A 230,686-nucleotide genomic window follows, 5' to 3' on the forward strand; every position below is an offset into this window, starting at 1 on the left:
CTGGTGATGGGTTCGGTCGGCTGGCTGCGCAGTGTGCTGGAGCCGTGGCTGACGTTCCTGCGCGCGCTGCCGCCGCTGGCCTACTTCTTCCTGCTGGTCATCTGGCTGGGTATCGACGAGGCGCCGAAGATCACGCTGCTGGCCTTGGCCGCGCTGCCGCCGGCGGCGGTGGCCACCACGGCGGCCATGGTGGCCGCACCCGTCGGCCTGCAAGAGGCGGCCCGGGCGCTGGGCGCCACTCGCGCCCAGGTGATCCGCGATGTCGTGGTGCCGTCGGCCCTGCCCGAGACCTTCACCGGTATCCGGCTGGCGGTCGGGATGGCGTACTCGTCGGTGGTGGCCGCCGAACTGTTCAACGGCATCCCCGGTATCGGCGGATTGGTCAAGGACGCAAGCAATTACAACAACACGCCGGTCGTGTTGGTCGGGATTTTCGCGATCGGGATCTCCGGTCTGGTGATCGATGGTGTACTGCGGGCTGCCGAGCGGCGGGCCGTTCCGTGGAGAGGGAAGATATGAGAATCAAGGCCTTACTCGTCGCTGCCGCGGCCTCGATGCTGGCGCTGGCCGGCTGCGCGGTCGACCATTCCGGGCAGGACGCGCAGAAGCCCACCATTCGCATTGGCTACCAGTCCTTCCCGAGCGGTGACCTGATCGTCAAGAACAACAAGTGGCTGGAACAGGCGCTGCCGGACTACAACATCAAGTGGACCAAGTTCGACTCCGGGGCCGACGTGAACACCGCGTTCATCGCCAAGGAACTCGATTTCGGCGCACTGGGTTCCAGCCCGGTGGCCCGCGGATTGTCGGCACCGCTGAACATTCCGTACCAGGTGGCGTTCGTGCTGGACGTCGCCGGTGACAACGAGGCCCTGGTTGCCCGCAACGGCACCGGTATCAACAGCATCGCCGACCTCAGGGGCAAGCGGGTGGCCACGCCGTTCGCGTCCACCGCGCACTACAGCCTGCTGGCCGCGCTGGCGCAGAACGGGCTGAGTCCCGCCGATGTTCAGCTCATCGACCTGCAGCCGCAGGCGATCCTGGCTGCTTGGGACCGCGGCGACATCGCGGCGGCCTACACCTGGCTGCCCACCCTGGATCAGCTGCGCAAGACCGGCAAGGACCTGATCACCAGTCGTCAGTTGGCCACGGACGGCAAGCCCACCCTCGATCTCGGGGTCGTCTCGAGCGAATTCGCCACTGCGCACCCGGATGTGGTGGATGTCTGGCGGCAGCAGGAGGCCCGGGCGCTGCGGCTGATCCACGACGATCCGACCGCGGCCGCCAAGGCGATCGCCGGGGAGATCGGACTCACACCGGAAGACGTTGCCGGACAATTGAAGCAGGGCGTCTACCTGACCCCCGAAGAGGTGTCGTCCGCGCAGTGGCTGGGCGCCGACGGTAAGCCCGGCAATATCGCGACCAACCTGGAGAGCGCCTCGCAGTTCCTGGCGGATCAAAAGCAGATCCCCGCCGCGGCGCCGCTGAAGACGTTCCAGGATGCCGTCTACACCAAGGGATTACCCGATGTCCTCACCAAACAGTGAGACGGCCGGCCGGCTGCTGATCACCAACGTCGAGCATCGGTACGGCAAGGGTTCCGGCGCGGTGACCGCGCTGGGCCCGGTCGATCTGGACGTCGAGCCGGGCGCCTTCCTGGTGCTGGTGGGCGCGTCCGGGTGCGGCAAGAGCACTCTGTTGCGGTTGATCGCCGGATTCGAGTCCCCCAGCGCGGGTGCGGTGCAGGTGTCCGGGACGTCGCCCACGCCCGGGGTCACCTCGGGTGTGGTGTTCCAGCAGCCGCGGTTGTTCCCGTGGCGCACCGTCGCCGGGAACATCGACCTGGCGCTCATGTACGCCAAGGTGCCGCGGGAGCGACGGGCCGAGCGGCGCGAGCAACTGCTCGAGCGGGTCGGGCTGGAGGGCACCGGCGACCGCAAGATCTGGGAGATCAGCGGCGGCCAGCAGCAGCGGGTGGCGATCGCCCGCGCGCTGGCCGCCGAGACCCCGCTGTTCCTGCTCGACGAACCGTTCGCGGCGCTGGACGCGCTGACCCGCGAGCGGCTGCAGGAGGACGTCCGGCAGGTCAGTGCGGAGTCCGGGCGGACCACCGTGTTCGTCACGCACAGTGCCGACGAGGCGGCGTTCCTGGGTTCGCGGATCGTGGTGCTGACCCGCCGCCCCGGCAAGGTGGCGCTGGACCTGCCGTCGGAGCTGCCCCGCACCGGCGTCGACGCACGGGAGCTGCGGCGGTCCCCGGAGTTCCTGCGGCTCAAGGACGAGGTCGGCGAGGCGGTCAAGGCCGCCGCGGCGTAGCGATTTGTGCACGTTCGGTAACGCTCACCGTGACAAAACGTGCACAAATCACCCACCCGAGACACGAAAAAGGCACCCGCCGCGGCGGGTGCCTTCGTGGTGGGGCTAGACCGGTGGGTACGCCGGCGGCGGGTAGACGCCGCGCAGACCCCAGGCCAGCCAGCTGAAGAAGAACTCACCCTCGTCGCTGATGTCGTAATCCGGATTCGGATCCATAGGTGCCTCCCCAGCCTGGCCTTTGTTTGGTTGAGTCTAACGCGATCGGGCCCGGGTCTGACATCCGAACCGCCCGATTGCCTAGACTGGCCAACCAGTTGATTGGTCACCGGTCGCCCGGTCTGCAGATAGCGAGTTGTCATGTCCACCGAACCCACCAACGGGTCGTCCCGGCGAGAAGAATTGTTGGCCGTTGCCGCCAAGCTCTTCGCCGCCCGCGGATACCACGGCACCCGGATGGATGACGTCGCCGACGCCGTCGGGTTGAACAAGGCCACCGTCTACCACTACTACGCCAGCAAGTCACTGATCCTCTGGGACATCTACAAGCGCACCGCCGACTTCACCGTCGACGCGCTGCACGACGACCCGACCGCGACCGCCCGCGAGACCATCTACCACTTCACCCGGCGACTGCTGACCGGCATCGCCAACGACCTGGAGGCGGCCGCCGTCTACTTCCAGGAGGGCCCGTACATCACCGAGTGGTTCACCGAAGAACAGGTCGAATACATCCGGAAGGCCGAAGCCACCGTCTACGAGCACGTGCGCGACGTGATCGACCGGGGCATCGCCAGCGGCGAGTTCTACGACTGCGATTCCCATGTGTTGGCCCTCGGCTATATCGGGATGACGCTCGGCGCCTACCGCTGGCTGCGTCCGCACGGCCGCCGCACCGCCCAGGAGATCGCGGTGGAATTCAGCACCGCCCTGCTGCGCGGATTGATCGTCGACGAGGCGGTGCGCACCGAGGAGCCGCTCGGCGGTGCCAGCCATGAGTGACCTGTTCCGGCTGGACGGCAAGGTCGCCGTCGTCACCGGCGGCGGCCGCGGGATCGGCGTGATGATCGCGCGCGGGCTGTTGCAGGCCGGCGCGGCGAAGGTGTACCTGGCGGCCCGCAAAGCGGCCGAACTGGACGCCGTGGTGGCCGAATTGGCACCGCTGGGCGCCGTCGAGGGCATCCCCGCCGACCTGGGCACCGCCGAGGGGGTGCAGGCCCTGACCGCCGCGGTCACCGCCAAAGAGGACGCCGTGCACCTGCTGTTCAACAACGCGGGCGCGGCCTGGGGCGCGCCGTTCGACGAGCTCCCGGAATCCGGGTTCGACAAGGTCTTCGACGTCAACGTCAAGGGTGTGTTCCTGCTGACCCGCGCACTGGTGCCGCTGCTCACCGCCGCCGCCACCGAGGACGATCCGGCCCGGGTGATCAACACCGGCAGCATCGACGGGTTCCTGGTTCCGGAGAAGGGCAGGGGCAACTTCTCCTACAGCGCCAGCAAGGCGGCGGTGCACATGCTGACCAAGCATCTGGCCGGTGAGCTGGCACCCAAGATCCTGGTGAATGCCATTGCCCCCGGGCTGTTTCCGTCGCGGATGACGAAGGTGATGCTGGCGGCCGGGGAGGACGCGGTGGGATCGCTGCTGCCGCTGGGCCGGGTCGGGCGGCCCGACGACATGGCCGGTATCGCGGTCTTCCTGGGCAGCCGGGCCAGCAGTTACATCACCGGCGCGGTGATCCCGGTCGACGGCGGCGTGAGCACGATCCGATGAAATCGACCATCCTGTCCCGGCGTGACCTGGATTTCCTGCTCTACGAATGGCTTAGGGCCGACGAGCTCACCGCGCGCCCCCGGTTCGCCGAGCACTCCCGGGACACCTTCGACGGCGTGCTCGACCTGTGCGAACAGCTGGCCGAACGCTACTTCGCCCCGCACAACAAGCGCAGCGACGCCAACGAACCCACCTTCGACGGCACCACGGTGACGGTCATCCCGGAGGTGAAAGAAGCACTGCAGGCCTTCGCCAAGGCGGATCTGATCGGGATGGGCTTCGACGCCGAACTCGGCGGCGCACAATTGCCCGCGACGGTGGCCCAGGCCGGGTTCGCCTGGATCTCGGCGGCCAACGTGAGCACCGCCGGGTATCTGATGCTCACCATCGCCAATGCCAACCTGATCGCCAAATTCGGTACGCCCGAACAGATTTCGACTTGGGTGCAGCCGATGCTGGCCGGCCGCTTCACCGGCACCATGGCGTTGTCGGAGACCCAGGCCGGATCGTCGTTAGCTGATATCGTCACCCGCGCCGAACCCCAGCCCGACGGCACGTACCGGTTGCACGGCACGAAGATGTGGATCTCGGGCGCCGAGCATGAGCTCAGCGACAACATCGTCAATCTCGTACTGGCCAAGATCCCCGGCGGCCCCGCGGGCACCAAGGGCATCTCGCTGTTCATCGTGCCCAAGTTCCTGGTCAACTCGGACGGGTCGATCGGAGCCCGCAACAACGTCGCCATCTCCGGGCTGAACCACAAGATGGGCCAGCGCGGTATCACCAACACCGTGCTGAACTTCGACGGCGCCGAGGGCTACCTGGTCGGCGAGCCGCATCGCGGCATCGTCTACATGTTCCACATGATGAACGAGGCGCGGTTGGGCGTCGGCATGGGTGCGGTGTCGCTGGGCTACACCGGCTACCTGAAATCGCTGGAGTACGCCAGGGAACGCCCGCAGGGCCGGCTGGTCAAGGATCCGTCCACCCCGCAGGTGCCGATCATCGAGCACGCCGATGTGAAGCGGATGTTGTTGGCACAGAAGGCGTATGTGGAAGGTGCGTTGGGTCTGGCGCTGTACTGCGCGCGGCTGGTCGACACCGAAGAGACCGACCTGCTGGACATCTTGACCCCGGTGGCCAAGAGCTGGCCGTCGCAGTGGTGCCTGGAGGCCAACGACCTGGCGATCCAGGTGCTCGGCGGCTACGGCTACACCCGCGAGTACGACGTCGAACAGCACTATCGGGACAACCGGCTGAACCCCATCCATGAGGGCACCAACGGCATTCAGAGCCTGGATCTGTTGGGCCGCAAGGTGACTCAGCGTGGTGGGGCCAGCATGGCTGCCCTGTCCGAGCGTATTGCGGCGACGGCGGCGGCCGCGGGCGATCACCAGTTCGCCGGCCAGCTCGACGCGGCGTGGCAGCGGCTGGTCGGGGTGACCGGGGCCATGTTCGCCTCCGGTGACATCGAGGCGGCGATGGCCAACAGTGCCGTCTATCTGGAGGCCTTCGGTCATATCGTCATCGCCTGGATCTGGTTGGAACAGGTGCTGGCTGCCGCAGGAAAGGACGGCGACTTCTACGACGGGAAACGGCAAGCAGCCCAATACTTCTACCGCTACGAACTGCCCAAGACCGGGCCGCAACTCGATCTGCTGGCCAGCCTGGACCACACCACCCTGGACATGCGCGACAGCTGGTTCTGACACCTCTCCTGCGCCCAAACTCACCTTCGGGCCAAGAAGTGCGAGGCGGATTCATACGGTCAAGGCAACATTTCCTGGTTTTGGAGGTTGCTGTGCCGAGAGGGATTCCTGCGTCGCGGGCATTGAAGCGGGAGCTTCTTGATCGGGTGTGTCGGGGGCAGTCGGTGACAGCGGCTGAAATAGCGATGGGCGTGTCGCACGGGCTGGGCCATCAGTGGTGGCATAAGGCTGGTGGGATGACGCTTACAACGGGTCGGCGCGGCGGTGTCGCCGATGTGATCGAGCAGGATCGGCCGGGCGGGCCTGGGCATCGGATCAGCCTGGCTGAGCGTGTAGAGATCATGCGAGGGCTCGACGATGAGTTGAGCTATGCCGAGATCGGGCGCCGGATCGGGCGCGACCGGTCGGTCGTGTGGAAAGAGATCCGCCGTAACCGAGGTGATGACGGGGACTATCACGCGTTGATGGCTCATGCTCGATCTAAGAATAAAGCCAAGCGACCCAAGGCATTCAGGCTCAATGATCCGAAGCTGTGCGCGGCGGTGGAAACGTGGATGGACGACGGGTGGAGCCCGCGGTTGATTGCGCAGGTGTTGGCCCAAGATCATCCCGCTGACAAGCTGATGCAGGTGAGCCACGAAACGATCTACCAGAGTCTGTACGTCCAGGCCCGTGGCAGTCTTCGTGCCGATCTGCATAAGAGTCTCTCGACCAAACGGGCGGCCCGAAAAACGCGTGGCCAGGTCCGTGGTCCCCGCGGGGCCTACGCCAGCGGCGAGGAATTCCGCATCAGCGATCGCCCCGCCGAGGCTGCTGACCGGGCAGTACCCGGACACTGGGAAGGCGACCTGATCATGGGGGCCGGCAATACCAGCGCGATCGGCACCTTGGTCGAGCGCAGCACCCGGTTCACGATCTTGCTGCATCTGCCGGTCGACCATACTGCCGAGGCCGTAGCCACCGCGATGATCGCGGCGATGGGCGAGCTACCCGAGCATCTACGCCGTTCGATCACGTGGGACCGTGGCTCTGAGATGGCTCAATGGCGTCACATCCACCTGCAGCTCAAGGCGCCGGTCTACTTCTGCAATCCGCATTCACCCTGGCAGCGCGGCACCAATGAGAACACCAACCGACTCTTGCGGCATTGGTTCGAAAAGGGCACCGACCTAGCCGGTTACACCAGAGCCGACCTCAAACGTGTTCAAGACAAACTCAATACACGGCCCAGGCCCACCCTGGACCTCGATACCCCAGCCCAACGTCTCGCCGCCCTCATTAGCCAAACAGCCTGAATGTTTCCCCAACCACTTGACATTGCCCGAGTGGCCGCCGGCATTTCGTCGATCTCGGTGCGCTCGATTCGGTGGGCTTGTCGATCCGGGTGGGCTCGGTCGCGTCCGTGTAACAGACTGGGGGCATGCCCGCAGAGATCGCGATCCACTTCTTCCTGACCCTGGCCGTCATCCTCGGCGCATGCCGGCTGGTCGGCGCTGCCGCCGAGCGGATCGGCCAGCCTCGCGTCGTGGGGGAGATGATCGCCGGGGTGGTGCTGGGCCCCTCACTGCTGGGCCGGTTCGCACCGGGCCTGCAGCACGAGCTGTTCCCTGCCGGCACCTCGAACGTCGTGCTGTATACGGTGGCCCAGGTCGGGTTGGTGCTGTACATGTTCGTGATCGGGCTGAACTTCGATGTCAACCACGTCAAGGAGCGGTCCGGTACGGCGACGGCGGTATCGGTCGCCGGTATCGTCGCGCCGCTGGCGCTCGGCGCACTCACCGCCCTGCCCCTGCTCGGCCTCGGCGGTTTCTTCGGGTCAGGCGTCACCCCGGCCATGGCGATGATGTTCCTCGGGGCGTCGATCGCCATCACGGCTTTCCCGATGCTGGCCCGCATCATCTTCGAGAAAGGGCTGTCCGGTACACCTTTGGGCACGCTGGCGCTGGCCTGCGGTGCGGCGGCCGATGCCATCTCCTGGTGCGTGCTGGCGGTGGTGCTCGCGGTGCACCGCGGCAATGCTGCCACGGCCGTCGTCGCGATCGGCGGTGGAGTGCTCTACACCATCATCGTGCTGACGGTTGGCCGGCGCGGCTTCGGTGTGCTCGGCCGGGCGGCCGAGCAGCGCCGCAGTGTCTCGCCCGCCATGCTCAGCACGGTACTGATCACCCTGATGGGCTGCGCGTGGCTGACCGACGTCGTCGGCATCTACGCGATCTTCGGGGCCTTCATCCTGGGCGCCGCCATACCGTCGGGGTTCTTGGCCCAACGCCTCACCGACATCATCGAACCGCTCACCACGACGCTGTTGTTGCCGTTGTTCTTCGTCTACTCCGGCCTCAACACGCAGATCGGTCTGGTGAACAGTGCGCAGCTGTGGGCCATCACGCTGGCCCTGCTCGTGGTGGCGATCGCAGGTAAAGGGCTGGCGTGCACCGCCGCCGCCCGGCTGTGCCGGGTACCCGCACGTGAAGCGCTGGCTCTGGGATCGTTGATGAACGCGCGCGGGCTCATCGAACTCATCCTGCTCAACATCGGGCTGCAAGCCGGCATCATCACGCCGACCCTGTTCACCATGCTGGTGCTGGTCGCCATCGTCACGACGCTGATGTGCTCGCCGATCTTCGAATTCGTCTACGGCCGGAACCGGACTGCCGATCTTTCGGCGTTGGAGCCGGGCCCGCGCGTGTAGCGTGGCGGAAAATGCGACACAACCTTGTGCCCGGTGCAGGGAGGAGAAACGCGTGGACGTTCGATCGGAGATCTCGCAACTGGATCCGGCGGCACGTGCCGCGCTGGCCGAGAAGATACGTAACCGTTTGTCCCGCAACGACAATCGTTCGACCGACTATGACGTAGCCATCGCGGGCGGCGGGGTGGCGGCCCTGACCCTCGGGCTGGAATTGCGCAAGTCCCGCCCGGACACCCGCATCGTGGTGGTCGAACCGCGCCCGCACCCGGTCCCCGAGATCACCCACACCGTCGGGGAGTCCACCGTCGAGATCTCGGCGCACTACCTCCGGGACCGGCTCGGTCTGGGCGACCACCTGAGCACCGCCCAACTGCGCAAGATGGGCTTGCGGATGTTCTTCACCCGCGGCGACAACTCCGATATCGCCGCCCGGATGGAGCTGGGCAGTTCGTGCTTCGTCCCGCAGGTGACCTATCAGGTCGACCGCGGCAGGTTGGAGAACGAACTGCACCGGCGCTGCCTTGACGCCGGCATCGACATCGTCGGCGGCCGGGTGCGGTCCGTGCAGTTGAGCGCCGCGGGACCGCACACCGTCACCTGCCAGGACGCCGACACCAGCACCGAGATCACCGCGCGCTGGGTGGTCGACGCCTCCGGCAGGAACCGGGCATTGGCCCGGCAGCTGGATCTCAAGCGTGCCAACGAGCATCGGTGCAACGCCGTGTGGTTCCGTGTCGCCACGGAAATCGACGTCGGTCGATGGAGTGACGATCCCAAGTGGCAGGCCCGCCTCGTCGAGGGTGACCGCGCGATGTCGACCAATCATCTGATGGGAGACGGTTACTGGGTATGGCTGATCCGGCTGGCGTCCGGTGCGACCAGCGTGGGGATCGTCGCCGACCCGGACTTCCACCGGTTCGACGAGTTCAACACCCTACCCAAGGCCCTGGCCTGGTTGCGGGCCCACGAACCTCAGTGCGCCGCGGTGCTCGCCGCCAACGACGCCCTCATCAGGGACTTCCGGGTGATGAAGAAGTACAGCCACGGCGTCGCGAAGGCCTTCGACGGCACGCAGCACTGGGCGATCACCGGCGACGCGGGCATCTTCCTGGATCCGCTGTACTCGTCGGGTCTCGATCTGGTGGCCGTGGGCAACGGACTCATCACCGATATGGTCACCCGCGACCTCGACGGAGAGGACGTGACCGCCCGAGCGCAGATCAGTGACACCCTGTTCCGCTCACTCACCGACATGTGGCTGGCGGTATATCAGGGGCAGTACACCCTGATGGGCACCCCCGCGGTGATGTCGGCGAAGATCATCTGGGATGTGGCCTTCTACTGGGGATTCATCGGGCTGCTGTACGCGAACGACCGGTTCACCCGGGTAGCCGACGAGCCGGACTTCGTGCCGCAGTTGGAAGGCCTGATCGCGCTGAGCAACCGGATGCAGCGATTCTTCCGGGAATGGGCGCGCATCGAGCACCGCGACGCCCCGGCAGACTTCGTCGATCTCTACGCCCCACTGAACTTCATGGTGACCCTGCACGCCGCGATGATGGACGAGCCGGCGAGCTTCCTGGACCGGTTCGAGGCCAACGCGCTGCTGCTCCGGCAGGTGGCCGGTCAGCTGGTCGACACCGTGATCGCGGACAAATCGGGGTGCTTCGACGATGACGAAACGGTGCGCCAGCTGCAGGTTTGGCAGCGCGATACCCTGCTGCGCGAGCTGCGCGAGATCTATCGCCGCGAGCAACACCAGCACCCGGTGAGCCCCGATTGGATAGTCATGGCCGCACCCGCGATGCAGGCGAGCTGATCCGCCGACGGGACCCATCCGTCGGCGACCCGGTGACGAATGACTGCTGGACCGGCAAGTCGACGGGGGTCAGGTGGCGATGATGGGTGCAACCGGCGGTGTTCACGGTGGACGCTGGACGGTGACGGGTTGACGGCGACCGACAACCCACCGCAGCCGCTGGCGATCGTCGGTATCGGTTGCCGCTTCCCGGGCGACGGCGATACGCCGGCGAAATTCTGGGATCTGCTCTGCCGCGGTGTCGACGCCACCGGCGTGGTTCCGGAGAGCCGATGGAACGCCATGCGCTTCTGGGATCCGCATCCGGCCAAGGTCGGCAAGATCGTGACCCGCCGCGGCGGATTCCTGCGCGAGATCGATCGGTTCGACCCACAGTTCTTCGGGATCTCGCCACGCGAGGCACATTCGATGGACCCGCAGCAGAGATTGCTCCTCGAGGTGACCTGGGAGGCCTTGGAGGACGGCGGCGTGCCCGCCGATCGGCTGGCCGGCACCGACGTGGGCGTGTTCGTCGGCGGCTTCACCCTCGACTATCAGCTGCTGCAGAACCAGGGGCGGGCCAGCCGATACCGGTTCAAGGCGCACTCGGCCACCGGGATGATGATGACGATGCTGGCCAACCGCATCTCGTTCGCCTTCGATTTCCGTGGTCCGAGCATGGCGGTGGATACGGCATGTTCGAGTTCACTGGTGGCGGTTCACCTTGCCGCCCAAAGCATCTGGAACGGCGAGTGTGACGTGGCGTTGGCGGGCGGGGTCAACGTCATGGTCGGGCCCAACACCGCGATCGCCGAATCCCGCAGCGGTTTCCTCAGCCCGGAAGGACGATCCAAGGCGTTCGACGACGCGGCCGACGGGTACGCCCGCGGCGAGGGCGCGGCCGTGGTGCTCATCAAACCGCTCGCCGCGGCGCTCGCAGACGGCGACGACATCTACGCCCAGATCCTCGGGACGGCCGTATCCCAGGACGGGCGCACCGACGGCATCACCGTCCCACGCGAGGAAGCCCAGCAGGCTGCCATCACCTCAGCCCTGCGGCGAGCCGGTGTGCGCCCCGGCGACGTCGGATACGTCGAGGCACACGGAACGGGCACGCCGGTGGGCGATCCCATCGAGATGCGGGCGTTGTCGCGGGCGCTCACCCACGATCGTCCGGTGCAGTGCCCCCTGCTGATCGGCTCGGTCAAGACCAACATCGGCCACCTGGAAGCCGGCGCCGGTGTCGCCGGGCTGATCAAGGCGGCCATGGTGCTCAAACACGGGTACATTCCCGCCACACTGCACTTCCGCAACCCCAACCGGGCGGTCTCGCTACCCGAACTCGGCCTCGACGTGCCGGCATCCGGCCGGCCGTTCCCGGCCGGACAGCCGCGCATTGCCGGAGTCAACTCGTTCGGTTTCGGGGGCACCAACGCGCATGTGGTGCTGGCCGGTCCGCCCGAACTCACGGCACGGCCCGATGCGCCGCCCCTGCGGTCGGCGGCGTTGCTACCGCTGTCAGCCCGCAGCGAGGGTGCGCTGGTCGCCATGGCGGGCCGGCTGGCCGATCATCTGGCCGCCGATCCGACGCTCAGCCTGCCCGATCTCGCCTACACCCTCGGGCAGCGGCGCAGCCACCTCAACCACCGCCACACCTTCCTCGTCACGAGCACCGACGACGCGCACCGGCAACTGCGCGAACTCGCCGACGGCGGGCAGATTGCCGCCGAACGGCTTTCGGTCGAGCGGCCGAAGCTGGCCTTCGTCTGCTCGGGGATGGGACCGCAGTGGTGGGGGATGTGCCGCGGCCTTCTCGACACCCTGCCGGTCTTCGCCGACAGCATCGCCCGCACCGACCGTGAACTGTCCCGATACGTGGAATGGTCGCTGTCGGAGGAATTGCGGCGCGACGAGCAGACCTCGCGGATGTCCGAAACACAGTTCGCCCAGCCGGCGAACTTCGCCGTGCAGGTCGCCCTCGCCGAACAACTGGCGCACTGGGGGATCACGCCGGACGCCGTCATCGGTCACAGCGCCGGCGAGGTCGCCGCCCATTACCTCGCCGGGTTGCTCGACTTCGAGCAGGCCGTTCGGGTGGTCCACCACCGCAGCCGTCTGCAACAACGCACCAGTGGGCGGGGCCGAATGCTGGCCGTGGGCGTCGACGCCGAGACCCTGATGCAGACACTCGACGATGCCACTCGTGCCGAGTTCGGAGCGCGGGTTTCGGTGGCCGCCATCAACAGTCCGTCCGCGGTCACGGTTGCCGGAGACGACGCGGTGCTCGACGATATCGTTCGTCAACTCGACCACGCCCACATCTTCAACCGTCGCCTGACGGGCGCCGTGCCCTATCACACGCACTACATGGACGCGATCAAAGACGATCTCTTCGCCGCGTTGGAGGATCTGGAATCCGGGCCGGCAACGGTGCCGCTGTATTCGACCGTCACCGGTGAGCGGTTGGACGGCTACCGGGCGGGTGCGGCGTACTGGTGGCAGAACGCCCGCGCCACCGTCGTGTTCGAACCGGCCGTTCGCCGCATGCTCGACGACGGTTTCACCCATTTCGTCGAACTGGGGCCGCACCCGGTGCTCGCCTCGGCCATCGCCGAAACAGCCGGGCGGCAGCGGGTTTCGGTGCTGGCCACCCAGCGTCGCCGCGAAGACGACCTGCCCACCCTGATGAACTGTGCCGGTTCGTTGTATTGCCTGGGCCACGATCTGGACTGGTCCGCGCTGAATCCGGCACAAGGGGCGCGGCTGCTCAAACTGCCGACCTATCCATGGCAGTCCAAGCGATTCTGGACCGATACCGCCGATGTCTCGGAGGCCCTGTTCTACGACCCGGTGCACCCGCTGTTGGGTCAGCCGATCAGTGCGGTGCACCCCACGTGGGAGGCCGAGTTCTCGGTGCTGACCACCCCGTTCCTCGCCGATCATCGGGTCCAGGGCGCCGTGGTGGTGCCGGGCGCGGTCTATGTCGAGATGGCGCTGGCGGCGGCACGGCACACGTACGGCTCGAACCTCAGCGTGGACAATCTCGTACTGCGCCGCGCCGTGATCCTGGATGACACCTGCGATCCCGTCGTGCGCACCACGGTCAACCAGGACGACGGCACGGTGGAGTTCTCGGCGTTCACCGCCTCCGCGGACGGGGAGGGCAAGTGGGTGATCACCGCCACCGCCGAACTGAACACCTTGCCCACGGCGCCCCGTGCGACAGAACATCCCACGCTCGACCACGTGAGCACACTGACCGCCGACGAGTTCTACACGCACACCACGGCCCTGGGTTTCGACTACGGGGAGCGGTTCCGCTCGGTCACCGCGGTGACTGCCGGTCACGACTGGGCGCGGGCGGGCCTGTCGGTCCCGTCGTGTATCGGTGACGAACTTGGCTGGTACAGCTTTCATCCGGCGTTGATCGACGGCGCCTTCCAAACGCTGTTCGGCGCCCCCTTCGGCGGCCAGGCCGATGGTGACGAACCCTTCCTGCCCACCCGAATCCGGCGCTGCGCGGTCTACGGTGCACCCGAGCCGTCGATGACGGTGCACGTCGACGTGCTGTCGGCGACCAGGGACGCCATCGAGAGCAATATCACGATCAGCGGGGCGGGCGGTGCCACCCTGGCCGTCTTCACCGGATTCACCGTGCAGTCGCTGAGTGCCTCCTCGCGCATGTCGGTCGACCGGATCGACAAGGGGCTCTACGAACTGCGCTGGTGCCAGACCGACCTGTCACCGAACGACGCCAGAGCCGATGTCGCAGAGGAGTCGTCATGGCTGGTGCTCTGTGACACTGCCGGTTTCGGCGCTGCGGTGGCCGACTGCTTGCGGTCACGAGGCCACCGCGTTCGTACGGCGTGCCACGCCGACGTCGGCGCCGTCACAGACACCGACGAGGGTTGGCTGCTCGATCCCCGAAACCGCGATCACCCGCGGGAGCTGGTACAAGCGCACCTGAACCGCGACGGTGACCTGGCGGGGATCCTGGACTTCTGGCCGCTCGATATCCCCGACCATGCGGAATCCGGTGAGCTGCAAGATGATCCGGATATCGGCGTGCTCACCGTCGTGCGGCTGGTGAAGTCGCTTGCCGACCATGACACCGTCAAGCCGCGGCTGCATCTCATCACCGCGAACGCCCAGCCGGTACCTGGCACGGAAACTCTTGCCGTGCAGCAATCTCCGCTCTGGGGTCTGGGCAGGGTCATCGGGCATCAGGAGTTCGCCGAGCACTGGGGTGGGCTGGTGGATATCGACATCCGCGACGACCCGGCCGTGGTGGCCGCCCGCATCTGCGATCACGTCCTCACCGCCCAGACCGATGACCAGATCGCCCTGCGCGGTGAGCACGCCTACGTGCCCCGCCTGCAGCCGTGTAGCGGACTGACCAAACCGTTTCCCACCAAGCTCAATCCCGATGCCACCTACGTCATCACGGGGGGAGCCGGAGCCCTGGGCCGGGTGGTGGCGACGTACCTGGCCGACCGCGGGGCCCGGCACATCACCCTGTTGGGGCGAAGCGCCGTCCCGCCCAGGGCCAGCTGGGCAAGCCTGGGAGACGGCAACCCGTACCGCGCGACCGTCGATGCGATCAGGGCCGTCGAACGTCTCGGGGCGCAGGTCGACACCGCCTGTGTGGACGTCACCGACGCGCACCAGGTCCGGGACTGGCTGCACCGGCACCTCCGGTCGGGCGGCCGACCGGTGCGGGGCATCATCCACGCCGCGGGTGTCGTCGACGATCAGCTGCTGATCAACATGAGTGAAGACGACTTCCTGAAAGTGCTGTCTCCCAAGATCTCCGGCACCTGGGCATTGCACGACGCGTTCATCGAAGAGAATCTCGACTTTTTCGTCCTGTTCGGCTCGGCCGGCTCGGCGATCGCGGCGCCCGGTCAGGCCAACTACGCGGCCGCGAACGCCTTCTTGGATGCGTTCGCCCACTATCGGCGGTCGCTGGGGTTGCCGGCACTGACCATCGGCTGGGGGCCTTGGTCGGTCGGCATGGTCGAGGAACTCAAGCTTGAGAAGATCTACGCGCAACGCGGTATCGAGCTGATCACCCCTGCCGTGGGAGTGCGGATCCTGGACAGGCTGATCAACCAGGCTGTGCCCCACGCCATCGCCATCAGTGCGGACTGGGGTCGGGCTCGGGAGGTGGGGTTGGGTGGCCGGCTACCCGCCATGTTCTCGGCGTTGGAGACCGTCGACGCGGATGCCTCCCAAGGCGACGCGCACGGGATCCTCGACGTTCTGGCTTCGACACCCGAAGGCGAGCGCCACGCGGTGGTCGCCGAGCACGTCCAACGCATCGTGGCGACGGTCTTCGATTGCGGTGTCGACGATTTCGGGCTCGATGACATGCTCGACGACATCGGACTGGATTCCATGATGGCGATGGAGTTCCGGATCAGGGTGAACACCTTGTTCTCCATCGACCTTTCGGTGCTGGAGATCCTGCGGGGCGTCAGTGTGAACTCGCTGGCCGCAAGGGTGCTGGCCGAATTGCACCACCGGCACGGCCCGGCCGAGACGCCGACGGCAGTCGGCGGGGAATCCGACGGCGAGGTCGACGCGCTGCTCGGCGGGCTGTCCGATGACGAACTGCGTGAGTTGCTCTCCGAACTCGAGGATCCGACTGCCGGAGTGGGTGAGTCGTGAGCGCGGTTCACGCGCGAGGATTGTGCAAAGCCTACGGACGCCGCCAAGCCGTGCACGACCTCGACCTCGACGTGCTGGCGGGGGAGATCTTCGCCATCCTGGGTCCCAACGGCGCGGGGAAATCCACCACCATCGAGATCCTGGAAGGTAATCGCCGGCGCGATGCCGGCGAGGTACGGGTGCTCGGTGAAGACCCGGGCACGGCGGGGCGGCGGTGGCGGGCCCGGATCGGCATCGTGCTGCAGGAAGTCAGTGATGCCGGGATGCTCACGGTCGACGAAACCCTGCGGATGTTCGGCAGTTGCTACGGCCATTCCCGCGCCCCCGCCGAGGTGCTGAACCTCGTCGGGCTCAGCGCGGTATCGGGAGCCCGGGTTCGAACGCTGTCCGGCGGCCAGCGCCGGCGACTGGACGTCGCGCTGGGTATCGTCGGCAACCCGGAGTTGTTGTTCCTTGATGAGCCGACCACCGGATTCGATCCCGAGGCCAGGCGCCAGTTCTGGGAGCTCATCAGGGCGCTGGCCGCCGACGGCACGACCATCCTGCTGACCACCCACTACTTGGAAGAGGCTGCCGCACTGGCGGATCGGGTGGCAGTGATCGCCGCCGGCCGGGTAGTGGCGGTCGATCCGCCGGCCAAGCTCATCGAACACGTCGGTCTGTCCGCCACGGTCCGGTGGGTGCAGGATGGCAGCGTGCATGTCGAGACCACCGACCGCCCCACCGAGTTGATCAGGCAGCTCAGCGCTGACGGCCGGGAGCTGGCAGATCTGACGGTCACCCGTCCGACCCTCGAGGAGGCCTACCTTCATCTGGTCGGGTTGGCGTGACGACCAGAGCGCTCCCGTCACCGGTGCGTATCGGGTTCTCCCGTGTGATACCGGAATTGAAGATGTTCTATCGCAGGCCCGAGCAGGTGGCACTGACGTTCTCGATGCCTGCGGTGATCTGCGTCCTGCTCGGCTCCATCTTCTCGGATCGGTTGCCCAACAGTGCGGTCACCACCGGGTCGGTGATCGCGGCCAGCATGCTCGCCTACGGCATCTTGTCGACGTCGTTCATCAATCTCGGGATCAGCATCGCCGCAGACCGCGACACCGGCGCATTGCGCCGGCTGCGCGGCACCCCCACCACGGCGATGTCGTACTTCATCGGCAAGGTGATGCTGGTGGGGATCGTCAGCCTGGCCGAGGCGGTGATCCTGCTGCTGGTGGGCGTTCTCGTCTTCGGGCTGCGGCTGCCGACGACGGTGTCCGGCTGGTTCACGCTGGGCTGGGTGTTCGTGCTCGGCATCGTCAGCTGCTCCCTGGTGGGCATCTTCATCAGCAACTTCGCCAGTAATGCGGTATCAGCTGCGGTGATCACCAACGGCCCCGCCGTCGGATTGCAGTTTCTGTCCGGGACATACGTGCCGCTGATGGCGTTACCGACCTGGATGCTGATCGTCGGCTCGGTGTTTCCGGTCAAATGGATGGCGCAGGGCTTCCGCTCGGTACTGCTTCCGCCGGAGATGGTGATCTTCGAGCCGGCGGGCAGTTGGGAGCACGGACGCATCTTCCTGGTGTTGACGGCTTGGAGCGTCGGTGCGCTGATCGGCTGCCTCGCCGTGTTCCGCTGGTCGGACACCACGTGAGGCCGGAACCGTTGTGGCCGACTAGAACTCGATGATCTGTCGCACCGCCGTTCCGTCCGCCAGCGCGTCCATCGCTGCGTTGATCTGATCGAGGGTGATCGTCGAGGACACCAACGTCTCCACCGGGAGCCGGCCGGCCCGCCACAATTCGACGAACCGCGGGATGTCACGGGCCGGCACCGCCGACCCCAGATAACTGCCGATCAGCGACCGGCCCTCGGCCACCAGAGCCAACGGCGACACACTGATGCGCGCATCCGGGCGGGGCAGCCCGACGGTGATGGTCTTGCCACCCGGCGCGGTCAGCCCGACGGCGGTCTCCAGCGCCGCGGGATGCCCGACGGCCTCGATCACCACCTCGGCCTTCACGCCGGCGGCCTCCTCGGGGGTGTACGTCTCGTGCGCGCCGAGCTCGCGCGCCCGAGAAAGCTTCTCGGGCAACCGGTCCACCGCGATCACCCGCACGTCGTCGTGCGCCAGCGCGGTGAGCATCGCCGCCATCCCGACACCACCCATCCCGACGACGGCCACCGTCTGGCCCGGCTTGGGCGCTCCGGCGTTGAGCACCGCACCGCCACCGGTGAGCACCGCGCAACCCAGCAGCGAGGCCACCACCGGCGGAACATCGTCGTCCACCGGCACCACCGAGCGCCGGTCCACCACGGCATGCGTCGCGAAGCCGGACACCCCGAGGTGGTGCAGCACACCGTCACTCAGCCGAACGGCTCCGGACAGCAGCGTGCCCGCCCCGTTGGCGGCGCTGCCGGGGATGCACGGGGCCAGACCGTCCGTCGCGCAGGCGCTGCACTGCCCGCAGCGCGGCAGGAACGTCATCACCACTCGCTGCCCCACACCGAGATCCGATGTGCCGCCCACCTTCTCGATGACACCCGCGGCCTCATGGCCCAGCAGCATCGGCACCGGCCGGACCCGATTACCGTCCACCACCGAAAGGTCGGAATGGCACAGCCCGGCCGCCTCGATCCGCACCAGCAGCTCACCGTCACCAGGATCGGCCAGGTCCAGTTCGGTGACCCGCAGCGGCTGCGACTCGGCGTAGGGGGCGGGCGCCCCGATGGTCTCCAGCACGGCACCACGAATCCTCATCCCTCCAGCCTGACAGACTGGCCGCCATGGACCTGACGAGTGCCGACTTTCCGGTGCATTGGCCGGTGCAGACCCGCTGGACCGACAACGACATGTTCGGGCACCTCAACAACGCGGTGTACTACGAACTGTTCGACACTGCGATCAACGCCTGGATCGGCGCGGGCACGGGCATCGACGCGATGACGGCACCGTGGCTGGGTGTGGTCGCCGAATCGGGGTGCCGGTACTTCGCCGAGCTGAAGTTCCCGGCGAACCTGGTGGTCGGGCTGGCCGTCACCCGGTTGGGCACCAGCAGCGTCACCTACCGCACCGCGCTGTTCGTCGATGGCCGGCCGCTCGCCGCGGGATCCGATTCGCGGCTCGCCGCGGTCGGAACCTGGGTGCACGTCTACATCGACCGCGACACCCGCAGACCGGTGCCCATCCCGGACGCCATCCGGGAACTACTCACCGGCGCGGTGGTCTGACAGCCACCGCTCGATCGCCGCGACACCGTCGCGGAAGAAGATCCGGTACGGCCGGTCCGCGACATAGCCGAGATGCGGGGTGGTGACCACACCGGGCATGTCCCGCAACGGGTGCCCGGGCGGCAGTGGTTCGACATCGAACACGTCCAGACCCGCCCCGGCGATCGAACCGGAGCGCAGCGCATCGATCAACGCCGCCTCGTCGACGATCGGGCCCCGCGAGGTGTTGACCAGCAACGCGGTCGGTTTCATGGCCGCGAATTCAGCGGCACCGATCAGGCCCCGGGACCGGTCGCCGAGTTTCAGGTGCACCGTCAGCACGTCGACGGTGCCGAAGAATTCGTCGCGTGGCAGGTACCGGGCTCCGGCCGCGGCCGCGGTCTCGGGTGTCATGTTGGTGCTCCATGCCACGACCTCCATGCCGAAGGCCGCGCCGATCCGCGCCACCCGCGGCCCGATCCGGCCCAGGCCCAGTACGCCGAGGACCCGTCCTTCGAGTTCGCGCCCCACCCCGAGCTGCCAACGGCCCTCGGCGACCGCGCGGCTTTCGGCGACGAGGTTTCGAGCCGTCGCCAGGATCAGCGCCCAGGTCAGTTCCACCGTCGACGCCACGGATCCGCCGGTATGGCTGACCTCGATGCCGAGCTCGCCGGCTGCGGCCATGTCGATCGACGCATTCGCGTTGCCGGTCGAGGCGATCATCCGCAACCGCGGCAGCCGGCTGAGTACGCTGCGCGGCAACGGGGTTCGCTCGCGCATCACGAACACGATGTCGAACGGCGCCAGCCGGGCGATCAGCGCTGTCTCGTCGGCCAGATGATCGTCGAAGACGGTCACCTCGGCGCGCGCGATGACGGGCGACCAGTCGGCCATCCCCAGGGCGACGTTCTGGTAGTCGTCGAGGACGGCGACCCGGATCGGTGTGCTCACGACCCTTATAGAATCGCCCGATGCCCATCGTGAGCAAGACCGAAGAGGTCACCGCCTCCGCCGCGGCGATCATGGCGATCGTGGCCGACTTCGAGGCGTACCCGCAGTGGAACGAGGAGATCACCGGTCTCTGGATCCTCGCGCGGTACGACGACGGGCGGCCCAGCCAGCTCCGGCTGGACACCAAGATCCAGGGCATGGACAGCACCTTCATCCAGGCCGTGTATTACCCCGCCGAGAACCAGATCCAGACCGTCTTGCAGCAGGGGGACATCTTCTCCAAGCAGGAGCAGCTGTTCTCGGTCGTCGAGATGGGTGCGACGTCGCTGCTCACCGTCGACATGGACGTCGAGGTCTCGATGCCCGGTGTCCCGTCGATGATGGTCAAGAAGATCGCCAACGACGCACTGGAGCACCTGGCCGGCAACCTCAAGAAGCGGGCCGAGGAACTGGGCGCCTGACGCGCCGAGATCGACGTTTGGCCGGTTCCTTCTCGGGCGGATTCATACGGTCAAGGCAACATTTCCTGGTTTTGGAGGTTGCTGTGCCGAGAGGGATTCCTGCGTCGCGGGCATTGAAGCGGGAGCTTCTTGATCGGGTGTGTCGGGGGCAGTCGGTGACAGCGGCTGAAATAGCGATGGGCGTGTCGCACGGGCTGGGCCATCAGTGGTGGCATAAGGCTGGTGGGATGACGCTTACAACGGGTCGGCGCGGCGGTGTCGCCGATGTGATCGAGCAGGATCGGCCGGGCGGGCCTGGGCATCGGATCAGCCTGGCTGAGCGTGTAGAGATCATGCGAGGGCTCGACGATGAGTTGAGCTATGCCGAGATCGGGCGCCGGATCGGGCGCGACCGGTCGGTCGTGTGGAAAGAGATCCGCCGTAACCGAGGTGATGACGGGGACTATCACGCGTTGATGGCTCATGCTCGATCTAAGAATAAAGCCAAGCGACCCAAGGCATTCAGGCTCAATGATCCGAAGCTGTGCGCGGCGGTGGAAACGTGGATGGACGACGGGTGGAGCCCGCGGTTGATTGCGCAGGTGTTGGCCCAAGATCATCCCGCTGACAAGCTGATGCAGGTGAGCCACGAAACGATCTACCAGAGTCTGTACGTCCAGGCCCGTGGCAGTCTTCGTGCCGATCTGCATAAGAGTCTCTCGACCAAACGGGCGGCCCGAAAAACGCGTGGCCAGGTCCGTGGTCCCCGCGGGGCCTACGCCAGCGGCGAGGAATTCCGCATCAGCGATCGCCCCGCCGAGGCTGCTGACCGGGCAGTACCCGGACACTGGGAAGGCGACCTGATCATGGGGGCCGGCAATACCAGCGCGATCGGCACCTTGGTCGAGCGCAGCACCCGGTTCACGATCTTGCTGCATCTGCCGGTCGACCATACTGCCGAGGCCGTAGCCACCGCGATGATCGCGGCGATGGGCGAGCTACCCGAGCATCTACGCCGTTCGATCACGTGGGACCGTGGCTCTGAGATGGCTCAATGGCGTCACATCCACCTGCAGCTCAAGGCGCCGGTCTACTTCTGCAATCCGCATTCACCCTGGCAGCGCGGCACCAATGAGAACACCAACCGACTCTTGCGGCATTGGTTCGAAAAGGGCACCGACCTAGCCGGTTACACCAGAGCCGACCTCAAACGTGTTCAAGACAAACTCAATACACGGCCCAGGCCCACCCTGGACCTCGATACCCCAGCCCAACGTCTCGCCGCCCTCATTAGCCAAACAGCCTGAATGTTTCCCCAACCACTTGACATTGCCTCGCACAAAGTGGCCCGAAGGTGAGTTCGGGCGCACGGGGCGGCTAGGTCCAGAGGCCGAGTTCGTCCAGGCGGCGGGTCAGGCGACGGGCGCCATCGGCGAACTGGCTGCGGGTCAGCCGCACCACCTCGTCCACGTCGCGGCGGCGCAGCGCGGCCACCAGCTGGCGATGGTTGGCCACCGCGTCCGCACCCCAGGACGGGTCGGCGGCATACAGGTTGGGCGGCAGGTACCGCGCGGCGTGCAGCAGGAACCAGGCCAGCTTGATGCGTCCGGCGGACCTGTTGAACGCCCGGTGAAAGCTGAACTCCGCCATGGCGATCGATTCGACGTCCCCGGCGCCGACGGCCTCGGCCAGCGCGTCGGTCAGCCGGGAGAGTTCGTCGATCCCGTCTTCGGTGATCCGGGTGGCGGCCGACGCCGAGATCTCGGTTGCGATGGTCGTCTGCAGCCAGAAGATGTCGGCGATGTCGTCGCGGGTGAACGGCGCCACCACGTGCCCGCGGTGCGGTTCCAGCTGCACCATGCCCTCGCCGCGCAGGGTGCGTAACGCCTCGCGCACCGGGGTGATGCTGACTCCCAGCCGGGCCGCCGTCTCGTCCAGACGCACGAAGGTGCCCGGCGGCAAGGTGCCCGACATGATGGCAGCCCGCAGATGGGCGGCCACTTCGTCGGACAGCTGTTCGCGCCGGCTGATCGGCGCGGGCGTGGCGGGTGCGTTCACGGTGGGGGCGCGCTGCCTTTCACAAAGTCGGAAGTTTGTCCGCACGCCATTCTCGTCATAGTGTGACCGCGGCAACACAAGATTTGATCAAATATCAACGACGCGCAACCCCACGACCGGAAAAGGCTCCCGTTGACCACTCAGCCGCTGCCCACCGATCAGCCGTATCTCGCCCGTCGGCAGAACTGGACCAACCAGCTTGCCCGGCACGCTCTCATGCAGCCCGATCAGGCGGCGTTGCGCTACCTGGGCCACACCACCACCTGGGGTGAGTTGGATCGACGGGTGACGGAGCTGGCCGGGGCACTGCAGCGGCGAGGTGTGCAGTTCGGCGATCGGGTCCTGGTGCTGATGCTCAACCGCACCGAGTTCATCGAATCCGTCCTGGCTGCCAACCGGCTGGGCGCCATCGCGGTGCCGGTGAACTTCCGGATGACCCCGCCGGAGATCGCCTTCCTGGTGGGTGATTGCGACGCTCGGGTGGTCATCACGGAGTCGGTGCTCGCGCCCGTCGCGGTGGCGGTACGGGCGCTCGACCCGACGCTGTCGACCGTGATCGTCGCCGGGGGTACCACCGACGACCTGCCCGCTGCGTCGCACGGCTCGGGAGACGCACCCGACGGCCGGCTGGAAGGTTTTGAGGATGTGGTCGCCGAGCCGGGTCCGGCGCCGGCGCCGGTGGACATCCCCGACGATTCCGCGGCGCTGATCATGTACACCTCGGGGACCACCGGACGGCCCAAGGGCGCGGTGCTCACCCACGCCAATCTGTCCGGGCAGGCTTTGACCCATCTGTTCACCAGCGGCGCCGACCTCAACAACGACATCGGCTTCATCGGTGTCCCGCTGTTCCACATCGCCGGGATCGGCAACATGATCACCGGCCTGCTGCTCGGCTTGCCCACGGTGCTCTACCCGCTCGGCGCGTTCGATCCCGGGGCGCTGCTCGATGTCCTCGAAGCCGAGAAGGTCACCGGTATCTTCTTGGTTCCCGCGCAGTGGCAGGCCGTCTGTGCCGCGCAGCGGGCCACCCCCCGCAACCTCCGATTGCGGGTGCTGTCCTGGGGAGCGGCGCCGGCATCCGATACGTTGCTGCGTGACATGGCCGAGACGTTCCCTGGCGCGAACATCCTGGCCGCGTTCGGGCAGACCGAGATGTCACCCGTCACCTGTATGTTGTTGGGACAAGACGCAATTCGTAAACTCGGCTCAGTCGGTCGGGTGATCCCGACGGTCTCCGCGCGAGTGGTCGACGAGGATATGAACGACGTGCCGCGCGGGCAGGTCGGCGAGATCGTCTACCGCGCACCCACCCTCATGGCGGGCTATTGGAACAACCCGGCGGCCACCGCCGAGGCGTTCGCCGGCGGCTGGTTCCACTCCGGTGACCTGGTACGCCAGGACGACGAGGGTTACGTATGGGTGGTCGATCGTAAGAAGGACATGATCATCTCCGGTGGTGAGAACATCTACTGCGCCGAGGTGGAGAACGTTTTGGCCGGTCATCCGGCCATCGCCGAGGTCGCGGTGATCGGCCGACCGCATCCCAAATGGGGCGAGGTGCCCGTCGCCGTGGTGGCCCTCGGCGCGGCCGGCGCGGCCCGGTTGACGCTGGCCGAACTCGACGAATACCTCGGCGGGCGGTTAGCCCGCTACAAGCATCCGAAGGCCCTGGAGATCGTCGACGCACTGCCGCGCAACCCTTCGGGCAAAGTGCTCAAAACCGAACTGCGAAACCGGTTTGCCGAAGAAATTGCCGCGAGCGTCGATCAATTATCCACTGCGCCAACGAATTCTGCCCCGGTGCCCAATTGATCGCTGTTCAGGATATGTTTGCTATCAACTCGGGTGTCAATACCGCGGATGCGATGTACCGCCGGTGGCGGATCGGGTACAGTCCTGTGGTCCGTCTTACTACCCGTCAGTAGGGAGATGGATATCACAGCTATGGGGATGAGCCGCAATCGGCAGGGAGGGGATGTGCGCCACGTGATTCCACTCCGCGACCGTGACAGGAGCAAGCGACGGTGACGGCGAGCAACGGGCTGGTCGACTACGTCCGTGATCAGCTGGAGAAGCCCCTGACCATGGTCGGTGGCTTCTTCAAGATGTGCGTCCTCACCGGCAAGGCGCTGCTGACGCGGCCGTTCCAGTGGAAGGAGTTCGTCCTTCAGAGCTGGTTCCTGATCCGGGTGGCCTTCCTGCCCACCCTCGCGGTCTCGATCCCGTTGACCGTCCTCATCATCTTCACCCTCAACATCCTGCTGGCCGAGTTCGGCGCCGCCGATGTGTCCGGCGCGGGTGCGGCCCTCGGCGCCGTCACTCAGCTCGGACCTCTTGTGACGGTGCTCGTGGTCGCCGGCGCCGGCTCGACGGCCATCTGCGCCGATTTGGGCGCCCGTACCGTCCGCGAGGAAATCGATGCCATGGAGGTGCTCGGGATCGATCCGATCGAGCGCCTGGTGGCCCCGCGGGTGGTCGCCTCGACCTTTGTGGCGTTCCTGCTCAACGGTGCGGTGATCACCATCGGTCTGGTCGGCGGGTACTTCTTCGGCGTCTACATCCAAAACGTCAATGCCGGCGCCTACGTCTCGACACTGACGCTGCTCACCGGTTTCCCCGAGGTGATGATCTCGGTCATCAAGGCCACCCTGTTCGGTTTGATCGCCGGTTTGGTCGGCTGCTACCGCGGGCTCACGGTTGCTGGTGGTTCCAAAGGTGTGGGTACCGCGGTGAACGAAACCCTGGTGCTGTGCGTGGTCGCGCTGTTCGCGGTCAACGTCGTGCTGACCACCATCGGTGTGCGGTTCGGGACCACGACATGAGGACAGGCGTGATGGTGACCAGCAAGAAGCCGAAGGCGGATTGCGTAATGAGGGCCGGCAAGAATCCGAAGGCGGATTGCGCATGAGCACAGCAGCGGTTCTTCGCACCCGGTTCCCCCGCGCCTTCGGCCGCGCGAGCGGTTACGCGGGCGCGCCGGGCCGATTCCTGGACAGCATCGGGCATGTCGCCTGGTTCGTGGTCACCGCCGTGGGTCACCTCCCGCACGCGTTCAAGAACTATCGGCGAGAGGCGCTGCGCCTGGTCGCCGAGATCGGCATGGGCACCGGTGCCATGGCGGTCATCGGCGGCACCGTGGCGATCATCGGCTTCGTCACCCTGTCGGCCGGCTCGCTGATCGCCATCCAGGGTTTCGCGTCACTGGGCAATATCGGCGTCGAGGCCTTCACCGGATTCTTCGCCGCGCTGGCCAACATCCGCGTCGTCGCACCGGTGGTCACCGGCCAGGCCATGGCCGCCACCGTCGGCGCCGGCGCCACCGCCGAGCTCGGCGCCATGCGCATCAGCGAGGAGATCGACGCGCTGGAGGTCATGGGCATCAAGTCCATCTCGTACCTGGTGTCGACCCGCCTGATCGCCGGCTCGATCGTGATCATCCCCCTCTACGCGATGGCGATCCTGCTCTCGTTCCTGTCGGCGCAGTTGGTGACCACGTTTTTCTACGGGCAGTCGGTGGGCACCTACGAGCACTACTTCCACACATTCCTGCGGGTCGACGACGTCATGTGGTCGTTCCTCGAGGTCATCATCATGTCCGTCATCGTCATGCTCAACCACTGCTACTTCGGCTATTACGCCAGTGGCGGTGCGGTGGGCGTCGGTGAAGCCGTGGGGAGGTCGATGCGTACATCACTGATCGCCATCGTGCTGGTGGTGCTGCTGGCCTCGTTGGCCCTGTACGGCACCGACCCGAACTTCAACCTGACGGTGTAGCCAGATGACCGCGCCGGCAACTTCAGTGAACAAATCCAAGACGCCGCCCTACAAGCTGGCGGGCCTCGTGCTGCTGCTCGTGGTGGCCGTGGTGCTCGGGCTGACCTGGGCGCAGTTCCGCGGGTACTTCGAGAAGAAGGCCACGTTGGTGGTGATGGCCGAGCGGGCGGGGTTGTCGATGGATCCCGGGTCGAAGGTGACTTTCAACGGGGTGCCGATCGGGCGGTTGAAATCCGCGGGCGTGGTGACCGATGGTGAGGAGTCGCGGGCCAAGCTGACGTTGGATGTGCAGCCGCAGTATCTGAAGATGATTCCGGCGAATGTGGATGCGCAGTTGCGGGCGACGACGGTGTTCGGCAACAAGTACATCTCGTTCCTGTCGCCGGCCGATCCGTCCGCGGACAAGCTCAAGCCGGGTGCGGTGATCAATGCGATCAGTACCACCACCGAGTTCAACACGTTGTTCGAGACGATCATGGGGATCGCCCAGCAGGTGGATCCGGTGAAGTTGAACCAGACGTTGACCGCGGCGGCGCAGGCGCTGGACGGGTTGGGCGAGCGGTTCGGTCAGTCGTTGGTGAACGGCAACGACATCCTGGGTGAGCTCAATGCGCGGATGCCGCAGATTCGCCGGGACACCAAGGATTTGGCGGATCTGTCGACGGTGTATGCGGATGCGGCGCCGAATCTGTTCGATGGTTTGGGGCATGCGGTGGTGACGGCGCGCACGCTCAACGCCGAGCGGGGGACCATCGATGCGGTATTGATGTCGGCGGTGGGGTTCGGTAACAACGCCGGGGATGTGTTCGAGCGGGGTGGGCCGTATCTGGTGCGTGGTGCCCAGGATTTGTTGCCGACCACCAAGTTGCTGGATTACTACAGCCCTGAATTGCTGTGCACCGTCCGTAACTTCCACGACGTCGCACCCAAACTTGCCGGCGCGCTCGGTGGTAACGGTTACTCGTTGTTGTCGAACAGCGAGTTGATCGGCGCGGGAAATCCGTACGTGTACCCGGACAACCTGCCGCGCATCAACGCTCGCGGTGGTCCGGAAGGACGGCCGGGCTGCTGGCAGCCGATCACCCGGGACCTGTGGCCGGCACCGTATCTGGTGATGGACACCGGTGCCAGCATCGCCCCGTACAACCACTTCGAGCTCGGTCAGCCGCTGGCCGCCGAGTACGTCTGGGGCCGCCAAGTGGGGGAGAACACGATCAACCCATGAGTATCAGAGGCACGCTCTTCAAACTCGGTGCGATCTCGGCGGTGCTGCTCGTCTTCACCGCCATCATCTTCGTGGTGTTCGCCCAGGTGCGATTCGACAAGACCACCGGGTACTCGGCGATCTTCGACAACGCCAGCGGCCTGCGCAGCGGACAGTTCGTCCGCGCCTACGGTGTCGAGGTCGGCAAGGTCAAGGATGTGACGCTGATCGACGGCGGCCACCATGTCCGCGTCGATTTCGAGGTGCAGAACGATCTGCAGCTGTTCCAGGAAACCACCGCGGCCGTCCGCTATCTCGACCTGATCGGCAACCGCTACCTGGAACTGCGTCGTGGCGACAGCGACAAGATCCTGCCGGCCGGCAGCACCATCCCGCGTGAGCGCACCCAGCCCGCCTTGGATCTCGACGCACTCGTCGGCGGTTTCCGCCCGCTGTTCAAATCGCTTGACCCGGACAAGGTCAACAACATCGCCAACTCGCTGATCACGATCTTCCAGGGGCAGGGAGGCACCATCAGCGACATCCTGGACCAGACCGCCGAGCTCACCTCGGCGCTGGCCTCTCGTGACCAGGCCATCGGCGAGGTGATCACCAACCTCAACACCGTGCTGAACACCACCGTCAAGCACCGGCAGCAGTTCGACGACACGTTGAAGAACTTCGAGGCGCTGATCACCGGCCTGAAGAACCGTGCCGACCCGATCGCCTCGTCCGTCGCCGACATCAGCAACGCCGCAGGTTCATTGGGCGACCTGCTGGCCGACAACCGTCCGCTGCTGCGAGACACCCTCGGCTATCTGGAGACCACCCAACAACCGCTGATCGATCAGAAGGATGAGGTGAACAACATCCTGCAGCAGATCCCGGCGTCGCTGAAGATCATCGGCCGCGCGGGCGGCATCTACGGTGACTTCTTCAACTTCTACGTGTGCGACCTGTCACTGAAGCTCAACGGGCTGCAGCCGGGTGGACCGGTCCGCACCGTCAAGGTGGTCACCCAGCCTTCGGGTAGGTGCACGCCGAAATGAGGACGATCCAGGGTTCGGACCGCGTCCGTAAGGGCGTGATGGGTGTGGTCACCGTGGCACTGGTCATCGGTGTCGGCTCCAGCCTGACCAGCGTGCCGATGCTGTTTGCGGTGCCCACCTACTACGCGCAGTTCAACGACACCGGCGGGTTGAACGTCGGCGACAAGGTGCGCATTGCCGGTGTCGATGTCGGCGATGTGACGAGCATGGACATCAAGGGCGACAAGGTCGAAATCGGCTACACCCTGGGCGGCCGGGAGATCGGTACCGAGAGCCGGGCGGCGATCCGTACCGATACCATCCTGGGCCGCAAGAACATTCAGGTGGAGCCGCGTGGCAGCACGATCCTCAAGCCGCGCGGGTCGCTGCCGGTCGAACAGACCCAGACGCCGTACCAGATCTATGACGCCTTCCTCGACGTCACCCGGGCTTCGCAGGGCTGGGACACCCAGGCCGTCAAGCAGTCGCTGAACGTGCTGTCCGAGACCGTGGATCAGACCTCACCGCACCTGAGCGCAGCGCTCAAGGGTGTTCAGGAGTTCTCCGATTCCCTCGGCAAGCGCGACGAACAGCTCAAGCAGTTGCTGGCCAACGCGGGCAAGATCGCCACCGTGCTCGCTGACCGCAGCGGGCAGGTGAACGCCCTGCTGGTCAACTCGCAGACGCTGCTGGCCGCGATCAACGACCGCCGCCAGGCTGTCAGCCTGCTGTTGGAGCGGATTTCGTCCGTGTCACAGCAGATCTCGGGATTCATCAACGAGAATCCGAACCTCAACCGCGTGCTCACCCAGCTTCAGACGATCAGCGGCATTCTCAACGAGCGCAAGAACGACCTGGCCGACACTCTGAGTTTAGCTTCCAAATTCATCGCGGGGTTGGCCGAGGCGCTGGCCTCTGGCCCGTACTTCAAGGCGCTGCTGGCCAACCTGCTGCCGCCGACGCTGCTGCAACCGTTCGTGGACGCGGCGTTCAAGAAGCGCGGTATCGACCCCGAACAGTTCTGGCGTAATTCCGGCCTGCCGGCCTTCCGGTTCCCGGATCCGAACGGAACCCGATTCGAAAACGGTGCACCGCCGCCTGCCCCGACCCCCATCGAGGGCACCCCGGAGAACCCCGGCCCCGCGGTCCCGCCCGGCTCCCCATGCTCGTACACACCGCCGGCGGACGGTCTGCCCCGTCCCGGTGACCCGCTGCCGTGCGCGCACCTGGACCAGGGCCCCTACGGTCCGGTCCCCGGCGGCTACCCGCCACCCAATGTGGCCACGTCGCAGCCGAATCCGGATGGCATCGGCCCGAACCCGGGTGTTCCTTCGGCCGCCATCCCCGGCCAGGTGGCCCCCGACGTGCCGGGTACCCCGGTGCCGATCGCTCCCGGTCCGCCCGGGGCGCGCACGGTCCCGGTCGGCCCGCCCGGGGTGCCCACGCCCCCCGGTGACATCCCCGGCCGCGCGGTGCCCGCACCGCTGCTGCCGCCGGGACCGCAGGCCCCGCCCGGACCCGGCCCGCAGCTCTCCCCGGTGGGCACCGAGCCGCTGCCCGGTAACCCGCCGTTCCTTCCGCCCGGTTCTCAGGGAGGGGCCCCGTAAATGTCGAGCGTGTTCAACATCCGAAACATCAAGCTGCCGCATTTCTCCCGGGCCGCGGTGATTCTCACGGCCGTCGTGGTGGCGGTGGCCGTCGGTGCCGGTGTGGTGGGTTGGAACGTGTACAAGAAGCTGACCACCACCACGGTGACCGCGTACTTCCCCGAGGTGCTGGCGCTGTACCCGGGGGACAAGGTCCTCATCATGGGGGTGCAGGTCGGCAAGATCGACTCGATCTCCACCGACGGCGACAAGATGAAGGTCGTCTTCCACTGGAACAGCAAGTACAAGGTGCCCGAGAACGCGTCGGCGTCGGTGCTCAACCCCAGCCTGGTGGCGTCGCGGGTGATCCAGCTCTCGCCGCCCTATACGGGCGGGCCGGCGATGGCCGATGGCGCGGTGATCCCGTTGGAGCGCACCCAGATTCCGGTCGAGTACGACGAACTGCGTGATCAGGTGACCCGGATCCTGGCCGACCTCGGTCCGACCAAGGAACAGCCCAAGGGTCCGTTCGGTGATGTCATCGAATCCTTCGCCGACGGGTTCGCCGGTAAGGGTGAGCAGTTCAACAAGACAATCCAGGGCCTGTCCGAAGCGCTGGACGCGTTGCACCAGGGCCGCGGGGACATCGTCGCGGTGATCAAGAGCTTGGCGACGTTCGTCAATGCGCTGTACAAGAACGATCAGCAGTTCGTGGCGCTGAACAACAACCTGGCCCAGTTCACCAACTCGTTCACCAACACCGACCGCGAGGTGGCCACCGCGCTGCAGCAACTCAACCAGCTGCTCGGCACCACGCGAAAGTTCCTCGACGAGAACAGCAAACCGCTGACCACCGACATCAAGAACCTGTCGGATGTCACCACCGCGATCCTGCAGCCCGAGCCACGCAACGGCTTGGAGACCGGTCTACACGTGTATCCAAACCTGGTGTCCAACGTGGTGAACATCGTGGGTCCGAATCAGGGCGGCATCAATACTCTGCCGGTGTTGCCCGGCGTCACGAACTTCTCCAACCCACTTGAGTTCATTTGCAGTACCATTCAGGCCGGGAGCCGGTTGGGTTACCAGGAGTCCGCGGAATTGTGCGCCCAGTATCTCGCGCCGATCCTGGACGCGATCAAGTTCAACTACCTGCCGTTCGGTGTGAACATGGCCAGCACCGCGATGACGCTGCCCAAGCAGATCGCCTACTCCGAGCCGCGGCTGCAGCCGCCACCGGGGTACAAGGACACCACCGTGCCGGGTATCTGGTCGCGGGACACGCTGTTCTCGCATGGCAACCATGAGCCGGGCTGGATCGTGGCTCCCGGTATGCAAGGCGTCGAGGTGCAGCCGTTCACGCAGAACATGCTGACCCCGGAATCGTTGGCGGAGTTGATGGGTGGGCCCGATATCGTCCCGCCGGCCGCCCCGCCGGCGTTCGGTGTGCCGCCCGGCGGTAGCCTGCCCGGCCCGCCGAACTCCTATGACGAGTCCAACCCGCTGCCACCGCCGTGGTATCCGCAGCCCGGCCCGCCGCCGGCGGCTGCTCCCGGCGTGCTGCCCGGGGACCCGCTGGGCGCCATCGCCCCGGCACCGCCGGCCGCTCCCGCCGCCGGTCCGGCACCCGCGGGACCGCCGCTGCCCGCCGAAGCCGGAGGGGGTAACTAGTGCTGACAAGTAACTGGAGGCGCGCCGGCCGGCGCACCGCCGCGCTCGCGGTGGCCGCGCTGGCCCTGAGTTCCTGCTCGCAGTGGCGGGGTGTGGCCAATGTGCCGCTGCCCGGTGGTCCCGGCACCCAGGACGGACACTCCACCATCTACATCCAGATGCCGGAGACGTTGGCGCTCAACGCCAACAGCCGGGTCCGGGTCGCCGACGTGTTCGTCGGCCGGGTCCGGGCGATCCAGTTGAAGAACTGGGTGCCGACGCTGACCGTCGACCTGGAACCGGGCGTCAAGTTGCCGTCGAACGTGCTGGCCAAGATCGGCCAGACCAGCCTGCTGGGTTCCCAGCACGTCGAGCTGGACAGCCCGCCCGACCCGTCGTCTGTACCGCTGCGCAACGGTGACACCATCCCGCTGAAGAACTCGTCGGCGTATCCGACCATCGAGCGCACGCTGGCCAGCATCTCGGGCATCCTCACCGGGGGCGGCATCCCCAATATCGAGGTGATCCAGAACGAGGTCAACAACATCCTGACCGGCCGGGCCGATCAGATCAGGGAGTTCCTCAACCGGCTGGACGCCTTCACCGCGGAGATGAACAAGCAGCGCGACGACATCACCCGGGCCATCGACTCGACCAACCGGCTGCTGGCCGTGGTGGCGCAGCGCAACGACACCCTGGACCAGGTGCTCACCGAATTCCCGCCGCTCATCCAGCATTTCGCGGACACCCGCGATCTGTTCGCCGATGCGGTGACGGCGCTGGGTCGGGTGTCGGCGGCCGCCGACGACACGCTGAGCAACACCAACGCCAACCTGCACACCAACCTGCAGAACCTGCAGCGTCCGCTCAAGCAGCTGTCCAAGGCCTCGCCGTACCTGGTGGGTGCGCTCAAGCTGCTGCTGACGGTGCCGTTCAACATCGAGAACGTGCCGAAAGCCATTCGCGGCGACTACATCAACCTGTCAGCTGTGATCGACTTGACGCTGTCGGCGGTGGACAACGGGTTGTTGTCGGGCACCGGTGTGTCGGGCATGCTGCGGGCGCTGGAACAGGCCTGGGGACGTGACCCGGCGACGATGATCCCGGACGTGCGGTTCACGCCGAACCCGCATGACGCGCCGGGTGGCCCGCTCGTCGAACGGGGGGAGTGAGACGTGTTGCTGACCAGATTCATCAAGGCCCAGCTGTTGATCTTCACCATCGTGACCGTCATCGCCCTGGTGGTGCTGTCGCTGTTCTACTTGCGGCTGCCCACCGCCGCCGGTATCGGGATGTACCGCCTGTACGCGGATCTGCCGAACTCGGCGGGTCTGTACGAGACGGCCAACGTCACCTACCGGGGCACCACCATCGGCAAGGTGCGCGACGTGCAGCCGACTGCGACCGGCGCCAGGGTGACCATGGACATCGACGACGATGCCAAGGTTCCGGTCGACGCGTCGGCCAACGTGCATTCGGTCTCGGCGGTGGGCGAGCAGTTCCTGGACCTGGTGTCGGAGAAGGACGAAGGCAAGTACTTCAGCTCCGGGCAGACCATCACGAAGGGATCGGTGCCGTCCGAGGTGGGCCCTGCGCTCGATGCCGCCGAGCGCGGTCTCGCTGCGCTGCCCAAGGAGAAGATCGGTCAGTTGCTCGACGAGACGGCGAAAGCCGTCGGGGGACTCGGGCCCGCCCTGCAGCGGGTGGTGGATTCCACCCAGGCGCTGGCGGGTGACTTCAAGGACAACCTGCCCTCGGTGAACGATATCGTCGACCACTCCGGACCGATCATCGACAGCCAGGTGACTTCCGAGGATGCGATAGCGCAGTGGGCGGCCAACCTCAACACCATCGCCGCGCAGACCGCGGAACAGGACGGCCCGCTTCGGGGCGGCCTGCAGCAGGCCGCGCCGACGGCCGATCAGCTCAACGCCGTCTTCGGCGATGTGCGCGATGCGCTGCCGCAGACCCTGGCCAACCTTGAGGTCGTCATCGACATGCTCAAGCGGTACAACAAGAACGTCGAGCAGGTGCTGGTCGCACTGCCTCAGGGTGCGTCCATAGCCCAGACCTCGACCATTTTTTCGCCGAATGCTCTCCTGCACCTTGCGTTGGGTATCAACTCGCCGCCGCCGTGCCTGACCGGGTTCCTGCCGGCCTCGCAGTGGCGGTCACCGGCCGACACCACCACCCAGCCGATCCCGTCGGGCATGTACTGCAAGATCCCCAAGGACTCGCCCAACGCGGTCCGCGGGGCGCGCAACTACCCGTGCGCCGACGTCCCGGGTAAGCGGGCGGCCACCCCGGCCGAGTGCCGCAGCAACGAGCCCTATGTGCCGCTGGGCACCAACCCCTGGTATGGCGATCCGAACCAGATCGTGGACTGCCCGGCCCCGGCCGCACGCTGCACCCATCCGGTCGAGCCCGGCCGGGTGATCCCGGCGCCGTCGATCAACAACGGGCTCAACCCGCTGGGCGCCAGCCAGCTGCCGCCGCCGGAGTCCTCCGCGCCGACCAGTGACCCGCTCACCCCGCCCGGCCAGGGCACCGTCACCTGCAGTGGACAGCAACCCAACCCGTGCATCTACACTCCGGCAGCAGGCCCCTCCGCGGTGTACAGCCCCCAGAGCGGCGAGGTGGTCGGCCCCGACGGCGTCAAGTACACCGTCAACAACTCGATGAAGCCAGGAGATAGCGGATGGAAGGAGATGCTGGCACCAGCCGGCTGAACCCCACCCCGGACGCCGAGCAATCGGACGACTCAGAAGAACCCATAACGCACACTCCCGAGGAACAGCCCGAGCCGGCGGTCCCGGCCGGCGCCGCTCGGCCCGAACGGCTCGGCGTGGGCTGGGTGGCCGCCATCTGCGCCGGCCTGCTGGTCCTGACCGCCGGGCTGGCCGTGCTCGGCTACCTGGCGGTGCAGGCCAATGCCCGCAGCGCCCAGATCGGGCGCGACGACGCCGTCGCCCTGCAGGCGGCCAAGGATTGCGTGACCGCGACCCAAGCCCCGGACACCGCGTCGATGGGCGCCAGCCAGGCCAAGATCATCGCGTGCTCGACCGGTGACTTCGGTGCCCAGGCCGGCTTCTTCAGCGGCATGATGGTCGAGGCGTACCAGGCGGCCAACGTGACGGTGCAGGTGTCGGATCTGCGTGCCGCCGTGGAACGGCACAACGACGACGGGTCGGTCGACATCCTGGTGGCCGTGCGCACCAAGGTGACCAACTCGCAAGCCGCCGACCAGGAACAGGGTTACCGCCTGCGGGTGACGATGCAACGCGACGAGGGCACCTACAAGATCGCCAATCTCGTCCAGGTGACGACGTGACGGCGGTGCTGGACGTGAACTCAGACATGAACCCGGACGCGGACGCGGCGGCGCCGGACGGCGCGGTCGTCGAGGTGCCGGTGGCGGCCTGGGCCGCGCGGGCCGGGGCGCTGACCGTCGACGTGCTGTTCGGGGTGGCCGCCGCCGCGGTGATGGCGCTGCTGGCCTGGATTTCGCCGTGGCAGGGCTGGCAGTGGTGGCTGTACGTGGTCGTGCTGGTGCTGTTCGGCGGGGCGGTCCTGGTGAACCGCTGGCTACTACCGGCCTGGACGGGCTGGACACTGGGCCGGGCGGTCGCCGGCATCCGGGTGGTCGGGCGCACCGGCGCGCGGGTGGGCGTCCTCCGATTGATGGCGCGCGATATCGCCCATCTGCTCGACACGGCCGCGCTGTTCGTCGGGTGGCTGTGGCCGCTGTGGGACCGGCGCGGCCGAACCTTCGCGGACCTGCTGCTGCGCACCGAGGTTCACCGAGTCGACGCGCCGCCACGCGATCTGCGCAAGCCGGTGGCGGTGGGCATGGTGGCCACCGTCGTGATGTGCGGTGCCGGTGCCGCACTGGGATACGGCGCGGTGTACCGACACGACCGCGCGGTGGACCGGGCCAGAGCCGAGATCTCGCAGCAGGGCCCACGCATCGTCGAACAGATGCTCAGCTACAGCCCGCAGACCGTCAAGGACGATTTCGCCAAGGCGCAGTCGCTGGCGACCGACAGTTATCGGCCTCAGCTTGTCGCCCAACAGAATTCGGTGCAGAAGGCACCGATCGTGGACAACGAGTACTGGACCGTCAACAGCGCGGTCACCGAGGTGGCGCCCACGACGGCCACCATGTTGATGGCCATGCAGGGACAGCGCGGAGCCGACCCGGCCTCGATGAAATTCATCACCGCGACGGTGCAGGTCGATTTCGTCGAGTCCGGTGGGCAGTGGCGTGTGCAGAACCTCACGGTGATCACCCGCCCGCAACCGGGCGGAGGGCCGCGATGAGCCCGCGCCGCCACGTCGATCCCGGGACGCCCGAACTCTTTGTGACCGTGCACAACCCGCCGAGGCGATGGGGCCTGCCGCTGGTCGGCGGTGTCTGCGCGGTGGTGCTGGCCGCCATCATTGGGGCCTGCACGATCATGGCGATGGCGCACGAATCGGACCGTCGCACCGAGCGCCGGGATGCCTCCGCGTTGGCCTACGTCCGCGACTTCATGACCGTCTACACCACCATGGACCCGTTCCACGCCAACGACTACGCCGACCGGATCAAGGCGCAGGGCACCGGCGAATTCGTCAAACAGTTCACCGAGAAGCAGAACGAGATCGTCATCCAGGTGGCCCGCGCCGAGCCGACGACCGGTACCGTGCTGGCTGCGGGCGTGCAGCGCTGGAACGACAACGGCAGCGCCGACGTCCTGGTCGCGACGAAGATGACCTCCAAGACACCCGACGGGAAGCAGACCATCGAGACCGGGAGCCGTTGGCTGGCAACGACTATTCAGGAAGGGCGCCAGTGGAAGATCAGCCGGCTGATCCAGGTGATCTGACCACCGGGTCCAGCGACGAGCAGACCGAAGCCCAGCCGACCGGGAAGGCAGCGCGGGCCGCGGCCGCCCCGGCCGAGCCGGAAACCGAGCCAGGAGCCGAGGCCGAGCCGGAGGTGGATGCTGCCGCGGCCGAACCCGTGCTGGTGCCGCACCGCACGGCAAGCCGGGCCCTGAAGACCGCGGCCGTGGTCGCGGCCCTGCTGTTCGTCGCGGCCGGTGCCTTCGCCGGCGCCACGGCACAGCGGTACCTGTCCGACCGGGCGCTGGTGCACACCAAGCTGGAGATCGCCCGCACCGCGACCAACGCCATCACGACGCTGTGGACGTACACGCCCGAAGACATGGAGTCTCTGCCCGACCGGGCCGAGAAGTACCTGGGCGGCGACTTCGCCGCCCAGTACCGCCAGTACATCGACGCGATCGTCGCGCCGAACAAGCAGGCCCAGGTCTCCAACAGCACCCAGGTGCTCGGCGCGGCCATCGAGACGATCAGCCCCGGCCAGGCGACCGCGCTGGTGTACACCAACTCGGTGGCGACCAGTCCGGTCACCAAGAACATCCCGTCACTGCGGTACCTGTCCTACCGGCTGACGCTGGAGCGCCGAAACTCCACCTGGCTGATCACCGAGATGACGCCGGTCACCTCGCTGGATCTCACCCCGCGGCTGTAGGCGCGCGATGCGCTCTCCGGTGTCCCGGCGGTCGACCGTGACGGCCCTGCTGCTGTTGACGTTCGCCACCGGCGTGGTGGACGCGGTGAGCGTGCTGGTGCTCGGCCACGTCTTCGTGGCCAACATGACGGGCAACGTGATCTTCCTGGGGTTCTGGTTTGTCCCCGGATCGGGGGTGGACCTCACCGCAGCGGCCGTCGCGTTCGCCGGTTTCGTCGCCGGAACGGTGCTCGGCGGACGGCTGGCGCGGCATCTCGATGCGCGGGTGCGCCGATGGCTGGTGGTGACCCTGGTTGTCGAAGCGGCGATCATCGCGACCATGGCCGTGCTCGCCGGGGCCGGCGTGCTCGACTACCGCGACGACAGCAAGCTGATTTTGATCGCCGGGCTCGCGGTGAGCTTCGGCTGTCAGAACGCCACCGCACGGCAGTTCGGCATCCAGGAGTTGAGCACCACGGTGCTGACCTCCACCATCGTGGGAATCGGGTTCGACAGCCGGTTGGCCGGCGGCACCGGGCAGGGCGAGAAGCTGCGCTACACCGTCGTGCTCACCATGTGCGGCGGCGCGGTGCTCGGGGCGACGTTGAGCCGCTACACCGTCGCTCCGGTGATCGGTCTGGCCGCCGCGATCGTCACGGCTTCGGCGGCCATCTTCGCGTTCGGACCCGGGAACGCCGATTAGCCCGACCATCGTGGTGGCCGGGCCGGTGCCGGACGTGAGCACCGAGCAATGGCGAAAGTGGTTGGAGATCAACACAATCGGCCAGCTGGCCGCGACCAGGGCGGTGCTGCCGCGGCCGCGCGGATCGCACGGGCGGGTGGTGTTCACCTCCAGCATCGACGGCCGGCTCTCAGCCCGCTGACCGGTGCGGACGCCCCTCCCGGTGCTGCTGGTCGAGCTCGCCCAGACCGACACCGATGTGTGGCGCACCGCCGGCGCCGTGGTCGACGACATGGCGGCCGAGCTGACTCCGCCGCGGCGGGAACTGTGCGCCGGCCACGTTGCTGGAATGCGCAAGTCGGTGCCAATTACGCAGCGGCTCGCGGTTCCGCCCGCGGCGCTGGCCGAGGTCGGGTACACGGCGCTGACCTCGCCGCGGTCCCGTCCGTGCCACCTCGTCGGCATCGGTTCCGAAGTCCGGATGCGGTTGATGGCGAATATCCTGCCTTCTTTGCGGGACCGGATCGTGCGGATGGTGATGCGTCACCCTGACCAAAACCCAACGCGCACAAGCCTTCGACGCGGCCGAAAGTTTCCCCGCAAAACCATGGAGGGGGTGTGATCCGGGTGTTACCGTCCTGTGCATCGGCTGGCAGGCTACGGGGAGGCGTGTGCGTCATGGGGAATCATCGTGCGGTGACAGAGCGGACGAGACGGCTCGCGGTGGTGGGGGCGGCGACCGTCACCGCCACGGCGCTGACGGTCGGGGCGGCCGCACCGCAGCCGCTGCCGCCGCGTCCCGAGCTGCGGCTGGTCCACGACCAGCCGCTGCACCTCGCCGCGTCCACGAGTTTGTTCCCGCCGCCCGGGGTGTTGTCGGATATCACTGGCGGACTGGGCAATTCGGCGTACAACGCGGCCCAGGACCTGTACGCCGCTATCGCGAACGCGCTGGTGGATCGGGTGAGCGTCCCCGCGCTGACCGGCGGACTGAACATCAACATCAGTGACATCCTCGACAAGATCCCGCTGGACCTGCTCGACCAGGTACTGGGCGCGGTCAAGATCAATCTCGGCTCGCTGCTGGACGGCGCGCTCGGGTCGGTGGTTTCCGGGGCGCTGATCCCGGTGCTTGATGCGATCGGCCTCACCGACTCCGCGGGCAACGTGACCTTGAGCGCCCTGCTCGGGCTGCTCGGCCTGGACCTGTCCAACATCGTCGACCTGGCCAACCTGGACATCCCCGGCGTCAACATCATCACCCCCGGGCCGACCTTCGGCCTGCTGAAGATGCTCGGCGTGGATATCGGCTGGACCCCGGGGACCCCGAATGCCGTTGCCCAGGCCATCAATTCGACGCCCTATCTGGATATCAGCGGCGACGGTCTGCTGGATATCGTGTTCGAGCGGGCCAGTGACGTCATCGACGGTCTCGGGCCCATCCTGGGCGCGCCGCTGCAACTGCTGGTGAACACCTTGCACGCGGTCACCGATGCGCTGCCGCTGGAACTGCTCAACATCACCGACGTGCGGATCCCCATCGTGGCCGGAATCGGGTTGGGCGCCTTCGCCACCGGGGCGGCCTACCCCAAGATCTTGGCCGAGTTGGCCAAGCAGCCCGGCGGCACGCAGTCCGGTGACCATCCGCTGGTCGGCAATTTCACCGTGCTGCCGATGGTGCTGCTGAACAATCTGGGTCGCGCGAACGGCGGCATGTTCTCGCGCTTCTACCCGCTCGGTGACCTGCTCGGCATCGACCTGTTGACCCCGGACACCGCGGCCACCCACAGCGGCGGACTGCCCCTGCTCAACACCGGTCTGGCCGTGGGCGGCGCCAACGTGCTGCCGGTGAAGATCGACGCGACCGTCCAGTACCAGCCGTTCTCCGACTTCGCCGCCTGGCCGAATCCTTTCACGCTGGCCAACAACCTGATGGCCGGCACCGTGGGTGCCAGCTACATTCTGCGCGGCCTGACGCTGGACACCGTCCTGGAACAGGTCGGCGATGCGGTGGGCGATGTGGTGGGCAACATCACCGCCGGAAACCCTTTGGCGCTCAACATCTATCTCACCCTACCGGCCGCGACGCTGCCGCTGCTGGAACCGCTGTACCTGACCGGGGACGTGCTCAACGCGGTGAGCTTCGGCACGCTGGGTACCTTCCCGATCCGGCTCGCGAACGCGCTGGCGCCCGCGCTGACCAGCTTGGTGAACCTGGGCTACACCGATGTGGTGCGCAATCCCGACGGGACGTACACCAGGACGCTGACCGACGCCGCCACCCCGACCCCGTTCTTCTCGTTCCCGCACGTGAACCCGGGGCAGGTGGTCAACGACGTGATCAAGTCTCTGGTGAACGGTTTCCAGAAGGAGTTCTTCAGCGGTCACCCGACGGCCGCGCCGCCCAACGTGATCGACGAACTGGTGAAGCTGGTCAAGGGCATCACCAGCGGCAGCCTGGCCAAGGAGCTGACCAAGGCCGCCACCGACGCCGCCGATGCCGGCTTGGCCGCTGCCGGACTGGATAAGGCCGACGCCCTGCCGACCGCGGGTGCCCACACCGTGACGGTGGCGGCGACCACCGCCGACGAGGCCACCTCGACCGGTAAGCACGCGGCACCGGTTGGGACTCCCGTTCCCGAGGATTCGGGTAATGAGCCTCGGCATGCGGCATCGGAGGATGCCACGGCGACCTCCGGCACCGAGACGTCCGGCACCGAGACGTCCGGCACCGAGACGTCCGGCACCGGGAAGTCCGACACCGAGACGGATACGTCCAAGACCGACACCACCAAGACCGAAACGGATAAGAGCGGCACCGAGAAGTCCGATACCGCCAAGACCGACACCACCAAGGCCGGCACGCCCGCGGCCCAGACGACGCCGAAACCCAAGACCAAGAAGCAGGATCCGCTGAGCAACGCCGTTCGCGACATCACCCGGGCGCTGCACCCGAAGAAGAAGCCGGCCGCGGCCGATTCGGAGACCAAGGCCGGTGCCGGGTCGACCACGACGAAGAAGGCGGATTCCGGTTCGACGGGTGAGGCCGCCTGAACCCCAATGTCTTTCAGTTGAAGGCGAGCCAGGCCGGCAGCGCGCGTTCGCGGGAGTCGCACAGCACCTGATAGGTGTCACACGACCCCTTGGGCACGCCGGCGCCGGCCCACATGCCGCCGCTGTCGCGCCGCAGCACGATGGCCGACGACCCGCCACCGTCGAGCAGGATGGCGGTGTCACTGCCCAACCCGCGGAACAGGTCTTGGATCTGATCGGGGGTGTAACTGCCGCCCTGGAAGACGTACATCTCGTCGCGCTGGCGTGCGTAGGCCAGCGCGGTGCGGGCGGCCGACGGGCCGGGGTCGTTCAGCTGTCCGGTGTCACCGGGCGCCAGCAGGCCCAGACCGCTGACCGCGACGAAGCGGGTGCCCTTGTTCATCAGATCGGTGACGACCGGCGTCGCGGCGTCGAAATCGTCGCCGGCACGGGGGTTTATCACGAAAGGAGCGCCCGAGACGGGCAGGATCATGGTGGACAGGGGTGTCCAGATCTCGTTGCCGCCGGACAACCCCTGCTTGCCCGCATAGGCCAGGGTGCCCGTCACCGCCGCGTTGGCCTTACCCTGCCCGCGGGTGTTGTCCACGTAGGCGCCCAGTGGCGAGCTGCAGCCCGACGTCTTCCACGACCCGCCGCGTTGTCCGCGGATGTCGAAGAAATTGGCGTTGACGGCAATGGTCGGGCGGCCCAACGCCTGCCACGCCGCAATGGGCGAATAGATTTCCGAGGCCTGCGGCAGTCCCTCGGCAGTGCGGGCACCGGGGGTGCGCTCGCAGCGTGATTGATAGCCGGTGTGTGAGTCGACCAGCAACCGTGGGGTCAACCGCCCGGCGGCGCCCTTGATGATCATCAGATGGCCGCCGTTGCTCATCTCGTACCACTGGCCGGCGGCGTTGAGCATCGGCGCCGGAAACCCCGGGCCGAAGTTGTAGACGAGATAGGAACCGCGGGTGTTGGCCACCGCGTTCGCCAGCAGGGTACGGCCGTCGGCCGCGGCGGCGACCGGGGCCCCGATGCCCGTGGCAACGGCCGAGGTGACGGTGAGCACCGCGATGCCGACGGCAAGGCGCAGGAAGCATGCGGCAACGCTCGGCACGACGATCCCCTTCTGGCAAACTTTCGAGAAGCTCAGGATAATCACAGCTGACGCACTGTCAACTTTCGTCACGGCCTGATAACGCTTCTGCCACAAGAGAATTGCCGGAAGGCGCGATGTGCGGCGAAGAATCGGATCTGTCCCCGGAACACGAGGACGCTGTTGCCTTCAGTATACCGGCGCGCGGCGGCCCTCATGAGGCCGTGATTTTTGCCCCATAATCGCTTCCCGCATGGGCGAAAACGGCTGAATGGGGGAATGGTGCCGGCTTATTCGTTGAATCTCGACACGGTCGATCTCGGCGCGCAGGCGCTGGTCGGCGGTAAGGCCGCCCGGCTGGGCGAACTCGCGCGCAACGGGTTTGCGGTGCCACCCGGGTTCTGTGTGACGGTGCAGGCATTCGATCGGTTCGTCACCGCCGTCCCGTCGCACGCCGCCCTGCTGGAGCGGTTGTCCGGGCTGGACGCCGACGACCACGACGCCATCGGCGCGCTGAGCGCACAACTGCGTGCGACCCTCGAAAGCGCTGCGATGCCAGCCGATATCGAGGCGGCGATCCGCGGCGCCGTGACCCGGCTGGGTGCGGAACGGCCTTGCGCGGTGCGTTCGAGTGCGACGGCCGAAGACCTGGCCACCGCATCGTTCGCCGGGCAGCAGGACTCCTACCTCGACGTAGTCGGGCACCGGGAGATCGTCGATCACGTCAAGCGCTGCTGGGCCTCGCTGTTCACCGACCGCGCGATCGGCTACCGGCTGCGTAATCGGTTCGACCACAGAGATATCCGGATGGCGGTGCTGGTGCAGCTGATGGTGCCCGCACAGGCCGCCGGTGTGCTGTTCACGGCCGATCCGGTATCGGGTAATCGGCGGGTGGCCACGGTGGAGGCCGTGTCCGGCCTCGGCGACGCCCTGGTTTCCGGCCGGGCCGACGCCGATCTGTACCGGGTACGCGACGCGACGGTCGAGACCGCCACACTCGCGGCCGGGCGGCCGGTGCTCACCGATGCCGACGTGCTCGGTCTGGTGCGGCTGGGCCGCCGCATCGAAGCGCACTTCGGCCATCCTCAGGACATCGAATGGTGCCTGCTCGACGGCGATTTCCACATCGTGCAGTCCCGGCCCATCACCACGCTGTTCCCCGTTCCCGAGGTCGACGACGAACGCACGCACGTCTTCGTCTCCGTGGGCCACCAGCAGATGATGACCGACGCGATGGCCCCGCTGGGCCTGTCCGTGTGGCAGTTGACCACCCGTCGGCCGATGGCCGAGGCCGGGGGCCGGCTCTTCGTCGACGTGACGGACGCGCTGCAGGTGCTTGGGAGCCGCGCTGCGCTGGTCGAGGGGTTCCTGCGATCGGACCCGCTGACCGGCGCTGCCCTGCAGAGCATCGCCGAACGCCTGGGCGTCGTCGGCGCGCAACCGGATCAGTCCGGTGCGCCGGGCGTGACCGAGCCGCCGACCGTCCCGGATCCGGCCACCGTCACCCGGCTGATCGAGCGGAGCCGGGCCGGCCTCGTGGCCCTCGAACGCGATATCGAACCGTTGTCGGGACCGGCACTCGTCGAGTTCATCATGGCGGATTTCGCCGAGCTGCAACGCATTCTGTTCACACCGGAGAGCGCCCAGGTGATCATGGCCGGGATGGACGCCGCCCACTGGCTCAACGACCACCTGCGGGACTGGCTGGGCGAGACGAACCCCGCCGACATCCTCACCCAGTCGGTGCCGTACAACGTGACATCGGAGATGGGGCTCGCGCTGCTCGACGTCGCGGACGCGATGCGGCCCCACCCGGATGTGGTGGCCTTACTGGCCGGCTGGCGCGACACCGACGGCGACGTGCTGGCCGGACTCGGCGACGTGCCGGGCGGGCGGCAGGCCCGGCACGCCCTGCAGGACTTCCTGGGCAGGTACGGCATGCGGTGCACCGGCGAGATCGACATCACCAGGCCGCGGTGGAGTGAACAGCCGTCGGCCCTGGTGCCGACGGTCCTGGCCAATATCGCGAATTTCGCACCGGGCGAGGCGCAGCGGCGCCTGGAAACGGGCCGCCGCCAAGCCGAGGCGAAGAAACGCGAACTGCTCGCCCGGTTGCGGGCGCTGCCCGACGGTACCGCCAAGGCCGCCGAGACCGAATCGATGATCGACCGGCTGCGCGCCTTCACCGGCTACCGCGAATATCCCAAGTACGGCATGGTGTGCCGGTATTTCGTCTACAAGCGGGCCCTGCTGGGCGAGGCACAGCGCCTCGTGGGGGCCGGTGTCCTGCGTGCCCCCGACGACGCCTACTACCTCAGACTGCAGGAGTTGCACGAGGTCTGCCGCACCCACCGGGTGGACGAGCGGCTCATCGAGGAACGCAAGGCGGCGTTGCGCAGCTATCAGCGGCTGCGGCCACCGCGGGTACTCACCTCCGAAGGAGAAGTGGTGATCGGTGCCTACCAGCGGAGCGGCCTGCCGTCCGGTGCACTGCCGGGTCTTGCCGTGTCGGCCGGGACGGTGGAGGGACGCGCGCGCGTCGTGACGGACTTCGCCTCGGCCCGGCTGGCGGCCGGTGACATCTTGGTCACCGCATACACCGATCCCAGCTGGACGCCGCTGTTCGTCGGGATCGGCGGACTGGTGACCGAGGTGGGCGGGCTGATGACCCACGGCGCGGTGATCGCCAGGGAATACGGGCTACCCGCCGTCGTCGGCGTCGAGGGCGCCACGACGCGGATCCGGGACGGACAACGGATCCGGGTGGCCGGCACCGAGGGTTACGTCGAGGTGCTGGCCTGACCGATCGCCGCTAGCGTCCCGGCGGCGCCAGCCGGTACACCGCGTCGGCGTAGTCGTCGGTGACATACACCGCACCGTCGGGTCCCACGACCGCCGAAACCGGTCGGCCCCAGCGGGTTCCGTCGGCGGACTGGAAACCGCCGACCAGGGTCTGCGCGGTGCCCAGCGTGCCGGACCGCCATGGCAGAAACGCCACCTCCGGGGCGCGCGGCGGCCGGCGGTTCCACGATCCGTGCACGCCGAGCAAGGCCCCGGTGGTGTAGGGGGCGGGCAGCGCGCCGTCGGTGAAACTCATGCCCAGCGGCGCGGCATGCGCACCGATGGTCTGCTCGACGGGCGGCAGCGCCGCGCAGTCCAGCGCACCGCCGTCCGCGTTGGTCTGGACATCGCGGACGAACGGGGCGTCGGCCGGTCCGCCGACCGGATGGCAGTACGGCCAGCCAAGTTCGCGGCCGGGAGTGAGCCGGGCGATGGCCTCCGGCGGGTTCTCCGCGACGTACTCCGCGTCGACCTGCCCGGTGGCCGGGTCGGCGATGTTGTCCCGGTTGTTCACCGCCGTCCAGATCGACCCGTCGGGCGCGGTCGCCAGGCCGGTGCCGTTGCGGACCCCGGTGGCGTACACCGTGGCCGGACCACCACTGGGCGGCACCCGCATGATGGTGGCCCGCGGCGGGCTGGCCGTCCGGTCGTGGGCTGAGATGTTGCCGGTCGATCCGATCGAGAAGTACACGGCCCCATCGGGTCCCACGGTGACGCTCTTGAGGGCGTGCGAGTAGGCGCCGCGTAGATCGGGGCTGCGGGCGTCGGGCAGGCCGGTGGCGACCGGGCGTGGGTTGGTCGCGGCGCCGTCCCGGTAGTCGTAGGCGGTGACCTGGTTGCTCTCGGCGACCAGCAGGGTGGAACCGGTGAAGGCCAGGCCGTGCGGTTGGGTGAGCCCCTCCAGCAGTGGCGTGCCGGCGCCGCCGGCCACCGTGACGATCTGGCCGGTGCTGGGCAGCGACACCAGCAGCCGCCCGTCCGGTGCCCAGGCGGCCAGCCGGGCCTTGGGCACCCTGGCCCATACCGACATCGTCCATCCCGGCGGCACGAGTGCCTGCCGGGCGGTGTCGAAGGGCCGCTGGTCCAGGCCGGCGGGGACGGTGACGGTGACGGGTACCAGGCCGGCCGGCGCGGCGGCGGGGGCGGCCGGGCTTGGCACCGGTGCACCGCCACCGGACCGGACCTCGCCGCAGCCGGTCAGCAGCCCCGCTACCGCGAGGCTGCACAACAGCTTCCGGCTATGCCGCCAACCCGGCATGCATCTCCCAGACCAGGATTTCGGAGGCGGTGGTGGCGGTGACACGCTGCCCGCCGGTGGCCGTCAGCCTGGCGGCGTCGCCCTCCTGCAGGCCGCCCGCACCTTCCAGGACCACCTCGCCCCGCGGCACGAACAGGTGCAGGTACTGCGCCTCGGGCAGCTGCACCGAATCACCGGGTTGCAGCCGGGCCCCGTGCAGGGCGGCGAACCGGTTGGCGATGCTGATGGCGGTGTTGTTGCGGTGCTCGGGCATCCCGGAGGCGATGGTCACCAGTCCGCCGCTCAGCAGTTCGTCGTCGATTTCCAGCTGCTGGTAGCCGGGGGTGATGCCGGCCTGGTCGGGCAGCACCCACATCTGTACGAAATGCACCGGCTCCGAATGGGTCTCGCCGCCGGTCAGGTTCCAGGAGTCGTTCTTCTCCGAGTGCAGGATGCCGCGCCCGGCCGACATGCGCTGAGCCAGGCCGGGATAGATGACGCCGGAGTGGCCGGTGGAATCCTGGTGCACCAGCGACCCGCGCAGCACCCAGGTGACGATTTCCATGTCCCGGTGCGGGTGGGTATCAAATCCAGCACCCGGCGCGACCCGGTCGTCGTTGTTGACCAGCAGCAGACCGTGATGCGTGTTGGCGGGGTCGTAGTGGTCGCTGAACGAGAACGAGTGCTTGGAGTCCAGCCACGAGATCTTGGTGGCCGCCCGGTCACCGGCGCGGCGGATGTCGATGGTTGCGGTGCTGCTCATGGTTCTCCTTGCGATTCGATGCCAGCCTAGGTGCCGGTACTGGACACCACAACATAGATGATGTGTCATGTATTCCGTGTGGCTGAACGACGACCAGCAGCGCATCTGGCGCGACTACCTGACCATGACCTCCCGGCTGCAGGCCGCGATGAACCGGCAGCTGCAGGCCGACTGCGGGCTGTCGCTGGCCGACTACGAGGTACTGGTCGCGCTGGAGGAACGCCCGGGCTGCCGGATGAACGAGCTCGGTGAGCGGCTCGGCTGGGAGCAGAGTCGGGTGTCGCATCAGCTGCGCCGGATGACCGACCGGGCCCTGGTGGCCCGGCACGGGGCCGAGGGTGACCGCCGTGGGGTGACGGTGGAGATCACCGCCACCGGCCGCCAGGCCCTGGCCGCCGCGGCGCCCGGACACGTCGCCCTGGTACGCGAGGTGCTGTTCGACGGGATGAGCGCGGGGCAGACCGCGGCGGTCGGGCGCTGGCTGGCCCGCGCACTGGACCGTCTCGATGGGGCAGATGGGGCAGACTGAGCCGGTGGCAGCCGTGCACGCCCTGGCCCGGGCCGAACGCGAGGCCTTCGCCGACCTGCTGGACGGCCTGACCGCCGAGCAGTGGGATGCCGCCAGCCTCTGTGCCGGGTGGACCGTGCGCGATGTCGTGGTACACACCATTGCCTACCTGGACCAGAGTCGGATGGCATTGGCCCGCAGCATGTTTGCCACACGGTGGAACGTCGATCGGCTGAACGCCGACGCCCTGGCCGAGCACCGCCTGCTGTCGCCGGCCCGGCTCGCCGAACTGATGCGCCAGGACGCCCGGCCGGCGGGCGCCGGCGCGCTGTACGGCGGCCGGGTGGCGCTGATCGAATGCCTGATCCATCAACAGGACATCCGCAGGCCACTGCGGCTGCCCCGGGTGGTCGATCCCGCTGCGCTGTACGCCGCGCTCCGCTACGCCAGGGCGAGCCCGGTGATCGGCGCGGCCCGGCGCACCCGCGGGCTGCGGCTGGAGGCCACCGATCTGGACTGGGCCGCCGGGCGCGGGCCGCAGGTGCGGGGCGCCGCCGAGGCGCTGCTGCTGGCGATGACCGGCCGGGCCGCGCACGTGCGCGCCGAGCTGTCCGGTGCCGGGGTGGAATTGCTGCGCTGAGCGGAGTCAGGCCAGCTTCAGCTCGGCGAGCCGTTGGCGCAGGGTGCGCACGTGCTCGGTCACCACGTCGCGGGTGCCCGCCCCGCCGGCCAGCAGCGCCTCGATCAGCTGGTCGTCGTCGCGACTGCCGTCGAGCAGTGGCAGCAGCTGCCGATCCAGCGGCTCCAGCGGCACCGTTTCGTGCCAGCGGTTGAAGGTGGCCGCGTCGCCGGTATTGCTGGTCAATTCCGCTGCGCGCCTGGCGCATTCGGCGATACGCGGCATGGCGCCCAGCGGGTCGGGGCGCACCGGGTCCAGCCGGTAATGGGCTTGGCCCTGCATCACCAGCACACTGGTCAGATCGTCGAGGTGGGCGGCCAGGTCCGGACTCGGCTGCGTTCCCGCGTCGAGCAGCCGCTCGTGGGTGGCGGCCACCAGTTCATCGTGCGACACCGTCCACGGCCAGCGCGTGCCGAGCACCTCCAGCGCCGCTTTGATCGCCGGTGCGTTGGTGAACAGCGTGGCCCCGTCGGCCTGCCGGAACTCCTGGCGGGAATCATCCAGCCGCACCGGTCCGTCGATCGGTGGCACCAGCGCCGCCAGGTGCAACCGGCGCAACCGGTCGGCCGTCGGGTTGTAGTCGATCTGCTGTGCCCGTTCGGCGGGCACGAACAGGGACTGCCGGAAGGTGCGGTTGGTGACGAAGTCCAGGTATTGCTCCACCAGCACCTGAGCGGTGACGCCATTGGCGGCCAGATATTCGGCGACCTTCGGGCCGTGGTTGGCCGGGATCATCACCTCCGGGCGCGCCTCGCCCAGATAGGCCAGCCCGTGCGCGTTCGCCCTGGCGAGTACCTCGTAGAAGTAGCGCGGCGTGTTGAACGCCTCGAGCTCGTCGTGCAGCAGATACGAGTCGCCGAAACCCTCGTCGGCCGCCCGCCACTCGGCCAGGATGGCCGCCAGCACACCCTCAGCCGGGGCCACCTCCGCCAGGAAGTCGGCCATGCCACGGGCCTGGCGCACCTTGTCCTCCGGGGCCTGGCTGGCGCCGGCGGCCAGCAGCATGGCGTCGCGCACGACCTCCTTGGTCTTCCAGCCCGGGTACACGTTGTAGCTCAGGTAGGCGACGCCGTCGGCGGTCAGGCCGGTGCGGACCGCGGCCAGCAGCGCTTCGGCGACCTCGTCGGGCACCCAGCTGTACACGCCGTGGGCGACGATGTAGTCGAACCTGCCCAGCGCGGCCAGGTCCATCCGGGCGATGTCGCCGGCGATCAACCGCAGGTTCTCGATGCCCAGCGCCTGCAGCCGGGCGCGTCCGGCCTCGATCTGGACCTCGGAGAGGTCGATGCCCACCACCTCGGCGTCCGGATGGGTTGCGGCGAACGGCACGATGTTGCCGCCGGCGGCGCACCCGATCTCGAGCACCCGCGCGGTCGCGACGGCCGGCGGCTGCAGCCCGAACAGATGCGCCACCGCGGCCAGCGTGCCCGGCGCGGATTGCGGGAACGAATTCGAGACGTACGGGGTCTCGTCGTAGTCGGAACGAAGCATGTCGATGGCGGTCAATGCCACAACTCCTGTCTGTGCCCACGCAAAACTGCGCGGCACGGTACGCGGTGCAGGTGAACTCTCCGTGCCGCGCCCGACCCACCGGTGGATAGGCCTTAGTCTGTCGTCGTGGATATCAATGGAGCTAGTGCAATCGTCACCGGTGGCGCGTCGGGTATCGGCGCGGCCAGCGCACGCCAGCTGGCGGCCAAGGGCGCCAGGGTTGTCGTCGCGGACCTGAACGCCGAAAAAGGGCAGGAACTCGCGCACGAGATCGGCGGCGTCTTCGTCACCGTCGACGTCACCAACACCGACCAGATCATCGACGCCGTGAACACCGCCGTCGACCTCGGCCCGCTGCGCGCCCTGGTGAACTCCGCGGGCATCGGCTGGGCCCAGCGCACCATCGGCAAGGACGGGCAGTTCGAGTCGGCGCACAACCTGGACGTCTACAAGAAGGTGCTGGCGATCAACCTGGTCGGCACCTTCGACTGCATCCGGCTGGCCGCCACCGCGATGAGCCGCAACGAGCCCACCGACACCGGCGAGCGCGGCGCAATCGTCAACCTGACCAGCGTCGCGGCGTTCGACGGCCAGATCGGCCAGGCCGCCTACAGCTCGTCCAAGGGCGGGGTCGTGGGCCTGACCCTGCCGGTCGCCCGCGACCTGGCCGCCGTGGGCATCCGGGTGAACACCGTGGCGCCCGGCCTGATCGACACCCCCATCTACGGCGAGGGCGAGGCGTCCGAAGCCTTCAAGGCCAAGCTCGGTGAGTCGGTGCTGTTCCCGCACCGCCTCGGCAAGCCCGAGGAGCTGGCCTCGATGGTCATCGAGCTGATCACCAACTCCTACATGAACGCCGAGGTCGTCCGCGTCGACGGCGGCATCCGGATGCCACCCAAGTAACCCGGTTCACGCGAAGGGCCCCGCGCCAGCGGGGCCCTTTTGCGTGTCTAGCTTACCAGTCCGACTCGTCGAAGCGGATCACACCTCGAATGTTGTTGCCGTCCAGCATGTCCTGGTAGCCGGAGTTGATGTCCTCGAGCTTGTAGGTCCGGGTGATCATGTCGTCGATGTTGAGCAGGCCGGACTTGTACAGCGCCACCAGCCGCGGGGTTTCGACGTGGCTACTGCCGCCGCCGAAGATGTTGCCCTTCAACGTCTTCTGCAACATGGTGAACAGGAACAGGTTCAGCTTCACGTCGGCGTCGAGCATCGAGCCCATGCCCGTCACCACGCAGGTGCCGGTCTTGGCCGTCAGGATCATCGCCTCTTCGATGTACTCACCCTTCATCTCGCCGACGGCGATGATCACCTTGTCGGCCATCAGGCCGTAGGTGGTGTCGATGACGGGCGCGATGGCCTCGGCCATCGACGGGTAGACGTGGGTGGCGCCGAACTTGATGGCCTGTTCGCGCTTCCATTCGTTCGGGTCGATGGCGATGACATGCTTGGCGCCCGAGATCACCGCGCCCTGCAGGGCGCTCATCCCGATACCGCCCACGCCGACGATGATGACGGTCTCGCCCGGCTTGACCTCGGCGACATTGGTGGCCGAACCGAACCCGGTGGGCACGGCGCAGCCCATGATGGCCGCGGTCTCGAACGGGATGTCCTTGTCGATCTTGACGACCGAATCCTTGTGCACCGTCATATAGGGCGCGAAGGTGCCCAGCAGGTTCATCGGCGACACCTCGCGGGATCCCGCGTGGATGCGGTTGGTGCCGTCGGCGATGGCCTTCCCGCCGAGCAGCACGGCCCCGCGGTCGCACAGCGAGCGGAAGCCCTTCAGGCACGGAGGACACTGCCCGCACGCGGGGATGAACGCGAGGATGACGTGGTCGCCCTCCTCGATGCCCGTGACGTTCTTGCCCACCTTGGTGACCACGCCCGCGCCCTCGTGGCCGCCCAGGGCGGGCAGGCCGATCGGGGTGGCCCCGGTGGTGATGTGGTAGTCGGAATGGCACATGCCCGCGGCATGCATGCGGATCTGGACCTCGTCGGCGACGGGGTCGCCGAGCTCGATCTCATCGACTTTGAACGGCGAATTGAGTTCCCACAGCAGGGCGCCCTTGGTCTTCATGGCTTGCGATCATAGAACAGGTTTCAGATTATGTGCTAGCACCACCTGTGACCTGCAGTTTCGATGGCTTCGATGATTCGACATGGGAGGCCCGGTCTATACCGGTGACCAGTTTTTTCGCCGACGAGAGGTGACTCCCATGACGAAGATCGACGCGCGCATCGTCCCCAACCTGTGGTTCGACCGGGAGGCCGAGGAAGCCGTCGCGCACTACATCGCCGCCTTCGGCGGCAACGGCCGGATCGTCACCACCATCGCCGCGCACCCGGCCGCGCCGTCACCGCAGGATGTCCCGTTGGTGGTCGAATTCGAACTCGCCGGCCAGCGGTTCGTCGGGATCAACGGCGGTCCGCAGTTCAGCTTCACCGAAGCGGTGTCACTGGAGGTGCGTGTCACCGGGCAGGACGAGCTCGACCGGGTCTGGGCCGCCCTGGTAGAGGGCGGGTCCGAGCTGCCCTGCGGATGGCTCAAGGACAAGTACGGGCTGGCCTGGCAGATCACCCCGACCGAGTACTACGACCTGCTCGACGAGGGCGACGCCGCGGCCAACGACCGGCTGATGAACGCGGTGATGGCCACCATCGGGAAGTTCGACATCGCGGCGCTGCAGGCGGCGGTACGGGGCGAGGGCTGAGTGTCGGGTTGAGTCACGTGGCGCGGCATTTGCCGTGCCCGAACCCGACATTCGGTCTCATCCCCAGTCACGGATTCATCCACACGGACCGACTTCCGGCGCGGCGGGCACGCGTGCTCGGTCGGTCCCGGCGACGACATTGTTGCCATGAACGTCGCCATGGACCCCGCATTGCCGTTCCTCGGGACCGAGGCCCGCTCGGCCGGACTCGTCACCAAACGCACGCTGCGCAGTCGGCACCGCCTGATCTATCGCAACGTCTATCTGCCCAACGGCGTGGAACTGACGCCGGTGCGCCGTGCCATCGCGGCGTGGCTCTGGTCGGATCGCCGCGCGGTGGTGTCCGGGATGTCGGCCGCGGCGCTGCTCGGCTCGAAGTGGATCGACGGGGACACTCCCGCGGAGTTGACTCGGCGCGGGGCAGCCGACGCCGACGGGATCGTCATCCATCGCGAGGTGTTGCGCGGTGACGAGGTGATGACGGTTCGCGGCATACCGGTGACGACGCCGGCCCGCACCGCCTTCGATCTGGGCCGCCGCCTCGAGCGTGTCCCGGCCGTGACGGCGTTGGATGCGCTGGCCCAGGCTTCGGGTGTGGGTGCACACGATGTCGCTGCGCTCGCCGACAGGCACCGCGGAATGCGCGGGCTCCTGGGGCTGCGCGAGGCGCTGTCGCTGATGGACGGTGGCGCGGAATCACCCCAGGAGACGAGAACCAGGCTGGTGCTGCTCGACGCGGGTCTGCGACAGCCGCGCACACAGATCGTGGTGCGGAACGCTCATGGCGATTTCGTGGCGCGCCTGGACATGGGATGGGACGAGTTCAAGGTCGGCGTCGAATACGACGGTGCGCAGCACTGGACCGATCCTGTCCAGCGCACCCGGGACATCGACCGATCGGCCGAGCTTTCGGCACTGAAGTGGACGATCGTCCGCGTCAGCGCGGATCTGCTGCGTCGCCGCCCGCACGTCGTGGTGACGCGGATCCGCTCGGCCCTGCGGAACGCCGGCTGCCCATGGGTCGGCGATTCACCCGAGTGTCGGCCTGGGGCACGCTGAGGCGAAGAACGCGGGCCCGAACCCGACATTCAGAGCGCCGCGGGCAGCCCGAAGGTCTCGAACAGGCGAGGCTCCATGAACGCCACCACGTGGGCGATACCGCCCGGCGTGATGTCCAGGACGTGCAGCTGGAACGCCTCGTGCACGTCGGTCTCCGGGTTGCGCATGTACATCGCCGCCGCGGGCTGGCCGTTGGCGGTGGTCGCGATGAACCGCATATCGCCGGGACGCTCGGCCGGGCACTTGTGCTTGGAGAGCAGGCCGATGGCCTCCGGGCCGCGGTACCAGGTGTCGAACGGCGGCATCTCCCAGATCGCCTCGTCGGTGAACAGCGTCACCAGCTTGTCGATGTCGTAAGCCTCGAACGCCGAGATATAGCGGCGCAGCTGCTCCTGCGCCTCGGGGGAATCGGGCGCCGACAACGTGTCGTCCTGGCTGGGACCCACCTCGTCGAGCTGGGCGCGGGCCCGCTGCAGCAGGCTGTTCACCGCGGCCGTCGACGAACCGATCGCGTCGGCGACTTCGGCTGCCCGCCATTGCAATACGTCACGCAACACCAGCACGGCCCGCTGCCGCGGGGACAGGTGCTGCAACGCCGCGACGAAGGCCAGCCGCACCGACTCCCTGGACTCGACCACCTCGGCGGTGTCCGGGAGCGGTTCGAGCCAGGGCACCTCGTGATGTTCGAGGATCTCGGTGGTCGGGTCGGCGCTGTCGGTGCCCAGGCCGGAGGGGAGCGGCCGGCGCTGCTTGTTCTCGATGGCCGTCAGGCAGGTGTTGGTGGCGATGCGGTACAGCCACGTGCGGGCCGACGATTTGCCCTCGAACCCGTCATAGGACTTCCACGCCCGCAGGAATGTCTCCTGCACCAGATCCTCGGCATCGTGCACGGAGCCGGTCATCCGGTAGCAGTGCGCGAGCAGCTCGCGCCGGTACTGCTGCGCGTCGGCGAGGAACGCGTCGGGGGAATCCGCCTTCGCGGAACGGCCTGCCATATCTGTGAGGACGCTCACGCATGCGAGCTTACGCACCGGCACCGACAAACGTGGGCCCTCGCGCCCTCCGATTGCGGCGGCCCCCCGTTAGGCTCGTCGGGTGGCCACCACACGCACTGAACGTAGCTTCGACGGTGTCGGAGGCACCCGCATCGTCTACGACGTCTGGACCCCGGGTGTAGAGCCGAATGGCGTCGTCGTGCTGTGCCACGGCTACGCCGAGCATGCCCGCCGCTACGACCACGTCGCGCAGCGGTTCGGCGAGGCCGGGCTGCTCACCTACGCCCTCGACCTGCGCGGGCACGGCCGCTCCGGCGGCAAGCGCGTCTACCTCAAGGACATCTCCGAGTACACCGAGGACTTCCACCACCTGGTCGGCATCGCCACCGCGGCGCACCCGGAACTCAAGCGGGTGGTACTCGGGCACAGCATGGGCGGCGGCGTCGTGTTCTCCTACGGCGTCGAACATCCCGACGACTACGCGGCGATGGTGCTGTCCGGGCCCGCCGTGTACGCGCAGGACGCGGTGTCGCCGGTGATGGTCGCGGTGGCCAAGGTGGTCGGCAGCGTGTTGCCCGGCCTGCCCGTCGAGGACCTGCCCGCCGACGCCGTGTCGCGGGACCCGCAGGTGGTGGCCGCCTACGAGGCCGACCCGCTGGTGCATCACGGCAAGCTGCCCGCCGGGATTGCCAAGGCGCTCATCGGTATCGGCGAGACCATGCCGCAGCGGGCGTCGGCACTGACCGCCCCGCTGCTGGTGGTGCACGGCGGGCAGGACAAGCTCGTCCCGGTGGCAGGCAGCGAACGGCTGGTGGAGTGCGTGGCGTCGCAGGACGTCAATCTCAAGGTCTACCCCGAGCTGTACCACGAGGTGTTCAACGAACCCGAGCGCGCGCTGGTGCTCGATGACGTGACCACCTGGATCGAGACCCGGTTGTGAGGCGGATCCTCCTGGCGCTGCTGGCCCTGGCGGCTACCGCGCTGCTGGTCGGCGGCTGCTCGGCGGAGAAGAACACCGAGCCCACCGGATGGGTGGACGAGGACGTCAGCTTCGACGCCGACGGCCTGACGATCCACGGCACGTTCCGGCACCAGGGCACCCCGGGCCCGGCGGCCCTGCTGATCTCCGAGAGCGGCCAGACCGATCGCAACGGCGACAACGCGGTGGCCGGCCCGGTCGGCAATATGCGGCAGCTCGCCGAGTACCTGTCCGGGCACGGTATCGCGACACTGCGCTACGACAAGGTCGGCACCGGCCGGACCGGCCTGGGCAAGTACAAGGACCACCCCACCGAGGTGGGCAGTGCGGTGTACACCGCGGGTGCCCGCGCGGCGATCCGGTTCCTGGCCGGGCGGCCCGGCGTCGACCCCGCCAAGCTGTCGGTCTATGCCTTGGGCGAGGGCACGATCCATGCGATGACCCTGGCCGCCGATGGCGCTGTTGCGGGTTCGGACACGCCCAAGATCCACGCGCTGGGGTTGTTCCAGCCGTTGTCCGGCCGGTACCTGGACATCATCACCGGGCGGGTGCACGCCGATGTGGACGCCGCCGTCAGCTCGGGCGCCAAGACCCGCGAGCAGGCCGACGCCGTCGTCGCCGCCTGGAACGCCGCGGTGACCCAGGCCAGGACGCAGCGCACCGCCCCGGACAAGCTGCCGGAGGGTCTTTCGGCAATCCTCAACGCGCAGAACGTCAAAGCCGTCGTCGAGGCCGACGCCATCGATCCGGTGGCCCTGGCCGCCAAGGTTCCCGCCGCCACACCGGTGCTGCTGACCTGCTCCGACGCCGACAACCAGGCCGGCTGCCCGGACGAGCAGACGCTGATCGGCGCGCTGGCCCACACCGCGCTCACCGTGGTCCGGCTCAAGGGCGTCAACCATGTGCTGCGCGACGATCCCAGCGACAACGTCGCGAACTACGCGAAGCAGGCGCCATTATCCCCGCAGTTGACCGATGCGCTGAACACTTTTGTGACGAAATAGGTTGTCGGACTGAGCGGTTAGCCTGAGGAACATGAGCGACAAGATGCTGGCGCGGATCGCGGCCCTGCTGCGCCAGGCCGAGGGCACCGACAACGCGCACGAGGCGGAGGCCTTCATGGCGGCCGCCCAGCGGCTGGCCACCGCGACGTCCATCGACCTGGCGGTGGCCCGGGCGCATTCGGCGCAGCGCACCAAGGCCCAGCTGCCCGAACAGCGCACCATCACCATCGGGCCGGCCGGCACCAAGGGCCTGCGCACCTACGTGCAGCTGTTCGTGGTCATCGGGCTGGCCAACGACCTGAAATGCGATGTGGCGACCAATTCCACGTATGTCCAGGCGTACGGGTTCGCCGAGGACATCGACGCCACGCACGCGCTATACGCCAGCCTGGTTACCCAGATGGTCAAGGCCTCCGAGGCGTACATCAACTCGGGTGCGCACCGGCCGACGCCGACCATCACCGCGCGGCTGAACTTCCAGCTGGCGTTCGGTGCCAGGGTGGGGCAGCGGCTGGCAGAAGCCAAGGCGGAGGCCGAACGCGAAGCCGACCGCCAGGACCGGCCGGGCACGGCGCTGGCCTTGCGCAACAAGGATCTTGAGCTCAGGTCGTTCTACCGGGAGACGTCGTCGGCGCGGGGCACCTGGCGGGCCAGCAGCGCCTCGGCGGGCTACTCGTCGGCCGCGCGGCGTGCCGGTGACCGGGCCGGCAAGCGGGCCCGGCTGGGGCCCAGCCAGGAGCTGCCGGGTGCCCGCACCCCGCTGAGACCGTGACCCGCACCATGACGCCATGACCGACCGCGATGCCCAGCGCGCGAAAGTGTATGCCGCCGAAGGGTTCGTCCGGACCATGTTCGACCGCGCCGCCCAACGCGGTAACGGCGCGATCGACTTCTTCGGCACCCAGCTGACGCTGCCGCCGGAGGCCCGGTTCGCGTCGCTGGACGCGGTGCGCCGCTACGTCGACGAGGTGCTGGCGTTGCCCGCCGTGCGGGAACGCTGGCCGGGTGCCGGGCCGGTGTTGGTGCGGGCCCGGCGTGGATTGACGGCCGCGCATTACGAGGCGGACACCGCGACCATGGCGGTGCCGGACCGGCACGCCACCTGGGCGTTACGGGAACTCGTTGTGCTGCACGAGCTTGCGCACCACCTCTGCGCCGACGGCGCACCGCACGGGCCCGAGTTCGTCGCCACCTTCGGTGAGCTGGCCGGCGCCGTGATGGGACCGGAGGTGGCGCATGTGTTGCGAGTGGTCTATGCCAAGGAAGGGGTGCGTTGATGGCCGATCCGGTAGCGGTGGACGCGTTGTTCGGGGAATTGTTGGCAACCGAGGATGATGCGTTGCGGGCGGCGCGCGAGTCCACGGCGGCGGAATCCATGCCCGCCATCGAGGTGTCGGCCCAGCACGGCCGTCTGCTGCACCTGCTGGCCCGGATTCGCGGCGCCCGCCGGGTGCTGGAAATCGGCACGCTGGCCGGTTATTCCACGATCTGTCTGGCCCGCGGCGCCGGACCGGACGGGCGGGTGGTGTCGCTGGAGTTCGACCCACGGCATGCCGAGGTCGCCCGCCGGAATCTGCAGCGCGCGGCGGTGGCCGACCGGGTCGAGGTGGTCGTCGGTGCGGCACTGGACACGTTGCCCACGCTGTCGGGCCCGTTCGACTTCTTCTTCATCGACGCCGACAAGGAGAACAACAGCGCCTACGTCGAATGGGCGGTCCGGCTCGCCGAACCGGGCGCGGTGATCGTCGTCGACAATGTCACCCGGATGGGCCGGGTGCTGGAGCCGGCGGCGGATGACGCGCAGGCCCGCGGGGTGCGCGACATGCTGGCCATGATGGGCCGTCACCCCCGGCTGGACACCGCCGCCATCCAGACCGTCGGAACCAAAGGCTGGGACGGGTTCGCGATCGCCGTCGTCAGATAGCTCCGTGAAATGAGCGGGGTGAGAGGGCTACTTGGCCCGCTGGGCCAACCGGGCCGAGTCGTAGATCAGGATCGTCTTGCCCTGCAACTTGATCCAGCCGCGCTGGGCGAAATCCGACAACGCCTTGTTCACCGTCTCCCGGGACGCGCCGACCAGCTGGGCCAGCTCCTCCTGGGTGAGTTCGTGCGTGACGTGCAGGACGTTGCCCTCCTGCTTCCCGAACCGCATCGCGATGTCGAGCAGCTGCTTGGCCACCCGGCCGGGCACATCGGTGAAGATCAGGTCCGACAGGGCGCTGTTGGTGCGGCGCAGGCGGCGGGCCAACACCCGCAGTAGCTGCTCGGCGATCTCCGGGCGGCCCATCACCCAGGCATGCAGGGCCTCGCGGTCCATGCTGACCGCCTTCACCTCGGTCAGCGCGGTGACCGTGGAGGTGCGCGGACCCGGGTCGAACAGCGCGAGCTCGCCGAACATGTCCGACGGGCCCATCACGGTGATCAGGCTCTCCCGGCCGTCGACGGTGCGCCGCCCGATCTTCACCTTGCCCTCGATGATGATGTAGAGCCGGTCGCCGGGCTCGCCTTCGACGAAGACGGTCTGCCCGCGGGAGAACGAGATCTGCTGCAGCTGCGCGATCAGAGCGGCGGCAGCATCGGGCGTCACGCCCTGGAAGATGCCGGACCGCGCGAGAACGTCGTTCACTCAAGACTCTTTCCGTGCATCTCAATGCTGTGTTGTTGTGGGCCAACTCTCGTTGTCACCCTACATGAGACACGGACCACCGAACTGTCTGCGAGCGTGCGCAAAATGCCAGCGCGTGCGGCGTGTCGCCGTGCAGACACGCACGCTCGCGTGGATCAGGAACACACGGCGCCGGTGGCGGCCGAACCGACCAGCTTGGTGTACTTGGCCAGCACACCGGTCTTGTAGACCGGCGGCAGCGGCTCGAAACCGGCCTTGCGGGCCTCGAATTCGGCCTCGTCGACGAGCACGTCCAGGGTGCCGTTGGCCACGTCGAGACGGATCCGGTCACCGTCGCGGACGAAGGCGATCGGCCCGCCGTCGACGGCCTCCGGGGCGATGTGCCCGACGCACAGGCCCGTCGTGCCGCCGGAGAACCGGCCGTCGGTCATCAGCAGCACATCCTTGCCCAGGCCCGCGCCCTTGATGGCGCCGGTGATCGCGAGCATCTCGCGCATACCCGGGCCGCCCTTGGGGCCCTCGTAGCGGATGACGACGACGTCGCCGTGCGTGATGGTGCCGTCCTCGAGCGCGTCCAGCGCGGCCCGCTCCCGCTCGAAAACCCTTGCCGTGCCCTCGAACACGTCGGAGTCGAAACCGGCCGACTTCACCACCGCGCCCTCCGGCGCGAGCGAGCCGTGCAGGATCGTGATGCCGCCGGTCGGATGGATCGGATTGCTCATCGCCCGCAACACCTTGCCGTCCGGGTCCGGCGGCTCGATGTGGGCGAGGTTCTCCGCCATGGTCTTACCGGTTACGGTCAGGCAATCCCCGTGCAGCAGGCCGGCATCCAGCAGCGCCTTCATCACCACCGGCACCCCGCCGATCTCGTCGACGTGCTTCATCACGTGCCGGCCGAACGGCTTGACGTCGGCCAGGTGCGGCACCTTCTGGCCGATGCGGGTGAAATCGGCCAGGGTCAGGTCGACCTGCGCCTCCCAGGCGATGGCCAGCAGGTGCAGCACCGCGTTGGTGGAGCCGCCGAACGCCATCACCACGGCGATGGCGTTCTCGAAGGCCTCCTTGGTCAGGATGTCGCGCGCGGTGATCCCGCGGCGCAGCATCTCCACCACAGCCTCACCGGACTTGCGGGCGAACTCTTCGCGGCGCTTGTCGACGGCCACCGGAGAGGCGCTGCCGGGCAACGACATACCGAGTGCCTCGGCGGCCGAGGCCATGGTGTTGGCGGTGTACATGCCGCCGCAGGCGCCCTCACCGGGACAGATGGCGCGCTCGATGATGTCGACGTCCTCGCGGGACATCAGCCCGCGCGCGCACGCCCCGACCGCCTCGAAGGCGTCGATGATGGTGACTTCCTTCTCGGTGCCGTCGGTGAGCCTGGCGACGCCGGGCATGATCGAGCCGTTGTAGAAGAAGACGCTCGCCAGGTTCAGCCGGGCGGCGGCCATCAGCATGCCGGGGATCGATTTGTCGCAGCCGGCCAGCAGCACCGAACCGTCCAGGCGCTCGGCCTGCATCACCGTCTCGACGCTGTCGGCGATGACCTCGCGGGACACCAGTGAGAAGTGCATGCCCTCATGGCCCATCGAGATGCCGTCGGACACCGAGATGGTGCCGAACTCCAGCGGGTAGCCCCCCGCTTCGTGCACGCCGGCCTTGACCTGCTGGGCCAGCCGCTGCAGTGACATGTTGCAGGGGGTGATCTCGTTCCAGGACGAGCCGACGCCGATCTGCGGTTTGGCCCAGTCGTCGTCGCCCATGCCGACCGCGCGCAGCATGCCGCGGGCGGCCGTCTTCTCCAGGCCGTCGGTGACGTCGCGGCTGCGGGGCTTGATGTCGGGAGAACCGGAAGGAGCGTCTGAGGGCATGGCGTAAGTATGCCTTCGGGGTCGTTACCGGCCCAAACCACATTCGCATACCCCGCCGGGGTACCCGGTACGCTGGTGGAGTGCGTGTTCTGGTCTCGGTAGCCCTGCTCGGGGGCGCGCTGCTGCTGGCGGGTTGCTCGGAGGGATCCGAGCCGGCGCCCACATCTGCCGGCGCGGCTCCGGTGAGCACCGACGCGGCCGCGGGCAGCAACGCGCAGGACACCACCTTCGGGGCCGAGCTGCTGCAGTCACAGCAGCAAGCCATCGCGCTGGCCGGGCTGGCCGAGCAACGCGCCGCCAACCCCGCGCTGGTCGCCCTCGCCAAGGTCATCGCCACCGGGCAGCAGGGCGAGAGCGACACCATCAAGGCGCTGATGGTGCAGTGGAGCGACGGTTCGGGCCCGCCGGCCGCGCCCGGTGCGCCGGACCCGGCCACACTGAGCCGGCTGGAGTCGCTGCGGGGGCCGGAGTTCGACACACTGTGGGTGCAGTCGATGACCGGCCTGCACCGCGGCGCGATCGGCCTGGCCCAGGCGGAGATCAGTGGCGGGCGCAACGTCGACGCGCAAACGCTGGCGAAATCGGTCCTGACCACGCGTCAGGCGCAGGTGCAACAGATGCAGCAGATGGTGGGGTGACAGATGGACGATTCGAACGCCGTCGAGCACGGCTATTCGCCGCAGAAGGACAATTACGCCAAGCGGCTGCGGCGCATCGAAGGCCAGGTTCGCGGTATCGCCAGGATGATCGAGGACGACAAGTACTGCATCGACATCCTCACCCAGATCAGCGCCGTCAACAGTGCCCTGCAGTCCGTGGCGCTCGGCCTGCTCGACGAGCACCTGGGGCACTGTGTCACCCAGGCGGTGGCCGAGGGCGGCCAGGAGGCGGACGCCAAACTGGCCGAGGCGTCGGCGGCCATCGCCCGGCTGGTCCGGTCCTGAACCCGCCCTGGATCGGCGCCGTCGCCGACCACTGCAAACATCACAGCGTGTAACGCCGCGCGCCGCGGCCACGATCAAACACCCAGGTCAGTGGCGGCGGCCGGGCGGCGATGAGGGGTCTGCCCGGCCTCGCCAGGGTTAATGGGGGTTCGCCGCTGTGCCAGACTGGACCGCAGAAATGTACTGGAGGTGACGCATGTCGCAGCGGACGAGACGCAGACTCGCCAGCGCGATTCTCGCGGCCGGAGTGGTCGCCGGATGGACGATCGGCAGCCCGGCTGCCTGGGCCGATCCCGAGGTCGCCCCCGATCCCGGAGTGGTCGACGCGCCCCCCGCGCCGGCGCCGCCGCCACCGCCGGACCCGTTCGCCTTCCCGCCGCCGGCGGACCCGTTCGCGCCGCCGCCACCGCCACCCGGCGATCCGCTGGCCCCGCCGCCGGCCGATCCGCTGGCTGCCCCGCCGCAGCCGTTCAACCCGTTCGCCCCGCCGGCGGTCATCCCCGAGGGCACCCCGGCCGGGCAGAACCCGCTGCCGTACACCGGCGAACCGGTGTTCGCGCCGCCGTCGTTCAACCCGACCAACGGGGCGATCGCCGGTGCTGCCAAGCCGATCTACATCAACTTCGCCCGGCCGATCGCCAACCGGCAGCTGGCCCAGGACGCGGTGCACATCTCGTCGGTGCCGCCGGTGCCCGGTCGCTTCTACTGGACCACCGACACCCAGCTGCGCTGGCGCCCGCTGGCGTTCTGGCCGGCCGGCACCGTCGTCAACATCGACGCCGGGGGCACCAAGTCCAGCTTCCGGGTGCCCGAGCAGCTGATCGCGACCGTCGACGACGCCACCCACACCATGACGGTGACCCGCAACGGCAAGGTGGAGAAGACCTTCCCGGTGTCGATGGGCCGCCCCGACGGCAAGCACGAGACCAAGAACGGCACCTACTACGTGCTGGAGAAGTTCCCGGACATCGTCATGGACTCGTCCACCTACGGGGTGCCGGTAGATTCCGCCGAGGGCTACAAGCTCAAGGTGCAGGACGCCGTGCGCATCGACAACAGCGGCATCTTCGTGCACAGCGCGCCGTGGTCGGTGGGCGATCAGGGCAAGCGCAACGTCAGCCACGGCTGCATCAACCTGAGCCCGGCCAACGCCCAGTGGTTCTACGACAACTTCGGCAGCGGTGACGCCGTGGTGGTGAAGAACTCCAAGGGCACCTACAACGCGCCCGACGGGGCGTCGGACTGGCAGATGTTCTAGCCCCAGACACCAGACTCCCCGCAGTTCCGTACCGGAACTGCGGGGAGTCTGTTTTGTGGGCTCGGTGAGCTAGTTCCAGATGCGCACGCGCTGATCGGGATCCAGGTACAGCTCGTCGGACTCGGCCACCTGGAACGCGTCGTAGAACGCGTCGATATTGCGCACCACGCCGTTGCAGCGGAACTCCGGTGGTGAGTGCGGGTCGGTGGCCAGCCGGCGGATGGCCTCGGCCTCACGGGATTTGGTGCGCCACACCTGCGCCCAGCCGAACAGCACCCGCTGCACCCCGGTCAGGCCGTCGATCACCGGAGCTTCTTTGCCGTCCAGGGAGAGTTCATACGCCAGCAAGGCGATGGACAACCCGCCCAGATCGCCGATGTTCTCGCCGACCGTGAACGCCCCGTTCACGTGGTGGCCCGCGTCCAGCGCCCGGGGGCTGAATGCCTCGTACTGCTCGATCAAAGCCTTTGTGCGCAGGCCGAACTCGGCCCGGTCCGCGTCGGTCCACCAGTCCACCAGGTTGCCGTCACCGTCGTACTTGGCGCCCTGATCGTCGAAACCGTGCCCGATCTCGTGCCCGATGACCGCGCCGATCCCGCCGTAGTTGGCGGCGTCGTCGGCCTCGGCGTCGAAGAACGGCGGCTGCAGGATGGCCGCCGGGAAGACGATCTCGTTCATCCCCGGGTTGTAGTAGGCGTTCACCGTCTGCGGGGTCATGAACCACTCGTCCCGGTCCACCGGGCCGCCGAGCTTGGCCAGCTCGCGGTCGTATTCGACGGCGTAGCCACGCTGGTAGTTGCCGTACAGGTCGGCGCGGTCGATCACCAGGGCCGAGTAGTCGCGCCAGCGGGCCGGGTAGCCGATCTTCGGGGTGAACTTGTCCAGCTTGGCCAGGGCGCGCTGCCGGGTTTCCGGGGTCATCCAGTCCAGGTTGGTGATGCTGACCCGGTAGGCCTCCCGCAGGTTGGCCACCAACTCATCCATCCGCGCCTTGGCGGCCGGCGGAAAGTGCTTCTGCACGTACAGCTTTCCGACGGCATCCCCCATCAGGTTCTCCACCAGGGCCACGCCCCGCTTCCAGCGGTCGCGGATGGCCTCGGTGCCCGACAGGGTGCGCCCGTAGAAGTCGAAGTTCTCGGCCACCAGGTCATCGGTCAGCAGTGATGCCCGCGAGGTGATGACCCGCCAACGCAGCCAGGCCTTCCAGTCCGCCAGGGGTTCGCCCGCCCACAGCGCGGCGAACGCGGTCAGGTAATCCGGCTGGCGCACCACCACCTGGGCCGGTGTGGCGCCCAGCGCGCCCACCCAGCCCGACCAGTCGAATCCCGGTGCCTCGCCGGGCAATTCGGCGAAGGTACGCAGGTTGTAGGTCAGGTCCGCGTCGCGGCGCTTCACCACATCCCAGTGCGCGGCGGCCAGTTTGGTCTCCAGCGCCACGATGCGGGCCGCGGTGTCGGCGTGGTCGCCCTCGCCCCTGGTGCCTTCCCCGTCGCTGCGCTCGCCCCTGGTGCCTTCCCCGTCGCTGCGCTCGCCCCTGGTACCTTCCCCGTCGCTGCGCTCGCCCCCGTACACCAGGGTCAGCATCCGCGCGATGTGCGCCGGGTAGGCCGCCAGGATCGCGGCATGCTGCGGATCCCGGTAGTAGGACTCGTCGGGCAGGCCGAGCCCGGACTGCGACAGATGCAGCAGGTACCGCGTGGAGTCCTTGGAGTCGGTGTCGACGTAGACGCCGGTACCACCGCTCACGCCGGTGCGCTGCAATCCGGCGAGCACCACCGCGAGCGCGTCCGCATCGGCGGCGGCGTCGATGCCCGCCAGCTCCTCGAGCAGCGGGGCCAGCCCGCGCCGGGCCACCGTGTCGGTGTCCATGAAGCTGGCGTAGAGGTCACCGATGCGGGTCGCATCAGTTGGGCCTGAGCTGCGTTGCGCGTCGCCGGCACCGCCGGACTCGGCGGCCTCGGTGATCAGGTCACGCACCTGCTCCTCGGCGCGGTCGGCCAGGGTGCGGAAGGCGCCGTCGGTGGCGCGGTCGGCGGGAATCTCGTAGTCGGTCAGCCAGCGCCCGTTGACGTGGCCGAACAGGTCGTCCTGGGGGCGGACCTCGGCGTCGACGAAGGTGAGGTCGATACCGGAAGCAATAGTTGAACTCACTCTCGCATCCTGCCAGAAGTCGACCCCAGCAACGGGCCGGGTAGCCTCACGGCCATGCCAGATCCGCTCACCGAAGAGCCACCCGAGCCGGCCCCGGCCCTCAGCCGCTACGGCATCGCCTCCGGGGTACTGGCCGTCGTGGCGGTCGCGGCCGCGTTGCTGGCCGCGATGATCTGGTCGGGGCACCGGGGCGAGGCCGGTGAGCTGGCCTACCGCACCCGCGTACTGCAGACGGCCGCGGACTGGACCGGCGGGCTGGTCAACATGAACAAGGACAACGTCGCGGGCAACCTGCAGAAGTTGCGCGACGGCACCGTCGGGCAGCTGAACGTGGAGTTCGACCAGACGGTCGAGCCGTTCAAGCAGATCGTGGCCAAACTGCAGGCGCAGACCGTCGGTCAGGTGGAGTCGGTGTCGCTGGAGTCGCTGCGGCACCGGTCCGGGGACGGCGACAAGCCGTCGGCCGACCAGCCCGAGTTGGCGGCGGTGGCATCCCGCACCGACACCGTCCTGGTGGTAGCGACCTCGGTCAGCCAGAACGCCGGTGGCAAACCGCAGACGGTGCGATGGAATCTGCGCCTCGGTGTCTCCGACGTGGACGGCACGTTGTTGATCTCGCGGCTGGAGACGATCCGATGAGCAACCGGCTGCGGGTCCTGCTCTTCGACGTCCTGGCGCCGCTCGCCGCGATCGTCGCGCTGGTGTACATCGGTGCCGCGCTGGCCTGGCCGCTCTGGTGGGTCTCGGTGTGTTCGGTGCTGTGCGTGCTGATCGTCGAGGGCGTGGTGGTCAACGCGGTGCTGTTCCGGCGCGATCGCGTCACGCTGGGCACCGACGACGACGGGCCCGGGCTGCGGCTGGCCGTCGCGGCCGGTGCGGCCCTGACGCTGAGCGCGGCGGTCGTCGTCGGCTACACCAGTTGGACGGTGCCCGAGCGCGACCTGCACAACGACAGCGCCGAGGTGGTCGGCATCGCCAGCAGTGTCGCCGAGGCGTCGGCGACGTTCACGCCCAGCAGCCCGAATGCCTCCATCGACCGGGCGACCGCGCTGATGACACCGGACCGGGCGGAATCGTATCGAACCGAATTCGCAGCCGTGGCAAAGGATTTGACGAGTCGCAACGTCTCCGGTCAGGCGCAGACCATCTCGGCCGGGGTGGAGGCCATCGGCCCGGCCGATGCCAGCGTCGCCGTGGTGTTGCGCGGTACCCAGAACGCGCCGGGCAAACCGGCCGACGTGGCCGTGCTGGCCCTGCGGATCCTGCTGGCCAAAGAGGACGGCAAGTGGCTGGTGACCGACGTGACGCCGATCAACGCCCGTTAGCGGCGTCCCGCTGCGCGCGGATCTTGGCGAACCGGTCCGACAGTCGCCGCATCCGGACCATCATCGACGCCGACGGGCAGGCGGCGCCGTCCAGCCAGCCGGTGAACTCGTCCAGCGGCACCCCGACCCGGGATGCGAACTCGTGTGGTTTCAGGCCGGAGCGTTCCAGCAGCAGCCGCACGTGGTGGGTCACCTCGGCGCGTTCGGTGGCCTCCAGATGTGCCCGCGCCTTGTCCAACACCTCCGCCAGCGCCGCCGAAACACCGTACGGCTGGGCGGTTTCCAGCACCTCTTCGACCTGACGTGCGGTCCGGCCGAACGGGTCGCGCTTGATGGCGGTCGCGATGCGCTGCCACACCGACAGGTCGTCGTTGTCTAGGGCCGCGCGGATCGCCGAGGTCGGCCAGAACTCGACCGGCCGGTCCCCGGAGGGCACCGAGGTCTGCGCGGGCTTCGCGGCCACCGTCACCTCGTTTCCTCAAGCATCGCCACGGCAACGGACAAGCAGCGCTTGCGGACCGTGGCCCAATCGGTGTCGGCCGAAGTCAGCACCTCGGCCGGGTCGTCCTCCGGGCGCGGGTCGGCCAACCGCCTGATCAGTTGGGAGGCCACCCACTGCGACCGCGAGCGTGTTCCACAGTAATACCGGTCCATCCCGGTCAGGACCGCGGCCGCGGTCTGGGTGTCCATCGACTCGGCCCACCCGGCCAGATCGGCGTAATCGCGGGTCTGGTTGCGGGTCAAGATCAGGTACCCCGCCAGCCGCAGCGTCTCGGCGCCGGTCGGGATCAGCAGCCGGTCCCCGGTGGGCAGCGCGACGTTGGTGGTTTCCATCGGACTGCTGCGTTCCACCGCCGACCGGTCGGACGCCGCGATGTCCAGCGCGTCCAGCGCCACCGCCAGCCGGCCCCGCCACATGGTGACCGGATGCACCGGCTTGCGCACCGCCTGGGTGACGCCGTTGATGGTGCCGCCACGGCCCGAGCCCACGCCGGCGAACCGGCGCGCGCCGGCCGTCGGGTCGGCGAGCGGGGTGACGCGGGGCCGGCACCCGCTGAACACCAGCGGGTCGGCGACGATGATCGACTGCGGCGCAAGGGTCTTGAGCTTGGCCGATGATTTCATCACCACCCGCAGATCCGCGCCGGGCGCGACCAGACCGGAGATGTCGTCGGGGATGAGGACCAGGTCGCCGATGTCGATCTTGGGCAGCGGCTTCTCGAAATCCACCGACGGCAGGATGCGGTCCAGCCAGCGCGGCAGCCACCAGTTCCACTGGTCGAACATCGCCATCAGCGCCGGCACCAGGACCAGGCGGACCACGGTGGCGTCCACCGCGATCGCCGTCGCGCAGGCCACGCCGATCTGGGCGACCAGTGGCATCCCCGCGAACGCGAAACCGATGAACACCGCGATCATGATCAGCGCCGCGCTGGTGATGGTGCGGGCGCTGGTGCTCACGCCGTAGGCGACCGCGTCGCGGGTGTTGTTGGTCTGCAGGAACCGTTCCCGGATCCGGGTGAGCAGGAAGATCTCGTAGTCCATCGACAGCCCGAAGGTCATGGCCAGCACCAGCGGCGGGACGGTGCTGTCCAGGGACGCCAGCGGGGCGAACCCGAGGTCCTCCAGCCAGCCCCATTCGAAGACCACCACCAGACTGCCGTAGGCCGCCGCCACCGACAGCACCGTCATCAGCACGCCCTTGAGGGCCAGGAACACCGACCGGATCGAGATCAGCAGCATCACGAAGGCGATGACGCAGACGAACAGGAAGACCCACGGCTGCATGGCCGAGACCCGGTCGTCGAAGTCCTTGATCAACGCGGTGGGACCGCCGACGTCGATGCGCGCGCCGTCGGTCGGCAGCTTCGGCAGTTCGGCGCGCAGCCAGTCCACCGTCTTGCGCGCCGCGAGGTCCTCCGGGTCGACCGAGAGCACCGCCGAGAACAGCGCGCTGTGGTTGTCCTTGCCGAACACCGGCGGCGACACCGACGCGACATCGGGGGCCTGGGTGATCCTGGTGCGGATCGACTCGAGCGCCGGCGCCGCCTGCGTGCTGTCGGCGTTCCCGTTCGGGAAGCTCACCATGATCCGCACCGGTCCCAGCGCGCCGGGACCCAGTGCCTCGGCCGCGGCGTTCACCCCGCCGCGGATCTCGTGACTGGGGTCGAACTGGCGGAGCATGCTGTTGCCCAGTGACATCGCGAACACCGGGGCGGCCATGGCGAGCAGCAGCAGCGACGCCAGCAGTGCCGACAGCCAGGGTCGGTGCATGACCCAGCCCGTCCACCGGGTCCAGAACCGGGACTGCGTGGTGACCGGCCGGCGCGACCAGTGCAGCAGTGCCGACCGTTTGGCCGCCGCCCGGCCGAAGGTGGCCAGCACCGCGGGCGTGAGCGTGGTCGAGGTGAGCACCGCGATGGCCACCGCGAGGATGGCGCCGGTGGCCATCGACCGCAGGATCGGGGTGTTGATCAGGTAGATGCCGGTGACCGAGGCGATCACGGTGAGCCCCGACAGGACCACGGCCAGCCCGGAGGTGGCCATCGCGGCGTCGGTGGCCTGGGCCGGGTCACGGCCGGCCCGCAGCTCCTCCCGGAACCGCATCAGGATGAACAGGGAGTAGTCGACGGCCAGGGCGATACCGAACATCGACACCGTCGACGTCACGAACACCGACATCGTCGTCACCGTCGACAACAGGAAGACCACGCCCATGGTGACCACGACGGTGCACACCGCCAGCAGCATCGGCATCGCGGCGGCCGCCAGCGACCCGAACACCGCGAGCAGCACGATCAGCACCACCGGCAGGTTCCACTGCTCGGCCTGGGCGATGTCGTGTTTGGTGGCGGTCTGGGCGGCCGCGCCGAGCGCCCCTTGGCCGATGACGTAGAGCCGGACCTTGCCGTCCCGGGTCTGGCCGGCCTGGTCGCCGTCGATGCCGACCTTGGCGCGCAGCTGCTTGGCGATGTCGACGGCGCCGCTGTTGTGGAAGTCCAGTTGCAGGGTGACGACGTACGGCCGGTCCGGGGCGGGCGGGCGCTGTTGCGGATTGGGAGTCACCGTGACGCTCGGTACCTGACCCGCGATGCGCTCCAGTTCGGCGACGGCGGCGTTCATATCCTCGAACGACGCGTCGGCGCGGGGCACCGCGACGAGCGCCAGCGGCGACGCCCCCTGCTCGGGGAACTGCTGTTCGAGCTGGCGCTGGACGTACAGCGACTGGGACCCGGACACCTCGAAGCCGCCGCCGGTCAGGTTGTCCGACTGGCTCATCGCGAGGTAGATCGAGGGCGCGAGCAGCAGTAGCCACGCGACAAACACTGCCCAGCGATATCTGCGCAGGCTGCCGCTCAAGCGCATCATGAACTGCTGGATGGCGAGCCTCCGCCTCTCTCCCCGCTCGGCTGGTAAGCCCGGAGCCTACCGCAGCCACCTGTGTCCTGACCTGCCGTGAACCGTCCCGGCCCGGGATGTGCCGGGGCGGTGTACGCCGTGGATGGGCTCCGAGCGCCGGTTGCCGCCCGGCGGCACCGCCCGCCTTGAACTGGAAGTTTGCTGTGTCGATTTCCCGTCGCCCCGCCGGGGTGGCATCATGGGCAGCGCTGTTTGCGGGTCGGGGTCTCTACAAGCCGCTACACGCGGCCACAACGGCTGTGTATGTGCCGGTCATCACTGTCAGCTGACCGGTTATGCGGCCGTCACCGTGAAGGAGTGACCCATGTCGACAACGTCCAGCACCTCGCGCTCGGTGCGCCGCGCCCTGTTCGGAACATTCGCTGTGAGCGCATTCGGCGGTGTGCTGGCGGCGGGGTTGCTCACCCCGGGGGCCACCCCGACGGCCACGGGGGCCACCGATCCTTGCGCCGCCAGCCAGATCGCCAAGACCATCGGCTCGGTGGCCACCTCCACGGGCAGCTACCTGGACGCGCACCCCGAGACCAACCAGGCGTTGACCACGATCGCGCAGCTGCCCGCCGGGCCGCAGTCGTTGGCGGCGACCAAGTCGTACTTCGACGCCAACCCGCAGGCCGGCAAGGACATGCAGCAGTTGCAGCAGCCCTTGGTATCGCTGTCGACGCAGTGCCGGCTGCCGATCACGGTGCCCCAACTGCTGGGCTTGATGCAGGCCGCGCAGAACCAGGGGACGGGTTTGCCGGCCGCGCTGACACCGGCCCAGTCCCTGGGCGCCGCGAGCACCTCGGGGGCCGGTTCGGCGGCCGGCACGGCACCCGACCCGGTGGGTGGCACCGGCACCGGGCCGCTGCCCGGACCGGCCGCGATCACCCCTCGGTAGCCCGAACGGGGCCGTCGAGCCTCCCACGCACGCCGTGCGAGCTGCATATTCAGGGTTTCTGAGGATTCGTTGTCAGCAAGCCGCGAAAGTCCATGGGGATTCTGCTTAGCTTCATGGTGTCGATAACCGCTCGTGGTTACCGGCCCTGGTGAACCTGGATGAATCGGTAAGGAGCTTGACCATGTTGCTCTCGGCTCGTGCTGCGCGGCGTGCGGTTGCTGGCGCGGTGGGCACCGGCGCAGTCGCCGGCGCGATGTTGTTCGGTGCCATCCCCTCGGCACTTGCCGACGACCCGGCCAACAACCCCCCCAACTGCACCGCGGCCGACCTGGCCGGCGTGGCGTCCGGAGTCTCCGCGGGGACGTCCGCGTACCTGTTCACCCATCCCGATGTGAACTGGTTCTTCACCAGTCTCGAGGGCCTGCCCCGCGATGAGGTCCGCAAGCAGGTGGCCGACTACCTCGACAAGAACCCGCAGACCAAGGCGGAGCTGACGGGTATCCGGCAGCCGCTGGTGGATCTGAAGAACCGCTGCGGCGCCGCACCGGCGCCTGCCATACCGTAGGTAGCGTGCCGGGCACGCCTGACTCCTCTTCTCCGGAAAGCACCGGTCGCATGGTGCTGATGGTCGACGACGACCCGGACGTGCGAACGTCGGTGGCCCGCGGGCTACGGCATTCGGGGTTCGACGTCCGGGTCGCGGCCAACGGCAAGGAGGCGCTGCGCCTGCTGGCCACCGAGGCGCACGACGCGCTGGTGCTGGATGTGCAGATGCCCGAACTCGACGGCGTCGCCGTGGTGACGGCGCTGCGCGCGCTGGGCAACGACATCCCGATCTGTGTGCTCTCGGCCCGCGACACGGTCAACGACCGCATCGCCGGCCTGGAGGCCGGCGCCGACGACTACCTGACCAAACCGTTCGATCTGGGTGAGCTGGTGGCCCGGCTGCACGCGCTGCTGCGCCGCGCCGGCCATTCCGAACGTTCCTCCGACGTCATGTCGGTGGGGCCGCTGACCATCGACACCGCCCGGCGGCTGGTCTTCGTCGACGGCGACCGGGCGGATCTGACCAAACGGGAATTCGATCTTCTGGCCGCCCTCGCCGAGAACGCCGGCGTGGTGCTGTCACGGCAGCGCCTGCTGGAACTGGTGTGGGGCTACGACTTCGACGTCGACACCAACGTCGCCGACGTGTTCGTCTCCTACCTGCGGCGCAAGCTGGAGCGGGACGGCCATCCGCGGGTCATCCACACGGTGCGCGGTATCGGCTACGTCCTGCGGGAGGAGGCGTAGCGCGTGCGGCTGTCCCGGTTCGGTCGGTCGGCATCGCTGCGCACCCGGGTGGCGGTGGCGTCGGCGGTCGCCGCGGCGGCCGTCGTCGCCGGATTCACCATCCTGACCTCGGTGGTGCTGGCCAGCAACGACGACGCGCAGCTGGACCGCCGGCTGGACTCGATCGTCGAGGCCAGCATGTTCCCCGAACAGCTCTCCGACCCCAAACGCGGGGTGCTCACCACCGGCCGGTCGCTGTCCACCGGACAGGTGATCTTCCAGCGCGGCTTCCAGCTGCCGTCGTTGCCGCCCGGCACCGACACCGTCACCGTCAACGGCGTGGACTACCGGGTGCGCACCATCAAGATGACCCAACAGGCCGGAAATGTCTTGGTGTCCATCGGGATCCGGGCCGACAGCATCTTGCTGAACCGGGCCAGGATCCCGGTCTACACCGCCGTCGGGGTGTTCACCGTGATCGTCGCCGGCGGGCTGGGCTGGTTGTTGGCCGGGCCCGCGGTGCGGCCGCTGCGCAAGCTCACCGAGCAGACCAGCCGGCTGAGCGGGGGGACCGAGCAGATGCCCGCGGTGACCGGCGCGCGGGAGGCCGAGGAACTCTCCGAAGCGATGGCGGGCATGCTGCACCGGCTGGCCGCCGCGCAACAGGCCACCTCGAATTCCCTTCAGGCGGCCCAGGATTTCGCGGCCAACGCCGCCCACGAGCTGCGCACCCCGCTGACCGCCATGCGGGCCGATCTGGACACCCTGCGCATCCACAACCTGCCCGACGAGGAACGCGACGAGGTGATCGCCGACCTGCTGCGGGCCCAGTTGCGGGTCGAGGCCACCATCACCGCGCTGGGCCAGCTGGCCTCGGGGCAGCTGGCGCAGGCCGAGGACCGCGAGCCCATCGACGTCACCGATCTGCTGGACCGGGTGGCGCGGGAGAACCTGCGGGCCGGGCGCGCGGTCGACATCAGCGTGGAGGCCGACGACGACCTGGGCACCGTGTGGGGCTGGCCGGGCGGCCTGCGGCTGGCGGTGGACAACCTGGTGCGCAACGCCGCGACGCACGGCGGCGCCGAACGCGTTGTGCTGACCGGGCATCGGCGTCCCCACACCATCGACATCGTCGTCGACGACGACGGGGTGGGGCTGCCCGTGGCGGAGCGCGACATCGTGCTGGGCCGGTTCGCGCGCGGCAGCACCGCCGCGCCGGGCGGTTCCGGGCTGGGGCTGGCGTTGGTCACCCAGCAGGCCGAACTGCACGGCGGTGAACTGGTGCTGTCCGACAGCCCGCTGGGCGGCCTGCGCGCCACGCTGACGATCGCGATCTCCGCACCGGTGGATCCCGACGCCACCGTCCCGGTCAAGACCGGGATGCAACCTTGGCTGCGGCGCGCCAACCGAGTAGCAGGATGGCGGTCGTCAGGGTTGCAACCACCACAAAGCTGAACGCGGTGCCCGCCGACGTCGCCTTGCGCAGCAGCATCCCGACCGCCACGGTGGACACCCAGACGATCAGCCCGGTCGGTGTGATCGAGGTGGGCCGCCGCCAGCCCCGGGCGATCAGCCAGCCGACCAGCGTGCCGGTCAGGAACGGCCACGCCGTCTCGGCGACACCGGTCAGCGTCACCCCCTCGGCGTGGCTGCGCCGGCCGACGGAACAGAAGATGACGACGGCCACCGCATCGGCGACCGCGGCGGCCAGGACGGTATTGCGCTTACTCACCGGGATAGTCCATCACATCGGAAACCAATGGCGTGACCGCCGATTCGTCGCGGGCCTGGTTCCCCGGCCGCAGCGGCGCCGGTCGCCCGGCGATCAGGGTGTCGAAGACGTCGACGCTCGCGGTCTGGGCGTCCAACCGGAAGGACCGGAACACGAACGGCAACCCGTCCGAACGCAGCGGATCGGGGCCGTCCATCACGTGGAAGTGCAGGTGCGGTGCATCCGAATTGCCGGTGTTGCCCAGGCTGCCGAGCACCTCACCGGCCTTGAGCTGTTGTCCCGGTTGGACTTTCACGCTTCCGGTCTTCAGGTGGGCGTACAGCGCATAGTTGCCGTCGCCGAGGTCTTGCACGACACGGTTGCCCGCGTACTGATCCAGCGCCAATCCGGTGGGGGTCTGGCCGGGCACCTGCTCGGGCAGGCCGTCGAGCACCGCCACCACCGGTCCGGCGGCGACGGCGTGCACATCGGCGCCGAAGTACCGGTAGCTGGTCAGCTTGCCGGGGGCGCCCGCGAGCAGCCGGTAGCCCGCATCGAGCTGCACGTAGTCGATGGCGAACCGCTCCGCGGCCCACAGCTGACCGTCGAGCGGGTTGAGGGCCATCCGGTGCGGGGTCATCTCACAGCACCCGTTGGCGTCCAACCATTTCGGCCCGCGCAGCGGTGGATCGATCGAGACGGGCTTGCGGGTCTGTACCGGCACCGGGGCCACCGTCTCGGTCATGATCGCGGGCAGCAGCGGGGGAGCGGGCCGGCTGATCGCCACCGTGACGGCGTGATCCAGCCGGTCGGGCACGTTGCCGGGAGCCACCGTGGCGTCCAGCCACACCGCGGCGGTCTGGGCGGGACCGATGGTGGTGGTCGGTTTCCCGGACTCACCCAGCACCCGGGTCCAATGGGCAAGCGCGGCACCGGATATCGACAGTAGCGAGGCATCGCCGCCGCGCACGGTCACCGTCTGCAGCGTCACCTCCTGGTTGAGCGCGTTGGTCAACAGCAGTTCGTAGGCCAGATGGGTGCGCCCGTCGGTGGCCGGGACGGGGACGGGGGCGGCCACCACCCTGGCCAACAACGGTGTGGCGGCGGGTTTCCCGGCCGGACCGGGCGACGTGGACGTGGTGGCCGGAGCGGGGGCGTTGTCCGGTGCGCCCGCGCACCCGGCCGTCAGCGCGATGGTGCTGAAAAGCGCTGCTGCCCATCGCGTACGGCGCATCAGGACTCCGATCGCCGTGGGTTCTCGGGTTCGGGTGTGACGGTCAGCGCTTCGACGTCGGGGTCGAGGTCCACCTCGGTGCGGAACATGAAGAAGAACACCACCCAGCCGATCGCCGAGATGAAGATCCAGCTGACCAGGCGATAGATCAGCATGGCCGAAATCGCCTGGGCCAGAGTCATTCCACTCGACACCAGGCCGGGAACCAGGACCGCCTCCACCACCAGCAGGCCACCCGGCATCAGCGGGATGGAGCCGACGGCGCGGGCCGCCGCGTAGGCCACCGTCAGGCCGGCCAGCGACGGGTGGCCGCCGGCGGCGTAGGCGGCGAAGGCCAGGCACGCGACATCGGCGATCCAGTTGAACATCGACCAGCTGAACGCGTTGCTCAGCGCCCGCCGGCTCAGACTCACCGATTCCAGCTGGGCGAGCATTTTGCGCCACTTCGTCAGCCCGGTATCGGCCGGGCGGCCGCGCACCGAATTGACCCAGGACAGCAACCGCACCCCGATCCCGTCGATCTGCTGTGGGTTGGCCGCGACCGTCTGCGCCAGCAGCAGCAGCGCGACGAAACCGCCCAGGGTGAAGATCAACGACAGCGGGTTCTTGCTGGCGCCCAGCAGGAACGCCCCGCCCAGGCCGAGCAGGGCCAGGCCGACCACTTGCAGTACCCCGGACATCACCAGCTGCCAGGACGCCACCACCGGCGACGCGCCCCAGATGCGCTGCTGGCGGTAGACGAACGTGGCCGAGAGCACCGGGCCGCCGGGCAGCGTCGTCGACAACGCGTTGCCGGCGTAGAACGCCGCCTCGGAGCGCCACTGCCGCACCTGCACCCCGGCCGAGCGCAACAGCGTGCGCTGGATCTGGGCGAAACTGTGCATCGAGGCCATCGCGGCGACCACCGCCGCCAGCACCCACCACCAGTTCGCCGACAGCAGGCTCTTCCACGCCTTGGCCAGCTGATCCCAGACCAGGACCAGTTCGACGGTGAGCACCACGACGGCGATCGCGATGACGACCCAGCGCACCCACCAGTACTTGCCGCGGGGGCGGCCGTCCTGTGGGCGGGCCTCGTCGTGGTCGCGGCTCGTCGGCGCGTCGTCGTGCGACACGCCTTTCAGGGTAACGGCCGGTGTCGTGCGGAAACGTACGTTGGGCGGGCGCGCCGCGCCGTTACGCTCAAACGCATGACCCTGATACCCAGTGCCGACCCCGTGGCCGACGAATCGGTCAGCCCACTGGTCCGTAAGGCGGCCGCCTGGTCGTGGCGGCTGCTCGTCATCGGCGCTGCGGTGGTTGCGCTGCTGTGGGTGATCACCCACCTGGAACTGATCTTCGTGCCGGTGGCGCTGGCCGCCATGATGGCCGCGTTGCTGCTGCCCGCGGTGGACCTGCTGCACGCACGCCGGGTGCCGCGCGGCGCCGCGGTGGCCACCGTGATCCTCGGTGCGATCGCCGTGGTGGGCGGCATCATGACCTTCGTCGTGAGCCAATTCATCAGTGGCGCACCGGATCTCGTCGAGCAGGTGACGCGCAGCATCGACGGGTTGCGGGTCTGGCTGATCGAGGGTCCCGCCCACCTGAGCAAGGACCAGATCGACCACGCCGGCGACTCGGTCATCACCGCGCTGCGGGAGAACCAGGCCAAACTGACCAGCGGTGCGCTGTCCACCGCGGGCACCATCACCGAGATCGTCACCGGCGCCCTGCTGGTGCTGTTCACGCTGATCTTCCTGCTCAACGGCGGCCGCGACATCTTCGCCTTCGTCACCAAGATCTTCCCGGTGACGGTGCGCGACCGGGTCCGCGACGCCGGGCGGGCGGGGTTCCGCTCCCTGATCGGCTACGTGCGGGCCACCTGCCTGGTGGCACTGGTGGACGCCGTCGGCATCGGCACCGGCCTGGCCATCATGGGGGTGCCGCTGGCGTTACCCCTGGCGTCGCTGGTGTTCCTCGGCGCGTTCGTGCCCCTGGTGGGTGCGGTGCTGACCGGCGGCATCGCGGTGATCGTCGCGTTGATCGCCAAGGGCTGGGTGTACGCCCTGATCACCCTGGGCCTCATCATCGCGGTGCAACAGCTGGAAGCGCATGTGCTGCAACCGATCGTGATGGGCCGCGCGGTCTCGGTGCACCCGCTGGCGGTGGTGCTGGCCATCGCCGGCGGCGGTGTGCTGGCCGGCATCGTCGGTGCGCTGCTGGCCGTGCCGATCGTCGCGGTGCTCAACAGCGCCGTGCGGGTGCTGCTGGCGCCCGACCCGGCCACCGAGGAAGCCCTGCTCGCGGCGGAAACTCCGGCCGTGCGGTCCGATCCGGACCTCGACCCCGATACCGACTCCGGTTAGAGCCGGCCCTCGCGGCGCAGCAGATCGGCGGCGCTGAGCCCACCGCTGCGGCGAGTCGGTGCGTCGTCACCGGCCTCGGTGTCGCGGATCTTGGAGGTGTCCAGCTTCTCGGTGGCATCCGCATCCCGCTGCGTCGGGATGGCAGTGGTCGGGGCGTTGCCGGCCGGGTCGCCCATCGCGACCGTGGGCTGCGCCGACGGCCGCGGCGGCGGCGCGCTGCTGCCGCCGCTGCGCAGGTCACCGAGCCACGACTCGATCTCGCGCTTGTCCCGGCTGGGCTCACCACGGCGGGTCCGCTCGGTACCGGCGGCGTTGACCGCGTTGCGGGCCGCGTCGATGGCCACGGTCGCCGGCGAGTCCGGCTGTGCGGCGAACCGCGTGGTGGGCGGCTCGGGCGCGGGGGCACCGGTGGTGGGGATCCGCGTCGTGCCCGCGGCCGACGGTCCGGCCGGGCGCACCGGCGGGACCGGGGGCCGGCCACCGGCGGGCGCGGCCGGCGCCGGGTGGGTGGGATCGTGGGCGGGCAGTGCCTGCATCGGGGCGCCGGCGCCGACCAGCGCGGCCGGGTCCGGGGCCGGCTCGTTCGGGTCGCGCACGGTGGGCCGTTTGCGCTCGTCGGGCAGCTCCACCTCGCCCAGCCCGATGCGCTGCTGCACCCGCTTCATCCACTGCGGTGCCCACCAGCAGTCGTCGCCCAGCAGCTTCATGATCGCGGGCACCAGGAACATCCGGATGACGGTGGCGTCCAGCAACAGCGCGATGAGCAGGCCGAAGGCCAGGTACTTCATCACCACCAGGTCGGAGAACGCGAATGCCGCGACCACCACGGCCAACACCAGCGCGGCGCCGGTGATGAGCCGGCCGGTGGTGGCGGTGCCGATGCGGATGGCCTCCGCGGTGGACAGGCCGCGCTCGCGGGCCTCCACCATCCGGGACACCAGGAACACCTCGTAGTCGGTCGACAGACCCCAGATGACGGCGATGATCAGGCCGATCATCGGAGCCAGTAGGGGCTGCGGGGTGTAGTTGAACAGCCCGGAGCCGTGCCCGCCCTCGACGAACATCCACGTCAGGATGCCCATCGTCGATCCGAGCGTCAGGGCGCTCATCAACGCGGCCTTGATCGGGAGCACCAGCGATCCGAACGCCAGGAACATCAGGATGGTCGTGGTGATCACCAGGATCACCGCGATCAGCGGCAGTTTGTCGAACAGCGTCAGGATGCTGTCCTGGGCCAGTGCCTGGGTGCCGCCGACGAGGATCGTGGTGCCCCGCGGAGGCGTCAGCGCCCGCAGTTCCTCGATCTTCTTGGGCGCGGTGCTGTTGTCGACCAGACCGTTCTGGATCACCCGGACCGACGGGTCCTTGGATCCGCTCTCCTGCGCCGAGCGTTCCTGCCACATCTTCGACGGGTTGTCGGTGCCGGCGAACCCGGAGACGGTCTGCGCCTCGGCGCGCACGGTGGCCAGCTGCTGATCGGTGACCGGGTCGCCGTTGTCGGACTTGATCACCAAGGTCAGCGGTTCGGTACGGAAGCTGGAGAATTCCTCGTCGAACTGTTGCTGGGCCATCCGCACCGGGTTGTCGGGCGGCAGGTACTTCTCGCTCAGACCGCCGAGGGCCAGTTGGCCGATCGGGATCACCAGCAGGGTCATGATGATCAGGATCGGGGCGGCGAACGCGATGGGCCGCTTCATCACGACATTGACCAACTTGCCCCAGAAGCCCTTCTCGACCTCTTCCCGGGTCTTGGTCTTCTGGGTCTTCTCGATGAACCAGTCGATGATCTTGCGGGAGAACGGCCAGTTGGCCAGGAACGGCACCCGCAGCAGGGTGCGCACCCCGAGCGCGTCGACATTGGTGCCCAGGATGCCGAGGACGGCGGGCAGCACGGTGTTCGACAGCAAAGCGGCCAGCAGCACCGAGGCGATCACGGCGTAGGTGATGGATTTCAGGAAGCCGAGCGGGATCAGCAGCAGCGGCAGGATCGACGCCACGATGATGACCGCGGAGAACGCCACCGTGCGCCCCGACGTCATGATCGATCTGCGGACCGCGGCTTCGACGTCGTAGCCCTCGGCGAGTTCCTCCCGGAACCGGCTCACGATGAACAGGCCGTAGTCGATGGCGATACCGAAGCCCATCATCGTCACGACGGGCTGGGCGAAGTAATGCACCGGGCCGAATTCCGCGGTCAGCCGCAGGATGCCCAGCGCACCGCCGATGGTCAGGCCACCGATGATGGCGGGCAGCGCGGCCGCCACGGCGCCGCCGAACACGAAGAACAGCACCACCGCCACCAACGGGATGATGACCACCTCGGCGCGGGCCTGGTCGGTGCCGATGGTCCCGGTCAGCTCGCTGGCCAGCGGGTTCAGGCCGGCGAGTTTGATATCGCCGCCATTGATCTTCTCCAGGTCGGGCTGCACCGTCTGGTAGTTCTTCAGGATGGTGTCGTCGTCGTCGCCCTTGAGCGGAATGCTGACGAAGGTGTGCCGAAGATCCTGCGTCTTCATCTGGTTGACGGTCGGATCGGTGGTGTCGGGGGCCTTGAGCCAGCCGACCCAGCCGACGATCTGATCGGGGTGGTCCTTGACCACCTGGTCCAGTTCCCCGACGACCTTCTTCTGCCAGTCCTTGTCGGTGACCTTCTTGTCATCCGGCGGCGTCAGGATCGCGACGACGTGGCTGGTCCGGTCACGGCCGTACACCTCGTCGCTGAGCAGCGAGGCCTGCACCGATTCGCTGCCCTCGTTGTAGAAACCGCTCTGGGTGACATGCTGACCGAGGCTCGCCCCGAACACGCCGCCACCAAGGCACAGTGCGACCATGACACCGATCACTATGTATCGGAATCGGTACACCGTTCGACCCCACCAGGCGAACACGTCAACTCCTTAATATGCTCTGGTCACGCTGCGCGCGCATATCACTTCTGTTGTCTATAAGCGCGAGGTCAAAAGCGCGGACAGCGGCCGGAAGGGCTGCAGCCAAGCGCCCTGCTCGGGCAGCGAATCAAGGCCGATTCGCGGTAGCGGCTCCCGGAAGACACCTGCGATGTCCTCCAGGTCGACAAACTCCAAGGTATCCGACGCTAACGCCCAACTGGCATGTTCGCGAAATCCGAGCACCTGCACCGGAACGCCGTCGTGAGCTATCTCTTCCAGCGGCGCCCGGAACGCCTGACCGTCGGCCGATGCCACCACCAGCCCGGCCAGGCCCTCGCTCCGGCGGAGCGCGATGTGGCTGAGCATGTCGCTGTCGACGTCGCTGTCTTCATCGATCTTGGGTTTGGCGAAAACCGCGAAGCCCACGTTACGCAGTGCCTCCACCCAGGGGCGGACGACATCGGCGCTACCAGGGGCGATGTTGGTGAAGACGGTGGCTTCCGGCTCCACCAGAACTTCGGGCTGGGCGTCGGTCCCGGTGTCCGGCGCGGGCGCCGCGGTGGCGGAGATGTCGGCGGTGCGCTGCAGCAACCAGCGGCCCAGGGCGTCGAACCGCGGGCGGTGCGCGGCCGTCGGCCGGCCCCCGAGGATGGAACCCAGCCCCATGTCCAGGTTGGGCGCATCCCAGACCAGCAGCACCTTCCGGATCTCCGGAGCGTGCACCTCCTCGGCCGGTGCCGAGATCTCGGGTACCGCCGGAATGTCGGTTGCGATGCTCATCGGCCAGTCACCTCTGCTCACTCCGTCATTCCATGGGTACGTACCCACACCAGCTCGGCGATATCGCGGCCGGCCTGCAAACCCTTGCCTTCGTACTTGGTCTCGGGTCGCCGGACCGAGATCGGCAACGCGCCGGCGGCGGTGTCGGCGACGCGGCGCAGCCTCGGCTCGGCGTCGCCCACCTCGGCGATGTGTTCGGCGTACTCGGCGTGATCGGTGGCGGCGTGCAGCACGCCGCCTGGCACCAACCGGTCGGCGATCAGCGCCACCGTCTCGGGTTGCAGCAACCGGCGCTTGTGATGGCGGGCCTTGGGCCACGGGTCCGGGAAGAAGATCCGCACGCCGGTCAACGACGCCGTACCGAAGATGTGCTCCAGCACGTCGACACCGTCGCCGCGGATCAGCCGGATGTTGGTGACGTCGTTGCGGTCGATGGCACCCAGCAGCTGGGCCAGCCCCCGCCGGTAGACCTCCACGGCCACCACGTCCAGATGCGGCTCCTCCACGGCCATGGCCAGCGTCGAGACGCCGGTACCGCAGCCGATCTCCAGCACCACCGGGGCCCGGCGCCCGAACCACTGCGCGATATCGCGGGTCAGCGGCCGGCCGGCGGCGTCGCGGGCCTCGGCCCCGATCTCGGGCCAGCGCCGCTCCCACAACTCCTGCTGGGTGCCGCTGAGGGTCGAGCGCCGGTTGCGGAAGCTGCTGACCCGCCGGTGATGGTGTTTCTGCTCGGGGGCGTCCTGCGGACCGTCCGTTGTGCTCCGGCCCGAGATGCCTGAATCCGACAGCTCGTGGCCGGCTTCCTGGCTCTGGGCATGCATCGGTCCATCGTCGCTCATCGAGGCCGATCTACCTGCATCGTGGTGCAGATTGATACCCAACAGTTGCCGAGCGCGGCGTGTGCGGAAAAACACCGTTCACGAGTACGTCGGCGCGGTGCCACCATTTGAGGTGGGAAATGGTGTCAGTGCGACTCGTGAGGTAAGGAGCCGGTCATTCTCGCCGACGTCTTGGCGGCCTTCGCCGCGGAAACCGGCGAGTCCCGGCTGGCCCCGATCGTGGGTCGGTTGAACCGCCCGATCCGGGTCGAGGTGACCGGCCGGCCCGGGACCGGGCGCGCCACGGTGACCGCCGCGCTGCGCCACGCGGGCCGCGCCGTCGTTCGGGGCCCGGCCGACGCCGCGGTATTGGTGGTCGCCGAGACCGTCAAACCCGAGGATCTGGCCGGTTGCGGCCCCAACTCCCTCGTCGTGCTCAACAAACAGGACCTGCTCGGCTCGGCGCTGGCGCGCCAGGTCGCCGAGGTGCGGGCGCGCACCGGACGGCCGACGGTGCCGATGAATGCCCTGCTGGCGGTCGCCTCGACGGCCGCGCCGGACGAGGCGCTGCTCGGTGCGCTGCAAGCGATGGCCGTCGACCCGCCGGACCTGTCCACGACCGACGCGGTGACCGCCGGGCCGCACCCCGTCGACGCCGCGACCCGCGGGCGGCTGCTGGCCGTGCTGGACCGGTTCGGCATCGCCGCGCTCACCGCCGCGCTGCGGGCCGGCACGGATCCGGAGTCGCTGCCGGCCCTGATGCGCGAGCTCAGCGGCCTCGACGGGGTGCTCGACGCGCTCGATGCCGTGACGGCGCCGCAGCGCTACCGGCGCCTGCAGGCCGCGCTCACCGAGGTGCGGGCGCTGGCGGTGCGGTCCGGGAACGCCGAGTTGTGGGAAGTGCTGGCCTCCGACCGGGTGGTGCTGGCGGAGATGACGGCGGCGGCCGAGGTGCTGCGCGCCGACGGGTTGCCGGTCGGTGCGAACGCCGACGCCGGGCGCTGGAGCCGCTACGGCCGGGGGCCGCTGAACTCGCTGCACCGCAGTTGCGCGAGCGCGCTGACCAGGGGATCGCTGCGGCTGGCGGCGCGCGGATGACCGCCCCGGAGGCCACGCGGGATCCCGAGCCGGACCTGACCGGCATTCCGGACGGCGTCGATCCCCCGGAGGTGGTGCACCGCGACGTCGTGCTGGTCGCCGGGCCGTGGCTGGCCGGGGCGTCGGCATTGGCCGCGGCGCTGCGGGCCCGGATGCCGGACCGGACCTTCGTCGAAACCGGTGACCTGGCGCCCGACCAGGCGCCCTCGGCCGTCGTCTTCGCGGTGTCGGCGGTGGCGCCGCTGACCGAGTCCGACGCGGTGTTGCTGGACGCCGCGGCCCGGCACACCGATCTGGTGGTCGGGGCGGTGACCAAGACCGACGTGCATCGGGGCTGGCGTGCGGTGCTGGCCGCGGACCGCGACGCGGTGGCCGCCCGGTCGCGGCGTTACGCCGGCATGCCGTGGGTGGGCGTCGCCGCGGCACCCGAGGCGGGCGAACCGTCGCTCGACGAGCTGGTCGATGTGCTGTCCGAGCGTCTCGCCGACGCCGCCGCCCTTCACCGAAACACCTTGCGGGCGTGGGAAACTCACCTCACGGCGCGGATCGGCGAGCTGTCCGGCGCGCACCGGCCGGACGGCCGGGCGGTGCAGCTGCGGGCCGAGCGGGACGAGCTGCTGCGGGCCGGCCGGCTGCAGCGGTCGCAGCGCAACATCGCCCTGCGCAGCCAGGTGCAGCAGGCCCGGGTCCAATTGGGCTACTTCGCCAGGAACCGGTGTGCGTCGGTGCGCACCGAGCTGTCCGAGGACGTGGCCGACTGGAACGGCCGGCGAGCCGAGCGGCTGGTGTCCTACGTGCACCGGCGCTGCGCCGAGGTGGTCGGGGAGGTCGACGACGGCATCACCGAGCACCTGACCGATGTCGCCACCGAACTCGGCCTGCCCGCACCGGAGGTGCCGCCGGCCGCGCCGGTACCGGACGCCGGTGCGCCGGGATTGCGGTCCAGGACGCTGGAGACCCGGCTGATGATGGTGCTCGGCGCGGGCTTCGGCCTCGGTGCCGCGTTCGCGGTGAGCAGGCTGTTCGCCGGCCTGGCGCCCGGGCTCACCGCGCTGGGGGTGGCGGTCGGCGCGGTCGCGGGCCTGCTGCTGACGGTCTGGGTGATCGGGATCCGCAGTGTGCTGCACGACCGGGCCGTGGTGGACCGCTGGGTCGGCGAGGTCACCGCGCGCCTGCGGGAAGCCACCGAGCAGCGTGTCGCGCACCGGGTGCTGATGGCGGAGGTTCGGTTCACCGGGGAGGCCGCCGCTCAGGACGAACGTGCGGCGGCGGCGCTGGCGCGGCGTATCCAGGAGATCGATGCCGAACTGGCCGATATCGCGGCGCTCACCGCGCGGTCGGCGGCCGCAGGTCAGCGCGAACTGCCGCGGCTGCGCACCGCATTGGCCAGGGTTTGTGCCGGGTTGGAAAGTGGGTAATAAGAGGAAGCGGCCAACTGGAGTATCTGAATCGTTCTTGTGAGTGATCGGACATTGTTCCGATTCACCACGGGTATGTCACGGGCGTTAACCTCTCCATAGGGACGACCGTGACCTACCAGTTATCGCCGATGCTACCGGCGCGTAACCTACGCAGGAGATATTAGATGACCTCAGCGACCATTCCCGGTCTCGACAGTGCACCGACCAAACATCAGGGGCTGTTGGCCTGGGTCCAGGAGGTTGCGGAGCTGACGCAGCCGGACCGGGTGGTGTTCGCCGATGGCTCCGAAGAGGAATACGAGCGCCTGGCGGCGCAGCTGGTCGAGGTCGGCACCTTCCAGAAGCTGAACCCGGAAAAGCAGCCGAACTCCTACCTGGCGTTGTCCGATCCGTCCGATGTCGCCCGGGTGGAGTCGCGCACGTTCATCTGTTCCGAGCGTGAGGTCGACGCCGGCCCCACCAACAACTGGATGGCGCCCGCCGAGATGCGCGGCATCATGACCGAGCTGTACCGCGGCAGCATGCGCGGCCGCACCATGTGGGTCGTGCCGTTCTGCATGGGCCCGCTGGATGCCGAGGACCCCAAGCTCGGCGTCGAGATCACCGACTCCGAGTACGTCGTGGTCTCGATGCGCACCATGACCCGGATGGGCGCGGCGGCGCTGGCGAAGATCGGTGACGACGGTTTCTTCGTCAAGGCGCTGCACTCGATCGGCGCCCCGCTGGAGCCGGGCCAGCAGGACGTGCCCTGGCCGTGCAACGACACCAAGTACATCAGCCACTTCCCGGAGACCCGGGAGATCTGGAGCTTCGGGTCCGGCTACGGCGGTAACGCCCTGCTCGGCAAGAAGTGCTACTCGCTGCGGATCGCGTCGGCCATGGCCCACGACGAGGGCTGGCTCGCCGAGCACATGCTGATCCTCAAGCTGATCTCGCCGGAGAACAAGGCGTACTACATCGCCGCGGCGTTCCCGTCGGCATGCGGTAAGACCAACCTGGCCATGCTGCAGCCCACCATCCCCGGCTGGCGCGCCGAGACCGTCGGCGACGACATCGCCTGGATGCGGTTCGGCAAGGACGGCCGGCTGTACGCCGTCAACCCCGAGTTCGGCTTCTTCGGCGTCGCGCCGGGCACCAACTGGTCGTCCAACCCGAACGCCATGAAGACCATCGCCGCCGGCAACACCGTCTTCACCAACGTCGCCAAGACCGACGACGGTGACGTCTGGTGGGAGGGCCTGGAGGGCGACCCCGACCACCTCATCGACTGGAAGGGCCAGGACTGGTACCGCGAGTCGGAAGACAAGGCGGCGCACCCGAACTCGCGCTACTGCACCCCGATCTCGCAGTGCCCGTCGGTGGCCCCGGAGTGGGACGACCCGCAGGGTGTGCCGATCTCGGCGATCCTGTTCGGCGGCCGCCGCAAGACCACGGTGCCGCTGATCACCCAGGCCCGCGACTGGCAGCACGGCGTGTTCATCGGCGCCACCCTGGGCTCCGAGCAGACCGCCGCCGCCGAGGGCAAGGTCGGCACCGTGCGGCGTGACCCGATGGCCATGCTGCCGTTCCTCGGCTACAACGTCGGCGACTACTTCCAGCACTGGATCAACATCGGCAAGAACGCCGACGAGTCCAAGATGCCGAAGATCTTCTTCGTGAACTGGTTCCGCCGCGGCGACGACGGCCGCTTCCTGTGGCCGGGCTTCGGGGAGAACAGCCGCGTGCTCAAGTGGGCCGTGGAGCGCATCGAGCACAAGGCCGACGGCAAGTCGACCCCGATCGGCATCGTGCCCACCGCGGCCGACCTCGACCTGGCCGGCCTGGACGTCGATGCCGCCGACGTCGATGAGGCGCTGGCCGTCAACGCCGAGGAATGGCGGGCCGAACTGCCGCTCATCGAGGAGTGGTTCGAGTTCGTCGGCGAGAAGCTCCCGACGGGCATCAAGGACGAGTTCGACGCGCTCAAGACCCGGTTGGCCGAGTCCGACTGACGCCGATCTTCTGCACCGACACCGCCTCCGGCTCCGGCCGGGGGCGGTGTCGCCGTTTCGGGGTCAGTGCGCGCGTCGGCTGACGCGGCGCAGCGCACCGGCCAGGATGACCCGGTGTAGCGGATACAACACATGCCAATAAGCCTGTCCGGCAAGGCCTCTCGGTGTGAACACGGCCCGCAGGTGTAGCCGGGTGCGGTGCTCGCCGAGGGGTTCGAGCCGCCATTCCAGCCACCCGCCACCGGGTGCCCGGGTTCGGGTCCGCAGCCGGACGAACCGCTGATCGGTCTGCTGCTCGACCAGCGGGCGGCGGCCGGTTCCGAAAGGATAAGAGCGCCACGACTTCCCGGTGTCTGCCCGGTCGTCTTCTTCCAAGTCTTCCTGGAGGGCCCGCCACACCTGGTCGGCGGGGGCGGCGCAGTCGGTGTGGCGTTCGGCGGTGTAGACCGCCTGCCCGGCCCAGCCGGGGTCCGACGGCAGCGGGTCCGACGGCGCGCCCGTCGGGGACGTGGTGGCCCAGGTCGGGTGCCCTTCGCCGGTGGCGGCGTATCGCAGGGCCAATGCCACGGCCTGCCGGTAAGCCGTCGGCCCGCCGGGCGGCGGTGCGATGACGGCGTCGATATCATGTTCGGTGGCAACGGCATTGGTGCTCAAGGACTCGATCAGGGCGCGCCCGATGCTGCGCGGCACCGGTGTCACCAGGTCGATCCACAACCCGGCCAATCGCGGGGTGAGGACGGGCAGCACCAGGATCCGGCGCCGCGCCAGGCCGGCCACCTCGGCATAGATCTGCATCATCTCGCCGTAGCGCAGCACGTCGGGTCCGCCGATGTCGTAGGTGCGGCTGCGGGGCAGGTCCGCAGTCGCCGCCTCGATCAGGTAGTGCAGGACATCGCGGACCGCGATGGGCTGGATGTGGTTGTTCACCCAGCGCGGTGTGGTCATCACCGGCAGCCGGTCCGTCAGGTGCCGGATCATCTCGAACGACGCCGAACCGGACCCGATGACCACACCGGCTTGCAGCACGATGGTCGGGACACCGGAGTCGATCAGGATCTGCCCCACCTCGGTGCGTGAGCGCAGGTGCGTCGACAGCGGACCGGAGTCGGCGTGCAGGCCACCCAGATACACGATGCGGCCCACCCCTGCCCGGCGCGCCGCCTCGGCGACATTCTGGGCGCTGCGCCGCTCCTGCTGGATGAACTCGCCGGCGCTGTTCATCGAGTGCACCAGGTAGTAGACGACGTCGACGTCGCGCAACGGCGCCTCGAGGGTGTCCGGATCCATCAGGTCACCGCGGAAGACCTGCACGTCGCGGGCCCACGGCACCGCCCGGATCTTGTCCGGGTCGCGGACCAGCACCCGCACCTGATGGCCGGCGTCCACCAGTCGCGGTGTGAGGCGAGCGCCGATATATCCGGTGGCCCCGGTGACCAGCACCCGAAGTGGTCCGTCGTCCGTCACTGGTCTCCTTGCGGGCCTCGAATCGAGCGAGCAAACCGGTATTCCACCGTAGCGCCGAACCGAAACCGGCACGTGGTCCCGGCCGAAGAAGGTGTGGCGGAGGCCACCACTTGACAGGTGTCAAACGCGGCATCGTAGAGTCAGCCCATGCAGATCCGTGAAACCGCGCTCGCGACGCCCGACAAGCCGGCTGTCGTCCTCTACCCGGCAGGCACCGTGGTCACGTTCGGTCAGATGGAGGCCCGGGCGAACCAGCTCGCGCACTACTTCCGCAGCCGCGGCCTGCGGGAGGGCGACGCGGTCGCCATCCTGATGGAGAACACCGAACACATGCACACGATCATGTGGGCGGCGCGCCGGAGCGGTCTGTATTACGTACCGCTGAACACGCATCTGACCGCCGCCGAGGCCGCCTACATCATCGACAACAGTGCGGCCAAGGCGATCGTCGCGTCGGCCGCGCTCCGGGACACCTGTGCCGCCCTGGCCGAGCACCTGCCGGGCGGGTTGCCCGAGATCCTGTTGACCACCGCCGACGATCTGGACGGCTGGGCGCGCTATCCGCAGGCCGTGCAGGATCTGCCCGAGACCCCGATCGCCGACGAGATCGAGGGTGATCTGCTGCAGTACTCCTCGGGCACCACCGGCCGCCCGAAGGGCATCAAGCGCGCGTTGCCGCACCTGCCGCCGTCGGAGGTGCCGGGCATGATGGCGATGCTGGTCGAGTACTGGATGGGGCCCGACGCCGTGTACCTCAGTCCGGCGCCGCTGTACCACACCGCCCCGTCGGTGTGGTCGCTCAACGCCCTCGCCGGTGGGTTGACCGTGGTGGTCATGGAGAAGTTCGACCCGGAGGGCACTCTCGAGGCCATCGCGAAACACGGTGTCACACATGGGCAATTCGTGCCGGTGATGTTCACCAGGATGCTCAAGTTACCGGCATCGGTGCGTGAGTCCTATGACATCTCGTCGCTCAAGCGGGTCATGCACGCCGCGGCCCCGTGCCCGGTGGAGATCAAGAAGCAGATGATCGACTGGTGGGGGCCGATCGTCGACGAGTACTACGCCTCCTCGGAAGCCATCGGCTCGACGCTGATCAGCGCCGAGGAGTGGCTGGCCCACCCGGGTTCGGTCGGCAAGCCGATGGTCGGTGCCATCCACATCCTGGACGAGGACGGCAACGAGCTGCCGCCGGGACAGCCCGGCGAGATCTACTTCGAGGGCGGCAACGACTTCGAGTACCTCAACGATCCGGACAAGACGGCGTCCTCGCGCAACACACACGGCTGGCTCACCGTCGGCGATATCGGCTACGTCGACGACGACGGGTACCTCTACCTGACCGACCGGCGGCACCACATGATCATCTCCGGCGGGGTGAACATCTACCCGCAGGAGGCCGAGAACATGCTCGTCACCCACCCCAAGGTGATGGACGCCGCGGTGTTCGGCATCCCCGACGACGACATGGGCCAGGCCGTCAAGGGTGTGGTGCAGACCGTCGACCCGGCCGACGCCACCGAGGAATTCGGCCAGGAGCTGCTCGGCTGGCTGCGCGACAAGCTGGCGCACTACAAGTGCCCGCGGTCCATCTCGTTCGAGGCGCAGCTGCCGCGCACCGATACCGGCAAGCTCTACAAGCAGGAGCTGATAAACAAGTACTCGTGACCGAAGTGGCGCTGCCCCCAGGCATTCTGGTGGGCATCGGCACGCCCGCGGATCACCTGACCTTCACGCTCACCGAGCGGCCCTCCGCCGACCCGCGGATGGTCACCGTCGCATCCGTCGAGCAGACCGTTGCCGAATTGCGGCAGCGGTGCGCCCGCTGGCCGCACGCGGCGGCGGTGTGCGACGACGTGCTGCGGGCCCTGGATCCGGCGGCGCCGGCCTTCGGCGGGGTGATCACCGAATCGCTGGCGTACTCGACCCTGCAGGCCGGGCCCGAGTTCGCCCGCTGGCTGGCCGAACGCGGCCCGGTGGCGCTGCCCGTGCTGCCGGACCCGGTTCAGGCCGACCGTGACGGCGGCACCTTGTACGTGCGGTTCAACCGGGCGCGGCGGCACAACGCCTTCACCACCGACGCCCGCGCTGCCTTGCTGGAGGCACTCGAGGTGGCGCGCGTCGACGACAGCGTCACCGAGGTGGTGCTCTCCGGCAACGGCCGGTCCTTCTGCAGCGGAGGCGATCTGGCCGAGTTCGGCACCTTCGCCGACCCCGCGGCCGCGCACCTGGCCCGCACCCGGCACAGTCCCGCGCTGGTGCTCGACGAGCTCACCGCCCGGCTCGGGGTGCGGTGCCGCGCGGTGGTGCACGGCCAGGTGCTCGGCAGCGGACTGGAAATGGCCGCCTACTGCGGTCGGGTGCGCTGCCACCCCGATGCGGTCCTGGGGCTGCCCGAACTCGCGCTCGGGCTGATCCCCGGCGCCGGGGGGACCGTGAGCATCACCCGCCGGATCGGCCGCTGGCGCACCGCCTACCTCGTGCTGTCAGGCCGGACCATCGATGCGGGCACGGCGCTGGCGTGGGGTCTGGTCGACGAGATCGGATGAACCTATATGTGCGCAATTGCGCACATATAGGGCATACTGGGCACATGATCCTGCGCCACCCTGTCTTCCGGCGGCTCTACACCGCCCAGGTGACGGCCCTGGCCGGAACCGGGTTGCTGACCGTCGCGCTCGGTCTGCTCGCCTTCGACCTCGCCGGTGGGGCGGCCGGCGCGGTCCTGAGCACCGCGCTGGCCATCAAGATGGTCGCGTACGTGTTCGCCGCCCCCGTCATGTCCGGTCTGACGGCGAGACTGCCCCGCAAGGCCGTGCTGGCCGGGGCCGATATCGTGCGCGCGGTGGTGGCCTTGGCGCTGCCGTGGGTGGATCAGGTGTGGCAGATCTATCTGCTGGTCTTCGTCCTGCAGGCCGCGTCGGCGACGTTCACCCCGACGTTCCAGTCCGTGATCGCCGATGTGCTGCCCGACGAACGCCAGTACACCCGCGCCCTGGCGTTGTCCCGGCTGGCCTATGACCTGGAAGCGCTGCTCAGCCCGCTGCTGGCCGCGGCGCTGCTCACCGTCATCACCTACCACGGGTTGTTCGCGGGTACCGGTGCCGGATTCCTGGTGTCGCTGGCGCTGGTGCTGGGCACCGCGATCCCGCGCCAGCCGGCCACCGGCGCCTCCGCACCGCTGCTGTCGCGGATCTCGATGGGTACCCGAATCATGCTGCGCAGCAGCGAATTACGGTCACTGCTGGCGATGAACGTGGTGGTGGCGTCGGCCACCGGGTTGGTGGTCGTGAACACCGTGGTGTACGTACGCGGCCGGCTCGGCGGCGGAAACGCCGACGTGGCACTGCTGCTGGCCTGCTACGGCGCCGGATCGATGGCGCTGGCCCTGCTGATTCCGGTCGTGCTGGGCCGGGTGGCCGATCGCACCGTGATGCTCGGCGGCGCGGTGCTGGCGGCGGCCGGGTTGGTCGCGACGGCCATCCTGCTGGCGACCGGGTCGGTGGGCTGGCCCGCGTTGACGGTGTTGTGGATCGTCCTGGGCGCGGCAACGTCGATGATCAACACGCCGGCCGGGCGGCTGCTGCGCCGCAATGCCGGCGAGCACCGCACGGCGGTGTTCACCGCGCAGTTCTCGCTGTCGCATGCCGGGTTCCTGATCACCTATCCGGTGGCCGGGTGGGTCGGCGCGGCGGTGGATCAGGCGGCGACGGCCGGGATTCTCGCTATTCTCGCTACATTCGCGGCGATCGCCGCGGTGCGGATGGCAGGGACGGCACGGAGGGGCGGGACGGCCGATGAGCAGGGATCCACTCCCGCGCGGACCGAAGCCCTCGCTGGTCCATGAGGGTGCCCCGGACGGGCAGCGGCTCGATATCGCCAGCGAGACCTTCCGCATGCTGGCCGACCGGACCCGGCTGCACCTGTTGTGGCTGCTGGCCCAGGGCGAAGCCGATGTCACCGCGCTCGCCGAGGCGACCGGCGCATCGCGCACGTCGATCAGTCAGCACCTGGCCAAGCTGCGGTTCGCCCGGTTGGTCGAGACACGCAAGGACGGCAGGCGGGTGTTCTACCGGCTGCGGGACGGGCATCTGAGCCGGCTGGTGCAGGAGGGCCTCAACCATGCCGATCACCAGGTGACCGGGGAGCCCGTACATCCCTGACCTACAGTGCGAACGTGAACGCCAACACGCCGGGCGGCCCCTACTTCGACGACCTGCACGTGGGCCAGGTCTTCGACACCGCGCCGTCGATGACGCTCACCTCGGGCGCCGCGGCAGCGCACCAGGCCATTCTGGGTGACCGGCTGCGGCTGTCCCTGGACGCCGAGCTCGCCGGCGCCGTCACCGGCCGGAGCGGCCCGCTGGCGCATCCCGCGCTGGTGTGCGATATCGCCATCGGGCAGTCCACCCTGGTCACCCAGCGGGTCAAGGCCAACCTGTTCTACCGCGGGTTGACCTTCCACCGGTTTCCCGTCATCGGGGACACCCTGACCACCCGCACCGAAGTGGTCGGCCTGCGGCAGAACTCCGCCAAACCTGGCCGTGCCCCCACCGGGCTGGCCGCCCTGCGCATGACCACCGTGGACCAGGCCGGCCACTCGGTGCTGGACTTCTACCGGTGTGCCATGCTGCCGCTGTCCCCGGACGCCGCCGATACCGGGCATGGCGACGACCTGGCCGCGATCGGCGCCGACCAGCCGGTCCCGCCGGACCCCACCGCGGGCTGGGACCTGGGCGCCCTGGGCGGCCCCGCGTTCGACCCGGCCCTGGTGGGCACCGTCCTGGCGAGTACCGCGGACGTGGTGTCCAGCGCTCCCGAGCTGGCCCGGTTGTCCTTGAACATTGCTGCCACACATCATGATCGGCGCCCCGGCGGGCAACGGCTGGTGTACGGCGGGCACACCATCGGCCTGGCCCTGGCGCAGACCACCCGGCTGCTGCCGGATCTGGTCACCGTGCTCGGCTGGGAGTCCTGCGACCACACCGGGCCGGTGCACGAGAACGACACCGTCTACAGCGAGTTGCACATCGAGGCCGCCGAACCGGACGGGACGGGCGTGCGGCTGCGGCTGCGTTCGGTCGTGTTCGCCGCCGCGACGGAGCCCGGTGCGCCGGATCGTCAGGTGCTCGACTGGCGTTTCACCGCTCTGCACCCCTGAACCGGCCCGCCGGGGCAAGATGGCGGGATGGTTCCGGTCGGTGCACCGCAGCAGGTCTGCGCGCGCGCCCAGGAACAGGCCGACCGCTTCGCGGCGCGCACCGGTGTCGCCGTCGACGCCACCGCGCTGATCACCGGACGTGCGGCGCAGCTCGGTGCGGTGTCGCGGGGGCGCATCTCGGTCGGCGGCGCCACCCGGCTGCTGGGCGGCGCGGACGGATGGTGCGCGGTGACCCTGGCCCGCGCCGACGATGTCGACGCGGTACCCGCACTGGTCGGTGCCGATCGCGTCGGCGACCCGTGGCAGGCACTGGCCGCGTGGGTGCACCGGCACGGCGCCGGCGCGGCGGTCGAACGGGCGCGGCTGTTGGGCCTGCCCGCCGGGTTGCTCGGCGAAACCGCCGCGGCGGCACCGCGAATCCGGGTGACGGGTGCCGGGGCGGCCCGGCCGGTTGCCGATCTGCTGGTCGCCGACCTGTCCTCGATGTGGGCCGGCCCGCTGTGCGGGCGGCTGTTGGCCTGCGCCGGTGCCACCGTGGTCAAGGTGGAGAGCCCGCGGCGCCCCGACGGCACCCGAGCGGGACACCAGGGCTTCTACGACTGGATGAACGGTGGAAAGCTCTCGTATGCGGTCGATTTCGACGACATCCGGGCGCTGCACCGACTGCTGTCGGTCGCCGACGTGGTGATCGAGGCGTCCCGGCCGGCCGCGCTGCGCCGGCGCGGCCTGGGCCCGGAGACGGTTGCGCCGCGGGCCGGTCGGGTGTGGCTGCACATCACCGGGCACGGCACCGACGAGCCCGGGGCGGACTGGGTGGCCTTCGGTGACGACGCGGCGGTGTCCGGCGGCCTGGTCGAATACCACGGCACCGGACCGATGTTCGCCGGGGACGCCATCGCCGATCCACTCACCGGCCTGTGCGCGGCGGACGTGGTCACCGAATCGCTGGGCCGGGGCGGCGGCGAACTGATCGAGGTGTCGATGGCGGCGACGGCGGCCCGCTACGCCGGGCTGGCCGGCGAACCCAGCCACGCGCCGGCGCCGCGCCCGGCCGCCCGCGCACCTGACCTCGGTGCCGACAATGCCCGGGTGCAGACGATGATCGAGGAAAGGTGGTCCGTGTCATGCTGATTCGGCGTGCAGCCCTGCTGGACGGCAGTGTGGTCGACATCCGGGTCGGCACCCGGATCGACGAGGTGGGCCCCGCGCTGGCGCCCGTCGCGGGGGAACGGGTGCTCGACGCGGCGCTGGGACTGGTGCTCCCCGGCCTGCACGATCACCACGTGCACGTGCATTCGGCCGCGGCCGCGGCGGACTCGGTGCGGGTCGGTGTCGGCGAGGTGCACGACCGTGACGACCTGGCACACGTGCTGGCCGGTGCCGCCGTCGGCGACGACGGGTGGATCAGGGCGGTCGGGTATCACGAGGCGGTGGCCGGCGCGCTGGACCGGCGCGTGCTCGACACGCTGGCGCCGCCGGTGCCGGTGCGCATCCAGCATCGCAGCGGCGTGCTGTGGACGCTCAACTCGGCCGGCCTGGCGGCCGTCGGCCTGGCCGATCACCCCGACGGCCGGCTGCGCAGCGCCGACCGGTCCTGGTCGGACACCCTCAAGCGGCGCGACACGTCCGTCGCCGCCCTCAGCGCCCGGCTGAGCGGTTACGGTGTCACCGGAATCACCGATGCCACACCGGATCTCGACGTCACCGACATGGTTCTGCTGGCCGAGGTGCACCGCCGCGGCGGGCTGCGCCAGCACGTGCACCATCTCGCGCCCGGTAAGCGCATCCTGCATGACGACGATCTGGATTTGGGCGCGCTGACCGCCTGGATCGGGCGCAGGCACGACGAAGGCGCGCCGGTGGCGCTGCACTGTGTGACCGCGGCGCAGTTGGTGGTCAGCCTTGCTGCCCTCGGCGACGCGGGTGTGCACCCCGGCGATCGCATCGAGCATGCCGCCGTGGTGCCCGACGATCAGCTCGAGGTGCTGGCCGCCCTGGGCGTGACCGTGGTGACCCAGCCCAACTTCGTCGCCGAGCGTGGTGACCAGTACCTGGCCGATGTGCCTGCCGACGAGCACCACCAGCTGTGGCGGCTGGCCTCACTGCTGGAAGCCGGTGTCCCGGTGGCGCTTTCCACCGACGTGCCGTTCGGGGACGGCGACCCGTGGGCGGCCCTGCGGGCGGCCGTACACCGCACCACCGCATCGGGCGCGGTGCTGGGGCCCGACGAACGCATCGACGCGCGCACGGCGCTGCGGCTGTTGCTGGGCACAGCGACGGCGCCCACCTCGGTCCGCACGGTTGCTGCCGGTCAGCCCGCCGACCTGTGCGTGCTGAGCGCCGCGCCGGAGGATGTGCTGCGCGACCTGGATGCGAAACTGGTGGCCGCCACCGTCATCGACGGTGAGGTGATCAGCCCGTCTGGCGCTGCAGCGTGATGGAGGCCGGCTCGGCGTCGGCTCCGGTCAGGCCGCGGCCCTGCGCGGTGACCGACAGCGCGGTGCGGTCCCCGCGGAACAGGTCACGGGAGTACTCGTACGGCGTGCCGTTCTGGTCGTGCGTCACGCGGGTGATGAGCAGCAGTGCCGCCTTGGGTTTGATACCCAGCAGCGCCGCCTCGTCGTTGGTGGCGCTCACCGCCTCGATGCGTTCGACGGCCCGGCCGGCGGTCAGGCCGTACTCGGACTCCAGGATCTCGTACAAGGAGCCGCGCAGCGGTTGCTCGAGCAGGCCGGGGACGGTGTCGGCGGGAAACTGGGCGTGCTCCAACGAGATCGGTGAGCCGTCGGCCAGCCGGACCCGCTGCACCTCGACGACGTAATCGGCGGGCCCGAGCTTGAGGGCGTGCTGGGTGGCGTGGTCGGGGATGCCGATCTTGGTGGACAGTACCCGGGTACCGGCGACATAACCCTGATGGGCGAGGAATGCCGGCACGCCCACCACGTCGGCCAGGTTGCGCTCCACCTGCCCGTGGCTGATGAAGATGCCGCCGGCCCGCCCGATCACCCGGTGCACCAGGCCGGCCTCCTCCAGCGCGGCGAGCACCTGGCGCAGGCTGGACCGGCTGGTGCCGTAGCGCTCGGCCAGATCGCGTTCGCTGCCCAGTTTGGAGCCGGGGGTGCCGGCGTTGACGTCTCCCACGATCCGGCGCCGCAACTCTTCGCTGTGAGTTGCCACCGCGCCCCCTTGCTCAGCCGTGATATCCCGACGGTCTTATTGGTATACCCAATTCTAACCGTACGCGTATCAGAGTTCGGCGATAGCCAGGTGCGATTCGGGCAAGATCTGGCCACCATCGACCACCAGCGACTGGCCGGTGATGTAGGCGGCCTCGTCGGTGGCGAAGAACAGTGCTGCGTTGCCGATGTCGGCCACCGAGCCCAGCCGGCCCGCCGGCACCGCGGAAGCCATTTGGTCGAGGTATTCCTGGCCCATTTCGCCGAGTCCCTCGGTGGCGATGTTGCCGGGCAGCACCGCGTTGACGGTGATGCGCTTCGGTGCCAACTCCATGGCCGCGGTGCGCAGGAACCCCAGCTGTGCGGCCTTGCTGGCGCCGTAATGCGACCAGCCGGGGTAACCGGTGATCGGTCCGGTGATCGACGACGTGATGATCACCCGGCCGTGCCCACTGGCGGCCAGGGCGGCCAGGGCGGCCTGCACGATGTACACGGTGCCCTTGAAATTCACCGCGAGCACGGCCTCGATATCGTCGGGGGTGAGATCCTCCAGCCGGCCCGACGGGAAGATGCCCGCGTTGGCGCACACGATATCGACGCCGCCGTGCCGCTGCGCCGCCTCGGTCACCACCCGGCGGCAGTCGGCGGGATCGGACACGTCGGCGCTGATGGCACTGACCTTGCCCGGCGCGCCGGCCAGGGCCGCGACGGTGCGGTCCAGATCGTCGGAATTGCGGCCGGTGATGACGACGTCGACCCCGGCGTTGGCGAAGGTCTCGGCGATGCCGCGGCCGATGCCCTTACTGGCGCCGGTGACGATGGCGGTGCGGCCCTGCAGTGACGTGAACATGGTTGGTGCCCTTCAGATGTGATGCCGAGAACCGGCAGTCGGTCAGAACAGCGTGTGGCCGGCGGAGCTCAGGTACCGTTCGGCCAGCGCGCAGCTGCCCGCGGCATAACTGATCGCCTTGGTGGCCGATTCCCTGGAGTGGCTGTGGCTGCCCATCCAGGCCAGCAGCAGCAGCCGGCGCAGCAGTACGAACGAGGCCAGCATGTCCTCGTCGCCGGCCGACAGCTCCCGCCGGGTACCGGGGCGAGCGGAGCGACGGGAGAAGTCGCGGTATCCACTCACCCAGGCCGCCTGCCATTCCGGCAGCGCCGGATCATCCTCGATGAACGACACCGCGGTGCCGAAATCATAGAAATACCAGCCGAATCCGCAGTCGTCGAAGTCGATGACGGTGATCTGGTTGCCGGCGGCGGCATCGACCAGCAGGTTGGCCAGCCGCAGGTCGGCGTGGATCAGCCCGTACACCTCGGGTCCGGTGCCGTAGCCGGTCAGCCGTTCCCGCAGCAGCGCCTGGGCGCGCTCGAGCACGGCCCGTTCGGCCGGGCCCACGCCCTGGGCGTCCTGCCAGCGGCCCCACCGGGGTGTGCCGCCGAGACTGTGTTCCCAGTCCCAGGCGAAGCGGCCGAAGCCGGCCGGCCGCTGCCAGCTCCTGGCGTGGTCGTGCAGCGCCGCGGTGATCCGGCCCAAGGTGTGGAAGTCCTGCGTCGTCAACGCGGTCTCGTCCGGTTCGACGCCGCCGACCATGCCGAAATGCACGACGTGACGCGGTGTTCCGGCGGCGCCGGGGTCGTCCACGGTGACCACCCGGCGACCGTCGCGGGCCGCGAGCACGGTGGGGACCGTGACATCGCTGTCCGCCCGCAGCGCGGCCAGCCAGTCCAGCTCGGATTCGATCTCGTGCGGCAGATGGTAGTTCTGCCGGTGCACCCGCAGGATCGACCGTGCGTCACCGTCGGTGACCAGATAGGTGGCGTTCTCGGACAGGTTGAGCAATCGCAGGTCGGCGTCGGCGGAGATGTCGTACTGCGCCAGCGCCTGTTCGGCCACCGCCCGGTCGTCGGTGATGCTCACGACTGATCCTGCCCGTCGATGCCGGCCAGCACCTCGGTGATGTGATCGCGGGCCACCGTCACGTCGGCGGTGCTGCCGCCGATGTAGAGCCGCCCGGCCGCCCCGATCATCTGCACATCGACCACGGTAAGTCCGGGGGCCACCCGTTCGGCCTCGTTCGCCGCGACGGCCGCGAACAGCGCCGGGGTCATCTCGTACACCAGCAGCGACTGGCCGGGCAGGATCATCGACGCCTGCCGGTTGCGGTTCAGGATCACCGCGTGCTGGTCGGTGATATCGGTGATGATGTCGTGATAGAGCACCCGGGGGCGGAGCTGGTCGGAGGCCTTGTTGCCGGTACCGGCCAGGATCGCCTCGCCGGCCCGGCGCACCTCGTCGAGATCGGCCGAGTGGATCTCCAGCACGCCGAACTGCCGCTCCACGTAGAGGATTCCCGGCTGGATGCCGGGCACCTCGCGCAGCGCCAGGTCGATCACCCGCTCGATCGCCAGAGCCGGCGACACCTCCACGATGAGGGCGTGCTCGCCCGCGTAGGGCGGATACCCCCTGGCCCGGGTGGGGGTGCCGAGGTAGGCGGCGAACTGCCGCTGCAGATCCTGCACCAGCAGGTAGACGCGGATCTGGGTGCGAATCCGCGCGCTCGCCTGTGCTTCCGTCGGCATGGCTACTTGCTGGTGACCGAGAAGTGCGCCCCGAGTTCACCGTGCGGGCGCGGGATGACGTGCACGCTGACCAGTTCGCCCACCTGCGAGGCGGTTTCGGCGCCGGCCTCGGTGGCGGCCTTGACCGCACCCACCTCACCGGTGACGATCACGGCGACCAGGCCGTCGCCCACCTGCTGACGATCGGTGATGGTCACGTTGGCGGCCTTGACCATGGCGTCGGCTGCGGCGAGCGCGGCCACGAAGCCCTTGGTTTCGATGAGGCCGATTGCATTGCTGGACATGAACTTTTCTCCTTATTTGTTGGGATTGGTGTCGATGGATCCGATGATGAGGGCGTCGACCGGGGGTGGGGTGCCGGTGAACCAGCTCGACGCCACCGAGCCCTGGGCGATCAGCACCCGCTCGCCGACGCCGGTGCCCAGCACGTCGAAGGCGATCAGGGTGGCGCCGCCGTCGACCTGGACCTCCAGGAACGCGCCGGCCGGGATACCGTCGACGCGGCGAGTGGACCAGACGTTGCCGGTCACGGTCGCTGATATCATTTTCGCTCCTCCGTCGCTGGGGCGATCTTTTGCGCACTCTTCGTGATGGTGATGCCGAGCGTTCTGGCCTTCTCCCGCGCCAGGGGCGTGAGCACCGCACGCGGTCCGAGCACCAGCGTGCCGCCGGCCAAGTCGGCGATCTGTCGTTCGGTTACCGCACCGCTGTCGAACCGGTGCACCGTCCCGCCCGGCGCGGACCGGCCGGTGCCGCCGAGGCGGAAGCGCAGCCGGCCGGCCTTGATATCGGCCCGGTTCTTCGGATTCTCGAACAGCCGCAGCAGTTTCCGGACGAAGCCGTCCAGGTCGGCGTCGGTGGCCAGCCGCACCTCCTCGGTGCGCACGCGACCGTCCGCCGCGCGCGGGCCGGTGGGCTGCAGGCCCATCTGCTCGGCGACGCCGGCGGGCTGAACCGGTGGGGCGGGCGGCTGCGGTGCCGGCGCCTTGAGCCCGGTGACGGCTTCGCGCACCACCTCCCGCACCAGCGCACGCAGCTCCTCGGACGAGATGCTCATGTCCGTGCCAGCGCATCCCGCGCCGCGTCGGCGGCCTGGCGCACGTCGGCCTCGGTGCCGGACAGGTACACCCGGCCGGTGGCACCGATCATCCGGAAGTCGACGACCTTGATATCGGCGGCCTTTTCGGCCTCGTTGGTCGCCAGGATGGCATAGGACGCCGGCTGCACCTCGAGCACGAACAGCGATTCCCCGGCCAGCACCATCGAACCGATCTTGTTGCGGTTGATCAGGAAAGCGTGTTGATGGTCGACGCTGGAGATGATCCGCGAGGCCAGGATGGTCGGGCGCACCGCCGCGTGCGAATCACCGCCGAGCGAGTCCAGCGCCGCATCGGCGGCGGCCTTCACCGCGCCGGTCTCACCGTGGAACTCCAGGTAGCCGAACTGCCGTTCCACCACCAGGATTCCGGCCTTCACCTCGGCATGCTTGAGCGCGACATCGGTCACGCCCTCGATGTCCAGGCCCGGGGCCACCTCGATGATCTGGGCGGCCTGGTTCGCCCGCGGTAACGCACCCTTGATCCAGGTGCCCAGGTACGACATCGTCTGCGGCTGCAGCCGATCGATGAAGATGAAGGAACGCAGTTCAGCCACGGATCTACCTCTTGATCAGTTGAGCGAGTTCTTCGACGACAAGGGCGCGCAGCTCGGCGCGCAGGGCGTCGAGATTCGGATCGGCAGACCGGGGCGGGGCCTGATATGCGCGCCGGGCGGGGGCCGCGGCACCGCCGGGGTCGTTGGATGCCCGCGGATAGGCAGGTACCGCACCGGCCGGTGCCTGCCATGGGCTGATCGCGCTGAAATCACCCATCGGCACTCCGGATTCGGCGTTGTACGCGATGCGCGCCCAGTTGACCAGGTGCTGCGGTGCCAGGTTCTCCCCGATGGAGCTGCGGCCCACGAATCCGGTGCCGATGGTCATCGACGGTGCCAGGTTGGTGTCCAGGCCGGAGCTGCCGGTGCTGTTGCCGACATTCACCGAGACCCGCAAGACCGGCACCTGCGCCGCGAAATCGGCGATCACCGAGGGGTTTTCACTGTGGATGGCGGCCGAGTGCCCGGCGCCGCCGATCCGCACCACCGCCCGGGCGGCCCGGATACCGCGCGCCGCGTCGGCGGCGGTGGTCATGCCGAGCACCGGGGAGAGCTTCTCGTGGGCCAGCATCTCCTCGGCGACCACGTCACCGAACGGGGCGATCAGCACCCTGGTCTTGGGGGTGACGCGCAGGCCGGCCTGCCCGGCGATCCACGCGGCGTCCCGGCCGACCACCTCGGTGTTGAGGTGGCCGTCGGCGAACATGTAGGCCCGCAGCCGGCGGGCCCCGTCCTCGTCGAGGATGTGCGCACCGGCCCGGGTGAGCGCGCCACGCAGCTTGTCGGCGATCGTCTCCTCGGCGATCAGCACCGATTCGTTGGTGCACAGCACCGAATTGTCGAAGGCCTTGCTGTCGACGATGCGCTTGGCCGCGGCGGTGATATCGGCGCTGGCGTCGACGAACACCGGCACATTGCCGGGACCGACACCCAGGGCCGGATTGCCCGACGAGTAGGCCGCACGCACCACGCCGGTGCCGCCGGTCGCGACGATGACGTCGGTGCGCTCGTCGGCCATCAGCGCCTGCACCAACGGGATGGACGGCTCGTCGACCACAGCCACGATGCCGTCCGGAGCGCCCGCGGCGACCGCGGCCTCGGCCAGCACCCGGGCCGCGTCGGCCGAGCAGCGCTTGGCCCGCGGATGCGGGGCGATGACGACGGCATTGCGGGTCATCAGCGCCAGGATGGTCTTGAAGTACACCGTGGCAACGGGATTGGTGGTCGGCGTCAGCGCCAGCACCACCCCGGCGGGGCGCGGCAACTCGACGATCTTGCGGGCGTGGTCGACGCGCGGGGACACGAAGTCCTGGCCGGTGTAGTAGTCGACGATGCCGCGCGAGCAGGCCCGGTTCTTGGTCACCTTGTCGGCCACCACGCCCATGCCGGTCTCGGCCACCGCGTCGGCGGCGAACCGTTCGGCCGCGGCGTAGCCGGCCTCGGCCACCGCGGACACGATCGCCGACACGGTGCCCGCATCGTATTCGGCGTAGGCGGCGGCGGCCCAGCGGGCGCGTTCCAGCATGTGACCGGCCTGTGCGGTCGTTGTCATGATTTCCTTCCCCGCGCAGCGTTTTTGGCTCGGCCGACCGCGACGGACAGGCGGTCCAGCACGTCCTCACAGATGTCGCGCGACAGCAGCACACCGGGTTTGAACTGCAGAACCCGTGGATCCAGGGTGGAGAAGATGGCCCACACCCCGTTCTCGTACAGTTCGCGCATCACGAATTTGGCGCCCTCGGGGTGGTCGAACTCGAGTCCGATCACCACGCCGTTCTGCCGGATCCCGACGAACCAGTCCGGGTGATCGGCCTGGATGCGGTGCAGCCCGTGGTCGAAAAGGTCGGCGATGTAGTGCACCATCGAGCGCACCTCCGGCCGGGTACAGATCTCCAGCGTCTTGATCGCGGCGACGCAACCGAGCTCGGCACCACCGAAGGTGGAGATGTGGCCGAAGCCGTCCTGGTCCAGCCACTGGGCGGCCCGGTCACCCAGCAGTGCGGCGGTGATCGGGTACATGCCGCCGGACAGGCCTTTTCCGGTGACCAGGATGTCGGGTTCGATCCGGTGCTTGGTGATGCCCCACAGTTCGCCGGTGCGCATCAGACCGGTTTGTACCTCGTCGGCGATGTACAGCGTGCCGTGTTTTTCGGTGGCCGCCTTGACCGCCTCCAGGTAACCCGGTGCCGGCAGCGGGAATCCGTACGTCGCCGGGATGGTCTCCATGATCACCGCGGCGATGTCACCGGCGGCCAGCACCCGTTCCATGGCGTCGATGTCGTTGAAGGGCACCTGGAGGAACTCGTCGGGGTTGTCGGACAGGAACAATTTGGCGAAACGGTCATCGCCGGTGGCCACGGCCAGGCCGGTGTGGCCGTGATAGGCCTTGACGATCGAGACGATCTTGCGGCGCTGGGTGGCATGCCGGGCGCTCTTGAGCGCGATGTCGATGGCCTCACCGCCACCCGAACCGAAGGCGACCTTCGTGATGGACGCCGGCGCGGTCTCGACCAGACGCTGCGCCAGTGCGGTGCGGGCCACCGAGGGGAAGTGGTGGTTACCGACGTCGAAATGCGCCATGCCCTCGGAAAGAGCTTGCATCACTTCGGGATTACGGTGGCCGATGTTGTAGGTCCCACCGTTGAGGTGCATGTCGATGAGCCGGCGCCCACTCATGTCCCACAGGAAGTACCCCTCGCGGCGGTCGATCACCAGATCGACACCGGAGTCGGTCCAGAACTGGGTCTTGTCCGGATTCCAGAACGTCTTCGCGCGCTCCAGCACCTCGGTCTTCGATTCGAACGAGAACGTGCCGTAGTCGTACATGCGGCTCCTCTACCGTCACTGGGAAGCTGTGACGGCGCCCACCGTAAAACGGTAGGACCAAATATGTCAATGGCCGCGATTGGGTCTTGCGTCGGGCTTTTGGTAGTGCCAATATACGAGGGGTTCGGGCTGTGGCGTGCGCCACACCGTCCCTCATTTCCAGCGTGGAAGGTATGTCCCACCGATGACCGACAACATCGCACCACCCACCAAAGCCGCAGGTGACGGCGCCAGCGACGTCCAACGATTGAAACGCAACGCCGTCGGCACCATCGGTGTCATCTTCATGGCGGTGGCCACCGCCGCGCCGATCACCGCGATGGTCGGCAATGTTCCGATCGCCGTCGGATTCGGAAACGGTTCACACGCTCCGGCGGGTTACATCGTGGCGACCGTGGTGCTGGGCCTGTTCGCCATCGGGTACGCCACCATGGCCAAGCACATCACCGCCACCGGTGCGTTCTACGGCTACATCTCGCACGGTCTGGGTCGCGTCGTCGGCATGGCGAGCGGATTGCTGATCACCATGGCCTACATCGTGTTCGAGGCCTCCTTGATCGGCATCTTCGCGTTCTTCTTCCAGAACCTGTTCGCCTCGCAGCTGGGGCTGCACGTGCACTGGCTGATCCCGGCGTTGCTGATGCTGACGCTGAACTGCATCCTGACCTACTTCGACGTGAACCTGACGGCGAAGGTGCTGGGAGTGTTCCTGGTGACCGAGATCGTCATGTTGGCCCTCGGGGCGCTGGCGGTGTTGTTCTCCGGCGGGGGCCCGGACGGTTTCGCGGTGGCCGAGACGCTCAACCCGATCGGTGCTTTCACCCCGGCGGCGGTCGCCGGCGCGAGCGCCGGGCTGGGATTGTTCTTCGCCTTCTGGTCCTGGGTCGGGTTCGAGTCGACGGCCATGTACGGCGAGGAATCCAAGGATCCCAAGCGGATCATCCCGCGCGCCACCATGATCAGCGTCATCGGCGTCGGGCTGTTCTACGTGTTCGTGTCGTGGATGGCCATCGCGGGTACGGGCCCGCAGAAGTCCGTCGAGTTGGCGCAGAGCGCGGACACCTCGTCGGAGATCTTCTTCGGCCCGGTGCGCGGCACGTACGGCGAGTGGGCCATCACGGTGTTCAACATCCTGCTGGTGACCGGATCGTTCGCCTGTGGCATGGCCTTCCACAACTGCGCGTCGCGCTACATCTACGCGCTCGGTCGGGAGGGGCTGTCCAAGGGCCTGCAGAAGACCATCGGTGCCACGCATCCGACGCACGGGTCACCGCACATCGCGTCCTTCGTGCAGACCGGGATCTCCCTGGTGCTCATCCTCGCGTTCTTCGTCGCGGGCATGGATCCCTATGTGCACATGTACACGCTGCTGGCCATCCTGGGCACCATGGCCATCATGATCGTGCAATCGCTGTGCGCCTTCTCGGTGATCGCCTACTTCCACTTCCACAAAAACCACCCGTCCAGCGCGCACTGGTTCAAGACGTTCACCGCACCGCTGCTCGGCGGTATCGGGATGCTGTACGTGGTGTATCTGCTCTGGGAGCACAAAGACGCCGCTGCGGGGGCCGCATCGGGCACCCTGCTGTTCAAGCTGACACCGTGGATCGTGGTCGCGCTGTTCGTGATCGGCGCGGCGATCGCACTGTACTTCAAGTTCCGCGACCAGCGCCGCTATGAGTTGATCGGCCGGATTGTGTTCGAGGACAGCGAAATCAGGGAGTAGTCCGAGACCAACCGGTGAACGCCCGCCGCAGTGTCGCCACCTGGCTTTCGAAGAAGGATTGCGACACTGCGGTTTTGGGCGCTATGGCGTCGAAACCGTGGAAGGCCCCGTCCACCACCTGCACCTCGACCGGCACCCCGGCCTCGCGCAGTCGCCGGGCGTACGCGAGATCCTCGTCGTGGAACAGGTCCAGGGAGCCGACACCGATCCAGGCCGGCGGCAGCCCGGACAGATCGCGGTGCCGGGCCGGGACCGCCCGATCGGGGTCGGCATCACCCAGATACGCCCGCCAGCCGAATCGATTGCTGCCCTGTGTCCACAGCCGGTGTCCGGGATCGTCGAACTCCGGGCCGACGGTGCGGTCGTCGAGCATGGGGTACACCAGCAGCTGCGCCGCGAGTGCCACCTCGGCGCGGTCGCGGGCCAACAGCGCCAGCGCCGCCGACATGCCGCCACCGGCGCTGGCACCGCCGACGGCCAGCCGGGCCGGATCCACCGCGGGCAGCCGGGCCAGCCATGTCAGGGCGGCATAGCAGTCGTGCAGGCCGGCCGGGTAGGGGTGTTTCGGGGCCAGGCGGTATTCCACCGCCGCCACCGTCGCACCCAGTTCGTCGGCGAACCGCCGGCACAGCCGATCGTCCTGAGCCGGATTGCCCAGCACGTAGCCACCGCCGTGGATCCACAGCAAGGCGGGGCCGGGGGAGGGTGCCTGCTGCGGGCGGTGCAGCCGCACCCGCACGCCCGAACTCAGCGTCAACACCTCCACCCCGTCGGGCGCGGTGCGCCCCATCCGGCGGGACAGGTATTGCATCACCGGGGCGGTGCGGGCGGTGACCAGTTGGCGCGGCATGAAGCGGGCGATACTGGCCAGATCGGGGTGGTACACGGCAGCGGGTACGGGGCTGGGCACCCGCTCAGTATTACGACAGGGTGGTCTCGAAAGCTATCCGGTCGCCGCGGTAGAGCGCACGGACCGTCTCGATCGGCACCCCGTCGGTGTCCAGTGAGCGCCGGTTCAGCAACAACATCGGCATGGCCGTGGTGGTGTCCAGCAGCTCGGCCTCGCGGGGTGAGGCCAGTGCGGTCTCGATGCGTTCGGTGGCCGTGCCGAACACCACGCCGGCGGCCCGGATCGCGGCATACAGCGAGGTGGTCGGGTCGAAGGTGGAGCGCAGTGACCGGAACCGCTTGGCGGCCAGGTAGGTGCTCTCCAACCCGATCCGGCGACCGTCGGCCAACAGGACGCGCTCCAGCCGCATGACGGTCGCGCCGGGACGGATCGCCAGCGCCGCGGCCAGTTCGGCGTCGGCCTCGATATCGGTCCAGTCCACCAGGAGGCGCCCGGGCACGCGGCCGCGTTCGGCGGCGCCCTCGGTGTAGGACCGCAACGACAGCGGCTGCACCAGTTTGGGGGCGGCCACGACGGTGCCCCGGCCCCGTCGTTCGATGCGGCCCTCCACCAGCAGTTCGTGGAGGGCCTGCCGGACGGTTTCCCGGGCCACCCCGAAGCGCAGGGCCAGCTCGCGTTCCGGGGGGACCGCGTCACCCTCGTGCAGGGCGGCCAGGATCCGGTCGAGACCGGTGCGCACCATGTGTGGTTTGGGCACCGGCCTGGATGCCGGCCTCGATACGGGGGTCATCGCTGCAGCACCCGCCGGGCCACGGCCAGCACGTCGTCGACGGATGCGCCCCGGCCGGCCGGATCCTTGGCGGCGTCGTCATAACGGCGCAGCCGCAAGGCGTCCGGCCACCACGGATGCGTGGTGAAGGCGGGGTCGACGCCCGGGCCGCCCTGTTCCTGCAGCGACAGCGCCGACACTGCCGACAGTGCGTAGGACGGATCGGTGGCGGCCAGATAGCGCTTGGCTGCCACGTGCGCGCCGGCCAGCCAGCCCACCCGCGCACCGAATCGTGGGGTGAGCCAGTCTCTGGCCACCCGATCGTGCTCGGAGCCGGCCGCGACGAGGGGACTGTGTGCCAGGTCGTGCAGGGCGGCGGCGAGGACCAGCTCGTCGTCCGCGCCGTCGTCGAGCGCCCGGGCGGCGGCCTGTAATGCGTGGTCGAACTCGTCGACCGACTCCTCGTCCCACACCCCGCGCATCGAATGCAACACGGCGGTGACCTCATCGAGAATCCGCATGGCGCAACGATACCCCACTTTGGTCTATACCAATTGTTCACTCAGTATTCGCGCCGCCAACATGATCAGGTCGGGCACAGGTCGCGCGCGCAGGTCAGGGTCGACCACCATGCGCGTGACGATCATCGGCGGCGGCATCCTGGGCACCGCCCACGCCCTGGAAGCGGTGCAGCGCGGCCACACGGTGCTGCAGTTGGAGCGGGAGGTGCAGGCGCGCGGCGCGACCGTCCGCAATTTCGGCCTGGTGTGGGTGTCCGGGCGTTCGACCGCCGAGCTGGACGCGGCGCTGCGCTCGCGTGAACTGTGGGAGAAGCTCGGTGCCGAGATCCCCGGAATCGGTTTCCGGCCCACGGGTTCCATGACGTTGCTGCGTACCGAGGCGGAGCTGGCGGTGGCTCGGGCGGCCGCCGACCGGGGCGACGCCGAATATCGCGGGTTCACCCTGCTGGACCCGGACCGGGTCCGGGCGCTGAACCCGGCCCTGCGCGGCACCTTCCTGGGCGCGCTGCACTGCGCGCTCGATGCTGCCGTCGAATCGCGGCAGGCACTGCCGGCCATCCGCGAATACCTCTCCCGCACCGGGCGATACACCTTTGTACCCGGTGTGGAAGCGCGTTCGGTGGACAACCTGACGGTGCGTGACGACCGCGGCGAGCGGCACGGCGCCGACTTGGTGATGGTGTGTGCCGGTGCGGCACATGCCGGCCTGGTCCGCGAGCTCGCCGGCGACCTTCCCGTCCGCCGGGTGCGGCTGCAGATGATGCAGACCGAGCCGCTGGGGGAGCCCCTGACCACCGCGATCGCCGACGCCGACAGCTTCCGTTACTACCCCGGATTTGCCGGTCCGGCGCTGGATACGCTGCGGCGCAGCGAACCTCAGCTTCCGGTGGCGGCCGCCGAGCACATGCAACTGCTGTGCGTGCAGCGCCAGCACGGGGGCCTGACCATCGGCGACACCCACGAATACGACGAACCATTCGCCTTCGACGTCACCGAGGCGCCGTACGCCTACCTGGCCGCGCGGGTCGAGGAGTTCCTCGGCCGGCCGCTGCCGGCCGTCCGGCAGCGCTGGGCCGGCGTCTACAGCCAGTGCGTCGACCCGCACCAACTGGTGTGCCGGACATCGCCCGAGGACAACGTGTGGGTGGTGACCGGGCCCGGCGGCCGGGGCATGACGCTGGGCCCCGCCATCGCCGAACAAACCGCCGATCTCATCGGACTGTAGGAGAACGTATGTCGGACAACCCGATCCAGGTCGCCGTGCTCGACATGGCCGGCACCACCGTGGCCGACGACGGCCTGGTGGTCCGGGCCTTCGAGGCGGCCGCCTCTGCGGCAGGCCTGCCCGCCGAGGGGCCCGAACGCGAACAGGCCCGCCGCTACGTGCTGGATACCATGGGGCAGTCCAAGATTGTGGTGTTCCGCGCGCTGTTCGGCACCGAGGAACGAGCGCAACGTGCCAACGCCGAATTCGAGCGCGCCTACGCCGAACTGATCGACAACGGCCACGCCACGCCGATCGACGGCGCCGCCGACGCCATCACCGACCTCCGCGCGGCCGGCATCAAGGTCGCGCTCACCACCGGCTTCTCCGGCACCACCCAGGACAAGCTGTTGGCGGCGCTGGGCTGGCAGCACCTGGCCGACCTCGCCCTGGCGCCGGGCGGCGGCATCCGCAGCCGCCCGTACCCGGACCTGGTCCTCACCGCCTTGATGCGACTCGGTGCCGACGGCGTCGGCAACGTCGCCGTGCTCGGGGACACCAGCACCGATGTCGACAGCGCACTGCGGGCCGGCGCCGCCATCGCCGCCGGCACCCTCACCGGTGCCCACAGCGAGGAAGAACTGCGCGCCGCCGGCGCCACCCATGTGGTCGGCTCCGTCGTCGACTTCGCCGATCTGCTCCTGGCCACCCACCAATCGGAAGACCAATGATGAAACTGCGCAGTATCTTTCGCACCGCTGCGGTCACGATGACCGTCGCCGCCACCACCCTGACCACCGCGTGCGGCGGCACCGGATCCAGCGGCTCGGCCGGCGGCACCACCCTGACCGTGTACAGCGCCGACGGGTTGGCCACCTGGTACAAGGGCCAGTTCGACAAGTTCACCAAGGACACCGGCATCGCGGTCAACCTGGTCGAGGCCGGATCCGGCGAAGTGGTCTCCCGGGTGGAGAAGGAACAGTCCAACCCGCAAGCCGACCTGCTGGTGACCCTGCCGCCGTTCATCCAGAAGGCCGACAAGTCGGGCCTGCTGGTGCAGAGCGGTGCCGACACCGCGGGAATCGCCGCGGATCAGGTGGGACCGGACGCCCGGTACGTGCCGATCGTCGACAACGCGTTGAGCTTCATCGCCAACCCGGCCGCCGATCCCGCCCCGGTCACCTGGGACGACCTGCTCAAGCCGGAGTTCAAGGGCAAGCTGCAGTACTCGACGCCGGGCCAGGCCGGTGACGGCACCGCCGTGCTGGTGTTGTTGCAGCACCTGCTGGGCAAGCCGGGAGCCCTGGACTACCTGAGCAAGTTGCAGGTCAACAACGTCGGCCCGTCGTCGTCCACCGGCAAGCTGCAGCCCAAGGTCAGCAACGGAGAACTGTTGGTGGCCAACGGCGATGTGCAGATGAATCTCGGATCGATCAAGGATGACGGGTCGAAATTCACCATCTTCATCCCGGCGCACAACGGCACCCGCACCACCGTCTCGCTGCCGTATGTGGCGGGCGTGACGAAGGGTGCACCGCACGCCGCGGACGCCAAGAAACTGCTCGGCTACCTGCTGTCCGACGAGGTGCAGAAGACCGTCGAACCCGACGCGTTGGGCATCCCGGTGCGCGACACCATCCGCACCGTCGCCGGCCAGACACCCGCACCGAACACCCCGGCCGCCGTGCTCAAGGACGTGCAGATCTGGGTGCCCGACTGGGACAGTGTGCTGGCCGACCTGGACGCCGACGTCGCGGCTTACCAGAAGGCGACCGGCAACTGATATGGCGCAGATCAAGGCGGCGGGGCGGCACACCACCCGCGCCTCCGAGACCGCCGTCCCGGCGATCGTGTTCGACCGGGTCGGCGTGCGGTACGGCCGCGGTTCCGATGCCGCCCATGCGCTGATCGACTTCAACCTGCGGGTGGCTCCCGGTGAGACGGTGGCGCTGCTGGGACCCAGCGGGTCCGGGAAGTCGACCGCCCTGGGCGCGCTGGCCGGATTCGTCCGGCCGTCCTCCGGCGCCGTGCGCCTCGACGGGCGCGACATCACCGACCTGCCACCGGCCAAGCGCGGCATCGGGGTGGTGCTGCAGTCCTATGCCCTGTTCCCGCACATGCGCGTCGCCGACAACGTCGCGTTCGGGCTGCGGGCACAGCGCGTGCCGCGCGCCCAGATTGCCGACCGGGTCACCGAGGTGCTCGAGATGGTCGGCATGGCGGCGTACGGAAAGCGGCTGCCGCGTGAGCTTTCCGGCGGCCAACAGCAACGGGTCGCGATCGCCAGGGCGCTGGCCATCCGGCCCAGGGTGCTGCTGCTCGACGAACCACTGGCCGCCCTGGACGCGCAACTGCGCCAGTCGATGCTGGCCGAGCTGCAGCAGCTCAAGGAGTCGCTGCCCGACACCGCCATGCTGTATGTCACCCACGACCAGTCCGAGGCGCTGGCCCTGGCCGACCGCATCGTGGTGATGAACAACGCCCGGCTGATGGACGTGGACACCGCCGAGAACCTGTGGAGGCGGCCGCCCACCAGCTTCACCGCGGCCTTCCTCGGTGGGGCCAACCTGATTCCGTGCACCGTCGGCCGCGTCATCGGGACGTCGGCGTTGGTGACGGTGTCGCACAAGACGGTCAGCGCCGAAGCGCCGCAACCCGCCGCCGGCAGGATCGACTGGGCGCCGGGCACCAAGGCACTGTTGTGCATCCGGCCGCACGCGCTGCGCGTGGTCTCACTCGGTGAGCGGGATGCGTTGCGCGCCACGGTGAACGCGGTGGTGTGGCGGGGTGCGGTCACCCGGCTGGTGCTGGCCATCACCAGCATGCCCGATCAGCTCATCGAGATCGACCTGCCGGGGCATGCCCGGTTCCAGGTGGGCTCCGAAGTGGGCGTGCGGATTCCGGAGCCGGCCGGGGTGCTGGTGCAGGCCGGTTCTTGATGATCCTGGGGCGAGCGGAGCGACGGGGAGTATGACGCTCGTGGAAGAGCCGGTCCGGACACCGGTACCGGCAAAGCGCGCCCGCGCGCACTGGTGGGTGCTGCCGCCACTGCTGCTGGTGGTGCTGGTGGCGGTGTACCCACTGCTGCGGGTGCTGGGCGAGTCGGCTCGGCCCGGCATCTGGGCGCAGGTGCTGGGCTCGGCGCAGTTCCGTGATGCGTTGTGGCGCACGGTCGCGATCGCGGTCACCTCGACGCTGGGCTGCCTGCTCCTGGGGGCCTTCCTGGCCGTCGTACTGGCGTTCGTGCCGTTTCCCGGCTCGCGGTTGGTCGGCCGGCTCATCGACACCGTGCTGGCGCTGCCGTCCTTCCTCATCACGTTGGCCTTCACCTTCCTCTACGGCACCGCGGGCGTACTCAATTCCGCGCTGGGCCTCGAGCTGGACTTCCTGTACACCCCGGCCGGGGTGATCGCCGCGGAGATCACCTTCTTCACCCCGTTCGTGGTGCGGCCGCTGCTGGCGGCGTTCGCCTTGATCCCGCCGGCACAGCTGAACATCGCGGCCAGCCTCGGGGCGTCACCGTGGCGGGTGCTGCGGGCGGTGGTGCTACCGGAAGCCTGGCCCGCGCTGATGGCCGGGGGTGCCCTGGTGCTGTTGTTGACCCTCAACGAGTTCGGCATCGTGCTGTTCACCGGCGCCAAGGGTGTGCTCACGCTGCCCGTGCTCATCTACACGCGGGGCATCGTGACCTTCGACCTGCCCGGCGCCGCGGTGATCGCGACCGTGCAGGTGGTGCTGTCGCTGGCGCTCTACCTCGCCTACCGAAAGATCTTCGCGCGCATGATGTCCGGAAGGGGCGGTCCCGATGCTGCTGTGGAACCGGCGAAGTAGGACGGTGGCGCTGGCCGTCTTCGGTGCGGTGGTGCTGGTGGTGTTCATCGCCCCGCTGGGCACCGTGCTGGTGGCCGGGTTGGCCGGTTCGTGGACCGGTGCGCTGCCGTCGGACCTGGGCATCACCCGGTTCGGCACCGCGCTCAGCGGTGACAACCTGGCCAGCTTGTCGGTCAGCCTGCAGACCGCGTTCGTCGCCGGTGCTGTTGCGCTGCTGGTCGGCACCTGGGCCGCGCTGGCCGCCCGGGACTGCCCGATGTGGTTGCGCCGCTGCACCGATGCGGTGTTCCACCTGCCGATCGCGGTACCGTCGGTGGCCATCGGTCTGGGCCTGCTGATCGCGTTCAACTCGCGGCCATTGCTGTTGGGTGGTACCCGGTGGATCGTCATCGTGGCGCACGCGGTGCTGGTGCTGGCCTTCGCGTTCAGCTCGGTGTCGGCGGCACTGCAGCGGCTGGACCCGTGCTACCGGCAGGCCGCCGAATCGCTGGGTGCCGGGCCGGTGCGGGTGCTGGTGCAGGTGACGCTGCCGCTGTTGTTGCCGGCCCTCGGTGCCGCCGCCGGTCTGGCGGTGGCCTTGTCGATGGGCGAACTCGGGGCCACCATCATGGTGTACCCCGCGACGTGGAAGACGTTGCCGGTGACCATCTTCGGGCTGACCGACCGCGGTCAGGCGCTGCAGGCCGCCGCGTCGACCACCATCCTGCTGTCGGTGACGCTGCTGGCGCTGGTGCTGCTCGGCCGGATCCGCGGCCGCGCCGCACTGCGGTGATCGGCGATTTGTGGAGCCGCAGCCGTAATGGTTACGGGTGCGGCGCCACAAATCACTTCAGCAGCGGATCGCGGGGCAGGCCGAGGATGCGTTCGGCGATGGTGTTGCGGGTGATCTCCGAGGTGCCACCGGCGATCGTCATGGCCCGATTACCGAGATAGGTCCGGGCCAGCGTCGCCTCGGAACCCACCACCGCGGCCGGTCCGGCCAGTGCCATGCCCAGTTCGGTGAGCCGCTGGGTGTGCTCGGCCAGCAGCAGTTTGGTGACATTACCCTCGGGCCCCGGGTCGGCGCCGACGATGGCGCGGCTCACCCGGCGCAGATTCAGCAGCGGCAGGGTGTGCGCCTCGGCGATCACCGCACCGGCCTGGCGCACGTATTCGGCGGTGGTCAACGGCGGTGCGGCGTCCAGCAATCGGATCAGGTCATCGGGGGTGAAACCGGTCGGTGCGGACGAGCCGCCGCCGATCGAGATGCGCTCGTTGCCCAGCGTCGCCCGTGCCACCAGCCAGCCCTTGTTGACGTCACCGACCACATCGGCGTCCGGGACGAACACGTCGTCGAAGAAGACCTCGTTGAAATGCGCGTCGCCGGTCAGCCCGCGCAGCGGATTGACCGTCACCCCAGGGGCTTTCATGTCGATCGCCATCATGGTGACACCGGCGTGCTTGGGTGCGGCCGGATCCGTGCGCACCGTGGCCAGGCCCCACTGGCAGTGCTGGGCCAGGCTGGTCCACACTTTCTGGCCGGTGACCCGCCAGCCGCCGTCCACCCTCTTGGCGGCCGTGCGCACGGCGGCAGCATCGGAGCCGGCTTCCGGCTCGGAGAACAGCTGGCACCACATCACCTCGCCGCGCAGCACCGGTTCCACCCAACGCTGCCGCTGGTCGTCGGTGCCGGCCTGGGCGATGGTCAGCGTCACCCAGCCGGTGATGCCCATGTCCGGGATGTCGACATCCCGGAACTCTTCCTCGATCACGAGCTGTTCCAGCACGTCGGCCGCCCGGCCCCAGGGTTTCGGCCAGTGCGCCACCAGGTATCCGGAGTCGACGAGGAAATCCCGCTGCCGTTCGGCGGGCAGCCCCCGCACCGTGGCGGCGGCTTCGGCCGCGGCCGGGCGGAACCGTTCGGCCTCGGGCGGCACACGCAACGACGCGGCGCGGGCGGCCCCGCTGCGCTGGGCGTCGACGATGTCGAGTAGTGGATCGGCGCCGTCACCGAGCAGTGTCGCCAGCGTGCGGGCCCGCCGTAGGTACAGATGCGCGTCGTGTTCCCAGGTGAAGCCGATACCGCCGTGCAACTGGATATTGTTCTGCGCGTTGAACACCTGGGCCCGGATGGCATGGGCGGCCGCGATGGCCGCCGGGAACCAGGCGGCGTCCAGGTCACCGGCGCCCGCTGCCGCCCAGGTGGCCGAGGTGGCCTGCTCCGCCTCGACGAGCATGTTCGCCGCGTGGTGCTTCACGGCTTGGAAGGTGCCGATGGTCCGGCCGAATTGTTCGCGAACCTTCGCGTACTCGACCGCCATGTCCAGCGTCGCCCAGCTGAGCCCGACCGCCTCGGCCGAGGCCAGGATCCGGAACACCGTGCGGGCCCGCCGGCCGGCCCCGCGCAGCACCCGGTCGGCGGGAATCTCGGCCCCGCGCATCGACACCGCCCCCACCGAGCGGGTGGTGTCCATCGGGTCGAGCGGGGTGACGGTGACACCGGCGGCGTCGGCCCGCACGATGACCAGGTCCGCGCCGGCCGCCAGCACCAGGATGTCGGCGTCGGGGGCGCCCAGCACGGCGGGCCATTGCGCGGTCGCGGTGTGGTCGCCGCCCATCGACACCTTGATGTTCAGCCCGAGCGCGGCCTTCAGGCTACCGTCGGCGAGTCCTGGAAGCAGTTGCGCGCGAACGGAATCCGGTGCGCACCGGTCGATGACGACGGCCGCGGCGACGGTGGGCAGGAACGGCCCGGGCATCAGCGCGCGGCCGGCCACCTCGGCGACCACCACCAGTTCGGCCAGCCCGTAACCCGAACCGCCGAACTCCTCGGACAGCGCCAGCCCGTTCCATCCGAGACCGGCCCCGGCCGACCAGATGTCGGCGGCGTGCGTGCCGGGGGCGTCCAGGGTCGCGCGGGCCGCCGCGAGACTGCGCGAGCGCGCCAGTTGCCCCGCAGTCGCATCGGCCAGCTCGCGGTGCTCCCCGGTGATGGCCAGCGCAGATCTGCTCATGATCAGCGAAGTTACTCCGGCCACCGAACGCGTCAAAAGTGACACAACTCACAATCGGGTAACGCGGTATACAAGTCTGGCAAGTTGTCGCTTGGCTCCGGCGGTGCGGGGGTACTCTCGCGCCATGACGGCACCCTCCGGTCCCCAGCGCCCCGCCCCCAGCGTGTGGAGGCGCGCCCGGTGGATGATGACCGCCAGCCCCGCCGACCACGTGCTGGCGCTCACCGTCGCGTCGGCCTCGCTGCCGCTGGTCGGCAAGCGTCTGGAGCCGCTCGGCGCGGTCGCCGCGATGGGCGTGTGGGGTTTCCGGCACATGCCGGATTACTTCGCTTCGTCGGCCAGGGCCTGGATGGCCCCCGGCGGCGCCGCGGTTCGCAAAGCGCAGCGCGACCAGACCAATGCCGTCGTCCGCGACGGGCTGCGCGAGGTGGTGCCCGCAGCCGACCTGGCGGCCGTCCACTTTCCCGCGCCCGAACAGCTGCCGCCGCTGTGGAACACCGTCGCCTACCGGCGCAGCGTGTACCGCACGTCGGTGCGCTACGGCGACAGCCCGACCCAGCTGATGGACGTGTGGCGGCCCAAGGATCTGCCGTCCGAGCCGGCGCCGGTGTTGTTGTTCGTGCCCGGCGGGGCGTGGGTGCACGGCAGCCGGACGCTGCAGGGCTACGCGCTGATGGCGCATCTGGCGGCACAGGGCTGGGTGTGCCTGTCCATCGACTACCGGGTGGCCCCGCACCACCGCTGGCCCCGGCACATCCACGACGTCAAGGCGGCCATCGCCTGGGCCCGCGCCAATGTCGACAAATTCGGTGGGGATCGCGACTTCGTGGCCATCGCGGGCTGCTCGGCGGGCGGGCATCTGGCCGCACTGGCCGGGCTGACCGCCGGAGATCCCGAGTTGCAGGGCGACCTACCCGAAGGGTCGGACACCTCGGTCGACGCGGTGATCGGGATCTACGGACGCTACGACTGGGAGGACCGCTCCACCGTGGAACGGATGCGCTTCGTCGACTTCCTGGAGCGCGTGGTGGTCAAGAGCAAGATCGATCGGCACCCGGAGATCTTCCGCAAGGCCTCGCCGATCGCCCAGATCCACCGTGATGCACCGCCGTTCCTGGTGATCCACGGCAGCGGCGACACGGTCATCCCCGTCGAGCAGGCCCGCAGCTTCGTGGAACGGCTGCGCGGGGCCTCCCGCGCCGCGGTCGGTTACATCGAGTTGCCCGGGGCCGGTCATGCCTTCGACATGACCGACGGCGCCCGGACCGGGCCGATCGCCACGGCAATCGGCGTCTTCCTCGACCAGATACACCGAAACTCCCCGGCAAGACAGGCCAAAGCGGTTATATAGACGCCTCACGCGGGGAGGACGCCGGTGAAGAGGCTCAGCGGGTGGGACGCGTTCCTGCTCTACACAGAAGCGCCGAACGTGCACATGCACACCCTGAAGATCGCGGTGATCGCGCTCGACGACATCGGCGACCGCACGTTCGGCGTGCAGGAGTTCCGCCAGGTGCTGCACGGCAGGCTCTACAAGCTGGACCCGTTCCGGTACCAGCTGGTCGACATCCCGTTCAAGTTCCACCACCCGATGTGGCGGGAGCACTGTGATGTCGACCTCGAGTACCACGTTCGGCCCTGGCGGGTGGCCGCTCCCGGTGGGCGGCGCGAACTCGACGAGGCCATCGGGCAGATCGCGAGCACCCCGCTGGACCGCAGCCGCCCGCTGTGGGAGATGTACTTCGTCGAGGGGCTCGCCAACGGACGTATCGCGGTCGTGGGCAAGATCCATCACGCGCTGGCCGACGGCGTCGCCTCGGCGAATCTGCTGGCCCGCGGCATGGACCTGCAGGACGGGCCGCAGCGCGACCGCGATTCCTACGCCACCGACCCCGCCCCGTCCCGATCGGAGTTGGTGCGCTCGGCGTTCACCGACCACCTCCGCCAGATCGGCCGGCTGCCCGGGCTGATCAAGTACACCGCCGACGGCGTGGGCCGGGTTCGCCGCAGCAACCGCAAGTTCGGGCCGAAGCTGACCCGCCCGTTCACGCCGCCGCCGAGTTTCATGAACCACGTCCTGACCCCGGAGCGTCGCTTCGCCACCGCGACGCTGGCCCTCGCCGACGTCAAGTCGACCGGAAAGATGTTGGGCGCCACCATCAACGACATGGTGCTGGCCATGTCGTCGGGAGCGCTGCGGGCCTTGCAACTGCGCTACGAGGGCAAGGCCGACCATCCGCTGCTGGCCTCGGTGCCGATGAGTTTCGACTTCTCGCCGGAGCGGATCTCGGGCAACCGGTTCACCGGCGTGTTGATGGCGCTGCCGGTGGACGTCGACGACCCGCTGGAGCGGGTGCGGCGCGCCAGCGCGGACGCCGCGCTGGCGAAGGAGAGCAATCAGCTCATCGGCCCCGAACTGGTGGCGCGGTGGGCGTCGTACGTGCCCCCGGCTGCGGTCGAGGCGCTTTTCCGGCGACTGTCGGACAAGGACGGCCAGAACAAGGTGCTCAACCTGAACATCTCGAACGTGCCGGGACCGCGGCAGCAGGGCAAGGTGGGGGGCGCGACCGTCACCGAGATCTATTCGGTCGGGCCGCTGACGGCGGCCAGCGGGCTGAACATCACGGTGTGGAGTTACGTGGACCAGCTCAACATCTCGGTGTTGACGGACACCGCGACGGTGGACGATCCGCATGAGGTCACCGAGGCGATGGTGCAGGAATTCCGCGAGATACGGCGTGCGGCAGGGATTTCCGATGACCTGACGGTCATCGAGACCGCCATGGCGTGAGCCGGCACCGCGCATACGCCAGAATGACTGCCATGGAACGGCTGAGAATGCTGCGCGCCGGCGCCGCGACCGCGGTCATCACGGCGTCGATGGTGGCCGGCTGTTCGTACGGGCCGGCCAGTCCGCCGATGGCCGAGAGCAGGCCGGCCAACACCAGCACCGGACCGGCGGTGGTCTCCATCTTCCCGGGCACCGCCGCGCTGGGCACCCCGCTCACGGCGAAAGGGGCCACCGTCACGCCGCACGCCGACAACCTCGCGGTGATGCGCCTGGACGGCGGTGACGATCTGGAGCTCGGCATCCAGGTGTCGATCACCGGTGTCACCGCGCCGATCGACGTCACCGGGCCCGACGGCGGGTTCCGGCTGTACGTCAGCAGCGGTGAGCAGATTCCGGCCACGCCGGCCGCTGTCCTCAAACAACCGCCGCTGGCTTCGCCGGTCACCGCCGACGCGGACGGATGGGTGTTCTTCCGGATCACGCCCGGCACGCACGCGACCCAGCTGCAACTGCAGGCAGCGCCTGCCGGATACGGGCTGGCGCCGCAGTCGATCGCGGTGTGGCTCATGCCCGACACGTTGCCCGGCGTCGCGGCGCCCGCCCCACCGCCCCCGCCGCCGGGGGCACCGGCGCCTGCCCCGCCGCCGCCCGTGGCCGCCCCGGGCGGTGGTGGAGGCGGATTCCAGCCACCCCGGCTGCCCCCGCCGCCGCGACTACCACCCCCACCGCGGCTGCCCGCGCCGCCGCCGGTGCCGGCGCCGCCGGCCGTGGTCTGCCAACACACGTCGCTGTGCTGAAAGCCGGCCGGTCGAGCACGTCGTCGTAGAACTCGCGGGATGGGCCGCGGTGGCCTCGGTGTTGGTGCTGTCGGTGGTCGGGTGCACCCGACCACCGCCACCCCGAGAGAAACAGTGACGACCATGCCGAACGCGAATCGCCCGGACATCCTCATCATCGGCACCGGAGAGCTCGGCGCCAGCGTGCTCGCCGCGCTCAACCGTCGTGTCACCGACAACCCCGGTGTCGCATCGATCGCTGTGCTGCTGCGCCCGTCGACGGCGACGCCGGACCCGCGCGTCGAGGAGATGACCAGGCAGGGCATCACCGTCGAGCACGCGGACGTCGCCACCGCATCCGCGGCCGAACTGGCCGCGGTCATGTCGCGCTATCACACCGTGATCAGCTGCGTGGGTTTCGCGGCCGGCCCTGGCACGCAGCGCAAACTCGCCCAAGCCGCGCTCGCCGCGGGCGTAACACGCTATTTCCCATGGCAATTCGGCGTCGATTACGACGAGATCGGCCGCGGCAGTGCCCAGCCCCTGTTCGACGAACAGCTCGACGTCCGCGACTTGTTGCGCGGTCAGAGCGCCACCGAATGGGTCATCGTGTCGACCGGCATGTTCACCAGTTTCCTGTTCGAGCCGGCGTTCGGCGTTGTCGACCTGGCGACGAATACCGTGCACGCGCTGGGCAGTTGGGACAACGAGGTCACCCTCACCACGCCGGAGGACATCGGCGTGCTCACCGCCGATATCGTGTTCGCCGAACCCCGCATCCGGAATTCGGTGGTTTACCTGGCCGGCGACACGATCAGTTACCGGGAACTGGCCGACATCGTCGAGCGGGTCACCGGAACCGCCGTCACCCGCGAGGTGTGGACGACGGCGTTCCTTGCCGAGCAGTTGCGCAGGCAGCCCGAGGACACCATGCGCAAATACCGCGCGGTGTTCGCCAGGAGCACCGGCGTCGCCTGGCCGAAAGCCCAGTCCTACAACGCTGCCCGGGGTATCGACACCATCACAGCCGAGGAATGGGCGAAGGTCAACCTGACGTGATGGGCGGGGCCGGCGGTATCTCTACCGTGCCGTCGCCGGACTCAGGTGCTTGGACCAGCCCGACGCACACGCCAGGGTGCACACCGCCGCCAAGATGCCGACGGCGGTCAGCATGACCGGGTAGCTGAAGTAGTGCGCCAGCATCGCCAGCGCCGCGGGCAGCAGGAACCCGACGTAGGCCAGCGAGTAGTACACCCCGGAGATGCCGGCCAGCTCGTCGGGTTCGGCGATGCGCTGGATCTCCAACAGACCCGACACGATGGCGATGCCGTAGGCGCTGCCCAGCAGCATCGCCACCACCAGCGCGATGATCGGGGAGCGGGTGATCGCGGTGGCCACGGCCGCGAAGACGCCCGCGGCCATCAGCACCATGGACACCACCACCGCGCGGGCACTGGATCGGTCGTCCAGCCGGCGCGCGATCGGTTGCACCAGCACACCGCACAGCAGCGTCAGGGTGGTCAGTGCCGAGGTGTACAGCAGCGCCCACTGCCCGAGCCGCTCGCTGACCAGTGCCGGCACGATGGCGTAGGCGATGGCGGCCGACCCGAAGATCCATGGCGCCATGGGCACGACGACGCGCAGGAATCGGCGATGGCCGGCGGCCGGCACCCGCAATCGGCTGACCAGCGACGCGCCGTCACCGCTGGGCTCGTGCCGGGTCTCCACCGCGTACCGGATCACCACGACGAGCCCGCCGAGGCAGAGCACCGCCTGCGCGATGTACGTCAGCACCAGCGGCAGCGGGGCGAACGCGGTGAGTACCCCGGCGAACAGCGGCCCGACGCCCAGGCCCAGGGACAGCCAGATCGACGCCCGGCGGGCACCGGTTCCGGCGGAGGCCGAATCATAAGGCGCACGGGATAATTCGGTGATCCATGCCGACCCCACCGCCATCGCGATGCCCACCGCCAGGCCGCTGAGCAGCCGGCCACCGAACAGCGCCGCGAAACCCGCGTAGTCGCCGACGGCCAGGATGACACTGCCCAGCGCCGAACTGATCAAACCGGCCAGCATCACCGGGCGGCGCCCGTGCCGGTCCGACAGGGCCGAAGCGATCAGCAGCCCGGGCACCAGGCCCAACACGTAGGCGCCGAGCAGGATGTCCACGTCCACCCTGGTGTAGCCCGAGTGCTGCGCGTAGGCGATCAGCAGCGGCGTGAACTGGTTGCCACCCCAGCCGATGCAGAAGACGGCCAGCGCGACGGCCCGCCAGGCTTTCATGTCGGCGCCGGAGCGCCTCGGGGGTTTCATGTCGGCGCCGGAGCGCCTGAGAGGCTGCACGTTCACAGCACCACCCCGTACGTCGTCTGCAGGTGGGCCAGCAGCAGCATCTCGAACTCGGCCAGGTCGCGCCGCTGGATCGCGTCGGCCAAGCGGCCGTGCTCGTCGATCAACCGGGCCGCGCGTGCGGTGTCGGAGCGCACCACCGACGCCATCATCCGGCGCTGCCGATCGCGCAGTGACCCGTAGAAGCGCTGCCCGATCGCATTGCCGGCCGCCTCGACGATGCGGTGATGGAAGGCGTCGTCGGCGGCGGCGAACCGGTGTTCATCCCCGGCCGCGGCACCCTCGCGCTGGGCGCTGATCAGGTCGGTCAGCTCGGCGAACAACGCCTCGAGGGTGTCGGATGTCCGGCACAGGCGGCGCACCGCCGACGATTCCAGCGCCAGACGCATCTCCAACAGATCGGTGGCTTCGCGCGGCGGCACCGGCACCACCACCGCACCGCGGCGCGGGAGCAGTTCCAGCAGGTCCTCGGCGGCCAGGCGGAGGAACGCCTCGTGCACGGGCGTCCGGCTCACCCCGAGCGCAGCGGCGACCTCGACCTCGCTGAGCAGCTGTCCACCGCGTACCGCACCGGACAGGATCTGGTCCTTGGTGGCCTGGTAGGCGCGCTGCCCGCTGGAGTCTCCGTCGCTCATGGAGACCAACCCTACGCCGCTTGCATGCAACCTTGCATGCAAGCTGCGTCACACCTCTCTTGCGATTTCGGCGCGCATGACGGCGGTGGCCCTCTTTGCCAGGCTGGTTGTGAGTCAGTTTCGCAACCAGCCTGGAGGGGTGTGTGTCGATTAGTCCGGGGTTCACGACTGAGGAGATCGTGGAGTTTGTCGCCGAGTATCACCGGCAGCCGTGGGGGCAGAAGGGCTCTTGGCTTGCCGAGAAGGGCTTTTCCAGTGACCGGATGAGGCGGTGGCAGTCGGCTCTTTTTGATGGTGATCTCGACCGGGGCTTGATTCCGCGAGAGGGTGGTCCCAGGACTGCTCAAGGGAAACGGATCTCGATGGCCAAACAGCGTGACGCGCGGATCGCCCGCGACGAAGCCGAGATCGCACGCCTGCACGCTCGGGTGCGCGAACTCGAAGCGAGCAACGACGCGTTGGGAAAAGCTATCGGGCTCTTGCACGAGATGAACGTGCCCGAGCCCGACGCTACCCCGACGATCACCGATCTCGACGATTCCTCGACCTGGAGAACCGACTCGTCGTCGAGCTGACCGCGGCGTTGGGGTCCCAGCGTCAGGCGTTGACGATGATCGAGTTGTCCCGGTCTAGCTGGTACTACCGATCGCACCCGCGCAGCAGGGTCTGCGATCCGGTGCCGCAGAAGGATCGGGGGTACCCCTCACGCATCGGTTCCGCTGAGCGCGCGAGGATCGAAAGCGAGATCCTGGCTGGCTGGATGGCTGGGGTCTCGGTCGATCACGCCTTCGCCACGGCGTGGGATGCCGGGGTGCTACTGGCCTCGCGGCGATCGTGGTGGCGCATTGCGGCGGCGATCAACGATCAAAGTGCACGTCCGCTCGCGCCGACCCGCAGGAAGAACACCACACCCCGTCCGGTGCCGGTGCTCAAAGCAACTGGTCCCCAACAGGTTTGGAGTTGGGACATCACCGACCTGCGTACCCCGTGGCGAGGTGTGGCGTTCAAGGCGTACTCGATCATCGACATCTACTCCCGCAAGATCGTGGGCTGGCGGGTCGAGGAACGTGAATGCGATGACCTGGCCGTGGACATGTTCGAGGCGGCGTTCGCCGATCACGGACTGCCCGCTGTGGTGCACGCCGATTCCGGGCCGGCGATGCGTTCGAGCGCACTCAAGGACCTGCTGGCCGACCTCGGCGTCGGACAGACCCACAACCGGCCCCACGTGAGTAACGACAACCCGTTCTCCGAATCGGAGTTCCGGACCATGAAGTACCGGCCCAACTACCCCGGTGTCTTCGATCATCTCGATGCCGCCCGAGCCTGGGTGAGCGCCTATATCGGCTGGTACAACACCCACCACCGCCACAGTGGCATCGCGCTATTCACTCCCGACCAGGTGCACAGCGGAGCGTGGACCCGGCAATGGGAACGCCGCGATCACGCTCTCCAGACCTACTACAACACCCATCCCGAACGGTTCCGAAACCGCCCGCACACCAAGACGCCCAACCTCGTCGTTGGGATCAACCTGCCCGCCGAAAACGAGCACAACCGACTCCACGCAGCTTGACAACGCCCGTGGACGCGGGTTTCCGCGCCGAAATCACCTCCGTGTAGGCTGACCGCCATGGAACTCGCCCTGCAGATCACCCTCGTCGTCACCAGTGTCCTGGTGGTGCTGTTGGTGCTGCTGCATCGCGCCAAGGGTGGCGGCCTGTCCACCCTGTTCGGTGGTGGCGTCCAGTCCAGCCTGTCCGGCTCGACGGTGGTGGAGAAGAACCTGGACCGGCTGACCTACTTCGTGGTCGGCATCTGGGTGGTGTCCATCATCGGTATGGCGCTGCGCATCAAGTACAACGTCTGACGCCGGCGGCTTACCGAGTCCGCCGGTCTCGCCATGCGTGGCCGAAGCGGCCCGTCGATAATTGTGGACATGGCTGAGAACGGACGCGTGGACACGGTGCTCGAACCGATCGGATCGGTGCGGCGTACCAGCGTCGGCCGGGAAGCCACCGAACCGATGCGCGAGGACATCCGGTTGCTGGGGGCCATCCTCGGCGACACCGTCCGCGAGCAGAACGGCGACGTGGTCTTCGATCTGGTGGAGCGGGCCCGGGTCGGTTCGTTCCAGGTGCGCCGCTCCGAGCTCGACCGCACCGACCTGGCGCGGCTCTTCACCGGTATCGACATCCATCTGGCCATCCCGGTGATCCGGGCGTTCACCCATTTCGCCCTGCTGGCCAACGTCGCCGAGGACATCCACCGCGAACGGCGCCGGGCCGTCCACGTCGCGTCCGGCGAACCGCCGCAGAACAGCAGCCTGGCCGCCACCTACGGCAAGCTGGCCGATGCCGACCTGGACGGGGACGCCGTCGGTCAGGCCTTGCGCGGTGCGCTGGTTTCTCCGGTGATCACCGCCCATCCCACCGAAACCCGCCGCCGGACCGTCTTCGACACCCAGCACCGGATCACCGAGCTGATGCGGCTGCGGCTGCACGGCCAGACCAGCACCGCGGACGGCCGCGATATCGAGACCGAACTGCGCAGGCACATCCTCACGCTGTGGCAGACGGCCCTGGTGCGGTTGTCGCGGCTGAAGATCTCCGACGAGATCGAGACCGGCCTGCGCTACTACCAGGCGGCATTCCTCGAGGTGATCCCCGCGGTCAACGCCGAGGTACGGACCGCGCTGGAGACGCTGTTCCCCGGGGCGGGACTGCTGGCCGAGCCGATCCTGCGGCCCGGGTCGTGGATCGGCGGCGACCGCGACGGTAACCCCAACGTGAACGCCGATATCGTCCGGCTCGCGACCGGGCGGGCCGCCCACACCGCGATCGCGCACTATTTCGGTGAGCTCACGGCGCTGGAACAGGAACTGTCCATGTCGGCGCGGCTGGTGCACGTGTCCGAGGAGCTGCTCGGCCTCACCGCGCTGTGTACCGAGCCGGCCCGAGCCGACGAACCCTACCGCCGCGCGCTGCGCGTCATCCACGCCCGGCTGACCGCGACCGCCGCGGCCATTCTCGACGAGCAGCCCGCGGATGCGCTGGACCTCGGCTTGGAACCGTACGTCACGCCCGCCGAGTTGCTGGCCGACCTGGATGTCGTGGACGCGTCGCTGCGGGCCAACGGCAGCGCCGTGCTGGCCGACGACCGGCTGAGCCGATTGCGAGAAGCGGTGCGGGTCTTCGGGTTCCACCTGTCCGGGTTGGACATGCGGCAGAACTCCGAGGTGCACGAACAGGTGATCGCCGAGCTGCTGGCCTGGGCCGGGGTGCACCCGGACTACACCTCGCTGGCCGAGGACGAACGGGTGGCGCTGCTGGCCGCCGAGATCGCCACCCGCCGGCCGCTCATCGGCGAGGGCGCCGAACTGTCCGAGCTGGCCCGCAAGGAACTGGGCATCGTCGCGGCCGCGGCACGCGCGGTGAAGGTACTCGGACCGCAGGCGGTGCCCAACTACATCATCTCGATGTGCCAGTCGGTCTCCGACATGCTGGAAGCCGCCGTCCTGCTCAAAGAGGCTGGCCTGCTGGATGTTTCGGGTGAGCACCCGTACTCCCCGGTGGGTATCGTGCCGCTCTTCGAGACGATCGACGACCTGCAGCGCGGGTCCGGGATCCTGGAGGCGGTGCTCGACCTGCCGGTGTATCGGGCCATGGTCTCCGCCCGCGACGACCACCAGGAGGTGATGCTCGGGTACTCGGATTCCAACAAGGACGGTGGGTACCTGGCGGCCAACTGGGCGCTGTACCGGGCCGAACTCGAACTCGTCGAATCGGCCCGCAAGACCGGGATCAGGTTGCGGCTGTTCCACGGCCGCGGCGGCACCGTCGGCCGCGGCGGTGGCCCCAGCTACGACGCGATCCTGGCCCAGCCGCCGGGGGCGGTGAACGGCTCGCTGCGCATCACCGAACAGGGCGAGGTGATCGCCGCGAAATACGCCGAACCGCGGATCGCCCACCGCAACCTGGAGACGCTGCTGGCGGCGACGCTGGAATCCACCCTGCTCGACGTCGAGGGGCTGGGGGAGGCGGCCGAGCCGGCCTACCAGGTGCTCGACGACCTGGCCGCCCGGGCCCAGCGCGCGTACGCCGAATTGGTGCACGAGACACCGGGTTTCGTCGACTACTTCAAGGCCTCCACCCCGGTCAGCGAGATCGGCGCGCTCAACATCGGCAGCCGGCCCACCTCACGCAAACCGACCACGGCCATCTCGGACCTGCGGGCCATCCCGTGGGTGCTGGCCTGGAGCCAATCCCGGGTGATGCTGCCCGGCTGGTACGGCACCGGCACGGCGTTCGAGGAGTTCATCGCGGGCGGAGATGGCCGGCTTGAGGTGCTGCAGGACCTCTACGAGCGGTGGCCGTTCTTCCGCACCGTGCTGTCGAACATGGCGCAGGTGCTGGCGAAGTCCGACATGGGGTTGGCCGCCCGGTATTCGGAATTGGTGGAGGACGAGGCGCTGCGGGCGCGTGTCTTCGACAAGATCCTGGCCGAGCACGACCGGACCATCCGGATGCATCGGCTGATCACCGGTCAGGACGACCTGCTGGCCGACAACCCCGCCCTGGCCCGGTCGGTGTTCAACCGCTTCCCGTACCTGGAACCGCTGAATCACCTGCAGGTGGAGTTGCTGCGGCGGCACCGGGCCGGGGACACCGACGAGCTGGTGCAGCGCGGCATCCTGCTGACCATGAGCGGGCTGGCCACCGCGCTGCGCAACTCCGGCTGAGATCTTCTAGGGCCGCAACCGCCCGAACACCCGGCGCACGGCGTTCTCCGTCGCGGCCACCGGAGCCAGCATCGTCTCTCCGACACCGACCATCACCTCGACCCGCTCGACGATGCGCTCCATCCGCTCCAGCACCCCGAACAACCGCGGGGCGAGCTCGTCGATGCGGGTGATCGTCTCGTTGAACCGCGCCATGGTGGTGTCCAGGCCGCCGATGGACTTGTTGAGGTCCACCACCGTCACCTCCAGGTCGGCCAGCAGCGCCTCGACCTGCCCGACGGTCATGTCTGCGTTCAGGGCGGCCTGGGTGAGCGTCTTGATGCGTTGCCGTCCGCCCTTGCCCGCCGTGGGGTCTGCCATGACAGTCAGTATGGCCGGAGCCGGAACCTGGGCGGGGGATGCTGCGTCTGAACGGAGATGAGCACCTCATGCACGTTCCGCTGGCGCGACCCGATGCCGACGGCCGAAGCGGCAGCCGAATACCTGGCCGGTTACCGCGACGCGCACACCGACGCGCCGCCGCGCGCCGAGTGAGCCGTCACAGCTTGGCGGCGGCCGCCTCGTCGAGCAGCCACACCGTCTTCTGCTTGCCGACCGCACCCGCCGCCGGGACGTCGACCGGGGCGGCGCCGCCGAGCGCCGCGGCGACGGCTTCGGCCTTCTCCGAACCGGCGACCACCAGCCACACCTCGCGGGCCCGCGCCACGGCGGGCAACGTCAGGGTGATCCGCCGGGGCGGCGGCTTGGGCGAGTCGGTCACGGCGACGACGAGCCGGCTGGTTTCCCGAACCGCCGGCGTATCGGGGAACAACGAGTTGATGTGCCCCTCACCGCCCATGCCCAGCAGATGCACGTCGAATTCGGCGGGCAGCAGCTTTTCGTATGCGGCGGCGGCGGCGTCGATATCGTCGCCGAACTCGCCGTCGCTGGCCGCCATCGCGTGCACATTCGCCGCCGGGATGTCGATGCTCTCCAGCAGCGCCTCACGGGCCTGCTTGACGTTGCGGTCGTCGTCGGCGGCGGGCACGAAACGCTCGTCCCCCCAGAACAACTGCACCTTGGACCAGTCGATCTCGGTGCTGAATCCGGCCACGTGGCGCAGCAGCGCGATGCCGACCGTACCGCCGGTCAGCACGATCGCGGCCTCGCCGCGGTTGGCGATCGCCGACGTGATGGCGCCGACCAGCCGGGCACCGGCGGCCGCCGCCAATTCGGCTGCGTCGAGGTAGGTTTCGGTCACCTGCTCGGGCTGGTTCTGGTCAGACTGGTTCTGGTCAGACATATGTCACCTTGTCGATTCCCTGCAGTGCTTCCTGATAGATCTCGTCGGCGTCCAGGCGGCGCATGTCCTCGGCCAGACAGTCCCGGGTCTCCCTGCGGGCCAACGGGATCTGCGCGTCCGGCCGCCCGGTACGGGTCAGCGTCGCGGTCACGCCGGTCTGCGGGCGGCTCAGCACGATGGTCTCGCTCGCCCGGTTCAGTTCGACCTTGAGCTCACCGACCGCACGGGACACCGGGCATTCCAGCCGACCGGCCAGCCACCCGGCCAGGATGTCCAGGGCCGGTTCTTCTTTCAGCCCTGACACCAACACCGAGGTGATCGGCTCGTAGGGTGCCTGGTCCAGCGTGGCGGCCAGCAGCGCCCGCCAATAGGTGATGCGGCTCCATGCCAGGTCGGTGTCACCGGGGGTGTATCCCGCCAGCCGGCTCTTGATGCAGGCCAAGGGGTCCTCGCCGTTGGTGGCATCGGTGATGCGGCGGATCGCCAGCTTGCCCAGCGGATCCTGCGCGGGCACCCGCGGCGCCAGGTCCGGCCACCACGTCACCACCGGGGTGTCGGGCAGCAGGAACGGGATCACCACGCTGCTGGCATGGTTGGCCAGCGGTCCGGACAGCCGCAGCACCACCACCTCGTTGGCGCCGGCGTCGCGGCCCACCCGCAGCTGGGCGTCCAGCCGTGGTTCGGTGGTCAGCCGGTCACCGGGGATGACGACGATGACGCGGCAGGGATGCTCGCGGCTGGCGGCGTTGGCGGCCTCGATCGACTCCTCCAGCAGCGACTCGCTGTCGGGGGCGACCACCAGCGTCAGTACCCGGCCCAACGTGATCGCGCCGCCCTCTTCGCGCAGCGCGACGATCTTCTTGTTGATGGCACCGGTATTGGTGTCGGGCAGGTCGACGATCACGGCTCGGCTCCTTCTCGGATCATCACGGCCGCCGCCATTCACGGCCGGACCGGTGCAGCATCTCGAACGCCGAATCCGGCCCCCAGGTCCCGGACTCGTACGGGTCCGGCTTTCCATGCGTCGCCCAGTACTCGAGCGCGGGATCGAGGATCTTCCAGGACAATTCGACCTCGGCGTTGACCGGGAACAGCGACGGCTCGCCCAGCAGCACATCGAGGATCAGCCGTTCGTAGGCCTCCGGCGACTCCTCGGCGAACGCCGAACCATAGGAGAAGTCCATGCTGACATCGCGGACCTCCATGATGTGTCCGGGCACCTTGGAGCCGAACCGCAGGGTGATGCCCTCGTCCGGCTGCACCCGGATCACCAGGGCGTTCTGGCCCAGCTCGTCGGTCATGGTGGCGTCGAACGGCAGGTGCGGTGCCCGCTTGAACAGCAGTGCGATCTCGGTCACCCTGCGGCCCAACCGTTTTCCGGTCCGCAGATAGAACGGCACCCCGGCCCAGCGGCGGGTGTCCACCTCCAGGGTGATGGCCGCGAACGTCTCGGTGGTCGAGGTCTGCGAGAAGCCCTCCTCGTCCAACAACCCGACGACCTTCTCGCCACCCTGCCAGCCGGCGACGTACTGCCCGCGTGAGGTGGTCTGGTCCAGCGGCTCGACCAGTTTGGTGGCCGAGAGCACCTTGATCTTCTCGGCCTGCAGTTCGGCGGGGGAGAAGCTCACCGGCTCCTCCAGCGCCGTCAGCGCCAGCAACTGCAACAGGTGGTTCTGGATGACGTCACGCGCCGCGCCCACCCCGTCGTAGTAGCCGCCGCGGCCACCCAGGCCGATGTCCTCGGCCATGGTGATCTGCACGCTGTCGACGTAGTGCGAGTTCCACACCGGCTCGAACAACTCGTTGGCGAACCGCAACGCCAGGATGTTCTGGACCGTCTCCTTACCCAGGTAGTGGTCGATGCGGAACACCGAGGACTCCGGGAACACGCTGTTGACGACGGCGTTGAGTTCCTCGGCGCTCTTGAGGTCGTGCCCGAACGGTTTTTCGATGACCACCCGGCTCCAGCTACCTTCGGGCTTCTCGGCCAGCCCCGACTTCGAAAGCTGTTCGCACACCTGGGGGAACGCCTTCGGCGGGATCGACAGGTAGAACGCGTGGTTGCCGCTGGTGCCGCGCTCGGCGTCCAGCTTGTGCAGGGTGTCCTTCAACCGCTCGAAGGACGCCTCGTCGTCGAATGTGCCCTGCACGAACCGGAATCCCTCGGCCAGCCTGTCCCACACCTCCTGGCGGAACGGGGTCCGGGCGTGCTGCTGCACCGCTTCGTAGACGATCTTGCCGAAATCTTCGTCCGCCCAGTCGCGCCGGGCGAACCCGACCAGCGCGAAACTGGGCGGCAGCAGGCCGCGGTTGGCCAGGTCGTAGATCGCGGGCATCAGCTTCTTGCGGGCCAGGTCGCCGGTGACCCCGAAGATCACCACCGCACATGGTCCCGCGATGCGGGGCATCCGCTTGTCGCGCTTGTCCCGCAACGGGTTCTGCCATGCGGGACCTGTGCCGGTGGTCGCTGTCATCGCTTTGCGGCGTCCAGCTGTCCCTGCGTGGCCTCGAGCAGTTCGCCCCAGGATTTCTCGAACTTGTCGACGCCCTCGTTCTCCAGCACCAGGAACACATCGGTGAGGTCGACGCCGATGGCCGACAGCTTGTCGAAGACCTGCTGCGACGCCTCGGCGGTACCGCTGATGGTGTCCCCGGTGATCACGCCGTGGTCGGCGACGGCTTCCAGGGTCTTCTCCGGCATGGTGTTCACCGTGTCGGCCGCGACCAGTTCGGTGACGTACAGGGTGTCGGAGTAGTCCGGGTTCTTGACGCCGGTGGAGGCCCACAACGGGCGCTGCACGCGGGCGCCGGACTCCTTGAGCTTGGCGAACCGCTCACCGCCGAACACCTCTTCGTAGGCGGCGTAGGCCAGCCGGGCGTTGGCCACACCGGCCTGCCCGCGCAACGCCAGGGCCTCCTCCGAACCCAGCTTGTCCAGCCGGGCGTCGATCTCGGTGTCCACCCGGGAGACGAAGAACGAAGCGACGGAATGGATCTTGGACAGGTCGTGGCCTGCCTCCTTCGCCTTCTCCAGCCCCTCCAGGTAGGCGTCCATCACCGCGCGATGCCGCTCCACCGAGAAGATCAGGGTGACGTTGACCGAGATGCCCTCGGCGATCACCGCGGTGATGGCGGGCAGGCCGGCCAGCGTGGCCGGGATCTTGATGAGCAGGTTCGGCCGGTCGACGATCTTCCACAGCTCGATGGCCTGCAGGATCGTCTTGTCGGTGTCGTGCGCCAGCCGCGGATCGACCTCGATGGACACCCGGCCGTCCACGCCGCCGGAGGCCTCGTAGGTCTTGGCCAGCACGTCGCAGGCATTGCGGACGTCGTCGGTGGTGACGGTGCGGATGGTGGCATCCACGTCGGCGCCGCGCTCGGCCAGCTCCTTGACCTGCGCGTCGTAGGCGGTGCCCTTCGACAGCGCGGCCTGGAAGATGGACGGGTTGGTGGTGACGCCGACGACGCTGCGGGTGTCGATCAGCTGCTGCAGGTTGCCGGTCTGCAGCCGGTCACGGGACAGGTCGTCGAGCCATACGGATACGCCCGCGGCGCTCAGCGCCGCGAGGTTCGGGTTCTGGGTCATGAGTTTTCTGCCTTTTCTTCGATTAGTTGTCGAGCGAGCGTTCGGCGGCGGCGACGACGGCCTCAGCGGTGAAGCCGAACTCGCGGAACAGCGTCTTGTCATCGGCCGACTCGCCGTAGTGCTCGATCGAGATGATCTCGCCGGTGTCGCCGACCAGCTTGTGCCACGGCTGCGCGATCCCGGCCTCGACCGCGACACGTGCCGAGACGTCGGGCGGGAGCACCGAATCGCGGTACTCCTTGGGCTGGGACTCGAACCACTCCACACACGGCATCGACACCACGTAGGCGACGATGTCCTTCTCCGCCAACAGCTTCCGGGCCTCGACCGCCAGCTGCAGCTCGGAGCCGGTCGCGATGATGATCACGTCGGCGTCGTCGGCGGGATTGCCGCCGCCGAGCACGTAACCACCGCGGGCCACCCCGTCGGAGTCGGTGCCCTCCAGCACCGGGATGCCCTGCCGGGTCAGGATGAAACCGACCGGGCCGCTGCCGTTGCCGCGGGCGATGATGCTGCGCCAGGCGTAGGCGGTCTCGTTCGGGTCACCGGGGCGCACCACCGACAGATTCGGGATGGCGCGCAGCGCCGCCAGGTGCTCGATCGGCTGATGGGTGGGGCCGTCCTCGCCGAGGCCGATCGAATCGTGGGTCCAGATGTAGATGGTGTCGATGTCCATCAGGGACGCCAACCGGACCGCCGGGCGCATGTAATCGGAGAACTGCAGGAACGTTCCGCCGAACGCCCGCGTCGGGCCGTGCAACACGATGCCGGACAGGATCGAGCCCATCGCGTGCTCGCGGATACCGAAGTGCAACACGCGGCCGTACCAGTCGGCGGTGTAGTCCGACGTCGAGATCGACGGCGGGCCGAACGACTTCACGCCGTTGATCGTGGTGTTGTTGCTGCCGGCCAGATCGGCTGAGCCACCCCACAATTCGGGCAGTTTGGGGGCGACGTCGTTGAGCACCTTGCCGAATGCGGCGCGAGTGGCCAGCGGCTTGGAGCCCGGCTCCCAGTAGGTCAGGTCGGCATCCCAGCCCTCGGGCAGTTCCTGGGCCAGCAGCCGGTCGAGCAGCTTCTTGCGCTCGGGCTCCCGCTCGGCCCAGGCGTCGAAACCGGTCTGCCACTTCTGGTGGGCTTCCCGGCCCCGGTCGACCAGCTTGCGGGTGTGCTCGATGACCTCGGGGCGCACCTCGAACTTCTTGTCCGGGTCGAAGCCCAGCACCTTCTTGGTGGCGGCCACCTCGTCGTCGCCGAGGGCCGACCCGTGCACGCCGCCGGTGTTCATCTTGGTGGGCGCCGGGTAGCCGATGATGGTCCGCAGCGCGATGAACGACGGCTTGTCGGTGACCTTCTTGGCCTCCTCGATGGCCGCCTCGATCCCGGCCACGTTCTCGCCGCCCTCGACCTCCTGGACGTGCCAGCCGTAGGCGCGGTAGCGCGCGGCCACGTCCTCGCTCAGCGCGATATCGGTGTCGTGCTCGATGGAGATGTGGTTCTTGTCGTAGAACACGATGAGGTTGCCGAGCTGCTGGGTGCCCGCCAGCGAGGAGGCCTCGCTGGTGACGCCCTCTTCGATGTCACCGTCGGAGGCGATCACGTAGATGTGGTGGTCGAACGGGCTGGTGCCCGGCGCGGCGTCGGGGTCGAACAGGCCGCGCTCGTACCGGGCGGCCATCGCCATGCCGACGGCCGAAGCCAGGCCCTGGCCCAGCGGCCCGGTCGTGATCTCCACACCCTTGGTGTGCCGGAACTCCGGGTGCCCCGGCGTCTTGGACTTCCAGGTCCGCAGCGCCTCGATGTCGTCGAGCTCCAGGCCGAAACCGCCCAGGTACAGCTGCAGGTACAGCGTCAGGCTGGAGTGCCCGCAGGACAGCACGAACCGGTCGCGGCCCAGCCAGTGCACGTCGCTGGGGTCATGACGCAGCTGGCGCTGGAACAGCGTGTAGGCCAGCGGGGCCAGGCTCATGGCGGTGCCGGGGTGGCCGTTACCGACCTTCTGCACCGCGTCGGCCGCCAGAACGCGCACGGTGTCGACGGCCAGTGAGTCGAGGTCCGTCCAGTCGTCCGGGTGGTTGGGGCGGGTGAGGGCGGAAATCTCCTCGGTGGTGGTCACTACGCGTGCTCCTAGCGTCTGCGAGATCAGCTGCTTGTTCCTCTAAAACACCCTAGTAGGAGCGACTCATCCGCGGCAGACCGGTTGGTGCACGTTTACTTCCCCGTTCACCGGAATTGACCCTGCGGTGTCGGGCTCACAGGCCCGCGGTCTACCATCGTCTGTAGTAGAAGCCCGCGTGACGCTGCCCGAGGAGTTATTTGCGTGAGCATTCGCGAGCGCCGGTCAGCTAGCGCAGCGCCCAGTCGGATCCGTTCGACGTTTCTGGCGTATCTGGCACTGACCAAGCCGCGCGTGATCGAGCTGTTGTTGGTGACGGCGATCCCGGCCATGTTGCTGGCCGACCGCGGCACGGTCGATCCGCTGTTGATCGTCAACACGTTGATCGGCGGCATGATGGCCGCCGCCGGGGCCAACACCCTGAACTGCGTCGCCGACGCCGACATCGACAAGGTGATGAAGCGGACCGCACTGCGGCCGCTGGCCCGTGCCTCGGTGCCGACCCGGCACGCACTGATCTTCGGGTTGGTGCTCTCGGCCGGCTCGTTCGCCTGGCTGTGGTGGACCACCAACCTGCTCTCCGGGGTGCTGGGCCTGGTCACCATCGCGTTCTACGTCTTCGTCTACACACTGCTGCTCAAACGGCGCACCTCGCAGAACGTGGTGTGGGGCGGGGCCGCCGGCTGCATGCCGGTGATGATCGGCTGGTCGGCGGTGACCGGGACCATCCAGTGGCCGGCCCTGGTGATGTTCGCGATCATCTTCTTCTGGACGCCGCCGCACACCTGGGCACTGGCCATGCGCTACAAGGACGACTACAAGGCGGCCGGGGTGCCGATGCTGCCTGCGGTGGCCACCGAGCGGCAGGTGACCCGCCAGATCCTGATCTACACCTGGCTCACGGTGCTCACCACGCTGGCGCTGACCCTGGCCACCGGCTGGCTGTACGCGTCGGTGGCGCTGCTGGCCGGGGCGTGGTTCCTGGTGATGGCGCACCAGCTCTACGCCGGGGTGAAGCGCGGCGAGCCGGTTAAGCCGCTGCGGTTGTTCCTGCAGTCGAACAACTATCTGGCCGTGGTGTTCTGCGCGCTGGCCATCGATTCCGCGCTGGCCCTGCCGACGTTGCTGGGACGCTAGATTCGTCGGCATGAGCCGACTGGTCAGCCCCGACAACTTCGCCCGCGCCGAATCGGACGTCTACTTCTCCCGCATCGCGGCCGACGGCGGCTTCGCGCAGTTCCTGCATTTTCGGGAACTCTCCCCGGTGGACGCGCAGGTGGTGATCCGGCAGAACCGCGACACCCTGTATTCGGCGGCCATCTTCGATCTGGACGCCGGCGACGTGACGATCACCCTGCCCGACAGCGCCGGCCGGTTCATGTCGGTGCAGATCATCAACGAGGACCACTACACCGTCGAGGTGGCCTACGCGCCGGCGGTGGTGATCCTGTCGCGCGATGTCGTGGGCACTCGCTACGTGCTGGCCGCCGTGCGCACCCTCGTCGACCCGAACGACGCCGCGGACCTGCCCGCCGTGCACGCCCTGCAGGACGCCATCGAGGTGACTCAGCCGGAGCCGGGCCGTTTCGAGATCCCGGACTGGGATCCGGCGACGCAGCAGACGGTGCGCGACGCGCTGATCACGCTGTCGACCACACTGACCGACTCGACGAGGACCTTCGGCGCCCGGGACGAGGTGGACCCGGTTCATCACCTGATCGGCACGGCCTTCGCGTGGGGCGGTAACCCCGAACGCGATGCGCTGTACCTCACGGTGATCCCGCCGGCCGACGACGGTGTCACCGTGCACCGGCTGACGGTGAAAGACGTTCCGGTGGACGGTTTCTGGTCGATCACCGTGTACAACAAGGACGGCTACCTGGAGCCGAACCCGCAGAATGCGTATTCGGTGAACAATGTCACAGCCGTCGCGGACGCCGACGGTGCGGTCACCGTCCAATTCGGCGGGGAGGGCGCGCCCAACGTGCTGCCGATCAGCGCGGGCTGGAACTACCTGGTGCGGCTGTACCGCCCGCGACCGGAGATCCTGGACGGATCCTGGACGTTCCCGGCGGCTGAGCCGGTCTAGCGACGCCGAGACTGAAGCCAGGGACGAAATCCGGTCCGGTCGTGTCCCTGGCTTCAGTCTCGACGGGCCTGTCGGTGTGTCGTGTCAGCATCCGCGGATGGGGGTTTTCATCGGAAGTGAGGCGCTGGCCGCGGGTCAGGTGACCCGCAGCGAGCTGCGCCGGCACCACCGCAGACTGTTTCCCGACGTGTACGGGCCCGACAACCCGACGCTGCTCGACCGGGCCAGGGCCGCGTGGTTGTGGTCGGGCCGGCGCGGCGTCATAGCGGGGGTGGCGGCGTCCGGTCTGCTCGGTGCGCGATGGGTGCCCGAGGACAGCGCGATCGAAATGCTCTGGCGCAACACCCATCCGCCGACGGGAGTCATCGTGCGCAACGAGACATACGCGCGCGACGAAATCACCACGTTCGGCGGGGTGCCCGTCACGACGCGGGCCCGGACCCTGTTCGACCTCGGTCGGCACCTGAGGCGCGACGACGCGGTGGCGCGGATGGACGCCTTGTTGTGGACGTGGCGGGTCACCGTCGACGACATCGCGCCGCTGATCGCCCGGTATCCCGCCTGCCGCGGGATCCGGCCGCTGCGGACAGCGTTGGCGTTGGCCGACGGCGGCGCGGACTCACCCCGCGAGACCTGGCTGCGGCTCCTGCTCACCGACGCCGGGATGCCACCGGAAGACACCCAGATCGAAGTGTTCGCGGGCACCCGGATGGTCGCCAAGGTGGACATGGGTTGGCGCTCGCTGAAGATCGCGGTGCAGTACGACGGCAGGCATCATCAGACCGAACGCGGTCAATATGTGCGCGATCGGCGCATCCAGCACGAACTGCAGGCGCTGGGCTGGATCGTCCTTCGGGTGATAGCCGAGGACAGCGCGGACGAGATCATTGCCGGGGTGGCCGCGGCGTTGGCCCGGCGACGGCAGCGCGCCGCGTGACCGGCACCGAGACTGAACCCAGGGACGAAATCCGGTCCGATGGCGTCCCTGGCTTCAGTCTCGACGGGCTCAGGGCACCAGCACGATCGAGCCGACCGTCTTGCGGCCCTGCAGGTCGATGTGCGCGCGGGCGGCCTCGGCCAGCGGGTAGCGCTCGCTGACCGTCACCGAGATCGAACCGTCGGCGATGGCGCTGAGCAGTTCGCCTGCCCGCCAAGCGAATTCGTCGGCGGTACGGGTGAAGTCACCCAGCTTCGGGCGGGTCAGGAACACCGAGCCGGCCGCATTCAGCCGCTGCGGGTCCACCGGCGGCACCGGGCCGCTGGCCGCGCCGAACAACGCCAGGGTGCCGCGCACCGCGAGGCTGGCCAGGCTGGCGTCGAAGGTGGAGGCGCCGACGCCGTCGTACACCGCGGCGACGCCGGCCCCGGCGGTCAGGTCGCGGATCGCGGCACCGAACTCGGCCGGATCGTCCGGGTAGTCGAGCACCTCGACCGCACCGGCCATCCGGGACAGCGCCGCCTTCTCCGGCGTCGACGCGGTGGTGATCACCCGAGTGCCCATGCTGGTGGCCCACTGGGTCAGGATCAGCCCGACCCCGCCCGCCCCGGCGTGCACCAGGATGGTGTCCGAGGGCTGCACCGGGTAGACCGACTTGATCAGATAATGCGCCGTCATGCCCTTGAGCAGGGCCGAGGCCACCGACTCGGGCGCCACCCCGTCGGGCACGTAGGCCACCCGATCACTCTGGGCCACGCAGTAGTCGGCGTACGCGCCGTCGGCATCGGCGGTGACCACCCGGTCGCCGACGGCCAGCGCGGCGACATCCTCGCCGACGGCCGCGACGGTGCCGCACACCTCGGTGCCCACCACGAACGGCACCTCGCGCTTGTACAGCCCCGACCGGAAATAGGTGTCGATGAAATTGACCCCGATGGCCTCGGCCTTGATCACCACCTGACCCGGCCCCGCGACCGGCTCGGGCTTCTCGACGTAGGTGAGGACCTCGGGTCCTCCGGTCTCGGCAACTTCGATGGCATGCATGCCACCTATCATCCACTGGTGAAGCTGGCCCGCCCCGACGTGTTCCATCCGCGCATCGTTTTCGCGAGTTGCCCGGCCCTGCCGCAGGGTGACAGCGACGACGACGGACTGGTCACCGCGCTGCGCCACCGCGGCCTGCACGTGCGGTGGAAATCCTGGGACGACCCGGCGACGCTGCAGGCCGATCTCGTGATCCTGCGCGCGGCATGGGATTACGCCGACCGTCTTGACGAATTCCTGGACTGGAGCCGGCGGGTGCGCCACCTGCTCAACCCGCCGGAGCTGGTGGCGTGGAGCGCGGACAAGCACTACCTGCTGGACTTGCAGGCCGACGGGGTGCCCATCGTCCCGACCCGGTATTTCGGCGTGGGCGAGGCCGTCGCGGTTCCCGCCGGTGAGGTGGTGGTGAAACCGGCGGTCGGCGCGGGTTCGGCCGGGGCGCAGCGGTTCGCCGACGCCGCCGCGGCCCGCGCGCATGCCGAGGCGTTGCAGGCGCAGGGCCGTCCGGTGCTGGTGCAGCCGTTCGATCGCCGGGTGGCGGCGGGGGAGACGGCGCTGGTGTTCCTGAACGGGGAACCGTCGCACGCGTTCACCAAGGGCCCGCTGCTGCCGCCGCCGGGCAGCGCCCCGGTGTTCGAGGAGACCGGCACCTTCGCGGCCGAGACGTTGTCCGGCGCGGATCCCGACGACGCGTTGTGGGATCTCGGGCACGACGCCGTGGCGTCGGTGGTGCGCCGATTCGGGCTGCGGCGCGAGGACCTGCTCTACGCCCGCGTCGACGTGCTCGGCACCGGCGCCGACGATCCCCGGCTGCTGGAGCTGGAACTGATCGAGCCGTCGCTGGGGTTCCGGCAGCTGGGCGCCGCGGAGAAGGCGCGTGCCGAACGGGATTTCGCGGTGGGTGTCGAGTCAGCCCTGGAGCGGCTGGGGCTCGGACCCCTCTCGCGCCCGCATGGACGCCCATAGCGCCGCGGTGGCGGCGGTACAGGCCGCGGCGAACGCCACGTGCACCGCGACCAAGGCGGCGGGCACACCGGTGTAGAACTGCACGGCGCCGATCATGCCCTGCGTGGCGACCAGCACCACCAGCACCACCCAGCGGATGCGCACCGCCCGCGGCGCGCCCACGGCCAGCAGGCCGAAGCCCAGGCCGACCAGCAGCGCCAGATAGGCCACCAGCAACGACGAATGCACGTGCACCAGGGTGGTGATCTCCACCTCCAGCCGGGGCACCACCCGGTCCAGGCTCTTGTCGCCGGCGTGCGGGCCGGCGCCGGTCACCAGCGTGCCGGTGACCAGGATCCCCGACAGCACCACCGCGGACAGGACAGTCAACTGGCGCAAGGGTTTCACCACCCGCTCGGTGACCACCCCGGTGTCTGGTTCACCGATCTTGACGTAGAGCAGCACGGCCAGCCACACCATGATCATCGACGCCAGCAGGTGGATGGCCACCGTCCACCACAGCAGGCCGGTGAGCACGGTGATACCACCCATCACCGCCTGGGCGACGGTCGAGGCCGGCATCAGCCAGGCGTACACCAGCACCTCGCGGCGGCGCCGGGCCCTGGTCACCGCGAGTACGGCCAGTGCGGCGGTGGCGACCACACCGAAGGTGAACAGCCGATTGGTGAACTCGACGGCCTGATGCACGATGGCCACCTCGGCATGCGGCACCGGCACGAAACTGCCGGGGAAACACTGCGGCCAGGTCGGGCAGCCCAGCCCGGACGCGGTCACCCGGACGATCGCCCCGGTGACCGAGATACCGCCCTGGGTGAGGATGACCAGGAACGCGATGAGTCGCTGGACGCGCAGGCTGGGCAGGGGCAGCAGGTCGACGACTTTGAGAAACCACCGACGCAGCGCCACGGCCCGATCGTAGAGCAACGTTAACTACACGCCGTAGTAGGGGCCGCTCAACACCAGATCGCGATGCGCTGCCCGCGCTCGTTGACCCGCGGCGGGTCGGGCACGCTGTAGGCCCGACCGGCGGCGATCCGGGCCGCGCTCCACGCCACCGCGGCCGCGTCCAGCACGTCGTCGGCCGGGACATGCGCCGCCGCGCCCAGGTCCTCCGGCAGGTCGATACCGTGCGCGGCCAGCACTCGCAGCCGCGCCCGCTGCCCGCGCCAGGTCTTCTTGGTGCCGTCGGCGAACTGCAACCCCATCTGCTGGAACGACAGTTCGGGGTGTGCTTCCCACAGCGGTGCGGCCTGCCGGTCGTGCAGTGCGTCGGCGTCCAGCAGCTTGGCCTTCAGGCCCCAGGACTGGATGCTCATGCCCTTGCCCATCAGGCGCCGGCTCAGCGCACTGGCGGCGGCGTGATCGGGTTGATCCCAGCACGGCCGCGGCGCGATCTCGAAGATGGTGGACCGGCGCCGGCCGAGCAGCGCGCGGGCGGCGGCGTCGGTGCCGCGCGGCCCGGATTCCATCAACCCCAGCGGGATGTCCACCCCGATCGCCGCTGCGGTGCCGATTCCCGCGACCACCTCGGCCAGCCGCTCGGCGACATGGATGCCGGCATAGGCACCGTCGTGCAGCACCACGCCCACCCAGCCGCCGCGGCAGGCGTCCACACCGGCGACTGTCGTCACGACCGGGTCCTGACGGTCTAGGTGAAGCGGAACCAGCGCAGCGCGCACAGCGCGGCGACACCGCCCCACACCGCCAGCACGATGATGCCGAACCAGTCCACCGACAACGTCATCGCCTGCGTCAGTGCCTCGGTGAGCGCACCCGACGGGGTGAGCCGGGCGATCCAGGCCACGGTGTGCGGCACCAGGCCACCCTCGAGGGTCAGTGCGCCGAGGCCGGCGAAGACGAACCACGCCAGGTTGCCCACCGCCAGCACGATCTCGGCTTTCAGGGTCCCGCCGAGCAGCAGGCCCAGCGCGGCGAACGACGCGGTGCCCAATGCGATGACCACCGCGCCGAGCAGCAGGCCCAGCACCGCGGGCCGCCAGCCCAGGGCAATACCGATGGCCCCCAACAGGATCGACTGCAGGAACACCACGGTGACCACGGCCAGTGATTTGCCGGCGATGATGCCCCACACCGGAAGGGCCGTGGCACCAAGGCGTTTCAGCGCGCCGTAGCGACGGTCGAAGGCCACCGCGATGGCCTGGCCGGTGAACGCCGTGGAGATGACGGCCAGCGCCATGATGGCCGGCGCGAAGGTCGCCGCCCGGTCGGTGCCGAACGAGCCCAGCGGCATCAGCGTCAGCCCGATGAGCAGGGTGATGGGGATGAACATGGTCAGCAGCAGCTGCTCGCCGTTGCGCAGCAGCAGCTTGAGTTCCAGCCCGTACTGGGCGGTGAGCATCTGGCGCACCCCGGCCGGGCGCGGGTCGGGGGAGAAGGTGCCTGCGGCGAAACGGTTGGTCACGATCGGAGCTCCCGGCCGGTCAGGTCGAGGAAGACGTCCTCGAGGCTGCGCTGTTCGACGCGCATATCGGTGGCCAGCACGTCCAGCCGGGCGCACCAGGCGGTGACGGTCGCCAGCACCTGCGGATCGATGTGACCCTCCACCAGGTACTCGCCGGGGGCCGCCTCGGCGGCGCGGTAGGTCTCGGGCAGGGCCGACACCAGCAGCGTCAGGTCCAGTTTCGGTGGCGCGCTGAACCGCAGCTGGTTCTCCGCGCCGCTGCGCATCAGCTCGGCCGGGGTGCCGGCGGCGACGGTCTTGCCGTGGTCGATGATCACCAGCCGGTCGGCCAGTTCCTCGGCCTCGGTCAGTTGGTGGGTGGTCAGCACGACGGTGACACCGTCGCGGCGCAGCGCGTCGATCAGCTCCCACACCACGATCCGGGCGTGCGCGTCCATCCCGGCGGTCGGCTCGTCGAGGAACACCAACTCCGGGCGGCCCACCACGGCGCAGGCCAGCGCCAGGCGCTGCTGCTGCCCGCCGGAGAGCCGGCGGTAGGTGGTGCGGGCGGCGTCGGTCAGTCCGAGGGTGTCCATCAGCCAGCGCGGATCCAGCGGGTTGGCGGCGTAGGAGGCGACCAGGTCGAGCATCTCGCCGGCCCGGGCGGCCGGATAACCGCCGCCACCCTGCAGCATCACCCCGATGCGTTCCCGGACGCGGCTGTTCTCGGCGGCCGGATCCAAGCCCAGGATCTCGATGCTGCCGGCGTCGGGCCGCAGGAATCCCTCGCACATCTCCACCGTGGTGGTCTTGCCCGCGCCGTTGGGGCCCAGCAGGGCCAGCACCTCGGCGCGGTGCACGTCGAGGTCCAGCTCGGACACCGCGGTGGTGGACCCGTAGCGCTTGGTCACGCCGCGCAGGCGCACCGGGTCGGCGGCAGAAGCGGTGGTCACGGGGATTCAGCGTAAGCGGCGGGCCTGACCACGGGTGCGCCGGGCAGGGCACGCCACGGCAGCCGGCGCCAGGTCAGCGCGATCAGCAACAGCACGATCACCGTGCTGGCCAGGGTGGCGTCCAGGATCTGGAAGAGCGCGAACCGGTCGCCGTTGGCGGTCGGGCCGAAGATGCCCACCACCAGGGTGATCGCGATGGTCGCGCCGCGGAATCCGGGCCGGGTGGCCCAGGTCGCCAGCGGGATGATGGCCCACAGCAGGTACCACGGTTGCACCACCGGGAAGAGCAGCACGGTGGCGCCGAGGGCCACCCCGAGACCGCCGACGGGATGCAGCCGGCCCCGGAACACGGCCAACAACAGCCAGGTCACCAGGATTGCGATGATGATCACACCGATGCCGCGGGTCAGGCCGAGCACGGCGGTGGTGTGGTCGCCCAGCCCCAGCAGGATGCCCACCTGACCGGTGCCCAGCGCGATCAGCGTGGGCGGGGACATCCAGGACCGCACCACGTTGGCGGTGCCCAGGGTGAACAGCCAGCCGAAGCCCAGCCCGCTGGCCCAGCCGATCACCGCCATCACGATCAGTGAGATGGTGCCCAGCGCGCAGCTGGCCGCCAGGAAGTCCTTGACGGTGCCGCCCCAGCGCCAGGCCAGCGCCATGCCGACGAATCCGACGGCCAGCAACGACGGCAGTTTGATCTGTGAGGACAGGGCGATCAGCACGGTGCCGAAAACCAGCATGCCCAGGGGTTTGGGGGCGATGCGCCAGACCCCGGCCCGCACCCCGTCGATGCCGCGCAGCGCGAATTCGGTTCCGGCGAGCATCAATCCGAGCATCGGTGCCTCGTTGTGGATGCCGGCCACCAGATGCATGAACAGCAGCGGGTTGCACGGACCCAGCCACAGCGCGCTCACCTCGGCCACACCGCAGCGCTGCGCCAGGCGGGGAGTGGCCCACACGATCAGCCCGACCCCGAGCAGCACCACCAGCCGGTGGCAGAGCACCGCGGCGACGATGTCCTCGCCGGTGAGCGCCGAGATGCCGCGGCCGATCCACAGGAACAGCGGGCCGTAGGGTGCCGGGGTCTCGCGCCACAGGCTGGGCACCGACAGCGTGAACACGTGGTCCAGGCCGAGTCCCGGCGCGGGACCGATCTTGTACGGGTCCAGCCCGATGCGGGCGATCTGGCTCTGCGCCAGATACGAGTACACGTCCTTGCTGTACATCGGCGGGGCGATGAGCAACGGCAGCGCCCACAACAACAGGGTGCGGTCCAGCTGGCTGCGCGACATGCGGCGCGGCCCCAGCGCGAACCGGCCGAGCATGAGCCACGCCAGCGTCATCATCACCGCGCCGGTGGTGGTCATGGTCAGCGACACGGTCTGGATGCGCGACGGCAGGTTCAGCAGCCGCACCCCGAACGTCGGATCCTGCACGACGGGCCGGGCACCGGCCCCGAGGGCGCCGATGGCCATGAGGACGGTGCCGGTCGCCCCGAAAACCCTGGTACGACGCAGCGCGACGACTTCGGCGTCGTTGAGTGGGGAGCCAACGGTTCGCTCGTCGGCATGCCATCGGGCGACCGCCGAGCTGAAGGACCCGAGCGCGGTCATCCCAGCAGCGTAGACGGTGGCCCGGTGAGCTCTTGCACAGTTAGGGTGCCCTTGCTGGAACCGCAGGTCGAATTCCGACACAATAGTGTTGTGAAATTAAATCCGGAGGTCTCAGGCGTGGCTACGGCCGTGCCCGCGGGGCTGCCGGATGGTCACGGCCCCGAAGGCGATACCCGCAGTGCCATCGTGCAGTTGCTGCTGGAAGGTCCCGTCACCGCCGGCGACATCGGCGAGCGGCTGGGCATCTCGGCCACCGGCGTGCGCCGTCACCTCGACGCGTTGATCGAAGCCGGGGACGCCCAGGCCAGTGCCGCCGCGGCGTGGCAGCACAACGGCCGCGGCCGGCCGGCCAAGCGGTACCGGATCACCGCCGCCGGGCGCGCCAAACTCGACCACGCCTACGACGATCTGGCCGCCGCCGCCATGCGGCAGTTGCGTGAGATCGGCGGTGACGAGGCGGTGCAGACGTTCGCCCGGCGCCGCATCGACGGCATCCTCGCCGAGGTGGTGAACGCTCCGCACACCGACGACGTGGCGCAGACCGCCGACCGGGTGGCCGCCGCGCTCACCAAGGCCGGGTACCGGACCACCACCACACCGGTGGCCGGGCCGCTGTCGGGCGTGCAGATCTGTCAGCATCACTGCCCGGTGTCGCATGTCGCCGAGGAATTCCCGGAGTTGTGCGACGCCGAGCGGCAGGCCTTCGCCGAGATCCTGGGCACCCACGTGCAACGGCTGGCCACCATCGTCAACGGCGACTGCGCCTGCACCACCCACGTTCCATTGGGACCCGAAGGGCCCAAGTCCGTTCGGCTCGCAGCCCGAGCCGAATCCACCACCACACAAGGAGTGTCGCGATGACCCTCACCCCGGAACAGCTGACCCAGGAGGAGACCATTGCCTCCCTGGGCAAGTACGGCTACGGCTGGTCGGACAGTGACACCGCCGGCGCCGCGGCCACCCGTGGGCTGTCCGAGGCGGTCGTGCGCGATATCTCGGGCAAGAAGAACGAGCCCGAGTGGATGCTCGACATCCGGCTGAAGGCGCTGCGCACCTTCGACAAGAAGCCGATGCCGCACTGGGGCTCCAATCTCGAGGGCATCGACTTCGACAACATCAAGTACTTCGTGCGCTCCACCGAGAAGCAGGCGGCGTCCTGGGAGGAGCTGCCCGAGGACATCCGCAACACCTACGACCGGCTGGGCATCCCGGAGGCCGAGAAGCAGCGGCTGGTCGCGGGTGTGGCCGCCCAGTACGAGTCCGAGGTGGTCTACCACCAGATCCGCGAGGACCTGGAGGCCCAGGGCGTCATCTTCCTGGACACCGACTCGGGCCTGCGTGAGCACCCGGAGATCTTCAAGCAGTACTTCGGCACCGTGATCCCGGCCGGTGACAACAAGTTCTCCGCGCTGAACACCGCGGTCTGGTCGGGCGGCTCGTTCATCTACGTCCCGCCGGGTGTGCACGTCGACATCCCGCTGCAGGCCTACTTCCGGATCAACACCGAGAACATGGGCCAGTTCGAGCGCACCCTGATCATCGCCGACGAGGGCTCCTACGTGCACTACGTGGAGGGCTGCACGGCGCCGATCTACAAGAGCGACTCGCTGCACTCCGCCGTCGTCGAGATCGTGGTGAAACCCGGTGCGCGCGTGCGGTACACGACCATCCAGAATTGGTCGAACAACGTCTACAACCTGGTCACCAAGCGGGCCAGGGCGGAGGCCGGCGCCACCATGGAGTGGATCGACGGCAACATCGGCTCCAAGGTCACCATGAAATACCCGGCGGTCTGGATGACCGGTGAGCACGCCAAGGGTGAGGTGCTCTCGGTCGCGTTCGCCGGCGAGGGCCAGCACCAGGACACCGGCGCCAAGATGCTGCACCTGGCGCCGCACACGTCGAGCAACATCGTGTCCAAGTCCGTCGCCCGCGGCGGCGGGCGCGCGTCCTACCGCGGCCTGATCCAGGTCAACAAGGGGGCGCACGGGTCGCGGTCATCCGTGAAATGTGACGCCCTGCTGGTCGACACGATCAGCCGCAGCGACACCTACCCCTATGTCGACATCCGTGAGGACGACGTCACGATGGGCCACGAGGCCACCGTGTCCAAGGTCAGCGAGGACCAGCTGTTCTACCTGATGAGCCGCGGCCTGACCGAGGACGAGGCGATGGCCATGGTGGTGCGCGGCTTCGTCGAGCCGATCGCCAAGGAACTGCCGATGGAGTACGCCCTGGAACTGAACCGGCTCATCGAGCTGCAGATGGAAGGCGCTGTGGGATGACCGGTATCGCTCTGGAATCAACCAAGGGCGAGGCGTTCACCTCCTTCGACGTCGACGCCTTCGAGGTGCCCGCCGGCCGCGACGAGATCTGGCGGTTCACCCCGCTCAAGCGGCTGCGCGGGCTGCACAACGGCACCGCGGCCGCCGACGGCAGCGCGCTGATCGAGGTCACCGAACGCCCGGGTGTCACCGTCGAGGCCGTCCAGCGTGGCGACGAACGGCTCGGCCAGGGCGGCGTGCCCGCCGATCGGGTTGCCGCCCAAGCGTTCTCGTCGTTCTCGCAGGCGACGGTGGTGACCGTCGGGCGCAACACGGTGGTGGACGAGCCCATCGAGATCACGGTCAGCGGGCCCGGCGCGGGCGCGACCGCCTACGGGCACCTGCAGATCCGTGTCGAGGAGCTGGGCGAGGCAGTGGTGGTCATCGACCACCGCGGCAGCGGAACCTATGCCGACAACGTCGAATTCGTGCTCGGCGACGCCGCGCAGCTCAAGGTGGTGTCCATCGCCGACTGGGCCGACGACGCCGTGCACGTCACCATGCATCACGCCGCGCTCGGCAAGGACGCGGTGTTCCGGCACTTCAACGTCACGCTGGGCGCCGAGATCGCGCGGCTGACCGGGCGGGTGCGGTTCGACGCGCCGGGTGGCGACGCCGAACTGCTCGGCCTGTACTTCGCCGACGACGGCCAGCACCTGGAGTCGCGGCTGTTGGTCGACCACGCCCAGCCGAACTGTCGGTCGCACGTCACGTACAAGGGTGCGCTGCAAGGAGATCCGTCCAGCGACAAGCCCGACACCCACACCGTCTGGGTCGGCGACGTGCTGATCCGCGCCGAGGCCACCGGGACCGACACCTACGAGGTGAACCGCAACCTGGTGCTCACCGACGGCGCCCGCGCGGACTCGGTGCCCAACCTGGAGATCGAGACCGGCGAGATCCTCGGCGCCGGCCACGCCAGCGCCACCGGGCGCTTCGACGACGAGCAGCTGTTCTACCTGCGGGCCCGCGGTATCCCCGAGGACCAGGCCCGCCGGCTGGTGGTGCGCGGCTTCTTCGGCGAACTGATCCAGAAGATCTCCGTGCCCGCGGTCCGGGACCGCCTCACCGCAGCCATCGAACACGAACTCGAACTGACCGAAGGAAACACCCACTCATGACCACCCTCGCCATCACGGACCTGCACGTCAGCGTCAACGCGCCGGACGGGCAGGAGATCCCGATCCTCAAGGGCGTCGACCTCACCGTGAAATCCGGTGAGACACACGCGGTGATGGGCCCCAACGGCTCCGGTAAGTCGACGCTGTCCTACGCCATCGCCGGTCATCCGAAGTACACCGTCACGTCGGGCACGATCACCCTGGACGGCGCCGACGTGCTGGAGATGAGCATCGACGAACGCGCCCGCGCGGGCCTGTTCCTGGCCATGCAGTACCCGGTCGAGGTGCCCGGCGTGTCCATGTCGAACTTCCTGCGCACCGCCGCGACCGCCGTGCGCGGCGAGGCGCCGAAGCTGCGGCACTGGGTCAAAGAGGTCAAGGCCGCCATGTCGGATCTGGACATCGACCCGGCGTTCGGTGAGCGCAGCGTCAACGAGGGCTTCTCCGGTGGTGAGAAGAAGCGCCACGAGATCCTGCAGCTGGGCCTGCTCAAGCCGAAGATCGCCATCCTGGACGAGACCGACTCCGGCCTCGACGTCGACGCGCTGCGCATCGTGAGCGAGGGTGTCAACCGCTACAAGGAAGCCGAGAACGGCGGCGTCCTGCTGATCACGCACTACACCCGCATCCTGCGCTACATCAAGCCGCAGTTCGTGCACGTGTTCTTCGACGGGCGCATCGTCACTTCCGGGGGGCCGGAACTGGCCGACGAGCTGGAAGAGAACGGTTACGAGCGCTTCACCCAGGCCGCGGCTGGAGCCTGATGTGACGGCGTCAGTCGATCTGGATGTGACCAGGATCAGATCTGACTTTCCGATCCTGAGCCGGGTGATGCGCGGCGGGAACCAGTTGGCCTACCTGGATTCCGGGGCCACATCGCAGAAGCCGCTGCAGGTGCTCGACGCCGAACGGGACTTCCTGACCACCTCCAACGGCGCGGTGCACCGCGGCGCGCACCAGCTGATGGAGGAGTCCACCGACGCCTATGAGCAGGGCCGCGCCGATATCGCGGCCTTCGTCGGTGCCGACGACGACGAGCTGGTGTTCACCAAGAACGCCACCGAATCGCTGAACCTGGTGGCGTACACGCTGGGGGACCGGCGCTTCGACCGCGCGGTGGGGCCAGGCGATGTCATCGTCACCACCGAGCTGGAGCACCATGCCAACCTGATCCCGTGGCAGGAGCTCGCCCAGCGCACCGGGGCGACCCTGCGCTGGTATGGCGTCACCGATGACGGACGTATCGACCTGGATTCGCTGGAGCTCGACGAGCGGGTCAAAGTCGTTGCCTTCAGCCATCATTCGAATGTCACAGGAGCGGTCGCCCCGGTCGCCGAACTGGTCGCGCGGGCCAACGCCGTCGGCGCGCTCACGGTGCTGGACGCCTGCCAGTCGGTGCCGCACCTGCCGGTGGATTTCCACGCCCTGGACGTCGACTATGCGGCGTTCTCCGGGCACAAGATGCTGGGTCCGACCGGCATCGGCGTGCTCTACGGCCGGCGCCGGCTGCTCAATGCGATGCCGCCGTTCATCACCGGCGGCTCGATGATCGAGACCGTCACCATGGAGGCCACCACCTACGCACCCGCCCCGCAGCGGTTCGAGGCGGGTACGCCGATGACCTCCCAGGTGGTCGGATTGGCCGCGGCGGCACGGTATCTCGGCGCCCTGGGGATGCCCGCGGTGCAGACGCACGAGAACGAGCTGGTGGCCGCGGCGCTCGACGGGCTGGGCGCCATCCCCGGGGTGCGCATCATCGGCCCCACCACGCTGGAACACCGCGGTTCGCCGGTGAGCTTCGTCGTCGACGGGGTGCACGCTCACGACGTCGGGCAGGTGCTGGACGACGAGGGCGTGGCGGTGCGGGTGGGCCATCACTGCGCCTGGCCGCTGCACCGCCGGTTCGGCATCGCCGCCACCGCGCGGGCGTCGTTCGCGGTGTACAACACGCTCGACGAGGTCGATCGCCTGGTGGCGGGTGTCAAACGGGCCATCGAGTTCTTCGGGGCGTGATGGCGTGAGACTGGAGCAGATGTACCAGGAAGTCATCCTGGACCACTACAAGCATCCGCACCACCGAGGCCTGCGTGAGCCGTACGGTGCGCAGGTCTACCACGTCAACCCGACCTGCGGTGACGAGGTGACGCTGCGGGTCCGGCTGTCCGAGGACGGCGAGACCGTCGACGACATCTCCTATGACGGGCAGGGCTGCTCCATCAGCCAGGCCTCGACGTCGGTGCTCACCGACCAGGTGATCGGCCAGTCCGTCGGTGATGCGCTCAAGACGGTCGCGGCGTTCACGGAGATGATCTCCTCACGCGGCAACGTCGAGGGGGACGAGGATGTGTTGGGCGATGGCATCGCCTTCGCCGGGGTATCCCGCTACCCGGCCCGGGTGAAATGCGCACTGCTGGGCTGGATGGCTTTCAAGGCCGCCCTGGCCGACGCCAGGCCAGAACATGATGCGCTCGCCGAGGCGAGCGCTGAGGTGGAGGAGAAACGATGAGTGACCAGACCGAAGAACTACTGCTGGCCGACGTCGAAGAGGCCATGCGTGACGTGGTCGATCCCGAGCTGGGCATCAACGTCGTGGACCTCGGCCTGGTGTACGGGCTGAACCTGGAGGACGGGGAGGCCGGCAAGGTCGCGCTGATCGACATGACGCTGACCTCGGCGGCCTGCCCGCTCACCGATGTCATCGAAGACCAGACCCGCACCGCGCTGATCGGAGCGGGCCTGGTCAAGGACATCAAGCTGAACTGGGTGTGGAACCCGCCGTGGGGCCCGGACAAGATCACCGACGACGGCCGCGAGCAGCTGCGGGCGCTCGGCTTCACGGTCTGATCGGACCGAGTACTCAGCACCTCGGCCCGACCGAGTGCTCAGCACCTCGGCCCGACCGAGTGCTCAGCACTCGATGTCGAGGTAGATCGACTTCGAGACGACGACCGTGGTGAACGTGTCGCCGGGGCCGCTGCTGTCACTGCGAGTGACCTCCTGGCCCGGCCGGATGGCGTGCACCAGGCATTGGGTCAACGGCGCCGTCCCGGTCCGGCTGAGGATCACCGAATAGCCCTGGGCCCTCAACGAATTCACGGTGTCCTGGGCGTTCGACGGGCCCGACGGCGCGGCCGCGGCCGAGGCCGAGGCTGCCACGGCGGCGGTGAAGAGGGCGGCCGCGGTGGCGGCGGTGATCGGGTGAGTTCGCACGATCGTTCCTTTCGCTGGTTTGTCGTTGATGTGACAAACCTGGCGCGCCCAGACACCTCGGGACACGGGTGCCGGCACCCCATCGGCCGGGAGGTTTTCCCGGTGCACCGATTCCCGGACCGGTCGGGAATGCGCACCCATGACGACGGGAGCCGTTTCGTTCATGCTTGACCCATGACGTTCTGGCGCGGTGCGGTGCGGATGGCCTGCGGAGCCGCCGGGCTCGCCGTGGTGCTGGGCACCGTCACCGTGGTGATGCACTGGATGAACCGCACGCTCGACACCTCCGGCTTGAAGACCGAACTCTGGACGGCCACCGTGCTGCAGACGTTCGCGTGGGCCGCGGCCGGCGCGCTGATCGTCACCAAACGCCCACGTAATCCCTTCGGCTGGCTGTTCTGCGGAGCCAGCCTGGCGGCCGCGGCCACCGCGCTGGGCAGTGAGTACGCGGTCTACACCCTGCTCACCCCCGGTCACGACCTGCCCGGTGGCCAATGGGCGCTGTGGCTGTCGAACTGGTCCTGGGTGCTCTACATCGGTGTCATCCCCGCGGTGCTGCTGGTGTTCCCCGACGGCAGGCTGCTGTCCCGGCGCTGGGCGCCGGTGCTGGGCGTCGCCGCCTTGGCCACCGCCGTGCTGCTGATCTCCCAGATCTTCCGCCCGGGCGCGATGGTCGCCGACGCGACGAGCCTGGCCACCATCGACAACCCGGTCGGGATCGCGGCCTGGGGTGACGCACTGACCGAGGCCCACCGGATCTCCGACACCGTGCTGGATCTGGTGCTCATCGTCGGGGTGGTCAGCCTGCTGCTGCGCTTCCGGCGGGCCCGCGGCGAAGAACGGCTGCAGCTGAAGTGGCTCGCCTCGGTGGCGGTCTTTCTGCCCGTCACCATCGCGATGGGCTATATCGCGCCCGGCACCCCGAGTGGCCTGGCGTTCAAGCTGCACATGGCCCTGCTGATCTGCACCATCACGGTGGCCGTGCTCAAGTACCGGCTGTACGACATCGACGTCATCCTCAAGCGGTCGCTCGTCTACGGCGCACTGACCATCCTGGTGCTGGCCATGTACGTCGCGATCGTGGCCGCGACGGGGGCGGTCCTGCAGGCCAGCGCCGGGCTGATCCCGTCGTTGATCGCCACGGGTGTGGTGGCCGCGGCGTTCAACCCGCTGCGGTATCGCTTGCAGCGCGGCGCCAACCGGCTGCTGTACGGCGCGCGTGACGAACCGTACGAGGTGTTGTCCCAGCTGGGGCAACGGCTGGAATCGACGTTGGCCCCGGACGAGGTGCTGCCGCGCCTCGTCGAAACCGTCGGCCACGCGCTCAAACTGCCCTACGTCGCCGTCGAGGTGCCGAACCGGATCCTGGGCGACGACACCACGGGCAACCCGAAAATCGTTGCCTCCTATGGACATGAGGCACCGATTGCCTTGCGGCTGCCGCTGCAGTATCAGGGGGCGCCGGTCGGCTCGCTGGCGCTGGCCGCCCGCAGCGGAGACGACGGTTTCACCCCCGCCGACCGCCGACTGCTCGACGACGTCGCCCGCCAGGCCGGCGTCGCCGTGCACGCCGTCGCACTGACAGCGGCACTGCAGGATTCGCGTGAACGGCTGGTGGCCGCGCTGGAGGAGGAACGGCGCCGGTTCCGCCGTGATCTGCACGACGGTCTCGGCCCGACACTGACCGCGGTGGCGCTGCAGATCGATGCCGCCCGCAACGTCCTGCACAGTGACCCGGGCGCCGCCGACGAACTGCTGGTCCAGCTGCGGGCGGAGGTCAAGGCGTCCATCGAGGGGATCCGGCGCCTGGTGTACGACCTGCGACCGCCGGCGCTGGACGAGCTCGGCCTGGTGCGCGCGCTTCGCGAACAGGCGGCCGGGTTCGTCCGGGCGGGCAGCGGCCGCGTCGACGGGTTACGGGTCACCGTGGAGGCTCCCGCCGACCTGCCGCCGTTGCCCGCCGCCGTGGAGGTGGCCGCCTACCGCATCGGTGCCGAGGCCGTCACGAACGTGGCTCGGCACGCCAACGCCAATCACTGCCTGCTACGCATCTCGATGAACGGTGCCCTCGAGGTCCAGGTCGTCGACGACGGTGTCGGCACCGGCGCCACCTGGATGCCCGGCGTCGGGCTCGCGTCGATGCGCGAACGCGCGAGCGAGCTGGGCGGCACCCTGTCGGTGGAAGCCAGTCCCGAAGGTGGCACCCGGGTGCTCGCGAAACTACCGTTGCGGGAACGATGAGCACCGCGACAAAACCTCCGCTGCGCGTCGTCATCGCCGACGACCATCCGCTGGTTCGCAGCGGCCTGCGCACCGTGCTGTCGGTGGCCGCCGGAATCGAGGTGGTCGCGGAGGCCAGCACCGGTGCCGAGGCCGTCGCCGCGGCGCGGTCTTTCGAGCCCGACGTGGTGGTGATGGACCTGCAGATGCCCGAAACCGACGGTATCGAGGCGACCCGCCGGATCATGGCCGCCACCCCCACGGTCGCCCTCCTGGTGCTCACCATGTTCGAGGACGACACCTCGGTGTTCGCGGCCATGCAGGCCGGTGCCCGCGGCTACCTGCTCAAAGGTGCCGAACAGGACGAGATCGTCCGCGCTATCCAGGCCGCCGCCCACGGCGAGGCCATCTTCGGTCCGGCGATCGCGCACCGGCTGATCGACTACTTCGCCCATCCGCACGGGGTGGCGGCGGCCGCTTTCCCGCAACTGACCGAACGCGAGAACGAGGTGCTGGAGCTGATCGCCGCCGGCCACGGGAACGCCGTCATCGCCAGGCGCCTGGTCATCTCACCGAAGACGGTGGCCAATCACGTGTCGAACATCTTCGCCAAGCTGCAGGTGGCCGACCGGTCGGAGGCGATCGTCCGGGCCAGGGAGGCCGGGCTCGGCGAACGCCGCTGACCTCTCCCGGATCCCGCCGCGGCGCCGGGCACGGCGGCGCACAATGACACGATGCTGACGGTGCCGGCGTTCGTGTGGCGCGCAGGCGCGGTGACGCGGGGCGTCACGGTCGGTGTCGCGGTCGGGGCCGTCGTCGGCGTGTTGGCCTGGCTCGACTCCGGGATGGCGCTCGGTGGCGTCATCGCGTTCCTGGTGCTGGCCGTCGGCTACGGCGCCTGGATGGGACGCCGGATGGCCCGGTACTGGCCGGGCGCGGCGGCGCTGAGCCCGGGAGAGCGGGTGGCGGTGGCGCGTACCGTCCGCGGCGGGGCGGCCGTCACCGGCCAGGCCCGGGCCGTCCTGGACTACGCCACCGGGCTGATCGCCGCGGCGGCCGGGGTGCGGCCACTGCGCTGGCTGGTGTGGCTGCTGCTGGTCGTGGCGGCGGGAACCGCGTTGTGGGATGCGGTGTACGGATCGGCCGGAAATGCGATCGCGTCGGCCGTATATCTGGCCCTGCTGGGGGTAGAAGTGTTCTGGTGGCCACGTAGGCAACGGCAGATTCTGGCCAACGCCGAGCACTGCGCGCGGGTGGCGGCGAAGATGGTCGTCAGAAGCTGAGTACGGAACAACCGGAATCGGGAAAACGTTAGGAAAAACGTGGGTACACGAGACATCACCGCAGCCGAATTCAAGGGCATCCTCGACGACAACGAGATCGTGATCGTCGACTTCTGGGCGTCGTGGTGTGGTCCGTGCCGCGCCTTCGCCCCGACCTACGGAGCCTCCGCCGACAAGCACCCCGACGTGGTGCACGCCAAGGTCGACACGGAGGCGGAGCCGGAGTTGGCGCAGGCCGCCGAGATCCAGGCCATCCCGACCCTGATGGCGTTCAAGAAGGGCCACCAGGTGTTCCGGCAGTCCGGCGCGCTGGGCCCCGCGCAACTCGACGAGCTGATCACCAAGATCAAAGAGTTCGATATCGACGCGGCCATCGCGTCGCAGCAGAACTGACGCGGCCATCGCGTCGCAGCAGAACTGACGCACCGGGCACGCGCTAGCGTGCACGTGTGACCGATCACAGCGATTTCGTCCTCATCGACCGACCGCAGCCGGGCGTGGCCTTGGTCACGCTGAACCGGCCCGAGCGGATGAACTCGATGGCGTTCGACGTCATGGTGCCGCTGCGGACGGTGCTGGAGGAGCTGCGCTTCGACAACGACGTCCGCGTCGTGGTGTTGACCGGCGCCGGCCGCGGCTTCTCCTCGGGCGCCGACCACAAGTCGGCGGGCTCGGTACCGCACGTGGCCGGGCTGACCCGGCCGACGTTCGCCCTGCGGTCCATGGAAGTGCTCGACGAGGTCATCCTGGCGCTGCGCCGGCTGCACCAGCCGGTGATCGCCGCGGTCAACGGAGCCGCCATCGGCGGGGGCCTGTGCCTGGCGCTGGCCTGCGATATCCGGGTCGCCGCGACGGGCGCCTACTTCCGGGCCGCCGGTATCAACAACGGCCTGACGGCCAGCGAGCTCGGGCTGTCCTACCTGCTGCCGCGGGCCATCGGGGCGTCGCGGGCCTTCGAGATCATGCTGACCGGTCGGGATGTCGACGCGGCCGAGGCCGAACGGATCGGGCTGGTCTCGCAAGTGGTGGCCGAGGACGAGTTGCTGGCATACTGCTACGGAATTGCCCAGCGCATCGCGGCGTTTTCCCGGCCAGGAACCGAGTTGACCAAGCGGACGCTGTGGAGTGGACTGGACGCCGCCAGCCTCGAGGGGCATATGCAGGCCGAAGGACTGGGCCAGCTGTTCGTGCGTCTGCTCACCGCCAATTTCGAGGAAGCGGTCGCCGCGCGCGCCGAGAAGCGGCCGGCAGTTTTCACAGACGACAAGTAGTAGGAGGTAGGTGCGTGATCACCGCAACGGACCTGGAGGTCCGCGCCGGGGCGCGCACACTGCTGTCCATCGAGGGTGCGGCACTGCGCGTGCAGCCCGGCGACCGGATCGGGCTGGTCGGGCGCAACGGCGCCGGCAAGACCACCACCATGCGGATCCTGGCCGGCGAGGGCGAACCCTATGCCGGCAAGGTCGAGACCACCAGTGAGGTCGGTTACCTGCCGCAGGACCCCCGCGAGGGTGACCTGGACGTGCTGGCCAGGGATCGGGTGTTGTCGGCCCGCGGTCTGGACACCCTGCTGTCGGAGCTGGAGAAGCAGCAGGCGCTGATGGCCGAGGTTGCCGACGACGCCGCCCGGGACAAGGCCGTGCGCCGCTACGGCCAGCTCGAGGAACGCTTCGCCGCGCTCGGCGGGTACGCCGCCGAGAGCGAGGCCGGCCGGATCTGCGCCAGCCTGGGACTGCCCGACCGGGTGTTGACCCAGCCGCTGCGCACCCTGTCGGGCGGTCAGCGCCGCCGGGTGGAGTTGGCCCGCATCCTGTTCGCCGCGTCCGAGGGATCGGGCTCGGGCACCACCCTGCTGCTCGACGAGCCCACCAACCACCTCGACGCCGACTCGATCGGCTGGCTGCGCACCTTCCTGCAGAACCACACCGGCGGACTCGTCGTCATCAGCCACGATGTGGACCTGCTGGCCGACGTCGTCAACCGGGTGTGGTTCCTGGACGCGGTCCGCGGTGAGGCCGACATCTACAACATGGGCTGGCAGAAGTACCTCGACGCGCGGGCCACCGACGAACAGCGGCGCCGCCGCGAGCGGGCCAACGCCGAGAAGAAGGCGGGCGCGCTGCGGGCCCAGGCCGCCAAGATGGGCGCCAAGGCCACCAAAGCCGTTGCGGCGCAGAACATGTTGCGTCGCGCCGAGCGGATGATCGCCGAGCTCGATGCCGAGCGGGTGGCCGACAAGGTGGCCAGGATCAAGTTCCCCACCCCGGCGGCGTGCGGCAAGACACCGTTGGTGGCCAAGGGATTGACGAAAACCTACGGCTCGCTGGAGATCTTCACCGGGGTGGACCTGGCCATCGACCGCGGCTCGCGCGTGGTGGTGCTCGGGCTCAACGGCGCGGGCAAGACGACGCTGCTGCGGCTGCTGGCCGGCGTGGAGACGCCCGATGCCGGCGGCCTGGTTCCCGGTCACGGCCTGAAGATCGGCTACTTCGCCCAGGAGCACGACACCCTGGACAACGGGGCGAGCGTCTGGGAGAACATCCGGCACGCCGCACCCGACACCGGCGAGCAGGATCTGCGAGGACTGTTGGGCGCCTTCATGTTCACCGGTCCGCAGCTGGACCAGCCGGCCGGGACGCTGTCCGGTGGCGAGAAGACCCGCTTGGCGCTGGCCGGCCTGGTGGCCTCGACCGCCAACGTGTTGCTGCTCGACGAGCCGACCAACAACCTCGACCCGGCCTCACGTGAGCAGGTGCTCGACGCGCTGCGTAGCTACGAGGGTGCGGTGGTGTTGGTGACCCACGATCCGGGCGCCGCCGAGGCGCTGGATCCGCAGCGGGTGGTGTTGCTGCCGGACGGCACCGAGGACTTCTGGTCCGACGAGTACCGGGACCTGATCGAACTCGCCTGAGTTTGCGGCGGCGTGCGGACTTGTTTGAGTTCGCAACGCATTTCCCGAATTCGGCCCATCAGGTTTGACCGCTTCCTAGGCTGTGTACCCGCGGGATGCATTCGCAGAAGTGGGGAGACGTCTGATGAACGAAAGCAGCAAGTCCCGGGACCAGGTGTTGACCGAGCTGCGCACCGCGTACGAGCGGGGCGCGAGCATCCGGTCACTGGTGGCGATGACCGGCCGCTCGTACGGGTCCGTGCACAGCATGTTGCGGGAATCCGGCACCACCATGCGCAGCCGCGGTGGGCCCAATCACCGGCGCATCGGTTGATCAGCCGCGCTGGCGCACCGACTCCTCGACGAGGTCCAGCACCGCGCTGAGGTTTTCGGTGGTGTCGCCGGATGCCAGCCGGGCCACCAGCCCGTCGAGCACCAGGTCCAGATAGTTCTGCAGCACCGAACCGGGCACGTCATCGCGCAGCCGGCCGGCCTGCTTCTGCCGTCGCAACCGCTCGCTGGTCGCGGCCGACAGCTCCGCTGACCGCTCGGCCCACCCGGCGTGGAAGGCCGGATCGTTGCGCAGCTTGCGCGCGATCTCCAGCCGGGTGGCCAGCCAGTCGAACTGCTCCGGTGCGGCGATCATGTCGCGCATCACCTGGATGAGGCCCTCGCGGGAGGCCACCTCGGCCATCCGCTCGGCGTCCTCGCGGGCCAGTTCGAAGAACAGCGTGTCCTTGTCGCGGAAGTGGTGGAAGATGGCGCCGCGCGACAGCCCGATGGTGTGTTCGAGCCGCCGCACGGTCGCCTTCTCGTACCCGTACTCCGCGAAACAGCGCCGGGCACCGTCGAGAATCTGGCGCCGGCGTGCCGTCAGATGGTCGTCGGTGACTTTGGGCACTGCGCTGACTTATCGCCTGGGACTCTGGCTCAGGACTTCAGCATGTTGCGCAGCACGTACTGCAGGATGCCGCCGTTGCGGTAGTAGTCGGCCTCACCGGGGGTGTCGATGCGGACCACGGCGTCGAACTCCACCGTTGAAGACACTGTGCCGTCTTCCGCGATCTTCTTGGCGGTGACGTGCACGGTCTTGGGCGTCTTGCCGGCGTTGAGCTCTTCGATACCGGTGATGTCGAAGGTCTCGGTGCCGTCCAGCTTGAGGCTCGCCGCCGACTCACCGGCGGGGAACTGCAGCGGGATGACGCCCATGCCGATCAGGTTGGAGCGGTGGATGCGCTCGAACGACTCGGTGATCACGGCGCGCACACCCAGCAGCGTGGTGCCCTTGGCCGCCCAGTCGCGCGACGAGCCGGAGCCGTACTCCTTGCCGCCCAGCACGACCAGCGGGATGCCGGCCTTCTGGTAGTTGACCGAGGCGTCGTAGATGAACGCCTGCGGACCACCAGGCTGGGTGAAGTCGCGGGTGTAGCCACCGGACACATCGTCGAGCAGCTGGTTCTTGAGGCGGATGTTGGCGAAGGTGCCGCGGATCATCACCTCGTGGTTGCCGCGCCGGCTCCCCAGCGAGTTGAAGTCCTTGGGCTCGACGCCGTTGGCCTCCAGGTACTGCGCGGCCGGGGTGCCCTTCTTGATGCTGCCGGCCGGTGAGATGTGGTCGGTGGTCACCGAATCACCCAGCAGCGCAAGCACTCTGGCGCCGGTGATGTCCTTGACCGGCTGCGGCTCGGCGGGCATGCCGTCGAAGTAGGGGGCCTTGCGGACGTAGGTGGACTTCGCGTCCCACTCGAAGGTGTTGCCCTCGGGCGTGGGCAGCGAACGCCAGCGCTCGTCGCCCTTGAACACGTCGGCGTAGGAGTCGGTGAACATGTCCCGGTTGATGGAGCTGGCGATCGTCTCCTCGATTTCGGCGGCAGACGGCCAGATGTCCTTGAGGAACACGTCGTTGCCGTCGCCGTCCTGGCCGAGCGGGTCCGTCTCGAAGTCGAAGTCCATGGTGCCCGCGATGCCGTAGGCGATCACCAGCGGCGGCGAAGCCAGGTAGTTCATCTTCACGTCGGGGGAGATGCGGCCCTCGAAGTTGCGGTTGCCCGACAGCACGGCGGTCACCGACAGGTCGTTGTCGTTGATGGCCGCCGAGATCTCGTCGGGCAGCGGACCGGTGTTGCCGATACACGTGGTGCAGCCGTAGCCACCCAGGTAGTAGCCCAGCTTCTCCAGGTACGGCCACAGGCCGGCCTTGTTGTAGTAGTCGGTGACCACCTGCGACCCCGGCGCCATGTTCGTCTTGACCCACGGCTTGGTGGTCAGGCCCTTCTCGACGGCCTTCTTGGCCAGCAGGGCGGCACCCAGCATGACCGACGGGTTGGAGGTGTTGGTGCACGAGGTGATGCCCGCGACGACGACGGCGCCGTGGTCGAGCACGAACTCACCGCGCTCCTCGGAGCGCACGGTGACCGGCTTGGACGGCCGGCCCGCGGCCCCGTTGGCGGCCGACGGGCGGACGTCGACCGCACCGTCGTCGGCGAAGGACAGCGAGGCCGGATCGCTGGCGGGGAAGGACTCCTCGACGGCCTCGTCCAGCTTGGTCTCCGGCGTCGGGTGGTTCTCCTCGACGTAGTTGTGGATGTCCTTGCGGAAGGCGTTCTTGGCGTCGGACAGTTCGATGCGGTCCTGCGGACGCTTGGGGCCCGAGATCGAGGGCACCACGGTGGACAGATCCAGCTCGAGGTACTCGGAGAAGGCCGGCTCGTGGTCCGGGTTGTGCCACATGCCCTGCGCCTTGGCGTAGGCCTCGACCAGCGCCAGCTGCTCGTCGCTGCGCCCGGTGAGGCGCAGGTAGTTGATGGTCTCTTCGTCGATCGGGAAAATGGCTGCGGTGGAACCGAATTCGGGGCTCATGTTGCCCAGGGTGGCGCGGTTGGCCAGCGGCACCTCGGCCACACCCTTGCCGTAGAACTCGACGAACTTACCGACGACGCCGTGCTTGCGCAGCATGTCGGTGACGGTGAGCACCACGTCGGTGGCGGTGACGCCCGGCTTGATCTCCCCGGTCAGCTTGAAGCCGACGACGCGGGGGATGAGCATCGAGACGGGCTGGCCCAGCATGGCCGCCTCGGCCTCGATACCGCCGACGCCCCAGCCCAGCACGCCCAGGCCGTTCTCCATCGTGGTGTGGCTGTCGGTGCCCACACAGGTGTCGGGGTAGGCCACCCCGTCACGCACCATGGTCACCCGGGCCAGGTACTCGATGTTGACCTGGTGCACGATGCCGGTGCCCGGGGGGACGACCTTGAAGTCGTCGAACGCGCCCTGACCCCAGCGCAGGAACTGGTAGCGCTCGCCGTTGCGTTCGTATTCGAGTTCGACGTTGCGCTCGAAGGCGCCGGCGTTGCCGAACACGTCGAGGATGACGGAGTGGTCGATGACCATCTCGGCGGGGGACAGCGGGTTCACCTTGTTCGGGTCGCCGCCGAGGGTGGCGACGGCCTCACGCATGGTGGCGAGGTCGACGATGCAGGGCACGCCGGTGAAGTCCTGCATCAGCACGCGGGCGGGGGTGAACTGGATCTCGATGCTCGGCTCGGCCGAGGGATCCCAGTTCGCGATGGCCTCGATGTGTTCCTTGGTGATGTTGGCGCCGTCTTCGGTGCGCAGCAGGTTCTCCGCGAGCACCTTCAGGCTGTAGGGCAGTTTCTCGGTCCCGGGTACCGCGTCGAGGCGGAAGATCTCGTAACTGTTGTCCCCGACGGTAAGAGTGTCGCGGGCTCCAAATGAATTGACCGAATCTGTGCTAGTCACATCAACTCCCGGTTAGTCATCGCCGTGACGGGCTGTGTCGACGGCGCCGATAATCCTAACAGTACGCTTGTCCTGTGAATCGCCCGAGGGGGCGGTTCCAGTCTTGTCTCCTCGCGCGCGTGCTGCCACTCGCTCCGGTGAATTTCGCGTACCGTCTGCCGGGTGACGGTTCAGTTCGTGCCCGCGTACATCCCGCCCGACGTCTGTTCCACCGTGGGTCTGGGCCTGACCACCCCGGTGGACCAATGCATGGCGCAGGTGCTGGCCGACGTGCGCGAGGACGGGGTGGCCGCTCCCGCGTCGGCCGACCCGGCCGGTTTGGCCCAGGTGGTGGCCGACGCCAAGGCCCAGGGCATCGACCTCAAGCTGGTGGTGCTGCCGACCAGTCCGCCGATCGACACGCCGCTGCGCGATGTGGCCAACGACGTCGGCACGGTCTACCCGGGATCCACGGTCCTGGTGATCAGCCCGGGCTTCGCGGGGACCTACAGTCACGTTTATGACCGGGTCACCTTGGAGGCCGGTCAGGACCTGGCGAAAACGGGTAATGCCGTCCAATCTTCGAAGAATTTCGTGTCACAGTTGCAGACCCCGGACTTTCCCTGGACGCCGTTTACCATCGTGCTGGTGCTCGGGGTAGCTGCGGCCGCCGTCGGAGCTCGTATGCTGCAGGTTCGTGCCAGGCGAGATGTTGCTGGAAAAGCGGTATCCGGCGCGCCGCAGTAATGGCGTGATTGGCTCGCGAGTAGCCGGCGAGTGGCTCCGGCGAATTCGAATATCACCATTCGGTAACGACGGATTCAATTACAATCATGTAATTTGTTACTAAAGTTTCTTTAGAGCGTGCTGTGACGTACGGTGCAGACAGTGCCTGTAGTTGCAGCTGTGATTGATGTGATCCATGTGATGGGAGAGCATCGCCCCGGGGCCGCTACGGGCACTGCGTGAAGTGCCACGACGTTCGCGTCCAGCCCTAGGAGACCTGAGTCCAATGAGACGCACCCCTGGCGCCTCCCGGTGGTACGCGCAGCTGTGCGCGGTTCCGGTGACCTTCGGCGTGCTGCTGGCAGGGACCATGCCGAACGGGGCCATCTCGGTCGCCGAACCGGTGGGCCCGGAGGGGATCGCCGCGCTCGTCGCCGCGGTCGCCGAGGCCGACCAGAAATTGCACGACCTCGGCGCGGCCGTGCAGATGCAACAGGAGAGCGTCAACAAGGCCCTCGTCGCCGTCGCCGACGCCCGCGACAACGTCGCGGTTGCGCAGCAGAAACTGGACGAGAGCAAGCGCGGCGTCAGCGCCGCCGACGCCCGGATCGCGGACGCGCAGAAGCGTTTCGACACCTTCGCCGCCGCCACCTATGTCAACGGCCCGTCCGCGTCCTACCTGACCGCTGCGGACCCGGCCGAGGCGCTGCGCACCGCCGCGGCCGGCCAGGCGCTCGCCATGAGCTCACAACAGGTCATCACCGACCTGCAGCGGGCCCGCACCGAACAGATCAACCGGGAGTCGGCCGCCCGGCTGGCCAAGGAGACCGCCGACAAGGCCGCCGCCGCCGCACAAGCCAGCCAGGACGCCGCGGTGGCCAGCCTGACCCAGGCCCAGCAGACCTTCGCCGGCCAGCAGCAGGAACTGGACAAGCTGACCGCCGAACGCAGTGCGGCACAGGCGAAACTGGCCGCCGCCCAGCGGCCGGTGCCCGACGCGGCCCAACCGGCCCCCGACGCGGCCCAACCGGCCCCCGACGCGGCCCGGCCGCAGGCCGCGCCCAAACCCGGGGGCCCGGGGCCGGCTCCCGCCGCGGGCGCGGACTGGGACCGCGCCCCGGGCAAGACCGCCGCCCCGGCCAACACCAGCCAGTGGGACACCACCCTGCCGATGATCCCCAGCGCCTTCGTCAGCGGGGATCCGATCGCGATCATCAACGCGATCCTCGGCATCATGAACACCTCGGCCCAGCTGACCGCGAACATGGGCCGCACCTTCCTGCAGAAGCTGGGCTTGATCCCCACGCCGACCGGCTACACCAACGGCGCGATCCCGCGCGTGTACGGCCGGCAGGCCTCCGAGTACGTGATCCAGCGGGCCATGTCGCAGATGGGCGTGCCGTATTCGTGGGGTGGCGGCAACGCCGGCGGCCCGAGCCGGGGCATCGACTCCGGGGCGGGCACAGTCGGTTTCGACTGTTCGGGCCTGATCCTGTACGCCTTCGCCGGGGTCGGGATCAAGCTGCCGCACTACTCGGGCTCGCAGTACGACATGGGCCGCAAGATCCCGTCCTCGGAGATGCGCCGCGGCGACGTCATCTTCTACGGCCCCGGCGGCAGCCAGCACGTCGCCCTCTACCTCGGCAACGGGCAGATGCTCGAGGCGCCCTACACCGGGTCCAACGTCAAGGTCTCGCCGGTGCGGACCGGCGGCATGACCCCGTACGTCATTCGCTACATCGAGTACTGACCTGAGGATTGTATTGCGCTCCAAGATGTTTCGATTCAAGGTGGCCGTCGTCTCGGTTCTCGCCGGGGTGGCGCTGACGCTCGGGTCCGTGATCGGCGGACCCTCGGCCGCCGCGGCGCCCGACGACGGGCAATGGGATCCGACGCTGCCGAAGATCGTCAGCTCCGGCGGGCCCGGTGATCCGGTGGCCATGGCCAACGCCGGCTTCCAGGTCAGCAAGATCGCGCTGGACACCACCGCCAGTCTGGGGCAGCAGTTCCTGCAGTCCCTCGGCCTGGCACCCAAGTCGGCCGCCGCCCTGCCCGGCGGCCGGGTGCGCGGCCCGCAGGCGATCGAATACGTGATCCGCCGCGCGGGCTCGCAGATGGGTGTGCCGTACTCGTGGGGCGGGGGCACGCTCACCGGCCCGGGACCCGGGGTGGACTACGACGCCGGAAAGATGGGCTTCGACTGTTCCGGCCTGACCCGGTACGCCTTCGCCGGTGTCGGGGTGCAGATCCCCAAGTACTCCGGCGACCAGTACAACACCGGCAGGCCCATCCCGCCGTCGCAGGCCAAGCGCGGTGACCTGATCTTCTACGGGCCCGGTGGCAGCCAGCACGTGGCCATCTATCTGGGTGGCGGCAAGATGCTGGAGGCCTCCGGCAGCGCCGAGAAGGTGACTGTCAGCCCGGTCCGGATGGCGGGCATGTCGCCGCACCTGTCGCGCATCATCGAATCCTGAGGACAGCCTGAGCAGGGGCCCGCGGCGTCGACGGATCCCCGACTGCCTGGAATAGTTGACGGCGGGCGTGTCGCCGCACCGGCGGCGCCCTGGTAGTTCAGGGTTGACCAGCCGGGTACACACAACGACTGTGGGAGGAAGCTAGATGACGTCACCGAGTGGGCCGCCGCAGGGCGCCGGAGGCTACCCAGGCCCGGCCCCGACGCAGGGCTACCCGCCCGGAGCGCCGACACAGGCTTCCGCCGCCCCCACCAACAACAGCGCGCTGCAGAACGAGGTGCACACCCTCGAACGCGCGATCTTCGAGGTCAAGCGGATCATCGTCGGTCAGGACCAGCTGGTGGAGCGCATGTTGGTCGGGCTGCTGGCCAAGGGTCACGTGCTGCTCGAAGGCGTGCCCGGCGTGGCCAAGACGCTGGCCGTCGAGACCTTCGCCAAGGTGGTCGGCGGTACCTTCGCCCGCATCCAGTTCACCCCGGACCTGGTGCCCACCGACATCGTCGGTACCCGCATCTACCGGCAGGGCAAGGAGGAGTTCGACATCGAACTCGGGCCCGTGGTGGTCAACTTCCTGCTCGCCGACGAGATCAACCGCGCGCCGGCCAAGGTGCAGTCCGCCCTGCTCGAGGTGATGGCCGAGCGCAAGATCTCCATCGGCGGCAAGACGTTCCCGCTGCCCAATCCGTTCCTGGTGATGGCCACCCAGAACCCCATCGAGCAGGAGGGCGTCTACCAGCTGCCCGAGGCGCAGCGCGACCGGTTCCTGTTCAAGCTCAACGTCGACTACCCGTCGCCGGAGGAAGAGCGCGAGATCATCTACCGGATGGGTGTGAAACCGCCGGAGCCCAAGCAGATCCTCAACACCGGCGACCTGCTGCGCCTGCAGGAGGTGGCCGCCAACAACTTCGTGCACCACGCCCTGGTCGACTACGTGGTGCGCGTCGTCACCGCCACCCGCGAGCCGGAGAAGTTCGGCATGCCCGACGCCAAGTCGTGGATCGCCTACGGCGCCTCGCCGCGTGCCTCGCTGGGCATCATCTCCGCCTCCCGCGCGCTGGCGCTGGTGCGCGGGCGCGACTACGTCATCCCGCAGGACGTCGTCGAGGTCATCCCGGATGTGCTGCGGCACCGGCTGGTGCTCACCTACGACGCGCTGGCCGACGAGATCTCCTCGGAGACCGTGATCAACCGCATCCTGCAGACCGTCGGGCTGCCGCAGGTGAATGCGATTCCACAGCACGGACATTCGGCGCCTCCCGGGGTGCCTGCCGCGGCGGCGGCCAGCGGTCGGTGACCGGCGCCGTGCCGGATCATGCGGGCCGCACGGTCGACCTGCCGTCGCTCAAACGCGGCGAGATCCGTGACCCGCAACTGTCCGCCGCGCTGCGCAAGCTCGAGCTCACGGTGCGCCGCAAGCTCGACGGCGTGCTGCACGGGGACCACCTCGGCCTGATCCCCGGCCCGGGGTCCGAACCCGGCGAGTCCCGGATGTACCAGCCCGGCGACGATGTCCGCCGGATGGACTGGTCGGTGACCGCCCGCACCACCCACCCGCACGTCCGCCAGATGATCGCCGACCGCGAGCTGGAGACCTGGCTGGTGGTCGACGTGTCGGCCAGCCTGGACTTCGGCACCGCCGGTTGCGAGAAGCGCGACCTGGCGGTGGCCGCCGCGGCCGCGATCGCCTTCCTCAACAGCGGCGGTGGCAACCGGCTCGGCGCGCTGATCTCCAACGGCGACACCCTGCGCCGCGTCCCGGCGCTGTCGGGCCGGCTGCACGAGCAGGAATTGCTGCGGGCCATCGCCACCACCCCGCAGGCCCCGCCCGGGGTGCGCGGTGACCTGGCCGCCACCATCGACGCGTTGCGCCGCCCGGAACGCCGCCGCGGGATGGCGGTGATCATCAGCGACTTCCTCGGCCCGATCGACTGGATGCGGCCGCTGCGCGCCATCTCCGGCAGGCACGAGGTGCTGGGCATCGAGATCCTCGATCCCCGCGATATCGAACTGCCCGATATCGGCGATGTGATCCTGCAGGACACCGAGACCGGTGTGACGCGGGAATTCACCATCGACGCCAAGCTGCGCGACGATTTCGCCAAGGCCGCCGCCGCGCACCGCGCCGAGGTGGCCCGCACCCTGCGCCGCTGCGACGCCCCCCTGCTGACCCTGCGCACCGACCGGGACTGGATCGCCGACGTGGTCCGGTTCGTGGCCAACCGCCGGCGCGGCGCCCTGGCAGCCCGATGAGTATCGAAACGGAAATGACAAGCCGCACATGACTTTGCCGTTGCTCGGACCGATGACGCTGACGGGATTCGAACACAAGTGGTTCTTCCTGTTCCTGCTGGTGATCCTCGGCCTGGTCGGGCTGTACATCGTGGTGCAGCTGGCCCGCCAGAAGCGCATCCTGCGCTTCGCCAACATGGAACTGCTGGAGAAGGTGGCGCCCAAACAGCCCACCCGCTGGCGGCACGTGCCCGCCATCCTGCTGGTCGCGTCGCTGCTGCTGTTCACCGTCGCGATGGCGGGCCCCACCCACGACGTCCGCATCCCGCGCAACCGTGCGGTGGTCATGCTGGTGATCGACGTCTCGCAGTCCATGCGGGCCACCGACGTGGCGCCCAGCCGGCTGGTCGCCGCCCAGGAGGCGGCCAAACAGTTCGCCGACCAGCTGACCCCGGGGATCAACCTGGGGCTGATCGCCTATGCCGGCACCGCCACCGTGCTGGTCTCGCCGACCACCAACCGCGACGCCACCAAGAGCGGTATCGACAAGCTGCAGCTGGCCGACCGCACCGCCACCGGTGAGGGCATCTTCACCGCGCTGCAGGCCATCGCCACCGTCGGCGCCGTGATCGGCGGCGGTGACGAACCGCCACCGGCCCGGATCGTGCTGATGTCCGACGGCAAGGAGACCGTGCCGTCCAACCCGGACAACCCGAAGGGCGCCTACACGGCGGCGCGCACCGCCAAGGACCAGGGCGTGCCGATCTCGACGGTGTCCTTCGGCACCCCGTACGGCTACGTCGAGATCAACGATCAGCGCCAGCCGGTGCCGGTCGACGACGAGATGCTCAAGAAGATCGCCGACCTGTCCGGCGGCGAGGCGTTCACCGCGTCCAGCCTGGAACAGCTCAAGGCGGTGTTCACCTCGCTGCAGCAGCAGATCGGCTACGAGACCATCAAGGGTGACGCCAGCATGGGCTGGCTGCGGCTGGGGGCGCTGGTGCTGGCGGCCTCGGCGCTGGCGGCGCTGTTGATCAATCGCAGGCTGCCCGGCTGAGTGCGGGCACTCCGATTTCGGCGAACGGTGGGCTTGGCGATAGGTTTGGCGGCATGAGTGACGGTGAAGTCTCGCAACCCTCGGCTGGTCGTCCGCCCTTCGTGTCGCGCTCGGTGTTGGTGACCGGTGGCAACAGGGGCATCGGCCTGGCGATCGCGCAGCGACTGGCCGCCGACGGCCACAAGGTCGCGGTCACCCATCGCGGATCCGGTGCCCCGGAGGGGCTGTTCGGCGTCGAGTGCGACGTCACCGACAACGCGGCCGTCGACCGCGCGTTCACCGAGGTCGAGGAGCACCAGGGCCCGGTCGAGGTGCTGGTCTCCAACGCGGGCATCTCCAAGGACGCCTTCTTGATGCGGATGACCGAGGAGCGGTTCACCGAGGTCATCAACGCCAACCTGACCGGGGCGTTCCGGGTGACCCAGCGGGCCTCGCGCAGCATGCAGCGCAAGCGCTTCGGCCGGATCATCTACATCGGCTCGGTGTCGGGGATGTGGGGGATCGGCAACCAGGCCAACTACGCGGCCGCCAAGGCCGGGCTGATCGGCATGGCCCGGTCCATCTCCCGCGAGCTGTCCAAGGCCGGCGTCACCGCCAACGTCGTGGCACCGGGCTACATCGACACCGAGATGACCCGCGCGCTGGACGAACGGATCCAGGAGGGCGCGCTGGACTTCATCCCGGCCAAGCGGGTCGGTACCGCCGAGGAGGTCGCCGGCGTGGTGAGCTTCCTGGCGTCCGAGGATGCCTCCTACATCGCCGGCGCGGTCATCCCGGTCGACGGCGGCATGGGCATGGGTCACTGACGGCGGCCGTCGCCAGAACTTCTCGAATTCGCGCGAACAGTAAGGACTTTCACATGGCAGGGCTTCTCGAAGGCAAGCGCATCCTCGTCACGGGGATCATCACCGACAGCTCGATCGCGTTCCACATCGCCAAGGTGGCGCAGGAGGCCGGCGCCGAACTGGTGCTGACCGGTTTCGACCGGCTCAAGCTCATCCAGCGCATCGCCGACCGGCTGCCGAATCCGGCTCCCTTGCTGGAACTCGACGTGCAGAACCAGGAGCACCTGGACTCGCTGGCGGGCCGGGTGTCCGAGGTGATCGGGGCGGACAACAAGCTCGACGGCGTGGTGCACTCGATCGGTTTCATGCCGCAGAGCGGGATGGGCATCAACCCGTTCTTCGACGCCCCGTACGAGGATGTCGCCAAGGGCATCCACATCTCCGCCTACTCCTATGCCTCGCTGGCGAAGGCCTTGCTGCCCATCATGAATCCCGGCGGCGGGATCGTGGGCATGGACTTCGACCCGACCCGCGCGATGCCGGCCTACAACTGGATGACCGTCGCCAAGAGCGCCCTGGAATCGGTGAACCGGTTCGTCGCCCGCGAGGCGGGGCCCTACGGGGTGCGCTCGAATCTCGTTGCCGCGGGCCCCATCCGGACGCTGGCGATGAGCGCCATCGTCGGCGGTGCGCTCGGTGCCGAGGCCGGTGACCAGATGCGGCTGCTGGAGGAGGGCTGGGACCAGCGCGCCCCGATCGGCTGGAACATGAAGGACCCCACCCCGGTCGCCAAGACCGTGTGTGCGCTGCTGTCGGACTGGCTGCCCGCCACCACGGGCACCATCATCTATGCCGACGGTGGCGCCAGCACCCAGTTGCTGTAGCGATATCCGATGAACTTCGACGCGGTCCTGCTGCTGTCCTTCGGTGGCCCGGAGGGGCCCGAGCAGGTCATGCCGTTCCTGGAGAACGTCACCAGGGGCCGTGGCGTGCCGCCGGAGCGGCTGGCGGCGGTCGCCGAGCACTACCTGCATTTCGGGGGAGTGTCGCCGATCAACGGCATCAACCGGGAACTGATCGGCGCGATCGAGACCGAGATCGCGGCGCGCGGCTGGGATCTGCCGGTGTACTTCGGCAACCGCAACTGGGAGCCCTATGTGGAGGACACCGTTGCGACCATGCGCGACAACGGTGTTCGGCATGCGGCGGTGTTCACCACCTCGGCCTGGGGCGGTTATTCCGGTTGTGTGCAGTACCAGGAGGACATCGCGCGGGGTCGCGCCGCGGCCGGCTCGGCCGCCCCTGAACTGACCAAACTGCGCCAGTACTTCGATCATCCGCTGCTGATCGAGATGTTCGCCGACGCCGTGCGCGACGCCGCGGCCACCCTCGCGCCGGACCTGCGCGACCGGGCCCGGCTGGTGTTCACCGCGCATTCCATTCCGCTGCGCGCCGCCTCGCGGTGCGGCCAGGACCTATATCAGCGCCAGGTCGGCCATACCGCGCGCCTGGTCGCCGCCGCGGCCGGGTACGACGACTACGACCAGGTGTGGCAATCCCGGTCCGGCCCCCCGCAGGTGCCCTGGCTGGAACCCGATGTCGGCGACCATCTGGAGGCGCTGGCGCAGGCCGGCACCGAGGCGGTCATCGTGTGCCCGGTCGGCTTCGTCGCCGACCACATCGAGGTGGTGTGGGACCTGGACAACGAACTGGCCGAGCAGGCCGCGGCCGCGGGGATCGCGTTCGCGCGGGCCGGCACGCCGAACGCGCAGCCCCGATTCGCCCGACTGGCAATGGATCTGGTCGACGAGGCCCAGCGCGGCCTGCCGCCGGTGCGCGCCGGTGGCGCCGACCCGGTGCCCGGTTACGGCTTCAGCACCAACGGTGCCGTCTGCACGCCGGGGTGCGTCGCCGGCTGACGCCGCTACCTGCGCCAGGCCGAATACATGATCGCGCTGACCGCGGCCAGCCGCGCCGAGCGCACCACCGAGGACAGCGGCCGCAGGGTATCGCTGGCGATCTGCATGGCCGATGAGCTCTGCAGCCCGATCGGCATCAGCCCGGAGCTGACGGTGATGATGGCGTCCACGTGCGCGGCGTTCTCCAGCACCCGCAAGGCCCGCTCCGGTGCGTGCTCGGGCGCGCGATGCAGCCGGGTGGCCTCCAGCAGTTGCTCCACCATGCCGCGCGGATCGTCCACGTCGGCGGCGTCGGCGCCGGCCCGCAGCGCACCGAGCGCGTCGGCGGCCGCGCGCACCGCGGAGCGCAGGGTGTACTCGGCCTCACCGAGGTCGAGGTGCTCCACGACGCCCGGCGCCGGCACCGAGTACACGGTCCAGGCAAGGGAAATCGGGTCCGGCTCGTAGTCGGGGTCGTCGAGATCGTCGTAGTCGAACTCGGGCACCAGGCCGACGGCGCCCGCCGGATCCTGGCCGATGATGATGGCCTCGCCGATGGTGATGGCATCGCGCTGGAACTGCGTGCCCGCCGGCAGACCCCGGACATCGCCGGGCACCGGCAGCACCAGTGTCAGCGCCGGCGCGCCCGTCTGCGGGCCGGCCGCGGTGCGCATGGTCTGCAGCAGCGACATGGTGCCGGAATGGAACAGGTCCGGCCAGGGCAACCCGGTGCAGCCGGCCGCCACCGAGTCATACGCGGTCACCGAATGCTTTGGCGCCCATTGGGATAACGCGTCCAGGACGTCGTCGGGCGCGGCCACCCCCGCGAGCCAGGAGTTGACCCATACAGACAGAGAAGCACTCGGGCACCACATGATGCTCGCAGTGTAATTGCTGGTGAGACATCCGGCCTGATGGCCCGCGGAACGGCAACGGGCGGGTCGAAAACCGCTAATGTTCCTGTATGCCCGCTTTGATCTGGCTGGTTGCGGCACTGGCGCTGGCCGGTGCGGAGGCGCTGACAGGTGACTTCTTCCTGCTCATGCTCAGCGGTGGCGCACTGGCCGCCACCGGGACCAGCTTCTTCTTCGACTGGCCGATCTGGGCCGACGGTGCGGTGTTCCTGGTCGTGTCGGTGCTGCTGCTGGTGCTGGTCCGGCCCGCGCTGCGGCGCCGGTTCACCGCCGGCACCGGCCTGCCGGAACCGGTGAAGGCGCTGGAGGGCAAGAGCGCGCTGGTGCTGGACAAGGTGGCGCGCCATCAGGGACAGGTCAAGCTCGACGGAGAGGTCTGGACGGCCCGGCCCCTCAACGACAACGATGTGTTCGAACCCGGCGACCACGTCACCGTCATCCGCATCGACGGTGCCACCGCGGTCGTCTACAAGACCATCTGATCTCGGGGAAGGAGCCCGCCATGGAAGGTGCTGTCGCCGGCCTCGTGTTGTTGGCCGTTCTGGTGTTGTTCGCCATCGTCGTGGTGGCCAAATCGGTGGCCCTCATACCGCAGGCCGAGGCCGCCGTCATCGAACGGCTGGGCCGATACAGCAAGACCGTGTCCGGTCAGCTGACCCTGCTGCTGCCGTTCGTCGACAAGATCCGCGCCAGGGTGGACCTGCGCGAGCGCGTGGTGTCCTTCCCGCCGCAACCGGTGATCACCGAGGACAACCTCACGGTCAACATCGACACCGTCGTGTACTTCCAGGTGACCAACCCCCAGGCCGCCGTCTACCAGATCAGCAACTACATCGTCGGCGTCGAGCAGCTGACCACCACCACGCTGCGCAACGTCGTCGGCGGCATGACCCTGGAGCAGACCCTGACCTCGCGTGACTCGATCAACGGGCAGCTGCGCGGCGTGCTCGACGAGGCCACCGGCCGGTGGGGTCTGCGGGTGGCCCGGGTGGAGCTGCGCAGCATCGATCCGCCGCCGTCCATCCAGGACTCGATGGAAAAGCAGATGCGCGCCGATCGCGAGAAGCGCGCCATGATCCTCACCGCCGAGGGCAGCCGGGAAGCGGCCATCAAGGCCGCGGAGGGCCAGAAGCAGGCGCAGATCCTGGCGGCCGAGGGCGCCAAGCAGGCCGCGATCCTGGCCGCCGAGGCCGACCGGCAATCCCGGATGCTGCGGGCGCAGGGTGAGCGGGCGGCCGCCTACCTGCAGGCGCAGGGCCAGGCCAAGGCCATCGAGAAGACCTTCGCGGCGATCAAGAAGGGCCGCCCGACCCCGGAGATGCTGGCCTACCAGTACCTGCAGACGCTGCCGCAGATGGCCAAGGGGGAGGCCAACAAGGTGTGGCTGGTGCCCAGCGACTTCGGTTCGGCGCTGCAGGGATTCACCAAACTGCTGGGTGCTCCCGGCGAGGACGGCGTGTTCCGCTACACCCCGTCGCCGGTGGACGACACGCCCAGTACCGACGACGACGAAGAGGTCGCCGACTGGTTCTCCACCGACACCGACCCGGCCATCGCCCAGGCCGTGGCGCGGGCCGAGGCCGAGGCCCGCTCGTCCACGCCGCCGCTGGGCGCTCCGGCGTCGCTGCCGCCCACTCCGCCGGCGGCCCCGGTCGACGCGGCGACCCAGCAGCTGCCCGGCGGCCCGTACCCGGGCGGAGCGCACCGCGCATAGCGGGTCACGAGCCGGTGACGGTCGATGTGGATTCGCCGGGATTTCGCTGAACACGTCGATAATTTGTCCGCGGTGACATATCTTATGATTGCCGGAGCCCGTTATGTGAAATGCGGCCGGTATTCGGCGACCGGCGAAACTGGGGTGCGAGGAACGATGTCATGAGGCGGATGCGCAGTGCGATGAGCGTGTGCGCGGTGTCGGCGACGTTGTTCCTCGGAGGCGGTGGATTCCTCGGCTCGACGGCGGTTGCGATTGCCGACACCGGCACCGACGGCGGTGGGTCGTCCTCGCAGACCGGTACCGGCGGCGAAACCTCGACCGGTTCGCCGACCTCGCCCACCTCGCCGAGCACCACCACGAAGAACCTCCGGCCGGGTGCGGTCATCGCCGGCATCCAGGACCGCGTCCGGACCACCATCCGGGACTTCACCGGGGCGTTCGGCGGGGCCGGCACCACGCACCAGACGCCGAAGGTGACCATCTTCCCGCCGCCGCGCTCGCAGCAGACGGCCGCGGGCGACGCCGGCGACACCACCGGTACCGGACAGACCTCGTCGTCGACCGACGAGAAGGGCACCACCGCGCCGGACCCGACCACCGATCCCACCGCGGGCGGCGCGCCGTCGACGGAACCGTCGACCACACCGTCCACGACGACCTCCACTGCGCCGAAGCCCAAGCCGGCGTCCCCGTTCTCGTTCAAACCGCCGCCGGTGAACCAGCTGGCGTCCTCGGTGTCCGGTTCGTTCAACGCGGCCGCCAATTCCGCCAGGGACGCCTTCGACGCGCTCCCGGCCCTGCTGGCGACGCTGCCGACGTCCACCAACCCGGTCGGCGACGTGCTGGCCACCGTGCAGTCCGTGCTGACGTCGGTGGGCGAATCGGTCACCACCATCACCGAGATCCCCGGTGACCTCTCCACGCTGCTCGGGTTCCCGGCCACCTCGACGCCGCCCGTCGCCGCCGTCGGCGGTAGCGCCGACGCCCTGCGGGAGACCGGGCCCGCGGCCACCCCGATGGACCTGCTGCCGGTGCTGCTGGCGCCGGCCCCCGCGGCCCCCGCCCTCGTGACGCCGGCCGCGCCCGTCGCGGCACCGCCGGCTTTCGCCGGCACCGCGTCGGTCGGGCTGAGCCAGGAACTGTCCCGGACCGAGCCGCTGGCGTTGCACGGCGTGAGCTCGACCGGGTCCACGGCGTCGGTCCTGGAGCGCGCGGTCAGCAAGATGCTCGTGCCGGTGTCCATCGCGGCGCTGGCCGCCCTCGCCCTGCCGGGTCTGGGGGGCCTGCTGGTGGTGTCCGGCGTCGGCGTGCGGATCGGCTACCGGCAGGCCAAGGCGAATTTCGTCATGCAGGCCTCGGGCATCGCCCGCTTCGCCGGCCCCGGACCGCTGGGCGTCGTCCGTTCGGGTTCGTTCATCGCGCTGTCCAAGCGCGCCGGGGCGGTGTCCGAACGCGCCGCGCGCCGGCAGGCGTCGCACGGCCGCCAGGCCGCCGCGGTGCCGCTGTCGGCCGTGGCGTTCGACCAGGCCGCCTGATCCGCCTCAGTCCGCGGACCGGTCCCGGTGGTGGCGCCGGTGCGCCCGGATCTCGTAGATCAGCCCGGCCACCCCGAGAGCGGCCGTACAGAGCGACACCAGGAACAACAGCGGGCTGATATTGCCGGTCAGGGCGTCGCCCAGGATCACGATTGCCGCGGTTCCCGGAGCCAGCCCGACGACCGTCGCCAGGGTGTAGGGCAACACCCGCACCGCCGACGCTCCCGCGGCGTAGTTGAGCACCGAGAACGGCACGGCCGGGATCATCCGCATGGACAACACCGACACCCAGCCGCGCTCACGAAGCCGGGCATCCAACGAGTCCACCCGCGGATGCCGGACCAGCTTGCTCAGTTGCCAGCCCGCCGCCCGCACCAGCACCAGCGCCAGCACCGCGCTCAGGGCACTGGCGACCACGGCGATGGACACACCGAGCCAGGGGCCGAACAACAGGCCGGCGGCCAGGGTGAAGGCGGTCCTGGGGAACGGGAACACCGTCACCACGACATGAGCCGCGAAGAACGCCAACGGAAACCACGGACCCACCGAGGTGGCCCAGTCGCGTAGCTGCACCGCGCTCGGCAACGGCACCCACACTGCCAGTGCGACGAGAATCACAGCGGCCGCCGAAATGGCCATCACCCGGCGGCGGGGTAGTTGCGCCGCCGCCGATGTCACTGCGGCCCAGACCGTGCGCAACGTGCTGGCGGCGGCGTTCACGTCTGCCAAGACTACGGGGCGCCCGGAAGCGATGCCGGTCACGCTACTGATCAGTAGCCTTTGCCCGCCCGACGCTGCCGTGATACCGATCATTTAGCCTCAGGTGAGAAGGCCCCAATCACACCTGGCTAGTCTAACTAGGTCAGACAGGGCTTGACCCCAAGCCGCGACAACCCAGGAGCCGCGAGTGTCCTCGAGCGTCATTGAATCGGATCGCGCGCGCTGGCGGTCCGGTGTGGCCGGTGTGCTGGCCAAGAGCAGCCGCCGCGACCCGGCGGAACTGCCCGCCGAGCCCGAACGTCTGCTCGACTCACCCACCTACGAAGGCTTCCCGGTGCGGCCGCTGTACACCGCCCTGGACGAACGTGCCGAGGCGCCGTTGCCGGGGCAGTGGCCGTACACCCGCGGTGCCGACGCGCTGCGTGACGTGCACGCCGGCTGGAAGGTCGCCGAGGTGTTCCCGCTGCCCGGCCAGACCGCCGGCACCGAGGGCAACGCCACCGTGCTGGGCGCCCTCACCGACGGGGTGAGCGCGCTGCAGCTGCGCGGGATCCGGCCCGCGGAGCTGGACCGGTTGCTCGAAGGCGTGTTCCTGGACCTGGTGCCGGTGATCCTCGACGCCGGTGCCGATTACCGCGCCGCCGCCGACGCCGTGCTGAGCCTGCTCGGCGGATTCGACGACGAACAGCGCGCCCGGCTGTCGGTGGACCTGGGCGCCGATCCGCTGACCGCTGCGCTGAGCGGCGCCCCGGCGGCGACCCTCGACGAGGTGGTCACGGTGGCGGGCAACGCCGTTGCCTACCGCGGTGGGGTGCGGGCCGTGACGGTCGACGGACCCGCGCTGCACAATCTGGGGGCCAGCGCGTCGTGGGAGCTGGCCGGTGCCGTCGCGGCCGGGGTGGCCTACCTGCGCGCCCTGACCGAGGCCGGGCTGCCGGTGGCCGAAGCCCTCGGCCAGGTCAGCTTCCGGTTCGCCGCCGACGACGACCAGTTCCTCACGATCGCCAAACTGCGTGCCGCGCGGACACTTTGGGCGCGGGTGGCCGAGGTCGTCGGTGCCGGCGACGCGGGCGCCGCGACCATCCACGCCGTCACGTCGGCGCCGATGATGAGCCAGCGGGACCCGTGGACGAACATGCTGCGCACCACGGTCGCCGCCTTCGCCGCCGGTGTCGGCGGCGCCGACACCGTGCTGGTGCAGCCGTTCGACTCGGCCATCCCCGGCGGTCTGCCCGGCACCGCGGCCAGCTTCTCGCGCCGCATGGCGCGCAACACCCAGTTGTTGCTGCTGGAAGAGTCGCACCTGGGCCGGGTGCTGGACCCGGCGGGCGGCTCCTGGTTCGTCGAGGACCTCACCGCCGGCCTGGCCGAGCAGGCCTGGGCGCATTTCCAGGACCTCGAGCGCCGCGGTGGTTTCGCCACCGCCCAGGAGCACCTGACCGCGCAGATCGCCGAGACCCGGGACCTCCGCGCGGCGGACATCGCGCACCGTCGCAAGGCTCTCACCGGAGTCAACGAGTTCCCCAACCTGGCCGAGAAACCGCTTCCCGCGGTCGATTCGGCCCCGGGGGTGCTGCGCTACGGCGCCGGTTTCGAAGCGCTGCGCGACCGCTCCGATGCCTTCCTGAGCGCGCACGGTGCCCGCCCGAAGGTGCTGCTGCTCCCGCTGGGACCGCTCGCCGAGCACAACATCCGCACCACCTTCGCATCCAACCTGCTGGCCGCCGGCGGCATCGAGGCGGTCAACCCCGGCACCGTCGACGCGGCCGCGGTGGCGGCGGCCGCCGACGGACATACCGTCGCGGTGGTCTGCGGCACCGACGCCCGGTACGGCACCGAGGCCTCGGACGTGGTGGCGGCCGCCCGGGCCGCCGGCCTCACCCAGGTCTACCTGGCCGGACCGGACAAGGCCGTGGCCGGCGCCGAGAACAAGCCGGACGATTACCTGACCGCGAAGATCGATGCGGTGCAAGCGCTTTCGACCCTGCTCACCCGATTGGGGGCCTGACATGACCGCCAGCACAAGCACGGTGCCCAGCTTCGCCGATGTCCCGTTGACCAGTGCGACCACCCCGGCCGCACCCACCGCGGAAGCTGTCGCCGAGCTGACCGCGAACGCCGCGGCCGCGCACGGCTACACCCCCGAACAGCTGGACTGGGTGACCCCGGAGGGCATCGAGGTCAAACCGGTGTACACCGCCGCCGACCGCGACGAGGCCGCCGCGGCCGGCTATCCGTTGAACAGCTTTCCCGGTGAGCCGCCGTTCATCCGCGGTCCCTACCCGACGATGTACGTCAACCAGCCGTGGACCATCCGGCAGTACGCCGGGTTCTCCACCGCCGCGGAATCCAACGCGTTCTACCGCCGCAACCTGGCCGCCGGCCAGAAGGGCCTGTCGGTCGCCTTCGACCTGGCCACCCACCGCGGCTACGACTCCGACCATCCGCGCGTCGCCGGCGACGTCGGCATGGCCGGGGTGGCGATCGACTCGATCCTGGACATGCGCCAGCTGTTCGACGGCATCGACCTGTCCACGGTGTCGGTGTCGATGACGATGAACGGTGCGGTGCTGCCGATCCTGGCGCTGTACGTGGTGGCCGCCGAGGAGCAGGGCGTGCCGCCGGAGAAGCTGGCCGGGACCATCCAGAACGACATCCTCAAAGAGTTCATGGTCCGCAACACCTACATCTATCCGCCGAAGCCCTCCATGCGGATCATCTCCGACATCTTCGGCTACACCAGCGCCAAGATGCCGAAGTTCAACAGCATCTCCATCTCGGGCTATCACATCCAGGAGGCCGGGGCGACCGCCGACCTCGAGCTGGCCTACACGCTGGCCGACGGCGTCGAGTACATCAAGGCCGGCCTCGATGCCGGGCTGGACATCGACAAGTTCGCGCCGCGGCTGTCCTTCTTCTGGGGCATCGGGATGAACTTCTTCATGGAGGTCGCCAAGCTGCGCGCGGGCCGGCTGCTGTGGAGCGAGCTGGTGTCCCAGTTCGACCCGAAGAGCTCGAAATCCCTTTCGCTGCGCACCCATTCGCAGACCTCGGGCTGGTCGCTGACCGCCCAGGACCCGTTCAACAACGTCGCCCGCACCTGTATCGAGGCGATGGCCGCCACCCAGGGGCACACCCAGTCGCTGCACACCAACGCCCTTGACGAGGCGCTGGCACTGCCCACCGACTTCTCCGCCCGAATCGCCCGCAACACCCAGCTGGTGCTGCAGCAGGAGTCCGGCACCACCCGGCCCATCGATCCGTGGGGCGGCTCCTACTACGTGGAGTGGCTCACCCACCAGCTCGCCGAGAAGGCGCGCGCGCATATCGCCGAGGTCGCCGAGCACGGCGGCATGGCGCAGGCGATCGGTGAGGGCATCCCCAAGCTGCGCATCGAGGAGGCCGCCGCGCGCACCCAGGCCCGCATCGACTCCGGCGCCCAGCCGGTGATCGGCGTGAACAAATACCAGGTCGACGAGGACCAGGAGATCGAGGTCCTCAAGGTCGAGAACAGCCGGGTGCGCGCCGAGCAGCTGGCCAAATTGGAGCGACTCCGCGCGGAACGAGACGAGCGCGAGACACAATCCGCACTGGCCGAATTGACCAGGGCTGCAGCGGCATCCGGGCCGGCAGGGGAGGACGGGCTGGGCAACAACCTGCTGGCGCTGGCCATCAACGCCGCCCGGGCGCATGCCACCGTCGGCGAGATCTCCGACGCACTGGAGAAGGTGTACGGCCGGCACCAGGCCGAGATCCGGACCATCTCCGGTGTCTACCGGGACGAGGTGGGGAGCAGCCGAAACGTGACCAGCGCAACGGAATTGGTCGAGAAGTTCGCCGAGGCCGACGGGCGCCGGCCCCGCATCCTGGTGGCCAAGATGGGCCAGGACGGCCACGACCGCGGCCAGAAGGTGATCGCCACCGCCTTCGCCGACATCGGCTTCGACGTGGACGTCGGCTCGCTGTTCTCCACCCCGGAGGAGGTGGCCCAGCAGGCCGCCGACAACGACGTGCACGTCGTCGGGGTGTCCTCGCTGGCTGCCGGTCACCTGACCCTGGTGCCCGCCCTGCGCGACGCACTGGCCGCGGTCGGACGGCCCGACATCATGGTCGTGGTCGGCGGCGTCATCCCGCCCGGGGACTTCGACGAGCTGTACGCGGCGGGCGCGACGGCGATCTTCCCGCCGGGCACCGTGATCGCCGACGCCGCGATCGGCCTGCTCGGCAAGCTGGCCGAGCGGTTGGGTTACCAGCTGAGCTAGTGGCTGCCGACACAGGAGACCTCGCCGCGGCGATCCGCAACGGCGAGCGTGCCGCGCTGGCGCGGGCGATCACGCTGGTCGAGTCGACCAGGGCCGACCACCGCGAGCGCGCCCAGCAGCTGCTGCTGGAGCTGATGCCCGACGCCGGCAAGGCCTTGCACGTGGGGATCACCGGTGTGCCCGGGGTGGGGAAGTCCACCACCATCGAGGCGCTCGGCATGTACCTGATCGAGCACGGTCACCGGGTGGCGGTGCTGGCGGTCGACCCGTCCTCCACCCGCACCGGTGGGTCGATCCTGGGCGACAAGACCCGGATGGCCAAGCTGGCCGTGCACCCGGATGCCTACATCCGGCCGTCGCCGACCTCGGGCACCCTCGGCGGGGTGGCCCGGGCCACCCGCGAGACCATCGTGCTGTTGGAGGCGGCCGGCTTCGACGTCATCCTGGTCGAGACCGTCGGCGTCGGGCAGTCGGAGGTGACGGTCGCCGCGATGGTCGACACATTCGTCTTTTTGACCCTGGCGCGCACCGGTGACCAACTGCAGGGCATCAAGAAGGGTGTGCTGGAGCTCGCCGACGTGGTGGTGGTGAACAAGGCCGACGGTGAGCACGCGGTCGAGGCGAAGGCCGCGGCCCGGGAACTGACGGCGGCGCTGCGCCTGATCTATCCGCGCGAAACGCTCTGGCGCCCACCGGTTCTCACCATGAGCGCACTGACCGGCGACGGTCTGGCGCAGCTGTGGGAGACCATCGAGCGCCACGGTGACGTGCTGCGCGGCGCGGGGGAGTTCGACAGGCGCCGGCGGGCCCAGCAGGTGGAGTGGACCTGGGCGATGGTGCGGGACACCGTGCTGGACCGGGTGCTGTCGCATCCGGCGGTGCGCGCGTTGCGGGCCGACGTGGAGCGCCGGGTGCGCGACGGCGAGCTGACACCGGCGCTGGCCGCACAGCAGATTCTGGCCGCCGCCGACCGGCCCCCGACCTGACCGCAATTTGCCGCCGGAAGTGCCGGCAACCGACCCGAGGCGACACCGGCCGGTGTTTGACCCGGCAACCGCTCGAGCCCGCGCCGGCTTACAGATAGATAACGCTGCTCGATAGTTAGCTGCACGGCGGAGTAAATTATTGTCATTGTGACCCACGCAATGGAGGGCGGGCGCAGCGCGGCGCGGCCCCATGACGACGATCGCGCGGAGCTGCCGCACGGCGTGCACGGGGCGGCCGACCCGAGCTTCGGCGTCGTGGTGCGGGCCTTCGCCCAGCTGTTCCGCCACCCCCGGTTCGGTGGCGGGGCCTTGGCGGTCTACCTGGACGGTGTACCGGTCGTCGATGTGTGGACCGGATGGTCGGACCGGCGCGGTACCCGGCCGTGGACGGCCGACACGGGGGCCATGGTGTTCTCGGCGACCAAGGGTCTGGCCTCCACCGTCATCCACCGCCTCGCAGACCGCGGCCTGATCGACTACGAGGCGCCGGTCGCGCAGTACTGGCCGGAATTCGGTGCCAACGGCAAGGCGGACATCACCGTCCGCGACGCCATGCGGCATCGGGCCGGGCTGTCCCAGCTGGGTTCGGTCACCACGGCCGAGCTGCTCGACCACGAAATCATGGAGCACCGGGTCGCCGCCGCCCGGCCGGGCCTGTTCCGCGGGCGTCCGGCCTACCATGCGCTCACGTACGGCTGGCTGCTGGCCGGGCTGGCGCGCGCGGTGACCGGCTGCGGGATGCGGGACCTGTTCCGGTCGGAGCTGGCCGCCCCCCTCGGTGTCGACGGCCTGCACCTGGGCCGGCCGCCCGGTTCGGCGCCGACACAGCCGGCGCGCATCATCGGGCCGCAGGGCGCGTGGAAGAACCCCGTCTTCGACATGATCGCGCCGCAGGTGGCCGGCCTGCCGTTCTCGGGCGCCTTCGGCGCCATGTACTTCCCGGGGATGCGCTCGATGGTGCAGGGCGACATGCCGCTGCTGGACAGCGAGATGGCCTCGGCCAACGGCGTGGTGACTGCCCGTGCGCTCGCGCGCCTGTACGGCGCCATCGCCAACGGGGGCGAGGTGGACGGCACCCGGTTCCTGTCTCCGGCGCTGGTCGACGGCCTGACCGCGCGCCCGAGCTGGCATCCCGACGGGGCGATGCTGATGCCGATGTCGTTCCACCTCGGCTACCACGGCCTGCCCGTCCCGGGGGTGCTGCCGGGCTTCGGCCACGTGGGTCTGGGCGGCTCGCTGGGCTGGGCCGATCCGGCCTCCGGGCTGGCGTTCGGCTACGTGCACAACCGGTTGTTGACCCCGATGCTCGTGCCTGACCAGGCAGGATTCGTCGCGACCGCGGCGCTGATCCGGCATGCGGCCGGACGGGCCCGCAATCGCGGTTTCGCCGGGATTTCGCAGTTCGGCGCCCCTTTCTCATACCCCTCCCCGGCGGCCGGTTAGAGGCTGCGCGGAGGGCTCCGAAATTTTGCTTGGGGTGTCAACTAACTCGTCGGTAAGGACTTGAGCGGATATTGCTGAGGCTCCGCCCGAGGCCTGGCGCGAGGGCCCCGGGACGCGGCCGTGACCGATGTCACTCCGCGGTTTCGCCGGGTTTCCTGGCCGTCTCGCGGCGGTCGCCATCGTTACTTACGGTTGCGTTGCCATCGGTTGATGTCCGGCTCGCAGCGAGGTGGATGGCGTGGCGCACGGAAACGTATTGCTGGGGCGCATGTTACTCGTGTTTCTGCTGCTAGTGGCGGTGCCGACCGGCGCGTCGGGCGATCGAAGCGGCCCCGGAACGCACGACCGCGACCCCGGTAGCAACCCATTGCCATTAGCTGCACTTATTAGCTGAAATGTGTCATGGCTAATGATGTGCTGACACGAGTGAGATGCGCCATATTTACCACTTGGTCAATTTCTTGGCCTATCCGCAGGTTGCGGGCGTATCCGCAAGTAGCTAGGCGATCTTGATATTGCTCGTGTAGCCTGCGCGTCGCGGCCTTTGAAACTGTAAAGTCCTTTGAGGATTTGCTCGGTTTTTAACGCCATCGTCAACGCAGACGACTACGCTACCGACTCACCGACGAGTCTCGGCACTGAGGCGGGGAAAGGATCTGGGCAGCGCAGTGCGGCGCACATGAGGCAACCGTGGATCCGAGAGCCGTACCTGTCACTCGCTCGTCTTTGAGACACCTGTCCGAAAGAGGTTGGAACTACGTGGTTGAGACACCTGTCACAGCAGTCGCCGTCATCGGGATGGCGGTGCGATTGCCGGGCGGAATCGACTCACCTGAGCAAATGTGGCAAGCGATGCTGCGCGGCGACGACTACGTCACCACCGTTCCGCTGGAGCGCTGGGATGCCGAAGAGCACTACGACCCCGAGCTCGGCGTGCCCGGGCGCTCCGTGTCCAAGTGGGGTGCCTTCCTGGACGACGTCGCCGGGTTCGACGCCGACTTCTTCGGCATCGGTGATCGCGAGGCCACGGCCGCCGACCCGCAGCACCGGCTGCTGCTGGAAACCGCGTGGGAGGCCGTCGAGCACGCGGGCATCGACCCCGCGACCCTGGACGGATCACTGACCGGCGTCTTCATGGGCCTGACGACCAACGATTACCAGTTGATCGCGGCCGACGCGCACGCCATCGAGGGGCCCTACGGCTTCACCCACAACAACTACAGCATGGCTTCGGGCCGCATCGCCTTCCACCTCGGCCTGCGCGGTCCGGCCTTCACCGTCGACTCGGCCTGCTCGTCGGGCCTGCTCGCGCTGCACATGGCCACCCGCAGCCTGCACTACGGCGAGAGCGATCTGGTGCTCGCCGGCGGCGCCCACATCATCTTGGACCCGCGCAAGTACGCCTCGGCGTCGGCGCAGGGCATGCTGTCCGGAACCGGGCGGTGCCGCGCCTTCGACGTGAACGCCGACGGCTTCGTCTTCTCCGAGGCCAGCGCGGTGCTGCTGCTCAAGCGGCTGGCCGACGCCGAACGCGACGGTGACCGCATCCTCGCCGTCGTTCGGGGCACGGCCGCCAACCAGGACGGCCACACCGTCAACATCCTGACCCCGTCGAACGAGTCCCAGACCGCCGTCTACCGGGCCGCGCTGGAGTCCGGTGCCATCGATCCCGGCTCCGTCGGCTTCGTCGAGGCGCACGGCACCGGCACGCCGGTGGGCGACCCGATCGAATTCAAGAGCCTCGCCGACGTCTACGGCGGCACCGGACCCATGGTGATCGGATCGTCGAAGACCAACTTCGGCCACAGCCAGTCGGCGTCCGGCGTGGTCGGCGTGATCAAGAGCGTGCTCGCCCTGCAGCACGGGGTGATCCCGCCCAACCTGCACTTCACCAGGCTGCCCGAGGAGATGGAGCGCCTCGGCACCGAATTCTTCGTGCCCACCGAGACCACGCCGTTCCCCGACAAGGGTGACCAGCCGCGGCGTGCGGCGGTGTCGGCGTACGGCATCTCCGGCTCCAACGCGCACGCGGTGCTGGAGCAGGCTCCGCCGGTCGACGCGGCGCCCGCCGGCGACGGCCACGGGCCGCTGCTGTTCGCGCTGTCGTCCACCTCGGCCGACGAACTGCGCCGCACCGCCGGCCGGCTGGCCGACTGGGTCGCCGCCCACCCCGACGTGGCGCTGCCCGACCTGGCCTACACGCTGGCCCGCCGGCGCTCGCACCGGCCGGTCCGCACCTCCGTGATCGCCGATTCCGTCGACACCCTGCTCACCGAGCTGCGCGGGGTGGCCGACGGCGGTGAGCCCTATCAGCCCGCCGTGGCCGCCGACGACCGCGGTCCGGTGTGGGTTTTCTCCGGGCAGGGCTCGCAGTGGGCCGGGATGGGTGCCGGGCTGCTGGCCGCAGAGCCGGTGTTCGCCGCCACCATCGCCGAACTGGAGCCGCTGATCGCCGCGGAGTCCGGGTTCTCCGTCACCGAGGCGCTGACCGCGCCCGAGACCGTCACCGGGATCGGCAAGGTGCAGCCCACCGTGTTCGCGGTGCAGGCGGCGCTGACGGCCACGCTGAAGTCCTACGGGGTGGTCCCCGGCGCCGTGATCGGGCACTCGATGGGTGAGGTGGCCGCCGCGGTGGCCGCGGACGTGCTCACCCTTGAGGACGCCGTCAAGGTGATCTGCCGGCGCTCCCAGCTGATGAGCCGGGTCGCCGGGACCGGCGCGATGGCCACCGTCGAGTTGCCGGCCAAGCAGGTGCTGTCCGAACTGCAGGCCCGTGGCGTCAACGACGTGGTGCTGGCCGTCGTGGCCTCGCCGACCTCGACCGTGGTCGGCGGCACCAAGGAGTCGGTCCGCGAACTGATCGCCGAGTGGGAGCGCCGCGAGATCATGGCGCGCGAGATCGCCGTGGACGTCGCCTCGCACACCCCGCAGGTCGATCCCATCCTGGACGACCTCGCCGACGCGCTGGCCGACCTGGACCCGGGCGACCCGAGCGTCCCGTACTACTCGGCCACCATGTACGACCCGCGCGACCTGGTCGACTGGGATGCCGACTACTGGGTGGACAACCTGCGCCACACGGTGCGGTTCGCCGCCGCGGTGCAGGCCGCGCTGGAGGACGGCTACCGGGTGTTCAACGAGCTGTCCCCGCATCCGCTGCTGACGCACGCGGTGGACCAGACGGCCCGCTCGCTGGACATCACCTACGCCGCGCTGGCCACCGTGCGCCGCGAACAGGAACTGCCACACGGCCTGCTGTCGGTGGTGGCCGATCTGCACAACGCCGGCGCCAAGGTGGACTTCTCGGTGCTGTACCCGACCGGTCGCCTGGTCGACGCGCCCCTGCCGACCTGGACCCGGCGCCCGCTGATGCTGGTCCGCGACCCCAACGAACTGCCTCCCGGCGGGGCCACCCTGGCCGTGCACCCGCTGCTCGGCGCGCACGTGCGTCTGCCCGAGGAGCCGGAGCGGCACGCCTGGCAGTCCGATGTCGGCACCGGCACCCAACCGTGGCTGGGTGACCACCAGGTGCACGGCGTGGCCGCGCTGCCCGGCGCCGCGTACTGCGAGATGGCGCTGGCGGCGGCCAAGACTGTGCTCGGCGATGCCGCCGAGGTGCACGACATCAGCTTCGACGAGATGCTGCTGCTGGAGGACAGCACGGTGGTGTCCGCGGAGTCCACCGTGGCCGCGCCCGGCCGGGCGACCTTCCTGGTGGAGACCTACCAGCAGGGTGACCAGATCCAGCGGGCCGACGCCCTGCTGCGCGTCGGCGACGCGCAGGCACCCGCCGCGCGCGATATCGACGCGGTGCTGGCCGCCCATCCGACCCGCCTGGACGGCGCCGAACTGCGGTCCTGGTACGGCCAGCGCGGCATCCAGTACGGCCCCGCGTTCGCCGGCCTGGTCGCGGCCTACGTCAACACCGGCGAGGAGGGCCCGCAGGACACGGTGCTCGCCGAGGTCGCCCTGCCCGGGTCGATCCGGTCGCAACAGGCCGCCTACGGTGTGCACCCGGCGCTGCTGGACGCCGCCTTCCAGGCCGTCGGCGCGCACCCGGCGATCTTCGGGGACGTCACCGGTGCGCTGCTGCTGCCGCTGGGCGTGCGCAAGCTGCGGGCGCACGGCTCGACCCGCAACGTCCGGTACTGCCACGCCACGCTGACCAGCGTGACGGCCTCCGGTGTCGAGGTGGACCTGGAACTGCTCGACGAGGACGGCAACGTCGCGTTGTCGGTGACCGGCCTGCGGCTGGGCACCGGCGTCTCGGACACCGGTGCGCTGGAGCGCAGCTTCAACGACCGGCTGCTCACCATCGAGTGGAACGAGCGGGACCTGCCCGAGGTCGACTACGCCAATCCCGGCAGCTGGCTGCTGATCAGCACCTCCGACGCCGCCGACCTGCTGGCCACCAAGCTGGCCGACGCGCTCAAGGGCCACGGGGTGGACGTCACGAGCATGGTGTGGCCGCAACACTCCGACCACGACGCGCAGGCGGTGCGGCTGCGTGAGCTGCTGGATTCGCACGCCTTCGGTGACGTGCTGGTGGTGACGCCGCCGCGCCGCGGCGAGGTCGACGAACTGTCCGGGGTGCGCGGCGGCGACAACGTCCGCCACCTGGTGCACATCGTCCGGGAGCTGCCCGAGGTGGCCGGCCAGGCGCCGCGGTTGCACGTGGTGACCCGCAACGCCCAGACGGTGCTGGCCGACGACGTCGCCAACCTCGACGAGGCCGGCCTGCGCGGCCTGGTGCGGGTGATCAGCACCGAGTACCCGCAGCTGCGGCCCACCCAGATCGACGTCGACGACTACACCGACGCCGCCCACGTCGCCGCGCAGCTGGTGTCCGGCTCCGACGAGGACGAGTCCGCCTGGCGCGGTGGGAAGTGGTACTCGGCACGGCTGGTGCCGGGCCCGCTGCGGCCCGAGGAACGCCGCACCACCGTGGTGAACCCGGCCCGCGACGGCCTGCGCCTGCAGATCCGGACCCCCGGGGACATCGAGACACTGGAACTGGCCGCCTTCGAGCGGGTAGCGCCCGGCCCCGGCCAGATCGAGGTCGCGGTGACCGCGTCGAACCTCAACTTCGCCGACGTGCTGATCGCGTTCGGCCGGTACCCGAGCTTCGAGGGCCGCCAGCCCAAGCTGGGCGGTGACTTCGCCGGTGTGGTGACGGCGGTCGGTCCCGGCGTGGTCGGGCACAAGGTGGGTGACCGGGTCGGTGGCGTGTCCGCCGACGGGACGTGGGCGACGTTCGTCACCTGCGATGCCAACCTGGCCGTCACGCTGCCGCCGGGGCTGCCGACCAACCGGGCCGCGGCGGTGCCCAGTGCGCACGCCACCGCCTGGTACGGCCTGCACGACCTGGCCCGCATCTCGGCGGGGGACAAGGTGCTGATCCACTCCGGCACCGGTGGTGTGGGTCAGGCCGCGATCGCCATCGCGCGGGCGGCGGGCGCGGAGATCTTCGCCACCGCGGGTAGTGAGGCACGGCGAGAACTGTTGCGAGGCATGGGAATCGAGCACGTCTACGACTCCCGCAGCACCGAATTCGCCGAGCAGATCCGGCGCGACACCGACGGCTACGGCGTCGACATCGTGCTCAACTCGCTGACCGGCGCCGCGCAGCGGGCCGGGCTGGAGCTGCTGTCGTTCGGCGGCCGCTTCGTCGAGATCGGCAAGCGCGACATCTACGGCGACACCCGGATCGGACTGTTCCCGTTCCGGCGCAACCTGTCCTTCTACGCCGTCGACCTGGCGTTGCTGTCCCTGACCAACCCGGACACCGTGCACCGCGTGCTGGAGGTCTGCTACCAGCAGATCGCCGACGGGGTGCTGCCGCTGCCGGAGACCACGCACTACCCGCTGCAGGACGGTGCCACCGCCATCCGCGTGATGGGGGCCGCCGAGCACACCGGCAAGCTGGTGCTCGACATCCCGCACGGCGGTCAGATCAACGCGGTGGTGCCTGCCCAGGAAGTGCGGGTCGGCCGGTCGGATTCGGCCTACATCATCACCGGTGGCCTCGGCGGGCTGGGTCTGTTCCTGGCCGAGAAGCTGGGTGCGGCGGGGGTGGGCAGGATCGTGCTCAACGGCCGGTCCGCGCCGTCGCCGTATGCGCTGGAGGTCATCGAGCGGATCCGCCGGGGCGGCACCGAGGTCGAGGTGTCCCTCGGCGACATCGCCGAGCCGGAGACCGCCGAGCGGTTGGTGGTGGCGGCGTGTGCCACCGGTCTGCCGCTGCGCGGTGTGCTGCACGGCGCGGCGGTGGTCGAGGACGCGGCGCTGGTCAACATCTCCGACGAACTCGTCGAGAAGGATTGGGCGCCAAAGGTTTACGGCGCGTGGAACCTGCACACGGCCACGGCGAAGCAGTCGCTGGACTGGTTCTGCGTGTTCTCCTCGGCGGCGGCGCTGGTCGGTTCGCCCGGCCAGGGTGCGTACGCGGCGGCCAACAGCTGGCTGGACGCGTTCACCCACTGGCGGCGCACCAACGGCCTGCCGGCGACAGCCATCGCGTGGGGGCCGTGGTCGGAGATCGGCGCGGGCACCGGCCTGGCCACCGACAGCGGCGAGGCCGCGATCGCCCCGGACGAGGGCGCCTACGCGTTCGACATGCTGCTCCGGCACGACCGCGCCTACACCGGTTACGCTTCGCTGGCGGGGACGTCGTGGATCACCGCGTTCGCCCAGAACACCCGGTTCGCCGAGGCGTTCCGGTCCGCCGGCCCGCGGAGCGGCGGCGCGGGCAGCGCGTTCCTGGCCGAACTGCACGACCTGCCGCGCGAGGAGTGGCCGGCCCGGACCCGCAAGATGGTGGCCGAACAGGTCAGCTTGATCCTGCGGCGTGCGGTCGACCCCGACCGGCCGTTGGCCGAATACGGTCTCGATTCGCTGGGAACGCTGGAGGTACGTACCCGAATCGAAGCCGAAACCGGTATTCGTATTGGTTCAGCAGATATCAGCACCGTTCGGGCGCTGACGGAGCGTCTCGTCGACGCTCTGGCGCCCGGCTCGTCCGTATCGGTCCCGTCGTGAGGCCGGAGAGCGCATCGATGCGCACCCCGTCCGTCGGCGTCGTCCAGGTAGGAGACCAATAAGTGGTTGCGATGAAGCCGATCCAGGAGTGGATCGGTGAACCAGGGGTCGTGATCTCGTGGCACCCGTCCCGCGCATCGCTGGCGAAGGTACGCGAGGCACCGGTCAGCGACGTTCCGACCAGCTATCAGCAGGAACAGCATCTGCTCGCCTACCGCAAGCATGTGGCCGAGGGCACCGACATGGCCCGGCTCATCATCCCCGGCTGGGATGTCCCCGGGCAGTGCGATGTGCGGGCGATGACGCACGTGATCAACGCCTATCTGCGCCGGCACGACACGTTCCACAGCTGGTTCGAGTTCGCCGGCGACGGTGACTCCGGCCAGATCGTGCGGCACACGGTGACCAACCCGCGCGATATCAAGTTCGTGGCCACCGAGCACGGCGAGATGACGGCCGCGCAGTGGCGTGAGCACGTGATGTCCACCCCGGACCCGTGGCAGTGGGACTGCTTCCACTTCGGCGTCATCCAGCGTGCCGACCACTTCACCATCTACCTCAGCGTCGACCACGTGCACACCGACGCGATGTTCATCGGTCTGGCGTTCGTCGAGATCCACATGATGTACGACGCGCTGGTCCGCGGTGAGGCTCCGCTGCAGCTGCCCGAGGCGGGCAGCTACGCCGACTACTGCATCGCGCAGCGCGCCTACACCGCCGGGCTCACCACCGAGTCCGACGAGGTACGCGGGTGGATCGACTTCCTGGAACTCAACGGCGGCACGCTGCCCGGCTTTTCCCTGCCCCTAGGTGATCCGTCCCAGCCGCATTCCGGTGACGTCATCACCATGCAGCTGCTCGACGAGTCCCAGACCGACAAGTTCGAGGCCGCCTGCACGGCGGCGGGCGCGCGGTTCAGCGGTGGGGTGTTCGCCTGCGGAGCGCTGGCGCACGCGGCACTGACGGGGCAGGACACCTATTCGGTGATCACCCCGACGACCACCCGGCGCACCCAGGCCGACTTCATGACCACGGGCTGGTTTACCGGTCTGGTGCCGATCGCCGTTCCGGTGGACGTCAGCTCGTTCGCCGACACCGCGCTGGCCGCGCAGGCGTCCTTCGACGGTGGCATGGACCTGGCGCAGGTGCCGTTCGAGCGGGTGCTGGAGCTGGCCGCCGACGAAGGGGTCGACGGCGTGCGCGCACCGGACCCGGGTGTGCCGATGCTGTCGTTCATCGACGTCGGCATGCTGCTGCCCGGTGTCATCGAGCACTTCCAGAGCCTGGGCGGCCGGATCTACAGTGATCCGCGATCGGCCTACCAGGTGGGCATGTGGGTGAACCGGGCGGAGAAGGAGACGACGGTGACCGTCGCCTTCCCGAACAACTCGATCGCCCGCGAGTCGGTGCTGCGGTACGTGGAAGCGATGCGTGAGGTCTACCTTCGGGTGATCGACGGTCAGGTCCCGGTGGAGTCCTTCGGCGCCGCCGAAACCGATCTCGATCTCAAGACCGCCTGATCGTATTTCGCATGGGAGGTGACGGTGCGATGACGCGTGCCACCACGAAGCCGGAGGCCACCAGCCTGGATACCGCCCGATCGGACAACGTGCTGACGTTCACCGATCAGGTGATGTTCCTGGCCCTGCGCGGCACCGGCGCGGAGGCCGTCGCGCAGGCGAACTGGATCTACGAACATCCGGTGGACTACGACGGGCTGCGCACGTTCTTCGACAATATGGGCTACGGGTTGATGGGCCGGCGTATCGAGCCCTCGCCGTTGCCGTTCGGGCGGCACCGCTGGGTGACGGTGCACGGACCGCAGCACGAGCTCGACATCGCCGAGCCGCGGCCCCGCGCCGCACTCGGTGAATGGGTCGACGAACGCACCGCCATGCCGATCGACCCCGAGTACGGACCGTCCTGGCACATGGGTGTGCTGCCGATGACCGACGGTTCCACCGCGATCTCGCTGACGGCATCGCACTGTGTCGGTGACGGCAGCGCCGGCGTGCTGGCCCTGCTGGAGGCCGCGCACGCGGCGCGGCTGGACCACGGTTTCGGGCCGCCGCGGTCCCGCAGCCGCAGGCAGGCGATCCTCGAGGATCTGCGGGTGACCGCCCGCGGACTACCCGAACTGGGCCGCACCCTGGCCGCCACCGCCAAACTCGCGTACAGCCACCGCAACGACATCTCCCGGTCCGGCGCGGTGCGCCTGAAACCGACCGGCCCGGACCACCTGGTGCAGGTGCCGGTGCTGAGCGTCTTCATGCCCACCGACGAGTGGGACGCCCGCGCGGAAGCCCTTGGCGGCAACAGCTATTCGCTGGTCGCCGGCGTCACGGCCAAGCTGTCCCAGCACCTGGGCCGGCGCCGCGCCGAGGACGGCCTGGTGACCCTCAACGTGCCGCAGGCCGACCGCCAGTTCGGCGACACCCGCGCCAACGCGGTCAAGCTCGCCGATATCACCATCGACCCCGAACACGTCCACACCGACCTGCGCCAGGCCCGTGCGGCGCTCAAGGAAGGCATCACCGCCGCCCGTGAGGCGCCCGACGAGATGCTGCAGTTGTTGCCGCTGGTGCCGTGGGTGCCGAAAAAGGCGGTGCCGAAGGTCGCCGATGTGCTGTTCGGGTTCTCCGCGGATATGCCCGCGTCCTGCTCGAACATGGGGGAGCTGCCGCCCGACGTCGCGCTGGCCGACGGCACCCCCGCCGAGTACATGTTCTTCCGCGGCGTGGACCGCATCGTCACCCGGCACTCGATGGAACAGCGCGGCGGCCTGCTGACCGTGGTGGCGCTGCGGCTCAACGGCACGATCGCGCTGAGCATCGTCGCCTACAAGCCGGGCGCGGCCAACACCAAGCCGTGGTTGCGTGAGCTGATCACCAACACGCTCGCGGAGTTCGGGCTGTCCGGGCGAATCGAGTGACGGGGGCACAGATGGACAACCGGCTCGCCCTGTTCGACGAGGGCATGGTGCGGTCGCTGAACGCCACCGGCCGGATGCAGGCGATCCAGTGCGTCTGGGTGTACGAGCGCCCGATCGACATGGACGGCGTGCGGCGGTTCCACCGCAACTTCGGCTACGGCATGGCCGGCCGGCGTATCGAGCGCTCGCCGCTGCCGTTCGCCCGCTACCGGTGGGTGGCCACCCCTGGACCGGCGTCGCCGCTGGAGATCGCCGACACCCCGATCCCGCGCGAACAGCTCAACGACTGGATCGACTTCCGGTCCCAGATCCACGTCGACGCCGAGGACGGCCCCGGCTGGCATATCGCGGTGCAGCCGCTGGACGACGGTGCGACGGCGATCTGCGTGGTCGGCACGCACTGCCTCGGCGACGGCGTCGGCGCGGCGCTGGCGGTGTGGGCGGCGGTCATCGGCAACAAGATCGAGATCGGCTACCCACCGCCCTTCGCCCGGTCCACCGGCCGGGCGATCCTGGCCGACCTGCGCGAGACGGTGCGTGAGCTGCCACAGGCCGGCCGGGCCGCCGCCAAACTGGTCAAACTGGTCCGGGCCGGGGCCAAGGAGGCCAAGAACGGCGGTACCAACACCACCGGGACCAAGCCGGCCAAGCCGAAGTTCGTGGGCCCCGACGAGCCCGTGGTGATGCCGTGGACGTCGGTGTGGATCGAGCCCGAACTGTGGGACGAGCGGGCCCGCGCGCTGGGCGGCAACACCTATGCGCTGTTGGCCGGCATCGCGGCCCGGCTGGGCGAGCGGACGGGCCGTACCGGGCCCGACGGCGAGGTGACCCTGCTGATCGCGATGGCCGATCGCGGTGACAAGGACTTCCGTGCCAACGCGATGTCGCTGACCAGCGTCAAGGTCGATCCCACGCCGGTGACCAAGGACCTGACCCCCGCCCGCGCGGCGGTGCGCGAGGCCATCAAGAACACCAAGGAGACCCCCAACCCGCTGCTCGACGTGCTACCGCTGGTGCCGTTGCTGCCGCGCAAGGCGGTGCGGTTGCTGGCCGACAGCATCGTGGGCGCCGACGACCTGCCCGTGACGTGTTCGAATGTCGGGATGATGCCCGAGGAGCTGACCATGGTGGACGGCACCCCGGCCGACTTCACCGTGTTCAGAGGGGTCGATCAGGGGCTCACCCGGCGCTTCCTGGAGCACGCCGGTGGCCAGCTGGTTGTGGTTTCGGTGCTCGTAGGTGGCAAAATCAACATCGGCGTCGAGGCGTATCAGCCCGGTGCCGAAAACTCGAAGGCGCGTTTGCGGGAGTTGGTCGCCGAGACGCTGGCCGAATTCGAACTCACCGGCGAGATCAGGTAGCAGTACACCGTGATGACTGATAAAGGTTGATGTCCATGACACAGAGTTCCCTCGTCGGTGTGCTGCGTGAACGCGCCAGCCTGCAGCCGGACGACCTGGCGTACACCTACATGAACTACGAGGTCGACCCGGAGGGTGTCGCGATCAGCCTGACCTGGGCGCAGCTGTACCGCAAGGTGCACAGCCTGGCCTGGGAGCTGCGTCAGATCGCCGAGATCGGCGACCGCGCCGTCATCGTCGCCCCGCAGGGCCTGGAATATGTCATCGCCTTCCTGGCCACGCTGCAGGCCGGGCTGATCGGCGTTCCGCTGTCGGTGCCGCAGGCGGGTAAGGGCGGCCGGCACGACGAGCGCATCGCGGCCGTGATCGCCGACTCGGACCCGACCATCCTGCTGACCACGTCGCCGGTCACCGAGTCGCTCACCGCGTACGCCGTCGCCTCCGGCGACCGGCCCGCCCCGGTGATCGTCGAGGTGGACAAGCTCGACCTCGACGAGCGGCGCAAGAACCTGAAGTCCCGCGAGGAATTCCCGGAGACCGCGTACCTGCAGTACACCTCCGGGTCCACCCGCACGCCGGCCGGCGTGATGGTGACCAACGCCAACGTGTCGGCGAACTTCGAGCAGTTCGTGTACGACCAGTTCGGGGCGTTCGGACACATTGCGCCCGCGGGTACGACGGTGGCGATCTGGCTGCCGTTCTATCACGATATGGGCCTGCTCTTCGGTATCGGCTATCCCATCCTGGGCGGCTGGCACACCGTGTTCACCACCCCGATGGCGTTCACGGCCAAGCCGGCCCGCTGGGTGCAGATGATGGCGAGCTACCCGAATGTGCTCACCGCCGGCCCCAACTTCGCCTTCGAGCTGGCCGCGGGCCGCACCACCGACGAAGACATGGCCGGGCTGGACCTCGGCGGGGTGGCCGCCCTGGTCAGCGGTGCCGAGCGGGTGCACGAGGCCACGCTGCGCCGCTTCGCAAAACGGTTCGCCAAGTTCAACTTCAACCCCGAGGTGCTCAAGCCGTCCTACGGCCTGGCCGAGGCCACCCTCTACGTCGCCACCCGTGCGGCCGGCAGCCCTCCGGTGGTGGTCGCCTTCGACTCCGACAAGCTGGCCGCCGGGCACGCGGAGCGCTGCGCGCTGGAGGACGGCACCGCGCTGGTCAGCTACGGCACCGAGACCACACCGCTGGTCCGGATCGTGGATCCGGAAACCGGGGTGGAATGCCCGGCCGGCATCATCGGCGAGATCTGGACCTACGGCGAGAACAACTGCCTGGGCTACTGGCGCAAGCCGGAGCAGACCGAGCGGGTGTTCAAGGCCACGATCGTCGAGCCCAGCGAGGGCACGCCGGCCGGTCCGTGGCTGCGCACCGGTGATCTCGGGGTCATCTCCGAGGGCGACCTGTTCATCATCGGCCGGATCAAGGACCTGCTGATCGTGCGCGGCCGCAACCACTACCCGGACGACATCGAGTCCACCATCACCGAGATCACCGGCGGCCGGGTGGCCGCGTTCTCGGTGGAGGAGGACCGCACCGAGCAACTGGTGGCGTTCATCGAGATCAAGAACCGCAACGGCGAGTTCACCGATGAGCGGCTCGAATCGCTCAAACGCGATGTGGCGACGGCGGTTTCGGAGACGCACGGGATCAGTGCGGCGGACCTGGTGCTGGTGCCCAGCGGCTCGATCCCGCTGACCACCAGCGGCAAGGTGCGCCGCTCCTCGTGCGCCGAGCAGTATCGCAATCGGGACTTCACCCGGGTCGACGACAAAGTGCAGTCGGCCTAGGCCGGCGCCGTGGCAGCGCCCGACAACACCCTCGCCTATATCGATCAGGCGTCGTTCCACGGTCTGCAGGCGTTGGGCCGCGGGCCGATCATGCAGTACATCTGGATCTACCGGCGGCCGGTGGACATGGACGGGCTGCGGCGATTCCACCGCAATCTGGCCGGTGGCCTGCTGGGGCGGCGCATCGAATGCTCGCCGCTGCCGATCGGCAGGCACCGCTGGGTGGCCGCGCCGGGCCCGGCCGGGATCGACCTCGCCTCGGCCGAGCGCTCCAGCGCGCAGGTGTGGGATTTCCTGGACGAGCATGTCGCGCTGCCGGTCGATCCGGGGGCCGGTCCGTCCTGGCGCCTGGGTGTGCAGCCGCTGACCGACGGTGGCGCCGCGGTGAGCCTGATCGCCTCGCATTCGGTGGCCGACGGGCAGGGCTTCACGATCGCGGTCACCGATGCGGTCAACGGCGTGGATCGCGGCCTCGGCTATCCGCCACCCGGGTCCCGGACCCGGTCGCGGGCGCTGCGCGAGGACGCCCGAGCCGTGTTGCGGGCGGTGCCGTCCATGGGGCGGGCGGTCGCGGCCGCGGTCGCGGTGGCCCGCAGCGAGCGCGCCGACCTGGCCACCTCGTTCCAGACCATGTCGGCGCCGCCGCCCACCGGTGACGACCGCCCGGTGGTGGCGCCCAACGTGTCGGCCTTCATCGACATCGACGAATGGGACCGCATCGCGAAAGCGCTTGGCGGAACCAGCAATTCACTGTTCGCGGGACTGGCTGCGCGGCTCGGTGCGCGGCTGGGCCGGGTGGACGCCGACGGCTTGGTCAAGCTGTCCTGGCCGGTGAGCGAACGGACACCGGGGGACACCCGGGCCAACGCGCTGATCGCCACCCACATGACGGCCGACCCGGCCGCCGTGACCCGTGATCTGGCGGGGGTGCGGGTGGCCATGAAGCAGGCGCTGTCGGAGTCCGCGGAGATGTCGGCCAGGCTGATGGGGCCGCTGCCGCTCACCCCGCTCACGCCGAAGGCACTGGTGCGCCGGCTGGAGGCGATGGTGGTGTCGGTGAACAGCCCCATCGGGTGCTCGAACATGGGCGACCTGGACCCCGCGGTGAACCGGCCCGACGGCACCGACGCCGACTACCTGTCGCTGCGGCTGCTGGAACCGCGGATCACCTCGCGCGAGCTCAACCAGATGAACGGCTACCTCGGGCTGGTGTCGGGCCGGGTGCACGGGCGGCTGTTCGTCGCGGCGGGCGGCTGGACCGCCGGTGGGGACAACTCCCGGGCCGCGATGCGGGCCGCGCTGGCCGGTGCGCTCGACGATTTCGGGGTGCCGGCCACCTTCGAGGTCTGAGTCAGCCGGCCTTCACCGCGCGTGACGCATTCTCGATGAGGTCGGCCGCCGTGGCGACGCTCTGCGCCGGGGTGGTCATGCCCGCGGCGAAGTCACGGGCGCGGCGCGCGACGGCGGGATCCAGCACGGCGCGCAGCGCGTCGGTGAGCGACTTCTTGGTCATCGAGGTGAACCGTTGCGAGCCACCGATTTTCAGCTTGCGCACCGCGCGGGCCCACACCGGCTGATCGGCCGACACCCACAGCACCAGGGTGGGTACCCCGGCGCGGGCCCCGGCGGCGGTGGTGCCGGCACCACCGTGGTGCACCACCGCGCGGCAGGCCGGGAAGACCGCCGAATGGTTCACCGCCCCGACCAGTTTGACGTGGTCGGCCTGGGGCAGCTGGTCGAGTTCCCAGACGCCCGCACTGATCAGGGCCCGCTCGCCGAGTTCGGCGCACACCTCGGTGATCATGGCGACCGCGTCGGCGGGGGACTGCACCGGCATGCTGCCGAAACCGAAGTAGATCGGCGGGCTGCCCGCGCCGATCCAGGACATCACCTCGTCGTCGACGGCGGTCTCCAGCTGCAGGGTGATGCCGCCGACCAGGGGGCGGCTGCCGCCCCACTCCTGATCCAGGCCGGGGAAGAAGCTGGGATCGTAGGCCTGGATTTCCAGGGCGCCGGCCGCCACGATCCGCTTCGCCGACCGCACGGTGGTGGCCGGCAGCCCGAGCGTGCGGCGTTGGGCGTCCTCGGCGGACTTGCCGAGCCGCCACAACGCCCATTCGCCCACCGCGAAACCCGGTTTGATCGCCCACGACGGCAACGGGACGGGCAGCAGGTGGCTGTTCGGACGGGCCGGGAAATAGTGCAGGGCGGCCATCGGGATGCCGTAGTGCTCGGCGACGTTGGCGGCGACCTCCTGATAGGTGGTGCCGGTCAAGATGATGTCGGCGTCGGCGGCCAGCTCGGTCAGCGTGGCGTTCATGTCCGCCCACCCGTCGGTGTAATAGGCGATGCCGTCACGGATCGCGGCGACGGGGTTCTTGACCTTCCAATAATTCTGGAAGGCATCGCTTTCCACCTGCTTCTGGGAGTCCACCCCGTAGGCGGCGGCCGGGCCGAGGCCGACCGACTCGACGAATCCGATGAGGTTGGGCGGGACGGCCAGTTTCACCTCGTGGCCACGGGTGCGCAGTTCGCGGGCAACGGCGGCGCAGGGCTCCACGTCACCACGCGTGCCGTGGACGGCCACAACGATTCTCATGAGCCGCAAGTCTATTCGGCCGCTACCCGGCCGGCCGACCGGGCGTTCAGCGTCCGGCCCTGGTGAACCATTTCGTCTTGATCTGCCAGGAGTAGGCCGAGGTGAGCGCGAATCCGGCGGCGCACCCGCAGGCGAAGATCCACACCAGCGTGCCGCCGTCCCAGATCTGCAGCGGGACGACGTAGGCGGTGACGATGCGGACGGCGCAGGCGATGATGCCGCTGGCGGAGGCCGCCAGGTACACGTTGGCGATCTTGCGCGACTTCGGGTCCTTGCGCAGCACCAGCAGGGCGCGCACCCCGTAGCTGAGCAGGTAGATCAGCATGCCGCAGACCATCAGCCAGTACAGGCTGAGCCAGAAGTCGGTGGGCACCTCGAAGAAATCGTCGCGGTACACGGTGGCGCCGTTGCTCAGCGAGAAGGCGGCCAGCATCAGCGGGATGCACAGCGTGGCCGGCCGTTCGATGTACTGCTTGAAGGCGCGCTGCATGGCGTGGTCGTCCTGCAGCCGGCCCACGGCGTTGTAGACGATGGCGGACGCGGCGACGATGTAGCAGTCGTGGCCGATGTAGTCCTCGAGGTTCCACATGCCGGTCATGGCGTGCAGCAGCTTGCCCAGGGTCTCGGAGGCCAGCGGCGACATCAACAGCACCGCCATGCCCTGCAGGGCGATGTTCAGGGTCGCGGCAACTTCCCAGCGGCTCGACCAGGTGACGCGTCGGATCCACAAGCTCCACGCGATACACGCCAAGGTGATAGCGATGAGTACGGTGAGTTGCATCTGTCGTGGCCTTAAAGCTGAATTCCGGTCAGCAAATAGTACTGCTTAGAGGGGCGGCGCGTCGCTACGCGGCGACAATTCGGAGAGTCGCGGCGGCCTGGTCTGTCGGCGGGTGGCGGTGTCTTCCCGCACCGCCTCCTTCACCGCGGTGACGGTGAAGGGCGTGGATTCGATGTAGTTCCACACCTCCTGTCGGCTCATGAGGCCGAAGCGGATTTGCAGATCGGGATAACTCAGCGAAAAACGGTCCGCCACCTGGCGCAGCTCCTCGGCGTCGGGGTAGCTGGCCTCCTTGATGCGGCGGTAGTACGTGCTGCTGGAGATGCCCAGCGCGTCGTAGATGTCCTTGGCTTCGACGTCGCCGTCGAGCAGGTAATCCAGCAACGCCTTGAGTTGGCGACCGTTCTCATCGGTACGAGGCACCCACTCACAGTAACGGCATCCCGCCAATGGGCGCCAGCAATCATTTTTCGGACATCGAATTCTTAATTGACACTGCCGTCACAGTTTCGGGAGTCGTGTCCCATTTTTGGGACACAGGCCGTAGTGTGGTGCCCATGGTTGCTCCGCTTTTCCAGGACCACGTCGGCACCGGCGAATTCGCCGCGGCCCGTGCCGCCTTCCCGCTCGGCGTGCTCGCTCTCGACGCGGGCGCCGCACCGACCCTGACCGACTACGACGCCGAGGGCGCGCCGCTGCCCGACGACATGGGCCGGCTGGCGGCTCCGTTGTCCCAGTTGCTCAGCGATGAGCTCGATGGCGCGAGCCGGCATCTCGGCGTGCCCGCCGAGGTCATCCTGCTGGCCGCGCTGGGGCGGACGGTGCAGCGCACCGCCGGTGGTGGCGTGCTGCACGTCGACCTCATGGTCGAGGGCGCCGGCACGGTCTACGGCGTTGGCGTGCCGTGCGTGGCCCCGGCCGAGGTCGACGCCACCCGGCTGCTGGCCGCGGTGCGCGCGTCGATCGCCGACGTCCCTTGCGCCGGCGCCGAGGTGGCGTTCAGCTACACCGCCGGCGGGCGGGCAGCCGAGGTCATCCCCGGCCTCGGGCACGCGCTGGAGCTACGGGCCTATCGCGAAGCCGGGGTGGTGGCGCTGGACTGGTGGTACGACACCCGGCAATTCGAGGACTACACCGTCGAGGAGCTCACCGAGCAGTTTGCGCTGGCGCTGATCGAGGTCACGTCGGAGGCGGTCCCCACCGCCCTCGAGGTCGCCTGAACCCACCTGCCGTAAACTCGCTGCCAACGGCATCGATCCGGCCATCACCGGGGAGCCTTCGGAAGAAACGCCGTCAGGACGCGATCCTGCTGCCGAGTAGAACCGAACGGGTGGGCCCGTCATCGCCCACAGTGGAGTGGCGCACCGTCGGTGCGCAAGCGGGGTGGTACCGCGGCGCTCGCGCACCCGCGCGACGATCGTCCCCGTGCCTGACGTACTCGGCACAGGAGACATGTGGTGGCCAGCTACCCGAAACCGACGGGCGGATCGCCCAACTTCCCCGCGCTGGAAGCCGACGTCCTGGAGTACTGGGCCGCCGACGACACCTTCCGCGCCAGCATCGACCGCCGCGACGGCGCCCCGGAGTACGTCTTCTACGACGGCCCGCCGTTCGCCAACGGGCTGCCGCATTACGGCCACCTGCTCACCGGCTACGTCAAGGACATCGTCCCGCGCTACCGCACCATGCGCGGCTTCAAGGTGGAACGCCGATTCGGCTGGGACACCCACGGCCTGCCCGCCGAACTCGAGGTGCAGCGCCAGCTCGGCATCGCCGACAAGGCGCAGATCGAACAGATGGGCATCGAGAAGTTCAACGACGCGTGCCGCGCCTCGGTGCTCAAGTACACCGACGAGTGGCGTGCGTACGTCACCCGGCAGGCCCGCTGGGTCGATTTCGACAACGACTACAAGACGCTGGATCTGGGCTTCATGGAGTCGGTGATCTGGGCGTTCAAACAGCTGTGGGACAAGGGCCTGGCATATGAGGGCAACCGGGTGCTGCCGTACTGCTGGAACGACGAGACACCGCTGTCCAACCACGAACTGCGGATGGACGACGACGTCTACCAGAGCCGGCAGGACCCGGCACTGACGGTCGGGTTCCGGGCAACCGATGGTCCGGTCGCGGGCAGCCACCTGCTCATCTGGACCACCACGCCGTGGACGCTGCCGTCCAACCAGGCCGTCGCGGTCAACCCCGAGGTCACCTACGTCGCGGTCGACGGCCCCGACGGGAACCGCTACGTGCTCGCCGAGGCCCGGCTGGCCGCCTACGCCCGCGAACTCGGCGAGGAGCCGGTGGTGGTCGGCAGTTACCCCGGCGCGGCGTTGGTCGGCACGCGCTACACCCCGCCGTTCCCGTACTTTCCGGACGCGGTCAACTCCTTCCAGGTGCTGGCCGCCGACTTCGTCAGCACCGACGACGGCACCGGCATCGTGCACATGGCGCCGGCCTACGGCGAAGACGACAAGGCCACCGCCGACACCGCCGATATCGTCGCGGTCACCCCCGTCGACTCCAAGGGCCGCTTCGACGCGACCGTGCCCGACTACGCCGGGCAGCACGTGTTCGACGCCAATCCCCAGATCATCCGCGACCTGAAGAACGGCACCGGCTCGGCGGGCGCGAACGGCGCCGTGCTGCTGCGCCATGAGACCTACGAGCACTCCTACCCGCACTGCTGGCGCTGCCGCAACCCGCTGATCTACCGCGCGGTGTCGTCCTGGTTCATCAAGGTCACCGAGTTCCGGGACCGCATGGTGGAACTCAACCAACAGATCACCTGGTATCCCGAGCACGTCAAGGACGGCCAGTTCGGCAAGTGGCTGTCCAATGCCAGGGACTGGTCGGTATCGCGAAATCGTTACTGGGGCAGCCCGATCCCGGTGTGGAAGTCCGACGACCCGGCCTACCCGCGGATCGACGTGTACGGCAGCCTGGACGAGCTGGAACGCGATTTCGGGGTGCGCCCGGACAACCTGCACCGGCCCTACATCGACGAGCTGACCCGGCCCAACCCCGACGACCCGACCGGCAAGTCGATGATGCGCCGGATCGAGGACGTGTTCGACGTGTGGTTCGACTCGGGCTCGATGCCGTACGCCCAGGTGCACTACCCGTTCGAGAACCGGGACTGGTTCGACGGTACGCCGGATGTCGAGGCGCATTTCCCCGGCGATTTCATCGTCGAGTACATCGGCCAGACCCGCGGCTGGTTCTACACCATGCATGTGCTGGCCACCGCGCTGTTCGACAAGCCCGCGTTCAAAACCTGTGTGGCACACGGCATCGTGCTGGGCAACGACGGCCAGAAGATGAGCAAGTCGCTGCGCAACTACCCGGACGTGTCCGAGGTGTTCGACCGCGACGGGTCCGACGCGATGCGCTGGTTCCTGATGGCCTCACCGATCCTGCGCGGCGGCAACCTGATCGTCACCGAGCAGGGCATCCGCGAGGGCGTGCGCCAGGTGCAGTTGCCGTTCTGGAACGCCTACACGTTTCTCACGCTGTACGCGCCGAAGCGCGGCGTCTGGCGCACCGACTCCACCCATGTGCTGGACCGCTACATCCTGGCCAAGCTGGCCGCCCTGCGTGACGACCTGACGGATTCACTCGACGTCTGCGATATCTCCGGGGCGTGTGAGCAGCTGCGCCAGTTCACCGAGGCGCTGACGAATTGGTATGTGCGGCGGTCGCGTTCCCGGTTCTGGGAGGAGGACGCCGAGGCCATCGACACCCTGCACACGGTGCTCGAGGTGACCGGCCGGCTGGCCGCGCCGCTGCTGCCGCTGGTGTCGGAGGTGATCTGGCGTGGGGTGACGGGGGAGCGGTCGGTACACCTGACCGACTGGCCGGCGGCGGACCTGCTGCCCGCCGATCCGGACCTGGTGGCGGCCATGGACCAGGTGCGCGAGGTGTGCTCGACGGGGTCCTCGCTGCGCAAGGCCAAGAAGCTGCGGGTGCGGTTGCCGCTGCCGAAACTGACCGTGGCGGTGGCCGACCCGGCCGCGCTGGCCCCGTTCGCCGAGCTGATCGCCGATGAGCTCAACGTCAAGGCGGTCGAGTTCACCGACGATATCGACGCCTACGGCCGCTTCGAGCTCGCCGTCAACGCCCGGGTGGCCGGGCCGCGGATCGGCAAGGACGTGCAGGCCGCCATCAAGGCGGTGAAGGCCGGTGCGGGCGTGGTCAATCCGGACGGGACCCTGACCGCCGGGCCCGCCGTGCTGCTGGAGGGCGAGTACACCGCCAAACTTGTTGCCGCCGAACCCGAGTGGACGGCCGCCCTGCCCGACGGCGCGGGGCTGGTGGTGCTGGACGGGACGGTCACCCCGGAGTTGGAGGCCGAGGGCTGGGCCAAGGACCGCATCCGGGAGTTGCAGGAACTGCGCAAGGCCACCGGCCTGGACGTGTCCGACCGCATCTCGGTCGTGATGGCGGTGCCGGACCGGCTGGCCGAGTGGGCGGACACGCACCGCGAGCTGATCGCCGGGGAGGTGCTGGCCACCAGCTTCGAATTGGTGGGCGCGGACGGCCTGCCCGACGGCAGCGAGATCGGCGACGGGGTGCGGGTGGTGCTGGCGAAGGCCTGATTGCCGGCGGTGATCACAGGGTGTCGCGCCGGGTGAGCAGCAGGTCGCACCGCTGCTCGGGCGCGGCGTCCAGCCGCCGCGGTGGGGTGGCCCGCCAGTGCAGGTACCACCCGTTGCCGTACCGGTTCTCGATCGACCAGGCCGTGAAACCGGCGTCGCGCAACCGCCCGAACAGCGCGCCGAAGCGGGCCTGGTCGTCCTGCGGGTTGGCCTCGATGACGATGTCCATGCGGGCGGGATAGTCGTCGAGATGATCGAGGAGGTCGTCGAGGATCGCCGGTTCGGCCCCCTCGACGTCCATCTTGATCAACCGGACGGCGGACCGTTCGGCGGGGGTCAGGATGTCGCCGAGCCGGGCGGCCTGCACCGTCGCGCACCGGGTGCCGTGCCGCGCGGCGATGGTGGTGGTGGCCCCGGTGTTGGACGGCCCGAATTCGTACAGGTCGAGCTCGCCGGGCCGGTCGGACACCGCCACGTTCACCGCCCGGACCCGGCAACCGAGGTCGGGATTGCGGTCCAGATTGCCGACCAACCGGCCGAAGGTGCTCGGCGCTGCCTCCACCGCCACCACGTCCGCACCCAGGCTGGCGGCGAGCAGGCTGTCGTAGCCGATGTTCGCGCCGATGTCGACGAACACGTCGCCGGGACGCAGGTTGGCCTCGATCACCGCGGAGACACCCGGCTCCCACACCTTGAACAACAGGATCATCCGCTGGATGGTGTCGACCGGATCGCAGCGCACGGTGGCACCGAAGTACGTCACACCGTCCTGTTCGGGGGCCCAGCGTCGCATGGCCGCGGCGTACCACTCCAAGATTCCCGCGCCGAGTGGGCCGGGCCAACCCCTGAGCCGCGCCACGATCCGCTCGTGCTTTTGCTGTGCGTCGAACAAGGCCATGCCGTGCAGCTAACCACAGGCCAGATGATGTTGGCCAAAACTCGAAAAAGCTTCTGTATCAGCACTATTCGATCAACGGCCACGCGGGCCAGGCGGCGGCGCTGACCGATATTTGCCATATCAACGGTTTGCTGCACGGTTTCGGTGACGCGGCCGGCGTGTCGCGTGAGACGGGGCGGGTACCGGCAAAGGGCGCCCGCCGCGGCACCGGCGCGACGTACGCGCAGGCTCGCCCGGTGCCGCGCGTGTCGGCAAAAAACCGTGCGATGCGGCGGTGGCACGCCAGGCCCGGGCGTCCCGCGCCGGCCGCCCCTTGCTGTCAGGTGTCGTTCAGGGCCGGGCGACCCGCGCCGCGCGACCGGCGAACGACACCACGTCACCGGGCTGCAACTGCCTGCCCCGGCGGGTGTCCACCTCGTCGTTGACGCGCACCAGGCCCTCGGCGATCACGGACTTGGCGTCCGAGCCGGTGTCGATCAGACCGGCCAGTTTGAGGAACTGCCCGAGCCGGATCGTCTCGTCGCGGATGGGCACGTCGTCCATGGCAGCCAGCGTAGTCACGCCGGTGAGCCGGGCACCGCCGGCTCCGGCACGTCAGATCCGACCCCTAGCATCGAGGGCTGTGGAGCGCTGGGTCCTGCATCTGGATATGGACGCGTTCTTCGCGTCCGTCGAGCAGCTGACCCGGCCGACCCTGCGCGGCCGGCCGGTCCTGGTCGGCGGGCTGGGCGGGCGCGGTGTGGTGGCCGGCGCCAGTTACGAGGCCCGGGTGTACGGCGCGCGTTCGGCGATGCCGATGCACCAGGCCCGCCGGCTGGTCGGGGCGCCCGCGGTGGTGCTGCCGCCGCGCGGCGCGGTCTACGGGGTGGCCAGTGGCCGCGTGTTCGACACGGTGCGCTCGGTGGTGCCGGTGCTCGAACAACTGTCCTTCGACGAGGCGTTCGGCGAGCCCGCCGAGCTGGCCGGCGCGACGGCCGTCGAGGTGGAGAACTTCTGCGCCGCGTTGCGCGCCAAGGTGCTGGCCGAAACCGGTCTGGTGGCGTCGGTCGGTGCGGGCTCCGGCAAGCAGGTCGCCAAGATCGCCTCGGGTCTGGCCAAGCCGGACGGTATCCGGGTGATCGAGCGCAGCGCCGAACGGGCCCTGCTGGACGGGTTGCCGGTGCGGCGGCTCTGGGGCATCGGCCCGGTCGCCGAGGAGAAGCTCAGCCGGCTCGGTATCGAGACCATCGGCGCGTTCGCCGCGCTCACCGACGGCGAGGTCGCCGACATCCTGGGTGGCACGGTCGGTCCGGCACTGCACCGGCTGGCGCGGGGCATCGACGACCGGCCGGTGGCCGAACGCGCCGAGGCCAAGCAGATCAGTGCCGAGTCGACGTTCCCCGAAGACCTGCGCACCCTCGACCAGCTCCGCGAGGCCGCCGGACCGATCGGCGAACACGCGCACCGGCGACTGACCAAGGACGGCCGGGGTGCCCGCACCGTCACCGTCAAACTCAAGAAGTCGGATATGAGCACCCTGACCCGGTCGGCCACCCTGCCGTATGCCACCACCGACGCGGCCACGCTGATCTCCACGGCCCGCCGGCTGCTGCTCGACCCCGTCGAGGTCGGCCCGATTCGCCTTGTCGGCGTGGGCTTTTCGGGACTGTCGCAGGTGCAGCAGGAGTCGTTGTTCCCCGACCTCGACCAGGTGCACGACGATATCGCCGAACACCCGGCGGCACCGTCGGCCGCGGCGCCGGCGCCGGCCCCGTGGCGCATCGGTGACGATGTGACACACCGGCGGTACGGGCACGGCTGGCTGCAGGGGGCCGGCCACGGGGTGATGACGGTCCGGTTCGAGACGCGGGCCGGCGGACCGGGCGTGGCCAGGACCTTCGCCGCCGACGACGACGAGATCACCCGCGCCGACCCGGTGGACAGCCTGGATTGGCAGGACTATCTGGCCGGTCTCTACCAGAACACCGAATAGGTGGCCGCCAGGACGAACCCGTGCTCGCCGTAGGTGTGGCAGGTCACCGTGCCCTGATGACCGACACCGCAACCGGCACCCCAGTTCTGTAACCGGTGGCCTTCGGGCAGCACGTCGACGTCACGGGTGAACGTCCGCGGACCCGACTGGCGATAGCCCGCCGGCGCGCCCGGTTCCACCACCGTCTGATCGAATCCGGTCACGTCATAGGGCACCGCATCGCAGCCCACCGGGCCGCCGTTGGGTCCGATCCCGCAGCCGCGCCCGTCCGGGGTCTTGAAGAACACCCAGGCGAAATCGTCCGCGTCGGGCGACGAATAGTTGCCCTGGGCGAGCGGGTAGCCGTCGACGGCGTCGGCACCCGCAGGGGGCTGCGCCGCCGCGGCACCCATCGGCAGGACGGCGAACAGCGCCACACCGATCGCAGCGTGTCGAAACCAGCTCACCGACCCATCAATACCCGGCCGGGCCGCGGTTGTCCGCCGTATCGGGCGGCGCGTTCGGCATCGCCGCCGCGTCGTTTGGGATGATGGACGGGTGACTGACGAAACACCGGCCGGGCCGAGCGCCACCCCCGCAACCGACGCGGCCGCGCCGGCGGGCCCTGAGCAGGCCGGTACCGCCGGACCGCGCTCGCGCCGGCGGATGCGTCTGCTGCTCACGGTCGCCGGCGTGGTGCTGGCCCTCGACGTCGTCACCAAGGTGCTCGCCGTGCACCTGCTGACACCCGGCCAGCCGGTGTCGATCATCGGCGACACCGTGACGTGGACCCTGGTGCGTAATTCGGGTGCGGCGTTCTCCATGGCCACCGGCTACACCTGGGTGCTCACCCTGATCGCGGCCGGGGTGGTGGTCGGCATCATCTGGATGGGTCGCCGACTGGTCTCGCCGTGGTGGGCGCTCGGCCTGGGCATGATCCTCGGTGGCGCGCTGGGCAACCTGGTGGACCGGTTCTTCCGCTCGCCCGGCCCGCTGCGCGGCCACGTCGTCGACTTCCTGTCGATCGGCTGGTGGCCGGTGTTCAACGTGGCCGACCCGGCCGTCGTCGGCGGGGCGATCCTGCTGGTGGTGCTGTCGCTGTTCGGCTTCGATTTCGACACCGACGGACGGCGCAGGCCCGAGGAGCCGGCGGCGCAACCGGCCGGCGGACTGGCGAACGACACGGATACCCCGGAGTGACCACCCGCTCAATGCCGGTACCCGAGGGGCTGGCGGGCATGCGGGTGGACGCCGGATTGGCCCGGTTGCTCGGACTGTCCCGCACCGCGGCGGCGGCGATCGCCGAAGAGGGCGGTGTGGAACTCGACGGGGTGACCGCGGGGAAATCGGAGAAGCTGACGGCCGGCGCCTGGCTGGAGGTGCGCATCCCGGATGCGCCGGCGCCGATCGAGAACACCCCGGTCGACATCGAGGGCATGACCATCCTGTACTCCGACGCCGATATCGTCGCCGTCGACAAACCCGCCGGGGTCGCCGCGCACGCATCGGTGGGCTGGACCGGTCCCACCGTGCTGGGCGGCCTGGCGGCGGCCGGCTACCGGATCACCACCTCCGGCGTGCACGAACGGCAGGGCATCGTGCACCGGCTGGACGTCGGCACCTCCGGTGTCATGGTGGTGGCCATCTCGGAGCGGGCGTACACGCTGCTCAAGCGCGCGTTCAAACAGCGCACCGTGGACAAGCGCTACCACGCGCTGGTACAGGGTCATCCCGATCCGTCCAGCGGCACCATCGACGCCCCGATCGGCCGGCACCGCGGGCACGACTGGAAATTCGCGGTCACCGAAGGGGGCAGGCACAGCGTCACCCACTACGACACGATCGAAGCTCATGTCGCGGCCAGCCTGCTGGACGTGCACCTGGAAACCGGCCGCACGCACCAGATCCGGGTGCATTTCTCGGCGCTGCACCATCCGTGCTGCGGCGACCTGACCTACGGCGCCGACCCCACCCTGGCCAAGAAGTTGGGCCTGGAGCGGCAGTGGCTGCACGCCCGCTCACTGGCCTTCGCGCATCCTGCCGACGGCAGGTGGATCGAGATCACCAGCCCGTACCCGGCCGATCTGCAGCACGCCCTCGACGTCCTGCGCGACCACTGAGGTGACTCCGGAGCCAAGCGACCGGGGCCGGCGCGCCGGGTTGCTCTTCGGCGCCGGCGCCTACGGCACGTGGGGGCTGTTCCCGGCGTTCTTCCCGCTGCTCGAACCGGCCGGTGCCGTCGAGATCCTGGCGCACCGGATCGTTTGGAGCCTGGTGCTGATGGCGCTGGTGATCGTCCTGGTGCGCCGGCTCGGCGACCTGCGCCGGATGTCGGGGCGGACCTGGCTGTTACTGGCCGGCGCGTCGGCCCTGATCTCCGCGAACTGGGCGATCTACGTGTACGCGGTGAACAACGGCCACGTGGTCGATGCCGCGCTGGGCTATTTCATCAATCCGTTGGTGACGGTGGGGCTCGGGGTGCTGATCTTCCGGGAGCGGCTCAACCGCGCCCAGGCGGCCGCGCTGGCCATCGCGGTGGTGGCGGTGGTGGTGCTGACGGTCGAGGTCGGTGCGCTGCCGTATATCGGGCTCGGGCTGGCGCTGTCGTTCGGGCTCTACGGCGCGGTGAAGAAGACGGTGGACACCGATCCACGGGTCAGCGTCGGCGTCGAGGCGGGGCTGGCGGCGCCGTTTGCTCTGGGCTACCTCGCGGTGCTGCAGTCCTCGGGTGCGGGCACCTTCACCGGGCACGGTGCCGCCCACGTCGTGCTGCTGGTGTCCTCGGGTGTGCTGACCGCAATCCCACTGTTGTTGTTCGCTGCCGCGGCACAGCGCCTGCCGATGGTGACAATGGGGCTGCTGTTCTACCTGACGCCGATCATGCAAATGACGTGGGGTGTGCTAGTCGGCCATGAGCCGATGCCGCCCGCGCGCTGGCTCGGGTTTGCACTGATTTGGCTCGCACTGGCGGTGTTCAGCGTCGATGCCGTTCTCCGCACGCGGTCAGCGCGCCGCCCGGTTTCCGGAGACGCCAATGTATAAAGAACCTGAGAAGATTGCTGGGCCGCGCCGATATTGCCCCGGCCGCGGTCAACTCAGCGGCGGAAACATGTAGCCTGGTCCGCAATGTTCAAACGTCCCAAGGTGAGCGCCCATGCCTTCTTGACGGGCAGTGGCCGACTGATCGTCCGCCACCCGGTGCTCATGATCGCCACCTGGGTGGTCATCGCCGGCGCGTTGTTCGCTGCGCTGCCACCGCTGGCGACCGTCGCGGCGCGCAATCCGCCGGACTTCTGGCCCAAGGACGCCCCCGTGCTGGCCGCCGGCAACCAGATGAAGACGGCGTTCAACGAGGCCGGCGCCAGCAACATGATCGCCGTCGTCCTCGTCGACGAGAACGGGCTGAGCAAGGAGGACGAGGCCACCTACCGGACGTTGGTGGACAAACTGCGGGCCAAGTCCGATGTGGTGATCGGCACCCAGGACTTCGTGCACATCCCCGAGCTGAAGCCCGCGATGACCAGCAAGGACGGCAAGGCGTTCAACCTTCCGGTCAGCCTGTACGGCACCATGGGCACCAGCCAGGGCCAGAAGGCGTACCGAGACGCCATGAAGATCATCAACGAGGTCACGGCAAACACCACGCTGAAACCGAGCGTGGTCGGTGCCGCCGCGACCATGGAGGATGTCACCGGCATCGCGCTGCGTGATCAGCACATCATCGAGCTGTCCACCGTCATCACGGTGCTGCTCATCCTGATCATCGTCTACCGCAACATCGTCGCGATGGTCATCCCGCTGCTGACCATCGGCATCTCACTGGCCACCGCGCAGCAGGTGATCGCCGGCCTCGGCCTGATCGGCCTCGGGCTGGGCCCGCAGACCCTCATGCTCATCACCGGCATGATGATCGGTGCCGGCATCGACTACGCCGTCTTCCTGTTCAGCCGATATCAGGAGTACCTGCGCGGTGGCATGGCCTCGGACCAGGCCGTGGTCGCCGCGCTGGTGTCGATCGGGGAGGTGATCGCCGGCTCGGCGGGCACGGTCGCGATCACCTTCATGTCGCTGATGTTCACGCAGCTGGCCGTGTTCTCGACGATCGGTCCCGCGCTGGCCGTCACCATCTTCGTCGGCTTCCTGTCGTCGGTGACCCTGCTGCCGGCCTTCATCGTGCTGGCGGGCCGGCGCGGCTGGGTCAACCCGCGCAAGGACATCACCGGCCGGTTCTGGCGGCTGTCCGGGGTGAACATCGTGCGCCGGCCGTGGCTCAACCTGATCTGCAGCCTGATCGTGCTCATCTCACTGGCCAGCTGCGCGCTGCTGGTGGACTTCAACTACGACGACCGCAAGAACCTGCCGGTGAAATCGTCCAGCAACGACTCCTACGAGACGATGAACGCGCACTTCCCGGTGAGCAATTCGATGCAGCAGTTCATCGTGATCCATTCGGACACCCAGGATCTGCGGTCACCGCGGGCACTGGCCGACATGGAGCAGATGGCCGCGCGGGTGGCGCAGTTGCCCGACATCGCCGCCGTCCGGGGTATCACCCGTCCCAACGGCGAGATGCTCACCGAGGCCAGGGCCACCCATCAAGCCGGTGAGGTCGGCGAGAAGATGGAGGAGGCCACCAATCTCATCTCGCAGAACGACGGCAACCTGACCGCGCTGACCGACGGATCCCGCCAGCTCGCCGACGCGCTGAACAAGCTCAGGGAGCAGGTGCTGCAATCGGCGGGCCCGCTGAACACCATGCTCAACGCGCTGGTCGAGATCGACAAGGAATACGGCGGTACCGGCACGATCAAGCGGGCCAGCGCCAGCGCCCAGTTGGTGGACGGGTTGCGCAACCTCGGCAAGCAGGTCGGTATCGGGATGGACGCCGTCGTCACCAACGCGGTCTGGTTGCAGCCCGCCCTGCAGGTGCTCAACGCGGTGCCGTGGTGCTCGATCGACCCGGCCTGCCGGGCGGTGCGCACCGATATGACCAACCTGCTCAACGCCTATCAAGACGGCACCATGATGCAGCTCAAGGTGGCCGCCCAGGACCTGCAGAACACCGACGACGCCTCCCTGCACGACCAGCTCTCCGGGATCGACAGCAACCTGGACACCGCCCTGACCGCCGCCGACGAGCTGAAGGCCACCGACCCGGTGGCACTCAAGTCCCAGCTCGAGACGCTGACCAAGGGCGCCAACCTGCTCGCCGACTCCAGCGAGAAGCTGGCCCAGGGTGTCAAACTGCTGGTCGACCAGACCCGGCAGATGGGCGGCGGCCTCGGGCAGGCGTCGGACTTCCTGCTGGCGATGAAGCGGGACGCGGCCGACCCGTCGATGTCCGGTTTCTACATCCCGCCGCAGATCCTCACCCGGCCGGAATTCGAGAAGGCCGCCAAGCTGTTCATCTCCCAGGACGGTCACACCGCCCGGTATCTGGTGCAGACCGCGCTGGACCCGTTCGGCACGGCGGCCATGGACCAGGTCGAGGACATCATCGCGGCGGCCGAAAGTTCGCGTCCCAACACGACTTTGGCGGATGCCGACATCACCATGGTCGGGTTCACCCGCGGCCAGAACGATATCCGCGACTACTACAACGCCGATATCCGCTACATCGTGCTGGTGACGCTGATCGTGGTGTTCTTCATCCTGGTGGTGCTGCTGCGGGCCATCCTGGCGCCGCTGTACCTGGTGCTCACCGTGGTGCTGTCGTACATGTCGGCGTTGGGCATCACCGTCATCGTGTTCCAGTTCCTGTTGAAGCAGCCGATCTTCTGGAACACCCCCGGCGTGACATTCCTGGTGCTGGTGGCGGTCGGAGCGGACTACAACCTGCTGCTCATCTCCCGGATCAAGGAGGAGGCGCACCGCGGCATGCGGGCCGCCGTGATCCGCACCGTCGGTGCCACCGGTGGTGTGATCACCTCGGCCGGCCTCATCTTCGCGGCATCCATGCTGGCGCTGACGGTCAGCAGCATCGCGGCGGTGGTCCAGACCGGTTTCATCATCGGTATCGGTCTGCTGCTGGACACCTTCCTGGTGCGCACCATCACCGTGCCGGCCATCGCCGTGCTGCTGGGTGACAAGAACTGGTGGCCCGCGGCGCCCCCCACCAAGAAGAAGGCCACCCGCAAACGGCGGGCGGCCGTGCCCGTCGGCGCGGCGGCAGGCGCTGGAGGGTCCGGTCCCCGCGACGCCGACTGGTATGACGACGTGGACGACGACGATGCCGATACCGACTTCGGTCAGGCGGCGGCCAACGCGTCGATGGTCACCCGCGCGTGGCGCACGCCTTGAGATCGATCAGGCGCTGACGGCGCGACCACCGGTGAGCACCGCGGCCGTCCGGTTCGCCGCGTCGCGCCAGCTGCCGTAATGCTCGGCCCAGTCCCGCACCGCGGCGTGGTCGGTGATCCCGGCCGCGGCACGTGCCTCGGCCAGGCCCGCGGCCAGGCCGTCGACGGAGGGTTCGACGGCGTACAGCCGTTGCGGGCCGGCCAGGTCAGCGAGGTGGTGCAGGGCGGGCCCCACCACGGGGCAGCCCATGCTCAACGCCAGGACGGCGCTCCCGGAGGTGAAGAACGCCCGGTGGGAGATCACCGCGGCGTCGGCCGCACCGTAGTAGAGCGGTACCTCACTGTCGGGAATGTGCTTGGCGTGCACGATGATCCGGGGATCGTCCGCGGCCAGCGCGAGCTCTGCCGACACATCGCCCTGACGGGTGCCCGCGATGATCAGGCGGTCGTTCGCGCCGGCGATGCGCTGGAACGCCTCGATGGCGTTGCCGACGCCCTTGTACGGCCGGATGCGTCCGAAGGCGAGCGCCACGAAGCCGTCGGACGGGATGCCGAGCCGGGCGCGCGCCTCCTCGCGCGACGGCGGTGCCGGGTAGTCCGCCACGTAGTGCGGGTGGTGCACCGTGGTGCACGGTCCGGTGTAGCCGAAGGTTTCGGCCAACTCGGCGCAGGCGCCGTCGAAATGCACGAACACATGGTCGGTCATGGCCAGCAGATCGCGGCGCGCCTTGCGGCCCAGATCGGGATGCGGGTCGTCGTGCGGCACCAGGTTGTGCGCGGTCCAGGCGATCCGCACCCCGCGGCGCTTGAGGGCGCGCAGCTGGATCCGGACGGAGGCGGCATGCACCCGGTAGAGCAGCCGCGATTTGTGCAGGTGGGCCTCACCCGGCCAGTGCAGATGCAACCAGTCACCGGGGCGCAAGCGGTATGCGCCCAGGTAGAGCAGGGTAGACGACCCGGCGCGGACGCCCGATGCGCGCAGCGACTCGATCAGGCTGGGCAGGTAGGGGTTGTCGAACCAGCGTGGCCACATCTGCACCCGCACGTCGCTGTGCTGCGCCGCCGTGGCGTGTGCTGCGGCGCGCCGACGGTCCCCCCGTGCCGCGCGCTTACGCATCGATGACGGATTCCTGACCAGCCCCCACGTAGTCATGGGCGGGACACTAACAACCTAAAGTGCCTGGTACCAGGCGGTTTTGCAGACTGGGCCGAGACGGGCGGCCACCGCTCACCGACGAGAATTTGCTGTGCGGCAAATTAGTGATCAAATGTGCACGCTGTGTGGCATCTATGTGGCCCAATTCACATTTGCCTGCTGTGTGCGTGCAACCTGAAAAATTTTTCGTTAACGGCGTGGGGCGCGTCGCCGGACCGGCGACCCGCCGCGCCGGTGTCACCTCCGGTTCATCGACCCGTCGAACGGCGTTCGCGGCCGGGCACGATGTTGCGTGCGCGTGTCCGCCCATGGCGAGAGCGGTGGTGATGAGGTGTGGTGTACTTAGCTGCGACCGAGCAAGGAGAAGTATTGGCGGGCAGACTCGATCGGGCCTCGAACGCGCTTCGCGACAGTCGGCCGATGGCCCCCGTGCGGTCGCACCACACTGCGAGAGCCTGGAGTTCAGCTAGATGAGAATGAGCGTCATTGGAACGGGCTACCTCGGTGCCGTCCACGCCGCCTGCATGGCACATATCGGGCACGAGGTCGTCGCGTATGACACCGATGCGGCCAAGATCGCCGCGCTGGCGACCGGCACCTCCCCGTTCTACGAACCGGGATTCGACGAACTGCTCACCGAGGTGCTCGGCACCGGCCGGTTGCGGTTCACCCAGTCAGTGCAGGAAGCGGTCTCCGGCGCCTCGGTGCACTTCGTCTGTGTCGGGACGCCGCAGTCGTCGGGTTCGGACGCGGCCAATGTCGCGTACGTCGACAGCGCGTTCCGCTCGGTTGCGGTCAACGCCGATGCCGACGGATTGATCGTCGGCAAGTCGACCGTGCCGGTGGGCACGGCGCAGCGCCTCGCCGCCGAGGTGGCGGCCACGTCGTCGCCGCACCGGCTCGAGGTCGCATGGAATCCCGAATTCCTCCGGGAGGGCAAGGCGATCGAGGACACGCTGCAGCCGGACCGCCTGGTCTTCGGGGTCACGTCCGAATACGCCGAGAAGACGTTGCAAGAGGTCTACGGCAGTCTGCTGGATGCCGGGACGCCGCATCTGACGGCGGACCTCGCAACCTCTGAACTGGTCAAGGTGGCGGCGAACGCCTTTCTGGCCACCAAGATCTCGTTCATCAACGCGATGGCCGAGGTGTGCGAGATCGTCGACGCCGATGTGGTGACGCTCAGCCGCGCGCTGGGTTACGACGACCGGATCGGTAAGCGATTCCTCAACGCCGGCTTGGGTTTCGGTGGCGGGTGCCTGCCCAAGGACATCCGCGCCTTCAGCGCCAGGGCCGGTGAGCTCGGCGCCGCCGACGCGCTGCGATTCCTGCACGAGGTCGACAAGATCAACCTGCGCCGGCGCGAGAAGGCGGTGTCGGTGGCGCGCGCCGTCGTCGGCGGTGAATTCCTGGGCAAGAGCATCGCCGTGCTGGGTGCGGCGTTCAAGCCCAACAGCGACGACGTCCGCGATTCGCCGGCCCTGAACGTGGCCGCCGCCATGCACCTGAAGGGCGCCGACGTGCGCGTGCACGATCCGAAGGCGATCGAGAACGCGAAAGCCCGGTTCCCGACGCTCGGGTACTTCGCCAGTGCCGAGGACGCCTGCCGCAACGCGGATCTGATCGTGCTGGCCACCGAATGGGACGAGTACTGCAACATCGACCCGGTGGCGTTCCGGTCGGTGGTGAAAGAGCCGCGCCTGCTCGACACCAGGAACGCGATCGACCGGGAGTACTGGTCCGGCGCCGGATGGCAGGTGTACAGCCTCGGCCGGGGCGGACTGAACGTCTGATGACCAAGCAGACCATCGAGGTCATCATCCCGGTCCGCAATATGGCCGACCATCTGCCGAAACTGCTGGCGCCGCTGCTCGACCAGCTGGCCGACGGGGACCGGCTGACCGTCGTCAACGACGCGTCCACCGACGAGACCGAAGCGGTGGCACGGTCGCTGGGCGCCAATGTGGTGACGGTGACCGACAGCCGGGGCCCCTACTACGCCCGGCAGGTGGCGGCGAGCAAGTCCACGGCGGACATCCTGCTGTTCACCGACGGGCGCTGCCGGCCGCTGCCGGGACTGATCGAGGCCCACCGGACCCTGCAACAGAAACCGGGAGTCGCGCTGTCCTGCACCAACGTCCGCACGGTGTCCGGGCCGACGCTGGCCGCCAGGATGGCCGCCGCGATGCAGCCCTTCATGCTGCCGCGCGGTGGCGGGGCGATGAAGGCCACCATCGGGATGGTGCCGCCCAAGCCGGACTACTATCCCACCGCCAACCTCGGCATCGACCGGACCGCCTTCGCGAAGGTGGGCGGCTTCCGGTCGATGCGCGGCGGCGGCGACCTCGACATCTGTTGGCGCATCCAGGAACAGGCATTGGGCACGATCGCCACCGACACCCGGGTCCTGATGGAGTGGGAGCCGCGCACCTCGATGCGGGATCTGGCCAGTCAGTGGAAGCGCTACGGGCACAGCAACGCCTACATCCGGTGGGCCAGCCGCAACGACGCCGGCGCGGGCGGGCAGGCCGCGCCGCGGCATTCACCGGTGCAGGCGTGGGCGACGCTACGCGCCGAGTTGCGCCGTCCGCCCGCCGAATTGGCGGCCAACGCGCTGGTCGGGCTGGCCTTCCAGTACGGCTATCTGTCCGCGACGCTGAAGCGCTCGGAATTCGAGATGCCGGCGCGCTTCGACATCGCGCCCGACCTGGATTCGGTGTAGCCGGGCCGTACTGGCCTTAACGACGGCTCAGCCACCTCTGTTCAATCAGACGGCTCAGCCGTCCTGTTTGCCGCCCTCGACCGCCGCCCGGTACCCGCGCACGGCGACCGGCACGAACAACGCCGCGATCAGCACCGACCACAGCGCCGTCAGCAGAATCGGTTGCCACAGCTCGCCGCCCGAGGACAACGCCCGCATGGCCGCCGCCGGCGGCGCGACCGGCTGGTACTCGGCCAGCGGGCGCAACACGGCCGGCAGCCGGTCCAGCGGGATGAGCGTCGCGAAGGCCAGACCCATGCAGGCGGTCTGCGTCCAGGTCAGGATGATCCGGCCCTGCGGCCGCAGGGCGAGCGTGATCACCACGGTCGCGAAAACCATCACCACGACCACCGGCATCAGCAGGTAGCCGAGCAGCTCGACCCAGCCGCCACCGAAGCGGAAACCCATGACGTAGCCGGTGGCCACGACGAATGCCGACCCGGCGAAGGTGCGCACCGCCTCGGCCAGCAGTGCGCCGGTCAACGGCGCCGTCCGGTGCACCGGCATCAGCCACAGCCGGGTCAGCAGGCCGCTGTCCCGGTCGTACGGCACCGCCAGGCCCGCCCCGACGGCGCCGGACATCGCGCCGGCCAGCGTGCACACCGGGATCAACAGGTCCAGCCCGCTGTTGCCGGTCAGCCGGACCATCGACTTGCCCACCAACGCGCCGTAGATGATCAGCAGCAGCGTCGGGAACAGCAGCGCCTGCAGGGGCACCATGGGATACCGGCGCCACTGCACGAACAGCCGGCCCGCGAAGATCCAACTCTCCGCCAGCAGCGAATGCCGGTGTGCTGAGCTCGTTGTCACGACGTGCGCCCCTGAAGTCGGATGGCGATCGGGCCGAACACCACCAGCATGCCGATGCACCACGCCAGGCTGGTCGCCAGGTTGGCCATCGTGACGTGACCGCTGGTGAAGCCGCGCAGCGTCTCGGTGATCTGCGAGATGGGCTGGTAGCGCACGAAGCCCTGCAGCCAGGACGGGAACGCCTCGACGGGGGCGAGCCCGGTGGACAGCATCACCAGCAGCAGCTGCGGGATCAACAACAGCTGGCTGGCCACCTCGGTGCGGCCGGCCTTGGCGCCCGTCGCGTCCGCACCGAACGACAGCGCCAGCGTCAGCGTCAGGGCCAGCAGCACAAACGCTGCGGCATAACCGAATCCGGTGTCCAACCGGAAGCCGAAGAGGTACGCCGCCAGGAACGACGCCACCAACGCCAGCACGCCACGGATCAGGCAGTACGCCATCCGGGCCATCAGCGGTGCGTAGGGCGAGATGGGCAGGGTGCGCATCCGGGCGCTCAGCCCGCTGGCCTTCTCCCACGCCGCGCGGTCGGTGGTGGTCAGCGCGCCGAACAGCATGGCCTGCACCACCACCGCGGGCAGGATGTACTGGGCGTAGCTCATCTGGCCGGTCGGGATGATGTCGCGCAGCAGGAACGTCAGACCGATCAGGCCGGAAATCGGAACCAGCGCCGCGAAGGCGAGATCCATCCGACCCTTCTGCACGATGCGTGCGGTCAGCAGTGCGAACGCCGTCACTTCGAGATGACCGGGGTGGTGAGGTGCAGGAACACCTCGTCGAGGGAGGGCCTGCGCAGCGAGATGTCCAGCAGCTCGACGCCGAGCCCGTCCATCCGGCGGAACACCTCCGACAGCGTCGCCACGCCCTGCGGGGCGGGCACCGACACGGTGCTGGTGTCGGTGTCCACCTCGACCTCGTGGAAATCGGCGAGGGCCGCGGCGATTCGCGGCAGATCGTCGGAGTTCAGCGCCGTCATCTCGCAGTAGCTGGAACCGGTCTGGCGCTTGAGCTCGTCGGCGGTGCCCTTCGCCACGATCTGGCCGTGGTTCAGGATGACGATGAAGTCGCTGAGGATGTCGGCTTCCTCGAGGTACTGGGTGGTCAGCAGGACCGTGATGTCCTGAGCCGCCATCGAGGACACCAGGTTCCAGACGTCGCGCCTGCTGCGCGGATCCAGCCCCGTCGTCGGCTCGTCCAGGAACAGCACCTTGGGCATGACCACCAGGGAGACCGCGATGTCGATGCGCCGCCGCATGCCTCCGGAGTAGCCGCTGACCTGCCGGTCGGCCGCGTGCCCCATGTCGAACTGGGTGATCAGCTCCTCGGCCCTGGCCCGGGCCTCGGCGCGGCGCAACCCGCGCAGCCGCCCGAACAGCACCAGGTTCTCCCGGCCGGTCAGCCGCGGATCCAGGGCGGCGTCCTGACCGGTGACACCGATGCTGCGGCGCACCATCGCCGGTTCGGTGGCCACGTCATAGCCCGCGACGATGGCCTGGCCGGAGGTCGGCTTCAGCAGTGTCGAGAGGATTTTGACCGTCGTCGTCTTCCCGGCGCCGTTGTGCCCCAGCAACGCGCACACGGAGCCGGTGGGAACGGAAAAGCTCACGTCGCGCAGGGCGGGGACGCTGCCGCCGAATGTCTTGGCGACATTATTGAGCTCGATCACGGAGTCATACGATACAGCCGTCGCGGGGTATGTGAGACCTACGGTCGCAGGGTCACACCGGGGCCGCCGCCACGCCCCACGCCGGGTGAGCAGACACGTCGCGCGACACGCCGAGAACTGTCGGTGGGCACCCATAGACTGGCGTTCCTATGAGCTCTCACCGGTCCTTCGTGCACTTACACAACCACACCGAATACTCCATGCTGGACGGTGCGGCGAAGGTCAAGCCGATGATCGCCGAGGCGCAGCGCCTGGAGATGCCCGCCATCGGGATGACCGACCACGGAAACATGTTCGGCGCCAGTGAGTTCTACAACAAGGCGACCGAGGCGGGCATCAAGCCGATCATCGGCATCGAGGCCTATATCGCGCCGGCGTCGCGCTTCGACACCAAACGCGTCACGTGGGGCGATCCCAGCCAGAAGGGCGACGACGTCTCGGGTAGTGGTTCCTACACCCATATGACGATGGTCGCCGAGAACGCGACCGGGTTGCGCAACCTGTTCAAGCTGTCCTCGCTGGCCTCCTTCGAAGGCCAGCTCGGCAAGTGGTCGCGGATGGACGCCGAGCTGATCGCCGAACACGCCGAGGGCATCATCGCCACCACCGGCTGCCCGTCCGGCGAGGTGCAGACCCGGCTGCGGCTGGGCCACGAGAAAGAGGCGATCGAGGCCGCGGCCAAGTGGCAGGACATCTTCGGCAAGGACAACTTCTTCCTGGAGTTGATGGACCACGGCATCGACATCGAGCGCCGGGTCCGCGAGGGGCTGCTCGAGGTAGGCCGCAAGCTGGGCATCCCGCCGCTGGCCACCAACGACTGCCACTACGTCACGCGTGAGGCGTCGCACAACCACGAGGCGCTGCTGTGCATCCAGACCGGCAAGACGCTGTCGGATCCGGCCCGGTTCAAGTTCGACGGTGACGGCTACTACCTCAAGTCCGCCGCGGACATGCGGGCGCTGTGGGATCCGCAGGTGCCCGGCGCGTGCGATTCCACGCTGCTGATCGCCGAGCGGGTGCAGTCCTACGCCGACGTGTGGACCCCGCGCGACCGGATGCCCGTCTTCCCGGTCCCGGACGGGCACGATCAGGCCAGCTGGCTGCGGCACGAGGTGCACGCCGGCCTGAACCGGCGTTTCCCGGACGGGGTGCCGCAGGAATACCTCGACCGCGCCGACTACGAGATCAAGGTCATCTGCGACAAGGGTTTCCCGTCGTACTTCCTGATCGTGGCCGACCTGATCACCTACGCGCAGTCGGTCAACATCCGGGTGGGCCCGGGTCGTGGCTCGGCGGCCGGCTCGCTGGTGGCCTACGCGATGGGCATCACCAACATCGACCCGATCCCGCACGGCCTGCTGTTCGAGCGGTTCCTCAACCCGGAGCGCCCGTCGGCCCCCGATATCGATATCGACTTCGACGACCGTCGCCGCGGTGAGATGGTGCGCTACGCGTCGGAGAAGTGGGGCAGTGACCGGGTGGCCCAGGTCATCACCTTCGGCACCATCAAAACCAAAGCGGCGCTGAAGGACTCGGCCCGCGTGCACTACGGCCAGCCCGGTTTTGCCATCGCCGACCGGATCACCAAGGCGCTGCCGCCGCCCATCATGGCCAAGGACATCCCGCTGTCGGGGATCACCGATCCCAACCACGAGCGGTACAAGGAAGCCGCCGAGGTGCGGGGACTGATCGACACCGACCCGGACGTGCGCACCATCTACGAGACCGCCCGCGGCCTGGAGGGCCTGGTCCGCAACGCCGGCGTGCACGCCTGCGCGGTCATCATGAGTTCCGAACCGCTCGTCGACGCCATCCCGATGTGGAAGCGGGCGCAGGACGGCGCCATCATCACCGGGTGGGACTACCCGTCGTGTGAGGCCATCGGCCTGCTCAAGATGGACTTCCTGGGTCTGCGCAACCTCACCGTCATCGGTGACGCGCTGGAGAACATCAAGGCCAACCGCGGCATCGACCTGGACATGGATCATCTGCCGCTGGACGACCCGGCCACCTACGAACTGCTGTCCCGCGGTGACACCCTGGGCGTGTTCCAGCTCGACGGCGGCCCCATGCGGGATCTGCTGCGCCGCATGCAGCCCACCGGCTTCAACGACATCGTCGCCGTGCTGGCGCTGTACCGCCCCGGCCCGATGGGCATGAACGCGCACAACGACTACGCCGACCGGAAGAACGGCCGCCAGCCGATCAAGCCGATCCACCCCGAGCTGGAAGAACCGCTCAAGGACATCCTGGCCGAGACCTACGGCCTGATCGTCTACCAAGAGCAGATCATGTTCATCGCCCAGAAGGTCGCCTCGTACACCATGGGCAAGGCCGATGCGCTGCGCAAGGCGATGGGCAAGAAGAAGCTCGAGGTGCTCGAGGCCGAGTACAAGGGCTTCAAGGAGGGGATGACGGCCAACGGCTTCTCCGAGGCCGCGGTGAAGGCGTTGTGGGACACCATCCTTCCGTTCGCCGGGTATGCGTTCAACAAGTCGCACGCCGCCGGCTACGGCCTGGTGTCGTTCTGGACGGCCTACCTCAAGGCCAACTTCCCGGCCGAATACATGGCCGGGTTGCTCACCTCGGTCGGTGACGACAAGGACAAGGCCGCGGTGTACCTGTCGGATTGCCGCCGGCTCGGGATCACCGTGCTGCCACCGGATGTCAACGAATCGGTGCACAACTTCGCCTCGGTGGGCAACGACATCCGGTACGGGCTCGGTGGTGTGCGCAACGTCGGTGCCAACGTGGTGCAGTCGATCATCGCCGGGCGCCGCGACAAGGGGAAGTACACCGATTTCTCCGATTACCTGAACAAGGTGGACATCACCGCCTGCAACAAGAAGGTGACGGAATCCCTGATCAAGGCCGGCGCGTTCGACTCGCTCGGCCATCCCCGCAAGGGTCTGTTCCTGGTGCACGCCGACGCGGTGGATTCGGTGCTCGGCACCAAGAAGGCCGAGGCCATCGGTCAGTTCGACCTGTTCGGCGGCGGTGACGGTGATACCGGCATCGAATCGGTCTTCACCATCCCGGTGCCCGAGGGGGAGTGGGACGACAAGCACAAGCTGGCGCTGGAACGGGAGATGCTGGGCCTGTACGTGTCCGGCCATCCGCTCGACGGGGTGGCGCACCTGCTGACCGCGCAGGTGGACACCCAGATCCCGGCGATCCTGGAAGGCGACATCGCCAACGACACCCAGGTGCGCGTCGGCGGCATCCTGGCCTCGGTCAACCGTCGCGTCAACAAGAACGGCCTGCCGTGGGCGTCGGCTCAGTTGGAGGACCTCACCGGCGGTATCGAGGTGCTGTTCTTCCCGCAGACCTACTCGGCGTTCGGGGCCGACATCGCCGACGATGCCGTGGTGCTGGTCGGTGCCAAGGTGGCCAAACGCGATGACCGGATCTCGCTGATCGCCAATGACCTTGTGGTGCCCGACTTCTCGAATGCCCAGCCGGACCGGCCGCTCGCACTGAGCCTGCCGACCCGGCAATGCACACACGACAAGGTGACCGCGCTCAAGCAGGTGCTGGCCCGCCACCCCGGCACGGCGCAGGTGCATCTGCGGTTGATCAGCGGGGAGCGCATCACCACCTTGGAGTTGGACCAGTCGCTGCGGGTGACACCGTCCTCGGCGCTGATGGGTGACCTGAAGGCCCTCCTGGGCCCCGGCTGCCTCGGGGGATAGCCGGGGTACGCCGATCGGGCGAATTTCAGGACTCGCCCTGACCCTGGGCCGAGTGCGGGTTACCGTGCCGTTGGCGGCTTTCAGCAAACCTGGATGAGGGTCTTCGTCTGGGTGCCGCCTTGACGCGGCGGAGGACGCGGTGGGGCCTACTGGCAAGCGCACGGTGCGGATCGTCTTCGGCGCGACGGTGCTGTGGATCGTCGCGCTGCAGTACATCCCGTTCGCGGTGTGGCGCGCGGAGCCCTACCCGGCCCTCGTTTTGCCCGGCTTCCCGGCGCACTGCGCGGGCTGTCTGCTGGAAACCGGTGTGCCGCAGGCGAAAGAACCGGCGGTGGTGGTGCGGTTCGCCGACGGCGTGCCGCAGCGGGTGCCGTTGGACAGCCTGCTGCCCGCGGGTCCGTCCGTGCGCCTGATGGTGTTCACCGCCGCGTTCAGCGACGGCAGGGTCGCCACCGATCCCGGTGCCGTCGCCTGGCTGCGCTCCAGGACGGCCCGACTGTTCCCCGATCACCGGCCGACCGGGCTGGACATCATCTGGCGCACCGCGACCTACCGTGCCGCGGACGCGTCGGCGGTGGAGTACCAGCCGCTGCGCACCATTCACATCGATCTCGGGAACCCGACGTGACGATCGCCGAGCGGTTCGACCGCTGGGTCGACAGCGGGCCGTTCACCCCGGCGGACCTCGGGATCTATCGGATTCTGTACGCGATCAGCACCCTGTTCATCGTCCCGGACATTGCGTGGCTGGGGCAGTACCCGGATTTCATGTTCCACGCCCCACCGGGGCCCCTTCGGGTGTTCTCCGGGTTCCCTTCGCCGGGTGTGCTGATCGGGCTCGAACTGCTGCGTTCGCTCACGCTGATCCTGCTCGGCCTCGGCCTGTGGACCAGGTTCGTGTCGCTCGCCGCCGCGGTGATGCTCTTCGTGACCTACGGCTTCATGTACTGCCTCGGCAAGGTCGACCACACCATCCTGTTGTTGCTGGTACCGCTGGTGCTGGCGTTCGCGGACTGGGGGAACCGCTACTCGATCGACGCCTGCCGACACGGGGCTGCGCCTCCGCCGCAGCGTCAATGGCCGTTACGCCTGCTCGCCCTGTTGATCGGGTGGGGATTCTTCACCGCGGCCCTCACCAAGTTGCTGACCGGTTGGCTGTCGGGATCCAGTCAAGCGGCGCGGGGGTATTTCGTGCTCGGTTTCCTGACCGAGGGCCGGACGTACTGGCTGGCAGAGTGGCTGGCCGCGCACGACATCCGGGCGGTGTGGGAACTGGCCGATTGGCTGACGGTCATCTTCGAGTTCTCCGTCTTGCTGGCGATGCCGTGGTGGCGTTCGTTCCGGACGGTGCTCGCCGTCGCCACCACCTTCCATCTGGGCGTGCTGCTGACCATGGGTATCGACTTCAGCAATGCGGTGGTGGCCTATGGCGCGTTCGTGTCGTGGGGCGTCATCGCGCGGCGGATCGGTGAGTCGGCCGTCGGGAGATCCCTGGCCACCGTGCGCCCCGTGCGGCTCGGGCGGACCGGCGCGCTGGCCGTGTCGTGGCTGTGCGCCCTCGGCGTCGGTGCGCTGGCGTGGGTTCTCATGACCGGCCCGGCGGGGCGGATCTCCACCGGCCTCATTGCCGGCAATCTGGTCATCGTGCTCGGGGCGGGCATCGGGCTGTCGTACCTCGCGCTGCAGGCCAGCCGCACGCAGCGGGCCCTGAATCGATTGCTGTCCGCCGTACGAGCGAAATCGAAGACTCCCGCTGCCGCTCACCCGCTGACCGATTATCCTGCACAAAGGCGGTGGGGACCGCCCTAGGGGGCGAGATGCGCAACACGGGTGTTCTTCCCGGAAATGGTGTCGAGTGGGGCCTGGCCCTGTTCGAGTTCGCGACGCTGAGCCCGCGATTGTGGTTGCGGAATCGGCATTGCGACATCCCGGTGGTCGGCGACGGTGCGGCCGATGTGTCGCTGACCAGCCACGGTCGCCGGATCGGCACGGTGTGGCGGACGATCGAGACCATCGGGGCCGGCACCGTCAAACCGCGCCGGCTGATCCTGTGGCTCGACGACCCGGCCGCGATGGCGGCGCTGCCGTCATCACTCGTCCGGTTGCGTGAGCGCGGGCTGGAGGTCAGGCTGTGTCGCGGCTACGGCCCGCACACCAAGTACTACCCGTATGTCAGCGAAATTGCTTGTGACGACGAAGATTTCACGCTGGTCACCGCCGATGACGACGTCTACTACCCTCCGACGTGGTTGGAGGAGCTGCTGCGCGCGCACCGGCCGGGTCAGGTCACGACGTTCCGGGCCCGGATCCGGTCGGTGGACCCGTACGTCAGCTGGCCGACGTGCACCACCACCGAGACCTCGGAGCGGGTGTTCGCCACCGGTGTCTCGGGAGCGGCGTACCCACCGGAACTGCAGCGCACCCTGCGTGACCGCGGTGCGGAGTTCCTGACGGTGTGTCCCCGCGCCGACGATTTCTGGCTGCACTACGCCGCCGTGGCGACGGGGATCCCGGTCCGCCAGGTGCGCGACACCGCCGCGTTGTGGTGGTCGATGCCCGTCGCGTCCAAGCGCGGGCTCTGGGACGGCAAGGGCACCGCCAACGACGCGATCGCGGCGGCGACGGAACGGGCCTGGTTGTGAGCACTCACTTCAGCACGTTCACCGCGCGGGCGATCACCAGCGCCACCGTCGACATCGACACCAGCGCCTGCACCGTCATGAGCATCTTGGCCCAGCGGGCCAGTGGCATGGTGTCGGTCGGGGAGAAGGCCACCACATTGGTGAAGCTGACGTAGAGATAGTCGACGAAGGTCGGGCGCCAGCCGGGTGCGGCGGTGTTCGGGTCCGTCATCTGCGGGAACAGGAAATCGGGATAGGGCTGCTCGCCGGCGCGCCGAGCGAAGGGTCCACCACGATCCAACTCCCAGTACCACAGCGCGAAGGCCAGCACGTTGGTGATGAAAATGGCCCCGCCGCTGCCCAGCAGCACGGCCGCGTCGTTGCTGACGTCGCCCGACAGGATCCGGTAGTCCAGCACCACGGCCGAGGCGGTGTTGTCGACGGTGATGGCGACGGTCAGCGCCAGGCTGCCCCAGCGTGCCGCGGTGGTCCGGCGGGTCAACCGCAGCGGGTTGATCGCCACCAGCACCACCACCAGCAGCAGTTCCATGACGACCAGCGGCCAGCGGGGCACCACGGTGTAGCGCTCGGGCACCGCGCGTTGCAGGGCGACGGCCACCAGGATGGCCACCAGCACCGGCAGCCGGTTCTCGGGTTCACCGGGACGCAGCCAGGACGGCACCCGCTGCTCGGCGCGCTTGACGAATGCCTCGGCCGGCGTCTCCGGATGGGGTTCCATCGGCCCAGTGTGGCCGCCCTCGCTGCCTACCCGCTGTAGGTGCGGCGGCGCGCCGCGCCGGCTAGCGGCGGCTGGTGGTGGTGCCGAGGACGGCCCAGGTCACGGTGCTGATCGCGGCCGCGCTCAGCACCGCGGCGGGGGCGCTGGCGGTGAGCACCCCGACGACGATCAGCGCGAGCGCGCCGACGATGAGCGCGATCACCTTGTACGTCGGCCACGGGACCCCGGCAATCCGCACTTCGGTTGGCGTGGTCATGAAGCAACGATAGCGCGTAACCCAGAGTTCGGACAACCGAAACTCGGGTCGCGGCGCCCAGTTTTTCGCCGTGCGCACCGATGGTGGCACCATGAAGCGGTGTCTGCCGAACTGAGCCAGGATCCCCGAAGGACGCAGCTGACCTCACCCGTCTGCGCTGCCGATATCGACGAGGCCGCTCAGCGAATTTCCGGCGTGGTCAGCGCCAGCCCGCTGCAGTTCAGCGAACGGCTGTCCACACTGACCGGCGCCCAGGTGTACCTCAAGCGCGAGGACCTGCAGACGGTGCGGTCCTACAAGCTGCGCGGTGCCTACAACCTGCTCATGCAGCTGTCCCCGGAGGAGCTGGCGGCCGGGGTGGTGTGCTCCTCGGCCGGCAACCACGCCCAGGGATTCGCGCTGGCCTGCCGTTCGATGGGAGTGCACGGCCGGGTGTACGTCCCGGCGAAGACCCCCAAGCAGAAGCGGGACCGGATCCGCTATCACGGACGTGAGTTCATCGAGGTCATCGTCGGCGGCAAGACCTACGACCTGGCGGCCGAGGCGGCCCTGGAGGATGTCGCCAGGACCGGCGCCACGCTGGTCCCGCCGTACGACGACCCGCGCACCATCGCCGGCCAGGGCACCATCGCCGTCGAGATCCTCGACCAGTTGGCGGCCGAACCCGATCTGGTCATCGTGCCGGTGGGCGGGGGCGGGTGCGTCTCGGGTATCACGACGTACCTGTCGGAGCGCACCGCGGGCACCGCGGTGCTCGGTGTGGAACCCGCCGGTGCCGCCTCCATGATGGCCGCGCTGGCCGCCGGTGGTCCGGTGACCCTCGAGCACGTCGACCAGTTCGTCGACGGCGCCGCGGTGGCCAGGGCCGGCGTCCACACCTACGCGGCGCTGGCCGCCGCCGGGGACATGGTGTCGATCACCGCCGTCGACGAGGGCGCGGTGTGCACCGCGATGCTCGACCTCTACCAGAACGAGGGGATCATCGCCGAGCCCGCCGGTGCGCTGTCGGTGGCCGCGCTGCGCGAGACCGATATCGAGCCGGGGTCGACGGTGGTGTGCATCGTCTCGGGCGGCAACAACGACGTGTCCCGCTATGGCGAGGTGCTCGAGCGCTCCCTGGTCCATCTGGGCTTGAAGCACTATTTCTTGGTCGACTTCCCGCAGGAGCCGGGCTCGCTGCGCCGCTTCCTGGACGGCGTGCTCGGCCCCAACGACGACATCACCCTGTTCGAGTACGTCAAGCGCAACAACCGGGAGACCGGCGAGGCGCTGGTCGGCATCGAACTCGGTTCGGCGTCCGATCTGGACGGCCTGATGGCACGCATGCACGGCTCGGAATGCCACGTGGAACTGCTGGAGCCGGGCTCGCCGACCTACCGCTACCTGACCTAGGCGGATTCGTCCTTGCGCAGCGTGATGCAGGTGAAGGTGTAGCGCAGGTCCATCCGTTTCCAGTGCACCGGGCGTTGGGTGCAGTCCAGGTCCACGTCATGGGTCGGGGTCAGCCCGACGCCGGCGGCGATATCGAGGGCGTCCAGGATGTCGCCGCGGGTGAAGATCTTCACCGGCACCCCGTAGGCGATCTTGCCGCCGGTGTCCACCGGTTCCGGGAAGTAGTCCGTCGAGGTGGCCAGCACGCCGCCGGGCCGCAGGATGCGGGCCATCTCGGTGAAGTAGGCGCGCAGGTCGACGCCGTGTTCCACGACGCTCTGGCAGGCGATACCGGCGAAGGTCTCGTTCGCGAACCGGGTGCGGGTGATGTCGCCGGGCTCGAAGCGGATCGGTCCGCGCCGGAACGGCTTGTCGAACACGAGGTTGATCCCGGTCAGGTCACGGCGACCGTACAGGTAGAGCGCGGCGAGGATCATCGAATAGGTCTCCGCGCCCGCGTCCAGGATCGGCCCGTCGGTGGAAAGCATCGCGGCCGTGATGATCTCGGTGTCCCAGTTCTTGGGGCCGTCATTGTGAGCGGGCAGCCCGAGCCGCCGCATGGCGGCCAGCGACTGCTGCCACTGCTCGGTCGACTTCAGCGTCGTGCACCAGGACGGCACGGTGATCGGTTCCGTGGGCCGGGAGGCTCCGCTACCGTGTAGCCACAACCGGTATACGGCCTCAGGTGCGAAAGCCTGCTCGGTGACGCGTTGCAGCAAAGTCGATCCGACGCTCATTCGGCAAGTCCCCCTTCGTGTTCCGCGTCACACGGTAACGCAGGGCGACGTGCCTGTTGGCGGGTTCGTCAATTTCTCCGACGGGGACTATCCGGTGCGCAGCACCGCGAACGAGTGTCCCGGCAGCCGGGTGGCCGACCCGTCCGGCGCCGGATCGTCGGACGCCAGCACCACGGTTCCGGTCACCGGGACCAGCACCGCTTCGGTGTTCAGATTGCAGACCACCGCAAAAGCACCGCGGTGCATGGCGATCCAGCGGCTGTCCTCGTCGTATTCGACGCGCAGATGCGGCAGCCACGGGTCGGCGAAATCGGACTCGTTGCGGCGCAGGCGGATCAGGCCGCGATAGATCTCCAGCAGCCGGGCGTGTTCGCCGCTGCGCACCTCGGACCAGTCCAGCTTCGACCGCTCGAACGTCGCCGGGTCCTGCGGGTCGGGGATCTCGTCGGCGTCCCAGCCGTGCGCGGCGAACTCGGCCTTACGGCCCTCCGCGGTGGCCCGGCCCAATTCCGGCTCCGGGTGCGAGGTGAAGAACTGGAACGGGCTCGACGATCCCCACTCCTCGCCCATGAACAGCATGGCGGTGTACGGCGAGCCGAGGGCCAGTGCGGCTTTCACCGCCAGCTGGCCGAACGTCAGGTTCTGCGACGGGCGGTCGCCGACGGCGCGGTTACCGACTTGGTCGTGGGTGAGGGTATAGGCCAGCAGCCGGGTGGCCGGAATGGTGGTGGTGTCCAGCGGGCGGCCGTGCCGCCGGTGCCGGAACGACGAATAGGTGCCGGCGTGGAAGTAGCCGTGCGTCAGCGTCTGCGCCAGGGTGGCCAGCGATCCGAAATCACCGTAATAGCCCTGCCGTTCGCCCGACACCGCGGTGTGGATGGCGTGGTGGATGTCGTCGTCCCATTGGGCGGTCATCCCGAGACCCCCGTGGGCGACCGGGGTGATCAACCGAGGGTCGTTGAGGTCGCTCTCGGCGACCAGCGACAGCGGCCGCCCCAGTTCGATTGCCAGCGCCTGCGTTTCGGTGGCCAGCTCCTCCAGGATGTGAATGGCGGTGGTATCCACCAGGGCGTGCACCGCATCCAGGCGCAGGCCGTCCGCACCGAAATCACGCATCCAGCGCAACGCGCAATCCAGGATGTAGCGGCGCACCTCGTCGGCGTCGGCGTCGGCGATATTGATCGATTCGCCCCACGGATTGCTGCCGCGCGACAGGTACGGCCCGAACCGGGGCAGGTAGTTCCCGGACGGCCCGAGGTGATTGAACACCGCGTCGATCAGCACGCCGAGGCCCCTGGCGTGGCAGGCGTCGACGAACCGGAGCAGGCCGTCCGGGCCGCCATAAGGTTCGTGCACGGCGTACCACAGCACTCCGTCGTATCCCCAGCCGTGCGTGCCGCTGAACGCGTTGACCGGCATCACCTCGACGAAATCGACACCGAGTTCCACGAGGTGGTCCAGTTTCTCCACGGCCGAATCGAAGGTGCCGCCGGGGGTGAAGGTGCCCAGGTGCAGCTCGTAGATCACCGCGCCCTCGACGGACCGGCCGGCCCACGGTGCGGGTGCGGCCTGCGGCTGCCACAACGCCGACCGGGCGTGCACACCATCGGGCTGGCGGGCCGAGCGCGGGTCGGGCAGCACCGTCTCGTCGTCGTCGAGCACGAAGCCGTACCGGGCACCGGGCGCCGCGGGCACGTCGGCGCGCCACCAATCGTCGTCGCCGCGCGTCATCGGGTACCGCGTCCCGTCGACGTCCAGGCGCACCACCTGGGGGCGCGGGGCCCACACCGCGAAGGAGGTCATGGCAGGCGCTCCAGCAGGGCCACGGGCACCTGCTCGAACAGATCGCCGGCCGGCACCGTTCCGGTGAACGTGCGTCCGGATATCCGGTCCGACCAGGAGCCGTCGGGCAGTTCCACGGTGGTGTCCCCCCAACCGGTTTCGTTCAGCCGGACGGTCCAGCGCGCCACCGCCACCAGCACATCGGACCCGCGCCCGAACGCCAGCACGTGTTCGGCCGCGGAACCGGACGCCGACAGCGGGTGATACCCGCCGGCCAGGAAGGTGTCCGGTTTGTCGCGGCGCAGCCGCAGGGCCGCGGCGACCACCCGGATCTTGGGCTCGCTGCCGGCGGCCAAGGCGGCCCGGCGCGCCGCATAGTCGACGAGGCGACGGTTGTCCGGGTCGACGAGGCTGTCGTCGGGCAACTCGGTGCCCTGATAGACATCGGGGATGCCGGGCACCGTCAGCGCCAGCAGCTTCTGGCCCAGTGCGTCGCCGGCCGCGTGCGGGTGCACCTGCGCCACCAGGGCGGTCAGTTCGGTGGCCACCGGTCCGTCGATGATCGCGTCCAGCCAGGCGTGCACGGCCGCCTCGAAGTCGCTGTCCGGATCGTTCCACGTGGTGTGTGTGGCGGCCTCCCGGATCGCCTTCTCGGTGTAGCCGTGCAGCCGGGCGCGCAGCTCGTCGGACACCTCACCGTCGACCGGCCATACCCCGAAGATGTTCTGCCACAAGAAGAGTGCGGTGTCCTCGTCGGGGGCCAGCACGATGTTCGACCAGCGCCGCACCCGGTCGGCCCACAGTGCGGGAATCTGGGACAGCACCCCGATCCGCGCCCGCACGTCCTCGCTGCGCTTGGTGTCATGCGTCGACGTGGTGACCATGGCCCGCGGCCACAGCCGCGCCCTGGTCGCCGCGCGCAGGTGGAATTCGGCGGCCGTGACCCCGAACCGGTCGGGCTCGCCACCCACCTCGTTCAGTGACACCAGGCGGGCGTCCCGGTAGAACAGGCAGTCCTCGACGGATTTCGCCGTCACCGCGCCACACAGCTGCTGCAGCCGCTTGGCGCCCTCCCCGCCGAGGGCCAGCGATGTCGCCACGAGCTCCAGTGGCTGCACAAGATCGCTTCGCGCAGCGGCGGTTTCGGCTATCGCGACCGGGCCGACCGTGGCCAGGCCCGGATAGTCGAACCGGTACACCCCGACATGGGTGAGCAACGCGGTGACCGCCTCGGCGAGCAGCGGATGATCGGTGCCGGCCTCGGCGGCAATGGTGCGCCGCAGCCGGGCCAGCTCGCTGGCCAGCGTCGAGGTCGCGGTGATGGCCTTGAGCTGCCCGGTGGCCTCGGCGGTGTCGCGGTGATACAGGGCGCTCAGCTCCGGCTCCCCGCTGGGGTCGACGAACACCCCGCCGACCTCGCGCAGCGCGTCGTAACCCGTGCTGCCGTCGACCGCAAGGCTGGTGTCCAGCGGCTCGTCGGGAGCCAGGATCTTCTCGATGACGATCCAGGCGTCCGGCCCCACCAGTGCGCGCAGCCGGGCCAGGTAGTCGGCCGGGTCGGTCAGGCCGTCCGGGTGGTCGATGCGCAGGCCGTCCACGAGCCCCTCGGTGAACCAGCGCCGCACCTCGGCGTGCGTGGCGGCGAACACGTCGGGGTCTTCCTGCCGCAGGCCGGCCAGCGAGGTGATGGAGAAGAACCGGCGGTAGCCGCACACATTGGTGCGCCAACCGACCAGCCGGTAGTGCTGGCGGGCG

Annotated in this window: 202 protein-coding genes (2 of these 202 only partly in view); 132 read left to right on the plus strand and 70 right to left on the minus strand. The window is 68.9% G+C overall.

What is annotated here, in order from left to right; all coding sequences use genetic code 11:
* The 3 genes in view from BN977_RS15875 to BN977_RS15885 are tightly spaced (each overlapping or abutting the next) and all read left to right on the plus strand, a layout consistent with a single transcriptional unit that may run on beyond the window.
* A protein-coding gene (locus BN977_RS15875; protein ID WP_036399499.1) for an ABC transporter permease crosses the window boundary here: on the plus strand, positions 1 to 519 show its 3' portion. Its footprint begins 345 nt before the window's first position; only the last 519 of its 864 coding nucleotides appear in the window; its start codon lies off the left edge, out of view; its stop codon occupies positions 517 to 519.
* A complete protein-coding gene (locus BN977_RS15880) occupies positions 516 to 1,547 on the plus strand; it encodes a taurine ABC transporter substrate-binding protein (protein ID WP_036399502.1) in 1,032 nt (343 codons plus the stop codon). The genes BN977_RS15875 and BN977_RS15880 overlap by 4 nt, the downstream gene beginning before the upstream one ends.
* Entirely contained in the window at positions 1,528 to 2,316 is a 789-nt protein-coding gene (locus BN977_RS15885; protein WP_036399505.1) for an ABC transporter ATP-binding protein, read from the plus strand. Before BN977_RS15880 ends, BN977_RS15885 begins: the two co-directional genes overlap by 20 nt.
* A gap of 105 nt (positions 2,317 to 2,421) precedes the next feature.
* On the opposite strand, the gene BN977_RS32435 is transcribed toward BN977_RS15885, so the two are convergent.
* Positions 2,422 to 2,532, minus strand: a complete 111-nt coding sequence (locus tag BN977_RS32435; protein ID WP_019514171.1) for a hypothetical protein — start codon at positions 2,530 to 2,532, stop codon at positions 2,422 to 2,424.
* A 141-nt stretch (positions 2,533 to 2,673) separates the two neighbouring features.
* Here BN977_RS32435 and BN977_RS15890 point away from each other — a divergent pair, with 141 nt between their 5' ends.
* The 9 genes from BN977_RS15890 (at position 2,674) to BN977_RS15930 (ending at position 17,583) form a co-directional block, all read left to right on the plus strand.
* Positions 2,674 to 3,315 (plus strand): TetR/AcrR family transcriptional regulator, encoded by a 642-nt coding sequence (locus BN977_RS15890; protein WP_036399507.1) that lies wholly within the window; start codon positions 2,674 to 2,676, stop codon positions 3,313 to 3,315.
* The gene (locus tag BN977_RS15895) at positions 3,308 to 4,084 is read left to right on the plus strand and encodes an SDR family oxidoreductase (RefSeq protein ID WP_036399508.1); all 777 of its coding nucleotides are present in this window, start codon (positions 3,308 to 3,310) and stop codon (positions 4,082 to 4,084) included. The genes BN977_RS15890 and BN977_RS15895 overlap by 8 nt, the downstream gene beginning before the upstream one ends.
* On the plus strand, positions 4,081 to 5,793 hold the full coding sequence (locus BN977_RS15900; protein ID WP_036399510.1) for an acyl-CoA dehydrogenase: 1,713 nt from the start codon (positions 4,081 to 4,083) through the stop codon (positions 5,791 to 5,793). The genes BN977_RS15895 and BN977_RS15900 overlap by 4 nt, the downstream gene beginning before the upstream one ends.
* A gap of 92 nt (positions 5,794 to 5,885) precedes the next feature.
* Entirely contained in the window at positions 5,886 to 7,088 is a 1,203-nt protein-coding gene (locus BN977_RS15905; RefSeq protein WP_024455915.1) for an IS30 family transposase, read from the plus strand.
* Positions 7,089 to 7,213: 125 nt separating this feature from the next.
* On the plus strand, positions 7,214 to 8,482 hold the full coding sequence (locus BN977_RS15910; protein WP_024454536.1) for a cation:proton antiporter: 1,269 nt from the start codon (positions 7,214 to 7,216) through the stop codon (positions 8,480 to 8,482).
* Positions 8,483 to 8,534: 52 nt separating this feature from the next.
* Positions 8,535 to 10,301, plus strand: a complete 1,767-nt coding sequence (locus tag BN977_RS15915; RefSeq protein ID WP_024454535.1) for an NAD(P)/FAD-dependent oxidoreductase — start codon at positions 8,535 to 8,537, stop codon at positions 10,299 to 10,301.
* Between the two features lie 129 nt (positions 10,302 to 10,430).
* Positions 10,431 to 15,950 carry a type I polyketide synthase gene (locus tag BN977_RS15920; RefSeq protein WP_024454534.1) on the plus strand — a complete coding sequence of 1,840 codons (5,520 nt, stop codon included), beginning with the start codon at positions 10,431 to 10,433 and terminating at the stop codon, positions 15,948 to 15,950.
* Positions 15,947 to 16,780 (plus strand): ABC transporter ATP-binding protein, encoded by an 834-nt coding sequence (locus BN977_RS15925; RefSeq protein WP_024454533.1) that lies wholly within the window; start codon positions 15,947 to 15,949, stop codon positions 16,778 to 16,780. The genes BN977_RS15920 and BN977_RS15925 overlap by 4 nt, the downstream gene beginning before the upstream one ends.
* Before the next feature lie 62 nt (positions 16,781 to 16,842).
* Positions 16,843 to 17,583, plus strand: a complete 741-nt coding sequence (locus BN977_RS15930; RefSeq protein WP_081664512.1) for an ABC transporter permease — start codon at positions 16,843 to 16,845, stop codon at positions 17,581 to 17,583.
* A 21-nt stretch (positions 17,584 to 17,604) separates the two neighbouring features.
* On the opposite strand, the gene BN977_RS15935 is transcribed toward BN977_RS15930, so the two are convergent.
* Positions 17,605 to 18,690: an alcohol dehydrogenase catalytic domain-containing protein gene (locus tag BN977_RS15935; RefSeq protein ID WP_024454531.1), complete on the minus strand. Its 1,086-nt coding sequence runs from the start codon at positions 18,688 to 18,690 to the stop codon at positions 17,605 to 17,607.
* Between the two features lie 26 nt (positions 18,691 to 18,716).
* Between BN977_RS15935 and BN977_RS15940 the strand changes: the two genes are divergently transcribed.
* Complete coding sequence (locus BN977_RS15940) at positions 18,717 to 19,160, plus strand: acyl-CoA thioesterase (protein ID WP_024454530.1); 444 nt, start codon at positions 18,717 to 18,719, stop codon at positions 19,158 to 19,160.
* Here the strand turns inward: BN977_RS15940 and BN977_RS15945 are convergent.
* Positions 19,137 to 20,033, minus strand: a complete 897-nt coding sequence (locus tag BN977_RS15945; RefSeq protein ID WP_046873378.1) for a D-2-hydroxyacid dehydrogenase family protein — start codon at positions 20,031 to 20,033, stop codon at positions 19,137 to 19,139. The two genes, BN977_RS15940 and BN977_RS15945, sit on opposite strands and share 24 nt — an antisense overlap.
* Positions 20,034 to 20,110: 77 nt before the next feature.
* Here BN977_RS15945 and BN977_RS15950 point away from each other — a divergent pair, with 77 nt between their 5' ends.
* Together BN977_RS15950 and BN977_RS15955 are read left to right on the plus strand one after the other, a co-directional pair.
* The gene (locus BN977_RS15950) at positions 20,111 to 20,551 is read left to right on the plus strand and encodes an SRPBCC family protein (protein WP_024454528.1); all 441 of its coding nucleotides are present in this window, start codon (positions 20,111 to 20,113) and stop codon (positions 20,549 to 20,551) included.
* An 83-nt stretch (positions 20,552 to 20,634) separates the two neighbouring features.
* Positions 20,635 to 21,837: an IS30 family transposase gene (locus BN977_RS15955; protein WP_024455915.1), complete on the plus strand. Its 1,203-nt coding sequence runs from the start codon at positions 20,635 to 20,637 to the stop codon at positions 21,835 to 21,837.
* Positions 21,838 to 21,907: 70 nt separating this feature from the next.
* On the opposite strand, the gene BN977_RS15960 is transcribed toward BN977_RS15955, so the two are convergent.
* Complete coding sequence (locus tag BN977_RS15960) at positions 21,908 to 22,588, minus strand: GntR family transcriptional regulator (RefSeq protein ID WP_024454952.1); 681 nt, start codon at positions 22,586 to 22,588, stop codon at positions 21,908 to 21,910.
* 132 nt (positions 22,589 to 22,720) lie between these two features.
* Here BN977_RS15960 and fadD5 point away from each other — a divergent pair, with 132 nt between their 5' ends.
* The 17 genes from fadD5 to BN977_RS16040 all read left to right on the plus strand — a co-directional run bounded on the left by fadD5 (position 22,721) and on the right by BN977_RS16040 (position 41,087).
* Positions 22,721 to 24,403, plus strand: coding sequence for a fatty-acid--CoA ligase FadD5 (fadD5, locus tag BN977_RS15965; protein ID WP_024454953.1), 1,683 nt, complete (start codon positions 22,721 to 22,723; stop codon positions 24,401 to 24,403).
* Positions 24,404 to 24,615: 212 nt separating this feature from the next.
* Complete coding sequence (locus BN977_RS15970) at positions 24,616 to 25,413, plus strand: MlaE family ABC transporter permease (protein ID WP_024454954.1); 798 nt, start codon at positions 24,616 to 24,618, stop codon at positions 25,411 to 25,413.
* Between the two features lie 82 nt (positions 25,414 to 25,495).
* Positions 25,496 to 26,365, plus strand: coding sequence for an ABC transporter permease (locus BN977_RS15975; protein WP_024454955.1), 870 nt, complete (start codon positions 25,496 to 25,498; stop codon positions 26,363 to 26,365).
* Between the two features lie 4 nt (positions 26,366 to 26,369).
* Positions 26,370 to 27,590 (plus strand): MCE family protein, encoded by a 1,221-nt coding sequence (locus BN977_RS15980; protein WP_024454956.1) that lies wholly within the window; start codon positions 26,370 to 26,372, stop codon positions 27,588 to 27,590.
* Positions 27,587 to 28,618, plus strand: a complete 1,032-nt coding sequence (locus BN977_RS15985) for a virulence factor Mce family protein (RefSeq protein ID WP_024454957.1) — start codon at positions 27,587 to 27,589, stop codon at positions 28,616 to 28,618. Before BN977_RS15980 ends, BN977_RS15985 begins: the two co-directional genes overlap by 4 nt.
* Positions 28,615 to 30,204, plus strand: coding sequence for an MCE family protein (locus BN977_RS15990; protein WP_024454958.1), 1,590 nt, complete (start codon positions 28,615 to 28,617; stop codon positions 30,202 to 30,204). Before BN977_RS15985 ends, BN977_RS15990 begins: the two co-directional genes overlap by 4 nt.
* Positions 30,205 to 31,854, plus strand: coding sequence for a virulence factor Mce family protein (locus BN977_RS15995; RefSeq protein ID WP_024454959.1), 1,650 nt, complete (start codon positions 30,205 to 30,207; stop codon positions 31,852 to 31,854).
* On the plus strand, positions 31,854 to 33,005 hold the full coding sequence (locus tag BN977_RS16000; RefSeq protein ID WP_024454960.1) for a virulence factor Mce family protein: 1,152 nt from the start codon (positions 31,854 to 31,856) through the stop codon (positions 33,003 to 33,005). Before BN977_RS15995 ends, BN977_RS16000 begins: the two co-directional genes overlap by 1 nt.
* Positions 33,006 to 33,011: 6 nt before the next feature.
* Positions 33,012 to 34,562, plus strand: coding sequence for an MCE family protein (locus BN977_RS16005; RefSeq protein WP_024454961.1), 1,551 nt, complete (start codon positions 33,012 to 33,014; stop codon positions 34,560 to 34,562).
* Positions 34,532 to 35,164, plus strand: a complete 633-nt coding sequence (locus tag BN977_RS16010) for an Rv1363c family protein (RefSeq protein WP_024454962.1) — start codon at positions 34,532 to 34,534, stop codon at positions 35,162 to 35,164. Before BN977_RS16005 ends, BN977_RS16010 begins: the two co-directional genes overlap by 31 nt.
* Positions 35,161 to 36,153: an RDD family protein gene (locus BN977_RS16015; protein ID WP_306372240.1), complete on the plus strand. Its 993-nt coding sequence runs from the start codon at positions 35,161 to 35,163 to the stop codon at positions 36,151 to 36,153. Before BN977_RS16010 ends, BN977_RS16015 begins: the two co-directional genes overlap by 4 nt.
* Positions 36,150 to 36,701 carry an Rv1363c family protein gene (locus BN977_RS16020; protein WP_036399518.1) on the plus strand — a complete coding sequence of 184 codons (552 nt, stop codon included), beginning with the start codon at positions 36,150 to 36,152 and terminating at the stop codon, positions 36,699 to 36,701. The genes BN977_RS16015 and BN977_RS16020 overlap by 4 nt, the downstream gene beginning before the upstream one ends.
* Complete coding sequence (locus tag BN977_RS16025; protein WP_036399520.1) at positions 36,668 to 37,372, plus strand: hypothetical protein; 705 nt, start codon at positions 36,668 to 36,670, stop codon at positions 37,370 to 37,372. Before BN977_RS16020 ends, BN977_RS16025 begins: the two co-directional genes overlap by 34 nt.
* 7 nt (positions 37,373 to 37,379) lie before the next feature.
* Positions 37,380 to 38,054, plus strand: a complete 675-nt coding sequence (locus tag BN977_RS16030) for a YoaK family protein (protein WP_036399522.1) — start codon at positions 37,380 to 37,382, stop codon at positions 38,052 to 38,054.
* Between the two features lie 25 nt (positions 38,055 to 38,079).
* Positions 38,080 to 38,235 carry an SDR family NAD(P)-dependent oxidoreductase gene (locus BN977_RS32440; protein ID WP_227456368.1) on the plus strand — a complete coding sequence of 52 codons (156 nt, stop codon included), beginning with the start codon at positions 38,080 to 38,082 and terminating at the stop codon, positions 38,233 to 38,235.
* 21 nt (positions 38,236 to 38,256) lie between these two features.
* On the plus strand, positions 38,257 to 38,655 hold the full coding sequence (locus BN977_RS16035) for a hypothetical protein (protein WP_131590143.1): 399 nt from the start codon (positions 38,257 to 38,259) through the stop codon (positions 38,653 to 38,655).
* Positions 38,656 to 38,729: 74 nt separating this feature from the next.
* Entirely contained in the window at positions 38,730 to 41,087 is a 2,358-nt protein-coding gene (locus BN977_RS16040; RefSeq protein WP_131590145.1) for a hypothetical protein, read from the plus strand.
* Positions 41,088 to 41,100: 13 nt separating this feature from the next.
* On the opposite strand, the gene BN977_RS16045 is transcribed toward BN977_RS16040, so the two are convergent.
* On the minus strand, positions 41,101 to 42,189 hold the full coding sequence (locus BN977_RS16045; protein WP_081664554.1) for a phosphodiester glycosidase family protein: 1,089 nt from the start codon (positions 42,187 to 42,189) through the stop codon (positions 41,101 to 41,103).
* A 252-nt stretch (positions 42,190 to 42,441) separates the two neighbouring features.
* Between BN977_RS16045 and BN977_RS16050 the strand changes: the two genes are divergently transcribed.
* Positions 42,442 to 44,964 (plus strand): phosphoenolpyruvate synthase, encoded by a 2,523-nt coding sequence (locus BN977_RS16050; RefSeq protein ID WP_036399525.1) that lies wholly within the window; start codon positions 42,442 to 42,444, stop codon positions 44,962 to 44,964.
* A gap of 10 nt (positions 44,965 to 44,974) precedes the next feature.
* On the opposite strand, the gene BN977_RS16055 is transcribed toward BN977_RS16050, so the two are convergent.
* Positions 44,975 to 46,261, minus strand: a complete 1,287-nt coding sequence (locus BN977_RS16055) for a PQQ-dependent sugar dehydrogenase (RefSeq protein WP_036399528.1) — start codon at positions 46,259 to 46,261, stop codon at positions 44,975 to 44,977.
* Positions 46,242 to 47,003: a pirin family protein gene (locus BN977_RS16060; protein ID WP_036399531.1), complete on the minus strand. Its 762-nt coding sequence runs from the start codon at positions 47,001 to 47,003 to the stop codon at positions 46,242 to 46,244. Before BN977_RS16060 ends, BN977_RS16055 begins: the two co-directional genes overlap by 20 nt.
* Positions 47,004 to 47,070: 67 nt before the next feature.
* On the opposite strand from BN977_RS16060, the gene BN977_RS16065 reads away from it, so the two are divergent.
* Both BN977_RS16065 and BN977_RS16070 read left to right on the plus strand, forming a co-directional pair.
* Positions 47,071 to 47,532: a MarR family winged helix-turn-helix transcriptional regulator gene (locus BN977_RS16065; protein WP_036399533.1), complete on the plus strand. Its 462-nt coding sequence runs from the start codon at positions 47,071 to 47,073 to the stop codon at positions 47,530 to 47,532.
* Positions 47,533 to 47,536: 4 nt separating this feature from the next.
* On the plus strand, positions 47,537 to 48,151 hold the full coding sequence (locus BN977_RS16070; protein WP_036400336.1) for a maleylpyruvate isomerase family mycothiol-dependent enzyme: 615 nt from the start codon (positions 47,537 to 47,539) through the stop codon (positions 48,149 to 48,151).
* A gap of 6 nt (positions 48,152 to 48,157) precedes the next feature.
* Here BN977_RS16070 and BN977_RS16075 read toward each other — a convergent pair whose 3' ends face one another.
* A complete protein-coding gene (locus BN977_RS16075) occupies positions 48,158 to 49,702 on the minus strand; it encodes a class I SAM-dependent methyltransferase (RefSeq protein ID WP_131590147.1) in 1,545 nt (514 codons plus the stop codon).
* 105 nt (positions 49,703 to 49,807) lie between these two features.
* On the opposite strand from BN977_RS16075, the gene BN977_RS16080 reads away from it, so the two are divergent.
* Positions 49,808 to 50,584, plus strand: a complete 777-nt coding sequence (locus BN977_RS16080; protein ID WP_036399535.1) for an SDR family NAD(P)-dependent oxidoreductase — start codon at positions 49,808 to 49,810, stop codon at positions 50,582 to 50,584.
* Between the two features lie 52 nt (positions 50,585 to 50,636).
* Here BN977_RS16080 and BN977_RS16085 read toward each other — a convergent pair whose 3' ends face one another.
* On the minus strand, positions 50,637 to 51,761 hold the full coding sequence (locus tag BN977_RS16085) for an NDMA-dependent alcohol dehydrogenase (RefSeq protein WP_036399538.1): 1,125 nt from the start codon (positions 51,759 to 51,761) through the stop codon (positions 50,637 to 50,639).
* A 139-nt stretch (positions 51,762 to 51,900) separates the two neighbouring features.
* On the opposite strand from BN977_RS16085, the gene BN977_RS16090 reads away from it, so the two are divergent.
* Entirely contained in the window at positions 51,901 to 52,395 is a 495-nt protein-coding gene (locus tag BN977_RS16090; RefSeq protein WP_036399540.1) for a VOC family protein, read from the plus strand.
* 147 nt (positions 52,396 to 52,542) lie between these two features.
* Positions 52,543 to 53,454 carry a type IV toxin-antitoxin system AbiEi family antitoxin gene (locus BN977_RS16095; RefSeq protein WP_084172577.1) on the plus strand — a complete coding sequence of 304 codons (912 nt, stop codon included), beginning with the start codon at positions 52,543 to 52,545 and terminating at the stop codon, positions 53,452 to 53,454.
* Positions 53,455 to 53,483: 29 nt separating this feature from the next.
* Here BN977_RS16095 and BN977_RS16100 read toward each other — a convergent pair whose 3' ends face one another.
* Entirely contained in the window at positions 53,484 to 54,497 is a 1,014-nt protein-coding gene (locus BN977_RS16100) for a sigma-70 family RNA polymerase sigma factor (protein WP_036399543.1), read from the minus strand.
* A gap of 52 nt (positions 54,498 to 54,549) precedes the next feature.
* Between BN977_RS16100 and BN977_RS16105 the strand changes: the two genes are divergently transcribed.
* From BN977_RS16105 to BN977_RS16125, 5 genes are read left to right on the plus strand one after another with little or no spacing between them, the layout of a single operon-like run.
* Positions 54,550 to 55,389, plus strand: a complete 840-nt coding sequence (locus BN977_RS16105; protein ID WP_024454980.1) for an alpha/beta hydrolase — start codon at positions 54,550 to 54,552, stop codon at positions 55,387 to 55,389.
* Positions 55,386 to 56,432: an alpha/beta hydrolase gene (locus BN977_RS16110; RefSeq protein WP_084172579.1), complete on the plus strand. Its 1,047-nt coding sequence runs from the start codon at positions 55,386 to 55,388 to the stop codon at positions 56,430 to 56,432. Before BN977_RS16105 ends, BN977_RS16110 begins: the two co-directional genes overlap by 4 nt.
* Before the next feature lie 31 nt (positions 56,433 to 56,463).
* Positions 56,464 to 57,204, plus strand: a complete 741-nt coding sequence (locus tag BN977_RS16115) for a DUF2786 domain-containing protein (protein ID WP_024454982.1) — start codon at positions 56,464 to 56,466, stop codon at positions 57,202 to 57,204.
* A 16-nt stretch (positions 57,205 to 57,220) separates the two neighbouring features.
* Positions 57,221 to 57,709 (plus strand): TIGR04338 family metallohydrolase, encoded by a 489-nt coding sequence (locus BN977_RS16120; RefSeq protein WP_036399547.1) that lies wholly within the window; start codon positions 57,221 to 57,223, stop codon positions 57,707 to 57,709.
* Positions 57,709 to 58,356, plus strand: coding sequence for an O-methyltransferase (locus BN977_RS16125; RefSeq protein WP_036399549.1), 648 nt, complete (start codon positions 57,709 to 57,711; stop codon positions 58,354 to 58,356). Before BN977_RS16120 ends, BN977_RS16125 begins: the two co-directional genes overlap by 1 nt.
* A gap of 27 nt (positions 58,357 to 58,383) precedes the next feature.
* On the opposite strand, the gene BN977_RS16130 is transcribed toward BN977_RS16125, so the two are convergent.
* Both BN977_RS16130 and ilvD read right to left on the minus strand, forming a co-directional pair.
* Entirely contained in the window at positions 58,384 to 59,058 is a 675-nt protein-coding gene (locus BN977_RS16130; protein WP_024454985.1) for a Crp/Fnr family transcriptional regulator, read from the minus strand.
* Positions 59,059 to 59,213: 155 nt separating this feature from the next.
* On the minus strand, positions 59,214 to 60,926 hold the full coding sequence (gene ilvD / locus BN977_RS16135; protein ID WP_036399552.1) for a dihydroxy-acid dehydratase: 1,713 nt from the start codon (positions 60,924 to 60,926) through the stop codon (positions 59,214 to 59,216).
* 80 nt (positions 60,927 to 61,006) lie between these two features.
* Here ilvD and BN977_RS16140 point away from each other — a divergent pair, with 80 nt between their 5' ends.
* From BN977_RS16140 to BN977_RS16150, 3 genes are all read left to right on the plus strand, one after another.
* Positions 61,007 to 61,564, plus strand: a complete 558-nt coding sequence (locus BN977_RS16140; RefSeq protein ID WP_036399555.1) for a DUF305 domain-containing protein — start codon at positions 61,007 to 61,009, stop codon at positions 61,562 to 61,564.
* Positions 61,565 to 61,567: 3 nt separating this feature from the next.
* Positions 61,568 to 61,870 carry a copper-sensing transcriptional repressor RicR gene (gene ricR / locus BN977_RS16145; RefSeq protein WP_024454988.1) on the plus strand — a complete coding sequence of 101 codons (303 nt, stop codon included), beginning with the start codon at positions 61,568 to 61,570 and terminating at the stop codon, positions 61,868 to 61,870.
* Between the two features lie 196 nt (positions 61,871 to 62,066).
* Positions 62,067 to 63,128: a L,D-transpeptidase gene (locus BN977_RS16150; protein WP_024454989.1), complete on the plus strand. Its 1,062-nt coding sequence runs from the start codon at positions 62,067 to 62,069 to the stop codon at positions 63,126 to 63,128.
* A gap of 69 nt (positions 63,129 to 63,197) precedes the next feature.
* Here BN977_RS16150 and BN977_RS16155 read toward each other — a convergent pair whose 3' ends face one another.
* Positions 63,198 to 65,279, minus strand: coding sequence for a M13 family metallopeptidase (locus BN977_RS16155; RefSeq protein ID WP_036399559.1), 2,082 nt, complete (start codon positions 65,277 to 65,279; stop codon positions 63,198 to 63,200).
* Positions 65,280 to 65,333: 54 nt separating this feature from the next.
* Between BN977_RS16155 and BN977_RS16160 the strand changes: the two genes are divergently transcribed.
* Together BN977_RS16160 and BN977_RS16165 are read left to right on the plus strand one after the other, a co-directional pair.
* Complete coding sequence (locus BN977_RS16160; protein ID WP_036399562.1) at positions 65,334 to 65,918, plus strand: hypothetical protein; 585 nt, start codon at positions 65,334 to 65,336, stop codon at positions 65,916 to 65,918.
* Entirely contained in the window at positions 65,915 to 66,604 is a 690-nt protein-coding gene (locus tag BN977_RS16165; protein ID WP_036399565.1) for a hypothetical protein, read from the plus strand. Before BN977_RS16160 ends, BN977_RS16165 begins: the two co-directional genes overlap by 4 nt.
* Here the strand turns inward: BN977_RS16165 and BN977_RS16170 are convergent.
* Together BN977_RS16170 and BN977_RS16175 are read right to left on the minus strand one after the other, a co-directional pair.
* On the minus strand, positions 66,591 to 67,073 hold the full coding sequence (locus BN977_RS16170) for a hypothetical protein (RefSeq protein ID WP_024455919.1): 483 nt from the start codon (positions 67,071 to 67,073) through the stop codon (positions 66,591 to 66,593). The two genes, BN977_RS16165 and BN977_RS16170, sit on opposite strands and share 14 nt — an antisense overlap.
* The gene (locus BN977_RS16175; RefSeq protein ID WP_036399567.1) at positions 67,070 to 69,973 is read right to left on the minus strand and encodes an MMPL family transporter; all 2,904 of its coding nucleotides are present in this window, start codon (positions 69,971 to 69,973) and stop codon (positions 67,070 to 67,072) included. Before BN977_RS16175 ends, BN977_RS16170 begins: the two co-directional genes overlap by 4 nt.
* Before the next feature lie 355 nt (positions 69,974 to 70,328).
* On the opposite strand from BN977_RS16175, the gene BN977_RS16180 reads away from it, so the two are divergent.
* The 4 genes from BN977_RS16180 (at position 70,329) to BN977_RS16195 (ending at position 73,631) form a co-directional block, all read left to right on the plus strand.
* Positions 70,329 to 70,904, plus strand: coding sequence for a hemophore (locus tag BN977_RS16180; protein WP_036399570.1), 576 nt, complete (start codon positions 70,329 to 70,331; stop codon positions 70,902 to 70,904).
* A gap of 181 nt (positions 70,905 to 71,085) precedes the next feature.
* Positions 71,086 to 71,469 carry a heme-binding protein gene (locus BN977_RS16185; protein ID WP_024455922.1) on the plus strand — a complete coding sequence of 128 codons (384 nt, stop codon included), beginning with the start codon at positions 71,086 to 71,088 and terminating at the stop codon, positions 71,467 to 71,469.
* A gap of 50 nt (positions 71,470 to 71,519) precedes the next feature.
* Positions 71,520 to 72,197 (plus strand): response regulator transcription factor, encoded by a 678-nt coding sequence (locus BN977_RS16190; RefSeq protein WP_024455923.1) that lies wholly within the window; start codon positions 71,520 to 71,522, stop codon positions 72,195 to 72,197.
* A 3-nt stretch (positions 72,198 to 72,200) separates the two neighbouring features.
* Positions 72,201 to 73,631, plus strand: coding sequence for a sensor histidine kinase (locus tag BN977_RS16195; RefSeq protein WP_084172581.1), 1,431 nt, complete (start codon positions 72,201 to 72,203; stop codon positions 73,629 to 73,631).
* On the opposite strand, the gene BN977_RS16200 is transcribed toward BN977_RS16195, so the two are convergent.
* Genes BN977_RS16200 through BN977_RS16210 form a run of 3 tightly spaced genes read right to left on the minus strand, consistent with a single transcriptional unit; the run spans position 73,546 to position 76,236 of the window.
* The gene (locus tag BN977_RS16200) at positions 73,546 to 73,908 is read right to left on the minus strand and encodes a DUF3054 domain-containing protein (RefSeq protein ID WP_407661197.1); all 363 of its coding nucleotides are present in this window, start codon (positions 73,906 to 73,908) and stop codon (positions 73,546 to 73,548) included. The two genes, BN977_RS16195 and BN977_RS16200, sit on opposite strands and share 86 nt — an antisense overlap.
* Positions 73,901 to 75,121, minus strand: a complete 1,221-nt coding sequence (locus BN977_RS16205; RefSeq protein ID WP_036399576.1) for a M23 family metallopeptidase — start codon at positions 75,119 to 75,121, stop codon at positions 73,901 to 73,903. The genes BN977_RS16200 and BN977_RS16205 overlap by 8 nt, the downstream gene beginning before the upstream one ends.
* Complete coding sequence (locus BN977_RS16210; RefSeq protein ID WP_036399579.1) at positions 75,121 to 76,236, minus strand: lysylphosphatidylglycerol synthase transmembrane domain-containing protein; 1,116 nt, start codon at positions 76,234 to 76,236, stop codon at positions 75,121 to 75,123. Before BN977_RS16210 ends, BN977_RS16205 begins: the two co-directional genes overlap by 1 nt.
* Before the next feature lie 75 nt (positions 76,237 to 76,311).
* Between BN977_RS16210 and BN977_RS16215 the strand changes: the two genes are divergently transcribed.
* A complete protein-coding gene (locus BN977_RS16215) occupies positions 76,312 to 77,466 on the plus strand; it encodes an AI-2E family transporter (RefSeq protein WP_036399582.1) in 1,155 nt (384 codons plus the stop codon).
* Here the strand turns inward: BN977_RS16215 and BN977_RS16220 are convergent.
* From BN977_RS16220 to trmB, 3 genes are read right to left on the minus strand one after another with little or no spacing between them, the layout of a single operon-like run.
* Entirely contained in the window at positions 77,463 to 80,354 is a 2,892-nt protein-coding gene (locus BN977_RS16220) for a trehalose monomycolate exporter MmpL3 (RefSeq protein WP_036399584.1), read from the minus strand. The two genes, BN977_RS16215 and BN977_RS16220, sit on opposite strands and share 4 nt — an antisense overlap.
* Before the next feature lie 54 nt (positions 80,355 to 80,408).
* Positions 80,409 to 81,134, minus strand: coding sequence for an NYN domain-containing protein (locus BN977_RS16225; RefSeq protein WP_024450362.1), 726 nt, complete (start codon positions 81,132 to 81,134; stop codon positions 80,409 to 80,411).
* Positions 81,135 to 81,151: 17 nt separating this feature from the next.
* Positions 81,152 to 81,976, minus strand: a complete 825-nt coding sequence (trmB, locus tag BN977_RS16230; protein WP_036399586.1) for a tRNA (guanosine(46)-N7)-methyltransferase TrmB — start codon at positions 81,974 to 81,976, stop codon at positions 81,152 to 81,154.
* A gap of 171 nt (positions 81,977 to 82,147) precedes the next feature.
* Between trmB and BN977_RS16235 the strand changes: the two genes are divergently transcribed.
* The 3 genes from BN977_RS16235 to BN977_RS16245 all read left to right on the plus strand — a co-directional run bounded on the left by BN977_RS16235 (position 82,148) and on the right by BN977_RS16245 (position 86,465).
* On the plus strand, positions 82,148 to 83,053 hold the full coding sequence (locus BN977_RS16235; RefSeq protein ID WP_036399588.1) for a hypothetical protein: 906 nt from the start codon (positions 82,148 to 82,150) through the stop codon (positions 83,051 to 83,053).
* The gene (locus tag BN977_RS16240; RefSeq protein WP_036399590.1) at positions 83,050 to 84,471 is read left to right on the plus strand and encodes a hypothetical protein; all 1,422 of its coding nucleotides are present in this window, start codon (positions 83,050 to 83,052) and stop codon (positions 84,469 to 84,471) included. Before BN977_RS16235 ends, BN977_RS16240 begins: the two co-directional genes overlap by 4 nt.
* Positions 84,472 to 84,638: 167 nt before the next feature.
* Entirely contained in the window at positions 84,639 to 86,465 is a 1,827-nt protein-coding gene (locus BN977_RS16245) for a phosphoenolpyruvate carboxykinase (GTP) (RefSeq protein WP_024450359.1), read from the plus strand.
* A gap of 63 nt (positions 86,466 to 86,528) precedes the next feature.
* Here BN977_RS16245 and BN977_RS16250 read toward each other — a convergent pair whose 3' ends face one another.
* Positions 86,529 to 87,929 carry a DUF2867 domain-containing protein gene (locus BN977_RS16250; protein WP_036399592.1) on the minus strand — a complete coding sequence of 467 codons (1,401 nt, stop codon included), beginning with the start codon at positions 87,927 to 87,929 and terminating at the stop codon, positions 86,529 to 86,531.
* Between the two features lie 147 nt (positions 87,930 to 88,076).
* Between BN977_RS16250 and fadD4 the strand changes: the two genes are divergently transcribed.
* From fadD4 to BN977_RS16285, 7 genes are all read left to right on the plus strand, one after another.
* A complete protein-coding gene (gene fadD4 / locus BN977_RS16255) occupies positions 88,077 to 89,597 on the plus strand; it encodes a fatty-acid--CoA ligase FadD4 (protein ID WP_036399594.1) in 1,521 nt (506 codons plus the stop codon).
* The gene (locus BN977_RS16260) at positions 89,594 to 90,478 is read left to right on the plus strand and encodes an enoyl-CoA hydratase/isomerase family protein (RefSeq protein ID WP_109790221.1); all 885 of its coding nucleotides are present in this window, start codon (positions 89,594 to 89,596) and stop codon (positions 90,476 to 90,478) included. The genes fadD4 and BN977_RS16260 overlap by 4 nt, the downstream gene beginning before the upstream one ends.
* Before the next feature lie 44 nt (positions 90,479 to 90,522).
* Positions 90,523 to 91,776 (plus strand): MFS transporter, encoded by a 1,254-nt coding sequence (locus tag BN977_RS16265; RefSeq protein ID WP_084172582.1) that lies wholly within the window; start codon positions 90,523 to 90,525, stop codon positions 91,774 to 91,776.
* Complete coding sequence (locus BN977_RS16270; protein ID WP_024450355.1) at positions 91,727 to 92,092, plus strand: ArsR/SmtB family transcription factor; 366 nt, start codon at positions 91,727 to 91,729, stop codon at positions 92,090 to 92,092. Before BN977_RS16265 ends, BN977_RS16270 begins: the two co-directional genes overlap by 50 nt.
* Before the next feature lie 89 nt (positions 92,093 to 92,181).
* Positions 92,182 to 93,090 carry a hotdog family protein gene (locus BN977_RS16275; protein WP_234709635.1) on the plus strand — a complete coding sequence of 303 codons (909 nt, stop codon included), beginning with the start codon at positions 92,182 to 92,184 and terminating at the stop codon, positions 93,088 to 93,090.
* A 27-nt stretch (positions 93,091 to 93,117) separates the two neighbouring features.
* A complete protein-coding gene (locus tag BN977_RS16280; RefSeq protein ID WP_024450353.1) occupies positions 93,118 to 94,221 on the plus strand; it encodes a CoA transferase in 1,104 nt (367 codons plus the stop codon).
* Positions 94,215 to 95,528: an amidohydrolase family protein gene (locus BN977_RS16285; protein ID WP_036399600.1), complete on the plus strand. Its 1,314-nt coding sequence runs from the start codon at positions 94,215 to 94,217 to the stop codon at positions 95,526 to 95,528. Before BN977_RS16280 ends, BN977_RS16285 begins: the two co-directional genes overlap by 7 nt.
* Here BN977_RS16285 and BN977_RS16290 read toward each other — a convergent pair.
* The 10 genes from BN977_RS16290 to BN977_RS16335 form a co-directional block, all read right to left on the minus strand.
* Positions 95,503 to 96,267, minus strand: a complete 765-nt coding sequence (locus BN977_RS16290) for a GntR family transcriptional regulator (RefSeq protein ID WP_024450351.1) — start codon at positions 96,265 to 96,267, stop codon at positions 95,503 to 95,505. The two genes, BN977_RS16285 and BN977_RS16290, sit on opposite strands and share 26 nt — an antisense overlap.
* 69 nt (positions 96,268 to 96,336) lie before the next feature.
* Positions 96,337 to 97,116: a 3-oxoacyl-ACP reductase FabG gene (gene fabG, locus BN977_RS16295; protein ID WP_024450350.1), complete on the minus strand. Its 780-nt coding sequence runs from the start codon at positions 97,114 to 97,116 to the stop codon at positions 96,337 to 96,339.
* A 42-nt stretch (positions 97,117 to 97,158) separates the two neighbouring features.
* Entirely contained in the window at positions 97,159 to 98,187 is a 1,029-nt protein-coding gene (locus BN977_RS16300) for a phosphotransferase enzyme family protein (RefSeq protein WP_036399603.1), read from the minus strand.
* Positions 98,184 to 98,849, minus strand: coding sequence for a microcompartment protein (locus BN977_RS16305; RefSeq protein WP_036399606.1), 666 nt, complete (start codon positions 98,847 to 98,849; stop codon positions 98,184 to 98,186). Before BN977_RS16305 ends, BN977_RS16300 begins: the two co-directional genes overlap by 4 nt.
* A 2-nt stretch (positions 98,850 to 98,851) precedes the next feature.
* On the minus strand, positions 98,852 to 99,133 hold the full coding sequence (locus tag BN977_RS16310; protein ID WP_024450364.1) for a BMC domain-containing protein: 282 nt from the start codon (positions 99,131 to 99,133) through the stop codon (positions 98,852 to 98,854).
* Positions 99,134 to 99,145: 12 nt separating this feature from the next.
* The gene (locus BN977_RS16315) at positions 99,146 to 99,394 is read right to left on the minus strand and encodes a EutN/CcmL family microcompartment protein (RefSeq protein ID WP_036399608.1); all 249 of its coding nucleotides are present in this window, start codon (positions 99,392 to 99,394) and stop codon (positions 99,146 to 99,148) included.
* Entirely contained in the window at positions 99,391 to 99,906 is a 516-nt protein-coding gene (locus tag BN977_RS16320; RefSeq protein ID WP_036399611.1) for a hypothetical protein, read from the minus strand. The genes BN977_RS16315 and BN977_RS16320 overlap by 4 nt, the downstream gene beginning before the upstream one ends.
* Positions 99,903 to 100,502, minus strand: coding sequence for a BMC domain-containing protein (locus BN977_RS16325; protein ID WP_024450346.1), 600 nt, complete (start codon positions 100,500 to 100,502; stop codon positions 99,903 to 99,905). Before BN977_RS16325 ends, BN977_RS16320 begins: the two co-directional genes overlap by 4 nt.
* 4 nt (positions 100,503 to 100,506) lie before the next feature.
* Positions 100,507 to 102,054: an aldehyde dehydrogenase family protein gene (locus BN977_RS16330; protein WP_036399614.1), complete on the minus strand. Its 1,548-nt coding sequence runs from the start codon at positions 102,052 to 102,054 to the stop codon at positions 100,507 to 100,509.
* Complete coding sequence (locus tag BN977_RS16335) at positions 102,051 to 103,328, minus strand: class-III pyridoxal-phosphate-dependent aminotransferase (RefSeq protein ID WP_036399617.1); 1,278 nt, start codon at positions 103,326 to 103,328, stop codon at positions 102,051 to 102,053. The genes BN977_RS16330 and BN977_RS16335 overlap by 4 nt, the downstream gene beginning before the upstream one ends.
* Before the next feature lie 184 nt (positions 103,329 to 103,512).
* On the opposite strand from BN977_RS16335, the gene BN977_RS16340 reads away from it, so the two are divergent.
* A complete protein-coding gene (locus tag BN977_RS16340; protein WP_024450343.1) occupies positions 103,513 to 105,054 on the plus strand; it encodes an APC family permease in 1,542 nt (513 codons plus the stop codon).
* Here BN977_RS16340 and BN977_RS16345 read toward each other — a convergent pair.
* The 3 genes from BN977_RS16345 to BN977_RS16355 form a co-directional block, all read right to left on the minus strand.
* Entirely contained in the window at positions 105,044 to 105,904 is an 861-nt protein-coding gene (locus tag BN977_RS16345; protein ID WP_046873063.1) for an alpha/beta hydrolase, read from the minus strand. The genes BN977_RS16340 and BN977_RS16345 overlap by 11 nt on opposite strands.
* 70 nt (positions 105,905 to 105,974) lie before the next feature.
* The gene (locus BN977_RS16350) at positions 105,975 to 106,694 is read right to left on the minus strand and encodes a GntR family transcriptional regulator (RefSeq protein WP_036399619.1); all 720 of its coding nucleotides are present in this window, start codon (positions 106,692 to 106,694) and stop codon (positions 105,975 to 105,977) included.
* Positions 106,691 to 107,194 carry an HD family phosphohydrolase gene (locus tag BN977_RS16355; protein ID WP_036399621.1) on the minus strand — a complete coding sequence of 168 codons (504 nt, stop codon included), beginning with the start codon at positions 107,192 to 107,194 and terminating at the stop codon, positions 106,691 to 106,693. The genes BN977_RS16350 and BN977_RS16355 overlap by 4 nt, the downstream gene beginning before the upstream one ends.
* A gap of 109 nt (positions 107,195 to 107,303) precedes the next feature.
* On the opposite strand from BN977_RS16355, the gene BN977_RS16360 reads away from it, so the two are divergent.
* The 6 genes from BN977_RS16360 to BN977_RS16385 are packed head-to-tail and all read left to right on the plus strand — an operon-like array spanning position 107,304 to position 113,001.
* A complete protein-coding gene (locus BN977_RS16360; RefSeq protein WP_036399623.1) occupies positions 107,304 to 108,419 on the plus strand; it encodes a TIGR03364 family FAD-dependent oxidoreductase in 1,116 nt (371 codons plus the stop codon).
* A gap of 8 nt (positions 108,420 to 108,427) precedes the next feature.
* On the plus strand, positions 108,428 to 109,129 hold the full coding sequence (locus BN977_RS16365) for a phosphonatase-like hydrolase (protein ID WP_024450338.1): 702 nt from the start codon (positions 108,428 to 108,430) through the stop codon (positions 109,127 to 109,129).
* Positions 109,129 to 110,181, plus strand: coding sequence for a 2-aminoethylphosphonate ABC transporter substrate-binding protein (locus BN977_RS16370; RefSeq protein WP_036399625.1), 1,053 nt, complete (start codon positions 109,129 to 109,131; stop codon positions 110,179 to 110,181). Before BN977_RS16365 ends, BN977_RS16370 begins: the two co-directional genes overlap by 1 nt.
* 1 nt (position 110,182) lies before the next feature.
* Positions 110,183 to 111,337, plus strand: a complete 1,155-nt coding sequence (locus BN977_RS16375; protein ID WP_036399627.1) for an ABC transporter ATP-binding protein — start codon at positions 110,183 to 110,185, stop codon at positions 111,335 to 111,337.
* A gap of 31 nt (positions 111,338 to 111,368) precedes the next feature.
* Complete coding sequence (locus BN977_RS16380) at positions 111,369 to 112,229, plus strand: 2-aminoethylphosphonate ABC transporter permease subunit (RefSeq protein ID WP_036399629.1); 861 nt, start codon at positions 111,369 to 111,371, stop codon at positions 112,227 to 112,229.
* A complete protein-coding gene (locus BN977_RS16385) occupies positions 112,204 to 113,001 on the plus strand; it encodes an ABC transporter permease (RefSeq protein ID WP_036399632.1) in 798 nt (265 codons plus the stop codon). Before BN977_RS16380 ends, BN977_RS16385 begins: the two co-directional genes overlap by 26 nt.
* A 52-nt stretch (positions 113,002 to 113,053) precedes the next feature.
* On the opposite strand, the gene BN977_RS16390 is transcribed toward BN977_RS16385, so the two are convergent.
* The gene (locus BN977_RS16390; protein ID WP_036399633.1) at positions 113,054 to 115,222 is read right to left on the minus strand and encodes an acyl-CoA dehydrogenase family protein; all 2,169 of its coding nucleotides are present in this window, start codon (positions 115,220 to 115,222) and stop codon (positions 113,054 to 113,056) included.
* A 124-nt stretch (positions 115,223 to 115,346) separates the two neighbouring features.
* On the opposite strand from BN977_RS16390, the gene BN977_RS16395 reads away from it, so the two are divergent.
* The 4 genes from BN977_RS16395 (at position 115,347) to BN977_RS16410 (ending at position 119,848) form a co-directional block, all read left to right on the plus strand.
* On the plus strand, positions 115,347 to 116,573 hold the full coding sequence (locus tag BN977_RS16395; RefSeq protein WP_051561591.1) for an alpha/beta hydrolase: 1,227 nt from the start codon (positions 115,347 to 115,349) through the stop codon (positions 116,571 to 116,573).
* A gap of 24 nt (positions 116,574 to 116,597) precedes the next feature.
* Positions 116,598 to 118,013, plus strand: a complete 1,416-nt coding sequence (locus BN977_RS16400) for a WS/DGAT/MGAT family O-acyltransferase (RefSeq protein WP_036399637.1) — start codon at positions 116,598 to 116,600, stop codon at positions 118,011 to 118,013.
* Between the two features lie 32 nt (positions 118,014 to 118,045).
* Entirely contained in the window at positions 118,046 to 118,810 is a 765-nt protein-coding gene (locus BN977_RS16405) for a hypothetical protein (protein ID WP_036399639.1), read from the plus strand.
* Positions 118,811 to 118,933: 123 nt separating this feature from the next.
* Positions 118,934 to 119,848, plus strand: a complete 915-nt coding sequence (locus BN977_RS16410; RefSeq protein WP_036400367.1) for an aromatic alcohol reductase — start codon at positions 118,934 to 118,936, stop codon at positions 119,846 to 119,848.
* A 21-nt stretch (positions 119,849 to 119,869) separates the two neighbouring features.
* Here the strand turns inward: BN977_RS16410 and BN977_RS16415 are convergent, their stop codons facing one another.
* Together BN977_RS16415 and BN977_RS16420 are read right to left on the minus strand one after the other, a co-directional pair.
* Positions 119,870 to 121,102: an MFS transporter gene (locus BN977_RS16415; protein ID WP_036399642.1), complete on the minus strand. Its 1,233-nt coding sequence runs from the start codon at positions 121,100 to 121,102 to the stop codon at positions 119,870 to 119,872.
* A 32-nt stretch (positions 121,103 to 121,134) separates the two neighbouring features.
* Positions 121,135 to 121,773 (minus strand): GntR family transcriptional regulator, encoded by a 639-nt coding sequence (locus BN977_RS16420; protein WP_024450327.1) that lies wholly within the window; start codon positions 121,771 to 121,773, stop codon positions 121,135 to 121,137.
* A 179-nt stretch (positions 121,774 to 121,952) separates the two neighbouring features.
* On the opposite strand from BN977_RS16420, the gene BN977_RS16425 reads away from it, so the two are divergent.
* The 4 genes from BN977_RS16425 (at position 121,953) to ppc (ending at position 126,514) form a co-directional block, all read left to right on the plus strand.
* Positions 121,953 to 122,348 (plus strand): hypothetical protein, encoded by a 396-nt coding sequence (locus BN977_RS16425; protein ID WP_227456261.1) that lies wholly within the window; start codon positions 121,953 to 121,955, stop codon positions 122,346 to 122,348.
* Between the two features lie 185 nt (positions 122,349 to 122,533).
* On the plus strand, positions 122,534 to 123,349 hold the full coding sequence (locus BN977_RS16430; RefSeq protein ID WP_165576343.1) for a DDE-type integrase/transposase/recombinase: 816 nt from the start codon (positions 122,534 to 122,536) through the stop codon (positions 123,347 to 123,349).
* A gap of 57 nt (positions 123,350 to 123,406) precedes the next feature.
* Positions 123,407 to 123,643, plus strand: coding sequence for a preprotein translocase subunit SecG (gene secG / locus BN977_RS16435; protein ID WP_024453902.1), 237 nt, complete (start codon positions 123,407 to 123,409; stop codon positions 123,641 to 123,643).
* 69 nt (positions 123,644 to 123,712) lie between these two features.
* The gene (gene ppc, locus BN977_RS16440) at positions 123,713 to 126,514 is read left to right on the plus strand and encodes a phosphoenolpyruvate carboxylase (protein ID WP_036399648.1); all 2,802 of its coding nucleotides are present in this window, start codon (positions 123,713 to 123,715) and stop codon (positions 126,512 to 126,514) included.
* A 6-nt stretch (positions 126,515 to 126,520) separates the two neighbouring features.
* Here ppc and BN977_RS16445 read toward each other — a convergent pair whose 3' ends face one another.
* From BN977_RS16445 to tkt, 6 genes are all read right to left on the minus strand, one after another.
* Positions 126,521 to 126,874, minus strand: a complete 354-nt coding sequence (locus BN977_RS16445; protein ID WP_036399651.1) for an ATPase — start codon at positions 126,872 to 126,874, stop codon at positions 126,521 to 126,523.
* Between the two features lie 178 nt (positions 126,875 to 127,052).
* Positions 127,053 to 127,796: a 6-phosphogluconolactonase gene (gene pgl, locus BN977_RS16450; protein ID WP_051561593.1), complete on the minus strand. Its 744-nt coding sequence runs from the start codon at positions 127,794 to 127,796 to the stop codon at positions 127,053 to 127,055.
* On the minus strand, positions 127,789 to 128,700 hold the full coding sequence (gene opcA, locus BN977_RS16455; RefSeq protein WP_024453905.1) for a glucose-6-phosphate dehydrogenase assembly protein OpcA: 912 nt from the start codon (positions 128,698 to 128,700) through the stop codon (positions 127,789 to 127,791). The genes pgl and opcA overlap by 8 nt, the downstream gene beginning before the upstream one ends.
* 22 nt (positions 128,701 to 128,722) lie before the next feature.
* Positions 128,723 to 130,270, minus strand: coding sequence for a glucose-6-phosphate dehydrogenase (gene zwf, locus BN977_RS16460; protein WP_024453906.1), 1,548 nt, complete (start codon positions 130,268 to 130,270; stop codon positions 128,723 to 128,725).
* On the minus strand, positions 130,267 to 131,382 hold the full coding sequence (gene tal, locus BN977_RS16465) for a transaldolase (protein ID WP_024453907.1): 1,116 nt from the start codon (positions 131,380 to 131,382) through the stop codon (positions 130,267 to 130,269). Before tal ends, zwf begins: the two co-directional genes overlap by 4 nt.
* Before the next feature lie 22 nt (positions 131,383 to 131,404).
* Complete coding sequence (gene tkt, locus BN977_RS16470; RefSeq protein WP_024453908.1) at positions 131,405 to 133,498, minus strand: transketolase; 2,094 nt, start codon at positions 133,496 to 133,498, stop codon at positions 131,405 to 131,407.
* A gap of 204 nt (positions 133,499 to 133,702) precedes the next feature.
* Between tkt and BN977_RS16475 the strand changes: the two genes are divergently transcribed.
* The 3 genes from BN977_RS16475 to BN977_RS16485 all read left to right on the plus strand — a co-directional run bounded on the left by BN977_RS16475 (position 133,703) and on the right by BN977_RS16485 (position 136,524).
* A complete protein-coding gene (locus BN977_RS16475; RefSeq protein WP_024453909.1) occupies positions 133,703 to 134,635 on the plus strand; it encodes a heme o synthase in 933 nt (310 codons plus the stop codon).
* A gap of 10 nt (positions 134,636 to 134,645) precedes the next feature.
* The gene (locus tag BN977_RS16480) at positions 134,646 to 135,587 is read left to right on the plus strand and encodes a DUF1254 domain-containing protein (protein ID WP_024453910.1); all 942 of its coding nucleotides are present in this window, start codon (positions 134,646 to 134,648) and stop codon (positions 135,585 to 135,587) included.
* Positions 135,588 to 135,684: 97 nt separating this feature from the next.
* Positions 135,685 to 136,524 (plus strand): putative endonuclease domain-containing protein, encoded by an 840-nt coding sequence (locus BN977_RS16485; protein WP_036399654.1) that lies wholly within the window; start codon positions 135,685 to 135,687, stop codon positions 136,522 to 136,524.
* A gap of 69 nt (positions 136,525 to 136,593) precedes the next feature.
* Here the strand turns inward: BN977_RS16485 and BN977_RS16490 are convergent, their stop codons facing one another.
* Positions 136,594 to 137,568, minus strand: a complete 975-nt coding sequence (locus BN977_RS16490) for a quinone oxidoreductase family protein (protein ID WP_024453912.1) — start codon at positions 137,566 to 137,568, stop codon at positions 136,594 to 136,596.
* 18 nt (positions 137,569 to 137,586) lie between these two features.
* Between BN977_RS16490 and BN977_RS16495 the strand changes: the two genes are divergently transcribed.
* Positions 137,587 to 138,534: an ATP-grasp domain-containing protein gene (locus tag BN977_RS16495; protein WP_036400371.1), complete on the plus strand. Its 948-nt coding sequence runs from the start codon at positions 137,587 to 137,589 to the stop codon at positions 138,532 to 138,534.
* On the opposite strand, the gene BN977_RS16500 is transcribed toward BN977_RS16495, so the two are convergent.
* The 5 genes from BN977_RS16500 to mptB are packed head-to-tail and all read right to left on the minus strand — an operon-like array spanning position 138,478 to position 143,504.
* On the minus strand, positions 138,478 to 139,440 hold the full coding sequence (locus BN977_RS16500; protein ID WP_036400374.1) for a COX15/CtaA family protein: 963 nt from the start codon (positions 139,438 to 139,440) through the stop codon (positions 138,478 to 138,480). The genes BN977_RS16495 and BN977_RS16500 overlap by 57 nt on opposite strands.
* A 47-nt stretch (positions 139,441 to 139,487) precedes the next feature.
* Positions 139,488 to 140,165: a DUF429 domain-containing protein gene (locus BN977_RS16505; RefSeq protein WP_036399658.1), complete on the minus strand. Its 678-nt coding sequence runs from the start codon at positions 140,163 to 140,165 to the stop codon at positions 139,488 to 139,490.
* A gap of 17 nt (positions 140,166 to 140,182) precedes the next feature.
* On the minus strand, positions 140,183 to 140,959 hold the full coding sequence (locus BN977_RS16510; RefSeq protein WP_024453916.1) for an ABC transporter permease: 777 nt from the start codon (positions 140,957 to 140,959) through the stop codon (positions 140,183 to 140,185).
* Positions 140,953 to 141,888 (minus strand): ABC transporter ATP-binding protein, encoded by a 936-nt coding sequence (locus BN977_RS16515; RefSeq protein ID WP_024453917.1) that lies wholly within the window; start codon positions 141,886 to 141,888, stop codon positions 140,953 to 140,955. Before BN977_RS16515 ends, BN977_RS16510 begins: the two co-directional genes overlap by 7 nt.
* Positions 141,885 to 143,504 (minus strand): polyprenol phosphomannose-dependent alpha 1,6 mannosyltransferase MptB, encoded by a 1,620-nt coding sequence (gene mptB / locus BN977_RS16520; RefSeq protein ID WP_036399663.1) that lies wholly within the window; start codon positions 143,502 to 143,504, stop codon positions 141,885 to 141,887. Before mptB ends, BN977_RS16515 begins: the two co-directional genes overlap by 4 nt.
* Positions 143,505 to 143,528: 24 nt before the next feature.
* Here mptB and BN977_RS16525 point away from each other — a divergent pair, with 24 nt between their 5' ends.
* From BN977_RS16525 to BN977_RS16555, 7 genes are read left to right on the plus strand one after another with little or no spacing between them, the layout of a single operon-like run.
* Positions 143,529 to 144,365: a helix-turn-helix transcriptional regulator gene (locus tag BN977_RS16525; protein ID WP_170203583.1), complete on the plus strand. Its 837-nt coding sequence runs from the start codon at positions 143,529 to 143,531 to the stop codon at positions 144,363 to 144,365.
* On the plus strand, positions 144,362 to 145,789 hold the full coding sequence (gene sufB, locus BN977_RS16530) for a Fe-S cluster assembly protein SufB (protein WP_036399665.1): 1,428 nt from the start codon (positions 144,362 to 144,364) through the stop codon (positions 145,787 to 145,789). The genes BN977_RS16525 and sufB overlap by 4 nt, the downstream gene beginning before the upstream one ends.
* Entirely contained in the window at positions 145,786 to 146,949 is a 1,164-nt protein-coding gene (gene sufD / locus BN977_RS16535) for a Fe-S cluster assembly protein SufD (protein WP_036399668.1), read from the plus strand. Before sufB ends, sufD begins: the two co-directional genes overlap by 4 nt.
* Positions 146,946 to 147,713, plus strand: a complete 768-nt coding sequence (gene sufC, locus BN977_RS16540; RefSeq protein ID WP_024453922.1) for a Fe-S cluster assembly ATPase SufC — start codon at positions 146,946 to 146,948, stop codon at positions 147,711 to 147,713. The genes sufD and sufC overlap by 4 nt, the downstream gene beginning before the upstream one ends.
* A gap of 1 nt (position 147,714) precedes the next feature.
* Positions 147,715 to 148,962 (plus strand): cysteine desulfurase, encoded by a 1,248-nt coding sequence (locus BN977_RS16545; RefSeq protein ID WP_036399671.1) that lies wholly within the window; start codon positions 147,715 to 147,717, stop codon positions 148,960 to 148,962.
* A gap of 4 nt (positions 148,963 to 148,966) precedes the next feature.
* A complete protein-coding gene (gene sufU, locus BN977_RS16550) occupies positions 148,967 to 149,455 on the plus strand; it encodes a Fe-S cluster assembly sulfur transfer protein SufU (protein ID WP_024453924.1) in 489 nt (162 codons plus the stop codon).
* Positions 149,452 to 149,793 (plus strand): metal-sulfur cluster assembly factor, encoded by a 342-nt coding sequence (locus BN977_RS16555; RefSeq protein WP_024453925.1) that lies wholly within the window; start codon positions 149,452 to 149,454, stop codon positions 149,791 to 149,793. Before sufU ends, BN977_RS16555 begins: the two co-directional genes overlap by 4 nt.
* Before the next feature lie 63 nt (positions 149,794 to 149,856).
* Here BN977_RS16555 and BN977_RS16560 read toward each other — a convergent pair whose 3' ends face one another.
* On the minus strand, positions 149,857 to 150,159 hold the full coding sequence (locus BN977_RS16560) for a hypothetical protein (protein WP_036400379.1): 303 nt from the start codon (positions 150,157 to 150,159) through the stop codon (positions 149,857 to 149,859).
* Between the two features lie 174 nt (positions 150,160 to 150,333).
* On the opposite strand from BN977_RS16560, the gene BN977_RS16565 reads away from it, so the two are divergent.
* The 7 genes from BN977_RS16565 (at position 150,334) to BN977_RS16595 (ending at position 156,886) form a co-directional block, all read left to right on the plus strand.
* Positions 150,334 to 152,400, plus strand: a complete 2,067-nt coding sequence (locus BN977_RS16565; RefSeq protein ID WP_036399674.1) for a sensor histidine kinase — start codon at positions 150,334 to 150,336, stop codon at positions 152,398 to 152,400.
* Positions 152,397 to 153,062, plus strand: coding sequence for a response regulator (locus BN977_RS16570; RefSeq protein WP_036399677.1), 666 nt, complete (start codon positions 152,397 to 152,399; stop codon positions 153,060 to 153,062). Before BN977_RS16565 ends, BN977_RS16570 begins: the two co-directional genes overlap by 4 nt.
* A 51-nt stretch (positions 153,063 to 153,113) precedes the next feature.
* Positions 153,114 to 153,662, plus strand: a complete 549-nt coding sequence (locus tag BN977_RS16575; RefSeq protein ID WP_036399679.1) for a hypothetical protein — start codon at positions 153,114 to 153,116, stop codon at positions 153,660 to 153,662.
* A gap of 39 nt (positions 153,663 to 153,701) precedes the next feature.
* A complete protein-coding gene (gene trxA, locus BN977_RS16580) occupies positions 153,702 to 154,055 on the plus strand; it encodes a thioredoxin (protein WP_024453930.1) in 354 nt (117 codons plus the stop codon).
* Positions 154,056 to 154,111: 56 nt separating this feature from the next.
* Positions 154,112 to 154,933 (plus strand): enoyl-CoA hydratase, encoded by an 822-nt coding sequence (locus BN977_RS16585; protein WP_036399682.1) that lies wholly within the window; start codon positions 154,112 to 154,114, stop codon positions 154,931 to 154,933.
* A gap of 14 nt (positions 154,934 to 154,947) precedes the next feature.
* Positions 154,948 to 156,573, plus strand: a complete 1,626-nt coding sequence (locus tag BN977_RS16590) for an ABC-F family ATP-binding cassette domain-containing protein (RefSeq protein ID WP_024453932.1) — start codon at positions 154,948 to 154,950, stop codon at positions 156,571 to 156,573.
* A 124-nt stretch (positions 156,574 to 156,697) separates the two neighbouring features.
* Positions 156,698 to 156,886: a helix-turn-helix domain-containing protein gene (locus tag BN977_RS16595; protein ID WP_024453933.1), complete on the plus strand. Its 189-nt coding sequence runs from the start codon at positions 156,698 to 156,700 to the stop codon at positions 156,884 to 156,886.
* Here the strand turns inward: BN977_RS16595 and BN977_RS16600 are convergent, their stop codons facing one another.
* Together BN977_RS16600 and BN977_RS16605 are read right to left on the minus strand one after the other, a co-directional pair.
* Positions 156,887 to 157,453: a TetR/AcrR family transcriptional regulator gene (locus BN977_RS16600; protein WP_036399685.1), complete on the minus strand. Its 567-nt coding sequence runs from the start codon at positions 157,451 to 157,453 to the stop codon at positions 156,887 to 156,889.
* A 29-nt stretch (positions 157,454 to 157,482) separates the two neighbouring features.
* Positions 157,483 to 160,311, minus strand: coding sequence for an aconitate hydratase (locus BN977_RS16605; RefSeq protein WP_036399688.1), 2,829 nt, complete (start codon positions 160,309 to 160,311; stop codon positions 157,483 to 157,485).
* Positions 160,312 to 160,473: 162 nt separating this feature from the next.
* Between BN977_RS16605 and BN977_RS16610 the strand changes: the two genes are divergently transcribed.
* The 9 genes from BN977_RS16610 (at position 160,474) to BN977_RS16650 (ending at position 169,480) form a co-directional block, all read left to right on the plus strand.
* Entirely contained in the window at positions 160,474 to 161,037 is a 564-nt protein-coding gene (locus BN977_RS16610; RefSeq protein WP_024453936.1) for an Rv1476 family membrane protein, read from the plus strand.
* 265 nt (positions 161,038 to 161,302) lie between these two features.
* Positions 161,303 to 162,766, plus strand: coding sequence for an NlpC/P60 family peptidoglycan endopeptidase RipA (ripA, locus tag BN977_RS16615; RefSeq protein ID WP_036399690.1), 1,464 nt, complete (start codon positions 161,303 to 161,305; stop codon positions 162,764 to 162,766).
* Positions 162,767 to 162,791: 25 nt separating this feature from the next.
* On the plus strand, positions 162,792 to 163,490 hold the full coding sequence (gene ripB / locus BN977_RS16620; protein WP_036399693.1) for an NlpC/P60 family peptidoglycan endopeptidase RipB: 699 nt from the start codon (positions 162,792 to 162,794) through the stop codon (positions 163,488 to 163,490).
* A gap of 145 nt (positions 163,491 to 163,635) precedes the next feature.
* Positions 163,636 to 164,784 (plus strand): chaperone MoxR1, encoded by a 1,149-nt coding sequence (gene moxR1, locus BN977_RS16625; protein WP_024453939.1) that lies wholly within the window; start codon positions 163,636 to 163,638, stop codon positions 164,782 to 164,784.
* A gap of 8 nt (positions 164,785 to 164,792) precedes the next feature.
* Positions 164,793 to 165,740 (plus strand): DUF58 domain-containing protein, encoded by a 948-nt coding sequence (locus BN977_RS16630; protein ID WP_024453940.1) that lies wholly within the window; start codon positions 164,793 to 164,795, stop codon positions 165,738 to 165,740.
* Between the two features lie 28 nt (positions 165,741 to 165,768).
* The gene (locus tag BN977_RS16635) at positions 165,769 to 166,776 is read left to right on the plus strand and encodes a VWA domain-containing protein (protein WP_036399696.1); all 1,008 of its coding nucleotides are present in this window, start codon (positions 165,769 to 165,771) and stop codon (positions 166,774 to 166,776) included.
* Positions 166,777 to 166,829: 53 nt separating this feature from the next.
* Positions 166,830 to 167,582, plus strand: coding sequence for a 3-oxoacyl-ACP reductase FabG1 (gene fabG1 / locus BN977_RS16640; RefSeq protein WP_024453942.1), 753 nt, complete (start codon positions 166,830 to 166,832; stop codon positions 167,580 to 167,582).
* Positions 167,583 to 167,635: 53 nt separating this feature from the next.
* A complete protein-coding gene (gene inhA / locus BN977_RS16645) occupies positions 167,636 to 168,445 on the plus strand; it encodes an NADH-dependent enoyl-ACP reductase InhA (RefSeq protein WP_024453943.1) in 810 nt (269 codons plus the stop codon).
* A 9-nt stretch (positions 168,446 to 168,454) separates the two neighbouring features.
* A complete protein-coding gene (locus tag BN977_RS16650; protein ID WP_036399699.1) occupies positions 168,455 to 169,480 on the plus strand; it encodes a ferrochelatase in 1,026 nt (341 codons plus the stop codon).
* 5 nt (positions 169,481 to 169,485) lie between these two features.
* Here BN977_RS16650 and BN977_RS16655 read toward each other — a convergent pair whose 3' ends face one another.
* Positions 169,486 to 170,334: an Rv1486c family protein gene (locus tag BN977_RS16655; RefSeq protein ID WP_036399701.1), complete on the minus strand. Its 849-nt coding sequence runs from the start codon at positions 170,332 to 170,334 to the stop codon at positions 169,486 to 169,488.
* A gap of 89 nt (positions 170,335 to 170,423) precedes the next feature.
* Between BN977_RS16655 and BN977_RS16660 the strand changes: the two genes are divergently transcribed.
* From BN977_RS16660 to BN977_RS16670, 3 genes are all read left to right on the plus strand, one after another.
* The gene (locus BN977_RS16660) at positions 170,424 to 170,855 is read left to right on the plus strand and encodes an NfeD family protein (RefSeq protein ID WP_024453946.1); all 432 of its coding nucleotides are present in this window, start codon (positions 170,424 to 170,426) and stop codon (positions 170,853 to 170,855) included.
* 20 nt (positions 170,856 to 170,875) lie between these two features.
* Positions 170,876 to 172,087, plus strand: coding sequence for an SPFH domain-containing protein (locus tag BN977_RS16665; protein ID WP_024453947.1), 1,212 nt, complete (start codon positions 170,876 to 170,878; stop codon positions 172,085 to 172,087).
* Between the two features lie 161 nt (positions 172,088 to 172,248).
* Positions 172,249 to 173,625, plus strand: a complete 1,377-nt coding sequence (locus BN977_RS16670) for a hypothetical protein (protein WP_131590149.1) — start codon at positions 172,249 to 172,251, stop codon at positions 173,623 to 173,625.
* Positions 173,626 to 173,631: 6 nt separating this feature from the next.
* On the opposite strand, the gene BN977_RS16675 is transcribed toward BN977_RS16670, so the two are convergent.
* Positions 173,632 to 174,345 carry a TVP38/TMEM64 family protein gene (locus BN977_RS16675; protein WP_036399706.1) on the minus strand — a complete coding sequence of 238 codons (714 nt, stop codon included), beginning with the start codon at positions 174,343 to 174,345 and terminating at the stop codon, positions 173,632 to 173,634.
* A gap of 187 nt (positions 174,346 to 174,532) precedes the next feature.
* Here BN977_RS16675 and mutA point away from each other — a divergent pair, with 187 nt between their 5' ends.
* The 10 genes from mutA (at position 174,533) to BN977_RS16725 (ending at position 195,510) form a co-directional block, all read left to right on the plus strand.
* Positions 174,533 to 176,353, plus strand: a complete 1,821-nt coding sequence (mutA, locus tag BN977_RS16680; RefSeq protein WP_024453950.1) for a methylmalonyl-CoA mutase small subunit — start codon at positions 174,533 to 174,535, stop codon at positions 176,351 to 176,353.
* 1 nt (position 176,354) lies between these two features.
* On the plus strand, positions 176,355 to 178,607 hold the full coding sequence (gene scpA, locus BN977_RS16685) for a methylmalonyl-CoA mutase (RefSeq protein ID WP_024453951.1): 2,253 nt from the start codon (positions 176,355 to 176,357) through the stop codon (positions 178,605 to 178,607).
* Positions 178,607 to 179,593, plus strand: a complete 987-nt coding sequence (meaB, locus tag BN977_RS16690) for a methylmalonyl Co-A mutase-associated GTPase MeaB (RefSeq protein ID WP_036399708.1) — start codon at positions 178,607 to 178,609, stop codon at positions 179,591 to 179,593. The genes scpA and meaB overlap by 1 nt, the downstream gene beginning before the upstream one ends.
* A gap of 147 nt (positions 179,594 to 179,740) precedes the next feature.
* Positions 179,741 to 181,036 carry an esterase/beta-lactamase LipL gene (gene lipL / locus BN977_RS16695; RefSeq protein WP_407661198.1) on the plus strand — a complete coding sequence of 432 codons (1,296 nt, stop codon included), beginning with the start codon at positions 179,741 to 179,743 and terminating at the stop codon, positions 181,034 to 181,036.
* A 759-nt stretch (positions 181,037 to 181,795) separates the two neighbouring features.
* Positions 181,796 to 188,074 carry a sulfolipid-1 biosynthesis phthioceranic/hydroxyphthioceranic acid synthase gene (pks2, locus tag BN977_RS16700; protein ID WP_036399712.1) on the plus strand — a complete coding sequence of 2,093 codons (6,279 nt, stop codon included), beginning with the start codon at positions 181,796 to 181,798 and terminating at the stop codon, positions 188,072 to 188,074.
* Positions 188,075 to 188,136: 62 nt separating this feature from the next.
* Entirely contained in the window at positions 188,137 to 189,594 is a 1,458-nt protein-coding gene (locus BN977_RS32445) for a condensation domain-containing protein (RefSeq protein ID WP_165576344.1), read from the plus strand.
* A gap of 29 nt (positions 189,595 to 189,623) precedes the next feature.
* Positions 189,624 to 191,006: a hypothetical protein gene (locus BN977_RS32450; protein WP_051561674.1), complete on the plus strand. Its 1,383-nt coding sequence runs from the start codon at positions 189,624 to 189,626 to the stop codon at positions 191,004 to 191,006.
* Between the two features lie 11 nt (positions 191,007 to 191,017).
* Complete coding sequence (locus BN977_RS16715; RefSeq protein WP_051561595.1) at positions 191,018 to 192,367, plus strand: hypothetical protein; 1,350 nt, start codon at positions 191,018 to 191,020, stop codon at positions 192,365 to 192,367.
* Positions 192,368 to 192,402: 35 nt separating this feature from the next.
* Positions 192,403 to 194,160: an AMP-binding protein gene (locus tag BN977_RS16720; RefSeq protein ID WP_036399717.1), complete on the plus strand. Its 1,758-nt coding sequence runs from the start codon at positions 192,403 to 192,405 to the stop codon at positions 194,158 to 194,160.
* Positions 194,161 to 194,169: 9 nt separating this feature from the next.
* Entirely contained in the window at positions 194,170 to 195,510 is a 1,341-nt protein-coding gene (locus BN977_RS16725; RefSeq protein ID WP_036399720.1) for a hypothetical protein, read from the plus strand.
* Position 195,511: 1 nt separating this feature from the next.
* Here BN977_RS16725 and BN977_RS16730 read toward each other — a convergent pair whose 3' ends face one another.
* Genes BN977_RS16730 through BN977_RS16740 form a run of 3 tightly spaced genes read right to left on the minus strand, consistent with a single transcriptional unit; the run spans position 195,512 to position 197,963 of the window.
* Positions 195,512 to 196,759 carry a glycosyltransferase gene (locus tag BN977_RS16730; RefSeq protein ID WP_036399722.1) on the minus strand — a complete coding sequence of 416 codons (1,248 nt, stop codon included), beginning with the start codon at positions 196,757 to 196,759 and terminating at the stop codon, positions 195,512 to 195,514.
* Between the two features lie 46 nt (positions 196,760 to 196,805).
* Positions 196,806 to 197,540 carry a hypothetical protein gene (locus BN977_RS16735; RefSeq protein WP_036399724.1) on the minus strand — a complete coding sequence of 245 codons (735 nt, stop codon included), beginning with the start codon at positions 197,538 to 197,540 and terminating at the stop codon, positions 196,806 to 196,808.
* A gap of 45 nt (positions 197,541 to 197,585) precedes the next feature.
* Positions 197,586 to 197,963, minus strand: a complete 378-nt coding sequence (locus tag BN977_RS16740) for a transcriptional regulator (RefSeq protein WP_036399726.1) — start codon at positions 197,961 to 197,963, stop codon at positions 197,586 to 197,588.
* A 134-nt stretch (positions 197,964 to 198,097) separates the two neighbouring features.
* Here BN977_RS16740 and BN977_RS16745 point away from each other — a divergent pair, with 134 nt between their 5' ends.
* On the plus strand, positions 198,098 to 198,760 hold the full coding sequence (locus BN977_RS16745) for a hypothetical protein (protein ID WP_036399729.1): 663 nt from the start codon (positions 198,098 to 198,100) through the stop codon (positions 198,758 to 198,760).
* Between the two features lie 237 nt (positions 198,761 to 198,997).
* Entirely contained in the window at positions 198,998 to 202,135 is a 3,138-nt protein-coding gene (gene ileS / locus BN977_RS16750) for an isoleucine--tRNA ligase (protein WP_036400382.1), read from the plus strand.
* 13 nt (positions 202,136 to 202,148) lie between these two features.
* Here ileS and BN977_RS16755 read toward each other — a convergent pair whose 3' ends face one another.
* Entirely contained in the window at positions 202,149 to 203,033 is an 885-nt protein-coding gene (locus BN977_RS16755) for an FkbM family methyltransferase (RefSeq protein ID WP_051561597.1), read from the minus strand.
* Between the two features lie 330 nt (positions 203,034 to 203,363).
* The gene (locus tag BN977_RS16760) at positions 203,364 to 203,576 is read right to left on the minus strand and encodes an RNA-binding S4 domain-containing protein (RefSeq protein ID WP_024453966.1); all 213 of its coding nucleotides are present in this window, start codon (positions 203,574 to 203,576) and stop codon (positions 203,364 to 203,366) included.
* Between the two features lie 106 nt (positions 203,577 to 203,682).
* Between BN977_RS16760 and BN977_RS16765 the strand changes: the two genes are divergently transcribed.
* Positions 203,683 to 205,005 carry a DNA polymerase IV gene (locus BN977_RS16765; RefSeq protein WP_051561677.1) on the plus strand — a complete coding sequence of 441 codons (1,323 nt, stop codon included), beginning with the start codon at positions 203,683 to 203,685 and terminating at the stop codon, positions 205,003 to 205,005.
* Here the strand turns inward: BN977_RS16765 and BN977_RS16770 are convergent.
* A complete protein-coding gene (locus BN977_RS16770; protein WP_051561679.1) occupies positions 204,987 to 205,397 on the minus strand; it encodes a hypothetical protein in 411 nt (136 codons plus the stop codon). The genes BN977_RS16765 and BN977_RS16770 overlap by 19 nt on opposite strands.
* Positions 205,398 to 205,650: 253 nt before the next feature.
* On the opposite strand from BN977_RS16770, the gene lspA reads away from it, so the two are divergent.
* The 4 genes from lspA (at position 205,651) to BN977_RS16790 (ending at position 211,284) form a co-directional block, all read left to right on the plus strand.
* Positions 205,651 to 206,184, plus strand: coding sequence for a signal peptidase II (gene lspA / locus BN977_RS16775; RefSeq protein ID WP_234709637.1), 534 nt, complete (start codon positions 205,651 to 205,653; stop codon positions 206,182 to 206,184).
* Entirely contained in the window at positions 206,181 to 207,104 is a 924-nt protein-coding gene (locus BN977_RS16780) for an RluA family pseudouridine synthase (protein WP_024453970.1), read from the plus strand. The genes lspA and BN977_RS16780 overlap by 4 nt, the downstream gene beginning before the upstream one ends.
* Position 207,105: 1 nt before the next feature.
* Positions 207,106 to 208,026, plus strand: coding sequence for an EamA family transporter RarD (rarD, locus tag BN977_RS16785; RefSeq protein ID WP_036399735.1), 921 nt, complete (start codon positions 207,106 to 207,108; stop codon positions 208,024 to 208,026).
* 84 nt (positions 208,027 to 208,110) lie between these two features.
* Positions 208,111 to 211,284 carry an MMPL/RND family transporter gene (locus BN977_RS16790; protein ID WP_024453972.1) on the plus strand — a complete coding sequence of 1,058 codons (3,174 nt, stop codon included), beginning with the start codon at positions 208,111 to 208,113 and terminating at the stop codon, positions 211,282 to 211,284.
* A gap of 6 nt (positions 211,285 to 211,290) precedes the next feature.
* Here BN977_RS16790 and BN977_RS16795 read toward each other — a convergent pair whose 3' ends face one another.
* Positions 211,291 to 212,436 carry a glycosyltransferase gene (locus BN977_RS16795; protein WP_081664469.1) on the minus strand — a complete coding sequence of 382 codons (1,146 nt, stop codon included), beginning with the start codon at positions 212,434 to 212,436 and terminating at the stop codon, positions 211,291 to 211,293.
* Positions 212,437 to 212,909: 473 nt separating this feature from the next.
* Between BN977_RS16795 and BN977_RS16800 the strand changes: the two genes are divergently transcribed.
* Both BN977_RS16800 and BN977_RS16805 read left to right on the plus strand, forming a co-directional pair.
* Positions 212,910 to 214,232, plus strand: coding sequence for a UDP-glucose dehydrogenase family protein (locus BN977_RS16800; protein ID WP_024453974.1), 1,323 nt, complete (start codon positions 212,910 to 212,912; stop codon positions 214,230 to 214,232).
* Entirely contained in the window at positions 214,232 to 215,161 is a 930-nt protein-coding gene (locus tag BN977_RS16805) for a glycosyltransferase family 2 protein (protein ID WP_024453975.1), read from the plus strand. Before BN977_RS16800 ends, BN977_RS16805 begins: the two co-directional genes overlap by 1 nt.
* A gap of 54 nt (positions 215,162 to 215,215) precedes the next feature.
* On the opposite strand, the gene BN977_RS16810 is transcribed toward BN977_RS16805, so the two are convergent.
* From BN977_RS16810 to BN977_RS16820, 3 genes are read right to left on the minus strand one after another with little or no spacing between them, the layout of a single operon-like run.
* A complete protein-coding gene (locus BN977_RS16810; protein WP_036399739.1) occupies positions 215,216 to 216,010 on the minus strand; it encodes an ABC transporter permease in 795 nt (264 codons plus the stop codon).
* Positions 216,007 to 216,744 carry an ABC transporter permease gene (locus tag BN977_RS16815; RefSeq protein ID WP_036399741.1) on the minus strand — a complete coding sequence of 246 codons (738 nt, stop codon included), beginning with the start codon at positions 216,742 to 216,744 and terminating at the stop codon, positions 216,007 to 216,009. Before BN977_RS16815 ends, BN977_RS16810 begins: the two co-directional genes overlap by 4 nt.
* Positions 216,741 to 217,673 (minus strand): daunorubicin resistance protein DrrA family ABC transporter ATP-binding protein, encoded by a 933-nt coding sequence (locus BN977_RS16820; protein WP_036399745.1) that lies wholly within the window; start codon positions 217,671 to 217,673, stop codon positions 216,741 to 216,743. The genes BN977_RS16815 and BN977_RS16820 overlap by 4 nt, the downstream gene beginning before the upstream one ends.
* 149 nt (positions 217,674 to 217,822) lie before the next feature.
* Here BN977_RS16820 and dnaE point away from each other — a divergent pair, with 149 nt between their 5' ends.
* The 4 genes from dnaE (at position 217,823) to BN977_RS16840 (ending at position 224,007) form a co-directional block, all read left to right on the plus strand.
* Complete coding sequence (dnaE, locus tag BN977_RS16825; protein WP_036399749.1) at positions 217,823 to 221,365, plus strand: DNA polymerase III subunit alpha; 3,543 nt, start codon at positions 217,823 to 217,825, stop codon at positions 221,363 to 221,365.
* Between the two features lie 139 nt (positions 221,366 to 221,504).
* The gene (locus BN977_RS16830; RefSeq protein WP_036399752.1) at positions 221,505 to 221,993 is read left to right on the plus strand and encodes a hypothetical protein; all 489 of its coding nucleotides are present in this window, start codon (positions 221,505 to 221,507) and stop codon (positions 221,991 to 221,993) included.
* A complete protein-coding gene (locus tag BN977_RS16835) occupies positions 221,990 to 223,174 on the plus strand; it encodes an HTTM domain-containing protein (protein WP_109790224.1) in 1,185 nt (394 codons plus the stop codon). The genes BN977_RS16830 and BN977_RS16835 overlap by 4 nt, the downstream gene beginning before the upstream one ends.
* A gap of 8 nt (positions 223,175 to 223,182) precedes the next feature.
* Positions 223,183 to 224,007 carry a hypothetical protein gene (locus BN977_RS16840; protein ID WP_051561681.1) on the plus strand — a complete coding sequence of 275 codons (825 nt, stop codon included), beginning with the start codon at positions 223,183 to 223,185 and terminating at the stop codon, positions 224,005 to 224,007.
* A gap of 4 nt (positions 224,008 to 224,011) precedes the next feature.
* Here the strand turns inward: BN977_RS16840 and BN977_RS16845 are convergent, their stop codons facing one another.
* Both BN977_RS16845 and BN977_RS16850 read right to left on the minus strand, forming a co-directional pair.
* Positions 224,012 to 224,725, minus strand: coding sequence for a hypothetical protein (locus BN977_RS16845; RefSeq protein ID WP_024453981.1), 714 nt, complete (start codon positions 224,723 to 224,725; stop codon positions 224,012 to 224,014).
* Between the two features lie 61 nt (positions 224,726 to 224,786).
* The gene (locus tag BN977_RS16850) at positions 224,787 to 224,981 is read right to left on the minus strand and encodes a hypothetical protein (protein WP_024453982.1); all 195 of its coding nucleotides are present in this window, start codon (positions 224,979 to 224,981) and stop codon (positions 224,787 to 224,789) included.
* A gap of 99 nt (positions 224,982 to 225,080) precedes the next feature.
* On the opposite strand from BN977_RS16850, the gene ilvA reads away from it, so the two are divergent.
* Positions 225,081 to 226,373 (plus strand): threonine ammonia-lyase IlvA, encoded by a 1,293-nt coding sequence (gene ilvA, locus BN977_RS16855; protein WP_024453983.1) that lies wholly within the window; start codon positions 225,081 to 225,083, stop codon positions 226,371 to 226,373.
* Here ilvA and BN977_RS16860 read toward each other — a convergent pair.
* From BN977_RS16860 to treY, 3 genes are all read right to left on the minus strand, one after another.
* The gene (locus BN977_RS16860) at positions 226,370 to 227,149 is read right to left on the minus strand and encodes a methyltransferase domain-containing protein (RefSeq protein ID WP_084172586.1); all 780 of its coding nucleotides are present in this window, start codon (positions 227,147 to 227,149) and stop codon (positions 226,370 to 226,372) included. The genes ilvA and BN977_RS16860 overlap by 4 nt on opposite strands.
* Positions 227,150 to 227,236: 87 nt before the next feature.
* On the minus strand, positions 227,237 to 228,952 hold the full coding sequence (gene treZ / locus BN977_RS16865) for a malto-oligosyltrehalose trehalohydrolase (protein WP_036399758.1): 1,716 nt from the start codon (positions 228,950 to 228,952) through the stop codon (positions 227,237 to 227,239).
* A protein-coding gene (gene treY, locus BN977_RS16870) for a malto-oligosyltrehalose synthase (protein ID WP_036400400.1) crosses the window boundary here: on the minus strand, positions 228,949 to 230,686 show its 3' portion. The gene runs 524 nt beyond the window's last position; only the last 1,738 of its 2,262 coding nucleotides appear in the window; the start codon falls outside the window, past its right edge — the gene reads right to left on this strand; its stop codon occupies positions 228,949 to 228,951. Before treY ends, treZ begins: the two co-directional genes overlap by 4 nt.

It is taken from the genome of Mycolicibacterium cosmeticum (assembly GCF_000613185.1).
GTDB lineage: Bacteria > Actinomycetota > Actinomycetes > Mycobacteriales > Mycobacteriaceae > Mycobacterium > Mycobacterium cosmeticum.

Coding starts and splice junctions, on each gene's coding strand:
- BN977_RS16095 (WP_084172577.1), top strand. CDS start 52,543: ATGAACGTCGCCATGGACCCCGCATTGCCGTTCCTCGGGACCGAGGCC.
- BN977_RS16555 (WP_024453925.1), top strand. CDS start 149,452: ATGAGTGACCAGACCGAAGAACTACTGCTGGCCGACGTCGAAGAGGCC.
- BN977_RS16770 (WP_051561679.1), bottom strand. CDS start 205,397: ATGGGTGCCGCGGCGGCGCAGCCCCCTGCGGGTGCCGACGCCGTCGAC.
- BN977_RS16660 (WP_024453946.1), top strand. CDS start 170,424: ATGCCCGCTTTGATCTGGCTGGTTGCGGCACTGGCGCTGGCCGGTGCG.
- BN977_RS15885 (WP_036399505.1), top strand. CDS start 1,528: ATGTCCTCACCAAACAGTGAGACGGCCGGCCGGCTGCTGATCACCAAC.
- BN977_RS16335 (WP_036399617.1), bottom strand. CDS start 103,328: ATGTACGACTACGGCACGTTCTCGTTCGAATCGAAGACCGAGGTGCTG.
- BN977_RS16795 (WP_081664469.1), bottom strand. CDS start 212,436: ATGACTACGTGGGGGCTGGTCAGGAATCCGTCATCGATGCGTAAGCGC.
- BN977_RS16395 (WP_051561591.1), top strand. CDS start 115,347: ATGACGGCACCCTCCGGTCCCCAGCGCCCCGCCCCCAGCGTGTGGAGG.
- BN977_RS16360 (WP_036399623.1), top strand. CDS start 107,304: ATGCGCGTGACGATCATCGGCGGCGGCATCCTGGGCACCGCCCACGCC.
- BN977_RS16595 (WP_024453933.1), top strand. CDS start 156,698: ATGAACGAAAGCAGCAAGTCCCGGGACCAGGTGTTGACCGAGCTGCGC.
- BN977_RS16850 (WP_024453982.1), bottom strand. CDS start 224,981: ATGACCACGCCAACCGAAGTGCGGATTGCCGGGGTCCCGTGGCCGACG.
- BN977_RS15880 (WP_036399502.1), top strand. CDS start 516: ATGAGAATCAAGGCCTTACTCGTCGCTGCCGCGGCCTCGATGCTGGCG.
- pgl (WP_051561593.1), bottom strand. CDS start 127,796: ATGTCTGACCAGAACCAGTCTGACCAGAACCAGCCCGAGCAGGTGACC.
- treZ (WP_036399758.1), bottom strand. CDS start 228,952: ATGACCTCCTTCGCGGTGTGGGCCCCGCGCCCCCAGGTGGTGCGCCTG.
- BN977_RS16570 (WP_036399677.1), top strand. CDS start 152,397: ATGAGCACCGCGACAAAACCTCCGCTGCGCGTCGTCATCGCCGACGAC.
- BN977_RS16090 (WP_036399540.1), top strand. CDS start 51,901: ATGACGAAGATCGACGCGCGCATCGTCCCCAACCTGTGGTTCGACCGG.
- BN977_RS16490 (WP_024453912.1), bottom strand. CDS start 137,568: ATGCATGCCATCGAAGTTGCCGAGACCGGAGGACCCGAGGTCCTCACC.
- BN977_RS16020 (WP_036399518.1), top strand. CDS start 36,150: ATGAGCCCGCGCCGCCACGTCGATCCCGGGACGCCCGAACTCTTTGTG.
- BN977_RS16240 (WP_036399590.1), top strand. CDS start 83,050: ATGACCGCCCCGGAGGCCACGCGGGATCCCGAGCCGGACCTGACCGGC.
- BN977_RS16420 (WP_024450327.1), bottom strand. CDS start 121,773: ATGAGCGACGGAGACTCCAGCGGGCAGCGCGCCTACCAGGCCACCAAG.
- BN977_RS32450 (WP_051561674.1), top strand. CDS start 189,624: ATGACGCGTGCCACCACGAAGCCGGAGGCCACCAGCCTGGATACCGCC.
- lspA (WP_234709637.1), top strand. CDS start 205,651: ATGCGTCTGCTGCTCACGGTCGCCGGCGTGGTGCTGGCCCTCGACGTC.
- BN977_RS16370 (WP_036399625.1), top strand. CDS start 109,129: ATGAAACTGCGCAGTATCTTTCGCACCGCTGCGGTCACGATGACCGTC.
- BN977_RS16765 (WP_051561677.1), top strand. CDS start 203,683: ATGGACGCGTTCTTCGCGTCCGTCGAGCAGCTGACCCGGCCGACCCTG.
- BN977_RS16120 (WP_036399547.1), top strand. CDS start 57,221: ATGACCGACCGCGATGCCCAGCGCGCGAAAGTGTATGCCGCCGAAGGG.
- BN977_RS16430 (WP_165576343.1), top strand. CDS start 122,534: ATGGCTGGGGTCTCGGTCGATCACGCCTTCGCCACGGCGTGGGATGCC.
- BN977_RS16575 (WP_036399679.1), top strand. CDS start 153,114: ATGCTGACGGTGCCGGCGTTCGTGTGGCGCGCAGGCGCGGTGACGCGG.
- ricR (WP_024454988.1), top strand. CDS start 61,568: ATGGACGATTCGAACGCCGTCGAGCACGGCTATTCGCCGCAGAAGGAC.
- BN977_RS16270 (WP_024450355.1), top strand. CDS start 91,727: ATGAGCAGGGATCCACTCCCGCGCGGACCGAAGCCCTCGCTGGTCCAT.
- BN977_RS15935 (WP_024454531.1), bottom strand. CDS start 18,690: ATGAGGATTCGTGGTGCCGTGCTGGAGACCATCGGGGCGCCCGCCCCC.
- BN977_RS16745 (WP_036399729.1), top strand. CDS start 198,098: ATGGTTGCTCCGCTTTTCCAGGACCACGTCGGCACCGGCGAATTCGCC.
- BN977_RS16845 (WP_024453981.1), bottom strand. CDS start 224,725: ATGGAACCCCATCCGGAGACGCCGGCCGAGGCATTCGTCAAGCGCGCC.
- BN977_RS16330 (WP_036399614.1), bottom strand. CDS start 102,054: ATGACAACGACCGCACAGGCCGGTCACATGCTGGAACGCGCCCGCTGG.
- BN977_RS16280 (WP_024450353.1), top strand. CDS start 93,118: ATGGTTCCGGTCGGTGCACCGCAGCAGGTCTGCGCGCGCGCCCAGGAA.
- sufB (WP_036399665.1), top strand. CDS start 144,362: ATGACCCTCACCCCGGAACAGCTGACCCAGGAGGAGACCATTGCCTCC.
- moxR1 (WP_024453939.1), top strand. CDS start 163,636: ATGACGTCACCGAGTGGGCCGCCGCAGGGCGCCGGAGGCTACCCAGGC.
- BN977_RS16715 (WP_051561595.1), top strand. CDS start 191,018: ATGGACAACCGGCTCGCCCTGTTCGACGAGGGCATGGTGCGGTCGCTG.
- tal (WP_024453907.1), bottom strand. CDS start 131,382: ATGACCCAGAACCCGAACCTCGCGGCGCTGAGCGCCGCGGGCGTATCC.
- BN977_RS16860 (WP_084172586.1), bottom strand. CDS start 227,149: ATGAGCGTCGGATCGACTTTGCTGCAACGCGTCACCGAGCAGGCTTTC.
- BN977_RS15975 (WP_024454955.1), top strand. CDS start 25,496: ATGAGCACAGCAGCGGTTCTTCGCACCCGGTTCCCCCGCGCCTTCGGC.
- BN977_RS16755 (WP_051561597.1), bottom strand. CDS start 203,033: ATGGCCTTGTTCGACGCACAGCAAAAGCACGAGCGGATCGTGGCGCGG.
- BN977_RS16805 (WP_024453975.1), top strand. CDS start 214,232: ATGACCAAGCAGACCATCGAGGTCATCATCCCGGTCCGCAATATGGCC.
- BN977_RS16310 (WP_024450364.1), bottom strand. CDS start 99,133: ATGTCCAGCAATGCAATCGGCCTCATCGAAACCAAGGGCTTCGTGGCC.
- BN977_RS16350 (WP_036399619.1), bottom strand. CDS start 106,694: ATGACCCCCGTATCGAGGCCGGCATCCAGGCCGGTGCCCAAACCACAC.
- BN977_RS15950 (WP_024454528.1), top strand. CDS start 20,111: ATGCCCATCGTGAGCAAGACCGAAGAGGTCACCGCCTCCGCCGCGGCG.
- BN977_RS15900 (WP_036399510.1), top strand. CDS start 4,081: ATGAAATCGACCATCCTGTCCCGGCGTGACCTGGATTTCCTGCTCTAC.
- BN977_RS15990 (WP_024454958.1), top strand. CDS start 28,615: ATGAGGACGATCCAGGGTTCGGACCGCGTCCGTAAGGGCGTGATGGGT.
- BN977_RS32435 (WP_019514171.1), bottom strand. CDS start 2,532: ATGGATCCGAATCCGGATTACGACATCAGCGACGAGGGTGAGTTCTTC.
- BN977_RS16050 (WP_036399525.1), top strand. CDS start 42,442: ATGGTGCCGGCTTATTCGTTGAATCTCGACACGGTCGATCTCGGCGCG.
- BN977_RS15910 (WP_024454536.1), top strand. CDS start 7,214: ATGCCCGCAGAGATCGCGATCCACTTCTTCCTGACCCTGGCCGTCATC.
- BN977_RS16345 (WP_046873063.1), bottom strand. CDS start 105,904: ATGCCGCGCCAACTGGTCACCGCCCGCACCGCCCCGGTGATGCAATAC.
- trmB (WP_036399586.1), bottom strand. CDS start 81,976: ATGAGCGACGATGGACCGATGCATGCCCAGAGCCAGGAAGCCGGCCAC.
- BN977_RS16010 (WP_024454962.1), top strand. CDS start 34,532: ATGGAAGGAGATGCTGGCACCAGCCGGCTGAACCCCACCCCGGACGCC.
- BN977_RS15945 (WP_046873378.1), bottom strand. CDS start 20,033: ATGGCCGACTGGTCGCCCGTCATCGCGCGCGCCGAGGTGACCGTCTTC.
- ilvD (WP_036399552.1), bottom strand. CDS start 60,926: ATGCCCTCAGACGCTCCTTCCGGTTCTCCCGACATCAAGCCCCGCAGC.
- BN977_RS16160 (WP_036399562.1), top strand. CDS start 65,334: ATGCCAGATCCGCTCACCGAAGAGCCACCCGAGCCGGCCCCGGCCCTC.
- BN977_RS16055 (WP_036399528.1), bottom strand. CDS start 46,261: ATGCCGGGTTGGCGGCATAGCCGGAAGCTGTTGTGCAGCCTCGCGGTA.
- BN977_RS15895 (WP_036399508.1), top strand. CDS start 3,308: ATGAGTGACCTGTTCCGGCTGGACGGCAAGGTCGCCGTCGTCACCGGC.
- BN977_RS16730 (WP_036399722.1), bottom strand. CDS start 196,759: ATGAGAATCGTTGTGGCCGTCCACGGCACGCGTGGTGACGTGGAGCCC.
- BN977_RS16385 (WP_036399632.1), top strand. CDS start 112,204: ATGCTGCTGTGGAACCGGCGAAGTAGGACGGTGGCGCTGGCCGTCTTC.
- BN977_RS16800 (WP_024453974.1), top strand. CDS start 212,910: ATGAGAATGAGCGTCATTGGAACGGGCTACCTCGGTGCCGTCCACGCC.
- BN977_RS15980 (WP_024454956.1), top strand. CDS start 26,370: ATGACCGCGCCGGCAACTTCAGTGAACAAATCCAAGACGCCGCCCTAC.
- sufC (WP_024453922.1), top strand. CDS start 146,946: ATGACCACCCTCGCCATCACGGACCTGCACGTCAGCGTCAACGCGCCG.
- BN977_RS16225 (WP_024450362.1), bottom strand. CDS start 81,134: ATGAGCATCGCAACCGACATTCCGGCGGTACCCGAGATCTCGGCACCG.
- fadD4 (WP_036399594.1), top strand. CDS start 88,077: ATGCAGATCCGTGAAACCGCGCTCGCGACGCCCGACAAGCCGGCTGTC.
- ripB (WP_036399693.1), top strand. CDS start 162,792: ATGTTTCGATTCAAGGTGGCCGTCGTCTCGGTTCTCGCCGGGGTGGCG.
- BN977_RS15985 (WP_024454957.1), top strand. CDS start 27,587: ATGAGTATCAGAGGCACGCTCTTCAAACTCGGTGCGATCTCGGCGGTG.
- ppc (WP_036399648.1), top strand. CDS start 123,713: ATGGCTGAGAACGGACGCGTGGACACGGTGCTCGAACCGATCGGATCG.
- BN977_RS16125 (WP_036399549.1), top strand. CDS start 57,709: ATGGCCGATCCGGTAGCGGTGGACGCGTTGTTCGGGGAATTGTTGGCA.
- dnaE (WP_036399749.1), top strand. CDS start 217,823: ATGAGCTCTCACCGGTCCTTCGTGCACTTACACAACCACACCGAATAC.
- BN977_RS15995 (WP_024454959.1), top strand. CDS start 30,205: ATGTCGAGCGTGTTCAACATCCGAAACATCAAGCTGCCGCATTTCTCC.
- BN977_RS16165 (WP_036399565.1), top strand. CDS start 65,915: ATGAGCAACCGGCTGCGGGTCCTGCTCTTCGACGTCCTGGCGCCGCTC.
- BN977_RS16760 (WP_024453966.1), bottom strand. CDS start 203,576: ATGGACGACGTGCCCATCCGCGACGAGACGATCCGGCTCGGGCAGTTC.
- scpA (WP_024453951.1), top strand. CDS start 176,355: ATGACCGCCAGCACAAGCACGGTGCCCAGCTTCGCCGATGTCCCGTTG.
- BN977_RS16060 (WP_036399531.1), bottom strand. CDS start 47,003: ATGAGCAGCACCGCAACCATCGACATCCGCCGCGCCGGTGACCGGGCG.
- BN977_RS16655 (WP_036399701.1), bottom strand. CDS start 170,334: ATGTGGTGCCCGAGTGCTTCTCTGTCTGTATGGGTCAACTCCTGGCTC.
- BN977_RS16380 (WP_036399629.1), top strand. CDS start 111,369: ATGACGCTCGTGGAAGAGCCGGTCCGGACACCGGTACCGGCAAAGCGC.
- secG (WP_024453902.1), top strand. CDS start 123,407: ATGGAACTCGCCCTGCAGATCACCCTCGTCGTCACCAGTGTCCTGGTG.
- BN977_RS16485 (WP_036399654.1), top strand. CDS start 135,685: ATGGGGGTTTTCATCGGAAGTGAGGCGCTGGCCGCGGGTCAGGTGACC.
- BN977_RS16305 (WP_036399606.1), bottom strand. CDS start 98,849: ATGCCGACGGAAGCACAGGCGAGCGCGCGGATTCGCACCCAGATCCGC.
- BN977_RS16215 (WP_036399582.1), top strand. CDS start 76,312: ATGACCCTGATACCCAGTGCCGACCCCGTGGCCGACGAATCGGTCAGC.
- BN977_RS16065 (WP_036399533.1), top strand. CDS start 47,071: ATGTATTCCGTGTGGCTGAACGACGACCAGCAGCGCATCTGGCGCGAC.
- BN977_RS16480 (WP_024453910.1), top strand. CDS start 134,646: ATGAGCCGACTGGTCAGCCCCGACAACTTCGCCCGCGCCGAATCGGAC.
- BN977_RS16445 (WP_036399651.1), bottom strand. CDS start 126,874: ATGGCAGACCCCACGGCGGGCAAGGGCGGACGGCAACGCATCAAGACG.
- sufD (WP_036399668.1), top strand. CDS start 145,786: ATGACCGGTATCGCTCTGGAATCAACCAAGGGCGAGGCGTTCACCTCC.
- inhA (WP_024453943.1), top strand. CDS start 167,636: ATGGCAGGGCTTCTCGAAGGCAAGCGCATCCTCGTCACGGGGATCATC.
- BN977_RS16115 (WP_024454982.1), top strand. CDS start 56,464: ATGAGCGACAAGATGCTGGCGCGGATCGCGGCCCTGCTGCGCCAGGCC.
- BN977_RS15930 (WP_081664512.1), top strand. CDS start 16,843: ATGTTCTATCGCAGGCCCGAGCAGGTGGCACTGACGTTCTCGATGCCT.
- BN977_RS15940 (WP_024454530.1), top strand. CDS start 18,717: ATGGACCTGACGAGTGCCGACTTTCCGGTGCATTGGCCGGTGCAGACC.
- BN977_RS16175 (WP_036399567.1), bottom strand. CDS start 69,973: ATGATGCGCTTGAGCGGCAGCCTGCGCAGATATCGCTGGGCAGTGTTT.
- BN977_RS16285 (WP_036399600.1), top strand. CDS start 94,215: ATGCTGATTCGGCGTGCAGCCCTGCTGGACGGCAGTGTGGTCGACATC.
- BN977_RS16030 (WP_036399522.1), top strand. CDS start 37,380: ATGCGCTCTCCGGTGTCCCGGCGGTCGACCGTGACGGCCCTGCTGCTG.
- BN977_RS16245 (WP_024450359.1), top strand. CDS start 84,639: ATGACCTCAGCGACCATTCCCGGTCTCGACAGTGCACCGACCAAACAT.
- mptB (WP_036399663.1), bottom strand. CDS start 143,504: ATGACCGCGCTCGGGTCCTTCAGCTCGGCGGTCGCCCGATGGCATGCC.
- BN977_RS16085 (WP_036399538.1), bottom strand. CDS start 51,761: ATGAAGACCAAGGGCGCCCTGCTGTGGGAACTCAATTCGCCGTTCAAA.
- BN977_RS16205 (WP_036399576.1), bottom strand. CDS start 75,121: ATGCGCCGTACGCGATGGGCAGCAGCGCTTTTCAGCACCATCGCGCTG.
- BN977_RS16315 (WP_036399608.1), bottom strand. CDS start 99,394: ATGATATCAGCGACCGTGACCGGCAACGTCTGGTCCACTCGCCGCGTC.
- BN977_RS16275 (WP_234709635.1), top strand. CDS start 92,182: ATGACGCTCACCTCGGGCGCCGCGGCAGCGCACCAGGCCATTCTGGGT.
- BN977_RS16365 (WP_024450338.1), top strand. CDS start 108,428: ATGTCGGACAACCCGATCCAGGTCGCCGTGCTCGACATGGCCGGCACC.
- ripA (WP_036399690.1), top strand. CDS start 161,303: ATGAGACGCACCCCTGGCGCCTCCCGGTGGTACGCGCAGCTGTGCGCG.
- BN977_RS16635 (WP_036399696.1), top strand. CDS start 165,769: ATGACTTTGCCGTTGCTCGGACCGATGACGCTGACGGGATTCGAACAC.
- BN977_RS16650 (WP_036399699.1), top strand. CDS start 168,455: ATGAACTTCGACGCGGTCCTGCTGCTGTCCTTCGGTGGCCCGGAGGGG.
- BN977_RS16180 (WP_036399570.1), top strand. CDS start 70,329: ATGTCGACAACGTCCAGCACCTCGCGCTCGGTGCGCCGCGCCCTGTTC.
- zwf (WP_024453906.1), bottom strand. CDS start 130,270: ATGACAGCGACCACCGGCACAGGTCCCGCATGGCAGAACCCGTTGCGG.
- BN977_RS16265 (WP_084172582.1), top strand. CDS start 90,523: ATGATCCTGCGCCACCCTGTCTTCCGGCGGCTCTACACCGCCCAGGTG.
- BN977_RS16390 (WP_036399633.1), bottom strand. CDS start 115,222: ATGAGCAGATCTGCGCTGGCCATCACCGGGGAGCACCGCGAGCTGGCC.
- BN977_RS16405 (WP_036399639.1), top strand. CDS start 118,046: ATGGAACGGCTGAGAATGCTGCGCGCCGGCGCCGCGACCGCGGTCATC.
- BN977_RS16185 (WP_024455922.1), top strand. CDS start 71,086: ATGTTGCTCTCGGCTCGTGCTGCGCGGCGTGCGGTTGCTGGCGCGGTG.
- BN977_RS16410 (WP_036400367.1), top strand. CDS start 118,934: ATGCCGAACGCGAATCGCCCGGACATCCTCATCATCGGCACCGGAGAG.
- BN977_RS15890 (WP_036399507.1), top strand. CDS start 2,674: ATGTCCACCGAACCCACCAACGGGTCGTCCCGGCGAGAAGAATTGTTG.
- BN977_RS16340 (WP_024450343.1), top strand. CDS start 103,513: ATGACCGACAACATCGCACCACCCACCAAAGCCGCAGGTGACGGCGCC.
- BN977_RS16720 (WP_036399717.1), top strand. CDS start 192,403: ATGACACAGAGTTCCCTCGTCGGTGTGCTGCGTGAACGCGCCAGCCTG.
- fabG (WP_024450350.1), bottom strand. CDS start 97,116: ATGTTCACGTCACTGCAGGGCCGCACCGCCATCGTCACCGGCGCCAGT.
- BN977_RS16375 (WP_036399627.1), top strand. CDS start 110,183: ATGGCGCAGATCAAGGCGGCGGGGCGGCACACCACCCGCGCCTCCGAG.
- BN977_RS16565 (WP_036399674.1), top strand. CDS start 150,334: ATGACGTTCTGGCGCGGTGCGGTGCGGATGGCCTGCGGAGCCGCCGGG.
- BN977_RS16320 (WP_036399611.1), bottom strand. CDS start 99,906: ATGAGCATCTCGTCCGAGGAGCTGCGTGCGCTGGTGCGGGAGGTGGTG.
- BN977_RS16840 (WP_051561681.1), top strand. CDS start 223,183: ATGCGCAACACGGGTGTTCTTCCCGGAAATGGTGTCGAGTGGGGCCTG.
- BN977_RS16150 (WP_024454989.1), top strand. CDS start 62,067: ATGTCGCAGCGGACGAGACGCAGACTCGCCAGCGCGATTCTCGCGGCC.
- fabG1 (WP_024453942.1), top strand. CDS start 166,830: ATGAGTGACGGTGAAGTCTCGCAACCCTCGGCTGGTCGTCCGCCCTTC.
- BN977_RS16415 (WP_036399642.1), bottom strand. CDS start 121,102: ATGAAACCCCCGAGGCGCTCCGGCGCCGACATGAAAGCCTGGCGGGCC.
- BN977_RS16670 (WP_131590149.1), top strand. CDS start 172,249: ATGAGGCGGATGCGCAGTGCGATGAGCGTGTGCGCGGTGTCGGCGACG.
- BN977_RS16790 (WP_024453972.1), top strand. CDS start 208,111: ATGTTCAAACGTCCCAAGGTGAGCGCCCATGCCTTCTTGACGGGCAGT.
- BN977_RS16735 (WP_036399724.1), bottom strand. CDS start 197,540: ATGCAACTCACCGTACTCATCGCTATCACCTTGGCGTGTATCGCGTGG.
- BN977_RS16355 (WP_036399621.1), bottom strand. CDS start 107,194: ATGCGGATTCTCGATGAGGTCACCGCCGTGTTGCATTCGATGCGCGGG.
- BN977_RS16665 (WP_024453947.1), top strand. CDS start 170,876: ATGGAAGGTGCTGTCGCCGGCCTCGTGTTGTTGGCCGTTCTGGTGTTG.
- BN977_RS16190 (WP_024455923.1), top strand. CDS start 71,520: ATGGTGCTGATGGTCGACGACGACCCGGACGTGCGAACGTCGGTGGCC.